General features: G+C 62.4%; 218 protein-coding genes, 1 tRNA gene and 4 pseudogenes (2 of these 223 only partly in view). 103 read left to right on the top strand and 120 right to left on the bottom strand.

The genetic code is table 11. From position 1 onward, the window contains the following. On the top strand, nt 1–1,063 hold the 3' end of the coding sequence (locus KUL25_RS05030; protein ID WP_257891935.1) for a penicillin acylase family protein. 1,421 nt of this gene lie to the left of the window's left edge; only the last 1,063 of its 2,484 coding nucleotides appear in the window; its start codon lies off the left edge, out of view; it ends in the stop codon at nt 1,061–1,063. A gap of 33 nt (nt 1,064–1,096) precedes the next feature. Here KUL25_RS05030 and KUL25_RS05025 read toward each other — a convergent pair whose 3' ends face one another. The 10 genes from KUL25_RS05025 to dusB form a co-directional block, all read right to left on the bottom strand. Next, nucleotides 1,097–2,326, bottom strand: a complete 1,230-nt coding sequence (locus KUL25_RS05025) for a sensor domain-containing phosphodiesterase (protein ID WP_257891934.1) — start codon at nt 2,324–2,326, stop codon at nt 1,097–1,099. Nucleotides 2,327–2,426: 100 nt separating this feature from the next. Next, entirely contained in the window at nt 2,427–3,677 is a 1,251-nt protein-coding gene (hflX, locus tag KUL25_RS05020) for a GTPase HflX (RefSeq protein WP_257891933.1), read from the bottom strand. A gap of 53 nt (nt 3,678–3,730) precedes the next feature. Further along, nucleotides 3,731–3,964 carry an RNA chaperone Hfq gene (gene hfq, locus KUL25_RS05015; RefSeq protein ID WP_011455365.1) on the bottom strand — a complete coding sequence of 78 codons (234 nt, stop codon included), beginning with the start codon at nt 3,962–3,964 and terminating at the stop codon, nt 3,731–3,733. A 116-nt stretch (nt 3,965–4,080) separates the two neighbouring features. After that, the gene (locus tag KUL25_RS05010; RefSeq protein WP_257891932.1) at nt 4,081–5,598 is read right to left on the bottom strand and encodes a TrkH family potassium uptake protein; all 1,518 of its coding nucleotides are present in this window, start codon (nt 5,596–5,598) and stop codon (nt 4,081–4,083) included. Nucleotides 5,599–5,610: 12 nt separating this feature from the next. Then, complete coding sequence (gene trkA / locus KUL25_RS05005) at nt 5,611–6,987, bottom strand: Trk system potassium transporter TrkA (protein ID WP_257891931.1); 1,377 nt, start codon at nt 6,985–6,987, stop codon at nt 5,611–5,613. Nucleotides 6,988–7,544: 557 nt separating this feature from the next. Next, nucleotides 7,545–8,942 (bottom strand): nitrogen assimilation response regulator NtrX, encoded by a 1,398-nt coding sequence (ntrX, locus tag KUL25_RS05000; RefSeq protein ID WP_257891930.1) that lies wholly within the window; start codon nt 8,940–8,942, stop codon nt 7,545–7,547. Further along, the gene (locus KUL25_RS04995) at nt 8,939–11,161 is read right to left on the bottom strand and encodes a sensor histidine kinase NtrY-like (RefSeq protein WP_257894818.1); all 2,223 of its coding nucleotides are present in this window, start codon (nt 11,159–11,161) and stop codon (nt 8,939–8,941) included. The genes ntrX and KUL25_RS04995 overlap by 4 nt, the downstream gene beginning before the upstream one ends. 131 nt (nt 11,162–11,292) lie before the next feature. Further along, on the bottom strand, nt 11,293–12,672 hold the full coding sequence (locus KUL25_RS04990) for a response regulator (protein ID WP_257891929.1): 1,380 nt from the start codon (nt 12,670–12,672) through the stop codon (nt 11,293–11,295). A gap of 75 nt (nt 12,673–12,747) precedes the next feature. Next, nucleotides 12,748–13,818 carry a two-component system sensor histidine kinase NtrB gene (locus tag KUL25_RS04985; protein ID WP_257891928.1) on the bottom strand — a complete coding sequence of 357 codons (1,071 nt, stop codon included), beginning with the start codon at nt 13,816–13,818 and terminating at the stop codon, nt 12,748–12,750. Beyond that, nucleotides 13,815–14,780 (bottom strand): tRNA dihydrouridine synthase DusB, encoded by a 966-nt coding sequence (gene dusB / locus KUL25_RS04980; protein WP_257894817.1) that lies wholly within the window; start codon nt 14,778–14,780, stop codon nt 13,815–13,817. The genes KUL25_RS04985 and dusB overlap by 4 nt, the downstream gene beginning before the upstream one ends. Nucleotides 14,781–14,982: 202 nt before the next feature. On the opposite strand from dusB, the gene KUL25_RS04975 reads away from it, so the two are divergent. From KUL25_RS04975 to KUL25_RS04960, 4 genes are all read left to right on the top strand, one after another. Beyond that, nucleotides 14,983–16,149, top strand: coding sequence for a bifunctional 2-C-methyl-D-erythritol 4-phosphate cytidylyltransferase/2-C-methyl-D-erythritol 2,4-cyclodiphosphate synthase (locus KUL25_RS04975; protein WP_257891927.1), 1,167 nt, complete (start codon nt 14,983–14,985; stop codon nt 16,147–16,149). Beyond that, nucleotides 16,146–16,631: a phosphatidylglycerophosphatase A family protein gene (locus tag KUL25_RS04970; RefSeq protein ID WP_257891926.1), complete on the top strand. Its 486-nt coding sequence runs from the start codon at nt 16,146–16,148 to the stop codon at nt 16,629–16,631. Before KUL25_RS04975 ends, KUL25_RS04970 begins: the two co-directional genes overlap by 4 nt. Next, nucleotides 16,628–17,092 (top strand): CinA family protein, encoded by a 465-nt coding sequence (locus KUL25_RS04965; RefSeq protein ID WP_257891925.1) that lies wholly within the window; start codon nt 16,628–16,630, stop codon nt 17,090–17,092. Before KUL25_RS04970 ends, KUL25_RS04965 begins: the two co-directional genes overlap by 4 nt. 141 nt (nt 17,093–17,233) lie before the next feature. Further along, complete coding sequence (locus tag KUL25_RS04960) at nt 17,234–18,418, top strand: ammonium transporter (RefSeq protein WP_257891924.1); 1,185 nt, start codon at nt 17,234–17,236, stop codon at nt 18,416–18,418. Nucleotides 18,419–18,512: 94 nt separating this feature from the next. On the opposite strand, the gene KUL25_RS04955 is transcribed toward KUL25_RS04960, so the two are convergent. Further along, entirely contained in the window at nt 18,513–18,956 is a 444-nt protein-coding gene (locus KUL25_RS04955; RefSeq protein ID WP_257891923.1) for a type II toxin-antitoxin system RatA family toxin, read from the bottom strand. 85 nt (nt 18,957–19,041) lie between these two features. On the opposite strand from KUL25_RS04955, the gene hpt reads away from it, so the two are divergent. From hpt to KUL25_RS04930, 5 genes are all read left to right on the top strand, one after another. Continuing rightward, nucleotides 19,042–19,584 carry a hypoxanthine phosphoribosyltransferase gene (gene hpt, locus KUL25_RS04950; RefSeq protein WP_068354820.1) on the top strand — a complete coding sequence of 181 codons (543 nt, stop codon included), beginning with the start codon at nt 19,042–19,044 and terminating at the stop codon, nt 19,582–19,584. 104 nt (nt 19,585–19,688) lie between these two features. Further along, nucleotides 19,689–20,657: a hypothetical protein gene (locus tag KUL25_RS04945; RefSeq protein ID WP_257891922.1), complete on the top strand. Its 969-nt coding sequence runs from the start codon at nt 19,689–19,691 to the stop codon at nt 20,655–20,657. A 134-nt stretch (nt 20,658–20,791) separates the two neighbouring features. After that, nucleotides 20,792–21,253 carry a c-type cytochrome gene (locus KUL25_RS04940; RefSeq protein WP_257891921.1) on the top strand — a complete coding sequence of 154 codons (462 nt, stop codon included), beginning with the start codon at nt 20,792–20,794 and terminating at the stop codon, nt 21,251–21,253. Between the two features lie 6 nt (nt 21,254–21,259). Beyond that, complete coding sequence (locus KUL25_RS04935; RefSeq protein WP_257891920.1) at nt 21,260–22,159, top strand: c-type cytochrome; 900 nt, start codon at nt 21,260–21,262, stop codon at nt 22,157–22,159. A gap of 58 nt (nt 22,160–22,217) precedes the next feature. Continuing rightward, the gene (locus tag KUL25_RS04930) at nt 22,218–23,657 is read left to right on the top strand and encodes a methyl-accepting chemotaxis protein (RefSeq protein WP_257891919.1); all 1,440 of its coding nucleotides are present in this window, start codon (nt 22,218–22,220) and stop codon (nt 23,655–23,657) included. 94 nt (nt 23,658–23,751) lie between these two features. Here KUL25_RS04930 and lipA read toward each other — a convergent pair whose 3' ends face one another. From lipA to KUL25_RS04915, 3 genes are all read right to left on the bottom strand, one after another. Further along, nucleotides 23,752–24,699 (bottom strand): lipoyl synthase, encoded by a 948-nt coding sequence (gene lipA / locus KUL25_RS04925; protein WP_257891918.1) that lies wholly within the window; start codon nt 24,697–24,699, stop codon nt 23,752–23,754. A 106-nt stretch (nt 24,700–24,805) separates the two neighbouring features. Beyond that, the gene (locus KUL25_RS04920) at nt 24,806–25,078 is read right to left on the bottom strand and encodes a hypothetical protein (protein WP_257891917.1); all 273 of its coding nucleotides are present in this window, start codon (nt 25,076–25,078) and stop codon (nt 24,806–24,808) included. Nucleotides 25,079–25,352: 274 nt separating this feature from the next. Beyond that, entirely contained in the window at nt 25,353–26,219 is an 867-nt protein-coding gene (locus KUL25_RS04915) for a DUF6456 domain-containing protein (protein WP_345790933.1), read from the bottom strand. Between the two features lie 474 nt (nt 26,220–26,693). Here KUL25_RS04915 and KUL25_RS04910 point away from each other — a divergent pair, with 474 nt between their 5' ends. Then, nucleotides 26,694–26,936, top strand: coding sequence for a DUF6477 family protein (locus KUL25_RS04910; RefSeq protein ID WP_068354837.1), 243 nt, complete (start codon nt 26,694–26,696; stop codon nt 26,934–26,936). 123 nt (nt 26,937–27,059) lie between these two features. On the opposite strand, the gene KUL25_RS04905 is transcribed toward KUL25_RS04910, so the two are convergent. Continuing rightward, complete coding sequence (locus KUL25_RS04905) at nt 27,060–28,613, bottom strand: trimethylamine methyltransferase family protein (protein ID WP_257891915.1); 1,554 nt, start codon at nt 28,611–28,613, stop codon at nt 27,060–27,062. A gap of 179 nt (nt 28,614–28,792) precedes the next feature. Then, a pseudogene (locus tag KUL25_RS04900) lies at nt 28,793–29,311 on the bottom strand (outer membrane protein); the annotation flags it as partial. 287 nt (nt 29,312–29,598) lie between these two features. On the opposite strand from KUL25_RS04900, the gene guaA reads away from it, so the two are divergent. Both guaA and KUL25_RS04890 read left to right on the top strand, forming a co-directional pair. Beyond that, nucleotides 29,599–31,191, top strand: a complete 1,593-nt coding sequence (gene guaA / locus KUL25_RS04895) for a glutamine-hydrolyzing GMP synthase (protein ID WP_257891914.1) — start codon at nt 29,599–29,601, stop codon at nt 31,189–31,191. After that, nucleotides 31,182–31,787, top strand: a complete 606-nt coding sequence (locus tag KUL25_RS04890; RefSeq protein WP_257891913.1) for a YdcF family protein — start codon at nt 31,182–31,184, stop codon at nt 31,785–31,787. Before guaA ends, KUL25_RS04890 begins: the two co-directional genes overlap by 10 nt. On the opposite strand, the gene KUL25_RS04885 is transcribed toward KUL25_RS04890, so the two are convergent. Continuing rightward, complete coding sequence (locus tag KUL25_RS04885) at nt 31,784–33,127, bottom strand: PQQ-like beta-propeller repeat protein (protein ID WP_257891912.1); 1,344 nt, start codon at nt 33,125–33,127, stop codon at nt 31,784–31,786. The genes KUL25_RS04890 and KUL25_RS04885 overlap by 4 nt on opposite strands. A 104-nt stretch (nt 33,128–33,231) precedes the next feature. Then, nucleotides 33,232–34,050, bottom strand: coding sequence for a hypothetical protein (locus KUL25_RS04880; protein ID WP_257891911.1), 819 nt, complete (start codon nt 34,048–34,050; stop codon nt 33,232–33,234). Nucleotides 34,051–34,342: 292 nt separating this feature from the next. Here KUL25_RS04880 and KUL25_RS04875 point away from each other — a divergent pair, with 292 nt between their 5' ends. Together KUL25_RS04875 and KUL25_RS04870 are read left to right on the top strand one after the other, a co-directional pair. Then, nucleotides 34,343–35,683, top strand: a complete 1,341-nt coding sequence (locus tag KUL25_RS04875) for an efflux RND transporter periplasmic adaptor subunit (RefSeq protein WP_257891910.1) — start codon at nt 34,343–34,345, stop codon at nt 35,681–35,683. Next, a complete protein-coding gene (locus KUL25_RS04870) occupies nt 35,680–39,678 on the top strand; it encodes an efflux RND transporter permease subunit (RefSeq protein ID WP_257891909.1) in 3,999 nt (1,332 codons plus the stop codon). Before KUL25_RS04875 ends, KUL25_RS04870 begins: the two co-directional genes overlap by 4 nt. Before the next feature lie 128 nt (nt 39,679–39,806). On the opposite strand, the gene KUL25_RS04865 is transcribed toward KUL25_RS04870, so the two are convergent. After that, on the bottom strand, nt 39,807–41,690 hold the full coding sequence (locus tag KUL25_RS04865; RefSeq protein ID WP_257891908.1) for an ABCB family ABC transporter ATP-binding protein/permease: 1,884 nt from the start codon (nt 41,688–41,690) through the stop codon (nt 39,807–39,809). A 67-nt stretch (nt 41,691–41,757) separates the two neighbouring features. Next, entirely contained in the window at nt 41,758–43,437 is a 1,680-nt protein-coding gene (locus tag KUL25_RS04860; protein ID WP_257891907.1) for a LysM peptidoglycan-binding domain-containing protein, read from the bottom strand. 139 nt (nt 43,438–43,576) lie between these two features. Between KUL25_RS04860 and KUL25_RS04855 the strand changes: the two genes are divergently transcribed. Both KUL25_RS04855 and KUL25_RS04850 read left to right on the top strand, forming a co-directional pair. After that, nucleotides 43,577–44,125: an LOG family protein gene (locus tag KUL25_RS04855; protein WP_257891906.1), complete on the top strand. Its 549-nt coding sequence runs from the start codon at nt 43,577–43,579 to the stop codon at nt 44,123–44,125. Further along, the gene (locus KUL25_RS04850) at nt 44,122–45,015 is read left to right on the top strand and encodes an endonuclease/exonuclease/phosphatase family protein (protein WP_257891905.1); all 894 of its coding nucleotides are present in this window, start codon (nt 44,122–44,124) and stop codon (nt 45,013–45,015) included. Before KUL25_RS04855 ends, KUL25_RS04850 begins: the two co-directional genes overlap by 4 nt. 51 nt (nt 45,016–45,066) lie before the next feature. Here KUL25_RS04850 and KUL25_RS04845 read toward each other — a convergent pair whose 3' ends face one another. The 11 genes from KUL25_RS04845 to KUL25_RS04795 form a co-directional block, all read right to left on the bottom strand. Then, nucleotides 45,067–45,576, bottom strand: coding sequence for a host attachment family protein (locus KUL25_RS04845; RefSeq protein WP_257891904.1), 510 nt, complete (start codon nt 45,574–45,576; stop codon nt 45,067–45,069). Nucleotide 45,577: 1 nt separating this feature from the next. After that, the gene (locus tag KUL25_RS04840; RefSeq protein ID WP_257891903.1) at nt 45,578–45,808 is read right to left on the bottom strand and encodes a hypothetical protein; all 231 of its coding nucleotides are present in this window, start codon (nt 45,806–45,808) and stop codon (nt 45,578–45,580) included. 118 nt (nt 45,809–45,926) lie between these two features. Further along, entirely contained in the window at nt 45,927–46,526 is a 600-nt protein-coding gene (locus KUL25_RS04835; RefSeq protein WP_257891902.1) for a superoxide dismutase, read from the bottom strand. A 101-nt stretch (nt 46,527–46,627) separates the two neighbouring features. Next, complete coding sequence (locus tag KUL25_RS04830) at nt 46,628–47,377, bottom strand: hypothetical protein (protein WP_257891901.1); 750 nt, start codon at nt 47,375–47,377, stop codon at nt 46,628–46,630. 143 nt (nt 47,378–47,520) lie between these two features. Beyond that, the gene (locus KUL25_RS04825; protein WP_257891900.1) at nt 47,521–48,420 is read right to left on the bottom strand and encodes a hypothetical protein; all 900 of its coding nucleotides are present in this window, start codon (nt 48,418–48,420) and stop codon (nt 47,521–47,523) included. 144 nt (nt 48,421–48,564) lie between these two features. Further along, the gene (locus KUL25_RS04820; RefSeq protein ID WP_257891899.1) at nt 48,565–49,140 is read right to left on the bottom strand and encodes a sarcosine oxidase subunit gamma; all 576 of its coding nucleotides are present in this window, start codon (nt 49,138–49,140) and stop codon (nt 48,565–48,567) included. Next, complete coding sequence (locus KUL25_RS04815; protein ID WP_257891898.1) at nt 49,133–52,147, bottom strand: sarcosine oxidase subunit alpha family protein; 3,015 nt, start codon at nt 52,145–52,147, stop codon at nt 49,133–49,135. The genes KUL25_RS04820 and KUL25_RS04815 overlap by 8 nt, the downstream gene beginning before the upstream one ends. Then, complete coding sequence (locus tag KUL25_RS04810) at nt 52,144–52,467, bottom strand: sarcosine oxidase subunit delta (RefSeq protein WP_257891897.1); 324 nt, start codon at nt 52,465–52,467, stop codon at nt 52,144–52,146. The genes KUL25_RS04815 and KUL25_RS04810 overlap by 4 nt, the downstream gene beginning before the upstream one ends. A 3-nt stretch (nt 52,468–52,470) precedes the next feature. After that, on the bottom strand, nt 52,471–53,205 hold the full coding sequence (locus KUL25_RS04805) for a glycosyltransferase family 32 protein (protein ID WP_257891896.1): 735 nt from the start codon (nt 53,203–53,205) through the stop codon (nt 52,471–52,473). A 246-nt stretch (nt 53,206–53,451) separates the two neighbouring features. Then, nucleotides 53,452–53,685, bottom strand: a complete 234-nt coding sequence (locus KUL25_RS04800) for a flagellar basal body-associated FliL family protein (protein WP_257891895.1) — start codon at nt 53,683–53,685, stop codon at nt 53,452–53,454. Between the two features lie 574 nt (nt 53,686–54,259). Further along, nucleotides 54,260–55,504, bottom strand: a complete 1,245-nt coding sequence (locus KUL25_RS04795) for a sarcosine oxidase subunit beta family protein (protein WP_257891894.1) — start codon at nt 55,502–55,504, stop codon at nt 54,260–54,262. Between the two features lie 205 nt (nt 55,505–55,709). Between KUL25_RS04795 and ccmI the strand changes: the two genes are divergently transcribed. From ccmI to KUL25_RS04775, 4 genes are read left to right on the top strand one after another with little or no spacing between them, the layout of a single operon-like run. Further along, the gene (ccmI, locus tag KUL25_RS04790) at nt 55,710–56,951 is read left to right on the top strand and encodes a c-type cytochrome biogenesis protein CcmI (protein ID WP_257891893.1); all 1,242 of its coding nucleotides are present in this window, start codon (nt 55,710–55,712) and stop codon (nt 56,949–56,951) included. Then, nucleotides 56,948–57,433, top strand: a complete 486-nt coding sequence (ruvX, locus tag KUL25_RS04785; RefSeq protein WP_257891892.1) for a Holliday junction resolvase RuvX — start codon at nt 56,948–56,950, stop codon at nt 57,431–57,433. Before ccmI ends, ruvX begins: the two co-directional genes overlap by 4 nt. Further along, entirely contained in the window at nt 57,430–57,693 is a 264-nt protein-coding gene (locus KUL25_RS04780; RefSeq protein ID WP_257891891.1) for a DUF1289 domain-containing protein, read from the top strand. Before ruvX ends, KUL25_RS04780 begins: the two co-directional genes overlap by 4 nt. Before the next feature lie 4 nt (nt 57,694–57,697). Further along, a complete protein-coding gene (locus KUL25_RS04775) occupies nt 57,698–58,183 on the top strand; it encodes a hypothetical protein (RefSeq protein ID WP_257891890.1) in 486 nt (161 codons plus the stop codon). On the opposite strand, the gene KUL25_RS04770 is transcribed toward KUL25_RS04775, so the two are convergent. From KUL25_RS04770 to KUL25_RS04755, 4 genes are all read right to left on the bottom strand, one after another. Beyond that, nucleotides 58,180–58,464, bottom strand: coding sequence for a hypothetical protein (locus KUL25_RS04770; protein ID WP_257891889.1), 285 nt, complete (start codon nt 58,462–58,464; stop codon nt 58,180–58,182). The genes KUL25_RS04775 and KUL25_RS04770 overlap by 4 nt on opposite strands. Then, nucleotides 58,461–58,943 (bottom strand): hypothetical protein, encoded by a 483-nt coding sequence (locus KUL25_RS04765; protein ID WP_257891888.1) that lies wholly within the window; start codon nt 58,941–58,943, stop codon nt 58,461–58,463. The genes KUL25_RS04770 and KUL25_RS04765 overlap by 4 nt, the downstream gene beginning before the upstream one ends. Then, entirely contained in the window at nt 58,940–59,764 is an 825-nt protein-coding gene (locus tag KUL25_RS04760; protein ID WP_257891887.1) for a sulfite exporter TauE/SafE family protein, read from the bottom strand. Before KUL25_RS04760 ends, KUL25_RS04765 begins: the two co-directional genes overlap by 4 nt. A 61-nt stretch (nt 59,765–59,825) precedes the next feature. Further along, on the bottom strand, nt 59,826–63,230 hold the full coding sequence (locus KUL25_RS04755; protein WP_257891886.1) for an indolepyruvate ferredoxin oxidoreductase family protein: 3,405 nt from the start codon (nt 63,228–63,230) through the stop codon (nt 59,826–59,828). Between the two features lie 163 nt (nt 63,231–63,393). Between KUL25_RS04755 and KUL25_RS04750 the strand changes: the two genes are divergently transcribed. Together KUL25_RS04750 and KUL25_RS04745 are read left to right on the top strand one after the other, a co-directional pair. Beyond that, a complete protein-coding gene (locus KUL25_RS04750; RefSeq protein ID WP_257891885.1) occupies nt 63,394–64,308 on the top strand; it encodes a LysR family transcriptional regulator in 915 nt (304 codons plus the stop codon). Between the two features lie 218 nt (nt 64,309–64,526). After that, the gene (locus KUL25_RS04745) at nt 64,527–65,003 is read left to right on the top strand and encodes a GNAT family N-acetyltransferase (protein WP_257891884.1); all 477 of its coding nucleotides are present in this window, start codon (nt 64,527–64,529) and stop codon (nt 65,001–65,003) included. Nucleotides 65,004–65,017: 14 nt separating this feature from the next. Here the strand turns inward: KUL25_RS04745 and KUL25_RS04740 are convergent, their stop codons facing one another. The 3 genes from KUL25_RS04740 to KUL25_RS04730 form a co-directional block, all read right to left on the bottom strand. After that, the gene (locus tag KUL25_RS04740; RefSeq protein ID WP_257891883.1) at nt 65,018–65,245 is read right to left on the bottom strand and encodes a phytanoyl-CoA dioxygenase family protein; all 228 of its coding nucleotides are present in this window, start codon (nt 65,243–65,245) and stop codon (nt 65,018–65,020) included. 133 nt (nt 65,246–65,378) lie between these two features. Beyond that, nucleotides 65,379–65,741: a phytanoyl-CoA dioxygenase family protein gene (locus KUL25_RS04735; RefSeq protein WP_257891882.1), complete on the bottom strand. Its 363-nt coding sequence runs from the start codon at nt 65,739–65,741 to the stop codon at nt 65,379–65,381. Further along, entirely contained in the window at nt 65,738–65,923 is a 186-nt protein-coding gene (locus tag KUL25_RS04730; protein WP_257891881.1) for a hypothetical protein, read from the bottom strand. The genes KUL25_RS04735 and KUL25_RS04730 overlap by 4 nt, the downstream gene beginning before the upstream one ends. A 192-nt stretch (nt 65,924–66,115) precedes the next feature. Between KUL25_RS04730 and purL the strand changes: the two genes are divergently transcribed. The 3 genes from purL (at nt 66,116) to grxD (ending at nt 69,169) form a co-directional block, all read left to right on the top strand. Continuing rightward, entirely contained in the window at nt 66,116–68,290 is a 2,175-nt protein-coding gene (gene purL / locus KUL25_RS04725; protein ID WP_257891880.1) for a phosphoribosylformylglycinamidine synthase subunit PurL, read from the top strand. 159 nt (nt 68,291–68,449) lie between these two features. After that, complete coding sequence (locus KUL25_RS04720) at nt 68,450–68,686, top strand: BolA/IbaG family iron-sulfur metabolism protein (protein WP_068354915.1); 237 nt, start codon at nt 68,450–68,452, stop codon at nt 68,684–68,686. 123 nt (nt 68,687–68,809) lie between these two features. Then, nucleotides 68,810–69,169, top strand: a complete 360-nt coding sequence (gene grxD / locus KUL25_RS04715) for a Grx4 family monothiol glutaredoxin (RefSeq protein WP_068354917.1) — start codon at nt 68,810–68,812, stop codon at nt 69,167–69,169. A gap of 117 nt (nt 69,170–69,286) precedes the next feature. Here grxD and der read toward each other — a convergent pair whose 3' ends face one another. From der to KUL25_RS04695, 4 genes are all read right to left on the bottom strand, one after another. Next, on the bottom strand, nt 69,287–70,726 hold the full coding sequence (der, locus tag KUL25_RS04710; RefSeq protein ID WP_257891879.1) for a ribosome biogenesis GTPase Der: 1,440 nt from the start codon (nt 70,724–70,726) through the stop codon (nt 69,287–69,289). Between the two features lie 80 nt (nt 70,727–70,806). Then, nucleotides 70,807–71,289 (bottom strand): YaiI/YqxD family protein, encoded by a 483-nt coding sequence (locus KUL25_RS04705; RefSeq protein WP_068354920.1) that lies wholly within the window; start codon nt 71,287–71,289, stop codon nt 70,807–70,809. Beyond that, a complete protein-coding gene (locus KUL25_RS04700) occupies nt 71,282–72,349 on the bottom strand; it encodes a hypothetical protein (protein WP_257891878.1) in 1,068 nt (355 codons plus the stop codon). Before KUL25_RS04700 ends, KUL25_RS04705 begins: the two co-directional genes overlap by 8 nt. Further along, on the bottom strand, nt 72,346–73,107 hold the full coding sequence (locus KUL25_RS04695) for an HpcH/HpaI aldolase family protein (protein WP_257891877.1): 762 nt from the start codon (nt 73,105–73,107) through the stop codon (nt 72,346–72,348). The genes KUL25_RS04700 and KUL25_RS04695 overlap by 4 nt, the downstream gene beginning before the upstream one ends. A 223-nt stretch (nt 73,108–73,330) precedes the next feature. On the opposite strand from KUL25_RS04695, the gene KUL25_RS04690 reads away from it, so the two are divergent. The 11 genes from KUL25_RS04690 (at nt 73,331) to KUL25_RS04640 (ending at nt 81,239) form a co-directional block, all read left to right on the top strand. Continuing rightward, nucleotides 73,331–74,527 (top strand): ABC transporter substrate-binding protein, encoded by a 1,197-nt coding sequence (locus KUL25_RS04690; RefSeq protein ID WP_257891876.1) that lies wholly within the window; start codon nt 73,331–73,333, stop codon nt 74,525–74,527. A gap of 72 nt (nt 74,528–74,599) precedes the next feature. After that, nucleotides 74,600–75,391, top strand: a complete 792-nt coding sequence (locus KUL25_RS04685) for an ABC transporter ATP-binding protein (protein WP_257891875.1) — start codon at nt 74,600–74,602, stop codon at nt 75,389–75,391. Beyond that, entirely contained in the window at nt 75,388–76,218 is an 831-nt protein-coding gene (locus KUL25_RS04680; RefSeq protein WP_257891874.1) for an ABC transporter ATP-binding protein, read from the top strand. Before KUL25_RS04685 ends, KUL25_RS04680 begins: the two co-directional genes overlap by 4 nt. 4 nt (nt 76,219–76,222) lie before the next feature. Then, nucleotides 76,223–76,612 carry a hypothetical protein gene (locus KUL25_RS04675; protein WP_257891873.1) on the top strand — a complete coding sequence of 130 codons (390 nt, stop codon included), beginning with the start codon at nt 76,223–76,225 and terminating at the stop codon, nt 76,610–76,612. Beyond that, nucleotides 76,612–77,040, top strand: a complete 429-nt coding sequence (locus tag KUL25_RS04670) for a hypothetical protein (protein WP_257891872.1) — start codon at nt 76,612–76,614, stop codon at nt 77,038–77,040. Before KUL25_RS04675 ends, KUL25_RS04670 begins: the two co-directional genes overlap by 1 nt. Beyond that, entirely contained in the window at nt 77,037–77,405 is a 369-nt protein-coding gene (locus KUL25_RS04665) for a hypothetical protein (protein WP_257891871.1), read from the top strand. Before KUL25_RS04670 ends, KUL25_RS04665 begins: the two co-directional genes overlap by 4 nt. A 151-nt stretch (nt 77,406–77,556) precedes the next feature. Further along, on the top strand, nt 77,557–77,976 hold the full coding sequence (locus KUL25_RS04660; protein WP_257891870.1) for a hypothetical protein: 420 nt from the start codon (nt 77,557–77,559) through the stop codon (nt 77,974–77,976). Next, nucleotides 77,973–78,371, top strand: coding sequence for a hypothetical protein (locus KUL25_RS04655; RefSeq protein ID WP_257891869.1), 399 nt, complete (start codon nt 77,973–77,975; stop codon nt 78,369–78,371). The genes KUL25_RS04660 and KUL25_RS04655 overlap by 4 nt, the downstream gene beginning before the upstream one ends. Next, a complete protein-coding gene (locus tag KUL25_RS04650) occupies nt 78,368–78,760 on the top strand; it encodes a hypothetical protein (protein WP_257891868.1) in 393 nt (130 codons plus the stop codon). Before KUL25_RS04655 ends, KUL25_RS04650 begins: the two co-directional genes overlap by 4 nt. Before the next feature lie 125 nt (nt 78,761–78,885). Next, nucleotides 78,886–79,896 carry a branched-chain amino acid ABC transporter permease gene (locus KUL25_RS04645; RefSeq protein ID WP_068354937.1) on the top strand — a complete coding sequence of 337 codons (1,011 nt, stop codon included), beginning with the start codon at nt 78,886–78,888 and terminating at the stop codon, nt 79,894–79,896. Continuing rightward, on the top strand, nt 79,893–81,239 hold the full coding sequence (locus KUL25_RS04640) for a branched-chain amino acid ABC transporter permease (protein ID WP_427854392.1): 1,347 nt from the start codon (nt 79,893–79,895) through the stop codon (nt 81,237–81,239). The genes KUL25_RS04645 and KUL25_RS04640 overlap by 4 nt, the downstream gene beginning before the upstream one ends. Before the next feature lie 150 nt (nt 81,240–81,389). Here the strand turns inward: KUL25_RS04640 and KUL25_RS04635 are convergent, their stop codons facing one another. The 6 genes from KUL25_RS04635 to KUL25_RS04610 all read right to left on the bottom strand — a co-directional run bounded on the left by KUL25_RS04635 (nt 81,390) and on the right by KUL25_RS04610 (nt 87,844). Next, entirely contained in the window at nt 81,390–82,043 is a 654-nt protein-coding gene (locus KUL25_RS04635) for a hypothetical protein (protein WP_257891867.1), read from the bottom strand. A 267-nt stretch (nt 82,044–82,310) separates the two neighbouring features. Further along, nucleotides 82,311–82,685 (bottom strand): hypothetical protein, encoded by a 375-nt coding sequence (locus KUL25_RS04630; protein WP_257891866.1) that lies wholly within the window; start codon nt 82,683–82,685, stop codon nt 82,311–82,313. A gap of 134 nt (nt 82,686–82,819) precedes the next feature. Further along, entirely contained in the window at nt 82,820–83,596 is a 777-nt protein-coding gene (locus tag KUL25_RS04625; protein ID WP_257891865.1) for an enoyl-CoA hydratase-related protein, read from the bottom strand. A gap of 72 nt (nt 83,597–83,668) precedes the next feature. Next, entirely contained in the window at nt 83,669–84,157 is a 489-nt protein-coding gene (locus tag KUL25_RS04620) for a cytochrome c-type biogenesis protein (RefSeq protein WP_257891864.1), read from the bottom strand. Next, on the bottom strand, nt 84,154–86,142 hold the full coding sequence (locus KUL25_RS04615) for a heme lyase CcmF/NrfE family subunit (RefSeq protein WP_257891863.1): 1,989 nt from the start codon (nt 86,140–86,142) through the stop codon (nt 84,154–84,156). Before KUL25_RS04615 ends, KUL25_RS04620 begins: the two co-directional genes overlap by 4 nt. A 136-nt stretch (nt 86,143–86,278) precedes the next feature. Continuing rightward, nucleotides 86,279–87,844 carry a DUF853 domain-containing protein gene (locus KUL25_RS04610; RefSeq protein WP_257891862.1) on the bottom strand — a complete coding sequence of 522 codons (1,566 nt, stop codon included), beginning with the start codon at nt 87,842–87,844 and terminating at the stop codon, nt 86,279–86,281. 525 nt (nt 87,845–88,369) lie between these two features. On the opposite strand from KUL25_RS04610, the gene KUL25_RS04605 reads away from it, so the two are divergent. After that, entirely contained in the window at nt 88,370–89,050 is a 681-nt protein-coding gene (locus tag KUL25_RS04605; RefSeq protein WP_257891861.1) for an invasion associated locus B family protein, read from the top strand. Nucleotides 89,051–89,135: 85 nt separating this feature from the next. Here KUL25_RS04605 and KUL25_RS04600 read toward each other — a convergent pair whose 3' ends face one another. The 4 genes from KUL25_RS04600 to KUL25_RS04585 are packed head-to-tail and all read right to left on the bottom strand — an operon-like array spanning nt 89,136 to nt 93,359. Further along, nucleotides 89,136–90,341: a beta-ketoacyl-[acyl-carrier-protein] synthase family protein gene (locus KUL25_RS04600; RefSeq protein ID WP_068354959.1), complete on the bottom strand. Its 1,206-nt coding sequence runs from the start codon at nt 90,339–90,341 to the stop codon at nt 89,136–89,138. A 3-nt stretch (nt 90,342–90,344) separates the two neighbouring features. Continuing rightward, on the bottom strand, nt 90,345–90,608 hold the full coding sequence (locus KUL25_RS04595; protein WP_068354961.1) for an acyl carrier protein: 264 nt from the start codon (nt 90,606–90,608) through the stop codon (nt 90,345–90,347). 28 nt (nt 90,609–90,636) lie between these two features. Then, nucleotides 90,637–91,734 carry a UDP-3-O-(3-hydroxymyristoyl)glucosamine N-acyltransferase gene (locus KUL25_RS04590; RefSeq protein WP_257891860.1) on the bottom strand — a complete coding sequence of 366 codons (1,098 nt, stop codon included), beginning with the start codon at nt 91,732–91,734 and terminating at the stop codon, nt 90,637–90,639. 29 nt (nt 91,735–91,763) lie between these two features. Further along, nucleotides 91,764–93,359: a L,D-transpeptidase family protein gene (locus KUL25_RS04585; RefSeq protein ID WP_257891859.1), complete on the bottom strand. Its 1,596-nt coding sequence runs from the start codon at nt 93,357–93,359 to the stop codon at nt 91,764–91,766. Nucleotides 93,360–93,778: 419 nt separating this feature from the next. Here KUL25_RS04585 and mepK point away from each other — a divergent pair, with 419 nt between their 5' ends. From mepK to msrA, 3 genes are all read left to right on the top strand, one after another. Further along, nucleotides 93,779–94,336 carry a peptidoglycan L,D-endopeptidase MepK gene (gene mepK / locus KUL25_RS04580; protein ID WP_068354970.1) on the top strand — a complete coding sequence of 186 codons (558 nt, stop codon included), beginning with the start codon at nt 93,779–93,781 and terminating at the stop codon, nt 94,334–94,336. 190 nt (nt 94,337–94,526) lie between these two features. Then, nucleotides 94,527–94,976: a peptide-methionine (R)-S-oxide reductase MsrB gene (gene msrB / locus KUL25_RS04575; RefSeq protein WP_068354972.1), complete on the top strand. Its 450-nt coding sequence runs from the start codon at nt 94,527–94,529 to the stop codon at nt 94,974–94,976. After that, a complete protein-coding gene (msrA, locus tag KUL25_RS04570; protein ID WP_068354974.1) occupies nt 94,973–95,482 on the top strand; it encodes a peptide-methionine (S)-S-oxide reductase MsrA in 510 nt (169 codons plus the stop codon). The genes msrB and msrA overlap by 4 nt, the downstream gene beginning before the upstream one ends. A gap of 64 nt (nt 95,483–95,546) precedes the next feature. On the opposite strand, the gene KUL25_RS04565 is transcribed toward msrA, so the two are convergent. From KUL25_RS04565 to dusA, 15 genes are all read right to left on the bottom strand, one after another. Beyond that, nucleotides 95,547–96,488: a 1-phosphofructokinase family hexose kinase gene (locus tag KUL25_RS04565; protein ID WP_257891858.1), complete on the bottom strand. Its 942-nt coding sequence runs from the start codon at nt 96,486–96,488 to the stop codon at nt 95,547–95,549. Nucleotides 96,489–96,491: 3 nt separating this feature from the next. Next, complete coding sequence (locus KUL25_RS04560) at nt 96,492–97,478, bottom strand: Ldh family oxidoreductase (protein WP_257891857.1); 987 nt, start codon at nt 97,476–97,478, stop codon at nt 96,492–96,494. A gap of 69 nt (nt 97,479–97,547) precedes the next feature. Next, on the bottom strand, nt 97,548–99,287 hold the full coding sequence (locus KUL25_RS04555; protein ID WP_257891856.1) for a caspase family protein: 1,740 nt from the start codon (nt 99,285–99,287) through the stop codon (nt 97,548–97,550). 16 nt (nt 99,288–99,303) lie between these two features. Beyond that, nucleotides 99,304–100,224, bottom strand: coding sequence for a tetratricopeptide repeat protein (locus KUL25_RS04550; protein WP_257891855.1), 921 nt, complete (start codon nt 100,222–100,224; stop codon nt 99,304–99,306). 15 nt (nt 100,225–100,239) lie between these two features. Next, the gene (locus tag KUL25_RS04545; RefSeq protein ID WP_257891854.1) at nt 100,240–101,349 is read right to left on the bottom strand and encodes a caspase family protein; all 1,110 of its coding nucleotides are present in this window, start codon (nt 101,347–101,349) and stop codon (nt 100,240–100,242) included. 179 nt (nt 101,350–101,528) lie between these two features. Further along, nucleotides 101,529–101,651, bottom strand: a complete 123-nt coding sequence (locus KUL25_RS04540; RefSeq protein ID WP_257891853.1) for a hypothetical protein — start codon at nt 101,649–101,651, stop codon at nt 101,529–101,531. An 89-nt stretch (nt 101,652–101,740) separates the two neighbouring features. Further along, nucleotides 101,741–102,853, bottom strand: coding sequence for a caspase family protein (locus KUL25_RS04535; RefSeq protein WP_257891852.1), 1,113 nt, complete (start codon nt 102,851–102,853; stop codon nt 101,741–101,743). A 6-nt stretch (nt 102,854–102,859) separates the two neighbouring features. Beyond that, nucleotides 102,860–103,486: an OmpA family protein gene (locus KUL25_RS04530; protein ID WP_257891851.1), complete on the bottom strand. Its 627-nt coding sequence runs from the start codon at nt 103,484–103,486 to the stop codon at nt 102,860–102,862. Nucleotides 103,487–103,549: 63 nt separating this feature from the next. Then, entirely contained in the window at nt 103,550–106,441 is a 2,892-nt protein-coding gene (locus tag KUL25_RS04525) for a c-type cytochrome (RefSeq protein ID WP_257891850.1), read from the bottom strand. A gap of 15 nt (nt 106,442–106,456) precedes the next feature. Continuing rightward, the gene (locus tag KUL25_RS04520; protein WP_345791018.1) at nt 106,457–106,894 is read right to left on the bottom strand and encodes a c-type cytochrome; all 438 of its coding nucleotides are present in this window, start codon (nt 106,892–106,894) and stop codon (nt 106,457–106,459) included. A 160-nt stretch (nt 106,895–107,054) separates the two neighbouring features. After that, nucleotides 107,055–107,693 (bottom strand): ferredoxin reductase domain-containing protein, encoded by a 639-nt coding sequence (locus tag KUL25_RS04515; RefSeq protein ID WP_257891848.1) that lies wholly within the window; start codon nt 107,691–107,693, stop codon nt 107,055–107,057. 4 nt (nt 107,694–107,697) lie between these two features. Beyond that, nucleotides 107,698–107,835 carry a hypothetical protein gene (locus tag KUL25_RS04510; RefSeq protein ID WP_257891847.1) on the bottom strand — a complete coding sequence of 46 codons (138 nt, stop codon included), beginning with the start codon at nt 107,833–107,835 and terminating at the stop codon, nt 107,698–107,700. Nucleotides 107,836–107,885: 50 nt separating this feature from the next. Then, nucleotides 107,886–108,146 (bottom strand): ferric reductase-like transmembrane domain-containing protein, encoded by a 261-nt coding sequence (locus KUL25_RS04505; protein WP_257891846.1) that lies wholly within the window; start codon nt 108,144–108,146, stop codon nt 107,886–107,888. A 383-nt stretch (nt 108,147–108,529) separates the two neighbouring features. Then, nucleotides 108,530–108,606: transfer RNA gene (locus KUL25_RS04500), tRNA-Arg, on the bottom strand. Between the two features lie 99 nt (nt 108,607–108,705). Further along, nucleotides 108,706–109,695, bottom strand: a complete 990-nt coding sequence (dusA, locus tag KUL25_RS04495) for a tRNA dihydrouridine(20/20a) synthase DusA (RefSeq protein WP_257891845.1) — start codon at nt 109,693–109,695, stop codon at nt 108,706–108,708. A gap of 385 nt (nt 109,696–110,080) precedes the next feature. Here dusA and KUL25_RS04490 point away from each other — a divergent pair, with 385 nt between their 5' ends. The 4 genes and pseudogenes from KUL25_RS04490 (at nt 110,081) to KUL25_RS21885 (ending at nt 110,987) form a co-directional block, all read left to right on the top strand. Next, nucleotides 110,081–110,212, top strand: a complete 132-nt coding sequence (locus KUL25_RS04490; RefSeq protein WP_257891844.1) for a hypothetical protein — start codon at nt 110,081–110,083, stop codon at nt 110,210–110,212. A 108-nt stretch (nt 110,213–110,320) separates the two neighbouring features. Beyond that, on the top strand, nt 110,321–110,551 hold the full coding sequence (locus KUL25_RS21895) for a transposase (protein ID WP_427854391.1): 231 nt from the start codon (nt 110,321–110,323) through the stop codon (nt 110,549–110,551). Beyond that, nucleotides 110,464–110,688: a DDE-type integrase/transposase/recombinase gene (locus tag KUL25_RS21890; protein WP_427854477.1), complete on the top strand. Its 225-nt coding sequence runs from the start codon at nt 110,464–110,466 to the stop codon at nt 110,686–110,688. The genes KUL25_RS21895 and KUL25_RS21890 overlap by 88 nt, the downstream gene beginning before the upstream one ends. Nucleotides 110,689–110,781: 93 nt before the next feature. Then, nucleotides 110,782–110,987: pseudogene (locus KUL25_RS21885) on the top strand (integrase core domain-containing protein). Nucleotides 110,988–111,239: 252 nt separating this feature from the next. Here the strand turns inward: KUL25_RS21885 and KUL25_RS04480 are convergent. The 3 genes and pseudogenes from KUL25_RS04480 to KUL25_RS04470 form a co-directional block, all read right to left on the bottom strand. Next, nucleotides 111,240–111,887, bottom strand: a pseudogene (locus KUL25_RS04480) (tyrosine-type recombinase/integrase). 143 nt (nt 111,888–112,030) lie between these two features. Next, nucleotides 112,031–113,272, bottom strand: a complete 1,242-nt coding sequence (locus KUL25_RS04475) for an L-rhamnose isomerase (protein WP_257891843.1) — start codon at nt 113,270–113,272, stop codon at nt 112,031–112,033. Between the two features lie 11 nt (nt 113,273–113,283). After that, nucleotides 113,284–115,386: a bifunctional rhamnulose-1-phosphate aldolase/short-chain dehydrogenase gene (locus KUL25_RS04470; RefSeq protein WP_257891842.1), complete on the bottom strand. Its 2,103-nt coding sequence runs from the start codon at nt 115,384–115,386 to the stop codon at nt 113,284–113,286. A 190-nt stretch (nt 115,387–115,576) separates the two neighbouring features. On the opposite strand from KUL25_RS04470, the gene KUL25_RS04465 reads away from it, so the two are divergent. The 7 genes from KUL25_RS04465 (at nt 115,577) to KUL25_RS04435 (ending at nt 122,714) form a co-directional block, all read left to right on the top strand. Then, complete coding sequence (locus tag KUL25_RS04465) at nt 115,577–116,377, top strand: DeoR/GlpR family DNA-binding transcription regulator (RefSeq protein WP_257891841.1); 801 nt, start codon at nt 115,577–115,579, stop codon at nt 116,375–116,377. 41 nt (nt 116,378–116,418) lie between these two features. Then, nucleotides 116,419–117,423, top strand: coding sequence for a rhamnose ABC transporter substrate-binding protein (gene rhaS / locus KUL25_RS04460; RefSeq protein ID WP_257891840.1), 1,005 nt, complete (start codon nt 116,419–116,421; stop codon nt 117,421–117,423). A gap of 69 nt (nt 117,424–117,492) precedes the next feature. Beyond that, nucleotides 117,493–119,025, top strand: a complete 1,533-nt coding sequence (locus tag KUL25_RS04455) for a sugar ABC transporter ATP-binding protein (RefSeq protein ID WP_257891839.1) — start codon at nt 117,493–117,495, stop codon at nt 119,023–119,025. Further along, nucleotides 119,022–120,008 (top strand): ABC transporter permease, encoded by a 987-nt coding sequence (locus KUL25_RS04450; protein ID WP_257891838.1) that lies wholly within the window; start codon nt 119,022–119,024, stop codon nt 120,006–120,008. Before KUL25_RS04455 ends, KUL25_RS04450 begins: the two co-directional genes overlap by 4 nt. Continuing rightward, nucleotides 120,005–121,003 carry an ABC transporter permease gene (locus KUL25_RS04445; RefSeq protein WP_257891837.1) on the top strand — a complete coding sequence of 333 codons (999 nt, stop codon included), beginning with the start codon at nt 120,005–120,007 and terminating at the stop codon, nt 121,001–121,003. Before KUL25_RS04450 ends, KUL25_RS04445 begins: the two co-directional genes overlap by 4 nt. Further along, nucleotides 121,003–121,317, top strand: coding sequence for an L-rhamnose mutarotase (rhaM, locus tag KUL25_RS04440; RefSeq protein WP_257891836.1), 315 nt, complete (start codon nt 121,003–121,005; stop codon nt 121,315–121,317). The genes KUL25_RS04445 and rhaM overlap by 1 nt, the downstream gene beginning before the upstream one ends. Further along, nucleotides 121,314–122,714: an FGGY-family carbohydrate kinase gene (locus KUL25_RS04435; RefSeq protein WP_257891835.1), complete on the top strand. Its 1,401-nt coding sequence runs from the start codon at nt 121,314–121,316 to the stop codon at nt 122,712–122,714. The genes rhaM and KUL25_RS04435 overlap by 4 nt, the downstream gene beginning before the upstream one ends. A gap of 381 nt (nt 122,715–123,095) precedes the next feature. On the opposite strand, the gene KUL25_RS04430 is transcribed toward KUL25_RS04435, so the two are convergent. After that, nucleotides 123,096–123,914 carry a DUF2189 domain-containing protein gene (locus KUL25_RS04430; protein ID WP_257891834.1) on the bottom strand — a complete coding sequence of 273 codons (819 nt, stop codon included), beginning with the start codon at nt 123,912–123,914 and terminating at the stop codon, nt 123,096–123,098. A gap of 815 nt (nt 123,915–124,729) precedes the next feature. On the opposite strand from KUL25_RS04430, the gene KUL25_RS04425 reads away from it, so the two are divergent. Together KUL25_RS04425 and KUL25_RS04420 are read left to right on the top strand one after the other, a co-directional pair. After that, the gene (locus KUL25_RS04425) at nt 124,730–126,406 is read left to right on the top strand and encodes a formate--tetrahydrofolate ligase (protein ID WP_257891833.1); all 1,677 of its coding nucleotides are present in this window, start codon (nt 124,730–124,732) and stop codon (nt 126,404–126,406) included. Nucleotides 126,407–126,438: 32 nt separating this feature from the next. Beyond that, nucleotides 126,439–127,314 carry a bifunctional 5,10-methylenetetrahydrofolate dehydrogenase/5,10-methenyltetrahydrofolate cyclohydrolase gene (locus tag KUL25_RS04420; RefSeq protein WP_257891832.1) on the top strand — a complete coding sequence of 292 codons (876 nt, stop codon included), beginning with the start codon at nt 126,439–126,441 and terminating at the stop codon, nt 127,312–127,314. Here the strand turns inward: KUL25_RS04420 and KUL25_RS04415 are convergent. Then, on the bottom strand, nt 127,311–128,141 hold the full coding sequence (locus tag KUL25_RS04415) for a DMT family transporter (RefSeq protein ID WP_257891831.1): 831 nt from the start codon (nt 128,139–128,141) through the stop codon (nt 127,311–127,313). The genes KUL25_RS04420 and KUL25_RS04415 overlap by 4 nt on opposite strands. Nucleotides 128,142–128,316: 175 nt before the next feature. Here KUL25_RS04415 and KUL25_RS04410 point away from each other — a divergent pair, with 175 nt between their 5' ends. The 4 genes from KUL25_RS04410 to KUL25_RS04395 are packed head-to-tail and all read left to right on the top strand — an operon-like array spanning nt 128,317 to nt 131,920. Beyond that, a complete protein-coding gene (locus tag KUL25_RS04410) occupies nt 128,317–130,695 on the top strand; it encodes a trimethylamine N-oxide demethylase (RefSeq protein ID WP_257891830.1) in 2,379 nt (792 codons plus the stop codon). Continuing rightward, complete coding sequence (locus tag KUL25_RS04405) at nt 130,696–131,106, top strand: group II truncated hemoglobin (RefSeq protein WP_257891829.1); 411 nt, start codon at nt 130,696–130,698, stop codon at nt 131,104–131,106. It abuts the gene before it with no gap. 5 nt (nt 131,107–131,111) lie between these two features. Beyond that, on the top strand, nt 131,112–131,492 hold the full coding sequence (locus KUL25_RS04400; protein ID WP_427854390.1) for a hypothetical protein: 381 nt from the start codon (nt 131,112–131,114) through the stop codon (nt 131,490–131,492). Next, nucleotides 131,489–131,920, top strand: coding sequence for a hypothetical protein (locus KUL25_RS04395; protein WP_257891827.1), 432 nt, complete (start codon nt 131,489–131,491; stop codon nt 131,918–131,920). Before KUL25_RS04400 ends, KUL25_RS04395 begins: the two co-directional genes overlap by 4 nt. Before the next feature lie 146 nt (nt 131,921–132,066). On the opposite strand, the gene KUL25_RS04390 is transcribed toward KUL25_RS04395, so the two are convergent. The 7 genes from KUL25_RS04390 to KUL25_RS04360 all read right to left on the bottom strand — a co-directional run bounded on the left by KUL25_RS04390 (nt 132,067) and on the right by KUL25_RS04360 (nt 139,580). Then, nucleotides 132,067–133,401, bottom strand: a complete 1,335-nt coding sequence (locus tag KUL25_RS04390; protein ID WP_257891826.1) for an NAD(P)-binding domain-containing protein — start codon at nt 133,399–133,401, stop codon at nt 132,067–132,069. Nucleotides 133,402–133,484: 83 nt separating this feature from the next. After that, nucleotides 133,485–134,819: a type III glutamate--ammonia ligase gene (gene glnT / locus KUL25_RS04385; protein ID WP_257891825.1), complete on the bottom strand. Its 1,335-nt coding sequence runs from the start codon at nt 134,817–134,819 to the stop codon at nt 133,485–133,487. Nucleotides 134,820–134,880: 61 nt separating this feature from the next. Beyond that, entirely contained in the window at nt 134,881–136,233 is a 1,353-nt protein-coding gene (locus KUL25_RS04380; protein ID WP_257894815.1) for an FMN-binding glutamate synthase family protein, read from the bottom strand. A 4-nt stretch (nt 136,234–136,237) separates the two neighbouring features. Further along, on the bottom strand, nt 136,238–136,915 hold the full coding sequence (locus KUL25_RS04375; protein ID WP_257891824.1) for a GXGXG domain-containing protein: 678 nt from the start codon (nt 136,913–136,915) through the stop codon (nt 136,238–136,240). A 1-nt stretch (nt 136,916) separates the two neighbouring features. Then, the gene (locus KUL25_RS04370) at nt 136,917–137,813 is read right to left on the bottom strand and encodes a class II glutamine amidotransferase (protein WP_257891823.1); all 897 of its coding nucleotides are present in this window, start codon (nt 137,811–137,813) and stop codon (nt 136,917–136,919) included. A gap of 162 nt (nt 137,814–137,975) precedes the next feature. Further along, on the bottom strand, nt 137,976–138,194 hold the full coding sequence (locus KUL25_RS04365; RefSeq protein ID WP_257891822.1) for a hypothetical protein: 219 nt from the start codon (nt 138,192–138,194) through the stop codon (nt 137,976–137,978). 12 nt (nt 138,195–138,206) lie between these two features. Then, nucleotides 138,207–139,580 carry an ammonium transporter gene (locus KUL25_RS04360; RefSeq protein ID WP_257891821.1) on the bottom strand — a complete coding sequence of 458 codons (1,374 nt, stop codon included), beginning with the start codon at nt 139,578–139,580 and terminating at the stop codon, nt 138,207–138,209. Between the two features lie 247 nt (nt 139,581–139,827). Between KUL25_RS04360 and KUL25_RS04355 the strand changes: the two genes are divergently transcribed. The 4 genes from KUL25_RS04355 (at nt 139,828) to KUL25_RS04340 (ending at nt 143,763) form a co-directional block, all read left to right on the top strand. Continuing rightward, nucleotides 139,828–140,979 carry an aminomethyl transferase family protein gene (locus tag KUL25_RS04355; RefSeq protein ID WP_257891820.1) on the top strand — a complete coding sequence of 384 codons (1,152 nt, stop codon included), beginning with the start codon at nt 139,828–139,830 and terminating at the stop codon, nt 140,977–140,979. Between the two features lie 76 nt (nt 140,980–141,055). Next, entirely contained in the window at nt 141,056–141,658 is a 603-nt protein-coding gene (locus tag KUL25_RS04350; RefSeq protein ID WP_257891819.1) for a dimethylamine monooxygenase subunit DmmA family protein, read from the top strand. Next, a complete protein-coding gene (locus KUL25_RS04345) occupies nt 141,655–142,638 on the top strand; it encodes a PDR/VanB family oxidoreductase (protein ID WP_257891818.1) in 984 nt (327 codons plus the stop codon). The genes KUL25_RS04350 and KUL25_RS04345 overlap by 4 nt, the downstream gene beginning before the upstream one ends. A 57-nt stretch (nt 142,639–142,695) precedes the next feature. Beyond that, nucleotides 142,696–143,763 (top strand): heme-dependent oxidative N-demethylase family protein, encoded by a 1,068-nt coding sequence (locus tag KUL25_RS04340; protein ID WP_257891817.1) that lies wholly within the window; start codon nt 142,696–142,698, stop codon nt 143,761–143,763. Between the two features lie 15 nt (nt 143,764–143,778). Here KUL25_RS04340 and KUL25_RS04335 read toward each other — a convergent pair whose 3' ends face one another. Beyond that, nucleotides 143,779–144,417, bottom strand: coding sequence for a helix-turn-helix domain-containing protein (locus tag KUL25_RS04335; RefSeq protein ID WP_257891816.1), 639 nt, complete (start codon nt 144,415–144,417; stop codon nt 143,779–143,781). A gap of 148 nt (nt 144,418–144,565) precedes the next feature. On the opposite strand from KUL25_RS04335, the gene KUL25_RS04330 reads away from it, so the two are divergent. Then, nucleotides 144,566–145,498 carry a GlxA family transcriptional regulator gene (locus KUL25_RS04330; protein WP_257891815.1) on the top strand — a complete coding sequence of 311 codons (933 nt, stop codon included), beginning with the start codon at nt 144,566–144,568 and terminating at the stop codon, nt 145,496–145,498. Here KUL25_RS04330 and KUL25_RS04325 read toward each other — a convergent pair. From KUL25_RS04325 to KUL25_RS04310, 4 genes are all read right to left on the bottom strand, one after another. Beyond that, nucleotides 145,495–146,058, bottom strand: a complete 564-nt coding sequence (locus tag KUL25_RS04325; RefSeq protein ID WP_257891814.1) for a sarcosine oxidase subunit gamma — start codon at nt 146,056–146,058, stop codon at nt 145,495–145,497. The two genes, KUL25_RS04330 and KUL25_RS04325, sit on opposite strands and share 4 nt — an antisense overlap. After that, nucleotides 146,051–149,005: a sarcosine oxidase subunit alpha family protein gene (locus KUL25_RS04320; RefSeq protein WP_257891813.1), complete on the bottom strand. Its 2,955-nt coding sequence runs from the start codon at nt 149,003–149,005 to the stop codon at nt 146,051–146,053. The genes KUL25_RS04325 and KUL25_RS04320 overlap by 8 nt, the downstream gene beginning before the upstream one ends. Further along, entirely contained in the window at nt 149,002–149,292 is a 291-nt protein-coding gene (locus KUL25_RS04315; protein ID WP_257891812.1) for a sarcosine oxidase subunit delta, read from the bottom strand. Before KUL25_RS04315 ends, KUL25_RS04320 begins: the two co-directional genes overlap by 4 nt. Before the next feature lie 61 nt (nt 149,293–149,353). Then, nucleotides 149,354–150,604 (bottom strand): sarcosine oxidase subunit beta family protein, encoded by a 1,251-nt coding sequence (locus KUL25_RS04310; RefSeq protein WP_257891811.1) that lies wholly within the window; start codon nt 150,602–150,604, stop codon nt 149,354–149,356. Between the two features lie 314 nt (nt 150,605–150,918). Between KUL25_RS04310 and KUL25_RS04305 the strand changes: the two genes are divergently transcribed. The 3 genes from KUL25_RS04305 (at nt 150,919) to KUL25_RS04295 (ending at nt 154,933) form a co-directional block, all read left to right on the top strand. Beyond that, nucleotides 150,919–151,863 (top strand): ABC transporter substrate-binding protein, encoded by a 945-nt coding sequence (locus KUL25_RS04305; protein ID WP_257891810.1) that lies wholly within the window; start codon nt 150,919–150,921, stop codon nt 151,861–151,863. 68 nt (nt 151,864–151,931) lie between these two features. Then, nucleotides 151,932–152,951: a quaternary amine ABC transporter ATP-binding protein gene (locus tag KUL25_RS04300; RefSeq protein WP_257891809.1), complete on the top strand. Its 1,020-nt coding sequence runs from the start codon at nt 151,932–151,934 to the stop codon at nt 152,949–152,951. Further along, on the top strand, nt 152,948–154,933 hold the full coding sequence (locus KUL25_RS04295) for an ABC transporter permease (protein ID WP_257891808.1): 1,986 nt from the start codon (nt 152,948–152,950) through the stop codon (nt 154,931–154,933). Before KUL25_RS04300 ends, KUL25_RS04295 begins: the two co-directional genes overlap by 4 nt. A gap of 537 nt (nt 154,934–155,470) precedes the next feature. Here KUL25_RS04295 and KUL25_RS04290 read toward each other — a convergent pair. From KUL25_RS04290 to KUL25_RS04285, 3 genes are all read right to left on the bottom strand, one after another. Continuing rightward, the gene (locus tag KUL25_RS04290) at nt 155,471–155,665 is read right to left on the bottom strand and encodes a phospholipase D-like domain-containing protein (RefSeq protein WP_257891807.1); all 195 of its coding nucleotides are present in this window, start codon (nt 155,663–155,665) and stop codon (nt 155,471–155,473) included. A 26-nt stretch (nt 155,666–155,691) separates the two neighbouring features. Beyond that, complete coding sequence (locus KUL25_RS21830; protein WP_345791017.1) at nt 155,692–155,865, bottom strand: phospholipase D-like domain-containing protein; 174 nt, start codon at nt 155,863–155,865, stop codon at nt 155,692–155,694. 84 nt (nt 155,866–155,949) lie between these two features. Next, nucleotides 155,950–156,345 carry a phospholipase D-like domain-containing protein gene (locus KUL25_RS04285; RefSeq protein WP_257891806.1) on the bottom strand — a complete coding sequence of 132 codons (396 nt, stop codon included), beginning with the start codon at nt 156,343–156,345 and terminating at the stop codon, nt 155,950–155,952. Nucleotides 156,346–156,483: 138 nt separating this feature from the next. Here KUL25_RS04285 and KUL25_RS04280 point away from each other — a divergent pair, with 138 nt between their 5' ends. The 8 genes from KUL25_RS04280 to KUL25_RS04245 all read left to right on the top strand — a co-directional run bounded on the left by KUL25_RS04280 (nt 156,484) and on the right by KUL25_RS04245 (nt 164,781). Further along, nucleotides 156,484–157,884 carry a serine/threonine-protein kinase gene (locus KUL25_RS04280; RefSeq protein WP_257891805.1) on the top strand — a complete coding sequence of 467 codons (1,401 nt, stop codon included), beginning with the start codon at nt 156,484–156,486 and terminating at the stop codon, nt 157,882–157,884. A 107-nt stretch (nt 157,885–157,991) separates the two neighbouring features. Beyond that, nucleotides 157,992–158,681 carry an FHA domain-containing protein gene (locus KUL25_RS04275; protein WP_257891804.1) on the top strand — a complete coding sequence of 230 codons (690 nt, stop codon included), beginning with the start codon at nt 157,992–157,994 and terminating at the stop codon, nt 158,679–158,681. Then, complete coding sequence (locus KUL25_RS04270) at nt 158,674–159,561, top strand: PP2C family protein-serine/threonine phosphatase (protein ID WP_257891803.1); 888 nt, start codon at nt 158,674–158,676, stop codon at nt 159,559–159,561. The genes KUL25_RS04275 and KUL25_RS04270 overlap by 8 nt, the downstream gene beginning before the upstream one ends. Beyond that, on the top strand, nt 159,561–160,694 hold the full coding sequence (locus tag KUL25_RS04265; protein WP_257891802.1) for a hypothetical protein: 1,134 nt from the start codon (nt 159,561–159,563) through the stop codon (nt 160,692–160,694). The genes KUL25_RS04270 and KUL25_RS04265 overlap by 1 nt, the downstream gene beginning before the upstream one ends. Before the next feature lies 1 nt (nt 160,695). After that, complete coding sequence (locus KUL25_RS04260) at nt 160,696–162,768, top strand: dynamin family protein (RefSeq protein WP_257891801.1); 2,073 nt, start codon at nt 160,696–160,698, stop codon at nt 162,766–162,768. Beyond that, nucleotides 162,765–163,604 carry a P-loop NTPase family protein gene (locus KUL25_RS04255; RefSeq protein WP_257891800.1) on the top strand — a complete coding sequence of 280 codons (840 nt, stop codon included), beginning with the start codon at nt 162,765–162,767 and terminating at the stop codon, nt 163,602–163,604. The genes KUL25_RS04260 and KUL25_RS04255 overlap by 4 nt, the downstream gene beginning before the upstream one ends. Continuing rightward, nucleotides 163,601–163,996 (top strand): hypothetical protein, encoded by a 396-nt coding sequence (locus tag KUL25_RS04250; protein WP_257891799.1) that lies wholly within the window; start codon nt 163,601–163,603, stop codon nt 163,994–163,996. Before KUL25_RS04255 ends, KUL25_RS04250 begins: the two co-directional genes overlap by 4 nt. Continuing rightward, on the top strand, nt 163,993–164,781 hold the full coding sequence (locus tag KUL25_RS04245) for a hypothetical protein (protein ID WP_257891798.1): 789 nt from the start codon (nt 163,993–163,995) through the stop codon (nt 164,779–164,781). Before KUL25_RS04250 ends, KUL25_RS04245 begins: the two co-directional genes overlap by 4 nt. Here KUL25_RS04245 and KUL25_RS04240 read toward each other — a convergent pair. From KUL25_RS04240 to KUL25_RS04210, 7 genes are all read right to left on the bottom strand, one after another. Continuing rightward, nucleotides 164,778–165,488 carry a ThuA domain-containing protein gene (locus KUL25_RS04240; protein WP_257891797.1) on the bottom strand — a complete coding sequence of 237 codons (711 nt, stop codon included), beginning with the start codon at nt 165,486–165,488 and terminating at the stop codon, nt 164,778–164,780. The two genes, KUL25_RS04245 and KUL25_RS04240, sit on opposite strands and share 4 nt — an antisense overlap. Further along, nucleotides 165,485–166,354 (bottom strand): NAD(P)-dependent oxidoreductase, encoded by an 870-nt coding sequence (locus KUL25_RS04235; protein ID WP_257891796.1) that lies wholly within the window; start codon nt 166,352–166,354, stop codon nt 165,485–165,487. Before KUL25_RS04235 ends, KUL25_RS04240 begins: the two co-directional genes overlap by 4 nt. Continuing rightward, the gene (locus KUL25_RS04230) at nt 166,354–167,862 is read right to left on the bottom strand and encodes a sugar ABC transporter ATP-binding protein (RefSeq protein WP_257891795.1); all 1,509 of its coding nucleotides are present in this window, start codon (nt 167,860–167,862) and stop codon (nt 166,354–166,356) included. Before KUL25_RS04230 ends, KUL25_RS04235 begins: the two co-directional genes overlap by 1 nt. Further along, nucleotides 167,859–168,860, bottom strand: a complete 1,002-nt coding sequence (locus KUL25_RS04225) for an ABC transporter permease (RefSeq protein WP_068355050.1) — start codon at nt 168,858–168,860, stop codon at nt 167,859–167,861. The genes KUL25_RS04230 and KUL25_RS04225 overlap by 4 nt, the downstream gene beginning before the upstream one ends. A gap of 12 nt (nt 168,861–168,872) precedes the next feature. Further along, a complete protein-coding gene (locus KUL25_RS04220; RefSeq protein ID WP_257891794.1) occupies nt 168,873–169,853 on the bottom strand; it encodes an ABC transporter permease in 981 nt (326 codons plus the stop codon). A 64-nt stretch (nt 169,854–169,917) separates the two neighbouring features. Then, the gene (locus tag KUL25_RS04215; protein WP_257891793.1) at nt 169,918–170,721 is read right to left on the bottom strand and encodes an SDR family oxidoreductase; all 804 of its coding nucleotides are present in this window, start codon (nt 170,719–170,721) and stop codon (nt 169,918–169,920) included. Nucleotides 170,722–170,799: 78 nt separating this feature from the next. Further along, complete coding sequence (locus KUL25_RS04210; protein ID WP_257891792.1) at nt 170,800–171,753, bottom strand: sugar ABC transporter substrate-binding protein; 954 nt, start codon at nt 171,751–171,753, stop codon at nt 170,800–170,802. Between the two features lie 202 nt (nt 171,754–171,955). On the opposite strand from KUL25_RS04210, the gene KUL25_RS04205 reads away from it, so the two are divergent. From KUL25_RS04205 to KUL25_RS04170, 8 genes are all read left to right on the top strand, one after another. Beyond that, nucleotides 171,956–173,782: an ABC transporter substrate-binding protein gene (locus KUL25_RS04205; RefSeq protein WP_257891791.1), complete on the top strand. Its 1,827-nt coding sequence runs from the start codon at nt 171,956–171,958 to the stop codon at nt 173,780–173,782. A 36-nt stretch (nt 173,783–173,818) separates the two neighbouring features. Beyond that, a complete protein-coding gene (locus KUL25_RS04200; RefSeq protein WP_257891790.1) occupies nt 173,819–174,628 on the top strand; it encodes an SDR family NAD(P)-dependent oxidoreductase in 810 nt (269 codons plus the stop codon). 63 nt (nt 174,629–174,691) lie between these two features. Continuing rightward, nucleotides 174,692–176,002 (top strand): M24 family metallopeptidase, encoded by a 1,311-nt coding sequence (locus KUL25_RS04195; RefSeq protein ID WP_068355061.1) that lies wholly within the window; start codon nt 174,692–174,694, stop codon nt 176,000–176,002. Between the two features lie 141 nt (nt 176,003–176,143). Further along, nucleotides 176,144–177,139, top strand: a complete 996-nt coding sequence (locus tag KUL25_RS04190; RefSeq protein WP_257891789.1) for a thiamine pyrophosphate-dependent dehydrogenase E1 component subunit alpha — start codon at nt 176,144–176,146, stop codon at nt 177,137–177,139. Between the two features lie 12 nt (nt 177,140–177,151). Beyond that, the gene (locus KUL25_RS04185) at nt 177,152–178,147 is read left to right on the top strand and encodes an alpha-ketoacid dehydrogenase subunit beta (protein ID WP_257891788.1); all 996 of its coding nucleotides are present in this window, start codon (nt 177,152–177,154) and stop codon (nt 178,145–178,147) included. Beyond that, the gene (locus KUL25_RS04180) at nt 178,137–179,456 is read left to right on the top strand and encodes a biotin/lipoyl-containing protein (RefSeq protein ID WP_257891787.1); all 1,320 of its coding nucleotides are present in this window, start codon (nt 178,137–178,139) and stop codon (nt 179,454–179,456) included. Before KUL25_RS04185 ends, KUL25_RS04180 begins: the two co-directional genes overlap by 11 nt. Before the next feature lie 30 nt (nt 179,457–179,486). After that, nucleotides 179,487–180,911 carry an NAD-dependent succinate-semialdehyde dehydrogenase gene (locus KUL25_RS04175; RefSeq protein ID WP_257891786.1) on the top strand — a complete coding sequence of 475 codons (1,425 nt, stop codon included), beginning with the start codon at nt 179,487–179,489 and terminating at the stop codon, nt 180,909–180,911. A 9-nt stretch (nt 180,912–180,920) separates the two neighbouring features. Beyond that, nucleotides 180,921–181,799, top strand: coding sequence for a 2-oxo acid dehydrogenase subunit E2 (locus tag KUL25_RS04170; RefSeq protein WP_257891785.1), 879 nt, complete (start codon nt 180,921–180,923; stop codon nt 181,797–181,799). Nucleotides 181,800–181,834: 35 nt separating this feature from the next. On the opposite strand, the gene KUL25_RS04165 is transcribed toward KUL25_RS04170, so the two are convergent. Next, entirely contained in the window at nt 181,835–182,212 is a 378-nt protein-coding gene (locus tag KUL25_RS04165) for a hypothetical protein (RefSeq protein WP_257891784.1), read from the bottom strand. Beyond that, nucleotides 182,205–182,849 (bottom strand): TetR/AcrR family transcriptional regulator, encoded by a 645-nt coding sequence (locus tag KUL25_RS04160; protein WP_257891783.1) that lies wholly within the window; start codon nt 182,847–182,849, stop codon nt 182,205–182,207. Before KUL25_RS04160 ends, KUL25_RS04165 begins: the two co-directional genes overlap by 8 nt. A 96-nt stretch (nt 182,850–182,945) precedes the next feature. On the opposite strand from KUL25_RS04160, the gene KUL25_RS04155 reads away from it, so the two are divergent. After that, nucleotides 182,946–183,443, top strand: coding sequence for a cytochrome b (locus tag KUL25_RS04155; RefSeq protein ID WP_257891782.1), 498 nt, complete (start codon nt 182,946–182,948; stop codon nt 183,441–183,443). After that, nucleotides 183,376–184,158, top strand: a complete 783-nt coding sequence (locus KUL25_RS04150) for a carboxymuconolactone decarboxylase family protein (RefSeq protein ID WP_257891781.1) — start codon at nt 183,376–183,378, stop codon at nt 184,156–184,158. The genes KUL25_RS04155 and KUL25_RS04150 overlap by 68 nt, the downstream gene beginning before the upstream one ends. Nucleotides 184,159–184,170: 12 nt before the next feature. On the opposite strand, the gene KUL25_RS04145 is transcribed toward KUL25_RS04150, so the two are convergent. Further along, a complete protein-coding gene (locus tag KUL25_RS04145) occupies nt 184,171–184,839 on the bottom strand; it encodes an NnrU family protein (protein ID WP_257891780.1) in 669 nt (222 codons plus the stop codon). Between the two features lie 17 nt (nt 184,840–184,856). After that, nucleotides 184,857–186,041 (bottom strand): annotated as a pseudogene (locus KUL25_RS04140) (NnrS family protein). Between the two features lie 108 nt (nt 186,042–186,149). Here KUL25_RS04140 and KUL25_RS04135 point away from each other — a divergent pair. Further along, on the top strand, nt 186,150–186,548 hold the full coding sequence (locus tag KUL25_RS04135; RefSeq protein WP_257891779.1) for an RrF2 family transcriptional regulator: 399 nt from the start codon (nt 186,150–186,152) through the stop codon (nt 186,546–186,548). A 616-nt stretch (nt 186,549–187,164) separates the two neighbouring features. On the opposite strand, the gene KUL25_RS04130 is transcribed toward KUL25_RS04135, so the two are convergent. Further along, on the bottom strand, nt 187,165–188,634 hold the full coding sequence (locus KUL25_RS04130) for an aminotransferase class V-fold PLP-dependent enzyme (protein ID WP_257891778.1): 1,470 nt from the start codon (nt 188,632–188,634) through the stop codon (nt 187,165–187,167). A gap of 110 nt (nt 188,635–188,744) precedes the next feature. On the opposite strand from KUL25_RS04130, the gene KUL25_RS04125 reads away from it, so the two are divergent. Continuing rightward, complete coding sequence (locus tag KUL25_RS04125) at nt 188,745–189,206, top strand: Lrp/AsnC family transcriptional regulator (protein WP_257891777.1); 462 nt, start codon at nt 188,745–188,747, stop codon at nt 189,204–189,206. A 182-nt stretch (nt 189,207–189,388) separates the two neighbouring features. Here KUL25_RS04125 and KUL25_RS04120 read toward each other — a convergent pair whose 3' ends face one another. The 10 genes from KUL25_RS04120 to KUL25_RS04075 form a co-directional block, all read right to left on the bottom strand. Continuing rightward, complete coding sequence (locus tag KUL25_RS04120; RefSeq protein ID WP_257891776.1) at nt 189,389–190,414, bottom strand: serine hydrolase domain-containing protein; 1,026 nt, start codon at nt 190,412–190,414, stop codon at nt 189,389–189,391. 181 nt (nt 190,415–190,595) lie between these two features. Further along, a complete protein-coding gene (locus KUL25_RS04115; RefSeq protein WP_257891775.1) occupies nt 190,596–191,597 on the bottom strand; it encodes an alpha/beta fold hydrolase in 1,002 nt (333 codons plus the stop codon). Beyond that, nucleotides 191,594–192,631, bottom strand: coding sequence for a serine hydrolase domain-containing protein (locus KUL25_RS04110; protein ID WP_257891774.1), 1,038 nt, complete (start codon nt 192,629–192,631; stop codon nt 191,594–191,596). Before KUL25_RS04110 ends, KUL25_RS04115 begins: the two co-directional genes overlap by 4 nt. A 33-nt stretch (nt 192,632–192,664) precedes the next feature. Further along, a complete protein-coding gene (locus tag KUL25_RS04105; RefSeq protein ID WP_257891773.1) occupies nt 192,665–193,330 on the bottom strand; it encodes a hypothetical protein in 666 nt (221 codons plus the stop codon). A gap of 37 nt (nt 193,331–193,367) precedes the next feature. Then, on the bottom strand, nt 193,368–194,216 hold the full coding sequence (locus KUL25_RS04100) for an SDR family oxidoreductase (protein ID WP_257891772.1): 849 nt from the start codon (nt 194,214–194,216) through the stop codon (nt 193,368–193,370). A gap of 25 nt (nt 194,217–194,241) precedes the next feature. Next, complete coding sequence (locus KUL25_RS04095; RefSeq protein WP_257891771.1) at nt 194,242–194,457, bottom strand: hypothetical protein; 216 nt, start codon at nt 194,455–194,457, stop codon at nt 194,242–194,244. Between the two features lie 11 nt (nt 194,458–194,468). After that, nucleotides 194,469–194,822, bottom strand: a complete 354-nt coding sequence (locus tag KUL25_RS04090) for a glycine zipper family protein (protein WP_257891770.1) — start codon at nt 194,820–194,822, stop codon at nt 194,469–194,471. A 231-nt stretch (nt 194,823–195,053) separates the two neighbouring features. Continuing rightward, nucleotides 195,054–196,250, bottom strand: coding sequence for a helix-turn-helix domain-containing protein (locus KUL25_RS04085; protein ID WP_257891769.1), 1,197 nt, complete (start codon nt 196,248–196,250; stop codon nt 195,054–195,056). A 121-nt stretch (nt 196,251–196,371) separates the two neighbouring features. Further along, complete coding sequence (locus tag KUL25_RS04080) at nt 196,372–196,542, bottom strand: hypothetical protein (protein ID WP_257891768.1); 171 nt, start codon at nt 196,540–196,542, stop codon at nt 196,372–196,374. A gap of 165 nt (nt 196,543–196,707) precedes the next feature. Beyond that, complete coding sequence (locus KUL25_RS04075) at nt 196,708–197,640, bottom strand: alpha/beta fold hydrolase (protein ID WP_257891767.1); 933 nt, start codon at nt 197,638–197,640, stop codon at nt 196,708–196,710. A gap of 87 nt (nt 197,641–197,727) precedes the next feature. Here KUL25_RS04075 and KUL25_RS04070 point away from each other — a divergent pair, with 87 nt between their 5' ends. Then, on the top strand, nt 197,728–198,450 hold the full coding sequence (locus KUL25_RS04070) for a helix-turn-helix transcriptional regulator (protein ID WP_257891766.1): 723 nt from the start codon (nt 197,728–197,730) through the stop codon (nt 198,448–198,450). 135 nt (nt 198,451–198,585) lie between these two features. Here the strand turns inward: KUL25_RS04070 and KUL25_RS04065 are convergent, their stop codons facing one another. Then, the gene (locus KUL25_RS04065; RefSeq protein ID WP_257891765.1) at nt 198,586–199,485 is read right to left on the bottom strand and encodes a LysR family transcriptional regulator; all 900 of its coding nucleotides are present in this window, start codon (nt 199,483–199,485) and stop codon (nt 198,586–198,588) included. Nucleotides 199,486–199,577: 92 nt separating this feature from the next. Here KUL25_RS04065 and KUL25_RS04060 point away from each other — a divergent pair, with 92 nt between their 5' ends. The 6 genes from KUL25_RS04060 (at nt 199,578) to KUL25_RS04035 (ending at nt 204,384) form a co-directional block, all read left to right on the top strand. Continuing rightward, on the top strand, nt 199,578–200,300 hold the full coding sequence (locus KUL25_RS04060) for a DUF4386 domain-containing protein (protein ID WP_257891764.1): 723 nt from the start codon (nt 199,578–199,580) through the stop codon (nt 200,298–200,300). A gap of 12 nt (nt 200,301–200,312) precedes the next feature. Then, the gene (locus KUL25_RS04055; RefSeq protein WP_257891763.1) at nt 200,313–201,314 is read left to right on the top strand and encodes an NAD(P)-dependent alcohol dehydrogenase; all 1,002 of its coding nucleotides are present in this window, start codon (nt 200,313–200,315) and stop codon (nt 201,312–201,314) included. Nucleotides 201,315–201,444: 130 nt separating this feature from the next. Beyond that, nucleotides 201,445–202,416 carry an AraC family transcriptional regulator gene (locus tag KUL25_RS04050; RefSeq protein ID WP_257891762.1) on the top strand — a complete coding sequence of 324 codons (972 nt, stop codon included), beginning with the start codon at nt 201,445–201,447 and terminating at the stop codon, nt 202,414–202,416. A gap of 107 nt (nt 202,417–202,523) precedes the next feature. Continuing rightward, the gene (locus KUL25_RS04045; RefSeq protein ID WP_257891761.1) at nt 202,524–203,351 is read left to right on the top strand and encodes a Rossmann-fold NAD(P)-binding domain-containing protein; all 828 of its coding nucleotides are present in this window, start codon (nt 202,524–202,526) and stop codon (nt 203,349–203,351) included. Nucleotides 203,352–203,387: 36 nt separating this feature from the next. After that, nucleotides 203,388–203,807, top strand: coding sequence for a DUF4345 domain-containing protein (locus tag KUL25_RS04040; protein WP_257891760.1), 420 nt, complete (start codon nt 203,388–203,390; stop codon nt 203,805–203,807). Between the two features lie 67 nt (nt 203,808–203,874). Beyond that, complete coding sequence (locus KUL25_RS04035) at nt 203,875–204,384, top strand: anthrone oxygenase family protein (protein WP_257891759.1); 510 nt, start codon at nt 203,875–203,877, stop codon at nt 204,382–204,384. Nucleotides 204,385–204,585: 201 nt separating this feature from the next. Here the strand turns inward: KUL25_RS04035 and KUL25_RS04030 are convergent, their stop codons facing one another. After that, nucleotides 204,586–205,608 (bottom strand): zinc ABC transporter substrate-binding protein, encoded by a 1,023-nt coding sequence (locus KUL25_RS04030; RefSeq protein ID WP_257891758.1) that lies wholly within the window; start codon nt 205,606–205,608, stop codon nt 204,586–204,588. Between the two features lie 56 nt (nt 205,609–205,664). Here KUL25_RS04030 and KUL25_RS04025 point away from each other — a divergent pair, with 56 nt between their 5' ends. The 3 genes from KUL25_RS04025 to KUL25_RS04015 are packed head-to-tail and all read left to right on the top strand — an operon-like array spanning nt 205,665 to nt 207,738. After that, on the top strand, nt 205,665–206,183 hold the full coding sequence (locus KUL25_RS04025) for a transcriptional repressor (RefSeq protein ID WP_257891757.1): 519 nt from the start codon (nt 205,665–205,667) through the stop codon (nt 206,181–206,183). Continuing rightward, nucleotides 206,180–206,941, top strand: a complete 762-nt coding sequence (locus KUL25_RS04020; RefSeq protein ID WP_257891756.1) for a metal ABC transporter ATP-binding protein — start codon at nt 206,180–206,182, stop codon at nt 206,939–206,941. The genes KUL25_RS04025 and KUL25_RS04020 overlap by 4 nt, the downstream gene beginning before the upstream one ends. Beyond that, complete coding sequence (locus KUL25_RS04015; RefSeq protein ID WP_257891755.1) at nt 206,941–207,738, top strand: metal ABC transporter permease; 798 nt, start codon at nt 206,941–206,943, stop codon at nt 207,736–207,738. Before KUL25_RS04020 ends, KUL25_RS04015 begins: the two co-directional genes overlap by 1 nt. A 142-nt stretch (nt 207,739–207,880) precedes the next feature. On the opposite strand, the gene KUL25_RS04010 is transcribed toward KUL25_RS04015, so the two are convergent. Then, nucleotides 207,881–209,488 carry an inorganic phosphate transporter gene (locus KUL25_RS04010; RefSeq protein ID WP_257891754.1) on the bottom strand — a complete coding sequence of 536 codons (1,608 nt, stop codon included), beginning with the start codon at nt 209,486–209,488 and terminating at the stop codon, nt 207,881–207,883. Nucleotides 209,489–209,662: 174 nt separating this feature from the next. Here KUL25_RS04010 and KUL25_RS04005 point away from each other — a divergent pair, with 174 nt between their 5' ends. Next, on the top strand, nt 209,663–211,504 hold the full coding sequence (locus KUL25_RS04005) for a Na/Pi cotransporter family protein (protein ID WP_257891753.1): 1,842 nt from the start codon (nt 209,663–209,665) through the stop codon (nt 211,502–211,504). A gap of 45 nt (nt 211,505–211,549) precedes the next feature. Continuing rightward, on the top strand, nt 211,550–211,798 hold the full coding sequence (locus KUL25_RS04000; RefSeq protein ID WP_257891752.1) for a hypothetical protein: 249 nt from the start codon (nt 211,550–211,552) through the stop codon (nt 211,796–211,798). A 21-nt stretch (nt 211,799–211,819) separates the two neighbouring features. Here the strand turns inward: KUL25_RS04000 and KUL25_RS03995 are convergent, their stop codons facing one another. The 7 genes from KUL25_RS03995 to KUL25_RS03965 form a co-directional block, all read right to left on the bottom strand. Beyond that, complete coding sequence (locus tag KUL25_RS03995; protein WP_257891751.1) at nt 211,820–214,945, bottom strand: alpha-mannosidase; 3,126 nt, start codon at nt 214,943–214,945, stop codon at nt 211,820–211,822. Nucleotides 214,946–214,948: 3 nt separating this feature from the next. Next, on the bottom strand, nt 214,949–216,673 hold the full coding sequence (locus KUL25_RS03990; RefSeq protein WP_257891750.1) for an ABC transporter ATP-binding protein: 1,725 nt from the start codon (nt 216,671–216,673) through the stop codon (nt 214,949–214,951). Continuing rightward, complete coding sequence (locus KUL25_RS03985; RefSeq protein WP_257891749.1) at nt 216,674–217,585, bottom strand: ABC transporter permease; 912 nt, start codon at nt 217,583–217,585, stop codon at nt 216,674–216,676. Nucleotides 217,586–217,589: 4 nt separating this feature from the next. Next, nucleotides 217,590–218,597, bottom strand: coding sequence for an ABC transporter permease (locus KUL25_RS03980; RefSeq protein WP_068362159.1), 1,008 nt, complete (start codon nt 218,595–218,597; stop codon nt 217,590–217,592). A 78-nt stretch (nt 218,598–218,675) separates the two neighbouring features. Further along, entirely contained in the window at nt 218,676–220,415 is a 1,740-nt protein-coding gene (locus KUL25_RS03975; RefSeq protein WP_257891748.1) for an ABC transporter substrate-binding protein, read from the bottom strand. Between the two features lie 58 nt (nt 220,416–220,473). Beyond that, a complete protein-coding gene (locus tag KUL25_RS03970; RefSeq protein ID WP_257891747.1) occupies nt 220,474–221,187 on the bottom strand; it encodes an MBL fold metallo-hydrolase in 714 nt (237 codons plus the stop codon). A 77-nt stretch (nt 221,188–221,264) separates the two neighbouring features. Further along, entirely contained in the window at nt 221,265–222,104 is an 840-nt protein-coding gene (locus KUL25_RS03965; protein WP_257891746.1) for a phytanoyl-CoA dioxygenase family protein, read from the bottom strand. Nucleotides 222,105–222,252: 148 nt separating this feature from the next. On the opposite strand from KUL25_RS03965, the gene KUL25_RS03960 reads away from it, so the two are divergent. Both KUL25_RS03960 and KUL25_RS03955 read left to right on the top strand, forming a co-directional pair. Continuing rightward, a complete protein-coding gene (locus KUL25_RS03960; protein ID WP_161489831.1) occupies nt 222,253–223,095 on the top strand; it encodes a helix-turn-helix domain-containing protein in 843 nt (280 codons plus the stop codon). Nucleotides 223,096–223,633: 538 nt separating this feature from the next. Beyond that, nucleotides 223,634–224,347 (top strand): FadR/GntR family transcriptional regulator, encoded by a 714-nt coding sequence (locus KUL25_RS03955; protein ID WP_257891745.1) that lies wholly within the window; start codon nt 223,634–223,636, stop codon nt 224,345–224,347. Between the two features lie 26 nt (nt 224,348–224,373). On the opposite strand, the gene KUL25_RS03950 is transcribed toward KUL25_RS03955, so the two are convergent. Then, the gene (locus KUL25_RS03950; protein ID WP_257891744.1) at nt 224,374–225,045 is read right to left on the bottom strand and encodes a DUF1028 domain-containing protein; all 672 of its coding nucleotides are present in this window, start codon (nt 225,043–225,045) and stop codon (nt 224,374–224,376) included. A gap of 116 nt (nt 225,046–225,161) precedes the next feature. Here KUL25_RS03950 and KUL25_RS03945 point away from each other — a divergent pair, with 116 nt between their 5' ends. The 3 genes from KUL25_RS03945 to KUL25_RS03935 all read left to right on the top strand — a co-directional run. Further along, entirely contained in the window at nt 225,162–226,739 is a 1,578-nt protein-coding gene (locus tag KUL25_RS03945; protein WP_257891743.1) for an ABC transporter substrate-binding protein, read from the top strand. Between the two features lie 130 nt (nt 226,740–226,869). After that, entirely contained in the window at nt 226,870–227,817 is a 948-nt protein-coding gene (locus KUL25_RS03940) for an ABC transporter permease (protein WP_257891742.1), read from the top strand. A gap of 53 nt (nt 227,818–227,870) precedes the next feature. After that, a protein-coding gene (locus KUL25_RS03935) for a dipeptide/oligopeptide/nickel ABC transporter permease/ATP-binding protein (protein ID WP_257891741.1) crosses the window boundary here: on the top strand, nt 227,871–229,568 show its 5' portion. The gene runs 123 nt beyond the window's last position; 1,698 of the gene's 1,821 nt are visible here — the first part of the coding sequence; it begins with the start codon at nt 227,871–227,873; its stop codon lies off the right edge, out of view.

The following is a 229,568-nucleotide window of genomic DNA, read 5'->3' as shown; positions in this document are numbered from 1 at the left end:
CGAGCATGAGACCCAAGCGCGCATGCCCTCGCGCGGGTGGGTTGAAGGCAACCGCTGGCAGGGCATCACCCAGTATTTCGCCAATCCCACCTTCATCGATCCCGAACGCGGCATTCTGGGCAATACGAACAACAAGATGGTGGATCGCGATTTCCCCCTCCACGTCAGCTTCCACTGGGGCGACACCCAACGGATCACGCGCCTTGGCCGCCTGATGGAGGCGCGCGAGGTCCATACCCGCGACAGTTTCATCGGCGCGCAACTCGATACCGTCTCGCCCGCCGCGCGCAACCTTCTGCCACTGGTGGCGCGCGATCTGTGGTTCACCGGCCAGCCCGCCGCCATCGGCACCACCGAACGGATGCGCCAGCGGGCGCTGGAACTGCTGGCCGACTGGAACGGAGAGATGAACGAACATCTGCCCGAGCCGTTGATCTTCGCGGCCTGGATGCGCGCGCTGCAACACCGGTTGGTCCGTGATGACATCGGCCCCCTGGCGGAAGAGTTCTGGACCGTCGAGCCGGTGTTCCTGGAGCGTGTCTTCCGCGATATCGACGGCGCATCGGTGTGGTGCGATGTGCGGCCCTCGTCTGTGATCGAGACCTGTACCGAGATGGCGCAGCTATCGCTGGACGCCGCATTGCAAGAGCTGTCAGAGACCTATGGCGACGACATCGAAAGCTGGCGCTGGGGCGCCGCCCATGAAGCTCTGCATGAGCACCCCGTTCTGGGCGAAACGCGGCTGTTTTCGTGGATCGTGAACATCCGCCAAGCCACGTCGGGCGGGGATTTCACGCTGAACCGGGCCGCCACGCCGGGCACCGGCCCCGAGCCCTATGTCAACATCCATGGTGCAGGCTACCGGGGCGTCTACGACTTCGCGGATCCCGACAGCTCTGTCTTCATCATCGCGACGGGGCAATCTGGCCACCCCTTGAGCCGTCACTACGACGATATGGGAGAGTTGTGGCGCCGGGGAGAGTATGTGCCGATGACGCTTGACCCCGAATTGGCGCGCGCCGCCAACCTCGGCATTACGGTGCTGCGCCCGCAATCGAACTAACGTCAGACCTGCACGGGCAGCCCAACGGAACGCCTACGGCGCGTGATCCGTGCAGAAGGTTGCAACGATATCCTCGATCGGGACAGGACGCCCCAGCAGGTACCCCTGCCCCCGCTCAACCCCCAGATCGCGCAACACCTGCGCTTCCTCATCGCGTTCGATCCCTTCGGCCACAAGGGCGGCCCCTGTCTCGGACGCGAAATAGACCATGGCCGAGCACAGTGCACGCAGGCCGGCATCACTATCGATTCCAGACACCAGAGAGCGGTCCAGCTTGATGATGTCCGGGTGCAATCGCACCATCTGCTGCAAGCCCGAATAGCCAGAGCCCGCGTCATCTATGGCGACCTTAACCCCCATGTCGCGCAGGATCTGGATTTCGTGTTCCAACTTCGACCAATCGGCGGTCCTGACGTGTTCTGTCACCTCCAGCACAAGGTGTTTTGTGGACCGCTCCGCAAACACCTTCGCCAGAAGCCCCGTGCAAACGGTCTGCGGGCTGGCGTTAAGCGACAGGTAGACCCCGGCCGGCAGCTGTTCCAGCGCCAGAAGCGCGGGCTCCATCACGCAGATCTCCAGCATCTCCGAAAGACCCACGCGCCCGGCTTCTTCAAACCGGATGTTGGGCGGGCGATAGGGCTCGGCCCCGAAGCGGCACAAGGCCTCCACCCCGGTCAATGCGCCGGTCGCGAGCGAAAGAATCGGCTGGTAGACGATCTTGAAGGATTGCTGTTCCACCACCGCATGGATGGTCTCCAGCGCCGTCTTTCGAAGTGCATCCTGCTCCAGCGCGCGCTGCACTTCGGCCTGCACCAGCCGCGCGAAACTGCGCATGGTCGCCAGGTCACGGTCGTTGAGGGTGGTGTTGGGATGCGGCGACACGCAACAGAACATCCCGTAGATCGACCCATCGATACGTTCGATCGGGACGCTGATATGGGCGCGGATCGGCAAGCTGCGCGTGATCGGAAGGGCGGCGGCAATCGGATAGTCCAGCGTATCCGCCATCATTTGCGGCAAGTCCCCGGACACGATGTGATTGCAATAGGTCTCGGACCGGGACCGGGTGTCACCGGGTTCTGCCAGGTGTTCCAACCCCGGCGCGTCAACGGCGCGAAACACCAGATCATCGCCCACAAACTCGGACAAGTAGCCGATTTCCATGCCAAGATGCGCCCGCATCGTCCGTATGGCATCGACGACGACATCGTGCGTCGCGACCGGGCAATCCATAACGGCCATGATAGGCTCTTGCTTGGACATGAATGATCTCTCCTTGGCGGCCTGAGCACGTTGGGAGACAGTCATGACGCAATTTCATTAACGGAGCGTGTAGGCCGACCCACTGCGCGCGGCGCGCAGGCTAAAGCGCGCGAAACGCCTTTTGTTGGCGCGCGGTCCAGCGCACAGTCAGGCGGGTGACGTCCTGGCCCGTCTCTTCCGCCTCCACCAGCCCCTGCTCGAACAGCCACGCCCGTTTGCGGCCCTCGTGGTGGGGCAACTCCAGCACCGTCTCGGTGCGCGGCGGTGACAGGGATTGAGAAATGGCGGTCAGCATCTCGTCGATGCCCTCGCCGGTCAGGGCCGAGATTGCGAAGATCGCCTCGTTGCGATCCGCCTCCACTTGCCGCGCGGCCTGGGCATCGGGATCCAGAAGGTCCAGCTTGTTCCAGACCTCCAGCTGCGCCGATTGCTCTCCGACGCCCAGATCGGCCAGGATCTTATGCACATCCTCGGCCTGCTCGGCCGTCTGAGGATGGCTGATATCGCGCACATGCACGATCAGATCGGCATCCAGCACCTCTTCCAGCGTGGCGCGGAACGCCGCCACCAACTGTGTCGGCAGATCGCTGATGAAACCCACCGTGTCGGACAGGATCACATCGGTGCCGTCAGGCAGCGTGACCGAGCGCATAGTGGGATCAAGTGTGGCGAAAAGCATGTCCTTGGCCATCACATCCGCACCGGTCAAGCGATTGAAAAGCGTGGATTTTCCGGCGTTGGTGTAGCCCACCAGCGCCACGATCGGATAGGGCACCTTGGCCCGCGCGGACCGATGCAGCGCGCGGGTTTTCACCACCTTGGCCAGTTGCCGCTTGATCCGTGTGACGGCCTCGTCAATGGCCCGCCTGTCTGCCTCGATCTGGGTCTCGCCCGGGCCGCCCACAAAGCCAAGCCCGCCGCGCTGACGTTCCAGGTGCGTCCAGGCCCGGACCAGCCGCGTGCGCTGATACGACAGCGCCGCCAGTTCCACCTGCAACACACCTTCGCGTGTCGCCGCGCGGTCGGCAAAGATCTCAAGGATCAACCCGGTGCGATCCAGCACCTTGCAGCCCCATTCCTTTTCCAGGTTGCGCTGCTGCACGGGCGTCACGGGGCCGTCGATCAGCACAAGGCCGATGTCCAGCGCCTCCACCAGATCATGGAGCTCATTGATCTTGCCCTTGCCGAACAGCAGGCCCGGTTGTGCGCGCGGCAGGCGCACGCTTTGGGCATCCACGACCTCTAGGTCAGGAAGTGCCGCAGCCAGGGCAACGGCTTCATCCAGCGCGAACTCGGGCGCGCGGCGGGTGCGGTCGGACTTGATGTCTGGATGCAGGACAAGCGCCCGCATTGGGCCTTTTTCAAGGCCCTCTTCCCCCCCGTCAGAGTCGCGCGGATCGGCGCTCACTCTTCCCCGTCATAGAGGCTGATGGGTTGTGCCGGCATCACGGTGGAAATCGCGTGCTTGTACACAAGCTGCGACTGGCCATCGCGGCGCAGCAAAACACAGAAGTTGTCAAACCACGTGATGACGCCTTGCAGCTTCACGCCGTTGATCAGGAAAATCGTCACCGGAACCTTGGTCTTGCGGACATGGTTCAGGAACGCGTCCTGCAAGTTTTGTTTATTTTCGGCCATTTATACTACGCCCTGTTGGTGTTTTTTGATCCGGAATTGTGTCCGGTTGTATTTCGTACCTTTGCACTATGTCTGCGATTCTCGGGAATTTCCACCCCCTGCCCCTTACCTCTGCGTCAATCGCGCCAGAAGCCGGGGTTGAGCAGGGCAATCATCACCAGCGTCTCGATCCGGCCCACGATCATTGCCCCCGCACAGATCAGCTTTGCCGCGTCCGACAGCATGAAGTAATCGATGGGTGTGGCCCCCGCGACCGAGGCCAGGGGCCCGGTGGTGGTCAGCGTCGCGATCGCCAGAATCGTGGCGTCCTCGAAATCGAGGCCAGTGGACGCAAGCGCCACCATCACGGCAGCAATCGACAGCACCAGCAGCATGAAGACGACCCAGGCGATATAGGCACCCTCGCGCCGGATGCGGCGGCCCAGGCGTCCTGCCCCGGCCACGGAATTGGGATAGATCAGCTTGCCCATTTCCCGCACGCCATGTTTGTAAAGCGCATAGACCCGCAGCAATTTCACGCCCCCCGCCGTCGTCGCAACGCCCCCGCCCATCAGCACAAGGCCCACCAGCAAAAGCCCCGGCGTCTGCAAGCCGGACCACGCCCGTGCGTCGCCCCAGGCATCGCTGACAAAGCCCGTGGTCGTCAGGAACGAGATGACCGTGAAGACCGAGCCCCATAGCGCCGACAGTGCCGCGCCCGCGTCCGACAACTCATCAACCTCCAGCGCGCCAACCCAGTGGCGGGCGAACAGCAACGTCGGCAAGACGATGCCCGCGAACAACGCCAGCCGGATTTCGCGGTCCTTGGTCAGGCGTTCGCGCAACTCTCGGCCAATCCCGCTGGAATAGGTGCGCCGGGACAGGGCGAAGAGGAAAAAGACGAAAATCAGCGCCTCTCCGATCAGGCCCGTGGGACTTCCCTGCAAACCGCCAAGCGGGCTGATCCCCGAGGTCGCCAGCGTTGACATCGCGTGGACCGCGGCCACCAGCGGGGCTTCGCCGCTTGCCGTCAGCGCAATGGCCAGCGCGGCCGTAAGACCCGCGTAGATCGGCGTCAGCCGCAGCGCATGTTTGCGCAACCGCTCGGACGCGCCCGCCGCGCGCATCTGTCCGCGGGCGTTGACGATCTGGCCCTGCACCGTGGCCTCGGACGTCACCTCGTAGCCGCCAAGGTTCAGCGGCGCCAGAACCGCGAAGGCCGTGATCCAGATCAGCAGACCGCCGCACCAGCCCACCAAACCGCGCCACAGATGCACCGCTGGCGCAAGGCGGGCCGGGTCGAAGACCTGCGCCCCGGTCGTCGTCAGGGCCGAGACCATGTCGAAATAGACGTTGATGAAGCGCGTGTTGCCCACCACCTGCTCCATCGGCAGGGCAAGGATCAGGGGCAGCCAGAGGTAGGCCAGAAACAGCGACGCCAGATGGCTCCGCTCGGATGGGGGACGGCGCGGCGTCTGGCAGGCGAACCCCAGAAGGGTCGCCGCCATCAACACCATCAATCCCGCGTAAAGAAACACGCGCCCCGTGCGGTAATCCTGCGTCGCCGTGGCGACAGCGGCAGGCAGCAGCATCGCCACACCCGCCGCGAAGATCAGGATCGCGAAAAACGGAAGATTTCGGAAATAGGCGGCCATCGCGCAGGTCTATCAGAAGAAGTCGATGGAGACTTGCAGCAATGTCTCGACCGCAGGCACATCAGAGGCCATCGCAAAGATGACAACGGCGTCGCCTTCCTCGATCCGCGTGGCGCCAGTCGGCCGGAACACCTTCTTGCCGCGCTGCACCGCGCCCACCAACGCGCCTTCGGGGAAGTCGATGTCGCGGATCGCCTTGCCGGAAATCGGGGAGGTCGACAGCACCTGCGCCTCGATGATCTCGGCCTCGGCATCGCCGATGGAATAGACACCGCGCACGCGCCCGTGGCGGATGTGGCGCAGAATCGAGGATACCGTGGTGGAGCGCGGGTTCACATAGGCGTCGATCCCCAAGGGCGTCATCAACGGCACCAGCGTGGGGTCATTCACCAGGCTGATCGCCATCTTCGCCCCCGCCGATTTGGCGCGCACAGAGGCCAGCATGTTGGTCTTGTCGTCATCCGTCAGGCACAGCACCACATCGGCCCGCTCGACCCCTGCCTCGCGCAGCAGATCCATGTCAAGGCCGTCACCGTGCAGCACGATCGTCCGTTCCAGCGCGTCCGCCGCCCGTTCGGCCCTTGCGCGATTGGCCTCGATCACCCGTGTCCGCATCCGCGTGGCGGATTTCTCCAGCTTGGCCGCCACGGCCAGGCCGACGTTGCCGCCGCCAATGATCAGGACCCTCTCGGGCAGCGCGCGGGTCTTGCCGAAGATCTCCAGCGCGCGCGCCACGTCATCGGTATGGGTGAAGACGTAGATCTGATCGCCCGCAAACATCTGGTCGCCGGGCTCGGGCGCAAAAAGCGTGCCCTCCCGACGGATGCCGACGACGATGGCACGCAGGGTCGAGAACAGCTCGGACAATTGCTTCAGGGGCGTGTCGAGCACCGGACAATCGGCGTCCAGCGCGATGCCCAACAGCTGCGTCGCCCCGCCAAGGAAGCTTTCGGTATCGAAAGTGGACGGCGAGGCGATCCGGTTCAACACCGCTTCTGCCACCTCTTTCTCGGGCGAGATCACCACGTCGATCGGCAGGTGATCGCGGCGGTAGAGGTCCGAATAGATCGCATCCAGATAGCTCTGCGCCCTCAGGCGCGCGATCTTGCGCGGGACCGAGAACACGGAATGCGCCACCTGACAGGTGACCATGTTCACCTCGTCCGAGAAGGTCGCCGCAATCACCATATCCGCATCCCGCGCGCCCGCACGATCCAGCACATCGGGGTGACTGGCAAAGCCCGTCAGGCCCTGCACGTCCAGCGTATCCGTCGCACGGCGCACCAGGTCGGCGTTGTTGTCGACGACTGTGACGTCGTTGTTTTCCGATGAAAGATGCCGCGCGATTTGCCAGCCAACCTGACCCGCGCCGCAGATAATGACCTTCATGTGGGGCTTTTCCCGTGAGGACCTGTCTGGGGGAAACTGTTGGCAGCTTGGGGGGGCGGCGTCAATGTCGGGGCCTGCGCCTTATCGGCTGCCTTTGGGGCCTGGAGGCGCCGGTGGGATTGAGTTGTATTTGGCAAGATGAAGGGGGGAGCGTCGTGTATCGCCCGTTCCGTGGCGCGTTTGGCCGGCGCTGGTGGTGGGCGTTTGTGAGGGGGTGCATATGATTGATGGGCTGATCGCAGTCTTGCAGGCTCTGAAGGATGGCGGCGCCCCAGCCCAAGCCAACTGCTTTGGCGTAGCGGGTTGGTGCAGGCCTCAGCCTCATCGGGGTCCTGAGACTGCGCGCAATACACGGCTACCGCACCTCGACGCGCAAATCGCCCAAGGCAATCAAGACCCCACCACCTCATCGCGAATATCCCAAGGCGAAAAGGCGCATATGACGCCGCCTTGTCGGAGCGGTCAGAGCGGTCTGAAAAGGGTTAAAAAGACGTAAACGAAAATAGGATTATGTTTCGTTGTCAATGCTTTAACCAGGGTGCTCAAGCTTGAGCACCCTACCCCTCACTCACCTGAGCCACCCGCGTGCCGGCCTTCGAGGTCGTCACCACCCCCAGCGATTTCAGTTTCCTATGCAGCGCCGAGCGTTCCATCCCGACGAAGCTCGCCGTGCGCGAAATATTGCCCCCGAAGCGGTTGATCTGGGCCATCAGGTACTGCCTCTCGAACAGCTCCCGCGCCTCGCGCAGCGGCAGGGTCGTCAGCGACGCCGACAGCGCCATATCCTCGTCCGAGGTCGGCGCCTCCACCTGCCCCGGCAGATCGCGGGCCTCGATCGGGCCGGTGCCGTCACCCAGGATCATCACCCGCTCGATCACGTTCTTGAGCTGCCGCACATTGCCGGGCCAGGACATCGTTTGAAGCATTGCCGCCGCGTCTTCACCCAACTCCCGCACGGCCATCCCTTGCTCGCGGTTGAACTGATCAATGAAGTGGCGCGCCAGTTCCGGCACATCCTCGCGGCGGTCCTCCAGAGATGGTACTTCGACGGGGACGACATTAAGACGGTGATAGAGTTCCTCGCGAAAACGGCCCTCGGCGATCTCCACGCTCAAGTCCTTGGTGGTCGAGGAAATCACCCGCAGATCGACCCGCACCTTGGCTGTACCGCCCACGCGGGTGAAGCTTTGGTCCACCAGCACCCGCAGGATCTTGGCCTGCGTGGCCAGCGGCATATCGGCGACTTCATCGAAATAGATCACCCCGCCGTGGGCCTGTTCAAGCAACCCCTGCTCGACCCCGCGCTGCTGGCTTTCGCGGCCAAACAGGACCTCTTCCATGTGATCGGGCTGGATCGAAGCACTGGAGACGGTGACAAACGGCGCATCGGCGCGGTTGCTTTCGGCATGAATGTAGCGCGCGGCGACTTCCTTCCCGGTGCCTGCGCCCCCGGTCAGCATCACACGGCCGTTCGACTTGGTCACCTTGTCAAGCTGGTTTTTCAACGTCCGAAACGCCGAGGAACTGCCCACCATTTCGGCGCTACGCGTATCCTGGCGACGCAGCGACACGTTCTCGCGGCGCAGGCGCGAGGTTTCCATCGCGCGTTTGATCACGACCATCAGCTGGTCGATGTTGAAGGGCTTCTCGATGAAGTCATAGGCGCCCTGTTTGATCGCCGCGACAGCGATTTCGACATTGCCGTGACCCGAGATGATCACCACCGGCACTTCCGGGTTGTCGCGCTTCACATGGCCCAGGATATCGATCCCGTCCATGTTGGAATCTTTCAGCCAGATATCGAGGATCATCAGCCCCGGTTCGCTCTTGTTCAACTCGGCCATCGCCTCGTCCGAGTTGCCGGCCATGCGGGTCGTGAAGCCTTCGTCCTGCAAGATATCACAGATCAATTCACGGATATCACGCTCATCATCTACGACCAGAATATCGCTCATGTCTCATCTCCAATGGGGTCTGGAAGGCGCGGCAGGGTGATGCGGGCCATGGCTCCGGGATGGGCGCCATCGCTGAACGGCGCAGCATCCAAAAGCTCCAGCGTGCCGCCGTGCTCCTCAATAATCTTCTTGACGATGGGCAGGCCAAGGCCCGTGCCTTTGTCGCGGGTCGTCACGTAGGGTTCAAACAATTTTGCGCGGTCCGGAGGCAATCCGATCCCGTTGTCCGAAATGTCGATACGAATGGTGTCCTCGGTCAGCGCCACATCGACTTTCAACTGTGGCACATGACCCTCGGGCTTGCCTTTTTCATAAAGGCTTTCAATAGCTTCGCCGCCGTTCTTCAACAAGTTTGTCAGCGCCTGACCGATCATCGTGGCATCGACTTCGGCAAGCACTTCGCGATCCGGGATATCGGTGACAAAACGCATGTCAGGCTGGCCCGCCCGCTGCAACATCACGGCATTGTTCAACAGTTGAACTACATCCTCGACACGGGTCTCGGGCTCGGGCATGCGGGCGAACTTCGAGAATTCGTCCACGATCCGACGCAGGTCATTGGTCTGACGCACAATGACCTCGGTCATCTGCTCAAGTGATACTTGATCTTCGCCCTCCAACTTCTTTGAGAACTTGCGCTTTATGCGTTCAGCAGACAGCTGGATCGGGGTCAGCGGGTTCTTGATTTCATGGGCGATCCGGCGGGCGACGTCGCCCCAGGCCGCCAGGCGCTGCGCACTGACCAATTGCGTCACATCGTCAAAGGCCACCACGTAACCTTCCAGTGCACCCTCAAGATTGCGCCGCGTGGCCATGCGCACCAGCAGGCTTTCCTGCTTGCCGCCACGGGTCAACTTGATCTCTTCCTGAACCGCTTCCGCCGCCGTGCTGGTCAGCTTCTCGAACAAGGGCGCGAACTCGGGCACCGCGGCCTCCATGGTCAGGCCGCTGTCGCGCTGTTCCACCAAAGACAACAGGCGTATGGCCGAGCGGTTCATGAAATCGACGCGCCCGCTTTCCTCCAGCCCGATCACGCCGGCGGTCACCGACGACAGCACGCTGTCGAACAGCCGACGAGATTCCTCGGTGGCGACGTTCTGCTCGATCAAGGTGTCGCGCTGGCCTTTCAACTGCCGTGTCATCTGGTTGAACAGCCGCCCCAGCATCGCGATCTCATCGTCCGAGGTTTCTTCGGGCACGCGCACGTCCAGATCACCCTGCCCAACGCGCTGCGCCGCGCCCGCCAACTGCCCCACCGGGCGCGACAGGCGTTCGCCAAAGCTTAACCCCGCCCAGATCGCGGCAAGGATCATCAGGGTCGCGAAGCCCAGATAAAGCAGGGCGAAATCGAACAACAGCCGCCCCCTGTCGGCCTCTACCTGCCGATACAGCAGCACCGTCTGTTCGGTCTCATCGAGAAGCGCGATGATCTGGCCGTCAACCTCGCGCGAGACATAGAGATAGCGATCGGGGAACGCCGCGAGGCGAAACAGGGCCCGGAATTCGTTCTGGGCGCGGTCTTCGGACAAGACGACCTCACCCTCGGCGGCCCGTGCAAGATCCGCCGCGCTGGGGGCGTCGTAATCAAAGAGGTACGAGCGCGCGCCACGGGCCCGCAACTCGCCCGCGCCATCGATAACGAAGGCCTCGCGCAGCCCGCGCTGGATCTGGCTTTGACCCGCCGTCAGAACCTGCCGCAGATCACCGTCCGACAGGAACGGCGCAGCGCGGCGGTTGAGGTTCAGATAGGCCCCCAGCGCACGGGCGTCCTGCTCCAGATCATCGCGGTGCTCTTGCTGGTAAGCCACTGCCGCATCGACAGAATTTCCAAGCGCAGTCGAAACTCGGTCCGAGAACCAACCCTCCAGCCCCATGTTCACGCTTAGCACCGCAAGAACCGCCACAACGACCGTCGGCACCAGCGCCACAACCCCGAAAATCGCCGTCAGACGCAGGTGCAGCCGAGAGCCCGCCGATTGCGCCCGCCGGGAGGCGACGATGCGGGCCACTTCGCGCAACACGAGGGTAATGATCACAAGGATATAGACGAAATCCGCCAGCAGCACGAGCGTGCGCACGGTGCTGTCGGCCACCTGGCTAAGCGGGCTGAATGCCAGAAAAGTCGCCAGGGCCAGAACCGGCGCAAGTAGAACCAGCGCCACCGCGCTGCCTGAACGCACGCGCTTGCTCTGACGCAAACGCCCGAAACGGTCCAGCATTGTCGGCTGATCGCCCAACCCTCGGGCGGGTTCATCCACCACTCAAAACCCCCAATCGCGCGTCTCAACGGCCTGACAGAGCCAATGCAGCAGCGGGAGCCTGTTCCCGATGTGCCACGCTTGTGGCTTTATTACACCAGTTTGCGGCGCCGTGTCACGCGAATATCGAGGTCGGTGATTTTTTTACGCAAGGTATTGCGGTTGATGCCAAGAAGATCGGCACATTTAGCTTGGTTGCCTGCCGTAGCGTCAAGGGCGATTTCGATCAGGGGCGCCTCAACTTCCTTTAGAATTCGGGCATATAGGCCCGGTGCGGGCAGGACACCTCCGTGCAGGTCGAAGTAGCGCCGCAGGTGCTTGGCGACCGACGCGCTCAACTTGTCGCCCTGGCTGGCGCCGGAAATCAGCGGCTCGATCGCGGGTTGTGAGCCAAGAACCACCTCCACTTCGGCGCGGCTGATCTCTTCGACCTGGGCCGTCACGGTCAGGCGGCGAATGGTGTTTTCCAACTGCCGAACGTTGCCGGGCCAGGAATAGGCCCGCACAAGTTCCAGCGCCTGGTCCGAGAAGCGGCGCGTGGCGGCCCCGTCCCGCTCGGCCCGGGCAAGGAAGTGCGAGGCGAGAAGCGGAATATCGTCAACCCTCTCACGCAGGGACGGCACGGCGATGCCCACCCCGCCCAATCGGTAGAACAGATCCTGGCGAAACCGTCCCTCTTCCATCTTCTCGGTCAGGTCCTTCTGCGAGGTCGCCATGATGCGCGGGTTGGCCTGCGGCATCGCGTCGAGCATACGGACGATCTTGGCCTGCGCCTCTTCATCCAGATCACCGACCTCATCGAACAGGATCGAGCCGCCCTTGGCACGGTTCAGGATGCTTGATGGGCCATCCGCACCCCGCAGATCAGCGGCGGAGGCCACGACGAACGGCAACGTACGCCGGTCCGAGAAGTCGTGAATAGCGCGCGCAATCAAGGACTTGCCCGTGCCACTTTCGCCGGTGATCAGCACCGTCAGATCGGTATTCATCACCCGCGCAACCAAGCGGTAGAGGGCTTGCATGACCGGGGTCCGGCCGACCAGGGGCAGATCTTCGCCATTGGCAGGCAGAGCAGGCTCGGACGTGCGCGCGGCCGCGGGGGCGCGGCGCTTCTGGTCCAGGGCGCGGGCCGCGCGCTTCATCAGATCGGGCAAGTCGAACGGCTTTGGGAGATAATCATAGGCATCTTTTTCGGTCGCCTGGATCGCCGTCATGATCGTGTTCTGGGCCGAGATGATGATCACCGGAAGACCGGGCCGCGACTGGGTGATCAGGGGCAGCGTATCAAGGCCGTTGCCGTCGGGCATGACTACATCCGAGATCACCAGATCGCCCTTACCTTCCTCCACCCAGCGCATCAACGTCACGAGGCTGGAGGTCGCATGAACCTTGCAGCCCGCCCGCGTCAGGGCCTGGGTCAAAACGGTGCGGATCGTGCGGTCATCGTCCGCGACAAGTACGGTTCCGTCCATGGATCTAGCCGCCTTTCAGAGGGTTGCAGAGGGGGGCACGATCATTCCACTTGGAACGATGGGCTTGGCGATGGGTCATTCGGATACCTCCTTGGGGGCGACCGGCAGAGAGATGCGGAACGCGGTGTGTCCGGGCGCGCTTTCAACCGCGATCCACCCGTCATGGTCCGAGACGATCTTCGAAATCAGCGCAAGGCCCAGTCCGGTGCCATTCTCGCGGCCCGACACGAAAGGCTCGAACACGTCCTTGGCCAGCTCTGGCGGGATACCGGGGCCATCGTCGATGACCTCGATCTGTAGCGGCACCGCAGAGCCCGACCCATCGGGATGCCGCACTTTCAGAGACATTTCGTAGAAGGTGCGCAGGCGGATGGTCCCGCCGGATTGCCCGGCCTCAGCCGCGTTCTTCAAGAGATTGACGATCACCTGCTGAAGCTGATCGGGGTCGGCCCATGTATGGGGCAGTGACGGGTCATAGTCCTCGATGATGTTCATATGGGCGGCGAACCCCACCGAGGCGGACTTGCGGGCGTGGTCCAGCACATCGTGGATATTGACGGCACGCCGCTCGGGCGGGCGGACGTTGCCAAAGTCTTCCACCTGCTCCAACAGCTTCAGCACGCGGCGAGTCTCGGCCACGATCAAATCCGTCAATTCCCGATCCTCGGCGTTGGCATTCATCGAAATCAGCTGTGCCGCGCCGGTGATGCCCGCCAGCGGGTTCTTGATTTCATGGGCCAGCATCTCGGCCATCCCGATGGCCGATTTCGCCGCCGTCTTCGACGACATCGCGCGATCCATGCGGCCCACCAACTCTCGGTTTTCCCACAGCACCAGAACATGATCCGGCTTGTCGGCCAGCACCGCGATCTGGACGTCACATGACACGGGCTTGCGGGTCTCGGCCCCCACATCGACGGCATTCACATAGAGAGACGAGCGCGCCGTCCGCACACGGGCAACGGCGTCCTGCAAGGGCGTGCCGAGTTGAATTTTGTCCCACATCACAGCGCCTTCAAGGGACTTGCGGGAAGCGTTCAGGAAGAGTTCGGCGGTAGGATTGACGTCGCGAATGCAATCGTCGGCATCCAGAATCAGCGCGGGGATCGGCAGCGAGGCCCAGAGCGCATCGGTAATCGCGGTCATGCGGCCGCCCTTTCCGAGGCCTGCGCCAGCGCCGTCGGCAGCGCCTTGAGAACGGCGGCGGGGTCGGTTTCCGTCAGGATCGACTTGCGCAGCGCGCGCGGCGTACGGGCGCCGTCCATGTACCACCCCAAATGCTTGCGGGCGACCTTCGCCCCAAGGGCCTGACCATAGAAGGACAGCATGTCCTCGTAATGACGCGCCACCATGTCGGCGAAGGCGGCACCTTCGGGCCGGATCGGGGCCGGGGTGTCGTAAAGCGTGGCGCCGATCTCGGCCACCAGCCAGGGCTGGCCCTGGATGCCGCGCCCAACCATGACGCCGTCGGCCCCCGAACAGCGCAAGGCTTGCGCGGCAGCCGGGGCATCGGTGATGTCGCCATTGGCGATGACGGGGATAGAGGCGGCGTCTTTCACGGCACGGATCGCGGACCAATCGGCAGTCCCCTTGTAGAACTGGCACCGGGTACGGCCATGGATGGTTATCATCTGAATGCCCGCGCTTTCGGCCCGTTGCGCCAGCGTGGGCGCGTTCAGCGTGTCGTCATCCCACCCCAGCCGGGTCTTCAGCGTCACGGGCAGATTAACGGCATTAACCACCGCATCGATAAGGCGCAGGGCATGGTCCAGATCCCGCATCAACGCCGAGCCGGACATGCCGCCCGTGACCTTCTTTGCGGGGCAGCCCATGTTGATGTCGATGATCCTCGCGCCCTGCCCTTCGGCAATCCGCGCGGCCTCGGCCATCCAATGGGCCTCGCGTCCGGCGATCTGCACGGCGGTGGCTTGTTCCCCGAACCCCAGTTCCGCCCGCGCCCGGACGGAGGCTTTTGCCTCCACCATCTCTTGGCTGGCCACCATCTCGCTGACGACAAGCCCCGCCCCGAAGCTGGCAACCAGCCGCCGAAACGGCAGGTCTGTGATCCCCGCCATCGGCGCGAGCAAGACAGGAGGATCGAGGGACATATCGGCGAGGGTCAGGGACAAAACGCTTAATCCTTGGGCAACTGCGACTTAGGTAATCCGCGCCCGAAACGAACACAAAGGTGCGGCGTGTTGATTTCATACAATAGGGTTGGATTGCACAAAAAATAGGCATGCAGGGTGGAAAATTAGGCACCCCCTACAGGTGATTGTACAGTCCAGCCTTTGGGCCTAGACCGTGGCCATGAGCCACGCGCCCTCGATATCGCCCCCGTTGCCCGCCGCTGCCCTGATCGTGGCCGCCGGACGTGGCACCCGCATGGGCGGTGGATTACCGAAGCAGTACAGGGACTTGGGCAGCATCCCGGTGATCGCGCGCACGATCCTGGCCTTCGATACCCATCCGGATGTCGCACAGATCGTCGTGGTGATCCACGCCGACGATGCGGCGATTTTCGCCGACGCCTGCCCAAAGACGCAAACACCCCTTATGACCGTCATGGGCGGCGCGACCCGCGACGCCTCGGTCCGCGCGGGGCTGGCGGCAATAGCGGACTGCGAAAGCGTGTTGATCCACGATGCCGCGCGCCCTTTGGTGTCACGCGCGGTGGTCGACGGAGTGTTAACAGCGTTAACCACCCACGAGGGCGCGGCCCCGGCCCTTGCCGTCACCGACGCGCTTTGGCAGGGCGACGGGACGGTTGACGGCGTCAAGGATCGTACCGGATTGTGGCGGGCACAGACCCCGCAGGGCTTTCGACTGGCCGCGATCCGGGCAGCCCACGGGGCACTCCAGGGTCCTGCGGCGGATGACGTGGCAGTGGCGCGCGCCCATGGAGTGAGCGTGGCGATTACGTCTGGCGCGGAGGAGAACCTGAAACTCACCTCGCCGGGCGATTTTGAGCGCGCCGAAAAGATGTTGGAGAGACCTATGGATATTCGTGTCGGCAATGGGTTCGACGTGCACCGCTTCGGGCCGGGCGATCAGGTTTGGCTCTGTGGCGTCTCGGTTCCGCATACGCGCGGCCTTCAGGGGCACTCGGACGCCGATGTCGGGCTGCACACCCTGACGGACGCGATCTACGGCGCGCTGGCAGAGGGGGACATCGGCACCCATTTTCCGCCGAGTGACCCGCAGTGGAAGGGCGCAGAAAGCCATATTTTCCTGACCCATGCCGTGGATCTGGCGGCATCGCGCGGCTTCACGATCTCCAACGCCGACCTGACGTTGATCTGCGAACAGCCCAAGATCGGCCCCGTGGCAGACGCCATGCGCGCGCGGGTGGCAGAGCTGCTGCGCATCGACGTGGGCCGCGTGTCTGTGAAGGCCACAACGTCGGAACGCTTGGGGTTCACAGGCCGCGAAGAAGGCATCGCCGCCATAGCGACCGTCACCCTGGTGGCATCGTGACCCGTCTGCTCACGACCGTCGGCGGGGTTGGCCTGCTGCGCCCTGCGCCCGGCACCTGGGGGAGTGCGGCGGGGCTACTGCTTGGGGTCTTCCTCCATATGGCGGGCGGTTTCTGGCTTCTGTTGGCCGCAACCTTCGCGATGACGGCGCTTGGATATTGGGCCGTCGCGGCGGAAGTCGGCGACAGCAGCGATGACCCCTCGGAGATCGTTATCGATGAGGTCGCGGGCCAATGGGTGGCCCTTTGGCCGGTGTCGTTCGGCGCAAGCATGATGGGCGCCGATATTTGGGCACTCTACCCCGGCTTGATCACGGCCTTCATCGCGTTTCGGGCCTTCGACATTTTCAAGCCGGGGCCTGTCGGATGGGCCGACAAGCAGCACGGCGCTTTCGGCATCATGGCCGATGACATCATCGCGGGCTGGCTGGCGGCGATGATCGTGGCGCTCTTCGCGGTCTTCGCTCATCTGGTGCTGATGTGAGTGTTAACGCCGTTAATGCCTTGAAGGACCGGGGCTGGATGCTGGCAACGGCAGAAAGCTGCACCGGCGGGCTGATCGCCGGGGCGGTGACCGATGTGGCGGGCTCGTCGACAGTGTTCGACCGCGGCTTCGTCACCTATTCCAACCGGGCCAAAACACAGATGCTGGGGGTGCCACCAGAGGTCATCTCCACCCACGGCGCGGTCAGCGAACAGGTGGCCGAGGCCATGGCACGGGGTGCGTTGGCGCGTTCGGACGCGCAAATCGCGGTCTCCGTCACCGGGATCGCGGGGCCGGGCGGGTCCGAGCATAAACCCGAGGGACGGGTGTGCTTCGGCCTCGCCACATCGGCGGGCTGCCACACGGAAACGGTCGACTTCGGCGCCCTTGGCCGAGCCGAGGTTCGCGCCCGCACCGTCGCCCACGCGCTGGCACTGGTGGAACAGGCAGCGCTTAGTTAGCGGGCATCGGTGCCAACCAGCGCTCAAAAACCGGGCACTTGGCAAATTGCCTGTCATTTCATCACCCAAATCCATCCCTGCCTCTTTTTTCCCCGCCGCCAACCCGCTCTGTCGGCGCGAAACAAGGGAGAGGGACATCCAATGAACGGAGCGGATACCGCATGGATCATCGTCGCCACGGCGCTGGTTCTATTCATGTCATTGCCGGGACTGGCACTTTTTTACGGCGGCCTGGTGCGCGCGCGCAACGTGTTGAGCGTGTTCATGCACGTCTACGCCATCGCCGCGCTGATGAGCATCCTGTGGCTGGCGGTGGGCTATTCCATCGCGTTTGGCCCGGGCGAAAGCGGCTACTGGGGCGGCCTGGAGCGCGCATTCCTCAACGGCGTTGATGCAGACACCCTGTCGGGCACCCTGCCCGAGGTTCTGTTCTTCGCCTTCCAGATGACCTTCGCGATCATCACCCCCGCCCTGATCGTCGGCGCTTACGTTGAGCGGATCGGCTTCGGCTTCGTCCTGCTGTTCAGTGCGATCTGGATGCTGGTCGTCTATGCCCCGGTCGTGCACTGGATCTGGGGCGGCGGCATGCTGTCGGACGGCGGCATTTTCGGCGACGTGGGCGTGCGGGATTTTGCAGGTGGCATCGTGGTGCACGAGACGGCGGGTCTGGCCGCGCTGGTCCTGGCGGTGATGCTGGGGCGGCGCAGGAACCACACCACACCGCCGCATAACCCCGGAATGGTGATGGTCGGCGCAGCAATGCTGTGGGTCGGCTGGTTCGGCTTCAACGGGGGCAGCCAGTTGGCGGCCGATGGCGGTGCCGCGATGGCGCTGACCGTAACCCATATCTCGGCGGCTGCGGCCTCGCTGACGTGGGGCCTTTGGGAGAAGGTAAAATACGGCAAGGCATCCCTCGTGGGTGTGGTGACGGGCACGATTGCGGGCCTTGCGTCTATCACGCCGGCTTCCGGCTTCGTGGGCCCGGTGGCCGCGCTGATCATCGGGTCGGTCGCTGGTATCCTGTGCCAGGAAGCGGTGAACTTCATCCGCAACAAGGCACGGATCGACGATACGCTGGACGTCTTCGCCGTCCACGGCGTCGGCGGCATCTTCGGCACCATCATGATCGTGATTTTCGGCAGCGACGTCAGCGCCTTGGCCCAGTTCGGCGGTCTGGCCGTGGTCGGCATCTACACGGTGGTGTTGACGGTTGTGATCGCCAAAGGGGTGGCGCTGGTCACGCCCCTGCGGGTCGATCCAGAGACGGAGGAGACAGGCCTTGATATCGCGGTCCACGGCGAACGGGCCTACGACATGAGCTCATAGGCGTTAACACCGTTAAGCAAATGATAGGCGCCCGGGGTGATTGCCCCGGGCTTTTTTCTGAAGTGCGCGCCGGGATGCCGGGCCAACGCCCGCTCTAAGCGTAAAGCGCCGCTGCCCGCGTCTCGAACGCGCGCACGATCCGTTGCATGGCGTCCATGAAAAACAGGCCGGCCGCACCTTGCAGCAGGCGGTTGCGAAACTCGAAATCCACCTTGAACCGAACTTCGCAGCCCGTCTCTGTATCGATGAACTCCCAATTCGATATCAGGTACTTGAATGGTCCATCCACGTATTCCGTGTCGATCCTTTTGGCGTCCTCCCACAGCGTCACACGGCTCAGGAATTTTTCGCGGAACATCTTGAAGCCCACCACCATGTCGGCGTGCATCACGGCATGATCATCCCCCGGCTCGACGGATTTCACCCGCGTGGCAATGGTCCACGGAATGAACTCGGGGTAGCGCGCGACATCGGCTACCAGATCGTACATCTGTCGCGCTGAATAGGGAAGCACGCGGGTCTCTGAATGGTTTGGCACGGCGGCCCTTTCGGCTTTTACCTTCGGCTTTCATGTCATAAAACGGAGACGAAAATTCAAGGCATGACAGTGATTTGGGGGCGAAATGGCGCAGCAGGGCTACAGAGTCGAGCAGATGATCTCGGCCAAATCCATCGCCGCGCGGATCGAAGAACTGTGCCGAGAGATCGAGGCCGACTTCGCAGGCACCAGCAAGCTGGTGGTCGTGGGGCTTCTGCGCGGGTCGTTCGTGTTCATCGCCGATCTGGTGCGGGAGCTGGACCTGCCGGTAGAGGTCGATTTCCTCGAAGCCTCCAGCTATGGCAACGCGATGGAGAGCTCTCGTGAGGTGCGCATCCTCAAGGACCTGCGTGGCGAGATTCAGGGCCGCGATGTGCTGGTCGTGGAAGACATCGTCGACACTGGCCACACGCTGAAACATGTCGTCGCACTTTTGAAGCAACGCCAGCCCAATCGGTTGAAAACAATCGCTCTTCTCAACAAGAAGATCCGCCGTGAGGTAGACATTCAGGCCGATTGGGTCGGCTTCGAGATCCCCGACGAATTTGTCGTGGGCTACGGCATCGACTACGCGCAACGCAACCGTAACCTGCCCTTCATCGGCCGCGTCGTGATGGAAGACAGCTGAAGGCGACGTGGCCCCTTCCCCACAGTAAGTGACGTAGCGGAAACCCGCTTATTGGCGTTGCGCAGATCCATGGTAGCGTGCCGATCAAACTTGAACCTCATAGCTTGGCCGATGATACATTGGAGGGTTCCTTGGGCTTTTTCACGACACGCACGATGTTCTGCCTTTGCCTGGCGGCCGGTCACGGTGCCACGCCTGTTCTGGCGCAGGACAGTTTGCCGTTTGATCTGGAGGGCCGCATCGCGCTGGGTGTCTCCATCCCCGATGATCCCGCGTTTGACACCTTCAATTATGCGACCATCGATCTGGAGGGACAGATACCTTTCGGCCAGAACGCCGCGTTCGGCTTGGGCTTCGATGCATTTGTGCTGTCGAACCTGGAAGATGAACCGACCGAGTACGTGGACCTTTACCTGTACTACAATTTAGGGCCGGGTCAGGTTCAGGTGGGTCACGCGCAAAGCGCCATTGACTTGTTCCTCCCCAATCATCCGCTGACCTTTGGCGGGCGCAGCGAGATTTCCCTCTTGCTTGAAGTTTTCCAGCACAACACCTTCGTGCGTCGGTTGAGCTATGGGGAAGAGCCCGCCCTGGGCCTGTCCTATTTCGGCGACTACGGTATGTTTGAAGCCGCCGCGAGCGTGCATTTCAATCAGGAAGGCGATGGTACGGCATATGCGTTTGCCGGGCTTTACAACGTCAGCGCAAGCGTCGAGTTGTTCGGCGGCACCGAGTTTGTTGAAAGCACCAGCACCAACCCCGATCCACGTTTCTGGCTGGGGGGCCGATATGAGGCCAATGGTGTATTCGTGGAGGGCATCTATTCCACCGGCGTCAACTTCATCTCTGGCCAGGACACCTTCGAGGTCAACCTGCGCTACGAGATCCCGACCCTCCAGAACCTGACCCTTGGCGCCTCGCTGTTTTCCAACCGCGGGTTTGGCGGCGACGCGGATCGCTATGCGTTTGGCGCAGAATATGTGGCCGACAACGGCCTTGGGATCGGTGCCAGCGCAAGTGGCCTGGATGGTGACATCACCGACTTCCGGGTCGAGGGCAGCTACAACTTCTGACGCCGCATGTTGCCGTCGCGCGTTTTCCGCACAGCGGACACGCGCTGATGCACAGACGTTTGAATTGACACAATGTCGCAGGTAGTTACGCTAACGCGTAAGGCCAAGTTTTATCCCAACTCGGAGACGCCAGCATGACCACCCTCAAGACATTCCTCGCAGCCACCCTCGCCGTCAGCACGCTTGCTGTAGCGGCCCAGGCGCAAGACAGCAACCCGGCCGTGAACGCCCGCCAAGGGCAGTTCCAGATCATGGCGCTCAACATCGGGGTGCTGGGACAGATGGCGCGCGGCAACACCGAGTACGATGCCGAGGCTGCCCAGGCGGCCGCCAACAACCTGCTCACCATGAGCCAGATCGACCAGCGGTTCCACTGGGTGCCCGGCACCGACACCGACAACATCGAAGGCACCCGCGCCCTGCCCGCGATCTGGGCAGAGGGCAGCCAGGTGATCGAGATCTGGGGCCAGTTCGGTGACGCCGCAGGTGGCTTGGCCGCGGTAGCAGGCGACGGTCTGGAAGCCATGCAAGCGGCATTGGGTCCGGTGGGTGCGGCCTGTGGCGCCTGCCACGATGATTATCGCCAGCCGCAATAAGTACCCGTGGGCCGCGTCATCCGCATTGCCATCGCCTTGGCCATCATTGGCCTTGGCGCTGCATGGGCGCTGACGCGGCCCCAACACATCACCGACACAGAAGTGGCGGGCCTTGTGGGCGACGCAGAGGCCGGCGAAGCAGTGTTCTGGGCGGCGGGCTGCGCGTCATGTCACAGCCGCGAGGACGCCGAGGCAGAGGAGCGGCTGGTTTTGGCCGGAGGCCAGGCGTTCCCCAGCGATTTCGGCACCTTTCGCGCGCCCAACATCTCGTCCGATCCGACCCACGGCATCGGCGATTGGACACTTCCGCAGTTCCTGACCGCGCTTCAGAACGGCATCAGTCCCGAAGGCCAGCATTACTACCCGGCCTTCCCCTACACCGCTTACCGCCTTGCCGACCGCCAGGACCTGGCCGATCTGTTTGCCTTCATGCAGACCCTGCCCGCCTCGGACACGCCGTCGCAGCCCCATGACGTGGGCTTTCCGTTCAGCATCCGCCGCGCCGTGGGCCTGTGGAACGTGCTGAACCTGCGGGATGATTACGCGATCTCCGTTGACCTGTCCGACGAGGCAGAGCGCGGGCGCTATCTGGCCGAGGCGCTGTCCCATTGCGGCGAGTGCCATACGCCGCGAAATGTCATCGGCGCGCTGGACCGCAGCCGCTGGTTGCAAGGCGCGCCCAACCCCTCGGGACGCGGGACGATCCCGGCGCTGACACCGGACGCCCTGACTTGGTCACAAGATGAGATCGCCGCCTATCTCAACGATGGATTCACACCGGAATTCGACAACGCCGGAGGGCACATGCGCTCGGTCATTCAGAACCTCGCAAACCTGCCCGCCGAGGATCGCGAGGCCATTGCCGCCTACCTGCAAGCGGTGCCGCAAGGCTCTGGTGTGCCTTAACGACACCGTAACGCTCCAGATGTTAGATGGCTGTGCTTCACCATGAAAAGGCACAGACATGTCCATTCCCGTTCCAATACCCAGCGACGCTGAAGTGCCCTTCGTTGAACGGCATCGCACCACCAGGGCAGGCCTGCAACGCCTGGGTTCCTTGGCGGAAACGACCGGGCAATGCATCGTCAAACTCTCCGCTAATCTGCATCAGATTGATCTGGATGCGGGCGCGCAGCTTCAGATCGTGGACCAGATCGCAGGAGAGGCCTACGCGCTTACCGAGGCCACCCAGGTCATGACCGATGGCTTGCACACCGTCACACATGCGACAACCCACGCCCTGACAACTGTTGAAAGCTCGATCGATACACTGAAACAGACAGCCAAGCGCAGCAAGGACGTGGCCAAATGGGTCGGCAATCTGGAAGAGGTGCTGACGTCGGTGGAATGCACGCTGACACAGGTCAACAACGCCAACCTGAAGATCGCAGGAATCGCAAAACAAGTTAACATCCTTGCCGTCAACGCCAGGATCGAGGCGGCGCGCGCCGGGAACGCAGGCCGAGGTTTCGCCGTCGTGGCCGAGGCGATCAACGCGTTGTCCAAACAAACGACACTCGCCGCAAATGATGTGCGCGATTCGACCCTGACCCTGAAAGGCGCCATCAGCGATCTGCGCACCGATGCCCACGACATAAGCGGCAGCGCGCAACAGGTGTTGAACGATGCCGCCGATGTGGACGACGCCCTGACGCACATCAATCAAGACGTCCGCGCGGCCGTCACGGGGACCGAACAATTGACCGAAACAGTCGTTGGCGTCGCAACGGCTGCTGGTCATTTCGCCCCGGCTTGCGCCGGCCTCAAACAGGCACTGACCGCCACCGCTCAAGGGGTGCATAACGCCAACCACAGGGCCGAAGAGATTGTCGACATCTCGGAAAACGCGATGCAGCTTTCAGTGGAATTGGGCGGCGACCTTGCGGACGCCGCCTTCATCGAAATTATCCAGGATGGCGCCGCCCAGATCGCCGCCCTGTTCGAGGCGGGGCTCGACAACAGCCAAATCTCGGAGCGGGACCTGTTCGACCGTACCTATACGCCCATCGCGGGCACGCGCCCGCCGCAGGTGCTGGCCCCGTTCACCCGTTACACGGACAACGTCCTGCCCGCCGTGCAAGACCCGATTCTCGACATGAGCGACCGCATCATCTTTTGCGCCGCCGTTGATGTGAACGGCTACCTGCCAACCCACAACAAGGCCTTCTCTGCGCCCCAGGGCGAAGATGAGGTGTGGAACGCAGCCCATTGCCGAAACCGGCGCATTTTCGACGATCGCGTCGGGCTAAAATCCGGAAAGAATACTGCACCGTTCCTGATGCAAACCTACCTGAGGGACATGGGCGGCGGGCAGCATGTCCTGATGAAGGACGTCTCTGCCCCGATCATGGTTCGAGGCAGACATTGGGGCGGCCTGCGGATGGGGTTAAAGCCCCGGTCCTAGAGGCGTCTAGCCCTGCCCCGCGCGAATTTCGGGCCAGAGTTGTGACCGCGCGGGCCCTCCGCCCCCATGGCCCGCGGGCCGAGGGGGCAATGGATCAAGCCAGCTTCGCCAAACGATTCGCCCGCAGACGCGCGAAATCATCGCCTGCATGGTAAGACGACCGCGTCAGCGGCGTGGCCGAGACCATCAGGAACCCCTTGCCCCAAGCCGCCTTTTCATAGCTGGCGAATTCCTCGGGCGTGACGAAACGATCCACCGCATGGTGCTTGGGCGTCGGTTGCAGGTATTGCCCCACCGTCATGAAATCGATGTCGGCGGCCCGCATGTCGTCCATCACCTGCAACACGCCTTGGCGATCTTCGCCCAGGCCCACCATGATGCCGGATTTGGTGAAAATCGTCGGGTCCAGCTCTTTCACGCGCTGCAACAGGCGCAACGAATGGAAATAACGCGCACCCGGCCGCACCTCGGGGTAGAGGCCGGGCACCGTCTCGAGATTGTGGTTGAAGACATCGGGCTTTGCGGCAACGACCACGTCCAACGCGTCCGGGGTCGATTTGATGAAATCAGGTGTCAGGATCTCGATCGTCGTCTCGGGCGACCGCTGGCGAATGGCGCGGATGGTTTGGGCGAAATGCTCGGCCCCGCCATCCTCCACGTCATCGCGGTCCACCGAGGTGATCACAACGTGCTTGAGCGCCAGCTTCTGCACGGCATCGGCCACACGGCCCGGCTCAAAGACGTCCAGCGCCTCGGGCGGCTTGCCCGTTGCGATGTTGCAGAAGGTGCAGGCCCGCGTGCAGACTTCGCCCATGATCATCATCGTTGCGTGGCCCTGGGACCAGCATTCACCAACGTTGGGGCAACCGGCCTCTTCACACACGGTGGTCAACTTGTGGTCGCGCATGATCTTGGCGGTGGCCTTGTAGCCTTCGCCCACGGGCGCTTTGACGCGAATCCATGACGGCTTCTTGGGCTGAGGATTATCCGGACGGCGCGCCTTCTCAGGGTGCCGTTGTTCGGGGATCTTCAAGTCGCGCATCGGGGCCTCCGGGTCTCGTGTTATTGATAAATAGCGCGATCTGCCCGGATTGTAATTGCCCCATTTCGACACAGCCGTCATGCGACTGGCGCAAGGCCCGACGCCCCTAGCCGCCAGAACCGGACGTCGAGACGCTGACAATCACACCCCCGGTGCTGGAGGCCGAGAACGTACCCGGAGCGGTCGCATTCCGGGCCAGCGTCTGGAAATAGGAAGTGCAGCCCGCAACAGCCGAGGCCGAGTAATTCTGCGTTCCCGCCATCATCATCGCGTCACATTGGGCGGGTGTCATGGCGGATTGCGCGGCTGCGGGCAGCGCGGCGCTGGAAAGGCCAAGGGCGGTGAGGGTTGCAAAGCTCTTACGAGTAAGACGGGTCATGGGGCATCCATTGGGTTGGGTCGACGGCCATGGGCCGCGACAGAGAGGTTGAAGACAGCGCCAGTCGCGCACCCGATGACCCAATCCGTAAAGCAGCAAATCCCTTGCATTCATGCCAAGTTGACAATGCCCTGTATCAACTGGCCTTTTTTCTTAATTAACGGGGCGTTACCGCCCGATCGCAGCGCAGAAAACGGTCCGTTTTCATAATATTGCCACAATCGGGCACTCCCAATCGGGGCACCCCCAATTGGGCCAATCCAGAGCGGGCCGGTCAGTCCCTTTGGGCGGGGACAAATCCGTGCCGCTCTTCATAGTGCTGCAACAGGCGTTGCAGACCGATCTTGAGCACTACCTTGCCGGACCGCGCCGACCAGCCGAGCCGTTTTTCAGCGGACTCCAGCCCTTCGAGGAAGCAACACACCCGCATCACCACATCGCCAAGCCCCGGCCCAAGCGCGTCCAGCGCCTCGGACACGCGGGCGCGTGCCGCACGGGGACCCTCACCGATGCCACCGTCTGCCATGAAGCCTCCCCGGTCCGAGCCCGAGAGGAACCGGTCCCAGTTCTGCCCGACACGCGGACCCATCTGGGCGCGCTCGAAGTCCTCGCGCAGGCGCTCTCCAACTTGCACTAGGGCGGCCCCCAGAAACGGTTTCCCGTCCGAGCCCTTCCGCCGCGCCAGGCCCGCCAGGGGCGACTCGGACAGGTTCACGCGCAATCTTTCACGCTTGCCCCCTTCCCCAGCGACCGAGCGCGTGCCCCAGTCTGCATGCTGGCCCTGAAAGCTGGTGGGCCCTTCGGCAAAGCCCGCCGTGCCCATCCGGCGCTTGCGGTCTTCGTCCAGCAGGCGTTTCAGGGCGGTCTTGCCGACCGTGGTGATCGCGTAGCGGGCCAGCTTGCCGCCCTGTTGCACGCAGGAAATCCAGTCCTTCACCGCGAAGGCTTGCGCCACGCGGCGATCAACGACAGCGGTGCGGGTCTGGTCACCATCCAGGCCCTGTCGCAACACCACGGCTTTGTCCATGTCTTGGGCCACGGCCAGAACGGCGCCGGTTTCACATAGACGGCGAAGAATGCGCCGGGCTTCACGGGTTACCATTGCCTCGTCGTGAAGTGGCGTACGTATGGGGGCAGTCATGCGCCTCATCTCCTTATTGATTGTCCGGTTTTGAGCTGGCCTGGTTGCCTCGGCCAAGCAGCTGAGTGCCTCATCGATCAAAGGATCGTCGCGCCGGGATTCGATATGGCGAATCCGTCGAGAAATAGTCGACGGCGCCTGCCCGGTCTCTTTTGCGATGTCACGCAGCGATTGACCTTCAGCCACATGCGCCAGGTATTGAAGTGCCGCCTCTGGCACCCATCCCGGCAGTCTTGGGCTGATGTTTGGGTCTTGGTAGGTCATGGCCTTTGGGCCCTTTGAGTTTGCGTGACAACCCGTGCAGATTTCCGCCGTATTGATTACTGAATCGTTAAAAACTGTGGATAAGTCGAAAATTGTTTCTTTTCTGTAAACAATCCCGAAGGGTGCGCGCGCACAGGCGTCGCACCGCGCAACAGGGGCAAGAATCGAGTCACTGTCGGGACAGAAATTGATCCCACAGGAGCGTTCGATATGACTGATCTGACCACCCACCTCTCTGCAATGCACCGCCCCGGCCTGTTGGTAAAAGCCGCCACTTTGGCTTGTGTTACAGGGGATGCGCACCGCCGAGCCAAGCGTCGGCCCGTCGGCAAACTGCTGGCCGAAGAAGAAATGCTGAACGCCGCGCGCATGGGCGGTGGGATGGGATATTCCCCCACCCGGCACGTCCAGGTCATGAGTGCGCTGATCGCAGCCGCCCGGGGTGTGAACTAGACAATTCGAATAGAATTGGCGGCGTTCATGAATGTGGCGAAATTGTGGATAAGCCAGCCCATTGGCAATTCCCAATGGGCCGACTCACCCCAAAAAACCGTCGCCCGAAGGGCGGTCGTTCTTCTAGATGAATGCGTCTGGCATGGACGCCTTCTTTTCGGCCATATACGCACGCAGCGCCTCGTCTGTGGCCGGATCTAGATGGGGCTGCTGGTAGTCGTCCAACATCCGTTGCACCTTTGCCGCCGCCAACTCGTAGCTGGATCGGCTGCCCTCGTCGGTCCAGGTCTCATACGGTTTGTAATCCAGCACGCCCGTGCGCCAGAACGCCGTTTGATAGTTGTCCTGCGTATGCGCGCAACCAAGGAAGTGCCCACCGGGGCCAACCTCGCGCAGGGCGTCCATCGCCTGCGCCCCCTCGTCCACCGCAACGCCTTCGGCCATCCGGTGCAGAATGCCCAACTGGTCGGCATCCAGCACGAACTTCTCGGGTGAGGCCGCAAGGCCGCCCTCCAGCCACCCGCAGGCGTGAAGCATGAAATTCACCCCCGACAGAAGTCCCATGTTGAGCGAATTCGCCGTCTCATATCCCGCTTGCGCATCGGGCAGCTTGGAGCCGGTGAACGACCCAGAAGAGCGAAATGGCAGCCCCAGGCGGCGGGTGAGCTGTCCCATGCCATAGGTAATCTGCGAGGCCTCGGGCGTGCCAAAGGTCGGCGCGCCAGAGTTCATGTCGATCGACGTCACCATCGCCCCCATGATCGCCGGTGATCCCGCCCGCACCAACTGCGAATAGGCCACGCCTGCCAGCCCCTCGGCCAGGCATTGCGTCAGGGTGCCCGCCACGGATACCGGTGCCATGGCGCCGCCCACGATGAAGGGCGAAATGATCGAGGCCTGGCCTGCCGCCGCATATTGTTCCAACGCGCCCATCATCACGCCATCGAAGGTCAGGGGCGAGTTGATGTTGATCAGCGAGGTCATGACGGTGTTGTTTTCAACCACATCCGCCCCGAATAGGATTTTCGACATCTCGATGGAATCAACGGCCCGCGACGGGTCTGTCACCGATCCCATGTAGGGTTTGTCCGACAGCGACATGTGGGCATAAAGCATGTCGAGGTGGCGTTTGTTGACCGGCACATCGGTCGGCTCGCACACGGTGCCGCCGGAATGGTGCAACCACTTGGACATGTAGCCAAGCTTCACAAACTTTTCGAAATCCGCCATCGTGCCATAGCGCCGCCCGCCCGCAAGATCGTGCACGAACGGCGGCCCGTAGACGGGCGCAAGGACCAAGGTGTTGCCGCCGATTTCCACATCGCGGGCGCGATTGCGCGCGATCTGCGTGAATTTCGAGGGCGCGGTCTTCACCAATTCGCGCGCGAGGCCCCGGGGGATATGCACCCGCTCGCCGCGCACATCCGCGCCCGCATCGCGCCAGCGTTGCAGCGCGGCGGGGTTTTCGACGAACATGACGCCGATCTCTTCCAGCACCGTCTCGGCGTTGGCCTCGATGATCTCGAGCGCCTCTTCGTTCAGCATCTCCAGGTTGGGGATCTTGCGCTCGATGAAGCGCGCCGTCTCGAAGCTGACTGCGCCGCGCGACGCGCGCCGCGCAGCTCCGCCACCGCCCCGAGCCCTACGCCGACCGCCTGCCTGTTCCACTTCGCCCATGACACCCTCCAAAGGCCTGATCCGTTGCCCCCTGATTATCCTGCGGCGGCCCCCGCCCATCGGTGAACTGCGACATGTGGGACGCGGATGCGACATGGACCACGCAGGCAGCCATAATCGCACAATAAAATGCCCGACCAAGAAGCCTTGGCCGGGCAACATCCTCAATTTAGCAGTTATCAGAAGCGAAAGGCCGCGCCCAACGTGAAGCGAGTGCCATCAATTTCAAATTCGTGCAGGTCGCCGCCGCCGAAATCAAAGTTATCAGTATCGTACATCACCTGCTCGATCTCGGCCCGGATCACGATCTGATCCGTGGCGCCGTAATCAACGCCGACCCCTACGGAATATCCGGTGAAATTCTGGTTCGCGGCGCCGAAACCCCCATGGTTCGAGAAGAAATCAGAGCTGACGACGCCGACCGTAAGATACGGCAAGACATTGTCGAGAGCATAGCCGGCCCGGACCTCTGCTTGAAAAGTCGAGTCGACTTCGAAGGGGTTCATGAAAGAGCCATCATCGCCGGCCATTCCGCCGAAGTTATAGCTCAACTCGACACCCAAGATGAACTGGCTAACGGCAAAGTTATAGCCTGCGAAAACGCTGAACGTCTCACCATCGACATCAAAGGGTCCGGGGCCGAAGGTGATATCGTTCGCGTCGAACGAATTCAGCGAAATACCAGCGCCAACATAAGCACCCGCCCAATCATATGGTGTTTCAACGACGACCGGTGGCGGTGGCGGCGCAACCTAGCCTGTGGCCAATGCGGGTGATGCAAAGCCCAACATGGCGGCTACGACAAAAAACTTCTGTTTCACGGCTTCCATCACTCAAGGTTCCAAAAATGTGTGCTTTCATATGGCGAGGCTGGCACTTGGCTCAAGATGAATGGGACTGATGCCACATGGATACTGCAAACCAGTTGCATTGAAGTGACACACGCGCTCTTGCACAGCGAAGTGACGCGGCTTAGTGCCGTGCCATGAACACAGCCGCTGTCCCAGACCCCGCCCTCCATGAACGCCTGCTGATCATCGATTTCGGCAGTCAGGTCACGCAACTCATCGCCCGCCGTCTGCGCGAGTTGAGCGTATACTGCGAAATCCACCCCTATCAGAACGTCGATGACGCCTTCATCGAGGCATTTGCCCCCAAGGCGATCATCTTTTCGGGTGGGCCGGATTCGGTCACGCGCGAAGGCTCGCCCCGGCCGCCACAAGCCGCCTACACCGCGGGCGTTCCGATCCTGGGTATTTGCTATGGCCAGCAGGTGATGATGCAGGACCTGGGCGGCGAGGTGCACGGGGGCAAGATCTCCGGCGGCGGCGGCACCGCCGAATTCGGGCGCGCCTTCGTGGAGCCAACGGGCGCCTTGGCCCTGTTGCAGGGCTGGTTCTCGGACGGGCGCGAACAAGTCTGGATGAGCCACGGCGACCACGTTGCCAAACTGGCACCGGGGTTCGAGGTCTTTGGCACCTCCCCCAACGCGCCCTATGCCATCACGGCGGATGTCGCGCGCAATTTCTTCGCCGTTCAGTTTCATCCAGAGGTGCACCATACGCCGCGCGGTGCAATGCTCTATGAGAACTTTGTGAAACTCGCGGGCTTCACCGGCGACTGGACCATGGACGCCTACCGCGAACAAGCCATCGACGCGATCCGCGCCCAGGTGGGCGACGCGAAGGTGATCTGCGCACTGTCGGGCGGGGTCGATAGCTCGGTCACGGCGGCGCTGCTCCATGAGGCGATCGGCGACCAGCTGACCTGCGTCTTCGTGGACCACGGGTTATTGCGCCTGGATGAGGGTGTGGAAGTGGTCGAGATGTTCCGCGATCACATGAACCTGCACGTCATCCACGCCGAAGAACAGGATCTGTTCCTGAGTGAGTTGGAGGGCGTTTCCGACCCGGAAACAAAGCGGAAGATCATTGGGCGTTTGTTCATCGACGTCTTCCAGAAGTATGCCAATGAGATCGAGGGCGCGTCCTACCTTGCCCAAGGGACGCTTTATCCTGATGTCATTGAATCCGTGTCCTTTTCCGGCGGCCCCTCGGTGACTATCAAGTCGCACCACAATGTCGGCGGTCTGCCTGAAAAGATGGGGCTCAACTTGGTGGAACCCCTGCGGGAGTTGTTCAAGGACGAGGTCCGCGCATTGGGTCGAGAGCTTGGCCTGCCCGCCCATTTCATCGCCCGCCACCCCTTCCCCGGCCCCGGCCTCGCCATCCGTTGCCCCGGAGAGATCACCCGCGCCAAGCTGGACATCCTGCGCGAGGCCGACGCCGTCTACATCGATCAGATCCGCAAGCACGGCCTTTATGATGAGATCTGGCAAGCCTTCGTGGCGATCCTGCCGGTCCGCACCGTGGGCGTCATGGGCGATGGGCGGACCTACGATTACGCTTGTGCCCTGCGCGCGGTCACATCGGTCGACGGCATGACCGCCGACTACTACCCCTTCACCCACGACTTTCTGGGCGAAACCGCGACGCGGATCATCAACGAGGTACCGGGCATCAACCGCGTGACATATGACATCACGTCGAAACCCCCAGGAACAATCGAATGGGAGTGAGGCGTCTTGGCCGCGCGCTGAGATTTGTCTTGCTGATCTACCTGGGGACCTTCGCCGCGGTCGTGGTGACGGCATACGCCTGGCCCGAACATTCGGCCCCCGCGCGTGCCGATGCGATCATCTGCCTTGGCGCAGGCTCCACCCCCAACACGTTGACCCGCAACAGCTATGAGCGCGCCGTCACCTGCGCGGACTTGTTCGAGGCGGGCGTCGCCCCGCAGATCGCCTTCACCGGCATCGTTGCCGCCCCGCTGATGGCCGAAATCGCGGTCGCCCGAGGGGTCCCGCCAGAGGCGATCCTGGTGGAAGCCGAAAGCCGCTCGACGTTGCAGAACGCTTTGTTCACCGCGCGGATTGTGCCGGAAACGGCCCGGATCATCGTCGTCACCGACGCGTTCCATTTGCCACGCTCCTGGGTGGCGTTTCGTGTGATGGGGTTTGAAGACATCGCCCTTGACGCATCAGCCATGCCGCGCCTGCGCCTGATGCCGCTGCTCCGCGAAGCTGTTGCGATCTGGTTCAACGCGGGCCGCATCGTGGTTTGGGCGGCAACGCCGTGGTTGCCCGAAGACGCCCGGGCCGCCCTGCTGATCTAGCGATACGCCGTCAGGCGACCGTCCTCGGTCACAACAAGAAGCGTGTCGCTGACAACGATCGGATGGGCGGCGGCGCCTTGACGCATTTCGACCGCACCAACCAGCGCGCCGGATTCCGGGCTGAAGAAACGGATGTTGCCATCGCCCGAGGCCATGACCAGCCGCCCGCCCGCAAGGATGGGGCCATAATGAGTGAACACGGCACGGCGGCGACGCTCGCGGTCATTGGTGTAAAGCGGCAGTTCGGTGCCCCAGATACGCGCGCCCGAGCCCGCGTCGAGACGGATCAACTCGTTCCGATCCGACACGAAGAACAAGTCGCCGCCGGTATGCAGGACCGGCGAATAAGCGCCCTCGTCCGCTTGCCAGATCCGCTCACCACGGGCGGTGTCAAACGCGACGACCCGGCCCGATTGGTTGCCCGCGTAGAAGCGATTGCCGACGATGACAGGATCGCTGGTGACGTCATTGATGTTGGCATAAGCTACGCCATCGCGCCCCGCCGCGACCGAGGTGTTCCACAGGAGCGCGCTGGAGCGGCGCAGGACGCCACCGATCTCGCCCGAGCCGAACGGCATGACAACAAGACGATCCGTGATCGCGGGGGCAGCGCCCCCGGTCAGCAGCGCGGGGGAATCGGTGCCGGGCACGTTCCATTCCAACCGCCCGGTGTCAGCGTCAATCGCCCACCCCTGATTGTTACGGCTGACAACATAAACGGTGCCGCCCGCGACCGTGGGCGCGCCGATGCCCGCATCAAGCCGTTGCCGCCAGAGAACGCCACCGGTGGCCGCGTCCAGCGCGATCAATTCGCCAAAACCGGTGGTCACATAAAGGCGCCCCCCCGACACGGCGAGACCGCCGCCCGACACATTGCCGCCCCGGTCAAACCCCGGTTGCAAGTCTGCCGCCCAAAGCGCCGCGCCCGAGGTCAGCGACGTGGCCACGACACCCGCTCGACTGTCGAGCGTGAAGACACGGCCATCGGCGGCCACGGGATCGGCCGAAATGCGGTGACGCCGCGTGTTGCCCTGGCCGATTTGTGCGGTCCAGACCTCTGTAAGCGCGTTCCCGAGCGCCGCGTGAGGCGTCCGGTTAAGCGCGTTATAGCCACGCTGTTCCCACGCCGAGAGGCGCACCGGGTTGGGCAGGCTGATGGCTTGGGGCGCATCGCGGGTGACGGTCGCCTCTGCACCGTCGTTCAGGATGGACTCAACCGAAAAACGTTCACCAGGCAGGATCGTTTCCCGTTCGCACCCCACAAGCACCAAGGTCGCGGCGATTGCCACACCTGCCGTAAGGCTCCTGCGGGATGGGAAAATCGTGTCTACAAGGCTCATGCCGCGTCCACCACTCGTTTCGGGACCATGGGACACAGGGCTGTTGCCCGGTCGGGTCCTCGCGTTGCTCGTCCTGCGGGCCTGGGCGCTTACGCGCGCGGGCCCTAGTTTTCCTCGGCCGCACCTTCGGTGCTTGCATCCGCGGCGCCATCTTCGACTGGCACGGTCGCGCCTTCGGCGTTTTCCTCAGCAGAAGCCTCAACAGCGGGCGCCTCTTCGGTAAGTGCCTCGTCAGCTGGCGCTTCCTCAACAGGCGCCTCTTCTGCCGGGGCATCCACCAGGATTGCACCACTTTCCAGCGCCACAATCAACTGCCCGGCGCGTTGTTGCAAGCCTGCCGTTGCCGCGGCGCTCCGCTCGATCGCGCGCAACCGATCAAGTCCGGCGTCCAGATCGCCCGCGCGCACCTCCATCAGGGCCAATTGCTCTTCGGCCAACGCCGAATACGGTGCGCCAGGGGCTGCAAGGGCCTCCAGCGTGGCGCGGGCCTCGGCCTCGGGGGCCGGGTCCAGCATTTCAGCCTTCAAAAGCGCCAGATCCACGTAGCGGCGGGCCACGCCCGGGGCGTCCGCGGCAGCCCGCAAGCGGGTGGCAGCATCGGCGCGATCCTCGCCATTCGCGGCCTCACCGGCGGTCAGAAGCGCCAGGATTATGCCCGCTTCGGCCGAGGGGACCTCCACGGCTTCCAAAGCGGCGATACGCGCCTCGGTGTCGTCACCGTCAAGCGCTTGTAGAAGCGCATCGCCAAAGGCTTCCGCCTGGGCCCGCTGCTGCGCGCTTTGCCATTCGATGTAGGCCGCGCCGCCCACGATCGCGATCACGACAAGGATGGGAATCCACCCCCACCGCCGCATCAGCGCATATAACCGGTCGCGGCGGACCTCTTCGCTGACTTCATCAATAAAACTGTCGGTATTGGCCATGGACGCCGCTCCACCCCGGATCACTATATGTTGCGTAGGGGCTTACCTCGCCTTGGCCCATGGGGGCAAGGCCCGGTTGACGGTGCAGGTTTGCATCTGCCGTCTGCCTTCCCCCGGCACGGGCGTTGCGCAAGCAGAACACTGCCCAAACTGCCTATTCTGAACCGTTCAGTTCACTCTTGTGCTGCGCGCCCAAAAAAAGTAATCCGAGCCGGTCGGTTTAGCGTACAAAAAGCAACATATTCGGGAAGACGGTTGGATACGGCGTCGCACTGGCGACACGAATCGAACCATGAAAGGGTTTGAGATGAAGCTGTTTCCACTGTTGACGGCCGCGCTTGTCTGCGTCGCCCTCTACTTTGCCATTCTGGACCGGGACACGCTGGTGGACTTCGCGGCGCGCTATGTGCCCGAACCAAACAACACCCCGACCAACCTTGCCGATAGCGAAGAAGAGGTCGCGCCCGTGACCGATGACGGCCTGATCAACGTCGTCGTGCGCCGCTCCGAAGCGCAGATGACCGAAAACGCAGTTCTTTTGCGGGGCCGAACCGAGGCCCTGCGCCTGGTCGATGTCGCCTCCGAGACTTCAGGCCGCATCATCTCCATCCCGATCCGGGCGGGCGCATTCGTGGAAGAAGGCCAGTTGATGTGCGAAATCGATCCCGGCACGTCCCAGACCGCCCTTGAAGAGGCCGAAGCCCGCCTTGCCGAGGCGCAGGCCCGTGTCCCCGAGGCCGAGGCGCGCATCCCGGAAGCCCAGGCCCGCCTGCCCGAAGCGCGCGCGATGCTCGCCCAGGCCGAGGCACAATTGACGTCAGCGCAGATCGACGGCAACGCCGCCTCGCGATTAGCCGAATCCGGCTTCGGCTCGGAAACCAGCGCAGCCTCTGCCGCCGCTGGCGTTGCAGGCGCGCAAGCCGGCGTGGAAAGCGCCATGGCGTCGGTGCAGGGCGCGCAGGCCGGCGTGCAAGCGGCCGAAGCCGGCGTGCAGTCTGCTTTGGCAGGCGTGCGCGCGGCTGAAGCCGCCGTGACCCGCGCGCAAGAGGCTATTACACAACTGACGATCCATGCCCCCTTCTCTGGCCTTTTGGAAACGGACACCGCCGAGCTTGGATCGCTGATGCAACCCGGCACGATTTGCGCCACCATCATCCAGCTTGATCCAATCAAGCTGGTGGGCTTCGTGCCCGAAGCGCAGGTCGACCGCATTCGCGTGGGCGCCACGGCGGGGGCGCAACTGGCCTCGGGTCAACAGGTGCGGGGCGAGGTGACGTTCCTGTCCCGCTCCGCCGATGACCGCACGCGCACCTTCCGGGTGGAAATCACCGTTCCCAACTCGGACCTGGCCATTCGCGACGGCCAGACTGCGGATATTCTGGTCCAGACTGAAGGCACGGCAGCACATCTGCTGCCCGCCTCCTCGCTGACCTTGAACGACGAGGGCCTGCTTGGCGTACGGATCGTCGTGAACGGCATCGTCCAGTTCCGGGAGGTTCAAATGATCCGCGACACCCCGCGCGGCGTGCTTCTGGCGGGTCTGCCCGAAACTGCCGACGTGATCGTGGTGGGCCAGGAGTTCGTGACCGCAGGTGTCGAGGTCGCCATCACGCTTGAGGAGCTGACCCAATGATCGGTCTCATCGATTGGGCCGCTGATCGTGCCCGCATGGTCATCGCCTTTGTGCTGCTGTCGCTGACAGTCGGCACGGCGGCCTATATCGGCTTGCCCAAGGAAGGCGAGCCGGACATCGACATCCCCGGCCTCTTTGTGTCCGTCCCCTTTCCCGGCATCTCTGCCGTGGATAGCGAACGCCTTCTGGTGCGCCCGATGGAGGCGGAATTCCAGGATCTCGACGGGCTGCTCACCATCAATGCCACCGCCGCCGAAGGCTATGCGGCCGTCTTCCTTGAATTCGAGTTCGGCTGGGACAAGGGGGCGACCATTGCGGACGTGCGCGACGCCATGGGCCGCGCGGAAGTGCAATTCCCCGATGGCGCGGAAAGCTATTCCATCAACGAGATCAACTTCTCGGAATTCCCGATCATGGTCGTGGCGCTTTCAGGTTCTGCGCCCGAACGCACCCTGATCCGGCTGGCCAATGAAATGCAGACCGAGTTGGAAGCCCTGTCGCCGATCCTGTCGGCAGGCATCGCAGGCGCCCGCGATGAGATGCTGGAGGTGATCCTCGATCCCCTGGCACTGGAGGCCTACGACGTCACCGCCGCCGACCTGATCAGCGCCGTGCAAGGCAACAACCAACTGATTGCGGCGGGCGAGGTCACGACCGAGGGCGGGGCAAACTCCGTCACCATCCCGTCCAGCTTCGACGATGCCCAAGACGTCTATAACCTTGCAATCACGGTAGACGGCGACCGTGTCGTAACCCTGGGCGAGTTGGCCGATATCCGGCTAACCTACCAGGATCGCGACGGCACCGCGCGCTTCAACGGCGAGACGACCATCGCCCTGCAAGTGGTCAAGCGGCAGGGCTTCAACATCATCGACACCGTTGCCCTGATCCGCGAGACGGTCGAGGCCGTCGAGGCCACCTGGCCCGAGGAACTCCGCGCCTCCGTCCATGTGGAAACGACGCTGGACCAATCCGTGCAGGTGGACGGCATGGTGCGGCAATTGGAAGGCTCCGTGCTTACCGCCATCGCGCTGGTGATGATCGTGGTCCTGGCGGCGCTCGGCACGCGCTCGGCGCTGTTGGTGGGCTTCGCCATCCCCACGTCGTTCCTTCTGTGCTTCATCCTTCTGGGCGTCATGGGCATCACGATTTCAAACATCGTCATGTTCGGCCTGATCCTTGCGGTGGGGATGCTGGTGGACGGTGCCATCGTCGTCGTGGAATACGCCGACCGGCGTCTGGCCGAAGGCGCGCGCCCGATGCAAGCCTATACCGAGGCCGCCAAGCGGATGTTCTGGCCCGTGGTATCTTCCACCGCGACGACGCTTTGCGCCTTCCTGCCGATGCTGTTCTGGCCCGGCGTGCCCGGTGAATTCATGGGCATGCTGCCCGTGACGCTGATTTTCGTGCTGTCCGCCTCGTTGATCGTGGCGCTGATCTACCTGCCGGTTCTGGGCGGCGTTGCCGCGCGGACCTCGCGGCTGATCGATACCGTATCGGACACCTTCAAGGGCCTCGTCCCGTGGTACATCGTGCGCCTCGCGATCACGGTAGGCCTGAGCTACCTCATGTTCCTTTCGGCGCTTCAGGTCGTGCGTCCCGGCGTCCTGTTCCCCCTGCCCGAGGATATGCCCCCCCTTGCGCAAATGGGCATCGGTGGCGCGCTGTTCGTCGCCATTTGCGTGCTGATGTCGGTCTGTGTGTCGTCGATCCAGATCACACGCCGCGAAAAGCGTGTGCAATCGGGCTATCGCCGCTCGCCTTTCGGCTGGTTCATCCACCTGATGACCGGCAATCCGGTGATGCCCGTTGTCTCCATCGTGGGCGTCAGCATCTTTGTCGTCTCCGTCTTCACCTACTTCGGCGAGCACAGCCGTGGGGTGGAGTTCTTCGTGACCACGGAACCCGAAACCGCCATCGTCTACGTCCGCGCGCGCGGCAACCTCTCCGTCGAGGAGCAGGACGCCATGGTGCGGCAAGTGGAAGAGATCGTGATGACCCAGGAGGGCGTGCGCGACGTCTTTGCCTTCTCGGGCTCGGGCGGTCTTGATAACAACACCGGTGGCGCGGCAGCCCCCGCCGATACCATTGGCCAGGTCCAGATCGACCTGATGCCTTGGGGCACGCGCGCCAATGGCGACGCTATCCTGGACCAGTTGCAGACCCGCCTTGACGGCTTGGCCGGGTTCGAGACCGAGATCTTTTCGGTCTCCAACGGTCCGGCGGGCGGCAAGCCCGTGTCGTTGCGCATATCGGGCGACAACTGGGAAGAACTGCAAGAGGCCACGAACATCGTCCGCGAGTATTACGAAAACCTCGACGGGTTGCTGTTGGTGGAAGACACCCTGCCGCTTCCCGGCATCGACTGGCAGATCAACGTCGATGTAGAGGCCGCAGGCCGTTTCGGCGCGGATGTGCAGACCGTGGGCGCCATGGTGCAGCTTGTGACGCGCGGCATCCTTCTGGACACGATGCGCGTGCCCACCTCGGACGAGGAAATCGACATCCGTGTCCGCTTCCCCGAAGAAGCGCGCGTCCTGTCCACCCTCGACACCCTGCGCGTGCGCACTCCCGACGGGCTGATCCCGCTGTCGAACTTCGTGACCTACGAGCCGACCCCGCAACTGGCCGAAATCTCGCGCCGCGATCAGGAACGGTTCTTCGAGGTGAAGGCCGATGTCGTCTCGGACGTCATCATCTACGAAGCCGTTCCGCTGGACGAGAATGGCGAGCCGTTCGAGGATGAAGACGGCAATCCGATCCGGGAAGGTGTCATCCCGCTTGGCTTCGGTGATGCCGTGCCCGAAGAGGACGTCGCGCAGGGCGCTGAGGCCAACTTGGTGATCCGCACCCCAAACACAGGCATTGCCGCCTTGTTCGGACCCGAAACCGTCGCGTATCACAACGTCCCCGACTACGCGGGCGATCTGCCATTGGAGCAACTGGCCCAAGCCATCGTCGATGGCGAATATGAGCTGCGCATCACGCCGATGACCCCCACCGAACGCATTGAACGCATCACCGAATGGCTGGAGGCGGAAACGCCCCTGCCCGCCTCGGTCTCGTGGGAATGGGGCGGCGACCAGGAGGAACAGCAGGAAAGCCAGGAGTTCCTGTCGCAGGCCTTCGCCGCCGCGTTGGGCCTGATGTTCATCATCCTGCTGGCGCAGTTCAACTCGGTCTACAACTCCGTGTTGGTGCTGCTGGCGGTGGTGTTGTCCACAACCGGCGTGCTGATCGGGATGCTGGTGATGGATCAGACCTTCTCGATCATCATGACCGGCACCGGGATCGTGGCGCTGGCGGGGATCGTGGTGAACAACAACATCGTTCTGATCGATACCTACCAGGAATACTCTCGCTTCATGCCGAAGCTGGAAGCCATCGTGCGCACGGCCGAGGCGCGTATCCGCCCGGTGCTTCTGACCACGATCACCACGATGGCAGGCCTGGCCCCGATGATGTACGGCATCTCGCTGGACTTCGGGTCGGGCGGCTACACCATCGACAGCCCCACGGCGCTGTGGTGGAAACAGCTGGCCACAGCAGTGGTCTTCGGCCTTGGCATTGCGACCGTGCTGACGCTGATCTTCACGCCGTCGCTTCTGGCCCTGCGTGTCTGGTTCTGGACCATTCTCGGCGGCCTTTTCCGGGGCCTCGCCCTGGTTGGCGCGCGCCGGATGAGCACCCGTGCCCAGGATTGGGCCCTTCAACGCCAGGCCCGCCGCACCCGCGAGCCGGTGATCTACTGGGACGAAGAGCCCTTCGTGGAGCAAATCGACCCCGTCGCGATGCCCGATCCGGAGGCTGAGGCTGAGGCTGAGGAGCAGGCCCCAGATGCTGTCGAAGCAGAACTCCTACCGGAAGCGGAGACCGAGGCAGAAGACCCAACGCCACCCGCCCCCAAGGATCTGCCCGAAACGCCCGATCCGTACGAGGATACCGAGTTGGACAACGACGTCGGCCCGCAACTTCCCCTGCGCGCGGCTGAGTGAAACAGCGGCCGAGTGAAACAAGGGCCGGCGCCTGCATCAGGCCCGGCCCTATCTGTATCTAACACCTCATCATGTCCCGCTGCGAGGTGCGGGCTACCTCCGAGAGGAGACGGCCGACCTGAGCGTCGTCAGGCGGCATCCTCATCGGACACCTGCCGCAGCCAAAGCTGCGCGTAGCGCCCGCCTTTTGCCAGCAACACATCGTGGGTGCCTTCCTCGACCACTTCGCCTCTTTCCAGCACCACGATCCGGTCCGCGTCCACGATCGTCGACAGACGATGCGCGATGGTCAGAACCGTGCGGCCTTCGCCCATCGCCTTCAATTCGGCCTGGATCTCCATTTCGGTGTCCGTGTCCAGCGCACTCGTCGCCTCATCAAGCACCAGGATCGGCGGGTCCTTCAACAGCGTCCGGGCAATGCCCACGCGCTGTTTCTCACCGCCCGAAAGCTTCAGGCCCCGCTCGCCCACCGGCGTGTCGTATCCTTCGGGCAGCGACAGGATGAAATCGTGGATCGACGCGGCCTTTGCCGCCTGCTCGACCTCTGCGCGCGTCGCGCCATCGCGGCCATAGGCGATGTTGTAGTAGATCGAGTCGTTGAACAGCACCGTGTCCTGCGGCACGACCCCGATATTGGCATGGAGCGAGATCTGCGTGACCTCGCGCAGGTCCTGGCCATCAATCGTGATCCTGCCCTTTCCCACGTCATAGAAGCGGAACATCAGCCGCCCGATGGTGGATTTGCCCGACCCCGACGAGCCGACGACAGCCACGGTCTGCCCCGCCGGGATGTCGATATCGACGCCCTTCAGGATCGGTCGCGCTGCGTCATAGCCGAAATGCACCCCTTCAAGACGCACGTTGCCCCCCGTGACCTGCAAGGCCGGGGCGCCCTTGGCATCCTTCACCTCCTGGGGCTGCTCCAGCAGGTTGAACATCTCGCCCATGTCCACCAGCGCTTGCCGGATCTCACGGTAGACGGTGCCGAGGAAGTTCAGCGGCATGGTGATCTGGATCATGTAGGCGTTGACCATGACGAAATCGCCCACCGTCAGCGTGCCATCCTGCACGCCAAGCGCGGCCATGACCATCACGATGACAAGACCCGTGGTGATAATGATCGACTGCCCGAAATTCAAAAACGCCAGCGAATACGACGTCTTCAACGCCGCCGCTTCATAGCCCTCCATCGCGGCGTCGTAGCGGGTCGCCTCTCGGGTTTCGGCACCGAAATATTTCACCGTCTCGAAATTCAGCAGGCTGTCGATGGCCTTCTGATTGGCGTCGGTGTCCTGGTCATTCATCTCCTTGCGGATGCGCACGCGCCATTCAGTGACCTTGAAGGTGAACCAGATATAAAGTGCGATCGTGACGGCGAGGACGATCAGGTAATTGATGTCGAACACCACGGCGAGGATGATCCCCGTCATCGTCAGTTCCAGCACCAGCGGCCCGATGGAGAACAAGAGGAACCGCAGCAGGAATTCGACGCCTTTGACCCCGCGTTCGATAATGCGGCTCAAACCGCCGGTCTTGCGCTGGATGTGGTAGCGCATGGACAGCGCGTGGATGTGCTGGAACGTCTCTAGTGCCAACTGCCGCAGGGCGCGTTGCGCCACCTTGGCGAAAATCGCATCGCGCAACTGGTTGAACCCCACCGTCAGCGCCCGCGCCATTCCGTAGGCCACGGTGATCCCCACGGCACCGACCCCAAGGACCCAGGCCGGGTCCGGTGCCCCATCGCCCGCCAGCATGTCCACGGCGGCCTTGTAAAGGAACGGCGTGCCCACCGCGATGACCTTGGCCAGCGCCAGCATGATCAACGAGATCACGACGCGTTGCTTCACCCAGGGCTTGTCATCGGGCCAGAGATACGGCGCGACCTTGCGGATCGTGCGCAGGCCCGAGCGGCGCTCTTCCTCTTCCAGCTGCGCAAGCGCCTTGGCTTCGGCCTCTTCGGCAGCGCCAAGCGGGGTTTCAGTCTCGGTCTGGGTCGTTGTATCAGCTGGCATGAAGCGGGCGTCCTTTGGCTGACACCTTACCTAAGTCGCCGGGGGGGCAGTGACCAGAGCGCGCGGCCTAGTTCTCGCCGATTGCCGGGTCCAGATCGGGCATGCGGAAAATCTGACCGGGGAAAATCCAGTTCGGATCGCGAATCTGGTCGCGGTTCTCTTCGAAGATCTGCACGTAAAGGATGCCATTGCCAAAGGTGTTTTCCGCCATACCCCACAAAGTAAATCCGGGCTGCACGGTAATCACGTCGATGCCAGAGGCCGCCTGGGCAGGCGCCTCGGCGACCCGTTCGGGGTCTTCTCGCAGAAACGGCGTCTCGACGCGGCTGGCCGCCGAGCCGTCCTCGGCCAGTTCCGTCACCGCAAGCGTGTAAGTGCCGGGGTCGACATCGGGCAGTTGCAGTGACCAATCCCCCTCCGGGCCCACTTCGCCCAATTGGATCGGCTGGTTGTTCAGCGTGATCTGGATATTCGCCGCCGCAGGTCCGCGCCCGGCCAACATCACCGCACCTTCGGCATCATAAGAGATCGCGTCGAGACGCACAGAGGTCTGTACGGCAGGTTCTGCCGCCGGACCTTGCACCACGCGCAGGCCCTCGGCGCTGGCGATCACGATCGAAGGTCCTGTGGTACGGGCGGGCTGCACGGCAGATGGTGGCGTGACGTCGGTCACGGGCGCGGTCGAGGCGGCAACCGACGGCGCGGCGGGCGCGCTCGGTCCTGCGGCCAACGCGTCGGGGGCAGCAGGCACTTCGGGGTCGGCGGGAGCGGCGGGTGCCTCGGCGATAGCAAGTGTCTCCGGGGCGTCGGGCACATCGGCGGCGGCAACCTCGTCGGGGACGGCAACCTCGTCGGCGGCGGCAACCTCGTCGGGGACGACAACCTCGTCGGCGGCGGCAACCTCGTCGGCGGCGGCAACCTCGTCGGCGGCGGCAACCTCGTCGGCGGCGGCAACCTCGTCGGCGGCGGCAACCTCGCCGGGGGCGGCAGGCGCTGGCGTTATCTCGGGCGGCTGCGCTGCGGCAGGTGCCGGTCCTTCCGGATCGGCGAGGTCCGTGGGCGTCGCGGCTGCGACCTCTTCGACGGGCGGCTCTGCTATGGCGGGCGGCCCTGCTGTTGCGGTGGGTTCTTCGGCGACAATGGCAGCAACCGCTTCAGAGGGGGCGAGCGAGGTGAAGGGGGCGATCAGCACCGTCTCGGCCCCCGCCAGCATGGTCCCGTCGGCCAGACGCGCCTCGACGCTCAGAACACGCGGGCTTTCTGACGGGGGGAGGCTCAGCAATGCAACGAAAGCCCCTGCCCCGTCGGCGCGCGTCTCGGCGATCTCGACGCTATCCAGCATAAGCGCCACATTCAGATCGGGCGAGGTGCGCCCGGCAATCACCGCGCGGCCCTCAGGGTCCACGCGCACCAGGTCCAGATGCGGCACAAGCCACGTCGGGGCGGTTTCCAGGGGTCCTTCGGGGGGCGGCTCTGACACCGCGACGGCTGTGGCGGGAGCATCTGGGGTGACGCCTGCACTGGGCGTGACGACTGCACTGGGCGTGACGACTGCACTGGACGTGTAGGGCGCATCTGGCGTGTCGGGGGCCTCTTCGACGGTGGCAACGGTGGGTTGCTCTGCGGGCGGCGTGTCGTCTGCGTTGAACACGGTGATCCCGATGGCCGCCGCCACAAGCACCACGGCACCGACAGCCGTCGCCCCGATCGTCCCAGAGCTGGACCCGAACATCGCGGAGAGTTTCATGCTGTGACCTCTGGCACGGTTTCCCCCTCAAAAAAACCTCGCGAACCGGGCCAGGGGCGCGCCGCACGCGCCCGCGCTTGAGGCCCCCGCCAATGCACAGTATTAGGGCTGAAAGGGTGCCCAAGCGCAAGGTGTTGATATGAGACGGCTGTCACTGTGTGTCTATTGTGGCTCTCGTATGGGGGTGGACCCGGCCTATGAGGCGGCGGCAACCCAACTTGGGACCGCCATGGCCGCGGCAAATATCCGGCTGGTTTACGGCGCGGGCGACGTTGGGTTGATGGGCGCCGTCGCGCGGGCGGCGCAGGCCGGTGGAGCAGAAACCTTCGGCGTGATCCCCACCCATCTGATGGACCGAGAGGTCGGCAAGACCGACCTCACCACCTTCGTGGTCACCGAGACGATGCACGAGCGCAAGAAAGTGATGTTCATGAACGCCGACGCCGTCGTCGTGCTGCCCGGCGGCGCCGGATCACTGGACGAGTTTTTCGAGGTCCTGACCTGGCGGCAGCTGGGGCTGCACGCCAAACCGATCTACCTGCTGAACACAAATGGCTATTGGGACGCGCTGGGGGGATTGCTGGATCATGTCGTGGCCCAGGGATTTGCCGACGCCAGCCTGTTGGACTTCGTGACGACGGTGGACGATGTGTCCGCCTTGATGGCCGCGCTGAAGGACCATGCTTGATCGGCTGGCGCGCACGACTGGGAGGGATGCTGGCGGTCCTTGCGCTGGCCGGCTGTGCCGCGCCAGAGCCGTCTCCCCCCCTGTCCCGCGCGCCCGAGGCGCTTCGACTGGCCACCCTGAACCTGCATTATCTGCGCCCCTCGGACCGACGCGGCATCGCTTCGTTGCAAGAATGGCCCTTGCGCCGAGGCCCCGTGACCGCCGCGTTCCGTGCCATAGATGCCGATATCTTCGCCCTGCAAGAGGTGGGCCTTTTCCCTTGCTGTTCGCAAAACGGCCCCAACCCGGCGCTCGACTGGTTGCTGGATCAGAACCCCGGCTACGGCGTGGCGGCCCATGGTCCGGGCGATCGCTTCCCGCAAATCCAGCCCATCCTATACCGCCGTGACCGCGTGAGCTTGCTGGATCAGGGCTGGTTCTTCTTCTCGGAAACCCCAAATGTCTTGGGCTCCCCCGGCTTTGCGGACGGCTCTTACCCTACCTTCGCCAGTTGGGCTACGTTCCGGCACCGGGGCGAGATCCTCCATGTGGTCAACGCGCATCTGGACGTCACCAGTTGGTTCAACCGCCGCGTGTCCTCGGTCGTCGCGATGCGCTGGATTGCCCCGCGACTGGAGGCCGGCGAACGGGTCGTATTCATCGGCGACATGAACTCTCTTGCGTTCACCCGCCCTGTCCGCGCCATCGCAGAGCGGGGCCTGACCCTCGCGCCGGTGCGGGGGCCGACGTACCACTTCAACCGGGGTCTGCACCTCTACGGGGCCATCGACCACATGGCCTATTCACCGGGCGTGCGCGTGGTACGGGCGCCCACGGTCGTGCGACAACGGTTCGAGGGCCGCTGGCCATCGGACCACTACCCTGTGTTCATGGATGTCGTGCTGGAGTGATGGACATTCCCCCCGGCTGAAGGATGCACTCCTGCCGGGGTGCCCGGCCTTCTAAACGGCAGGCGTCGTCGCTTCCGTCACGTGCAGGGCGATTTCGTCCACAGGATGGTTGGTCAGCGTCAAATCGGCCTCTGCAACCACCTTATCGGTGACGGTCTGATGAAGTTCCTTGCGCAACTCGCCCAAAATCTTGGGAGCCGCGCAAATGATCAAACGGTCGAACCGCCCTTTGTGCGCTTGCTTGTAAAGGATATCCGCCAGATCGCTGGCGAAGCGTTCCTTCTCCAGCCAGTGCCAATCCGTGTCGGCCACGGCCGAGCGCTGGACCGATGGGCCATCGTTGAAGCGGCCGGGCTTGTCGGTTCCCTGCTCTCGGGGCGGGGGATTTTCCTGCTCTGCCTCGCGGAATACTTCCAGATGGGGGTCTTCGGCATCGGTCAGATTGTGCAGAAACAACGCCTTCTCCCCATCTGCCACAAGCACCCAGGTGCCGTGGGTCAACGGAGAGCGGTTGCGAACAACCTGGTCGACGTCGCTTTGTTTGAGGGACGGCTTTGCCATATCACTTGTTCCTTTCGCCAAGATTGTCGGTTCCGGGACGATCCTCATCGGATTTGGTCACGCGCGTGGCCCCAGCAGAGGCATTCGTCATGTGACGCAACTCATCCTTGGTGCCCGTCTTGCGCGCGAGAGCGCCGCCACTGCGGCCTGCTGCGGAAGGTGCATCAAGCTCTTCTCCAAGCAGTTCCCTGGTCTCGCTTCGCCCGTCTTTCGAACGATGACGCTCTGCCATGTCTGATCTCCTTTAGGTCGCCTACGGGATCAACGCGCAACACCCGGCGCAGGTTCCAGGAACGAGAAAGGCCCGCCGTGTCGCCGGCGGGCCTTCAATCATGAAATGTCGACGGCGATCACATGCGCGAGGCGACGTTTTCCCAGTTGACCAGATTGTCGAGGAAGTTCTTCAGGTAATCCGGGCGCTTGTTGCGGAAATCGATGTAGTAGGAATGCTCCCACACGTCGCAGCCCAGAAGCGCTGTCTGGTTGAAGCACAGCGGGTTCACGCCGTTCTCGGTCTTGGTGACAGCCAGCGAGCCGTCGGCGTTCTTGACCAGCCAGCACCAGCCGGAGCCGAACTGACCCGCACCCGCGGCGGAGAACTGGGACTTGAATTCATCGACAGAGCCGAAGGACTCGTTCAAGGCTGCTTCCAACTCGGACGGCATGGACGAAGCGCCCGGCCCCATCATTTCCCAGAACTGGTTGTGGTTCCACAACTGACTGATGTTGTTGAAGATACCGGACTGCGCCACGGCGTTGGCATCATAGGTGCCGGTGATGATCTCTTCGAGGGATTTGCCATCCCACTGCGTGCCTTCGATCGCCTTGTTGCCGTTGGTGACATAGGCGTTGTGGTGCAGGTCGTGGTGATATTCCAGCGTCTCCGCGGACATGCCATGGGCGGCAAGCGCATCGTGGGCATAGGGAAGGTCGGGAAGTTCAAAGGCCATTGTGTGGTCCCCCTGGCTAGTGTGTGTCGCTGCGCCACAGATGGAGGGCGTTGGGGGCAAACGTCAAGGGGGCGGAGGGACTCTGGTGCGCAACGCGGGCGTCACCGCACACGCGGCCGGTTCCCGATTGTGCGGTTCCGAAGGTACCAGGCGCGGCATGTCTCCTGTGGCACACGGACCCGCGAAACCTCGCCGTCCGGGCCGGTGAAAATTGCCAAAACCTCCTCGACCGGGCCTGCGAAGAACCGCCCTTGTTCCACGCAGAGCCCGGGCCCGATCCGCTCGGGCAAAAGGGCGCCGTGCAGCGGCGGGACGGCAAGGGCATAGTTCACGCGCAGGATCTGTCCGTCGTAGGCGTAGCTCTGAAGGCCGTCGTCCTTGGCCCCGATATCCTGCTCGGCAAAGGCCTGGATGTCGAAATAGCTTGGGATCGGCATCAGGTTGGCACGCAGAAAGTTGAAAAAGCTCCAGTCCACCGCAATCGTGCCTAGAAGTACCGCCACCATGACCCACAGGGGGGCCTTCTTGTCGGCAGCCGCCCGTCGCAGGGCCTGAACGATGAAACCAAGACCGGAAATTGCCCCAAGGGTCAAAACCGTCGCGATGGTGATGAACCAGCGATGCTGCCCGCGAATGAAGTCTTCCGGCTGGTAGAAGCCGCCATCGACACCTGCGCGCAAGAAAACAACGAGGGCAAAGACCGATGGCAGCACCCCGATCACGATCGCGATGACGATCGGGCCCGGGCCAGGGCCGCGCGGGAAAAACCCGATGCGCCGCCCGGACATCGGGCGCGCGCCCACGTTCAGGGCGACGGCCTGTGCTGGGGCCATATGGGGTTGATCGGACATGGTGGCTCTCCGCGCTCGGGATGGTCCTGCGGACGCCTAGCGCAGCGTGTTGGCGGAAATATGGCGTGGCGGGTGGCTTTCAATGATTTCCCACCTCGCCCCCCGTCCGCCGCGGCGGGCTTGTACGACCCATGCCACGGACCTCATCTCGGCCACTGGCTTTGAATACGGCGGATCACTGCATCGCACAAAATGCGAATTTCGGTGACGCGCGTGCCCGAGAATTCGACCCCATGATACGACAGCGCCATGGGCTCTTCGCGCGACAACTCGATGTAGGTTTCCGTCTCTCCATCGCTATCACTGATTTCCGTCCAGTCGATGAAACCCATGAAGACGTTCGGCGGGCGGTTGGAAAGAAGGGCATTGATGTCCTGTGTGGCTGCCACGCCAGCAGCGCCCGCGCCCGCCAATCCGCTGAGGTCCACGTAGGAATAATGGTGATCGGCGAGGCCGAAGAAGAAATCCTCGAACGCCATTTGCGAAACGCCGCCGCCCGAACTGGAAATCTCGTACAAGCCGTCGCGCGGGGTCACATCCGTGACAAAGCGGTAAATTCCATCCCGGTAATTCAGTGTCAGCCAGGCGCGCGCCCGGCCCACGCCTGCGCCGTCTGCTGTGGTGACAATGCCCATCAACTCGAAGGGATCCGAGGTGATTTCCCACGAAAACCTATGTGCATAGCGTCCGCCGGACAGGGTCGGCCTGATCCGGATCTGTTCATAAAAATACATCCGCGACGCCGGAAAGGCGGGATGTGCAACACTCAATTCCAGCGACACCGCGCCCGAAAAGCAGCGTTGATCGACCGAGGAAAACCCGTGCCGGTTGTAGAAGTTGCTGACCGGGCGGCCGCCTGGACGCGCCAGCCTGTAGTCACCGGCGCGATAGAGCTCGCCATAGGTATCGTAGGGCGTCTCGGCCTCCGCCGCTGCCTCCTCCGTCTCCGTCTCGATATGGGTGTCAGCCCCCACAGACGACAACCCCAGAGCCGTCATTACTCCGAGGGTCAGGATCCATTTCGCAATCGACCGTTCGGACACGACGCCACCTCCGAGCCTGGTCCGGCGTGCCTGCCGCGATCCCCCGGACCACCTGTTGATGGAACGCCGCACGGCCCCGCCTGGGGCGGGCCATCAGGCTACCCGCAAGGTGCAGCGCGATCAATCTTCTTCAGGCAATCGCCATCAAGTGTCTTGGCCGTAGTACCCCACCTCGCCGCCGTCCGCCGCGGCGGTGGTCAGCAAATCGAACGCATATTGCGCGACCGAGCGGAAGCAGATGACGGCAGCATGGGTCCGGTCGTTCATCCAGAACGCCGCCGGAACCTGCGCCAGCCGCGACCTGCGCATTTCGCCGTATTCCAACGTGCCGAGGTCTGCGGGTGTCAGCTTTCCCAATACCTCGCGCACGTCGGTCGCTTCAATGGTGAAGACCGCCCGCGCGTCCGACACGTTAACGGCAAGATGATGGGCGTCGCCCATGTCTTTCGTCAAACGGGCCACGACCTTGTCCGCGTCGTCGTGCTTGCACATGATCAACAGCTCATCAGGGGCCATCCACGCCACGCTTTCCGGATCGCGGCCCGTGGTTATGGCCCGTTGCGCAGGCAGGGCCAGACCAACAGCCGCCTTCACCGCAGCCGCAGTCTTGGGCGCGGACAGATCGGCCTTCAGCGTGACCATACCCAACAGGCCCATCTCCCGGACATGGGCGAACCCGGTATGTGAGGCACCTTGCAACGCACTGACAGAGTTAGACATTTTGCTTCTCCCCCTCCGGGTCATAGAACACCGGATTGACGATTTTCGCGGCCACCGTGCTCCCGTCCACCTTGTTGAACTGCACCGTTTCCCCCATCCGGTCCGGCCCGTTCAAAACCAGCCCCATGGAGATGCCGCGCCCGAGCGTCGGCGAATGATAGGTCGAGGTCACGCGGCCTTGCACATTCACCTGATCATTGGCATTCCGGCCCTCCGCCACGCAATAGGCGCCATCGGGCAGGACGGATTTGTCCAGCGTCTCCAGCCCAACCAGCTTCCAGCGGTTGGGGTCCTGCATGTAGGTCCGCTGCTGGCCCCGCTTGCCAAGGAAATCCTCTTTCTTCTTGGAAATCGCCCAGTCGAGGCCGAGGTCCTGGGGGATCACGGTGCCGTCGGTCTCGTCCCCGATCATGATGAAGCCCTTCTCGGCCCGCATCACGTGCAGGGCTTCGGTGCCGTAAGAGGTGGCCTGGAACTCCGCCCCCGCGTCGTGCAGGGCCTCCCAGAACGCGCGACCTTGCGAGGCCGGCACGGCGATCTCAAAGCTGAGTTCACCCGAAAAGCTGATGCGGAAGACCCGGGCGTCAAACCCGCCGATGCGCCCCTCGGCCATGCCCATGAACGGCAGTGCCTCGGCCGACAGGTCGAAATCCGCGCCCATCTTCTCCAGCAGCTTGCGCGCATTCGGGCCGACCACGGCGACCTGCGCCCATTGCTCGGTCACATTGGCGGTGAAGACCTTCCAGTCCCACCACTCGCATTGCAGCCAATCCTCCATATGGGCATGGACGTGATCGGCCCCGCCCGAGGTAGTGTGGCAAAGGAACGTCTCTTCATCGAGACGGACGACAACGCCGTCGTCCATCAGGAAGCCATTCTCGGAACACATCAAACCATAACGACATTTGCCCGGTTTCAGGCTGCTCATCATGTTGGTGTAGAGCATATCCATGAACTTGCCCGCATCGGGGCCCTTCACGATGATCTTGCCAAGCGTGGAGGCATCGAGCAGCCCAAGCGACCCGCGTGTGGCGTTGATCTCGCGGGCGACGGCTTGTTCGTGGGTTTCGCCCTGTCGGGGGAAGCAATAGGGCCTGCGCCAGCCGCCGACGGGCTCCATGTAGGCGCCCTGTTCTTCGTGCCATTCATGCATCGGAGTGCGGCGTAGGGGTTGAAAGATCTCGCCCCGCGCCTCGCCCGCAATGGCCCCCATGGAAATGGGCGTATAGGGCGGGCGGAACGTAGTTGTGCCAACACGGGGAATGGCTTCATCCAAAGCATCAGCAAGGACCGCGAGTCCATTGATATTGCTGAGTTTCCCCTGATCCGTCGCCATCCCCAAGGTCGTGTAGCGTTTAGTGTGCTCAACGCTCTCATAGCCCTCGCGGGCGGCAAGCTGCACGTCCGAGACTTTCACGTCGTTCTGGAAATCCAGCCACATCTTGGAGCGTTTCTTGTAGCTCGCGCCATGGGGCATGATCCAGACCGGGGCCAACCCCTCCTCGCTTGCGCTCCTCGCAGTTGCCCCTTCAGAGGGTGTTTTTCCCAGCGCTTTGAACATATTGCCGGTGTTCGTTGATGCATTCTTCAACGTCTCGGCGGCCAGCAAGGCACCATCAGCGGCCCCAACGCAGGTCACGAAGCCTTCGCCGTTGTGGTCCAGCGGCGGGCGCGTGGGGTCGGGCCGGAAGAACGCGGCCTCCGCGTCCCACGTCAGTTTGCCGCCGCAGTGCGACCAGAGGTGCACGACCGGCGACCAGCCGCCCGACATCGCAACCGCATCACAGGCCACTTCCTCGGTGATCAGCCCATCGCCGTCCTGGGCGCAGAGCGCGACAGAGACGACATTACGCAAGCCCTTCACCTTGGCAATGGCGCAATTCACTTTAACATTGACCCCCAAAGCACGGGCCTTGTTGGGTAATTCCCCGTCGGCGCGTGGCCTTGCATCCACCACACAAGCGACGCCCAGACCGGCCTCCACCTGCGCAATCGCGGTGCGGTAGCCGTCGTCATTGTTGGTGACGACAACGATATTGTCGCCCACGGCGACGCCGTAGTTCACGAGGTAGTCGCGCACCGCCGAGGCCAGCATGACACCCGGCTTGTCGTTCCCCGAAAAGCTGAGCGGACGTTCCAACGCGCCGGTGGCCGAGATGATCCGGGTCGCACGGATGCGCCAAAGGCGATGGCGCGGACCGTCGGCCTGCGGCATGTGATCCGTCAAACGCTCATACCCCAGCACATAGCCGTGGTCATAGACCCCCGCCACCATCGCGCGTAGGCGAAGATCCACATTCGCCATACTTTCAAGCTCTTGCACGGCGTTCTTTACCCAAACTTCTGCGGGTTCGCCGTCCACCTCCACGCCATCAACGGGCGCACGCCCGCCCCAATGGGCGCTTTGTTCCATCAGCACGACACGTGCCCCTGCCCGGCCCGCCAGAAGCGCCGCCTGCAGGCCTGCGATGCCGCCGCCTGCCACCACCAGATCGACATGGGCATAGAAATGCTCGTACCGGTCAGGGTCACGCGTCTCGGGGTGTGGCGCTTTGCCAAGGCCCGCCGACTGGCGGATGAACGGCTCGAACACATGTTTCCAGAAGGCGCGCGGGAACAGGAACGTCTTGTAGTAGAACCCGGCAGGCAGGAACCGCGCCACCAGGCCGTTGACCTCGCCCACATCGAACTCCAGCGACGGCCAGTGGTTCTGGGACGTGGCCTCCAGCTTTTCGAACAACTCCGTCGTGGTGGCGCGCTGGTTCGGCTCATGCCGCAGGCCGCTGCCAAGGTTGACCAACGCGTTGGGCTCTTCTGCGCCGCTTGACATGATCCCGCGTGGGCGGTGGTATTTGAACGAACGCCCCACCAGCGTCTGACCATTGGCCAAAAGCGCAGAGGCCAGCGTATCGCCCCTATGACCGCGCATCCATTTGCCGTTGAAGGTGAATTTCACGGTCGTGTCGCGGTCGATCAGGCGACCGTAAGAAGGCAGACGGGTGCTCATGACGAGAAGCTCCAATCGGGGCGTTTGGCTTTGATTTTGTCGATCAGATCGGCAGGCGGTTCAGTTGTTTGCGCCGAATAGGTCCCGAAGACCTCCAGCGTGGCGGTGTCGCGGGCGGCCAGGAACCACTTGCCGCAGCCCGCCGCATGGCGCCACCGCTCAAAATGGACGCCGCGGGTGTTGGGGCGCATGAACAGATAGGCCTCGAAATGGTCGTCGGAAGAGCCGGGACCATGGCGCGTCAGATGCGCCTCGCCGCCGGCGGCAAGCTCGGTCTCGCAGGCAGAGATCCCGCAGTTGGGGCACGTGAGGGTAAGCATGTTCTAGGGCTCCTCAGGGGTTTCGGCGGTCAGGGGCAAGGCGGGCGTGGCGTCAAGCACGAAGGCCACGTCCTCGAAAAGCTGCGGGTTGGGCGTGCCCTCGTATTTGCCGAGGGTGGTGCCCCAATGATGTTCCGCATAGATGCGCCCGGGCCCATCATAGCGCGGCTTGTCCTTGTTTTTCGGCACGAAGAAATAGGCGGGCCAGATGCGCAGATCGCGGATTTCGGCACGGTATTTCTCGACCAGGCCGCGCAGGAACAGATTGCCGACGCTGATCCAGGGCTGGCGCGCAGTCTCGGGCGCATGGGCATAGGTGGTGTGAATCTCGTCCAGCGTCAGCGCCAGCGTGTGGGTGCCAGGCGCGGATGCCAGGAACGGCGTCAGCTTGCACCGGCCCTTGGGATAGGTGTCATAGCAGGTATAAGTGCAGGGCTCGGCAAACAGCTCATCGCAATTGCGGAGCGCCTCAAAATCCGCGCCGGGGATGAAACCGCCCTTCTCGAACAGCAGTTCATAGCGCATCAGGTCAGCCACGCCCTCGAACCGGCGCTGGCGGAAGAAATGCGCGATCAGGCGCTGGTTGCGCCAGCGCCGCGTGGTCAAATAGACGTTGTCATACAGGGTATAAGACCAATCGGGGTGCAGATCGCGCCACGATTGCAGCCAGCGCGTCGGCGCGGGCTTGTCCCCGATCCAGATATGGCCGAGGCGTTTGGGGATGGCGACCGCGCTCATCGGCGGGCCTGCGGGGCAGGCATGACTTTTGCCGCCAAGGGGCGTATGATGGCGAAATGGAACCGGAACGCACCCGCAGCCTGCTTGAGTATTGGCCGTTCTTCGTTTTGGGGGCCCTTGCGATCTTTGCGATGGTGGGCGTCGCCCGGGGCCTGAAGCGGCCTGCCGACAACTCGAAAAACGACGCCTCGGGCGGCGGGCACTTGTTGCCAGGACGGGGTCGCCCCCGCCCGAGCATGAACGTCGTCAGTCCACGAGAACCGGGGCCGTCGGGTCAACGACGGGCGCCTCGTCAGAGGGCACGACCGCAGGCGCGGCGCCTTCCTCTGGCAACGTGCTGCTGCCCCCGCCCATGAAGAGCATCGCGAGAATGAACAACACGACCAGCCCGGCAATAAAGATAAGTGCGCCAGAGCCGGAGCCGCCGCGCGTGGGCGGCGCGTAGTCGAAATTGCGGTTGCGTTGGTCGAAGTCAGACATGAGGCATCCTCCATTGCTGCATATCCCAATGTGGGACAGCCGCAAGGGAGTGCATAGGACGCGGGCAAAACCCGACGTTTTGCGCCAAAAAGGGCCGGATCGGGCGTTTGTGATGGGCCAAAAGATGCCGCGTCCCGCATTTCTACATGCAACGGCACAAAAGACCGGCAGTTGCTTGGGCGACCAGGCCTACTTGATTTGTCCCACGGTTGGTCGGGCCGCGATCCTTGGCGACTGCATCTCGGACGACTGCGCGTCGGACACAATGCCCAGGTATGGGGCATCCACACCTCGCCCCTCCATTGCCCCGCCAAGCGTAAACATGAGGATCGACAAGCCCACCGCCGCACCACATCCCTTGATCCTTTTCTCAGCCTTGGCTGAGAATTCAAACCAGGCGCGGCTTGCATAGTCAGGGTGCTGGGAAGTGCGCATGGGAATGGTCCGTTTTGCTCGATATGCCCTTGGTGCGCTCCACATGACTCAAAAAGTCTAAAATTTTCGTTAAAAAGAGGTAAACGCGGGGTCCGAAGACCCGCTTCCCTTGCGTCACCTTCAAATCCCGTGCCAGCCATCAATGGGCGACCCCCGCCGCAACGCTTTCGTCAATGAACCGGCCTTCGCGGAAACGTTCCATGCCAAACTCGGACGTCAGGGGCGAGTGCCCCTTGGCCATCAACTCCGCAAAGCCCCAGCCCGATCCGGGGATCGCCTTGAACCCGCCGGTGCCCCAGCCGCAGTTCATGAACATGCCCTCCACCGGCGTTTTCGACAGGATGGGCGAGCGGTCGCCCGTCACATCCACGATCCCACCCCATTGGCGCAGCATCTTCAGGCGCGACAGCATCGGGAATGTCTCGATCAGGGCGCGCACGGTTTCCTCGATGTGGTGGAAGGACCCACGCTGGGTGTAGTTGTTGTAGCTGTCGGTGCCGCCGCCGATGACCATCTCGCCCTTGTCGGACTGCGACAGGTAGCCGTGCACCGTGTTGGCCATGACGACCACGTCCATGGCGGGCTTGATCGGCTCACTCACCAGTGCCTGAAGCGCGACCGATTCCATCGGCAGGCGGAAGCCCGCCATCTCGGCCAGCACCGATGAATGCCCCGCGACCACGCCGCCCAATTTCTTGCACCCGATGAACCCCTTGGAGGTCTCGACCCCTGCGACCGCGCCGCCCTCGACCCGCACGCCGGTCACTTCGCACTGCTGGATGATGTCCATCCCCATGTCCGAGCACGCCCGCGCGTAGCCCCAGGCCACCGCATCGTGGCGCGCTGTGCCGCCGCGTGGCTGGTACAGCCCGCCCAACACGGGATACCGAGGCCCTTCGATGTTCATAATCGGCACAAGTTTCTTGACCTCGTGCTTGTCGATGAACCGCGTATCGACCCCTTGCAGCGCATTGGCCTGGGCCGTGCGCAGGTAGCCGCGCACCTCGTGGTGGGTCTGGGCCAGCATGATTACGCCACGGGGGCTGAACATGACGTTGTAGTTCAGGTCTTGGGACAGCGTCTCATACAGGCTCCGCGCTTTCTCGTAGATCGCGGCAGAAGGATCTTGCAGGTAGTTGGACCGAATGATCGTCGTGTTGCGCCCGGTGTTGCCGCCGCCAAGCCAGCCCTTCTCGATCACCGCGACATTGGTTAGCCCATGATTCTTGCCCAGGTAATAGGCCGTGGCCAGACCGTGGCCCCCTGCCCCCACGATCACCGCATCATAGCTGGCCTTGGGCGCGGGCGAGCGCCACGCGCGTTCCCACCCGTCATGGTGGCGAAAGGCTTCACGGGCGATGGCAAAGGCAGAATACTTACGCATGGGCAGGGCTCCGGAACTGTCACTTTGCTTTTGGGGGGACGCGTAGAAAAGAGGATACTGCCCGCGACATAAGATGTGCCATTTGCGACCCCCTGCCATGTTGTCGCGCCTTGGCAGGAAATCAGCTTTGTGACGGGCGCGCGCCTTTCGCTTTTGGCGCGCGCGTCCTATGTGAAATGGGGTTGAGGGAAGAGGACCGGGACACATGGCATTCTGGATTGCAGCTGGCTTGATTTGCGCCGTCGTCGTGGGCATCGTTTTTCTGGCCGCCCGCCGCCCGTCCGACGCCGTGTCACCGGCCGCCGCCTACGACCTTCAAGTCTACCGCGATCAGCTTTCGGAACTGGACCGCGACGTCACCCGCGGCACCCTGACCGAGGAAGAAGCCACACGCGCCCGCACCGAGGTCAGCCGCCGCATTCTGGAGGCCGATCGTGCCTTGCAACAGGTGCAGCGCGTGGAAGGAGTCTCGCGCACGGGCACGGTGATCGTCGGCCTGGGCCTCGTGGCGACGGTGGCGGGCGCGTTCTGGGTCTACACGCAGATCGGCGCGCCGGGCTATCCGGATTTGCCCCTCGGCGGGCGAATCGCGATGATCGAAGACGCCCGCGAAAACCGCCCTAGCCAGGAACTGGCCGAGGAACAGGTCCCCGACCTCCCGTCCCCCAACGCCGACCCCCAGCGCGCCGACATGGTCGCGCAGTTGCGCACGGTGATGGAACAACGCCCCGAGGATACCGAAGGCCTGACCCTTCTGGCCGCCAACGAAGCGATGTTGGGCAACTTCCGCGCTGCCCACCGCGCACAGCAGCGCCTGATCACCGTTCTGGGCGACGACGCCACGGGCCGCCACTACATCGATCTGGCCGAGATGATGATCTTCGCCGCCGGCGGCTATGTCTCGCCCGAGGCCGAGCAAGCGCTGCGCAGGGGCCTGCAACTGGAACCCCGCGACGGCACCGGGCGCTACTACGCCGGGGAAATGTACGCGCAACAGGGCCGCCCCGATCTGGCTCTGCCGATCTGGTCCAACCTGCTGGCAGATTCTCGCCCCGAGGCCCCTTGGGTGCCGCCGATCCGCGCGCAATTGGCCGACATCGCCTTTGCCGCCGGGGTGGATCTGGACCCCGCCCTTCTGGCCGCCCCCCGTGGTCCCTCGGCGGCGGATATCGAAGCGGCCCAGGGTATGGACCCTGAAGACCAGCGCGCGATGATCGAGAACATGGTCGAGACACTGGCAGACCGCCTGTCGACCGAAGGCGGCACGCCCCAGGATTGGGCGCAACTGATCACCGCCTACGGCGTGTTGGGCCGCACGAACGCGGCGCAGATCGTCCATGATGAGGCGCTGAGCGTCTTTGCAGGCTCTCCCGAGGCGCTGGAAACCGTGGAAAGCGCGTTTCGGGCCGCCATGGCGCGATCCGGTGCTGCGGAAGACGCGCAGTGATTTTCGGGGACCTCGACGATTTCGCCGGGGACCTGCCGCCGATGCGGGGACTCTTCGGTCTTGATCTGGGCACCAAGACTATCGGCGTGGCCTTGTCGGACCGCCTGCTTACCTCGGCCAGCGCACTGGAAACGGTGAAGCGCAAGAAATTCGGGCTGGATGCCGATGCCCTGGCCGCGTTGATCGCCAAGCATGAGGTCTGCGGGATCATCCTCGGGCTGCCCCGCAATATGGACGGGTCTGAGGGGCCGCGCGCGCAGGCCACACGCGCCTTCGCCCTCAACCTCTCGCGCCGTCCTGATTTTGCGGAGGTCCCCATCGCCTTCTGGGATGAGCGCCTGAGCACCGTCGCCGCCGAACGCGCGCTGATCGAGGCGGATACGACGCGAAAACGTCGCTCTGAAGTCATTGATGCCGTCGCCGCGAGCTATATCTTGCAAGGGGCGCTGGACCGATTGCGCCATCTGAGGGCTGCGATATGAGCGACACCAACCCCAAGCGCACTTCCAGTGACGACATCTGGAAACGCGACGAGATCCAAAGCCCCTGCGTCAAGATCTGCATCATTCACCCCGAAGCACGCCTGTGCACCGGTTGCCTGCGTACCATCGACGAGATCACGCAATGGTCGCGCCTGACCCACGAGGCCCGCGCGGACGTCATGGAAGCGCTTCCGGCCCGCGCGCCGCAACTGCAAAAGCGTCGGGGCGGGCGCGCCGCGCGCCTGACGCGCGGGACCTGACGCGATGGCGCGCGCCGATGAAAGCAACAAGGACACCCGCAAAAGCCCGGCAGAACATCGTCGTGTCTCATGGCTGATCGCGGGGTTCACGGGGGCCTGGACGGGGCTGCTGTTGTTCTATCCCGTCGTGCTGGTCCTGGCCCTTGGTGACGGCGATCTGGCCACCGGATGGGCCAGCGCGGCCGAAGGTGGCCTGTTCCTGATCATCGCGCCGGGCCTTATCCACCTGACCCTGGGTCCGGTGCCGATCTGGGCCGTCATGGCATGGTGGTTGGGGCGGCAAGACGAGCGCGACCCCGGCGTGGCCCCTGCGACACTGATGAATTTCGGCGTCGCCGTCCTGGCGCTGGTCCTGGCGCAAGTGCTTGTGGTGGGGGTTGCGGATCTGGGCCGCGTCGCGACCTCGCCACAGATGCTGGCCAATATCGGGGTGCTGGCGGTGATCTTCCTGACCTACCGCATCCGCCTCCTGCCCCGCGCGGGTCGCTAAGGCGCGCTGAGCCAGAGGGCCGGATCGTCGAAGCAAGGGCGGAAGTACGCAATCGCCCTGCCCTCCGGCGCGGCCTTCGCGCCCTCGGCCCAAGGGGCCACGCCGTGGATCGCCATTCGGTGCAGCAAGACGCTTTCACCAGGCCGCAAAGGGACCTCGATGCGCGGGCAAACCTTGAACACGTCGCTTCGCGCGGCCTTGTAGACCTCGGTCACGTCGCGCCCCGCCCAAGCCTCTGGCGCAATGCCTGCAAAAGCCGCTGTGAACGCCCGGCGGATCACCCCATGGCTCCCTCCCAAACGACCAGCGGTGCCGCGTTAGCGTCGGCCCGGGTCAACGCGATGCCCAGGATCCAGGCATGGGGTTCGTGTAAATGACGGCGCTTCTCGGGGCCTACGGGCAACAATCCGTCCAGATGCGCCGCGTCGCGATCCCGGCGAAAGCGGTGGATGGCGTCGCTTTCATGCGCGTCCCGCCCCGGATACCCCGGATACGTGACCGAGATCTGCGCCCGGTGCACCCCCCGCACCCCGGTGGCGGCCACCGCCTGATCCAGCGCCTTCCCCCCCAGAACCGGCCCATCCCCGACACTGCCATGTGCATCATTGCCAAGCGCATCGACACCCACACACCAGGTTCCGCCATGGCGGCGCGGCTGATCCGCCGCCGCTTCCAACGCGGGCCCCTTGGCCGCGGCCACCCACGCCGCGACCGGAGGTTCAGGCGCGAAGACCTCCCAGCCGCGCCGCAGCCAGCTCAATAGCCAAAAGCCTTTCGCAACATGTTGAGCGCCATAACCATGATGAACACCGCGAACACACGCTTGAGCGGTTTGGGGTCCATCGCATGGGCCAGCTTCACGCCCAGGGGTGTCGTCAGCAGCGTCATCGCGATGACCGCCACGAAAGCCACAAGGTTCACCTGCCCCATGGTGAAGGGAGGCCGCCCGGCCCCCTCGCCCGGCGTCAGCAGGAAGCCGATGACCGCAGGCACGGCGATGATCACGCCAAAGCCCGCCGCCGTGGCCACGGCGCGGTGGATCGGCACGGCGTAAAGCGTCATCATCGGCACCCCGAAGGACCCGCCGCCAATGCCCATCAGAACCGACAGGAACCCCAGGATCGGAGACGAGACGACAGTCCCCACGCGCGCCGGCATCTGGCTGCCCAGGCGCCATTCAGACCGCCCGAACGCCATGTAAAGCCCAACGCTGACACCCAGGACACCGAAAATGCCCATCAAGACCTCGTTGCGCAGGCCACTGGCCGCCAAGACGCCACAGCCCGCACCGATCGCGATGCCGGGGCCCCAGCTGCGCAGGATGTCCCAATCCACCGCGCCCTTCTTGTTGTGCCCCAGGACCGAGCGCACGGACGTCACCACGATCGTCGCCAAAGACGTTGCAAGGCAGATCTGCATGAGCCCGTCGGTACTGTATCCCAGCCCCTCGAACGCAAAGAAAAACGCCGGCACCAGCACGATGCCGCCGCCGACGCCCAAAAGGCCCGCGACAACCCCCGCAAGCGCGCCAATCGCAAGGATCAGTGCCAGCATCGGCAAGAATTCTGCTAGTTCCGGCATCTTGTCCCCCCTTGTTTGCGCAAGACCTAGCCTGCCCGCGTAAGGGGGGAAAGATGGAAAGCTATTCGGCGGCCGCGCGGGTGGCGGTTCCGCCCGCCGCAAGGGCTGCCAGCAACTCCTCCCGGCGCTTGGCGGCGGTGGCGGCGTTCTTTTCCTTCACCGGGCCAAAACCCCGGATGCTCAAAGGCAACTCGGCAAGCGCCACCAGCGCGTCCATGCGGTCCGCGTCTGCCTGTGGCAGCCAGGTCGTCATGTCGGCACGGTATTGCTTGATCAGGGCACGTTCCATGCGCCGCTCGGCGGAATAGCCGAAGACATCCAGCGGCGTGCCGCGCAGGCGTTTCATCCGCGCCAACACCTTGTAGACACCGCCGACCCAGGGGCCGAATTCGCGCTTCTTGGGGCGCCCCAAGGCGTCGCGGCCCGGCAGCATCGGCGGGGCCAGATGGTAGGTCATCTTGAAATCACCGGCAAAGGTCTCACGGGCCTTGGCTTCCGTTTCCAGATGCAGGCGCGCAACCTCGTATTCATCCTTGTAGGCCAACAGCTTGTGGTAGCCCTTGGCGACCGCCTCTTTCAGGCGTGGGTCTGTGACGCCATCCACAAGCTTGCGATAGCGCTTTGCAAGGCCCTTGCCTTGATAGGCCACCAGATGGGCCTCGCGGAAGGCGATCTTCTGGTCCAGTGTCTTGGGCTTTTCCACCACGTTGGCGGTTGTCAGGCGCGCCGCCTGATCGGGGTTCACCACCGCCCAACGGCCCATCTCAAACGCTTGTTTGTTGGCCTCGATGGCCGCGCCGTTCATCGCGATGGCTTCCACGATGGCGTCATGGGTCAACGGGATCAATCCCATCTGCCAGGCCGCGCCGAAGGTCATCATGTTGGAGTAGATCGAATCCCCCAACAGCACCCGCGCCAGCTCGGTCGCATCAAACAGCACCAACTTGTCGCGGACCCGCGCCTGCAACGCGACCTCCAGATCCTTGCCCGGAATGGTGAATTCCGTATCGAGCGTGAAATCCCCCGTCGTGATCTCGTGGCTATTCACCGCCGCACCCGTGCGCCCGGCCTTCATCTGGCTCAGGGTCTTGGCACCGCCGGTCACGACCAGATCCCCGCCGATCACGGCGTCGGCCTCTCCGGCACCCACGCGGATGGCGGCGATGTCATCAGGCGAATTGGCCAGCCGCAGGTGGATTGCGACCGCGCCGCCCTTCTGGGCCAGCCCCGCCATTTCGATCATGCCCGCACCCTTGCCGTCCAGTTGCGCCGCCTGCGCCATCACCGCGCCGATGGTCACGACGCCCGTGCCACCGACACCCGTTACCAGCACATTGTGCGTCCCGTCGATCACCGGCAGCACCGGATCCGGCAGGCCGTCCAATGACACAGAGGCCGAGGCCTCTTTCTTGATCACGGCGCCCTCCAGCGTCACGAACGACGGACAGAAGCCTTTCACGCAGCTGAAATCCTTGTTGCAGGTCGACTGGTCAATCGCCCGCTTGCGGCCCAGTTCCGTTTCCACCGGCACGATGGAGACGCAGTTCGACTGCACCCCGCAATCGCCGCAGCCCTCACACACATCAGTGTTGATGAACACGCGCTTGTCGATATCGGGGAAGGTGCCGCGCTTGCGGCGGCGGCGCTTTTCAGCCGCGCAGGTCTGCACGTAGATGATCGCCGACACGCCTTTGTGCTGGCGGTAGGTCTCTTGCACGCGCATCAACTCACCCCGCTCGAACCGCTCGCAGCCCTTGGGGAAGGCGCTGAAATCAACCTCTTCCTTCGGGTCATAGACCAGCGCGATATGCTCCACGCCCATGGCCTTCAACTCGTGGGCGATCTGTTGCGGTTGCAGATCCCCCTCGTTGTGCTGGCCGCCGGTCATGGCGACGGCATCGTTGAACAGGATCTTGTAGGTGATGTTGGTGCCCGCCGCCAAATTGGCGCGGATCGCCAGAATGCCCGAATGGTTATACGTCCCCTCGCCCAGGTTCTGAAACATGTGGTCGCGGGTGGAAAACAGGCTCTCGCCCATCCAGTTCGCGCCCTCGCCACCCATGTGGGTATAGGCCTCGGTCTCGCGGTCCATCCATTTCGCCATGAAGTGACAGCCGATGCCTGCGCCCGCGCGGGACCCCTCGGGCACCTTGGTCGACGAATTATGCGGACACCCCGAGCAGAACCACGGCGTGCGCTTCGCCAGATCCGGCGCGTTGGAGGCGCGCATCGCGTCCTCCACGGTCGCAACCCCCGCGCGCACGCGGTCCGTGGCGCAGCCCTCCTCCTCCAGAATCGCGCCGAGCTTTACGGCGATATCGGCGGGGTCCAAGGCAAAATGCGTGGGGAACAGCGTGTTTCCCTGCCCGTCCTTGTAGCCATAGACGCGGCGGCCTTGGCGATCGTCGAAAATTGCCTCTTTCACCTGCACCTCGATCAGCTTGCGCTTCTCTTCCACCACCACGATCAGGTCGAGGCCTTCGGCCCAATCATGGAATCCGCGCATGTCCAGCGGCCAGGTTTGGCCAACCTTGTAGGTGGTGATCCCCATCGCCTCGGCCGCCGCGTCATCGATGCCCAAAGCGGACAGGGCGGACAGAAGATCCAGCCAGTTCTTGCCCGCCGCAACAAAGCCGATCTTCGCGCCTGCGCGCCCATGAACGCGCTTGTCGATGCCGTTGGCGTGGGCAAAGGCCTCGGCCGCGTAGCGCTTGTGTTCCAGCAGGCGTTCCTCTTGCGCGATCCAGTGATCGCCAAGCCGGATGTTGAGGCCGCCTTCGGGAAAATCGAAATCCGGCTCCACGAAGGTCATCCGGTCAGGCCGCGCATCAACAACCGCCGTGGCCTCCACGTTGTCCTTGACACATTTCAGGCCAACCCAAACGCCAGCATAGCGGCTCAACGCGTATCCATAGACACCGAAATCAAGGATTTCCTGCACCCCCGCAGGCGACAACACCGGCATATGGGCGTCGACCATGGCCCAATCGGACTGGTGGCACACGGTCGAGGATTCGCCGGTATGGTCATCGCCCATGGCCATGATCACGCCGCCATGCTTCGAGGTGCCCGCCATGTTGACGTGGCGCATCACATCGCCGGTGCGGTCGACGCCCGGGCCCTTGCCGTACCATAGGCCGAAAACGCCATCGAACTTGCCCTCGCCCCGCAACTCGGCCGTTTGCGTGCCCCAATGGGCGGTTGCGGCAAGGTCTTCGTTCAGGCCCGGCTGGAAGGTGATGTCAGACGCCGCCAGCACCTTGCCCGCCCGCGCCATTTGCAAATCGACCGCGCCAAGGGGCGATCCGCGATAGCCCGAGACGAAACCGCCGGTGTTCAGGCCCGCCGCGCGGTCGCGTTCCTTCTGCATCAGCATCAGGCGCACAAGCGCTTGGGTGCCGTTCAACAGAACCGGGGATTTCGTGAGATCGAATTTATCGTCAAGCGAGACCTGCTGCACTCCCATTGGGACCTCCCGTGCGTCAAATGCCTTACCTCATCATAGGTCACAAATGCTGACCTGTCTATGTTTGTCTTCTCACTCTGAAACAATGTTTCGTGAGAAAAGGCTTTGCACCCGTTGGGTGTCTCCCTAGGTTGCGCGCGTAAACATTTTTGAAAGCGCGAACATGGACTGGGACAAACTACGCATATTTCATGCGGTGGCATCGGCTGGCTCGCTGACCCATGCCGGCGACACGCTGCACCTGTCGCAGTCTGCCGTCTCCCGCCAGATACGCGCGCTGGAAGAAAACCTCGATACGACGCTGTTCCATCGCCATGCACGCGGTTTGATCCTGACAGAACAGGGTGAGTTGCTGTTTGATGCCACGCGCCACATGACCAAGCGACTCGACACGGCATCCGCACGCATCCGCGATAGCGAAGAAGAAGTCTTCGGAGAGCTTCGGGTCACCACGACCATTGGCTTCGGATCGCTTTGGCTGGCCCCGCGCCTGCCCGCGCTTTATGAAAAATACCCGGATCTGAAGATCGACCTGATGCTGGAAGAACGCATCATGGACCTGCCCATGCGTGAGGCCGACGTGGCGATCCGGATGAAAGAGCCATCGCAAGCCGACCTGATCCGCCGTCGCCTGATGACGATCAACATGCGCCTCTATGCGACCCCGTCCTACATCGAAAAACATGGCCTCCCCGAAAGTGTGGAGGACTTGGGCAACCACCGCTTGATTTCACAGAATGCGGCCGCCGCGCAGGTCAGCGCGGGCGCGCTGCTGGTGCGCGAATTGTTGAGCTATGATGTCGGATCAACACTGTCAGTGAACAATTATTTCGGCGTGCTGCAAGCGGTGATCCACGACCTTGGCATCGGCGTGCTGCCCGATTACCTGACCCAGGATTTCCCCGACCTCGTGCGTGTGCTCCCCGAAATCGAATCCGCTGAAGTTCCGGTGTTCCTCGCCTACCCCGAGGAATTGCGCCAGTCGCGGCGGATCGAGGTTTTCCGCGATTTCGTCAGCGAAGAAGTCATCGCCTTCCGGCGGCGGCAACGGGATGCCGAATCCACGCCGACTGCTTAAACCTTGTGCAAAGCCCTGCTATGTCTGTGTGCTATGCGCCACAGACATACCGGGTTTGCGTGCGCAAGCCCTAGTTTGCCTTGATCCTAAGCCATTTGATTAATAGTTGTTCGTTATTGAAGAAGACAACTAGTCAGCTTCAATACCTCCCTGTTGGACTTCGGCCGAGATTCGTCTCGGCCTTTTTTTTGGCACTGCGTGAGGGGATGATTCCAGCCATGACTGTTTCCGAAATAGAAACAAATCCAGCGGGATTTGCCGCCTGGGACGCGCTCCATGCAATGTTGGTGGCGGCCTACGCACCCATGTCCGGCGTGATTGATCCACCGTCGTCGATGGCCACGATGACCCTGGATGATCTGATCAATAAGGCCACGCAGGAAGACATGTTCATCGCCCGCCAGGACGGCATCCTTGTGGGCTGCCTGTTCGGACAGGCCATGGGCGAGGCCTATGAAGTCGGGAAGCTTGCCGTGGATCAGGCATATCGCGGCCAAGGCCACGCCCGCGCCTTGATCGAGGCGGCGGCAACCCACGCCCGGGCGCAGGGTCACGGCACCCTCCAGCTTTATGCACGCGTCGAATTGACAGGCAACCAACAGGCTTACCTCCGCATGGGCTTCACGCAAGCCCAGACCTTCACCCATCCGGGATTTGACCGCCCCACCGCCCTGATCTTCCGCCGCGCGCTATAGCGGAACGCCCGCGCCTATTCGGATCGCTCCGCCTTCAGCGTGCCGATCTTGTGCGGGGGACAGATGAAATGCTCTTGCGTCGGGGTCTGGGCGAAATACCCCCGGCGCCGCTCGAAGATCGGGGCATAGTGGCCAATCAGGCCCGGTCGCCTGCTGCCTTCCGCGCGCGGCGGCGAGCCCCGGTGCATCAGGCGTCCATACCACAGCAACACATCGCCCTTCTTTGCCGTGAACTCCCGCACCTAGGCTCCATCGCTTTCGAACTTGGCATAGACCGCCGGGTCGATGAACGCCTCGGAAATCCGGCCTCAGCCCATCTCACCGTTCTTGCGGGTGACATGGCCATCGGGCCAATGCACATCGGGGCGCAGGAATTCATTGATCTTCTGATTGGACATCGCCGCAAGCAATCCAGCTGGCCAGACGCGGCACGGCCTCATCTGGATCCAGATAGGCATCCTGATGCCAGCCCCGTTTCGTTGACCTGAACCCGGTAAGCGCGAAGATCAGCCCCATTTCGGCGGCATGAAGCTCTCGGATCACCTCCATCAAGGGGCGATAGACAAGGATATCACGCAACTCGCGATGCTCGATGTAGGGCGTGGCATCCTTGAACCGCCGCTTCCCCAGATCCAACCGGTCGCGCAGGGCCAGGTAGGCGTCGATCAGGTCATGGGGGATGAAGTCGCGCAGGATCAGATAGCCGTGTTGCGCATAGTAGCGCTGGTTCTCTGTCATATCCGCGTTGAAGGCCTCGGTGACTTCGGCACCTCAAAGCGGCGCATAAGGTAGATGTTGTGCAACGCCGGGGCCGAAAGCTTGGCATAGGGGATATGGGGAAACTGATCCTTGGGAACGGTGTAGTAATCCGCTTCCTGCAAGTCGTGGTAGATGTCGGAATAGCGGAGTTCAAGCGCCATGGGCCATGCGCCTGAATGCAGCGATCTGCGCGCGACCGTATCTTGCGTGTCCCAGACCATCAAGCAAGCAGCCCATCACGCAAGGAGCCTATCACGCGCGCGGCCCTTCACGCATGCATTGGGGGGCGACTTGCGTCTTCCATGTCCGGGGGCCTTGGAATAATACCCCCGGTAACAAGGGGACCCGCTTGCATGACCGAACCTGCCATTACGCCTGAAATGATCGCCGCCCACGGCTTTACCGACGATGAATGGGCCGAGGTGCAAAACATCCTTGGCCGCGCGCCGAACTACACCGAGATGGGCATCTTCTCGGCCATGTGGAACGAGCATTGCTCCTACAAGTCGTCCAAGAAGTGGCTGCGCACCCTCCCGACTGAAGGCCCCCAGGTCATCTGTGGCCCCGGCGAGAACGCGGGCATCGTCGATATCGGGGATGGGCCCAACGGCGAAAAGCTGTGTGTCGTCTTCAAAATGGAAAGCCACAACCACCCGTCATATATCGAGCCCTACCAGGGCGCGGCCACGGGCGTTGGCGGCATTCTTCGTGACGTCTTCACCATGGGCGCGCGGCCGATTGCGGCGATGAACTCGCTCAGCTTTGGCGAAGTGGCCCACCCCAAGACGCGGCAACTGGTCCACGGTGTCGTGGAAGGCGTCGGCGGCTACGGCAATTGCTTTGGCGTGCCCACGATTGGCGGCGAAGTGCGCTTCCATCCGGCCTACAACGGCAACTGCCTGGTCAACGCCTTTGCGGCTGGCTTGGCCGAAACCGACAAGATCTTTTACAGTGCGGCCTCGGGCGTCGGCATGCCCGTCGTCTACCTGGGCGCGAAAACGGGCCGTGATGGCGTGGGCGGCGCGACGATGGCCTCGGCCGAGTTCGACGACACGATCGAAGAGAAACGCCCCACCGTTCAGGTCGGCGATCCCTTCACCGAAAAGCGCCTGCTGGAGGCGACGCTGGAGCTGATGGCCTCGGGTGCCGTGATCTCGATCCAGGATATGGGGGCCGCGGGCCTCACCTGTTCGGCGGTCGAGATGGGCGACAAGGGCGGGCTTGGCATCAAGCTGAACCTCGACGATGTGCCGATCCGGGAAGAGGCGATGACGGCCTATGAGATGATGCTGTCCGAGTCTCAGGAACGAATGCTGATGGTCCTCAAGCCCGAGCTGGAGGACGTGGCGCGGGCGATTTTCGTGAAATGGGACCTCGATTTCGCCATCGTCGGCGAGACAATCGCCGAGGACCGCTTCCTGATTGTCCACAATGGGGAAACAAAGGCGGATCTCCCGCTGTCCAAGCTGGCGTCCACCGCGCCCGAGTACGACCGCCCCTGGGTTCCCACGGAACCGGCGGCGGAAATGGACCCGGTCCCCGAGGTCGATCCCATCGACGCCCTGCGCGCGCTGGTCGCCTCGCCCAACTATTGCTCCCGCCAATGGGTGTACCAGCAGTACGACCATCAGGTGATGGGCGACACGGTGGTGTCCCCGGGCCTCGGCGCAGGGGTGGTGCGGGTCCATGGGACCGACAAGGCGCTGGCGTTCACGTCGGACGTCACGCCGCGCTACGTGAAGGCGAACCCCGTTGAGGGCGGCAAGCAGGCCGTGGCGGAAGCCTACCGCAACCTTACCGCCGTGGGGGCGAAACCCTTGGCGACAACAGACAACATGAACTTCGGCAACCCCGAGAAGCCCGAGATCATGGGCCAGTTCGTGGGTGCGATCCAGGGCATCGGGGCGGCCTGCATCGCCCTTGATATGCCGATCGTGTCGGGCAATGTCTCGCTTTACAATGAAACGGATGGGACCGGCATTCTGCCTACGCCAACGATCGGCGCGGTGGGCCTCCTCGATCATATTGATGATCTCCTCGCAGGGGTCGCGCGCGACGGGCATGTCCTTTTGTTGGTGGGGGAAACCGCAGGCCATCTGGGCCAATCCGCCCTGCTGGCCGAGGTGTTCAATCGCGAAGACGGCGACGCCCCCCATGTGGATCTGGAGGCTGAAAAACGCCACGGCGATTTCATCCGCGACAACCGCGAATGGATCGGGGCCTGCACGGACCTCTCTGACGGCGGGCTGGCCCTGGCCGCGTTCGAGATCGCCCATGCCGCCGGATGCGGTATTACGCTGGATCTGGCCGACACGCCTACGCTGTTCGGAGAGGATCAGGCGCGCTACCTGATATCGACGTCGTTCGACAAGGCCGAGGCCTTGATGGTGGCGGCGGGCCAGGCGGGTGTGGCCTTGAGCACGGTCGGCAAGGTCGGTGGAGATGCGGTGCGCATCGGCACCTCTGACGCGCCGCTGGCGGAGCTGTCGCAGGCCTACATGGGCACCTTTTCCGCAACCTTCGCGTAACCCATCACCGCGCCGCTCTGGGAAGGCGGCGGCGCGGTGACGTGCAGATACGCGCGAATGGGTCCAACAACCGGGCCCCGACTTCCCGGATTCGCTTTGCCTGCTTGCGGCGGGGGTATCCCCGCCCTACATTTGCCCCGGACAGCGAAGGAACCGACCATGCCCATGCAAGCCTCCGAGATCGAACAGCTTTTGCGCGCCAGCTTTCCCAACGCCAAGATCGACGTCAGCGGCGATGACGGTGTGCATATGGCCGCCATGGTCGTGGACGAAAGCTTTCGCGGCAAGAACCGGGTGCAGCAACAGCGCGCCGTCTACGCGGCCCTGAAAGGCAAGATGGACGGCGCTGCCGGCGAATTGCACGCGCTGGCCCTGACCACGAAGGCCCCGGACTGATGCGGCGGGTAGGCGCCGCGCTTTGGCTAGCCCTGCTGGGTCCTTTCGCCCTTTTCCTCCGCCCCATGCGACCCCATCTCATCCCCGTGCGTATCTGCCGGACCGACCAAAGGAACACTCGCCATGAGCGCTGAAGATCAGATCAAGCAAACCATCACCACCAATGACGTGGTCCTGTTCATGAAGGGCACGAAATCCATGCCGCAATGCGGGTTCTCATCGCGCGTTGCGGGGGTTTTGAACTACATGGGCGTGGAATTCGCCGACGTGAACGTGTTGGCGGACGAGAACCTGCGCCAAGGGGTCAAGGATTTCTCTGACTGGCCGACAATCCCGCAGCTTTACGTGAAGGGCGAATTTGTCGGCGGTTGCGATATCATCACCGAGATGACGCTGTCGGGTGAGCTGGACACGTTGTTCTCGGAAAACGGCGTCACCTACGACAAGGACGCGGCAGACAAGATCCGCGAAGCAAACGCCTGAGAAGCAAACGCCTGAGGCGTGTCGCCCTCGCCTTCGGCTTGGGCGACCAACCGGGGGCTAGGCCCCCGGACCCCCAGAGTTTTCTGGGCAAGATGAAAGGAAGGCGCGGTCAGCGCGCTACCCTTTCTTGGTCTCGCCTTTTTTAACGTGCTTATTGAGCCGTGAGGGCGTTGATTTCTTGCGGTTCTTGTAGGGGTTATCCTCGGCCTGGCTGCGCATCCACAGACGGATCGGCGTGCCAGGCATGTTGAAGTCTTCGCGCAATCCATTGACGAGATAGCGCGAGTAGGCCTCGGGCAGGTTTTGCGGATGCGAACACATCACGACAAACCCCGGCGGCCGGGTTTTCACCTGGGTCATGTAGCGTAGTTTGATGCGCCGGCCGCCCGGTGCGGGGGGCGGATGCGCCTCGATCATCGCGGCCAGCCATTGGTTCAGGCGCGCGGTGGAAATACGGATATTCCACGTGGCGTGGATCTTCATGATCGCGGCGTGGAGTTTATCGAGGCCCTTGCCGGTCTTCGCCGAGACGGTCACAAGCGGCGCCCCGCGCAGCTGTGGCAGAAGCTTCTCGAACCCCACGCGCAGATCCTTGAGTTTCTGTTGCTTTTCAGGCTCCAGATCCCATTTGTTGACGGCGACGACCACGGCACGCCCCTCGCGTTCCGCAAGGTCGGCGATGCGCAGATCCTGGGATTCGAACGGGATGGCCGCGTCCAGCAGGACCACGACAACCTCGGCGAATTTCACCGCGCGCAGGCCGTCCGAGACGCTCAGCTTCTCCAGTTTCTCCTGCACCTTGGCGCGTTTGCGCATGCCTGCGGTGTCGAAAATCCGCATCGGCACATTGTCCCACGTGAACGGCAAGCCGATGGCATCGCGGGTGATGCCGGCTTCGGGGCCGGTTAGCAGGCGATCATCGCCGATGATCTGGTTGATCAGGGTGGACTTGCCCGCGTTGGGGCGACCGACAACGGCAATTTGCAAGGGTTTCGAGGGTGTTATGACGCGATCTTCATCTTCTACATCAACATCGGTCTCGGCCACTTCATCGGGCTCTGCGGCCTCGATCAGGGGGCGCAGGACTTGGGCCAGATCAGCCATGCCTTCGCCATGCTCGGCTGACAATGCCAGAGGTTCCCCTAGCCCCAGAGAGAACGCGTCCAGCAGGCCGGATTGCCCGGCGTTACCCTCTGCCTTGTTGGCCGCCAGCAGAACCGGGCGGCCCGACTTGCGCAGGATGTCGGCGAAGACTTCGTCGTTGGCGGTGACACCGGCGCGGGCATCGATCACGAAAAGCGTCGCATCCGCCATGGCCACGGCGCGTTCTGTCAGGCGGCGCATGCGGCCTTGCAGGCTGTCGTCATAGGCATCCTCAAGACCGGCGGTATCGACCACCGTGAAACGCAGGTCCGCCAGCTTCGCCGCGCCTTCGCGCAGGTCACGGGTCACGCCAGGCTGGTCATCGACCAGCGCCAGCCTGCGGCCCACGAGCCGGTTGAACAGCGTGGATTTTCCGACATTCGGACGGCCGACGATGGCAAGCGTGAAAGACATGGGGGCGCACCTTTGGATCAAGGCGCGGCTCTACGCCCCTTTGCGCGCCAATTCAAGCGGCGTCGCGCCAAGGGCGGCGTCTATAGTTTGCGCAGCGCGTTCTCCAGCGCGTTCGAGAAGGCCGAGCGGTCCCGGGCCGAGAACGGTCGCTGCCCGCCGATCCCCTGCCCGTCAAGGCCCGCCCGCAGATCGGCCATGATCGCGCGGGTCGCGACCTGCGTGCCGATCGAGTTCGCCGTGAACGCGTCTCCCTTGTGATTGAGGCACACGGCCCCTTTTGCAAGGCACCGCTCGGCCAGCAGGATATCGGCGGTGATCACCAGCGCGCCCGGCCCCGCGGCCTCGAAAATCACGTCATCGGCAGCATCGAAGGCATCGCCCGCCATGACCATGGTGATCAACGGATGATCGGGATGGCGCAGGTAGCTGGCCGCCACCAGCCGCACCGGGATCTTATGGCGGTAGGCGGCCTTGTAGACCTCTTCTTTCACCGGGCAGGCATCGCCGTCGATCAGGATCAGTCGCTCGGTTCTGGCGGGCCCCTCTGGGGCAACCCTAGTCAAAGTGGCCCTCCGGGAATGGAATTTCCAACGTTGCACCGCCTGCCTCGCGCAGCCGCAATGTGCCGGTCTGTAGCGTGATATCGGCCATCTCGGACCAGCCAGGCGGGCGCGGCAGGGACACCATGGCGTGGCGAATGACGTGACGCCCGCCAAGGACGATCACCGTGGGCACGCCCATGGCCGTCAGGCGATTGTCAGCGCAGGCCGCGCGCAGCCCCTCGCCGCCCATGGCACAGCCATCCTCGATCCCCAACACCCCCACATGGCGGCTGTTCCACGGCGGAAAATCCCGCGCGCCGTTGGAAACCCAAAGCATCGTGACAGGCAGCATCTGCGGGTCCTTCAAGACGATCAGCATGTCGTCTTCGGCATTACGCATCACGCAGGTCCACCCCAGCGCGCGGCCCCGCGCCTCGGCCAGGGTGCAGAAATCCTCGACCACGTTTCCGGCAGGATAGGTGCCCAGGTTCCACGTGCTGCCATCTTCGCAATCCAGATCAAGGTCGCCCCGTAACTGGTTGAGCGCCCACAGATTTGCGCCCGCGTGCTGCGCCACGGGATCGGTCAGGGCGGCACGTTTGGGGCTGAACGACAAGCGCCCGCCCTCGGCCATGCGTGTCATCGGGTGGTGGGCGAAAGTGACCTCGCCTGCGCCGCCCTCGATCACATGGGTTTGCAAGAGGCAGGGCCCGACAAGGCGGACCTCTTTGGTGACATGGGCACCAAGCACGCCGGTGCCAAGCGCGAACCGCGCGGTGGCAGCATCCTGGGCCACCAAATGCCACGGATCATTAGCGGTGGGCCCATGGATCGGGCCGTCGTGGACGTCATCGCGCCCGAACGGCATACAAAGGAAATCACCCGCCAGGCGCTTGTCGACCAGCGCCACGTCAGGGTCATCCTGGACCTCTGCCTCGTACCGCCACGGCGCCACATGCAGCGGCACCCGTCCCGCGACCTGCCAATGGGGGATATTGCCGACCGAGGGGTCAATCAACGCTTCCGCATCCCCGTGGGCGATGCGGACCCCCTGATCAATGGTGGGCGAGCCTCCGGTCATCGCGCCCCCGCCAAGGCCGCTAGCCCCGCCTGCAACACGCCCGCGTCACCGCCGCAGCCCAGGAAATTCACGCCCGCCGCCGTGACGCGGGCCTCCATCTCCGGCCCGCTCACGATGATGCCCGCCGATTTGCCGCCCGCCCGGATCTTTGCGATTCCGTCATCGATCACCTGCCACAATTCCGGGTTCATCAGATCATCGCGATATCCCATGTCGGCCCCCAGATCGGCGGGGCCGATGAACACGCCATCGACCCCCTCCGTGGCCACAATCGCCTCCAGATCGTCGATCGCTGCGCGGCTTTCGGCCTGCACCAGCACACAGATCTGGTCATTTGCCGTGGCGGGATAGTCCGACGTCGCCCCGAACGCGCCCGCACGCGCAACCATTGCGCCCATGCCCCGGGTGCCTTCGGGCGGGTAACGGCAGGCGCGCACCATGGCCCTCGCCTGCGCCGCTGAATTCACCATGGGAATCAGAACCGTCTGCACGCCCAGATCCAACACCTGCTTGATCACCCATTCCTCGGCCACGGGCACGCGCACCACGGCGGGCGTCGGCGTTGCCGCAAGTGCCACCAGTTGGGCGCGGATCGCCGTGGGGTCCCATGGCCCGTGCTCCCCATCCACAAGGCACCAATCAAACCCCGCACGCCCTGCCATTTCCGCCGTTACCGTACCGGGCAGGTTCAACCACAGCCCACGCTGCATCTCGCCGCGTGCAAGCGCGGCCTTGAGGGTGTTGATCGGGGCGGGCATGGGCGGCTCTCCTTCGCGCGCAACAAGTCTGTGCGTGCACTCGACCAAATCGGCCGCCCCGGCGCAAGGCCACCTGACGCGCAAAGCCGGGATCGCAACGGCCATTCAGCCCCGGTTTCGGCTTCCGTATCAGTCCTGTGAAAGGGCTCTTCCCCTTTGGCAAACGCACGGCTAATCTCTTCGCCATCAAGGGCAGTCAATGTCCACATCAGGGAGATATCTTATGAAGAAGTTTTTGCTGGCATCCGCCGCATCCATGGCACTGACCGGTTTCGCGGCAGCCGACGGCCACCAGGGCGACGTCACGCTTGGCGTGATCCTGGGCTTCACCGGCCCGATTGAATCCATCACGCCTGCCATGGGCGACGGGGCAGAGCTTGCGATGGCCGAAGTGACCGAAAGCGGCCTGCTGTTTGGCGGCGCGTCCGTCACCTCGATCCGCGCAGACAGCACCTGCGTTGACAGCTCCGCCGCCCAAGCCGCCGCCGAGCGTCTGATCACATCTGACGGTGTGCACGGCATCGTGGGTGCCGATTGCTCTGGCGTGACCGGCTCGATCCTTGCCAACGTCGCCGTCCCGAACGGCATGGTCATGATCTCGCCGTCCGCCACCTCGCCGGGTCTGTCGACCGCCGAGGACAACGGCCTGTTCTTCCGCACCGCGCCGTCTGACGCGCGCCAAGGCGTCGTGATGGCCGAGATCATCATGGAGCGCGGGATCGACACCGTTGCCCTGACCTACACCAACAACGACTATGGCCAGGGCCTGGCCGATGCCTTCTCTGCCGCGTTTGAAGCAGCAGGCGGCACCGTGACGCTGTCGGCGGCCCATGAAGACGGCCGCGCGGATTACTCGGCCGAGGTTGGCGCACTGGCCTCCGCCGGGGGCGACGCACTGGTTGTGGCGGGCTACGTGGACCAGGGCGGCTCTGGCGTGATCCAGGCCGCGCTCGACACGGGCGCGTTCGACACCTTCGTCTTCCCTGATGGCATGGTCTCCCAGGCGTTGGTCGACAACTTCGGCTCCGACATCGACGGGTCGTTCGGCCAGAACCCCGGCACCGACAGCGAAGGCGCAGGCCTCTACCAGGCGATGGCCGAGGAAGCGGGCTTTGACGGCACCTCGCCGTTCTCTGCGGAATCCTACGACGCCGCAGCCCTCATCATGCTCGCCATGGCCGCTGCGGAATCCCGCAACGCCGCCGACTACATGGGTGAAATCATGAACGTCGCCAACGCACCGGGCACCGAGATCCTGCCGGGCCAGCTTGGTATGGCGCTTGAGATGATCGCCAACGGTGAAGAGGTCGACTACGTCGGCGCCTCTGCCGTGGAACTCATCGGTGGCGGCGAATCTGCCGGTAACTACCGTGAGATCGAAATCTCGGGTGGGGAACTGACGGTCGCGGGCTACCGCTGATCGATCACCCATTGATATAGGTGCAGCCCGGTTATCACGCCGGGCTGTATCTTTTTTGCAAAGGCCGCGCCCATGATCGAAGTACACGACCTGCACAAACATTTTGGCGGCTTTCATGCCGTGGATGGCGCCAGCCTGCGGATCGAGACCGGGTCGATCACCGGCCTGATCGGCCCCAATGGCGCGGGCAAGACGACGCTGTTCAACGTCATCGCGGGCGTTCTGCCCCCCACCTCGGGCCGCGTCGTGATGGATGGCGAAGACATCACCGGCCTGCCGCCGCACGAGTTGTTCGGCAAGGGCCTGCTCCGCACCTTCCAGATCGCCCACGAATTCTCGTCCATGACCTGCCGCGAGAACCTGATGATGGTCCCGGAAGGCCAATCCGGCGAGTCGCTGTGGAACACCTGGTTTGGCCGCAAACGCATTGCCGATGAAGAACGCGCGCTGCGTGCAAAGGCCGATGAGGTCCTGGAGTTCCTGACGATCGAGCATCTGGCCGAGCAACCGGCGGGCATGGTCTCGGGCGGGCAGAAGAAGCTGCTGGAACTGGGCCGCACGATGATGGTCGACGCCAAGATCGTGTTCCTGGATGAGGTCGGCGCAGGCGTGAACCGCACGCTCCTGAACACCATCGGTGACGCGATCATCCGCCTCAACAAGGAACGCGGCTACACCTTCTGCGTGATCGAGCACGACATGGATTTCATCGGCCGCCTCTGCGACCCCGTGATCTGCATGGCCGAGGGCCACGTGCTGGCCGAAGGCACGCTGGACGAGATCAAGGCCAACGATCAAGTGATCGAGGCGTACCTGGGCACCGGCCTGAAGAACAAGGACCAGTTGGAAGAGGCGGGGGCATGACCGACAATCCTTACCAAAACGATCGCGGCAACAAGGACCGGTCGATCACGAAACCCGGTCCCGCCCCGATGGGCGATCCGATCCGCCCCGGCGGAAAGGCGATTGCCGTGGACGGTGATCATCCATTCCTGATCGGCGAGGCCATGACCGGCGGCTATGGCAAAGGCCCCGACATCCTCCACGAGTGCACCATCGCCGTGAACCCCGGTGAGATCGCCGTGATCGTCGGTCCCAACGGCGCGGGCAAATCGACCGCGATGAAAGCCGTTTTCGGGATGCTGAACCTGCGCGAAGGCCATGTGATGCTCGACGGGCAGGATATCTCTGCGCTGTCGCCTCAGGCCCGCGTGGCGGCGGGCATGGGGTTCGTGCCGCAGACCTCCAACATCTTCACCTCGATGACGGTCGAAGAAAACCTCGAAATGGGGGCCTTCATCCGCAAGGACGACTACCGCGCCACGATGGAGCAGGTGTTCGACCTCTTCCCGATCCTACGCGACAAGCGCGCCCAGGCCGCCGGAGAACTGAGCGGCGGGCAACGCCAGCAGGTCGCCGTGGGCCGCGCGCTGATGACCAAGCCCAAGGTCCTGATGCTGGATGAGCCCACCGCAGGCGTCTCGCCCATCGTCATGGACGAGCTCTTTGACCGGATCATCGAAGTGTCCCGCACCGGCATCCCGATCCTGATGGTGGAACAAAACGCCCGCCAAGCCCTTGAAATCGCGGACAAAGGCTATGTGCTGGTCCAGGGCCGCAATGCGTTCTCCGGCACCGGCAAGGAACTGCTGGCCGACCCGGAGGTCCGCAAAAGCTTCCTGGGGGGCTGACGCCATGGAAGCCGTCGCGGTCTTTCGGACGTGCCTCTTCGCTACCTTCTGCGCGCCGGACGGCGCCTGCACCGACCGGGCCCCGTTACCCGTGACGCTTGATTTTGGCATCGGCGATCAACCCATTCGCCTGTGGACCACACCGGGCGCCACAGGCCGGCCTGTGACCGCGGACATCATGCCGCCCCTTCCGACCGCGCGGTCCGAGCCGCTGCACCTCTTGGCCCGCTCCGCTACGGATGGCGCAGTGCTCTTGTCCCTGCGCGACGACCCGTCCGACGACATGATCACCTACGCGACCCTGCGCCTGCATCCCGACCGGCGCGGCGATCCGACAGGCGCCGACGCGCTGAAGTCGCAAGCCGTCTGCACGCAAAGTTTCGGCGCCCCGTGATGTCAGGGAATCAGACCTTCATTTCCTGCGCCACCGCAACCCTGCTGGCGACCACCGCAGCCCATGCCACGCTGGAGGAGACCGCGCCGCTGATCTATCGCGGCCTCTGCCAGATGACCGAAACCTGCACCGACACCGGGGCGTGCGGCACGACGCCTTCCTTGGGCGCGTTGCTTCTGGAAATCACACCGGACGGCACCCGAATGGGCCGCGATGACGCGGATCTGGCCGTGATCGAGCATTTCGCAACCCTCGCAGAAGGCCTCCTACCGCCGGAAGTCCCGGACTTCCGCCGCACCTTCCTGGTCGACCTGCCCGTTGACGCCCCTGCCCGCCGCTTTGCCGTCCACGTCCAGACCCGACACCCCGACACCGGCGCGCCGGTGTTGCGGCCGCAGTATTTCGTGCTCTCGTGCGAGGCCCTGTGAGGGCGCTGGCGCTGATCCTTGTCACGCTGCTGCCGGGCCAGGCCGGGGCCGTGGGCCTGGCCTGCACCTTCACCATGATTTGCAGTCCCCTCACCGATTGCCAGACCCACCCCGGCGTGCCCTTCCGCTTCGACGTCCTGTCGGGCGCCTACAGCTTCGTGTCGGATGGCGGGCTGATCTTCGGCACGCCGCTGTCGCACATCGCAGCCCCGGCCATTGCGGTGTTGTTCGAGAGCGGCGCCGACAGTACGATCCTGCTGACCGTCTCGGGCGGAGGAGAGGCCGTGATGACGCAACAGGATCTATCATCGGCGGGCGGCGTGCAGTCGGTCTCGTACTTCGGCACCTGCGAGCCTGACGCGTGAGGGCGCGGGCCGCCCCCCTTCGTGCCCTGCGCTGCACCGCGATCGCGGTGGTGGCGTTGTGTGAACCTCACCCCGCCACGACACCCTGGACACTGTCCCGATCGCACGAAACGTCGGGCCTGCGTCAGCCATTGGGAACGGAGACCCCTTGATGCGCCTTGCTGCCCCCCTGGCCCTTTTGCTCGCCCTGCCCCTCAGCGCCTTGCCCCGCAGCGGTCTGGCACAAGAGGCACCGGTCAACTGGACCTGTGTGCTTGATATCCTCTGCCCCGATGTGGGCGGCTGCCGCGACTGGGACCAGACAATCACGATTGTCGAAGGCGATGACGGCTGGCGCGTGACCTGGAACGACGATCTGCCCTCGGAATACCTGCTGATCGGGGACTATTTGCCCCCCGAAGACGCGGTCGAGCAGGTGCGTGTGCGCACGTTGATGTTCCTGAATGAGCGCGCGCAATCCTCGCAGATGGTGACCTTCGACAGTACGGGCCATGTGGTGGTGACAGGCCACCAGCCGCAAGCGGGCACGCGGGTGGTGACGGGTCTTGGCACGTGCGAGGTGGCGGAGTGATACGTGCCGCGGGCATGGTGTTGGTAAGCGCACTGGCGACACCGCAAGCGCGGGCCGATCTGCCGTCGCCGCTGTTTTGTATAACGACAGAGGTATGCCTAAGCGCCGATGCCTGCCGTCCCCATCGCCACGCCCCGCCGTTCGTGTTGCGACAAACCGAGGGGGAATGGACGATGGTCTACGCCCCGCGCGGCAACGACGTCTGGCTGATCGTGGCCGAGACGGTGGAAAGCGCCCTTGCAACCGCGCCGGAAGGCGCGCGGGTTACGGCGATCACCGCAGGCACGACATCGGATGGCCGGTTCATCCTGCACGAACATCTTCTGCAAGAAGACGGGGTAAGCACACGTTTCGCGCGCCATTGGTGCGAGACAAGCGATGGGGCCAGCTCTTGAAGCGCCACGTCAACCGCCACGTCCACCCCCTCCTCGCCCCCTTCATGGGGCTCCTCGCAGCTGCCCCGATGGCCGCCAACGCCGAGCCCTGGACCTGCCAGATGACCGTGCAATGCGAGAATATCGATTGCTTCGCCATCGACGACACCTATCAGATCATCGCCGCTGATCACGCAGGCGATCTGTTCCTGACCTCACCGGCGGGCGACCGTCCGGTGACGCGGCTCGACACCGGCAACGCCGCCACGGCCGCCTATGCCAGCGCCGGTCCCCATGCCATCGGAGAGCTGTTGACCATCGCCCAGGACGGCCAGGCCCTCATGTCGATCCACGGATCCGACGGCCCGGCGCGCACGATTACGGTTTTCGGCACCTGCGTGACACTTTGAGCACGATTTTCGGCCCCCATTGTGCCCTGTGCACGCGGCTTTTTCTGGTCAATCGCGCATTCGCGCGCTACCAAACACAAACGCAAGCGCCACCATAAGGCGCTGCATCTAAGGGGAGACTTGGCGTGGATTTTCTCAACGCTCTCGTGGCACTGACGAACTTCGTCATCGTGCCCGCCACAGCCTATGGCGCGCAACTGGCGCTTGGCGCGCTCGGCGTGACCTTGATCTATGGCATCTTGCGGTTCTCGAACTTCGCCCATGGCGACACCATGGCCTTCGGGACCATGGTCACGATCTTCGGCACGTGGGGCCTGCAAGCGGCGGGCGTCAGCTTCGGCCCCCTGCCCACCGCCCTTCTGGCCCTGCCCCTTGGGATCGCCGTCACCGCCCTTCTGATGATTGGCACGGACCGCGTCGTCTACCGCTTCTACCGCCAACAAAGGGCGAAACCGGTGATCTTCGTGATCGCGTCCCTTGGTGTCATGTTCATCATGAATGGCATTGTCCGCTTCTTCATCGGCGTCGATGATCAGCGCTTCGCCGATGGCGAGCGGTTCATCATCCGCGCCCGTGACTTCCGCGAGATGACGGGCCTCGACGAAGGCCTGGCCTTCCGCACGACGCAAGGGATCACGATTGTCGTCGCCATCATCGCCGTGGTCCTGCTGTTCTGGTTCCTCAACCGCACGCGGACCGGCAAATCCATGCGCGCCTTCTCGGATAACGAGGATCTGGCGCTGCTGTCGGGCATCAACCCCGACCGCGTGGTGCTGGTGACCTGGATCATTGTGGCGGCGCTGGCCACCACCGCAGGCGTCCTCTACGGCCTCGACAAGTCGTTCAAACCCTTCACCTACTTCCAGCTTCTGCTGCCCATCTTCGCCTCCGCCATCGTCGGCGGCCTTGGCAATCCGCTCGGCGCGATCCTCGGCGGCTTCCTCATCGCGTTTTCCGAGGTCGGCGTCACCTATGCCTTCCGCAAGGTCGTGGGCTACCTGGGGCCAGAGGATTGGCAACCCGAGGGCCTGCTGCAACTGCTGTCCACAGACTACAAATTCGCGGTCTCCTTCGGGATCCTGCTGATCGTGCTGCTGTTCAAACCCACCGGCATCATGAAGGGGAAATCGGTATGACCCAGACACAAACCGCCGCGGCCACCGCACCCGCACCCTCGCAAATGAACACCAAGAATATCCTGCTGTTCGCCCTTGTCGCTGTCCTTTTCCTCGGCACCGGGTTCATCCAGTCGTGGAACACGGCGCTGACCATCTTCAACATGGGCCTGATCTCCTGCATCATGGCGCTTGGCGTCAACATGCAATGGGGCTACGCGGGCCTGTTCAACGTCGGCGTCATGGGCTTCGTGGCCCTTGGCGGGCTCGCCACTGTCCTCATCTCGGTTGAGCCGGTGCCAGAGGCCTGGAGCGCGGGGGGCCTGCGCACCATCCTGGGCCTTATCCTCGGCGCGCTCACCATCGTGGGCGCCATCCTGCTGTGGGGGGCGATGCCCAAGGGACGCCTGCGCGGGATCGCGATGCTAATCGTGCTGCTGATCGGCTTCACCGTCTTTCGCCGCGTCTTCGACGTGGGCGTCGATGCGGTGGAATCCGTCAATCCCGCCTCCACCGGCTTTCTCGGCGGCCTTGGCCTGCCGATCCTTCTGGCCTGGCCCGTGGGGGGCCTGCTGGCCGCTGGCGTGGCCTGGATCATCGGAAAGACCGCCCTCGGCCTGCGCTCGGACTACCTGGCCATCGCAACCCTTGGCATCGCGGAAATCATCATCGCCATCCTCAAGAACGAGGACTGGCTGGCGCGCGGCGTGAAGAACGTCACCGGCATCGACCGCCCCGTCCCCTACGAGGTCGACCTGCAAGTGAACGAGGGCTTCCTGGGCCTGGTGGAGCGCTTCAACGCCGATCCCGTCACCGCCTCTACCATCACCGTCAAACTGCTTTACGCGGCGCTCTTCATCGTCGTCCTCGGCCTGCTGATCTGGCTGTCGGAAAAGGCCTGGAACTCCCCCTGGGGGCGCATGATGCGTGCGATCCGCGATAACGAGGTTTCGGCCTCCGCCATGGGCAAGGACGTCAAGAAGCGGCACCTGCAAATCTTCATCCTCGGCTCCGCCGTCTGCGGGGTGGCCGGCGCAATGATGACCACGCTCGACAGCCAGCTTGTCCCGGGCACCTACCAGCCCCTGCGCTTCACCTTCCTGATCTGGGTCATGGTGATCGTCGGCGGCTCCGGCAACAACTGGGGCGCGGTTCTGGGCGGTTTCCTGATCTGGTGGCTTTGGGTGCAGGTCGAACCGCTTGGCCTGTTGCTGATGCAGGGCCTGACAGCCAGCATGGCCGACGGCTACTGGCTGCGCGAGCACCTGCTGGATTCAGCGGCCCACATGCGGCTTCTGACCATGGGCCTGATCCTGCTGCTGGTCCTGCGGTTCAGCCCGCGCGGGTTAATCCCCGAGCGGTAGGTATGACTCGGCGCACCATGCGCCCCTCACGAGCGACCGCGCCCGTGACCAATCTAGGAAATGTCGGCTCTGCGGACAAAGCACCATTTCGCTGCGGCTGCGCCAAGGACTGGTTATAGTTCTTGGCGTTGATCACGCGATGTAGCGACTTCATGCAAGCCTGAGCCGCCGCCACATCAAAGAGGCCATTAGCGCAGACGAAATTGTGAATACGCCGACATAGCCAACTATCCCAATATTGCGGATGTCCATGTTCCCGGTTGATGCCCCCAAAAGCCCCGCCAACGCGAGAACTCCGCTCAGTATCAAAAGGACCCTGATCCACCATTCGAGACCCGTTCGTTCGAACGAAAGCCCGAGAAAGATTGCAAAGAAACCAAAGAAAAAGTCCCACGCCATAACATCAAGGACGTATGCCACAGAGTGCCATTCAAATGAAAATACGTGTTTCATGTCAACAAAGGCGGCTTCACGGCTGAGCAGCAGAATTGATGCGTGAACAGCTGTTGTGATGGTGGTTAGCATAGTAACGAAAACTATGGCGGCGAGCGCGTGATGTCTTCTTTGCGACTGGCAAATGGTATGGACGGCAATTGTCAAAATGACGAACGTGGGCATCATCATAATGATAAGCAATTCCATGATCGTAAAGAATGGATCGCTGATAGGATCGTTGGGGGTTTCTAGGGCCGACAGCCCCAGAGCCAAGATTATGGCGTAGGCACACTCTAGGATCACGACCAGTATGGCGGCTCCGAAACCCAGCCAAAGAACAGGAGTTGTTGCGCTGGTCGATACTGACATTTTCGCACCTCTGGAAAGGGTCCTTCGTTCCCAGAAAAACCGAGTACATGCATCCAACGGATCGGCATTGATCTTGCTCAATGCATCATTGTGGCTCAGCTACCAAGATTGCCTGACTGATTTGTTAAAACGCGGAGTCCCGGAGAGCGGCCATTCGAATGACACGCAGCATCCGGTACTCTGGGCTCAATCCAGCCATGCGCTGCACCATTCTTGCAGCGCGCCATACAAATGGATGAGACGTCCGCCCCCCCCCTGCCCGCCGCCTCATCGGGGTGTCGGCTCCACAGTCAGCACAATCATCACCACCGCCAGCGCCACAACCACCAACGCGGCAAGGATCGCCAGCATCAGACCCAGCCCCAGCCCCCTACGCTCGAACGTGAGGGTGCAATCCTGATCCGGCGTCACGTGGATCAGGAAATCCACGTCGCCAAAGCCCTTCTCAATCGCGTTGTGGGCGCACAGGGGAAGGGTCTCGTGGGTCCAGTGGAACCAGTGCCAGCGATCGACCTCGATGGTGCCTGTGACCTCGCCTTGTGGGGCAGTCGCGGTGAAGGTGATGGTGCTGGGGATCGAGCTGGAAAACAGCCGAAAGACCTGAGCGCGCGTGCCCGCAGCAATGGTGTGTGTCTTGCCCATGTCCCGCGATGATATCGCGCAAGGGACGTGATGCCTAATTCTTTGGAACAGGGCTTAACAAAAAGTAAACGCGCCAAGGGAAATGGCGCGTTTTCAAATGTTTAGGGTGTGTGCTCAAGCTTGAGCAGACGCACTCATCGTCCCTCGAACACCGCGGGCCGCTTCTCCAGAAACGCCACCACGCCCTCCTTGAAATCGCGGGATTTGCCGCACTGCCCCTGTAGCTGCCCCTCCAGCAAAAGCTGCTCTTGAAGCGAATTGCCAGTGCTCGCCCGCATCACCTGTTTGATCCGCTTGAACGCCTCGCTTGGCCCCGTCGCGAGGTGAGTGGCGCGGACCCGCCACAGGGCCTCGAAGTCCTCATCAGGAGCCATCTCCCAGATCATGCCCCAGTCCGCAGCCTGCGCCGCCGTGATCTTCTCGGCAAACAGCGCTGCCCCCATCGCCCGTTGCAGGCCAATCGTGCGCGGCAAGGCCCAGGTCCCGCCCGCATCCGGGATCAACCCGATACGCGAGAACGCCTGGATGAACGAGGCACTTTCCGCCGCGATCACGATATCACAGACCAGCGCCAGGTTTGCCCCCGCCCCCGCCGCCGTGCCGTTGACGGCGGCGATGACCGGGACCGGGCAATCGACGATCGCATTGAGCATGGGAACATATTCGTCTCGCAACGTCCGCTCCAGGTTCAGGTTGCCCGCATTGGCCCGGTCGCCCAGATCCTGACCCGAGCAAAACGCCCGCCCCGTCCCGGTCAGCACAACGACCCGCGCGCTGGACGCCGCCGCACTCACCGCGTGGGTGATCTCGGCGCGCATCTGGGTGTTGAGTGCATTCATCACCTCCGGGCGATTAAGGGTGATGATGGCCATGCCATCATGGGTCTCGGCGGTGATCGTGTCATAGTTCATGGGCTAGCCTCCCTAGGGTTGCGGGGACCATAGCAAACCGGGCGGCACACAAAAGCCCAAACGCGGCGTCAGTCAGGCCTTCGGGTCATCCGCTGGCTCGGCGGACAGAATACTGTCTAGCCGCGCCTGCTCTTCCGGGCTAAGCCCGTCTTCCCCGCTGGCCTGCGCGCGGGCGCGTTGGCGCACATAGCTGAGCGATAGTCCAACACCCGCCAGCAGCAGCAAGGGACCAGCCAGCCAGAGGGCGATGGTGGAGCCGTTGAACGTTGGGCGCAGCAGGACGTATTCGCCGTAGCGGGCCACGATGTAGGCGATGGTTTCCGCATCCGTATCGCCCGCCACCAGACGCTCGCGCACCAAAAGGCGCAGGTCACGGGCCAGGTCGGCGTTGCTTTCATCGATGCTCTCGTTGCGGCACACAAGGCAGCGCAGGCCCGAGGATATGTCGCGCGCGCGCTCCTCCAGGACCGGGTCGTCCAATACCTCATCGGGCTGAACCGCCAGCGATGGCGTCGCCAGAGTGACCGCTGCGAGGAGCGTAGCGAGGAGGAGCCGCCTCATTCCGCGGGCACTCCGCCAGCAACAGGCCGTTGCTTGGCCGCCCCAGCCGCCATGCGGTAGCGGCGGTCGCTAAGGCTCAGGAACCCACCAAGGGCCATGATGATCGTGCCGCCCCAGACCCAGTTGGCAAAGGGCTTGATCCACGTCCGAAGCGCCCATCCGCCGTTCTGCTGCGGATCCCCCAGCGTGATGTAGACGTCCCGCGTCATTCCGCCGTCAATGCCTGCCTCGGTCGTGGGCATGCCCGCGACGGGGTAGATCCGACGCTCGGGCGAAAGCGTTGCGATCTCGGCCCCGGTATCGGGATCACGCACCATGACCGACGCGATCGTGCTGAGGTAGTTCGGCCCCCGGACGTTCTCTTCCACGCCCAACAACTCTACCTCATAGGCGCCGACCTGATAGGGCTCGCCCACCTGTGCCACGCGAATATCCTCGATCTGGTAGCCGGTCAGGGTCACCACACCGAACATCGTCACGCCGACGCCCGCGTGGGCGATGGATTTGCCCCAATCAGCGCGAGGCAGCCGGGTCAGGCGAGCAAGGCGTCCGCCGATGGCGCCACGCCCGGTACGCGTCCACAGGTCCGTCGCCGCGCCCGCCACCAGCCAGACCGAAAGGCCCACGCCCAAAGGCGCAATGGCCGTGCGGCCCGTATACATCGCCCAGGCCAGAAGCCCCACGGCGAGGGCCAGAACGGCCGCAGGCATCAGCGCCCGAAGCGGCCGATCCAGCTTTGCCCTTTTCCAGGGCAGCATCGCCGCCACGGGCAAGACCACCGACAGGGCGAACACGAAGGGCGTGAAGGCCGCATCGAAGAACGGCGGGCCCACCGAGAGCGTGCGGTCAAAGAACATCTCGGCGATCAGGGGCCAGATCGTGCCGATGAAGACCACAAAGCACGACACCGCCAGAAGCAGGTTGTTGACCACCAGACCGCTTTCGCGGCTGACGGTGGAGAAGACGCCCTTGGCCTCCATCGTGCCGGCGCGGAAGGCGAACAGCACGAGCGCACCGCCCATGAAGACCGCAAGGATCATCAGGATGAAAACGCCCCTCTCGGGATCATTGGCGAAGGCATGGACCGAGGTCAGCACGCCCGAGCGCACGATGAAAGTCCCGATCAGCGAGAAGCCGAAGGCAAGGATGGCCAGAAGGATGGTCCAGCTTTTCAAGCTTTCGCGCTTTTCCACCACGATGGCCGAATGCAGCAACGCCGCCGAGATGAGCCAGGGCATGAAGCTTGCGTTCTCCACCGGGTCCCAGAACCAGAAGCCGCCCCAGCCAAGCTCATAATAGGCCCACCAGGACCCAAGGCCGATGCCGATGGTCAGGAAAATCCAGGCCGCCAGCGTCCAGGGCCGCACCCAACGGCCCCAGGCGGCATCCACGCGCCCTTCGATCAGGGCGGCGACGGCGAAGGAGAAGGCCATGGAGAGGCCCACGTAGCCCAGGTACAGGAACGGCGGATGGAACGCGAGGCCGGGGTCCTGCAACAGCGGGTTCAAGTCCTGCCCGTTGAACGGCGGCGAAGCCAGGCGCAGGAACGGGTTCGACGTGAAGAGGATGAAGGCGAAGAACGCCACGGCGACCGAGGATTGCACCGCAAGCACGCGGGCGCGCAGCGTTGGCGGCAAGCCCTTGCCGAACCAGGCGGCACAGGCGCCAAACAGCGTCAGGATCACCACCCAAAGCAGCAGGGACCCCTCATGATTGCCCCAAACGCCCGAAATCTTGTAGAGCAGCGGCTTGTCGGTATGGGAGTTCGCCACCACAAGGCTGAGCGAGAAATCCGAGGTCACGAAAGCATAGGTCAGAGCGCCGAAGGACGCGGCGGCCAGAATGAATTGGGCGCTGGCCGCAGGCTCGGCGGTGGCCATCCACGCGGCATTGCCGCGCGCGGCACCGACCATGGGCACGATCATCTGAAAGACCGCCACCGTGAAGGCGAGGATCAGGGCGAAATGTCCGAGTTCTACTATCATGGGAGAGAGTGTAGGCTGCCAACGCGAGGGTTTCCAGAGAGCAAGCGATAGGATGCGACGTCATGGCGGATCCTGACGATGATGTGACCGGAGCGAACGCGGCAGAAATCGCGGGGCTCAAATTGGAAATGCGCGCCTAACGCCCCCGGAACAGCCCCCCCAGAATGCCGCGCACGACCGCCCTGCCCGATTGCGTGCCCATCTGGCGCGCGAAGCTTTTGGCGAAGGCCGTGCCGACGCTGTCGGAGCGCGAGCTGCGGCGCCGCGCGGGCTTGGAGGTGGAGCGGCTGACGCCCCCGCCGGTATAGCGGCGCCCGGCGCGGAACTCACGCTCAGGCGCTTCGGCCTGTTCTTCCAGCGCTTCGGCCCTTTCCGCCTCCCGTGCGGCCTCGGCGGCGCGTGCCTGCAACATCTCGTAAGCGCTGTTGCGGTCCTCGACGGTGTCGTACTTGCCCGCCACGGGCGACATGCCCATCAGGGCCGCGCGCGTGGCATCCGTGATGGGGCCAAGTTGCGACGACGGCGGCCGGATTAGCGTGCGTTGCGCCACGCCGGGGATCCCCTTGCGCTCTAGCAGCGAGGTCACCGCCTCGCCAACGCCGACCTCGCGGATCGCGTCTTCGATGTCAAAATCAGGGTTGTCGCGGTAGTTTTGCGCCGCCTGTTGCAGCGCGCGGCGGTCCTTTGCGGTGAAGGCGCGGAGCGCATGCTGCACGCGGTTGCCAAGCTGGCCCAGGATATCCTCGGGCACATCGGCAGGGTTCTGGGTGATGAAATAAACGCCGACCCCCTTGGAGCGGATCAGGCGCGCCACCTGCTCGACCTTGTCGACCAGGGCCTTTGGGGCATCTTCGAACAGCAGATGCGCCTCGTCGAAGAAAAAGACCAGCTTGGGTTTATCGGGGTCGCCGACCTCGGGCAGGGACTCGAATAGCTCCGACAGCATCCACAGAAGGAAGGTGGCGTAGAGGCGCGGGGATTGCATCAGTTTGTCGGCGGCGATGATATTGATGCGCCCTGCCCCCTGTTCGTCCGTCAGGAAGAGGTCTTCCAGGTCGAGCGCCGGTTCGCCGAAGAAACCGGCCCCACCCTCGTTCTCCAACACCAGAAGGCGGCGCTGGATCGCACCGACGGACGCGCTGGAGACGTTGCCGTATTGCAGGGACAGGGTCTTGCGGTTCTCCCCCACCCAGACCAGCAGCGCTTGCAAGTCCTTGAGATCGAGGATCGGCCATTCCTCTTCATCGGCGACGCGGAAGGCGATATTCAACACGCCTTCCTGGGCGTCCGACAATTCCAGCAGGCGCGACAGCAGAAGCGGCCCCATCTCGGCTACCGTGGTGCGTACGGGGTGGCCTTGTTGGCCGAAAAGATCCCAGAAGGTGACTGGGAACGCGCGATACACGTAGTCGGTGAAGTTGATCCTGGTGGCCCGTTCGGTGAACGCCCCATGGAGCTTGAACGACTCGGTCCCGGCCTGGGCCAGGCCCGAGAGGTCGCCCTTGACGTCCGAGAGCACCACCGGCACGCCCATGGCCGAGAAGCTTTCGGCCAGGATCTGCAGCGTCACCGTCTTGCCTGTGCCCGTAGCGCCCGCGATCAGCCCGTGGCGGTTCGCGTAGTCGGGGCGTAGGACCTGAGCCAACCCGTAGTCCGGCCCGCCGCCGCCCACGAAAATCCCGCTTTCACCTTGTTCCGCCATAACTCTCGTGTCCCCGGTTGTAGTTTTTCTTCGCGGAACAATACATTTTTAACCTTTACGCGCCAGAGTGAGTTCATCACCGCGCCACATGGCCGGTGTTGACTTCCTCCCTGTCAACTGGCCGCGCCGCACTGGCGCGGTTTTTTTTGGCCAAATGGTCAAGGAATACAGGGGGCATTCACTTTTGCATCTGGCATGAAATGGACTGTTGACGGCTCGGCAACCGTCGCTTAACGTCTGCTCCATAAGTCGGCCAGTCCGACAGGGAGAGACAATAGAAAAGGGTCCGTACTACGGGCCCTTTCGCCTTTTTGGCCCCCCTCTGCTTCGCTACCGCACGCCCGCCGCACGCCCGCCGCTCCTTCATAACATGCCGCGCGACCGCATCCGCAAGCTGTTGCCGATGCCAGGCCCGCCGTCACATTTTGCGCCTGACAGACCCGCCCCGCTCGTGATAGCCAGCGTGCCAATGGCCCGGATGTTAACGGGCCGAGCAGTCTGACGTTTGAAAAGGAAGCGCATCGTATGACGTTCTTTAAGCCGCTCGTAATTGGTCTTGTCGCAAGTCTTGCCTTGCCGAGCCTCGCCGCCGCACAGGCAGAGCCACTGGTCCTTCCGAACCGCTCGGAAGTGGAACCCGGAGAGCCCTATGTCTCGGAAATCTTCCGCGACTGGCAGGTGCGCTGCATCCGATCCGAGCAAGACGAGATCCCCGACCGTTGCGAAATGTTCCAACTGCTGGAAGAGGAAAACGGCAACCCGGTCGCAGAGTTCCGCATCGCGGCCCCGGTGATCGACGATGGCGAAACCGTTGCCAACGCGACGATCCTGACCCCGCTGGACACATTGCTGAGCCCGGGCCTTCAGATCCGCATCGATGATGCAGAGCCCGCCGTTGTTCCCTACGCCTTCTGTCGCCCCATCGGCTGCTTCGTGCAGCTCTCGCTGACCGCCGAAAACCTCGCGCAGTTCGAGAACGGAGCCGACACGCAGGTCGTGCTATTCGCACTGGTGCGCGACGAATTGGGCCAGATGGGCGGCTCTGCGGTGCCCACGACGGCCTCTTTGCGGGGCTTCACGGCGGCCTTCGACTCGTTGGAAGAACGCATGGTCGAAATTCGCGCCTTCATCGCCGCGCAGCAAGAGGGTGCCGGCGCGGAAGAAGCGCCAGAAGAAGAAGCGCCAGAGGAAGAAGCAACCGAATAAGCGCTAAGCCGTTCAAACGCAGGGCCCGTCGGCATGTGCCGCGCGGGCCCTTTTTCGTTGGGGACCGCAAGGTCGCGCCGAAACGCTAGGGCGCAGCGCGCAGCGCCAGCACTGCATTGAAGCCGCCAAAGGCAAACGCGTTCGAGAGGCAGGCCTCGACCCTCGCCTCGCGCGCCTCGTTGGGGACCACGTCAAGGGCGCATTCCGGGTCCGGTTCCTCATAGCCGATGGTGGGCGCGATCACGCCATCCTTCAGGGCCATGACGCAGGCCAAAAGCTCAACCGCGCCGGTGCCGCCAATCAGGTGGCCATGCATCGATTTGGTGGACGAGATCATCAGATCATCCGCGTGGTGGCCAAACGCATGGGCCACGGCGGCACATTCCACCTTGTCGTTGGCCGCCGTCCCGGTGCCATGGGCATTGATATAGCAGACGTCCTCGGGGTTGAGGCCGCCATCCTTGAGCGCGCCCGAGATCGCCCGCGCCGCCCCTTGCTGGGATGGCATGACGATATCGGCGGCATCCGACGTCATGGCGAACCCCACAACCTCGGCCAGGATCTCGGCGCCGCGCGCGCGCGCGTGCTCATATTCCTCGAAGATGAAGACCGCCGCGCCCTCGCCCTGCACCATGCCGTTGCGGTTGGCCGAAAACGGACGGCAAGCGTCCTTGGACATCACCCGCAGCCCCTCCCACGCCTTGACGCCGCCAAACGACAGCATCGCCTCGGAGCCGCCCGTCACCATCAGATCGGCGCCGCCGTAGCGGATGATATTGAAGGCTTGCCCCATGGCGTGGTTGGAAGACGCGCAGGCCGTCGCCACGGAAAACGACGGCCCCTTCAGGTTCCATTCCATCGACACATGGGAGGCGGCGGCATTATTCATCAGCTTGGGCACCACGAAGGGGTGAACGCGGTTCTTCCCCTCCTCATAGACGGTGCGGTAGTTTTCATCCCAGGTGTTCACGCCACCACCGGCGGTGCCCAGAACGACGCCTGCGCGCGCCGCCTCATCGCCCGAGAACGTCATGCCATCAAGCGCTTCGCGGGCGGCGATCAAGGTGAATTGGGTAAAGCGGTCATAAAGCGCGATCTGCTGGCGGTTGAACAAGGCTTCCGGATCATAGCCCTTTACCTGTGCGCCGATTTTCACCGACAAACGATCCACATCGCGCAGCTCCAGCGGGCCAATGCCACAGCGCCCCTCGCGGAACGCCTCCAGCGTGGCGGGCACATCGCAACCCAATGCATTGATCGTGCCCTGCCCGGTAATGACAACGCGGCGCATGGGCTAGCCCTTCTGCTCTGTCACCAGTTTCTCGACGGCGCGGATGATCGCCGCCACGGACGAGATGTCGAAATCCGAGGCATCGGGCTCATTGGCATTGAACGGCACCGAGATATCGAAGGCCTCTTCAATGGCGAAGATCGATTCCACAAGGCCGAGACTGTCGATGCCCAAATCGTCGAGCGACGATGTCAGCGTCACATCTTCCTTCTCCAGCACCGCTTGTTCGGCGAGGATCTCGATGATCTTGTCTTGGACAGTGGCCATGGGGTTCTTCCTACTTTCTGGCCATCATCTAGGGCGTCTTGTCGGGCTTGGAAACGGCTTTCTGCAAGTCCGACACGGTGCGTGCCAGGCGCGGCAGGCGGCGCAGCGCCTTGTACATCTCGACATGGGTGTCCATCTTGACCGCCGGGTGGCCCATGATCATGCGGCCCGAGGGCACGTTGGTGAACAGTTTCGACGCGCCTGCCGCCACCACATCATTGCCGATGGTGATGTTGTCGGAGACGCCGCATTTGCCCCCCAATACCACGCGGTCACCCATCGTGACGGACCCCGCGAAGCCCACCTGGCCGCAAATTAGGCAGTCCTTGCCGATAATGCAGTTGTGCCCGATGTGGACGAGGTTATCGATCTTGGTGCCGTTGCCGATTTGCGAACTTTCGATCGTGCCCCGGTCAATGGCGGAATTGGCCCCCACCTCGACGTCATCGCCGATGACCAGCCCGCCAAGGGAATGGATGCGGGCCCAGGATTGCTCGGTCGCGGTGTCGGTCGCGGTTCCCAGGCTTTCGCGCGCCTTTTCCACCATGCTTTTCTCCGGCGTGACGAAGCTGAACCCATCGCCCCCCAGAACCACACCGGGTTGGGCAATGAAACGGTCCCCTATGTGGACACCATGGCAGATCCGGACGCCCTCGTGGATCAAGGCATCGTCGCCGATGACCGCGCCCGCCCCGATACTGACATGGGACGCGATCCGCGCCCGCGCGCCGATCACCGCGCCGGGGCCGATCACCACGAAGGGGCCGATGGCAGCGCCCTCGGCAATCTGTGCGCTGTCGTGAATGACGGACGTGGGGTGATGGCCCGGCTCGATGATCGGGCCACGGTCCATCATCGACGTCAGACCGGCCATGGCATAGCGCGGGCGCGGCGCGATGATCGCCGCCTCCAACCCCATATCCTGCCAATCCATGCCGGGGGCAATCATGGCAACGCGCGCACGGCCCGCCTTCAGGCCGACGGCATATTCCGGCTTCATGGCAAGCGCCAGATCCGTCGCCTGCGCAGAGGCGGGCTCGGCTACGCCGCAGAGCAAAATATCAACGGCGCCCGAGGCTTCTGCCCCAAGCGCCGCTGCAATGTCACTTACGCTGAATTCAGCCATTGTCTTCCCCGAAATGCTCGGGACAAGGGTTAGCTGTTCACGCCCCTGATCTCCACCCCAAGGTTCTGGATCGCCTGGCGCAGGACCGCGTTGCGCCCATAGATGTCGTTGCGGAAGTTCAGGCGGCCCTCGGTATCGACCCACGACGTCCAGTAGACGATATGGACCGGCAGCGGCGTGTCGAGGTTGACCTGCGTCTCGCGGCCCGAGTTCAGGATGGTGTCGAAGAAACTGACGGGATCGGATTCCTGTGCGGCCAGCAGGTGGTAGGCCAGGTCAAACGGGTCATCCAGACGGACACAACCGGCGGAGTATGCGCGGACCTCATGGGTCATCAGGTGCTGGTCCGGGCTGTCGTGCAGATAGATGTTCCACTGGTTGGGGAACATGAACTTCACGAGGCCAAGCGCGTTACTCGGACCGGGGGGCTGGCGCAGGTCGAACGGGAAGTTCGACGCCGAAACACGGGTCCAGTCGACGTTTGCGCGGTTCACCGGGCGACCATTGGCCATCAGTTGCAGGTGGTTCGCCCCGCCCGCAAGGATCGAGCCGATGTAGCCGCGCGCGATCGAGCGCGGCACATACCAACTGGGGTTGATGACCATATGCTCCATCGTGTCCGAGAATTCGGGCGTGCGACGGTCAGAGGCCGTGGAGCCGATGACGGAGCGGGTAATGAAGGTCACTTCGCCATCGTCGATGACGCGCACATGGAAATCGGGCAGGTTCACGAAAATGTGGCGCGGGCCACGCTCGAAGTTGAGCCAGCGCTGACGCTCCATCGCGAGGATCACCTCGGACAGGTGATCGCTGGCCGAGCGGTTGACTGCACGGATCGTCTCGCCACCCGCGATGCCGTCGGCGTTGATGCCGTTGTCGACCTGGAATTCCAGCACCGCCTGCTGCAAGCGCGCGTCATAAGTCGCGGTGGCAGAGCGCTCCAGGTAGCCCATGGCCATCAGGCGGTTGCGCAGTTGCACGACCGCGTTCCCGGTCGCCCCCGGCGCGAGCGAGCCTGCTGCGACGGTCGGCCCATAGCCGCCGTCGTCGATCAGCCGCTCCAGATGCAACTTGGCACGCATCAGGCGGGTATACTCGGGGTGCTGCGGCGGCAGGGTGGAAATGTATTCGAAGGGGTTTGCATCCACGAATTCGGTGAACAGCTCCAACGGATCGCGGCGCGGCAGGGTATGAACAATGTCGCCCACGATGTCGCCGGGCTCCAGGAAGCCGGAATGGATGTCCTGCGCGTATTGAAGGAACAGAAGCGAGGCCTGAACGTCGGCACGGCCCATCTCGTAGGGATTGGTGGCGGACTGGAACGCGGCGACCAGGTCGGTGGTGTCATAGCGCGACGTTGGCAGCCCGTGGTTGCTGGCCTCCGCCAAGGCACTGAACAGCGCGTTGCGGCGATCGGCGGCGTCTGCGGTGGTCCAGATCGGCTGGAAGTCACGCTCGCGGTAGAAGGCGGCAAGCTGCTCCTGCTCGGAAGACGCCTCGGCAATCGCCTGGCGCAGCGCCGAGAAGGCCTGCGCTTCCGCTTGGTTTGGCGTCAGCATCACCGACACCATCGGCGTGCCCGCCAAAGCCAGTGACAGAAGCGAAAGCTTCGCGAATCTCAACATGTTACTCATCCCGGGTCATGAAATGCGGTGCAGCCGTCAATAGCGTTCACACTCGCGTGACGGAACATCCAAGTCCATTCACGTTTTCGTAAGTTTTTCAGCGTAGTTTCAAACATGCAACGGTAGTTTTTCCACCATTGCGATGGTCAAGAGGCGATCATCGAACAGCGTCACCCCCGGAACGTGATCAGCGCGTGAGCTCGAATTTGCCAGCGGATAATCGCTAAACCGGCAGAAAATCGCCTAGAAACGGAGGTATGAGAGGTCGCAGCGCAATAGCACTTCCAGAAAAGTTTCGATTGTGTCATTCCACCCACACTAAGCCTGTGGGGACAGTGCACACTCTGGTTAGGGTCGTTTTGGACAAGCGGCTTCGCTGTGCTGATACGTAACGGGCAGAAAAAAGGGGCAAATACCCAATGACGACTCAACTTACTCGACGCTCGCTTATCAGAGCGTTCGCAGCCACGACTGTTGCCGCAGCACCGGTCATGGCCAACGCTACCGGCCTACTTCGCGGCGCAGGCGATATTCGCAAGCTTCAGATGTATAACGGGCGTGCAGGCGAAAACCTGAACATGATCTACTGGATCGACGGCGACTACATCGCCCCCGCTTTGGAAGAAGTGAACTACTTCATGCGCGATTGGCGCACCGATGGCGTGATCGACATCAGCATCAACACCATCGACATCATGGCCGCCGCCCACAACCTGATGGACACGTCCGAGCCCTACACCCTTCTTTCCGGCTACCGCTCGCCCGAGACGAACGCGATGCTGCGCAGCCGCTCGTCCGGCGTTGCGCGCAATTCGCGCCACATGGTCGGTGAAGCCGCAGACCTGCAATTGCAGTCGCGCTCTGTCAGCCAGATCTTCAACGCGGCCCGTGCATGCAATGCCGGCGGCGTCGGGCGCTACTCGCGCTCCAACTTCGTTCACATGGATTGCGGCCCGGTCCGCAGTTGGGGCGGCTAGAACCTCCCTGCCCGTCCAACACCGAACAACTTGACGCCCCGTGCCATCCGCCGGGGCGTTTTGCTGTCGCGCTACAGCGGCAGGTCTGCGCGACCGCCGTTGCGGTAACGACGTCACCGTGATCGCACCGCCTGTTGGACAAATCCCCTCGCGCCCCCATATCGTGCGGTGACACCAGAGCGGAGGCACCATGACCCAATACACCAAGAACCCCGACGTGATCGCCACCCTGACGCCCGAGCAATTCCGCGTCACCCAGCAAGACGGCACCGAACGTCCAGGCACCGGAGAGCTGCTCCATAACAAGGAGCCGGGGATTTACGTCGATATCGTCTCGGGCGAGCCCCTGTTCGCCTCCAGCGACAAGTTCGACTCGGGCTGCGGGTGGCCGAGCTTCACCAAGGCCATCGACACCTCCATGGTCAACGAGTTGCGCGACATGTCCCTTGGCATGGTCCGCACCGAAGTCCGCTCGACCCACGGTGACAGCCATCTGGGCCATGTCTTCCCCGACGGCCCGCGCGACCGGGGCGGTCTGCGGTATTGCATCAACTCCGCCTCGCTTCGGTTCGTGCACCGCGACGACATGGAGGCCGAAGGCTATGGCGCCTATATTGATCAAGTGGAGGATGTAGCATGAGCACTGAACGCGCAGTTTTGGCAGGGGGATGCTTTTGGGGCATGCAGGACCTGATCCGCAAGATGCCCGGCGTGGAGGCCACGCGGGTAGGCTACACCGGCGGCGACGTGCCCAATGCCACCTACCGCAACCATGGCACCCATGCCGAGGGGATCGAGATCATCTTTGACCCCGCCCGCATCAGCTACCGGCAATTGCTGGAGTTCTTCTTTCAGATCCACGATCCGACCACCCCAAACCGTCAGGGCAACGACCGGGGAATGAGTTATCGCAGCGCCATCTACTATGTCGACGACGCCCAGAAGGCGGTGGCCGAGGATACGATTGCCGACGTCGACGCTTCGGGGCTGTGGCCCGGCAAGGTCGTGACGGAGCTGGAGCCCGTAGGCCCATTCTGGGACGCCGAGCCCGAGCATCAGGACTATCTGGAGCGGATCCCCAACGGATACACCTGCCATTTCGTACGCCCCAATTGGGTGCTTCCGAAGCGTACCGCTGCCGAATAGTGCTCGATAAAGCGCCCCCGAGTGTCCCAGGAACTCGCCCCGGCGCGCCCGGGTGCCCCAACATTTAGATCCGGCGCGCTCGCGTGCCGGGCAGAAGGGCGAGGTATACTTCCGGGTCACACAGCGCGGTGGCCGGGGTGGTGACTGCGGCACTGGCGGCTGAACAGCCGCAGGACAGAACCTCTGGCCACGCCGCCCCGCGTGACATCGCCAAGGTGGCCGCCGCCACGAAGCTGTCGCCTGCCCCCGTCACCGACACCACGGGGACATCGGCCGCAGGCGCAAACCAGCGACCGTTTGCGGTTGCCAGCACCGATCCATCCTTGCCGCGCGCGATGATCACCGCCTCGGCCACGCCGTCATTCACCATGGCCTGCGCGGCGTCCGCGCTGTCGGCGGCACGCGGCAATGGCCTGCCGCACAGCTCTTCCGCCTCTGGGCCGTCCATGCGCAGCAAGTTCATCCCCCGGGCGGCGGCAACCATGGCCACCAGTGCCGCGCCGGACGTGTCCACGACCACGCGAACCCCGCGCGCCACATGAGACATGGCAAGATCCACCAGCGCCTCGGCCGCCAGCCCTGGCGGGAGCGACCCTGACAGAACCAGGATATCACCGGCAACAACGGCCTTGGACAACGGCGGCTCCACGGCGGCCAGATCAGCCGGGATCCAGGTGGGACCGGGAAAGATGAAGCGAAACTGCTCGCCGGTTGACGCTTCGATGACGGACAGGTTCTGCCGTGTCGGTCCGGGCGCGGCCAAGGGCAGAACGTCGATCCCGGCCTCTTGCAAGGCCGTGGCAATCGTCGCCCCCGTGGGGCCGCCCAATGCCACGGCGGCCCGCGCCGTAGACCCAAGCGCGTGTATCGCGCGGGCCACGTTGATCCCGCCCCCGCCCGGATCCGAGCGCGGCGGCGTGCAGCGCAGCTTTTCGCGGGGGCGCATTTCGGCCAGGCTGGTTTCCAGATCCAGCGCCGGGTTCAGCGTCAACGTGACAATCGCCACGGTTCAGCCCGCCGCCAGACGTTGCACTTGGGTCCAGAGGGCTTCCGGCACATCGACCGGGTCGATGTGTTTGCGCGGCGCACCGGGGATCCGCCCCGTGCCCCCGTCAGAGGCGATGACATCCGCGACACGCGCCAGACGTTCCGCCAGGACATCCTGCCCCGCATGGGCATTCGCATCGATCAGGATATAGGACTGGCCCAGATCATGGGGATTTCCATCCGGCAGCTTCAATCCCTTTACATCCAGAGAGTTGACCGATCCGGTCAACCCTGCCGCCATCACCTCCACCAATAGACCAAAGGCCCACCCCTTGGGCCCCGCCGCACTTAGCAGCGCGCCTTTCAGCGCCGCGTCTGGGTCCGTTGTGGACGCGCCGTCCGCGTCCACGGCCCATCCCGGCGGGATCGCCTCGCCTGCCGCTTTCGCCATGGTGATCTTGCCCAGGGCAACCGCAGAGGTCGAGAAATCCGCATGCATCAGCGGTGCACCGTCCCCGGGGATCGTCATCGCTATGGGGTTGGTGCCAAGAACCGGCGCTTTGCCGCCGGGTGCCGCGACAATGGCAGAGGCATTGGTAAAGCCGAGGGCGATCAGGCCCTCTGCCGCGATCTGTTCGGTGAAATACCCCAGTGACGTACAGGTATGGGCGTGGGCGACGGTCAAGGTGGCAACGCCCACCTCTCGCGCGGCCTCAACGGCCAGGGGCAGCGCCCGGGCAAAGGCCGGTTGCGCGAAGCCGAAGCGCGCATCGGACCGCACGACGCCCGCTTTGGGACGCGAAACGTCGGGCACCAAGGTGCCGTCGACCCGCCCTGAGGCAAGCTGGGTGCAATAGCTTTCCAAGTAATAGAGCCCGCAGATGATGTTCCCGGTCTCCTCTGCCCGGGCGACGGCCTTTGCGACCTCGGCGGCCTGAAAAGGGCCTGCGCCATGGGCCAGAAGCGCGGCCTCGGAGGCGGCGCGGATGTCGGAAATGGAGACGTGCATCGGGGGCCCTCGGGTCAGAAATCAGTCGTCGCAGCGAACCCGATTGACGCGCGCGGCACAAGGCCCCCGTCACTCGATGCGTAATTCCGTCACTTCCGTGTCGGCATAATGGGTGCCCGGATAGGTCGATACGATCCCGATCTGAAGCCACATCTGCGGGTCGATGTCGCCCAACTCGATGGTTTGCCAGTCACCGGTGTCGCGCAGCTTGGTGTTCATCGAAAAACCCGATGATCCGGTGATCCGCACCTCCCGGACGCGCGCGTTGCGGGTATAGGTGCGATTGGTCTTGGTGTAGCCATTCACGACGCGGATCCGGCGCACCTGGGTTTCGGCCTCGAACTCCCAAGCCAGGGTTTGCCCCCTGCCGCGCCCGCTGACACCCTCGTTCCAGGCAGTCCGCAGGTTGTCGTCGAACAGATGTGGCGGCCAGTAGGAATTGGTGCCAGCCGGTGGCAATGCGCTGGAGGCGCAGAAGGTGCGCGCCCCCACGCCGGGGCCGGTGAACCCGGTCGACGTGGTGCAGACCCGGTTTCCCTGGGACGGCCGGGGGCCATGGACGGGCCGACGGCGTTCATCTTCCAAGCGCTCCATTTCCGCAAACTGGAAAATCACCAGAGCCCCATAGATCGGGCAGGTCCCGTAGGTCGCCTGGAACGCGGTAAGTGCGCCGAGGGCCGCGGCGGTGTCGAAATCAGGCCGCGCGCTGAGCGCTTCCCACTCCGCCCGCGCTGGCGCGCAGGGGTCAGGTGGCGGCGCTTGCAAAGTTGCCAAGCGCTCGGACGCCAAGGCTACCATGAAGGCACAATCCTGATGCGAGGCGAGGTAGGCCTCCAGCACAGCGGGGCTGGAGCTGTCGGCGACCAGCGCCCAATCCAGCCGCGCGGTGGCGCAGGGGGTGGTGCTGGGGGTGCGTTCCGGGACGCCATCCGGCGCGGACGCGGGTGCTTGGGGCTGGGTGGAAGCCGGGGGCTGCGTGGGTGTTGGTGTGGGGCCTGGAGTGCCGGTGGCCACCCCTTCCACCGTCTCTTCTTCCAAAAGAAAGAAGAAATCCCCCGTTACCTCGTCATAATAGGCGGGCCGCTGGGAATACCCGACGGAACTGGCGAGGTCCTGGACATCGCGCCGCAAGCGCCGCGCGATCTGATGGATCGGCAGGCCCGGCTCGGACAGCAGCGGCAACAGCGCGCGGGTGAACACGGAATTGGGGTTTGGATCATCGTCCGACAGGCGATCGAGGGCCGCCTGTCCGGTCCCGGCCGAGAACATGATGAACGCGCCCTCGGGCGCTTCCAGCCGTGACAGGCCCGTGCTGCGCCCAAGGCTACGGGTGCCTTCCGTCGGAAAGGGGTTGTCGCGGCATGCGTCAAGGATCAGCAGGCTGACCCTTGCGCCCGAGGCCTGCATATCGGCCAGCACGTCATCGGCAGCAAGGCTTTCGCTGGTCAGCAAACGCTCTTCTCCGGGGCGCATGGCGGGCACATCCGTGGGCAGCAGGTAGTTGCGTCCCTCGACCTCCACGCCGTGACCGGCGAAGTAGAACACCGCGTCATCGCCGGGTTGAAGCTGCCCGACAAAGGTGTTGAGCGCGCGAAACATGTCGCGGCGGTTCGCGTCTAGAAGGACGGTGACGTCGAACCCCGTGTCTTCCAGCGCAACGCCCACGGCCTCGGCATCGTTGCGGGCCTTTTGCAGGTCCGAGACGTTGACGTAGTCATCGATCCCGATAACCAGCGCGTGGCGATCCTGGGCGCTGACCACCGACGCCAGACCGACAAACCACACCAACACCCATATGAAAGTCTTCATCCAACCACACCACTTGTCATAGCTCGATCAGTCTTTCGCCAAGCTCCATGTACGCTCTCATCGCTGCAACGGTTCCGGGCCCGATAACGCCGTCGATTGCGCCATCGTACCTGCCTCTTTCACGCAAAAGCTCCTGCATCTCGCGGCCCACGGCGCCGTTGAATTCTGCGGGGTTGCGGAGGGCGTAATCGTGCCCCGCCGCCAGACCGCTCACAAACCACTGTGCGGCCTCGCGCGCATTCACCGGCACGCCGTTGCCGTATTGGTACTGCCAACCAATGTAGTAATGCGCGAACGCGTCACCCAGTGCGACGGCCCGCTGGAACCAATGCATCGCCTCGGCGTGGCTGACGGCCACCCCATAACCTTCGCGGTACATGACACCCGTGTTGCGCATGCCGGCCGCATCGCCACCCTCGGCGGCCTGGCGAAACAACTCGGACGCGCGGTTGCGGTCGGCGGTGACGCCGCGTCCATTGAAATAGAAGGCCCCCAGGTGCGTCGCCGAAGCAGCGTCCCCCGCATCGACCCTTTGCTGATACCATTGCGCGGCGTCTGCGTCGCTTTGGGCCACGCCGTCGCCCTCTGCAAACATCTGGCCGAGGTGCCGCATGGCGCGCCCGTTGCCTTCCTCTGCCGCGCGCGACAGCAACAGATAGGCCTGGTCCGGGTTGCGCGCGACCCCCTCGCCGAGGCGATGGCCGATGCCAAGACGGGCCGCCGCCTCGGCCGAGCCCGCGTCCGAGGCGGTCTGAAACCAGCGCGCGGCCGCGCTTTGGTCCTGCGCCACGCCCAATCCTTCGGACAGCATGAACCCGAATTGGGTCATGGCGTTGACGTTGCCAGCTTCTGCCCCACGCTCGAACCACCGGGCCGCCTGGGCATCGCTCTGGGCAAAGCCTGTCCCGTCGCGGTACATCCGCCCCGTCCAATACATGGACGACGGCCAGCCCTATTGCGCGGCCCGAAGGTAAGCCTCGGCGGCGCGGTCGTAATCCAGCGGAACCACCTCGCCGCGATAGTAGAGGGAGGCGTAGTTGTGCCACCCGTAAGCGGCCCCCAGTTCTCCGGCAGATTGGAATAGCTCGGCCGCCCGGGCCCCGTCGGCGGCGACACCGCGCCCGGTCTGGTACAGGCTCCCAAGGTTGCTGGCGGCCATGGGATTGGCGTGGGCGGCCTCTTCGTAAAATGACACCGCTTCTTCAAAGTTTCCCGCCGCGTGGGCAGCGCGTCCCAGCAGCGCAAGCACGTGCGTGCCCTCCGCGCTGGCGCGGTCAGTGATTTGGACCAGCGCCGCGGCGCAGCGGGCCCGCGCTGTGGCCTGGGCCGCGTCTGCGCGCAGGTCCGCGATGGAGGTGTGGTCCGGATCGGCGGCGGCCACGCAGGCCTGCACAGGGACCGAGACGTCGCCCTGGGGTGAAGGGGTGTGCGCAGGCGTGTGGGTGGGTTCAAGGGTCGCCGCAGGTGGTGACGGCGCGGGCGTGGCGGTCAGGGCAGCAAGGCGCTCGGACGCCAGCATCATCATCAGCGGACAGCCGCTGTGGGCGGTGCGGTAAGCCTCCAACAGGGCGACACCCGGCGTTTCCCCGATCAGGGACCAATCCGCGCGGGCGGCAGCGCACGGATCAGCCGAGCCTGTGGGAGCGTCGGGCAGCGCGCCACGGGTCACGACCAGTTCTTGCCCCGGCGCAACGCTTGGCACATCGGCGGGCAGCAGGTAATTGCGCCCGTTGATCTCCACCCCATGGCCCGCGAAGTAGAACACCACCTCATCTCCGGGATTGAGCTGGCCCGAGAACCGCGTGAGTTCCGTCAGCAAAGCCGTTTCATCGACATCGATCAGAAGCTGTGTGCGAAAGCCCACCTCTTCCAACGCGCCCGCCACGGCGCGCGCATCGTTGCGTGCCTTTTCTAAAGATCCGACGTTCTCATAGGTATCGATGCCGACCACGAAGGCGTGGCGGGTTTGGGCGTGGGCCGTGGCGGACCAAAGCAGGCTAAGGCACAAGCACAGCGCGAACAGGATGCGCCCCGCAGGCAAGAGGGAACGTCTGGGGCTCATGGCTGCGTGCTCACATACGAAAAGTCGAGGCGATCACTCTGGAGGTATCCGTTTCTGCACGCGTCATCGCGCGTTGGATAGGACCCTTGAAGGGTCACCCGCTGGCCCACGGCGGTGCCCGACACGTCATATTCAAGCATCCCACATGAGTTGGAAAACCGCCGCGCCTGCCCAGTCAATTACCCGTCCACCAGCGTTCCCGAAAGCAGCAACGTGCCCGGTGTCACCCCTTGGGCCGCGATGCCGGCGCGGGGGCGGTAGTACCAAACCCACCGCTGCGTGCCGCGGCTTCCCCACGCCATGCCAAAGCCGTTGTGATCCCAATAGGTGATCCGCTCGCCCCCGAACCGAGGCGCCCAGGCAACCGGGTTCCCCCCTGTGGCGGGGCAACTTAGGCCCCACTGCCGACTGGGTTTGCCCCGATGGACGGCTGCACCGTTTGCGGTATCGGTTGGGGCACGGGCTGCGGCAGCGTGATCAAAGCCGCCAAGCGGTCCGAGGCCAATGTCATCATCAACGGACACCCGCTATGGGCCGCGCGGTAGGCTTGAAGCACGGCCACGCTGGGGCTGTTGCCCAGAAGCGCCCAATCAGCCCGGGCAGTAACGCAGGGATTGACTGCAACCGGTGGCGCTACCCGCGCCATGGGTGTAGGCACCACGGCAGCCCCCGGAGGCGTTGTGACAGGCGCTGGCTGCTCAGCGACGGCTCGGATGCGGTTAATCACAAACTGCCCCCCACCCTGCATTCGGTCCCGGTAGACAGGAAACTGCTGGTGCTGATCGCCTGCGGCCAAGGCCTGCACGTCACCGCGCAGGCGGCGGGCGATGTCGACGATGTCGATGCCGGGCTCTTCTATCAGGGGCAGAAGCGTGCGGGTGAAGACGGAATTCGGGTGCGGGTCATCGTTGCTGAGACGGTCCAGCGCCGTTTGCCCTTCGTCGGCGGAATACATCATGAAGACGCCGCGCGGCGGCTGCGTGATCGCAAGGCCCGCGTCCCGCCCGAGCGAGCGGGTCGACAGCCCCTCGAACGGATTATTGCGGCAGGCGTCCATGATCACCACGGACAGGCGCACGCCCGTGGCGGTGATCTGATCAAGAATGAACTCCTGCCCAATGCTTTCCGCGATGATCAGCGCCTCGCTGGATTGTTCCAGCGCGGAGGCGTCAGCGGGCACCAGGAAATTGCGGTTCTCGATCGCAACGGCGTGGCCCGCGTAGAAGACCAGCGCTTCGTCATCGGGCCCAAGGCGATCGAGGAACCGGGTCAAAAGAAGCACGAAATCGCGGCGGCTCAAGTCATAGCCCGCGTCCACGGTGAACCCCGCCCGCTCCAGGCTATCGGCCATGGCACGGCCATCATTCACGGCCTTTTCCAAAGACCCGAGGTTGTCATAGGCGTTGATGCCGATCACCAGCGCATGCCGTTCCTGCGCGGAGGCCGCGTTGGGTATGGCAAGTGCAAGCGCAATGGCCGCACACAGAAGGCGGATCGCAAACATCTCAGCTCACTCCCACGCGACTTCGAGGTTGATCACCTCGACACGGCGGTTTGCGGCGGCAGAGGGATCCTGGGGGGTGAGCAGTTGCTCGAACCCGAAACCCACAGCCACAAGTTGCTGTTCCGGCAGCCCGAAGGCTTCGATCAGGAAACTGCGGACCGAGGCCGCGCGCCGCTCGGACAGGTTCTGGTTGTAGGCGGCGCTGCCGACGCCGTCGGTGTGACCGGCCAGGATGAAGCGGGACCCGGAAAGACCCTCGGACGACAGCGCCTGCCCGATAGTTACCAGATCCGCCATCACATCGGCGCGCAGGTCGTCGCTGTCGTAGTCGAACGGAATGTCCAGATCGATGCGCGGCAATTCCCGCTCCATCGCGATTTCGGCCACTTCGGCGCGCACCTCGACAGTAAGCCCGCGCGTGGGAAGCCGTTCCAGGAACAACACCTCCTCTGCCGTGGGCCCGGACACGACGGGTGCTGCGCCAAGGCTGCGGGTGATGCTGGAAGACGGCTCTGGACGGATCAGCGCATCCAGCAGGCTGTCCACGTCAAGCGCCTCTTGCGCCGTGCCGACGCCAGGCCACGCGAGGCATGCGACCAAAACGGCCCGTTGGATCGTGGTTGAAATCGGCATCGGCTTTCCCCCCTGAAATTGCAGGTTCCGGGGCAGGCTTTGACCCGCCCCGCGTAAGTATCATCAGCCCAGAACGTCAATCGTGACGCTGGCAAAGGCACTGCGGCCCGCATCGTCTTCGACGCGGTTGGCGGCCTCGACGGTCAGGCCCCGGAACAGCGGCTGGTAGCGTTCGTGGGCCACGGCGACCATTTGCGCCGCATCAATCGCGGGCTGGCCCGAGGACGGCTCTCGGCAGTAGGCCAGCAGCGTTTCGCCCACGCCGGGGCGATCAAAGCGCAACTGCAAGCCAGAGGCCGCCTGCGGGATCAAACGCCGTTCATCCGGTTGGATCAGCTCTGCCCCGATCACCGCTTGCGGCAACTCGACGATGGCATCGTTGATCTCCACATAGATGATCTGAAGGATGCAGGCGCGGTTGGTCGAGACCTCGAAGGTCAGCAGATCATCCACATAGACCTGCTGGCGCGGCACGTGCAGCGTGATTTCCAGCGGGTCGGCATGGGTAACGGGCGCGACATAGGCGGGAACGTCGACGCGCGGCGCATAGGCATCGGCATCGGCCCCGACAGCGATTTCGATGGCGGCCACGGCGGCGGCCTCATAAGCGCCCCCGGCAACCTGATAATCTACGGTCCCGGGATGATAATCCAACGCATCCAGCAGGGTCAGGCGCGGCAGAAGCGCGGCCCAATGGGTGTCGACCTCATCCTGCGTCACCAAAAGCCCATTGTCGAAGCGCTGCACCCAGCCCGAGACCAACTGCGCCAGATGCGGATCGCCGATCTGCCGGGCGCGGGTGCGGAATTCTTCCTCGGTCAGGAAGAAACGCTGCGCCAGATCGGCAATGTCGAGCCTGCGGAACCGGAAATCGGCCAGCCAGGTGACGATCTCGCCGCTGCCATCGGGTGCCAGGATGGAGGCCTCGCGCCCCGCCACAGTGCGCTGGGTGGCGTTCATCGCGCTGAGTGCTGCCACGAAGGTCTCCGTGTCGCGGCGGAAATACTCATCCAACACCGATTGTTCGGGATACATGCGCAACAGCACATCACGCTGCCGGATATCGAAGTGGGGCGCGGTCTGGATGAAGGACCGAATCTCGTCGCGGCGCGCAATCATGCCGTTGTCGTGGCAGGCAAAGCAGGACCGCCCGTTGACGAGCTCGATCCCCCGGCCAATGGGCCGCTCGCGGAAGGACACGATGGAGGTCGGCCCCTCGGACAATCGCCGCCCGTCGGCTTCGGACAGGTAATAGCCCTGCATGCCATTGGGCAGCGAAAAGATCATCTCGCCGCCGTCATGTTCAAACGGGGCGGTGCCCGAAACGGTCAAGCCCATCTCGGCGGGGCCATCGGGGTGGGTGATCAACGACTGACTGCCATCGGAACCCGCGAAATCATACGAGCGCCAGTAATAGCCCCCGCGCGGTAGATCAAAACGCTCCAGCATCCGATTGTGGTCCGACACGCCCGAGGACGCCGCCAGGAACCCGGCCCGGATCAAGCGCATTTCACGGATCTCGCGGAACACGTCGATGCCCATGCGCGCCTCCAGCACGGCGATGTTATCGGGCAGGCGCAGCAGCATGTCGTAATACGGCTGCTCGGAGGCATGGCGCGTGAACCAATCGGCTTGCAGGATCGGCACGGCGCTGCCCGTGTAGTTGGCGATCACGCCCAACATCGGGTCCGACGTGGGGCTGACGGCATAGGGATATGGGGGGGCCAACTCATCCCAGGCGGCGGCGGTAACTCCGGCCTCTACCGCACCTTGGGTGTGGACCCGTTCCGTCAAGGCCCGCCAATCGTCGGCGGTCCAGCCGAAGTCGCGCAGGTCGATGCGCACCAGCGCGCCATCGGTGCGCGCGACGGGGGTGACCTGCTGGATCGTGGGCGCGCGAAAGACCGAGTTGATGAACTTGTTCAGGCCCGCGTGAATGTAATGCATCGGATTGCGCAGGGCACCTTCCTGGGTGCAGTCGATCTCGGGCATTGGCAGATGCGCGAAGCTGAAATAGCGGATGTGCTGGCGGTCCTGTTCATCGATTGCGCCAAGGTCTGCCACGGCAGCACCGACCATTTCCTCGAACGAGCCGCCGACTAACTCCGGCATTGCCGGGCGTGCGACGGCGGTGCGGGCGGCTTCCACGGCAGGCGCGGCAGCCTGCGGCACCGAAGGCGCCGGGGCAAGCGCGTCAATCCAGGCGACCAGCGCTTGCAGTTCCGCCGGTTGCAGGCGCGGACGGTTCGGCGTGGGCATCCGGTTGCTGGCGATTGTGTCGTAAAGCAGCGAGGCTTGGTGATCGCCCGACACAACAGCGGCAGGATCGCGCGCCAGTTGCGCCATGGGGCCGGTCAGGAAGCTGCGCTGGTAGGTCATGCCGGGGCCGTGGCAGCTGCGGCAATGTTCATCCAGGACGGCACTGACGGCTGCCTCGATCTCGGGGGAGACACCCACGGGGGACGCGGCAGCAGGCACGGCGGCGGCGGGCGTCACCGCCTCATCGGGCACGGCGCAGAAGGCATCGACGCGGTTCATCAGGGACGTGGCGCCGGTCATGTCCATGACCTCGGGCGCGGCTTGCTCGACCACCTGCGCGACTTCGACCACCAGCGCTTCCGCGCCGCTATCCAGTTGCTGCACCGTGCTGGGGTCAACCGGCGCGCCCATCAGATAGGCATAGATCGCCACGCGATCTTCGTGGGATAGTCCCCCCGTGGCACGAGCAACACGGCGCATGGTGGCACTGGTCATCGGCAGGCCGTCAAGGCGCATGCCTTCGGCCATGACACCGTTCACGAAGGCTTCCGCCGAGTACAGCGCCAAACGCTCGGCGTTGATCGCGCCTGCATATTCGCCGATCATCGTGGATTGACCCGCGAAGGCGTCGTCGTGGTTCAACCGCTCTGAGAGGCGGCCTTCGCGCGGGGTATGGCAGCCCGCGCAATTGCCCAAGGCCTCCACCAGATATTAGCCGCGCTCCAGTTGCGGATCAGCGTGCCCCATCAGGCCCGGTTGATCGCGGGAAAACAGGCTGAGGTAGGCATCACCCAGGAAATTCACCGCATGATCGCGGGACGGCGCATCGCTTTGGGGCAGCGTCGTGAGGTAGGCCTGCAGGTCCACGGCATCCTCGGGGTTCATGCGCGCATAGGCGGGGAGCGGGAAGGCGGCTCCAAGGTAGGTCTCGCCCTCGGGCGACACGCCGCGCAGCACGGCGTTGAGGAAATCCGCCCGCGACCAGTTGCCGATGCCCGCCGTGGGATGGGCCGTGATGTTGGGCGCGTAAAGCGTGCCGACGCGACCAATGAGGAAGTCCATGCCCCCCGCCAGGATGCGGTCATCGCCGTCGATGGCGTGACACGATCCGCAGCCTGCCGCGTTGAACACCAACTCACCGTTCGCGATATCGGGCGTTTAGTCGGAAAGGGTGCCGTCCGGGAACAAGTCCTGCGCTGGCGCGGGCGATGCAATCGCCATTGAAACGGAAAACAACAACGCGGTGCGAATGGCGGCAGGATTGCACATGGCTAACTCCCGTAAGGGTTTTTGCAACTCAATTTGCGTTTTATCGAAACTCAAAACGCTCGAAATGAATGCGGCGTGGGGATTTCCCGGCCGCTTTGAATTGGGCTTGCAGGGCTTTGCGAAGCGGCGCGGGACCGCAAAACCACATCTCTGTTGTGGAAATGTCGAACGGTAATGGCTTCAACACGGCATCCCCGGTCAAACGAGAGGCCGTGTTGCTGGCATGAAGGTGATAGGTGAAGCCGGGCACGCGGGCGCTGACCGCGCGCAGTCGATCCTCTCCCACGGCAGCCGCTTTCGTGGGCACGGCGTGGATCAAGGTGCTTTGCCCGTCGAGATCGGGCTCAAGGGCCTCTGCCGCTGCCAGAAACGGCGTGATCCCGATGCCGCCCGCGATCCACACTTGCGGCTTGCGTCGGTCTTGGGGCCGAAACGTGCCATAGCCGCCCTGAGGGCGCAGCTTGCCGCCGGGCGCAAGCGTCTTGCGCAGGCGGCAGGTAAAATCGCCCAAGGGCCGGATAGAGAATTCCACGCTCCCCCCCTCGCCCGTGCCCGAGACAGTGTAGGGATGCGGTTCGCGCAGGCCGGATTTTCTGGCCGACACAAACGCGAATTGACCGGGCCGCAAGCGCAGCCCGCGACCATTGGGTGTGGCCAGCACACAGGTGGCACCGGGCAATTGCTCAAATTTCCGAGACGGTGAAGCCACGTGCCCGCACCGGATCTTGCACCCAGGTCCAGATCAGCGCCAGCACCCCGACGACCGCCATCGCGATCAACCATTGAGAGATCAGGTCCGCAGGACCAAAGGGCGCTTTCACGAACAACTGGTGGACGGATAAAGCGCCAGCTCCGCCACCTCCACGGCAGTTTAGCTGAGCGAACCGGGCGGCAAGACGCCCTCGACTTGGTCAAACCCGATCTGCGTGTGGGCCACGATCAGGCCCAGAACCAACGCGCCGGACCATTTGTGCACCTCGTAAACGCGGTCCAGCCCGCCCATCCACTGTTCCAGCCCGCGCGGTCGCGTGGCCAGCACGATATTGGCCGTCATAAGAGAGAACCCGATGGTTCCCGCCAGCAACGCCGACAGGTTGGATGCCGTCTCGTGGCCCGCAGACGCAAACGTCAAAGCACTGGGAACAACAATGAATATGGCCAGATACACCAGCCCGATACGCGAAATCAAAAAACGTCCCTAGTTCGATTTTACGTCCCGAGATTGCGGCACGCGAAAGTGAAATCGAGCCAAGAAGGAAGGAGTCCCCACTTTCTCATCACGGTAGCGTGTGCGAAAAACCCCAGCGGATCAAGGATTTCGTTCGGGCGCGGGCCTTTGGGTCGACGTTTTTGGGACGCCACGTCAGCTAATTGAAGACCAGGTCGCACTTCCACGCTCAAGTGGCTTAAAATGCCAGTTGCGCAATACCTCCAACTCAAGCAACCCGAAAGGCGGTGGCGTAATACCCCCGCGCTCAAGTAGCCCAAAGGGCGGTAGCGCAATAAAAAGCCAAATGGCGGACCCAGTAGGATTCGAACCTACGACCTTCGCCTTCGGAGGGCGACACTCTATCCAGCTGAGCTATGGATCCGTTGTGGGCCGTATATCGGCCCATGAACGCTGCCGCAATCTTAAATCCGCCCATGCGGCTGTGGCTTGAAACGCAAAGGCGACGCTGGCTCGGGTTCGCCTATGCCGCGCGGGCGGTGACCTCTTGCAAGGCGCGCTCGACAAGCTCGGGCCCTGCCCCATCGCGATGCGCGCCTTCCGACAAGATGCGCTTCCATCCCCGCGCGCCGGGACGCCCCGCGAATAGGCCTAGGATATGCCGCGTGATCTGGTTGAGGCGCCCCCCGTCCTGCAGGTGCGCCTCGATGTAGGGCAACATCTCCAGGGCCACCTGCTCGGCCGTACGGGCGCGGCGATCGCGGCCGAAGATGCGCCGATCAGCCTGCAACAGTACGTCGGCAGGCGTATGATAGGCCGCGCGCCCGATCATCACCCCGTCGAGGCCCGCTTTCAGGTGGGCGTCGGCCTCATCCAGCGTAGCGATGCCTCCGTTGAGCGAGATATGAAGCTGCGGGAAGGCGCGTTTCATGGCGTGCACCAGATCGTAATCCAGCGGCGGCACGTCCCGGTTCTGCTTCGGACTCAATCCCTGAAGCCAGGCCTTGCGCGCATGGATCGTGACACGCGTCACCCCTGCCCCGACCATCGCCTCCAGAAACCGGGGCAGCGCTTCATGGGGGTCCTGATCATCGACGCCGATCCGACATTTCACGGTGACGTCCACATCGCTTTCGCCCTGCATTGCCCGCACGCAATCAGCCACGAGATCCGGCTGGCGCATCAACACGGCCCCAAAGCAGCCCGATTGCACCCGGTCCGAGGGGCAACCTACATTCAGATTGACCTCATCATAGCCATAGTCGCGCAGGACACGCACGGCGCGCGCCAACTCTGCCGGGTCCGCGCCGCCAAGCTGCAAGGCAACCGGATGCTCCGCCGGGTTGAAGGCAAGCAGGCGATCTCGGTCGCCATTGAGTACTGCGGCGGAAGTGACCATTTCGGTATAGAGCAAGGCGTCGCGCGACATCAGACGGTGGAAGAACCGACAGTGGCGGTCGGTCCAATCCATCATCGGTGCGACAGATAATCTAGCGTGTTGATTTATTTGCATTTTTACTGCATCTTCAAACTGTTACTGGGCCAAGTTCCTACGCAGAATTACGCCCCGATATCTCGCGATTTGCCCCTTTTCGACGACTCATTGCACACTCAGCGCACACGAAAATGGCCTCCATCACCAAACTCCCCTCCGGTGCCTACCGGGTCCAGATCAGACGAAAGGGTGACTCACGCGAGCGAGACGTTCCTCCGCCGCGACGACGCCCATCGTTGGGCCCGCCAGGCGGAGACCCGGGTCGAACAGGGGCTGGCACCGAACAAGTCGTCCGTCTCGCGTCTCGCAACCGTTGGCGATCTGATCGATCTCCACATAGTGGATATGTGCGAGGTAGGCAAACCGCCGCGTTGAATGGCGCGATCTGGATGTCGCACGACGGATGCTCCTCATCCACGACCGCAAGGACCCGCGCAACAAGACCGAAAATGACCAGCGCATTCGGCTGTTTGATGCCACGGGTTTCGATGCTTGGGAATTGGTGACCTGCTCCCCTGAAAAGTCCTCGATTTGAGGTTAGCCTGTTCCCAACTGAGGAGACAGACGATGAAGAGAAGCCGTTTTAGCGAAGAACAGATCATTCACTGCGCGGCAGACGGTTTGCAAAGCAAATCTGCCGAGAGTGGGCATTTTGAAAGAGCACCAAGCTGGGGTGGCTGCGAAGGAGCTATGCCGCAAGCACGGCATCAGCGATGCGACCTTTTATAAGTGGCGATCCAAGTGTGGCGGGGCGGATGCAAGCGCGCAGTGGGCACAAGGAAGCCGATGGCAATCCCGCAGGGGCCGCACCAGAGGTGGTCGCTCGACTTCATGTCGGACGCGCTCGAAGACGGGCGTCGGTTCCGGGTGCTGAACGTGATCGATGACTTCAGCCGGGAATGCCTGGCCGCTGTGGTGGATACACCCATTGGCGGTGCTCGTGTCGCCCGAGAACTGGATCGTATCGCTGAGCTGCGGGGCTATCCCTGCATGGTGGTCAGCGACAATTGAACCAAGCTGACCAGCAATGCGATGCTGAAATGACAACAGGATCGTAAGGTCGGCTGGCACTATATCGCGCCGGGCAAGCCGCTGCGGCATGGTTTGGTCGAAAGCTTCAATGGAGGATATGCGAGGAGTCCCTCAACAAGCACCTGTTCCCGTCGTTGCGCCATGCCTGTCGCATGATTGCGGCATGGCGCGACGACTACAATCATCACCGCCCGCATTCGCGCCTCGACGGGCTCACGCCACGGGAGTATCACCAACGGTCAGGAGAGGACAAAACCCTGAACAAAACCAACTCATAAACGCGGAGTCAGAGGGGGAGCAGGTCAATCCCGTGGACCTGAATAACAGGCTTGGCCAGATCGATGCCGACTGTTGCAACTTGCATTGGGTCGCTCCTTTCCTGGCACTGATAGACAAACTGCGGTATGGCGAATTGCGACGCCGGGGGATCAGGAGCTATCCACCCCATCCGCTTTGGGGAAGCCGCACCGCAGCCTGTGCGGTTGTTCCGGACGACGGCTAGGGGCCGTCCCTGAAGACGGCCCGCCTGGTCAGATTTCAATGGCTTCAGCGGTCGCAAGAGCATCAACAAGTTCCACCCCAAGATACCGAACAGTACTGTCTATCTTGGTCTGACCAAGCAGGAGCGGAACTGCTCGAAGGTTGCCGGCTCTCTTGTAGATCTGCGTGACCTTCGGTCGCCGCATGGAATGTGTTCCAAAGGCTGCGACCTCAAGGCCGATCGACGTAACCCAGTCACGCACAATCCGTGCATATTGGCGGGTCGAGATGTGCAGCCGTTCGTGAAACCGGCCTGGCCAAAGACATTCTGATCCGACCATTAGAGGGTCTTCCATCCACTTTGCGACTTACGCACGCGAGCCTTCTGATATCTCGAACCACACTGGCTCTTGTATCTTGCTTTGTAAAACCGAGGGCCGTTCTTTGATCTCGCCAGACGCCATTACGTCGACGACCTGCATACGAACCAGATCGCAATCGCGTAGATTGCTATCGATGGCCATATTGAAGAGGGCGAGGTCGCGATGGTTTTCGGCCAGCTCCAGACGAACTCGGATAGCCCAGGCATGTTTTGGTTTCAGGGGCCGTTTCTGTCCAACGATGCGCCCTTTGTTCCAAGCGGGTCGAAGTGCGCGAATGGCAGGTAAGTATGGTGTTTCAAAGACATATCCTCCGATCCGCCTTTCCCTCCCAAGGCGACAACCCGACGTTGACGAGGCAATGTATCACAACATGCTGCGCCGCATCCGATTTCAGCTTCGAGCCCATTCTGTCCCTCCACAAACAAATGGTCCAATTCACCTTACAATCTCGATTCGGATCAGTTGCGTGACGCCACAGACCGGTCATATTCGCTGAGCGTCTTCATCAGCATCAGCCCCTCAGGCGCGGAATGCCGATCGCAGAACTCCTGCCAGACAGCACCAAAGGGCAAGTCCTTAACCTCTTCGGTTACTATCAGGCGTTGGGTGTAGTCCAAACTGGACTCCGCCGATTGCAACTGCGCCTTGGGCATCAACAATCCACGCAGTAGCGCCTTTTGCATATTGCGCGTGCCGATCACCCAGGCCGCTGTCCGGCTTATTGTGGCGTCAAAGAAATCCAGGCCGATGCGCGTTCGATCCAGGAGGTCTGAAAAAATCAGTTCCTGCGCCATCGCGAGGATATCGTCGTTGAGCAGGATCACATGGTCGCTGTCCCAGCGCATGGGCCGGGAAACGTGGAGCAGGATTTCGTCCAACGACAACGCCACCGAGCTTAGCTTGTCGGCCACGTTTTCCGTCGGGTGGAAATGCCCCATGTCCAAACACAGCAGCGTCTTGTTGCGGATCGCATAGCCCAAGTAGAACTCGTGACTTCCTACGGTGCAGGCCTCTACGCCAATGCCGAACAGCTTGGATTCCACCGCGTCCAGCATGTGCTCTTGCGGCGAAGCCAGCATGGCGTCCAAAGACGCCTCCAACCGCGCCCGCGCGGCCATGCGGTCCACCGGGATGTCCTTGAAACCGTCCGGCACCCAGATGTTGTTGACGCACGCGCTTCCCAACTCCGTCCCCATCTTCGCGGCAATGTCGCGCGACCGCTTGCCATGTTCGATCCAGAACTCCCGGATGCCAGCGTCGGGATGAGACAAAGTCAGATTGTCGTCGGCCTTGGCGTGGGCGAAGAACGTCGGATTGAAATCGAGGCCCAGACCCTGTTCGCGCGCCCAATCGACCCAGGGCGCGAAATGGTCGTATTCAATCTCGTCCCGGTCGGGCGTGGCGTCGGTGTCTAGATACATCGCATGCAGATTGAGCCGATGAGAGCCCGGGATTTGTGCATAGGAGAACTCCAGATCGGCGCGAAGCTCATCCGGGGTGCGGGCACGGCCCGGGTGATTTCCGGTCGTCTGAATTCCGCCACCAGACGCGCCAGTCCTGGCTTCGAACCCCACCACGTCGTCACCTTGCCAACAGTGCATTGAGATCGGGATGCGCGCCAAACGCTCCATCGCGGCTTCCGCATCAACGCCCCAATCGGCGAAGATCGCGCGGGCCGTGTCGTAATTTTGCTTGGTCATGGTCCCGCTCCCTAGCGCGTGAAGGCCTGGACGTTGCCAGCATCAACATTGATAATGTTGCCCGTCGACTTTGCGGACAGATCAGAGGCGAAGAAATACGCGGCTTCCGCGATGTCCTCTGGCAACACCGAACGCTTCAGCATGGAGCGTTCCCGGTACATCTCCTCAAGCCCGGCCTTGTCTGTCCCATAGGTTGAGGCGCGCTGATCAAGCCAATCTCCCTGCCAGATCTTGGATCCTTGCAGCACGGCATCAGGGTTGACGACGTTGACACGGATGCCCGCTTCCGCCCCTTCCAGCGCCAAACACCGAGCCAAGTGCAGCTCACTGGCCTTCGCCGTACAATAGGCGGAAGCATTGGGGCTGGCGGCGAGGCCGTTCTTGGAGCCCACGAACACGATGGACCCGCCCATGCCCTGCACCCGAAGCATCTTGAACGCCTCACGGCTAACGAGGAAATATCCAGTGCTGAGGATGTCCATGTTCTTTTGCCAAAGCGCCAGCGATGTCTCTTCCACCGGAGCGGATGAAGCAATGCCCGCGTTCGATACCAGGATGTCGATGCCGCCATATTCCACTGCGGCCGAGGCGAACGCCTCTGCCACGGCGGTCTCGCTGGTGACATTCATTGTGACACTTCGGACGACGTCGTTGGAAAAACTCTTGCTCAAAGCTTCTGTGGTGGCGGACAGCGCGTCCTCGTCGATATCGGCGAGAACCACGCAGGCCCCCTCCGCCAGGTAACGCGCAGCGGTGGCCGAGCCGATACCCCCTGCCCCGCCGGTGACCAAAGCCACGCGTCCGGCAAGCGCTTTGGGCTTCGGCAGTCGCTGCAACTTGGCCTCTTCCAGAAGCCAATATTCGATGTCGAAGGCCTCCTGCTCCGGCAATCCGCAATAGGTGCTGACGGCGCTGGCGCCGCGCATGACGTTGATCGCGTTGACGTAGAACTCGCCCGAGATGCGCGCAGTGGCCTTGTCTTTGGCGAAGGTGATCATGCCGACGCCGGGGATCAGGTAGACCACAGCGTTCGGGTCGCGCAGCGGCGGGCTGTCGTCATGTTTGCAGCGCTCATAATAGGCTGCGTAATCGTGACGATAGGCCGCGACTTGTGCAGGCAAGCCTTCCAAAACCGCGTCCACATCCGGTTTCGCAGGGTCGAAGCTGACCACGAGGGGGCGAATTTTCGTGCGCAAGAAATGGTCGGGGCAGGATGTGCCCAGAGCCGCCAACGGCTCCATGTCCCTAGCGTTCACGAATTCCAGCACCGTATCGCTGTCGTCGAAGTGTCCCACCATGTGCTGTTGGCTAGAAACCATTCCACGGATCGCGGGCATCAAGCGGGCGGCGACCGCGTGTCTTTCGTCAGCTGGCAAGGAGGCGTTGACCGCGCCACCAAAGGCAGGCAAGCCAACCGTCTTTGCGGCGAACCAGTCCATCGCCTTCTGGATGACGTCGACAGTCAGGGTGTAGCAGGCCTCTGCGTCGTCATCCCAAGTGAACAGCCCGTGGCTTTCCAGAACGACACCTTTTGCATCGGGGTTCTTGAGGCAGAAATCCTCCAGCCACAGGCCCAATTCATAGCCCGGCTTCTTCCATGGCAACCATCCGATATCGTTACCGAAAATCTCAGCCGTAAGGGCCTTGCTGTCCGCCGCTGCGGCGATCGCGATGATGGCATCGGGGTGCATGTGGTCGACGTGTTTACGCGGGACATAGGCGTGCAAAGGCGTGTCGATGGAGGCGGCGCGGGCGTTCAGATTGAAGGTGCAATGGGGCAGCAGGCCAACCATCTCATCCTCGAATTCGACGCCACGGTAGACACCCTTCAGGGCCCGCAGCTTTTCCATATAGAGCGTGGCAAATCCGTCTATCTTGATGGAGCCCACGTCGCCCCCCGATCCTTTGACCCAAAGCACTTCGGTCAACTCACCAGACAGGGGGTCAGTTTCCATCACCTTTGCGGACGTGTTCCCGCCCCCGTAGTTGGTAATCCGCTTGTCCGATCCCAAAAGATTCGAGCGGTAAAGCAGCTTTTCCGACTCGGACATCGTGGCCGCCTTTGACCCATCCCAAAGATTGGATAAACGCGCTTTTTCAGTGGTTTCCAGCATGAAGCCTCCCCTTTGAGCACTCCTGTGCCCACCAAGTGAATTGCCTTGAGGGTGCGGCGCGGGCGACCACAAGTCAATCACAAATGATCATTTTCAGTCATCATATGGCATGAAATGATGTTATTTGACATTTAATGATTGACAGGTGCCGGGATGCCAGACCACGATTGCTTGAGTTTGGGAGGATTCGATGCACGAAAAAGAACGCCACAACGTCATCCTGTCTGCGGTGCAAGAGCGCCCCGTTGTAACGGTTGCCGACTTCTGCGCGCTCACCGGCGCGTCTGAGGCGACGGTGCGTCGTGACATCAACACCCTTCACACCAAAAATCGTCTGCGCCGTGTTCGCGGAGGTGCTGAAGCGCTGGCCCCGCCGAGCTTTGTTGGCCTTGCCGGCCGCACCTTTGCGGTTAATGAGACCATGCGTGGGCCGGAAAAGCAGGCCATCGCGCGCGCCGCAGTGGATCTGTGCAGTGACGGTGATGCGATCATCATCAATGGCGGCACGACGACGTTTCAAATGGTCCACCCGCTGGCGACGCGCCGGATGCAGGTGTTCACCAACAGCTTTCCCATCGCCGAACATCTGCTGAAGAATTCCAAGAACACAATCATGCTTTCGGGCGGTGTGATTTACCGCGAGCAGAACATCATCCTGTCGCCGTTCGATAATGACGTGACGCGCAATTTTGCGGCGACCCGTATGTTTATGGGTGCGCAAGGCCTCGGGCCCCTTGGACTGATGGAGGCTGATCCGCTTTTGATCCAGGCCGAGCAGAAACTCATCGGTCAGGCCGATGAATTGGTCGTGCTGGTCGACAGCTCAAAATTCGAACAGCGCTCCAGCCTCGTTCTTTGCCCGCTCAACCGGATCGACGTGGTGATCACGGACGACGGCATATCCGACCGCGCGGTAGCGATGCTGGAGGCGGCGGAAATCAAACTGATCGTGACGCAAACAGGCGCCGCGGCGGAAACAGGATCGGGCTGACGCCCGCATCCAGCAAGACGAACTCAATGGGAGGAAATGACATGAGTATCACACGTAGAATCTTTGGTGGCACCGCTTTGGCTGCCATGATGATGGCCGGCGGCGCAGCCTATGCGGATGCGCATGAGCCGATCCGGATCGCGCTGGTGGTCAAGGCGCTTGGCATCGGCTTCTTCGAGGCCGCAAACGATGGTGCGATGGAAGCCGCAGAAGAACTCGGCAACGTCGAGATCATCTATACAGGCCCCACGTCCACCACGGCCGAGGGTCAGATTGAAGTCATCAATTCGCTGATCGCTCAAGGTGTCGATGCAATCGTCATCTCCGCCAATGACCCTGACGCGGTCGTCCCGGTGCTTCAACGTGCGATGCAGCGCGGCATCACGGTGCTGTCGTTCGACTCTGGTGTCGCGGAGGAAGGCCGGATGCTGCACCTCGCACCGTCCTCGGACGCCCTGATCGGGCGGACGATCATTCAACTTGCCGCTGATCACCTGCCCGACGGCGGGCAAGTGGCCCTTCTATCTGCTACGGCAACCTCCACGAACCAGAATACCTGGATCGCCGAGATGAACGCCGTCATGGGCGACTATCCTGGCATCGAGGTGGTTGCGACGGTCTATGGCGATGACCTCGCCGACCGCTCCTACCGCGAAGCCGTGGGCCTCATGCAGACCTACCCCGATCTCGACGCGATCATTGCGCCGACCTCCGTGGGCATCGTGGCCGCGGCCCAGGCCGTGGTGGACCAGGACATGGTTGGCCAGGTGAATGTCACGGGTCTTGGCCTGCCGTCCGAGATGGCCGGCGCCATCGAGAGCGGCGCATCGCAAAGCTTTGCGATTTGGAACCCGATCGATCTTGGCTACGCGGCGACGATGCTGGCCTATGAATTGTCGGTCAACGAAGTCGTGGCAGAGCCCGGCGCGGTTGTCCCGATGGGCCGAATGGGTGAGTTGGAGTTGGACGACACCACCACCGGTGCCATGGCCAACCCGTTCACCTACGATGCCTCTAACATCGAGCAGTTCCGCGAGATCTTCTGATCTTCGCCCCATGCATGGCCCGGCGCGCGACCACGTGCGCCGGGTTTCCCAAACCTCACGGATGTTCCGATGCTCCAACCAGCCCTCAGCACAACAGAGGCGCAGGACACACCCGTCCTCCGTCTTGCCGGGATCACCAAGACCTTCCCCGGTGTGAAGGCCCTCAATGAGGTGTCGTTGGAGCTCTACCCCGGGCAAGTGACGGCGCTGATCGGCGAAAACGGCGCGGGAAAGTCGACAATCGTGAAGGTGCTCACTGGGATCTATCGTGCCGATGCTGGAACAATTTCCATCGATGACTTTCCGGTCCACTTCACGTCCGCCGAAGATGCGACCGCCGCGGGAATTACCGCAATTCATCAAGAAACGGTCTTGTTTGACGAACTTTCTGTGGCCGAAAACATCTTTATCGGCCACGCCCCCCGGGGACGGTTCGGGCTGATCGATACCGGCGCAATGAATGCGCGCGCCCAGGAAATTCTGGACCGCATCGACGCGCCGTTGACCGCTACTACCCCCCTCAAGGATCTGGGCATTGCCAACAAACACCTCGTGGCCATCGCCCGAGCGCTGTCGGTCGACGCGCGCGTGGTCATCATGGATGAACCGACTGCGGCATTGTCGCAGAAGGAAATCGAGGAGCTTTACGAATTGGTTAATCGCCTCAAGGCCGAGGGCCGGGCGATCCTTTTTATCTCTCACAAGTTCGATGAGGTTTTTCGCATCGCTGACCGTTTCGCCGTCTTTCGCGACGGAGAGCATGTGGGTGCGGGCCTGATGGCCGATGTGAACGAAGGGGATCTGGTGCAACTCATGGTCGGCCGCGCCGTGGACCAGATTTTTCCGGCGCGCCAGCCCAATACCGGCAAGCAGGTCCTGCGCGTCGAAGGCTATGCCCATCCCACAGAATTCGACGACATCTCGCTTACGCTCAACGCCGGTGAAATCCTGGGCTTCTACGGCCTTGTCGGCGCGGGGCGGTCCGAGCTGATGCAAGCGATTTTCGGCATCACCAAACCCTCCGCCGGGATGCTGCATATTGGCGGCGAGGCTCGCACCATCCGGTCGCCCGCCGACGCCATTTCCAATGGCATCGTCTACGTGCCCGAGGATCGCGGAAAACAGGGTGCGGTTTTGGGCCTGCCGATTTTCCAGAATGTGACGTTGCCGTCGTTGTCACAAACCTCTCGACACGGGTTCCTGAACTTGGCCAATGAATTTGCCCTGGCCCGTCGTTATACCGAGCGGCTGGAGCTACGCGCCGCTTCCCTTGATCAAGACGTGGGCAATCTGTCCGGCGGCAATCAGCAAAAAGTGGTCATCGCCAAATGGTTGGCGACAAAGCCGCGCGTCATCATACTTGATGAGCCGACAAAGGGCATCGACATCGGATCCAAGGCTGCCGTGCATGCGTTCATGGCGGAACTGGCGGCAGAGGGGCTGGCGGTCATTATGGTCAGCTCGGAGATCCCAGAAATTCTCGGCATGTCTGACCGTGTTATCGTTATGCGCGAAGGGCTGATCGCGGCGGAACTCGGCCGCGATGGGTTGAGCCCAGAAATCCTTGTCCGCCACGCCGCAGGCATAGGAGCCGCAGCATGATCCGCATCCTCAAATCCCGCGAGGCTTTGTTGGTGGGCGTCATCCTTGCCCTCACCGCATTGATCGCAAGCAGATTCCCCGCATTCATCGACCCGGCCAATCTGGTGAACGTCTTCACAGATACGTCGCCGCTGATCATCCTGGCCGTGGGCCAGGCCATCGTGATCCTGACGCGTTGCATCGATCTTTCTGTTGCCGCGAACCTGGCGCTCACGGGGATGGTCTGCGCGATGCTCAACGTCGCCTACCCCGGTCTTCCGATCCCTGCAATCATTGCCGTGGCCCTGATCCTCGGTGCGCTGCTGGGAGCGATCAACGGTATCCTCGTGTGGAAACTGACCATCCCGCCCATCGTGGTGACGCTTGGTACCCTCACGATCTATCGCGGCATCATCTTCGTGATTTCCGACGGCGCATGGGTCAATGCCCACGAGATGTCGCCCGCTTTCACGGGCTTCCCTCGCGCAGAAATTCTTGGCCTGCCAGTCCTCGCCTGGATCGCTATCCTTACCGCTGCCGTCTTCTTCGTTGTTATCTCCCGCACACCTCTTGGTCGCGCGTTCTATGCCGTTGGCGGCAACCCCCATGCGGCCGTCTATGCGGGCATCAATGTGGGGCGCACGCAGTTCAACGCCTTCGTTCTCTCGGGCATGCTAGCGGGCTTGACCGGGTATCTGTGGGTCGCGCGCTACTCAGTCGCCTATGTCGACATCGCCAAGGGGTTCGAATTGGAGGTGGTGGCCGCCTGCGTGATCGGTGGCATCGCCATTGCGGGCGGTGCGGGGACCCTGATGGGGGCCATTCTGGGCGCAATTTTTCTTGGAATTATCAAGAACGCCCTGCCCGTGGTCGGCATCTCGCCCTTCTGGCAGCTGGCAATTTCGGGCGCTGCCATCGTGATCGCCGTGGCGTTCAACGCCCGAGCTGGCCGCACGAAGGGCCGCATCATCTTGAAACGAGCCGAAGTGGAGGCACAGGCATGAGTGACGTCGGTTTCAATCAAACCAGCCGCGATTTGCCTGACCGGTTGCAAAGCCCCGTCGTGCGAGCCTTCAAGTCGTGGGAAACACTACTGTTGGCCGTCGCCATTGCGATTTTCATCACCAACTCGTTTCTTTCGCCTTACTTCCTCAACGCTTGGAACCTAAGCGACGCGACCTTCAACTTCACCGAGAAAGCCATGATCGCCTTCGCCATGGCGCTCCTGATCGTGGCTGGCGAGATCGACCTTTCGGTTGCCTCAATCATTGCGCTGGCCTCTACCGCCATGGGATTTGCGTTGCAATTCGACGTGGGCGTCGTGGGACTGGTCTTGATCGGACTTGGGACAGGCTTGATATGCGGCGGGTTCAATGGCTTTCTGGTGACAGGCCTTGGGTTGCCGTCCATCGTCGTGACCATCGGCACGATGAGCCTGTTTCGTGGTATCTCGTACATCATCCTGGGCGACCAAGGCTTTCGCGGCTACCCATCAGAGTTCAGCTATTTCGGGCAAGGCTACGTCTGGTGGGTTATCTCGTTTGAATTCGTCCTCTTCGCTGTCCTCGCCTTGCTTTACTACGTCCTACTGCACCGCACCAACTTTGGCCGCGCGGTCTACGCCATCGGCAACAATCCCACGGGCGCGTTGTTTTCGGGCATCCGCGTGGCGCGGGTAAAGTTCATCCTATTCCTGCTGACAGGGCTGATGTCTGGCGTCGCGGCGATCTGCCTGACCGCGCGGCTTGGCTCGACCCGACCCACAATCGCGCTGGGGTGGGAATTGGAGATCGTCACCATGGTGGTCCTTGGCGGCATCAACATTCTAGGCGGATCGGGCTCCATCCCCGGCGTCGTCATCGCGGCCTTTGTAATGGGACTGGTGACTTTTGGCCTTGGACTTCTGAACGTTCCCGGCATCGTCATGTCGATCTTCATCGGCTGCCTGTTGATCGGCGTGATCGCACTGCCTCGCCTCTGGTCGATTTGGAGGGCGTGATGGAAAAATTCGCCTTCAAGATGCAGTTGAACCCCGAATGCCTGGACGAGTATCGAAATCGCCATGAAAAGATATGGCCCGAGCTTGTGGACCTGCTGAAAAAGGCCGGCGTCAGCGATTACTCGATCCATCTGGACGAAGAGACCGGCGTGCTGTTCGGCGTCCTATGGCGCACCGATGATCACACAATGGACGCCCTGCCGGATCATCCGGTGATGCAACGTTGGTGGGCACATATGGCCGATATCATGGCAACGCATCCCAATAATGAACCCGTCGCCAAGCCCCTCACCCCTGTCTTCCACATGCCATGAGCCATATCGCCGTTATCGATATTGGAAAGTCCAACGCCAAGCTGGCGCTGGTGGACCGTGTCACTTTTGATGAAGTTGCCGTCGTCACGCGCCCCAACATCGTTTCGCCCGGCCCACCGTGGCCGCATTTTGATCTTGAAGGGCATTGGGCGTTCCTGCTCGATAGCCTGCGCGACTTCCATGCCAGCCACGGGATCGATGCAATTTCCATCACCGCCCATGGCGCGTCTTGCGTTCTTCTGGATGCCAATGGCAATCTGGCCGCGCCAATGCTGGATTATGAACATCCCGGCCCCGATGACCTGACCGAGGCCTATGACCTTCTGCGTTCGCCTTTTGCCGAGACAGGATCTGCCCGGCTGGCAGGCGGCCTGAACATCGGCGCGCAACTTCATTGGATGTTTGATCAAGACCCCGGCCTTCGCGAAAAGACCGCGCAGATCCTGACTTATCCACAGTTCTGGGCCTACCGATTGACCGGAGTTGCCACAACCGAGCGGACGTCGCTTGGCTGCCATACAGACCTTTGGAACCCCAGCCACAACAGCTTTTCGCCGCTGGTGGCTGCTCTGGGGATCGCGGGAAAGATGGCGCCAGTGCGGATGGCGTCTGATGTATTGGGAACGATCCTGCCGGACGTGGCGCGGCAAACGGGCTTGCCGATCACCACACCGGTGACCTGCGGCATTCACGATTCCAACGCCTCGCTGCTGCCCCACCTGATGACACGCAAAACTCCGTTCTCTGTCGTTTCTACCGGAACTTGGGTCATTGCGATGACCATCGGCGGGCGGGAACCACAACTTGATGAGGACCGAGATACACTGGTGAATGTAAACGCCCACGGAGACCCAACCCCGTCGGCGAGGTTCATGGGAGGACGCGAGTTCGAGACTGTCATAGATGGCACATTCTGCGCGCCAACGCCGGCAGATCGGAAATCTGTCCTGGATCAACCGGTGATGCTCCTGCCTTCAAGCGCGCCTTTGACGGGGCCGTTCAAGGGACGCACGGCCAAATGGCGACCATATGAGCCGCCCCATGGATCAGGCCAGCGAAGCCTAGCCACATCCTACTACCTCGCAATGGTGACCGCCGAATGCTTGAAGCTGACGGGTCACATAGGTGACATCATCGTCGAAGGACCCTTCGCAACCAATCGGGACTATTTGGATATGCTGGCTGTCGCGACCCGTTGCCCGGTTCTGGCAACAAATAACGCGACCGGAACGAGTCAGGGCGCCGCTCGATTGGTTGCAGGAACGTCGCAGGAACCCCCTCAATACAGTGAACACCAACCCTTTGAAACGGACGCATTGCTAAGCGTTTACGCGCAAAGTTGGACCAAAGCGATCAATGACCATGACGGCATGGCGATCAATCAATCCAATCGGTAAGTCTCCAACTTGAGTCGGAAGGCTGTTTCGTGCGCAAGGCCAACGCAATTTCAGCGCCTTCACGACGAGCCAAAATCATCCGGCTGACGGCAATATGCTACGTCCGGCCCCTGTTCTGTGAATGCGCTACGTCGAAGACTTACGCCCCGAGCGATGCATCAAGCATCCATAAAGCAACTCGACCGTGGCGGTTTCAATCAGGTCCAATGTCCGCCGCCGGGAAAAGCGTCTGAATGCCCTTTTGGTGAATGTCTGCTTGAGAAAAAGGAAACCGCAGCAGATCTTCAATGGGCATTTGTCGATTTTGTGCCGTAGGTGACGTCAATGCGTACGGTGCTGGCAAGGGTTGGCTGAAGTTGCTCCGGGCGATGACCGGACAGATCACGCTTCTGCTGGTGGAACGACCCGTTGATAGAGATGCCATGTGGTGTGTCCAAGGATCGGCAGGGTGAAGATCAGGCCGAGAAACGCGGGAACCATCGACAACAGCATGGTGACCGAGATGATCGCCGCCCAAGTGAGCATGACCACCGGGTTTTCCGTGACGACACGAATAGACGTGAGCATGGCGGAAACAATATCGGTTTCCCGGTCGAGCAGCATAGGCATGGCGACAACAGTCACCGAGAACAGGACAGCCGACAGCAATGCGCCGACGCAGGTACCAATCGCAAGGAAGGTCCAGCCCTGTGGTGTAAACAATACGGCGTTCAAGAACCCGCCAAGATCCGAGAAGGATGCATTCTGCAAGGTGACCGCCAGCCAAAGCCGAACCTGATACATCCACACCCAGAAAATGAACAGGGTGACAAAAGCCATCCAGCCCATTTCGCGCTTACGTTGTTTTGCAATGACGGCGAAGATTTCAGACCAGCCGAAACTCTCTCTCTTCTGCAACCGGCGGGACATTTCATAGAGCCCGGCGGCGGCGAATGGCGTGACAAGTGGAAATCCCACAATGGCGGGGATGATCATCCAGATCTTGCCGAGCCAGACTAGGCTCCAAACAATCAGAATTCCGAAAACCGCATAGATCAGGCCGAAGAAGCCGCTCATGAAGGGACGCGCCAGAAAGTCGGCATACCCGGCCCTTAACGACGCGGTAATATCACGCGCGCTCACCTTATTGACCTTGGGCTTGGCCTGCTGCTTGGCCGCCAGATTGTCGTGTGGTGTGGACCCTGCGATCTTAGGTGTCACGACACACTCCTCCCAAAGCATGGCACCGTGTCAGACCGTTTGCCAAATGGCCCAACGGTCAAACGGGCTTTCCCCTTCCGCACATGATGCTGCATCAGGTGAGGCTTAAGAGCAAGGGCGCGGGAATGACAGCTAAGCCCGCATGGCAGACCTTGCCAAGACGCCTGGCGCCCAAGCCAAACACCTTGATACGCCGGAACTTTCTCTTGTCAGAACCTGATCCGGGACCGACGAGCCTCGGATGCTACCGCATCCTGCCCCAAGCCGCTCCTGATCATCGCGCGCTTCAATTCAACGGAATCCGCACAGCCGCCAGACGACCGACACAGCGCGCCAGAAGGCTATTTTGTGTTTCACACAGTGCACACGAATTGGAGCAGTCCCCCCCAAGAACAACGACAGGTGAAGGGCGATGATTGGGCGGGTTTCTAGTCTGGCCACCTCCTCTATCCCTCGACCCAGCCGAGTAAAGGCTTTCGGAAAGGTAACAAAAATGCTCACGCTGGCGTGCATATGGCGTGGGAAGAAGCCGCTAACCCATTGGTGATGACCGAGGATGAGAAAGCGAAGGACTGGTCCGAGCTTGGAACCCGTAAATTCCACGGCTCCAAGCCTTCACAATCCGCGCCGATGAATCATTGGAATTTGGGCTTCAGGGGCAGCCGGTTGAGCAACCAAAGTGGTTCGAAGCAATGGTACCGTCTGACTTGGACAGGTCATGTGTGGGAACTTCGGTTGCTCCATCTCTCAGAATTTTTGAATTGACCCTTAGGAATATTTATTGAACATGGGGAAAATTTCACGGAGACCGCACCATGGGCTACAAATCTGACATTGAAATCGCTCGTGAGGCGCGCAAGCGGCCGATCCAGGAGGTTGGCGCGAAGATCGGTATCGAGAGTGCGGATCTGCTTCCCTACGGCCACGATAAGGCCAAGGTTAGCCAATCGTTCATCAATTCCGTGCAGGATCGCGACAACGGCCACCTGATTCTGGTGACCGCGATCAATCCGACGCCCGCTGGAGAGGGCAAGACAACGACCACGGTGGGTCTGGGCGACGGCCTGAACCGCATCGGCAAGAACGCGATGGTGTGTATTCGCGAGGCGTCCCTTGGGCCGAACTTCGGGATGAAGGGTGGCGCTGCGGGCGGCGGCTACGCGCAGGTTGTCCCGATGGAGGATATGAACCTCCACTTCACCGGGGATTTCCACGCGATCACCTCGGCCCACTCGTTGCTGTCGGCGATGATCGACAACCACATCTATTGGGGCAATGAGCTGGAAATCGACACCCGCCGCGTCGTCTGGCGCCGCGTGGTGGACATGAACGACCGTGCGCTGCGGCAGATCACGACGTCCCTTGGCGGCGTGGCCAACGGTTTCCCGCGGGAGGCCGGCTTTGACATCACCGTCGCATCGGAGGTGATGGCGATCCTGTGCCTGGCCAAGGACCTCAAGGACCTGCAGGAAAAACTGGGGGCGATGATCGTGGCCTACCGCCGCGACCGCAGCCCGGTTTATGCGCGCGACATCAAGGCCGACGGCGCGATGACGGTGCTGTTGAAGGATGCGATGCAGCCCAACCTGGTGCAGACGTTGGAGAACAACCCGGCCTTCGTGCACGGTGGCCCCTTCGCCAACATCGCCCACGGCTGCAACTCGGTCATTGCGACGTCCACGGCGTTGAAACTGTGTGACTACGTGGTGACGGAAGCGGGCTTTGGCGCGGACCTTGGGGCTGAAAAGTTCATGAATATCAAGTGCCGCAAGGCGGGCCTGGCGCCCTCTGTGGTGGTCGTGGTGGCCACCGTGCGCGCGATGAAGATGAACGGCGGCGTCGCGAAAGCGGACCTGGGCGCGGAGAACGTGGAGGCGGTCAACAGCGGCTGCGCTAACCTTGGGCGCCACATCGAGAACGTCAAATCCTTTGGCGTGCCGGTGGTCGTGGCGATCAACCACTTCGTCACCGACACCGACGCCGAAGTGCAGGCGGTGAAGGATTACGTCGCCTCCCAAGGGGCCGAGGCGGTGCTGTCGCGGCACTGGGAACTGGGCGGCGAGGGCTCGGCGCCGCTGGCCGAAAAGGTCGTCGAAGTGATCGAAAAGGGCGAGGCGGATTTCCACACGCTCTACCCCGACGACATGCCCCTGGCCGAGAAGATCCAGGCCGTCTGCAAAGGCATCTACCGCGCCGATGAGGCGGTGATGGACAAGAAAACCCTCGATCAGTTGAAGCTGTGGGAGGATCAGGGCTATGGCAACCTGCCCGTCTGCATGGCGAAAACCCAGTACTCCTTCACCACCGACCCGAACGAGCGGGGCGCGCCGACGGGCTTCACCATCCCCGTCCGCGAAGTGCGCCTGAGCGCGGGCGCCGGCTTCATCGTCGCGGTCTGCGGCGAGATCATGACCATGCCGGGCCTGCCCCGCAAACCCTCGGCCGAGGCCATCCACCTCAACAACGCGGGCGAGATCGAGGGGCTGTTCTGAACGGACAGCACCTGAACGACAGGGAATACACGATGAAAGACGTCGCTGATCACATGGTGTTGCGGGGTGCACCGGTGCGGGACCGCATCCTGTCCGACGTGCGGGCCTACGTGGGCGACCATCCTGCGATCGGCACGCTCGTCTCCATCGCCATTGGCGACATCCCCGAGGTCGCCGTCTACATCCGCAACCAGAAGCGGGCGGCCGAGGCGGCCGGGATCCCCTTCGACGAACAGATCTGGCCTGCCGATACCACACCGGAAGAGGCCAAGGCCCGCATTCAGGCCATGAACGATGACCCGAGCGTTCTGGGCATCATCCTGCAACGGCCCATTCCCGCACATATCAACGTGCGCTCCCTGCAATCGGCTATCCATCCCCTGAAAGATGTGGAGGGCATGAACCCGGCCTCCATCGGAAATATCGTCTACAACGACGTGGCACTGGCGCCGTGTACCGCCTCGGCGGCGGTGGAATTGATCCGGGCCACGGGCCTGACGATGGAGGGGCTGGAGGTCGTGATGATCGGGCATTCGGAAATCGTCGGCAAACCGGCGGCGATGATGCTGATGGCGGAAGGTGCCACGGTGACTGTGTGCCACCACATGACACGCTCGGTCGCGATGCATTCCCGTCGCGCGGATGTCGTGGTGGTCGCCGTGGGCAAGGCGCATCTGGTTGGCGCGGACATGATCAAGCCGGGGGCGGCGGTCATCGACATCGGCATCAACCAGATTGATGTGGATGGTGAGACGCGGATCGTCGGCGATGTGGCGACAGGGCCCGTATCGCAAGTCGCGGGCTGGGTTACGCCGGTGCCCGGAGGCGTCGGGCCAGTGACTGTTGCGATCCTCATGCGCAATGCAACTGTGGCCCATCAACGCCAGCGCGCGGCAGGCTGGATCTAGAGCCCCAGCGACCCGATGGCGGCAAAGACCGCCACCACCGCCGTCCATTGTGGTGCTCGCAACCGTTCGCCCAGAAAGATCGTCGCAAGGACGACTGTGATAAGCCCGAAGGTCGATGCCGCCACGGCGGCGAACTCCGGATACGCAAAGCTGCCCGCGGCCGAGACGGAAACGATGGCAATGACATCCAGCGTCCCCATGATCAGAAAGATCCACAAGGACTTGCGTTGCGGCAACAAGCCTTCCCGCAACGCCAATGCCAGCAAAAGGGTCGCGGCGATGGCCGCGATGCGCATCGGCATCAGCATGGTCCATTCATCCGCCAGCATCGTCGCGGATTGGCTCAATGCGAAGGCAATCGCGAAGCCGGGGCCGGAAAGAAGTGACCAGCCAATCGCTTGCGCCTTGTCGCCATCCGACGCGCCCTCGTCACTGCTGATGGCAATAAAGGCGACACCGCCGATGACGACAAAAACGGCAAGCCAATGAACGATGGTCAAGGGGCTGCCTGAATACGCCGCCAACCCCATCGACACGATCGGATAGGCGCCGATGATCGGGGCCACGAGACGCACGGGCCCGATGCCCAATGCCTTGTAGAGGCCGACCCCTGCCACAGCGTAGAACACCCCCGCCGCGATGGCGCGCCAGTAGGCCCCGGGCGGGGCCGTGGCAGGCTCTGCCCAGATCAGCGTCAGGGGCAACGCCACGAGGCTTCCAAGGACGAGAACCGAGACCAGCGGTGGGAACGCGCCCTGTGTCGCGCTGACCTTGCGCACGCACAGGTCGTGCACCGCCCAAGAGAACGCGCCCAGAAGGCCTAGCATTAATGAGGCCAAAGGCGCCCTCCCGATGTAAGATGCCAGTTGTTCACGGCAAAGCGCGGTTTTTGTGCACCTGCGGCTGTCTGCGCCGAAGTTTGATATTGATCCGTCTTCATCTTTTCTTACAGTTAAAGAAATTTTCCGCTTAGGCAACACACAGGTTGCACATGAGGTCTGTATGCTCGACGACCAGTACCCCGAAGTCGTGAAGGGACCACCGAAACCAAGCAAGTGCTTCGTGCCGTCCGTCTTCACCCTGCCCCCGGGCACCGAACGCTATGTCGTCGAAGGCTGCGGTGCGGTTCTGATCCCGATCGAGGCGGGCGACAAGATCAAGGTGGAGAACACCGAGGGCGGGCAGCCGTGCGAACTTGTCTGCGCCGCCACCGGGGGCCGTCATGCGGACCTGCTGGACGTCAAGGCCACCGCGCCTGCGGGCGGTTTGCAGCGGCTTCTGGCCAGCAGCGACACCTCTCTGCGCGGCTTCCGTCTTGGGCTGGAGACGCGCGGCATCGATCCCGCCGCCATGCAGGCCATTCACCTGTTTGAAGCCACTACCCCCGCCGGGACAGCGGAGGAATTCACCGTGCAGGCCGATGGCATCGCGATCATCGCAGCACCCCATCCCAACCCTTCGGGCCAGATGGATTATGAGGCGCAAGATACCGCCTCGCCCTTGACCGTCTGGATCACGCGGGCCAAGATCAAGCCCCACAAAGGCCACACCCTGCCCGACCCTCTGGCCGACCCGATCGAGAATATCCGCGTGCACTCTGCCACCGCAGAGGCGTATTTCGTCAAGGCCGGTGACTACATCCAGATCCAGGATGTCGACGGCCGTCAATGCACGGATTTCGAGTGCTTCTCCGCCCGCAAGCTGGACCGCGGCATTGAACACGCGCTCGACGTCACTACCACCCGCACACTCATGGGCCATTCCTACCCGATGCCAGGGTTGCACGCGAAATACTATGACCAGGAAATGATGCCGCTGGTCGAAGTGGTCCAGGACACCTGCGGACGCCACGACGCTTTCGCGCTCGCCTGCTCGGCCAAATACTATGACGACATCGGCTATCCGGGCCACGCCAATTGCTCGGAGAATTTCAACACCGCGCTGTCGCAGTTCAACGTCACGGGCCGCCCGGGCTGGATGGCGATCAACTTCTTCTTCAACACCGCCATTGATGATCACGGCGTCATGTACAGCGATGAGCCGTGGTCGCGCCCCGGCGACTACGTGCTGCTGCGCGCGCTGACCGATATCGTCTGCGTCACCTCCGCCTGCCCCGATGACACCACAGCCGCCAACGGCTGGAACCCCACCGACATCCACGTTCGCACCTACAGCGGACAAGAGAAATTCCAACGCGCCATCGCCTTCCGGGCGACCCCAGAGGCGGAGCCCAAAATGACCAAACAAACCGGCTTTCACGATTGCTTCGCCAAGCACACCCGTAACTTCATCGAATACAACGGCTACTGGCTCGCCAATTGCTTCGCCGAGGCGGGCCCGATCGAGGAATACCACGCCTGCCGCGAAGCGGTGGTGATGATGGACCTCAGCCCGCTCAGGAAGTTCGAGATCACCGGGCCCGACGCCGAGGCGCTCTGCCAATACGTCTTCACCCGTAACATGAAGACGCTGGCCGTTGGCGGCGTCGTCTATACTGCGATGTGCTACGAGCATGGGGGCATGATCGATGACGGCACCGTCTTCCGGCTTGGCAAAGACAACTTCCGCTGGATCGGCGGCAGCGACTACGGCGGCGAATGGATCCGCGAACAGGCCGAGAAACTTGGCCTCCGCGTGCTCATCCGCTCCTCTACCGATCAGCTCCATAACGTCGCCGTCCAAGGCCCCAACTCGCGCGACCTGTTGCGCAAGCTGGTCTGGACCGCGCCGCACAATCCAGAATTCGACCAGCTCGGCTGGTTCCGCCACACCCCCGCCCGGCTTCACAACGAAGGCGGCACGCCGTTCGTCGTGTCCCGCACCGGCTATACCGGCGAATTGGGGTATGAGGTCATGTGCCACCCCAAGGATTGCGAAGAGATTTTCAATGCCATCTGGGACGTCGGCCGCGACTTCGGCCTGAAGCCGATGGGTCTTGAAGCGCTTGATATGGTGCGGATCGAGGCGGGGCTGATCTTTGCAGGCTACGATTTCAGCGATCAGACCGACCCGTTCGAGGCCGGGATCGGCTTTACCGTGCCGCTGAAGTCCAAGACCGATGATTTCATCGGGCGCGACGCATTGCTCCGCCGCAAAGAGCATCCCGCGCGCAAGCTTGTGGGCCTTGATATCGACAGCAATATCGACGTGACCCACGGCGATTGCATCCACATCGGGCGCGCACAGATTGGCGAGGTCACGTCCTCCATGCGCTCTCCCATATTGGGCAAGAACATCGCGCTGGCCCGCGTGGACGTGGCCCATCACGCGGTCGGAACGCAGGTTGAAATCGGCAAGCTCGACGGTCATCAAAAGCGCATTCCGGCGGAAATCGTGCCCTTTGCCCACTACGATCCGCAAAAGACCAAGCCCCGATCATAGATGGACGGCGCGCTTGATCAGATCGGCGGAGAAGAGGCGCTCGACCGGCTGGTCACGCGCTTCTACGATCTGTTGGAAAGCGACCCTGCCCTGCACCAGATGCACAGGCTCCATTTTCGCGGCCATGGACTGAACCACACCCGGACCGAGCAGTTCAATTTCCTCTGCGGCTTCCTTGGCGGGCGGCGTTACTATTTCGAAAAGCACGGTCACATGGACCTGCGGGAAATCCACGCCCATGTCCCTATTCGGCAGGCTGACGCCCAGATGTGGCTGGACACCATGGACCGCGCGATCTGCGATTGCGGCCTGGACGACAAGGTTCCTGCGGCGGTCCGCGTGACGTTGCACAGGGCCGCTCAGATGTTGGTCAACGACCTGCCCGATTGGCGAGGAGACACCAAAGGATGATACCCGTGAGACATGTTCTGACAGGCGCGCTGATGATGCTCAGCACCTCCGCCTTTGCGCAGCCGGTTGCCGTGCAACTGGACGCCGAAGAGGTGACGCAACTGCTCAGCGGGAACACGGCGGTCGGACTATGGGAAGGGACACCTTATCGGCAGTATTTCGGCACCGACGGCGTGACGCTATTCGCGCAGCCCGACGCCCGCACCACCCGAGGTGAATGGCGTGTCGACCCCGAAAACGACGAATACCAAAGTCTCTGGCCCGGTGACACGGAATGGGAGGGATTGTTGGTGATGATCTGGATGGACGAGTACTACTGGCTCAGCCGCACGACCCCGCCAACCCCGTTCGAGGTGCTTGAAGGCGAGCAATTGGTCGCGGAATGATCCGGGTCGCTCCTGCCCTGGTCGCCTTCGGCCTGGCCACTGCCCAGGTCCATGCCGACACGGATTTTTGCCAAACCCTCTCGGCACTACAGGCCACGGCGGCGGTTCCCGAAGACGGTGACGTGGTTTTTGCCTTCACCGATGACACGGGCGCGCTGGCCACGTGCCGCCGCGTCCTGGAACTGGGCGGGGCGCGGTCGCTGGCCTGCAACTGGGCGTTTGCTTACCGCTCCGACGCGGCGCAGGCCGCCTTCGCGGCGCTGGTGTCTCAGGTCACGTCCTGCCGGGGCGCACCGCTGGCCACGGACACGCCCGTAAACCACCCCGACAGCTATGATCTGTTGACGTTTACCGATGGCATCAGCGTCGCGCTCAAGGACAAGGCGGCGCTGCAAGAGACCCACGTGATCTTGCGCGTACAGGGGTGAAAAGGGCTAACAAAAGGTAAACGAAAATCGGGTTTTCGTTGTATTTCGGGTGTTTAGGTGGTGTGCTCAAGCTTGAGCACACCCTGCACAGCCCCCCCGCACAATCCCTGCACCCCCCCCGGGCTCGAGCCCCGGATTTCTCCGGTTCAGTTCTGAAGGTAGACCTCCAGGCTGTCATCCAGCGCGTCCTTCCACGGCGTATGATGCTTGGGGGCCATCGTCCCCGTAATGACCGATTTATAGCCGTTGTCGCGGAACGTCATGATGCCCGCCTTCTTGTGGCCTTTCCAGGCTTTGAAGGCCTTGCAAGCCCCCTCCACATCGAAGCTGGGATAGTCCGTCTCGGCGATCAATTCCTTGATGTAGTCGCCCTGATACCAGATCGCATCATAGTCATCCTCGCCCGCATCCTCGCGCGCCACGCGGTCGGCAACGTCGGCCTCCATCGTCGCGCGATCCGGCAGGGCGATCCTTCCCATGATCACATCGCGCACCCACCAGGCCTGCGCGTCGAACATGTTGAAGGTGAACCACTGGTCCTGCATGCCGAGGTAGAACAACGCCGGATTATCCACGAAGGCCACGCCCTTGTAGAGGTCTGCCGTTGCCAACCGATTTGCCGTGCGCAGGCGCAGGTCGTCGGCCATGAAGGGGAAATGATGCTGGTACCCGGTGCACAGGATCACCGCGTCGACCTCGCGCGACGTGCCGTCCTTGAAGTGCGCCGTCTTGCCGTCAAGCTTCGTCAGCAAAGGCACCTCGTCCCAATTGTCGGGCCAGTCATAGCCCATCGCCGCCGTGCGGTGGCTGACGGTGATGCTCTTCGCACCGTATTTCCAGCACTGCGAGCCGATATCCTCGGCCGAATAACTGGTTCCGATGATCAGGATGTCCTGCCCCTTGAACTCCACCGCATCGCGAAAATCGTGGGCGTGCAAGACGCGACCCTGAAAGCTCTCGAACCCGTCGAATTGCGGGACGTTGGGGGTGGAGAAGTGGCCAGTGCAGCAGATTACATGGTCGAACTGCTCGGAATACACCCGGTCGCCGGGCAGGTCCTTGACGGTCACCTTGAATTGGCCGTCGTCAAACTGCACATCCTTGACCGCCGTCTCGAACCGAATCCAGTCGCGCACGCCCGCCTTCTTCACCCGTCCCTCGATATAGTCGAAAAGAACTGCACGCGGCGGGTAGCTGGCGATCTGTTTGCCGAAATGCTCTTCGAACGAATAATCCGCGAACTCCAACCCTTCTTTCGGGCCATTGGACCACAGGTACCGATACATGGAGCCGTGGACCGGCTCTCCGTATTGATCCAGCCCCGTGCGCCACGTGTAGTTCCATAGCCCACCCCAATTGGATTGCTTCTCGAAACAGACGATTTCGGGAATGTCCGCCCCCTTGGCCGCGGCGGATTGGAAGGCGCGCAGTTGGGCAAGCCCGGATGGGCCTGCACCCAGAACAGCGATACGTTTGGTCATCACAGGACTCCTCGAATTTAATAGGGGCCACAGCGGTCGTCCGCCTGGCCACAGAATTTCCAATTATCTGTCGGACGGGCGCATCAGATATCGAGCGTGTTTTCTTTTTCCCACCGGCTGAAATGCGACACGTAGGAGTCCCATTCCTGATGCTTCATCTTCAGGAATGCGGCGCTGAATTCTTCGCCCATCGCCGCCTTCAGGCCTTTGTCCTTGTCGTATTCCCGCAAGGCATCGAGCATGTTGAGGGGCAACTTCGGCGCGCCACGTACCTTGTGGCCATCGGCGTACATGTCGATATCGTGACGCTTGCCGGGATCGGCTTGGGAGCGCACGCCCGACAGACCTGCCGCGATGATCACGGCTTGCAACAGGTAGGGATTGGCAGCGCCATCGGGAAGGCGCAGCTCAAACCGGCCGGGACCCGGCACACGGACCATGTGGGTGCGGTTGTTGCCCGTCCAGGTCACCGAGTTTGGGGCCCAGGTTGCACCCGACATGGTACGGGGCGCGTTGATTCGTTTGTAGCTGTTGACGGTGGGGTTGGTGATCGCGGCCAAGGCGCTGGCGTGCTTCATGATGCCGCCAAGAAAGTGTCGACCTTTCTCGGACAGGCCAAGCTCTGCGGTTTGGCTGCTGTCATTGGGCTCCATCGCGAAGACGTTGGTTTTGGCGTCAGCACCGGGCGCGTCCCAGACCGAGATATGGGCGTGACAGCCGTTGCCCGTCAGACCCTCAACCGGCTTTGGCATGAACGTCGCCCGGTAGCCGTGCTTTTCCGCGACGCATTTGGCCATGAACTTGAAGAACGAGTGCTTGTCGGCGGTCTTCAACGCATCGTCGTAATCCCAGTTCATTTCCCACTGACCGTTCGCATCCTCGTGGTCGTTCTGGTAGGGATTCCATCCCAGCTCCAGCATGTGATCGCTGATTTCACGGATCACATCGAGGCGGCGCATGAAGGCTTGTTGGTCGTAGCAGGGCTTTTCTGCGGTATCGAAGCTATCGCTGATCTGGTCGCCTGCGGGCGTCAGAAGAAAGAACTCGGCCTCGATGCCAGTCTTGACGTGCATGCCTTCTTCGGCCGCCTCAGCGATCAATTTGCGCAATACGTTGCGCGGCGCCTGATCGACCGGCTCACCCTCCATGACGCAATCGGCGGGGACCCAGGCAATTTCACGGTTCCAAGGCAGGATTATCACCGCGTCCGGATCTGGCACGGCAAGCATATCGGGATGCGCAGGCGTCAGGTCCAGCCACGTGGCAAAACCCGCAAAACCCGCGCCGTCTTCCTGCATGCCCGCAATCGCGCGGGCGGGCACCAGTTTGGCGCGTTGGCCACCGAAGAGATCCGTGAAAGAGATCATGAAGTATTTGACGCCGTTGTCTTCGGCGAATTTGGCAAGGTCAGTCGTCATCTTGTTTCCCTGTCGTGAACGAGTGAGGGCGCGTGCCTTACAGCCGCGCCCTTCTTGTGTTTTAGTAACTTGTGCCGGGTTTGCCGGGGTACCAATCGGTGCCTGCGAGCGGGATTCTTGCCATCGCGGCCGCCTCCATCGTCAGGGCGCAGAGGTCCTCTGGCTCCAGATTGTGCAGGTGGCTCTTGCCGCAAGCCCGCGCGATGGTCTGCGCCTCCAACGTCATCACCTTGAGGTAATTGTTGAGCCTGCGTCCGCCCTCGACCGGGTCAAACCGCGCCATCAACTCGGGGTCCTGCGTCGTGATACCAGCGGGATCGCGCCCTTCGTGCCAGTCATCGTAGGCGCCAGCCGTGGTGCCGAGCTTCTGATACTCGTCTTCCCACCGCGGGTCATTGTCCCCAAGCGCAATCAGGGCGGCGGTGCCAATGGCGACCGCGTCGGCACCCAACGCCATGCATTTGGCCACGTCCGCACCGGTGCGAATGCCACCCGAGACGATCAGCTGCACCTCACGGTGCATTCCAAGGTCTTGCAACGCGCGCACGGCCTCGCGGATACACGCCAGAATGGGCTGGCCTACGTGTTCAATGAACACGTCCTGCGTTGCCGCCGTGCCGCCTTGCATCCCGTCCAGAACCACTACATCGGCGCCCGCTTTCACGGCCAGCGTTGTGTCGAAATAAGGCCGCGCGCCACCAACCTTGATGTAGATCGGCACCCGCCAAGAGGTGATCTCGCGCAGCTCGAGGATCTTGATTTCAAGATCATCGGGGCCCGTCCAATCGGGGTGACGACAGGCCGAGCGCTGGTCGATCCCCTTGGGGAGGTTACGCATCTCGGCGACACGGTCGCTGATCTTCTGACCCAGCAACATGCCGCCACCACCGGGCTTGGCGCCCTGCCCCACCACAACCTCGATCGCGTCGGCCTTGCGCAGGTCATCGGGGTTCATGCCGTAGCGCGACGGCAGGTATTGATAGACCAGCTTGTTGGAATGGCCGCGTTCTTCCTGCGTCATGCCACCGTCACCCGTGGTCGTGGACGTACCCGCCAGCGTGGCACCCCGACCCAAGGCTTCTTTCGCCGGACCCGACAGCGCCCCGAAGGACATGCCCGCGATGGTGACCGGGATATCCAGCTCTATCGGGCAACTGGCGTTGCGCCCGCCAAGTGTGACCGAGGTCTCGCACTTCTCACGGTAGCCTTCCAAAGGGTACCGGCTGATCGAGGCGCCCAGAAACAGCAGGTCGTCGAAATGCGGCACCTTGCGCTTCGCACCACCGCCGCGAATGTCGTAGATACCTGTCGCCGCCGCACGCCGAATTTCAGCATTGATGGATTGCGAGAAGGTGGCGGATTGAATCGGCGTCGTCCGGGGGATGCCGTCTGATTTCGTGTCTTTCACGGTCATCTCCTCAATACGCATTGTCGATGTTGAAATTGTAGAGCTGGCGGGCAGAGCCATAGCGCTTGAACTCTTCCGGCTTTGCGTCGCAACCGCCGCGTTCCAGCAGATCGGCGAGGATCTTCAGGTGCTCGGGCCGCATCTCTTTCTCGATGCAATCGGCACCGAGCGATTTGACGGATCCGCGCACGAACAACCTTGCCTCGTAGATGCTGTCGCCTAGTGCGTCCCCCGCGTTGCCGCACACAACGAGGTTGCCCGATTGCGCCATGAACGCGCTCATGTGGCCGACATTACCGTGCACGACGATATCGATCCCCTTCATGGAAATCCCACAGCGCGACGACGCATTGCCTTTGATGACAAGCGTTCCGCCATGACCGGTCGCACCTGCGTATTGCGAGGCATCGCCATCAATCACGACCGTGCCGCTCATCATGTTCTCGGCCACTCCGGGACCGGCGGAACCATGGACGTTGATCGTCGCCTGCTTGTTCATGCCAGCGCAATAATACCCGGTCGAGCCCTTCACATTCACCTCGATCGGCGCATCAAGACCCACGGCAATCGCGTGAGAGCCCTTGGGATTGACGATCTCCCAAACGGTCTGGTTGGTGTGTTCCGCCTGCGCGTGCAGCGTGGAATTCAGGGCGCGAAGGCCTTCCGCCTCCAGATCAAATATCTGCATTTCAGTGGTTCCAGAAATAGACGGTTGCGGGCTCAGGCTCCCAGACACGGGCAGTTTCGATACCCGGCAGGTTCACCAAGGCGCGATATTCGCTGCCGAAGGCCACGTATTGATCGGTCTCGGCCATGACGGCGGGCTTGCAGGCGATTGGGTCGCGCACCACGCCAAAGCCGTCCTTGGTCCCCACGACGAAGGTGAAGAACCCATCCAGATCGTCAAGACTGCTTTCCAAGGCTTCCCCGAGGGTCGAGCCGGTTCGCATCTTCCACGTCAGATAGGCTGCGGCCACTTCGGTATCGTTCTCAGTCTCGATATGCACCCCCTCACGGCGTAGCTTGCGGCGCAGGGAGTTGTGGTTGGAAAGGGAACCATTGTGCACAAGACATTGATCAGAGCCGGTGTTGAACGGATGCGCGCCCATCGTCGTGACGGCAGATTCCGTCGCCATGCGCGTGTGGCCTATGCCGTGACTACCCGACATCCCGGAAATCTCGAAACGGGCGGCGACGTCTTTGGGCAAGCCGACTTCTTTGTAGATCTCCAACGTGTCGCCGGTGCTCATGACCCGGATCGAGCTGTTGATTTCACGTAAAGCAGCCCGGGCTTCCGCCACCTTGTCGGCTGGCAAGTCCAGCACCGCGTGAGTGTCCTTCTGTGCCAGGCTGACAGGCGCGTCGATTGTGTCACCCAGCGCCTTGGCCAGCCCGTCAAAGGCCGTGTCAGCCTCATCGGACTGAATCGTCAACTTGGCGTGATCGGTCGTTTCGCTACCGTAGATGGCGATCCCGGCGCTATCGGGCCCACGGTCCGTCATGGTGATGAGCATGTCGGTCAACAGATTGCCGAGCTGCGGCTCCAACGCCTTGTCCTTTAGAAATAGACCTACGATTCCGCACATAAGCCTGGGCCTCCGACATATGAAAACTTTTGAGACTCAGACGTTAGCATCGAACATGCGTCGCCTCAACTGTGAAGAATATTATTTTCACCTCAGGCAAAAAGAAAGAGGCGAGCGCATCGGCCCGCCTCTCTCTCGTTGCGATAGTTTTGGAGCGTGGAGTCAGTAGCGCTCGACACTTTTCTGAATGCGCTCATGGTCTATTACCTGCTTGCGCGCCTCTTCCAGGTGCTGTCCCTCGCGGACAAACTGGATGCGGTGCCACGCCAGCCAGAAAACGACGCCGGCAACGACCATCGGTATTTCCCAGCCTTGGAAGGGGTAGATCGCCCCGACATCAGCCATATCAACGGCCCAGTTTGGATATCCAATCGTAGACATGTCAGGTTCTCCTTATTCAGCAGGGGTGATTTTGTTGGCGAGGTAGGCTTTGTCGGCCTCGATGATCTCGGCTTTCGCATCCTCGTAGGCGTGATGCTCGGCGTAATCGAGACCTTGAAGCTCCACCTCTTCGGGGATGCGAAGCACGCCTGCCGCCGCTTGCATCTTGGCCACGATGAACGCGGGCAGGAAACCAAGGCCGAAAAACATGATCAAGGCACCGACAAATTGACCCAACGGGTTGATCGTCGCGTAACCCTCGAATGGCGACGACGGAGCGCCCCACAGAACGAAGCCAGCAATGACCAGACCAATGAAGCCTGCATAGCCGTGAACGGCAACGGCCCCAACCGCATCGTCCAGCTTAAACTTTTTCTCGACCCAGTAGTGCAGTTTGTAGGCAAGGAAGACGCCGACGGCTGCAATCAGCATGGCCTGGATCGGATGGTACAGATCGTTGCCCGCAGAGGCGGTGATCACCCCTGCCAAACCGCCGGAGAAGGTCCAGAACGCATCTCCTCTGGACACGACGTAAGCCATCATCAAACCGCCAGACAGCGACATCAGGAAGTTGAAGGTGATGCCCGAAAGCGTCGTAGGTGCCAGATAGATGTTCGTGGCCGTCCACGTAACGCCAGTGATCTGTCCACCAATGGCTTCTGCCGAAATGAGAGGCACGTTGCACGCCGCATAGAAACCCCAGAAGCCTGTGTAGATCAGGAAGATGCCGATCGTCAGCATCCATGGATTGTGCGGCGGGATATCGCGCGGCGTGCCGTCGGCGGCGAATTTGCCGATACGGGGCCCAAGCACGGTGATCACCCCCAAGGCGTAGCCGCCCGCGATGGCGTGGATCACGCCGGACGCATAGGCATCGTGGTAGCCGAGGTATTGCACCATCCAGCCGCCATAGTGCCAGCCCCAGGCCGCGTCGATGATCCACCAGACGGAACCAATCAGGACCGCATGGACCCAAAGCGCCGAAGACCGAATTCGCTCGATGACCGAGCCTGAGACGATTGAAGCGGCCGTCCAAGAGAACAGCAGGAACGCCGCCCAGAAAACGCCCGTGATCCTGTCTCCTGCATTCGGGCCCATCGTGTCCGCCCACGGAAGGTTGGCCGCACCGGCCTCCAGATCAAGGCCACCGAAGAACGGGAACATCGGGAAAGCCCAGTAGATCCACCAGCCAAAGAAGAAGAAGGTCACCGTGACAAGGGGAATCACCATCACGTTCTTCATCAACGTGTGCATATGGTTTCGCCTGCGGCTTGCGCCCACCTCGTACATGCAGAACCCGACGTGGATTAAGAACATGAAAACAACGGTCACCCAGTAGTAGAACTCGGTGAATATGGTTGTCAGTGCGTTAAGATTACCGTCCACTTTTTCGCTCCCTTCGCGTAGGCACTGGTTGCCCTTTAGGAATATTTTTTTACTGACGATGCTAGTTCTGCGACGTTCTGTCAACAATTTGAGTGGCTCGGCATTTAAGTCTGGGTCTGAAGGCAACGCGCGGCATCCCCGATTTATTTGCCTGTTAGGAAAAAAATCTGCACGACAGTATTGATTTTAGACCCGGCATACGTCTGAATACTGGCCAGACAAAAAGATCATGAACAGGGGGGTCAAGATGGCCATTTTATGGAGAACGTCCGCGCTTGCGCAGCGTCACGAAGCGATCGGCGCGGAACTTGAGGACTGGAACGGCATGGGCACCGCGTGGTTCTATGACCACACGCCCGAACGTGCGAAAGCCGATTATGAGGCAATCCGTACCAAGGCAGGTCTCATGGATGTATCGGGCCTCAAGAAGGTTCACCTGACCGGGCCCGATGCCGCCTACGTCATTGACCGCACCACCACGCGCAACGTCGAAAAGATCATGCCGGGGCGCGCGGTTTATGCCTGTATGCTCGATACCCGTGGGCTGTTCGTGGACGACTGCGTGATCTACCGCCTGTCGGTCAACTCGTGGATGGTCGTCCACGGCACTGGCACGGGCATGGAACAGATGGCCGCCGCTGCAGCAGGCAAGAACGTTGCGATGATCTTCGACGACGACATGCACGACATGTCTCTGCAAGGCCCGGTCGCGGTCGATTTCCTGGCTGAATATGTGCCGGGCATTCGTGACCTCGCCTATTTCGGCATCATGCAGACGAAATTGTTCGGTTGCCCCGTGATGATCTCGCGCACTGGCTATACGGGCGAGCGCGGGTATGAGATTTTCTGCCAAAGCAAGCACGCGGTGCAGATCTGGGATCAGATCCTGTCCAACGGCGAAGCGATGGGCATTCGCCCGACGCAGTTCTCCACCCTCGATATGCTGCGGATTGAGTCGTATTTGCTGTTCTATCCCGGCGACAACTCCGAGACGTTCCCGTTTGAGGACGGCACGCCAGCAGGCGACAGCCTGTGGGAACTGGGCCTCGAATTCACCGTCTCTCCCGGCAAGGAGGGCTTTGTGGGGTCCGAGAACCACTACGCCATGAAAGGCAAGGAGCGGTTCAAGATCTATGGCGTGAAGTTGAGCGACAGCATGGATCAGATGGAGATGTTTGCCCGCGTCCACCACGACGGCAAGGACGTCGGCGTCATCACCTACGGCCTGTCATCGGAGTTGAACAACTACTCCGTCGCCATCGCGCGGCTTGATCCCTCCGTGGCCGTCGCTGGCACGGCTCTGACCGTGGTGCAGCCGGACGGCACGGAATTGGCGGCAACCGCCGAGGAAATGCCCTTCTACGACACCGAGAAGAAGATCCGCACCGCCAAGGGTTGACCCAATCACGGGGGCGCGTCCCGACCAGCGGGGCGCCCCTTTCCATCTCGCACGATTGCACGGAGCATCCGACACGATGTCGACATTCCAGTTTCCGGAAAGCATCAAAAGCCGCCCTGTCTACGGCACGCTGAAGCCACGTCCCGGCAAGGCGCATCTGTTTGTGGCTGATGCCGAGGGTGCCGAGGCGATCCTCGACCTTGCGGCTCAGAACACGGATCTGATGGCCAAAGCGCATATCATCTTCATTCCCAAGGGCACCGATTTCGCCGATCAACTTCGCGTGCTGGAGCCCGCGCAATTCTATGAGGGGCCTTCCTACGCGGCCGCGGTCCCTCGGCTGCGCCATGTGCTGGAGAACGCGCATCAGGGCTTGCAGATTTACCTGACGGGCACCGAAGGCCTGATGGGTCAGGCCGAAAGCGAGGCGATGGCCGCGGGCATCCCGCACACCTCGATCCAGACGGAACATCGCGGATCAGTGGCGCGGCGCATGCAATGCGTGCACTGCAAGGGCATCACCGAAGATGTCATGTATGACCCGTTCCAATGCGCCCACTGCGGGCTGCATCTGTTCGTGCGTGATCATTACTCGCGCCGCCTCGCCGCCTATCAGGGCGTGTGCATCGACGCCGAAGACCCCGGAAATGTCCCTGACCCCGTGGAGCTGTACTCATGAGCGCCGCCCCCCAAAAAGCCAAACCCGGTGCCGAACAGCTGGCGGTCGTGGTCAGCGCCGTTGTGCCAATTAATGAACTGGTCACCCGGTTCGAGTTCTCTCGCGTGGACGGTGCCGCTTTTCCGCCGTTTTCCGGCGGTGCCCATACGGTGGTGGAGATGCAGGACGGCGACCGAACCCGCCTCAACCCCTACTCTCTGATGAGCGACCCAGGCGATCTGTCCACCTATGCCATTTCGGTGCGCCGCGACGATCAGGGCCGGGGCGGGTCGCTGTTCATGCACCGCAACGTGAAGGTCGGGGACAAGATGAACATCTCTGTCCCCATTAACCTGTTCTCGATGGATTTGCGCGCCCGCAAGCATCTGTTTTTTGCCGGCGGTATTGGCATTACGCCCTTCATGTCGATGATCGCGCAACTGGAACGCTCCAACGGCAATTGGGAATTGCACTACGCCGTGCGGACCGAAGCCCTTGGCACCTACGTAGATCAGCTGCGCTACAAGTATCCCAACAAGGTCTACGTCTACTATGACGACCAGAGCCAATCGATCCCGCTGGAAAACCTGTTGGACGGTCAACCCCTTGGCACCAATGCCTATGTCTGCGGGCCCAAAGGTATGATCGGCTGGATTCATGCCACGGCCTCAGCGTCCGGTTGGCCGGATGCGCAGGTGCATTCGGAAGAATTCCTCGCGCCGCAGCCAGGCAAGGAGTTCGAAGTCCGGCTGTGCAAGTCCGACAAGATAATCACCGTGGGCGAGACAGAAAGCCTGCTGGAAGCCATCGAGCGGGCGGGCGTGGATGCGCCCTTCCTGTGCCGGGGCGGGGCGTGCGGACAATGTGAGACAGACGTCGTCAAAGCGGACGGAGATTTCATCCACCGAGACCATTGGCTGGACGACGAACAACATGCCAGCGGCGAGAAAATCATGCCCTGCGTCAGCCGGTTCCTCGGCACGCTGGAGCTAGACAGATGAACGCATCCCGAACAGTGGGTACCGGTTTTCGGCCAAGTTGCGTGAAAGGGAAATAACATGACCATCCAATTCAACGACGAAACGTTCCGCGACGACTACTCGTTTCACAACTCCGCTTGGGCGATCAAACGCTTTCCCTTCCCGTTCCACGAAGACAGCTACATGTATGCCGTCAACATGGAGCAGCACCGGGGGGGGCCCGAGGGCTCGGTCTACGAGAAGCGCTTTGATGTGGATGAGCATTACGTCGCCGAGATGCGCGACCGCGCCATGGTGCTGGCCGATGATCCGCTGCGGTGTCAGTCCCTGCCCCATATGACGCTGGCGGGCTGGGACTTGCTAGAGTTGATCATGGTTTCGAAGTCCGAGGATTACCCGGACCTGTTCGAGTTGCACCGCGACGGCGACACGTGGCGCTGGGTCAACAAGCCGCTAGGTATCGACGACACCTTCACTTTCCTTGACGAGACCACCCTGCCCTACGGCCCGATGGAATACATCACTCGGCAGGCGCAGGGCGATTTCTGCGTGCTGGATCAACGCGACGAGATGTTGTGGATGGACGCGGGCATGGTCACGACGCAAGCCGATTGGTCGCTTGACTTCGACATCGGCATGAATTTCTTCGAGTGGCACGCACCGGTGCCGCTGGCCCACGAGATGGGGATTTTCAAGCGCGCGCTCAAATTCCTGCTCAACATCCAGCAAGGTGCGCCCGCACGTCGCTTGAACTGGACGATGACGGTCAATCCGCTGCTTGATACATCGCCCGAGAACTATCACAAGTGGGGCATCCAGAAGACGTCCCTGACGCCCGAGAATATCGGCTCCAAACAGCATCTGCGCGTGGAATTGCAGACCTTCTTCCGTCTGCCACGCTCCAACGCACTGGTGTTCCCGATCCGCTGCTACCTGTGCAGTTTCCAAGACCTGATGACGATGCCGAAATGGGGCCGCAGGTTGCACCGCGTTGTGCGCGATCTGCCGGTGGAACTGGCGACATACAAGGGCTTCATCGACAACCGCCCGATGATGCTTGACTACCTCAGCCAGTTTGACGACGGACAGCCGACCTCGCCGGGCGTTTGGCCAGACCAAGACACGGAGCCGCCGCTGCGCCAATAGCAGCGGCGCTGCGCGTCACGTGTTCTGGGGATAGCTGATCACTGCAATATAGCGCGCGGGAAGCTCGATCAAACGCTCTGGACCATGGGGCGCGTCGGCATCAAAATGCAGCGTATCGCCAGGGCGCAGGGGGTAAACTTCGTCGCCATGGCGGTAATCCACCGCGCCTTCCAGCATGTAGATCGTCTCGATCCCGCCATGCTGGAATATCTCGAACGTATCGGATTTGCTTGTCAGAGTGATCAGGTAAGGCTCCACAATGACGCCACTGGAGTTGGAGCCGATGTGCCCAAGAAGGTTGTACTGGTGCCCGGCGCGCGTGCCCTCGGCAACCACGACGGATCCTTCCCCCGCCTTGGTGTGCACGGCTTGCCTGCGTTCTTCGAACTTGCGAAAGAACGACGTCAACGGAACCGCCAGAGCATGGGAAAGGGATTCCAGCGTACCAAGCGAAGGCGAGGTATTGCCGTTCTCGATCTTCGACAGCATGCCGATGGACAGGCCCGTCATGGTCGACAGCTCTGCCACGGTAATATTCTGTTGCTTGCGGTATGCGCGGACCTCACGCCCGATCGCCACTTCAAGGACGTTTTCGCGCTGCTCACTGATGGAGTGAGGGTTTTGCGTCAGTGCCGGGGGATCAATCTTGTTCATAAAAACCTCTTTTTTCTCTATGATAGACCTTAGGTGTTTCTTGTGAAGGCTCAAAATATTCCTCACAGTGGACATCATGACGCGCTCAAACACATACAAGATCGGTTTTCTCCTGTTCCCGGGGTTCCCGATGGCATGCCTGACATCAATGATTGAGCCGCTGCGCGCGGCCAACGAAATCTCGAAAACGGAAACCTTCGAATGGGTATTGGTGTCGGAAGCACGCGAGAAGGTTCTGGCCAGCGCAGGGGTGTCGTTCGAGGCGGATATCGTTCTGAGGAGTGATCTGGCCGTCGATTGTCTAATCCTGCTCGCGGCCCCGAATTCACCCTTTGAGGCGGCCAGTACAGCGGGCCACCTGCGAGGATTGGCCCGCCACGGAACGACGCTTGGCGCGGTCTCAGGCGGGGTGTTTCCCCTGACGCGCAGCGGCGTTCAGGTCCGCGACGCGATATCTGTCCATTGGTGTTATGCGGCCGCGTTTGAGGCAGAATTTCCGAATACGCCGACCTCGGACCAAGTGATTGAAGTCTCCGATACGATCCTAACAGCTTCGGGCGCTGCGGCGGCGTTTGATTTATCCCTGCAATTGATCCGCACTCGGCTGGGTGAAGCCACTGCCACCGAGGTCGCGTGTTGGTTCCAGCACCCGATGATGCGTACCGATGACGTGCGCCAGTCCATCCCGACGATCAGCAGCGTCGCCAAGTCCGAACAGTCCCTGCCCGCCAATGTCGCCCGCGTGATTGACATCTATTCGGCGGCACTGTCCGACCCGCCGCGCCTGTCCGATGTCGCGGATGCGGTCGGCATCTCGCCCCGCCAGCTGGAGCGCAGTTTCAAGAAGGCCACAGGGCTCAACCCGTCCAATTACCTGCGGCGGATGCGGATGAAGGCCGCGCGGCAATTGGTGATGTACACCAACCAATCCTTCACCGAAATCGCCGAGGCCGTGGGCTATTCCAGCACGTCGATTCTGAAACGTTACTACACCGAGGTCTTCGGCCTCAGCCCGCGCGAAGACCGCGAGCGCATCAACTTGTTCCGCGTGAACGGCAATGTTCCGGTGCCCGCGATCTAGGCAACTGAGTGCATCGCCGTGACAAGCGCGTGATGCAGGGAACCGGCGGCAGAGCGTGGGCCAAGGATACGCACCCAATCGGAAGGGTCCCGCCGCAGCAGGAAGCAGCCAAGGTGATCAATCACCGTCCGCGTGCCGTCGCCGGTCTGCATGGTGCGGATGTCGATGGCGCAAAGCCGCTCCATCACATCCTCCATCCCGGCGCCGCGCAGGTCGAATACAACCCACGCATCGGTTTGCTCCGTCACGGAAGCGGTATCACCAAACCGCTGCTTGAGTTGATCGGCCAAATCCTCGTGCGTCGCGAACGGCGCGCCGATCATCCAGCTATCGGGGCTCATCCAGAACCCTGCCTCCGGATCATGCAGCTGCACCTTGCCCGGCGCCGGCACAGCGCCGATCACTTCAGCAAGGTGGGCACGACAGGCCTCTTCCTGCCCCATCCGCGCGGCAACAGAAGCCAGCGCTATATCGGGCCGTTCGGTCAGCGTGGTGGTCCCGATCATGTCCTCACGGGGGGAGGTGCCGCCCAACGCGGTCAGTGGTTGCAGATCATGCACGGAGCCTCTCCCCTTCCGGATCGACGAAATGGGCGCTGACGACTTCAACGTCGTGATCCACGCCAGTCAGCGGACTTACGAGGCGAATGACTTCACCGATCCGCGTGTCGCCGGATTTCAGGAAGCCGATGCCAATCGCACAGCCAAGGTTGGGCGAGTAGCAGGCCGAGGTGACATAGCCCTGATCGTGCGCTGCATCGACCGGGTCGCCTTTGGTCATCAAGTGTGCGCCGGCGGGCACGGTATTGGTAAAGTCCACGGGCTTGAAACCCACCAATTTAAGGGCGTCTTCCTCGTTCAGGCCCACGCGTTCCGAAAGGGTAGACCCAATCGAGTCCTTTTTCTTCGACACCATCCGCCCCATCCCGAGGTTGAGCGCCGTGGTCGTGCCATTCAACTCATTGCCCGCCGCGTGGCCCTTCTCGATCCGCATGACGCCGAGCGCCTCGGTGCCGTAGGGCACCACGTCGAACTCCGCGCCAGCCGCCATGATCTTGCGCATCAGCGCATCGCCATAGCGGGTCGGCACCGCGATCTCAAAGGCCAATTCGCCCGAGAAGGAGATCCGGAAGAGACGCGCCCGCAACCCGCCGCAGACCGTAATGTTGGCGCAGGCCATGAATTCGAACCCCTCGTTGGAGATGTCGAATTCCGGGTCCACGATCTTTTTCAGCAGCGCGCGGGAATTGGGCCCCGCGACGGCGTATTGCGCCCAAGCCTCGGTGGTGGAGATCAGTTGCACGTCGAGATCGGGGTAGAGGCATTGCCGCACGAATTCCATGTGGCGATAGACTGGCACCGCGTTGGCGGTGGTGGTGGTGACTACGAAATGATCCTCTGCCAGGCGGCCCGCGGTGCCGTCGTCCATGGCAATGCCGTCTTCACGCAGCATCAGGCCGTAGCGGGTCTTGCCGACGGCCAGCTTGGCGAAGGCGTTGCAGTAGATCTTGTTGAGGAACGTGGCCGCGTCCGTGCCCTGCACGTCTACCTTGCCAAGGGTTGTCACATCGCACACGCCAACGGAGCGGCGCGTTTGCAGCACCTCGCGATCCACGCTTTCGCGCCAATGCGTCTCGCCGGGTCTCGGGAACCACTGCGCGCGCAGCCACATGCCAACTTCGACGAAGACCGCGCCCTGCTCTTCGGCCCAAACGTGCGAGGGCGTCTTGCGGGTCGGGCGGAAGTCTACATCGCGGGATCGGCCCGCGAAGGCACCAATGGCGGTAGGCGTGTAAGGCGGGCGGAAGATCGTAGTTCCCACCTCGGGGATCGGTTTGCCCGCCAGTTCCGCCATGATTGCAAGGCCGCCCATGTTCGAAGTCTTGCCCTGGTCCGTCGCCATACCCAGCGTGGTATAGCGCTTGAGGTGCTCGACGGAGGTGAAGTTCTCCTGATGGGCGAGCTTCACGTCCTTCACGGTCACGTCGTTTTGCTGATCCAGCCAGGCGCGGGACGCCCCGGGAACGGTCCAATAGGGCGTGATGTTGACGGGCGCATCCTCGGCCTCGGGCAGATCCGCGCGGGCGGCGGTAATGCCGATATCGGCCAGTGCGGCGACAGCCTCGGCCGCGCCGGTTTCCAGCGCGCCGTGGGTGGACATATGCCCCTTCGCAGCACCGGCCACACGCAGGCCCGGAACACCCATGAGGTCCGGAACAAACGCCGCCAGCGCGTCATTCCAGACGGGTCGCCCTCGCTGGTGGCAGGTCATGTGGACATTGGGGTTCCACCCGCCCGAAACGGCCAAAGCGCCTGCCTCGATGGTCCGGCTAGAGCCATCGGCCAACTCTGCCTCGATGAAGCTGAGACCAAGTCTGCCCTTGCTGTCCACGACCTGCGCGCCGCTCAGGACCTCGTAGTTGTGGTTGATCGGCGCATCGAACCGCACGTCGAGAACGGCGGCGATCTTGACGCCCTTGGCATGCAGATCGGCGGCGGTGCGGTGGCCGTCGTCGTTGTTAGTGAAGATCGCCACGCACTGCGCCGGGGTAGCGGCAAAGCGGTTGGCGTAAGTGCGCATGGCACCGGCCAGCATGATGCCGGGGCGGTCGTTGTTGTTGAACGCGATGGGCCGCTCGGTAGCGCCGCCGCACAGGACCGCGCGCTGCGAATAGATCCGCCACAGGATCTGGCGCGGCTTGCCGGGAGCGGGTTCAGCCAAGTGATCGCTGACCCGTTCAACCGCGCCGTAGATGCCATGATCGAAAGCACCCATGATCGTGGTGCGCGGCATCACTCGGACATTGTCCATGGAGGCCAGTTCGCCCACGGCCTGCGCTGCCCAATCGGCCCCGCTGCCCTGCCCGATGGTGAAGGTCTCCGACGTCAGGCGGCCCCCAAGGGCAAAATCCTCTTCCGCCAGAATCACCCGCGCCCCCGCACGGCCGGCCGTCAAAGCTGCGGAAAGGCCTGCCGGCCCCGCCCCGATGATGAGCAGATCGCAATGCAGGAAGCCTTTGTCGTAGGTGTCTGGATCCGGCTCGAATGAGATCGAGCCAAGGCCTGCCGCCCGCCTGATGATCGGCTCATAGAGCTTTTCCCAGAACGCGGCGGGCCACATGAACGTTTTGTAATAGAACCCCGCCGTCAAAAACGGCGACAAGCGGTCGTTGATTGCCATGGCGTCGAAGGACAGCGAAGGCCAACGGTTCTGTGAGCGTGCCACCAGCCCGTCGAACAGCTCCGCCGTGGTGGCGCGGGTGTTGGGTTCCTGCCGCGCGCCGGTGCGCAGCTCCACCATGGCGTTGGGCTCTTCCGAGCCTGCTGTCAGGGGGCCGCGCGGGCGATGGTATTTGAACGAGCGCCCCATGAGGCGCACGCCATTGGCCAGAAGCGCCGAGGCCAGCGTATCGCCCGGATGACCTTGGAAAGACTTGCCATCGAAGCTGAAATTCAGCGTCGAAGCGCGGTCGATCTGGCCGCCTTGCAGTCGATTAACCTGGGTCATTTGCCGCGTCCCTCTGCACGGGCGACATCGCGGGCCAGTTGCACGTCCGAGATCTCATGGGTGGTGGTGTCACGCGTCACGACAAGCCAGGAGCGGTCGCCCTGCTCGTGGAACCACAGCTCTCGGTGGGTGCCTGCGGGGTTGTCGCGCAGGTAGCCATATTCCGTGAATTGCGCCAGCGCGTCCTCGGCCTCCCACGCGGTCGGGCGGTGGATCATCTTGGCGTCGCCCAGATAAGTGAATTCAGCGGCGTCGCGGGGGCCAAGGAGGGGGTGATTGATAATCATCTTGTCTAATTCCTTCGCAATCTCGAACCGCAAAACCGGTGCCCACTTTTGCTAAGACTGTTCAATGCAAATTGGGCTGATTGCCCATCCCTTTTTCGTCGATCATCCGGCCCGTCTCGAACCGATCAAAGCGGTAGGCCGTGGCCTTCTCATGCGGCTGTCCCGTCGCCAGAAGATGGGCGTAGGCCATGCCGCTGGCGGGCGTGGCCTTGAATCCGCCGTAGCACCAGCCACCATTGAAATAGAGCCCTTCGATATGGGTCTGGTCGATGATCGGGGAGCCATCCATCGACATGTCCATGATGCCGCCCCACATCCGCAAAAGCCGCACGCGGCCAAGCATGGGGAAGATCGCCATGCCGCCCTCGCACACGTCTTCGACGACCGGCAGGTTGCCCCTTTGTGCATAGGAGTTGTAGCCATCGATGTCGCCGCCAAAGACCAACCCGCCCTTGTCGGACTGGCTACAATAAAAGTGACCGGCCCCGAAGGTGATCACGCCCGGAAGAACCGGCTTCAGCCCTTCGGTCACGAAGGCCTGCAAGACGTGGCTTTCGATCGGCAGGCGCATGCCCGCCTTCGCCATCAACCGCCCCGACGATCCGGCGACGCAGGCCGCCACTTTGCCCGCGCCGACGAAGCCGCGCGATGTCTCGACACCCAAGCATTTGCCATTTTCGATCCGGAAGCCCGTCACCTCGCAATTCTGGATGATGTCTACGCCGCGCCTGTCCGCCGCCCGCGCGTAGCCCCAAGCGACAGCATCATGTCGAACGGTGCCGCCCCTGTGCTGCGCAAGACCGCCCTTGATGGGAAACCGCGCATTGTTGACGTTCAAAAACGGATAGCGTTTGAGGATATCCTCGGTGCTCATCAGATCCGCATCGGCGCCGTTCAGCATCATTGCATTGCCCCGCCGAACGAATGCATCGCGTTGCGCGTCAGAGTGGATCAGGTTGAGGATACCACGCTGGCTGACCATCGCGTTATAGTTCAGGTCCTGCTCCAGCCCCTCCCACAGCTTCAAGGACATCTCATAGAACGGCTCGTTCCCGTCGAGCAGGTAGTTGGAGCGGATGATCGTTGTGTTCCGGCCTACGTTACCGCCGCCGATCCAGCCCTTTTCCAGCACCGCGACGCGCGCTTGGCCGTAGACGGAGGCTAGGTAGTGCGCCGTGGCAAGGCCGTGCCCGCCGCCACCGATGATCACGTAATCGTAGTGCGATTTAGGCTCTGGCGTGCGCCATGCAGGGCCCCACCCCCGATGGCCGGTCAGCGCCTCTTTGATGACGCGAAATCCAGAATAGGTCATGGCAAAGGCCTCCTTCCGCACAGGATGCAGTCGAAATCGGACAGAATCAGCAGATACTTCGGACAATACCCATGCGAAATCGGACATCAGGCCAACATCCCGCCTTGCAGAATGCCATCTACGGTGTGAAAAATTCACCCCTTTCAGGAAAATTTCTTGATCTACAGGAAAATTACAGTGAACCTGTGTACAGGCGTTTGCGACGGCACCTCGAGATTCGATCATGGCGCTCGCTGGCCAAACCGCTCGGACCAATCCGAACACAGGCCCAAGACCTCGAGCATTAGAGGTCAGGCCGAACAGGGAGACTGCAAATGAGAAAACTCACCACCGCATTGGCAACCAGCCTCGTGGCGTTTGCACCGGCAGTTGCCGTTGCTGACAGCGAAGATCCGATCATCATTCCGATCCACAACTGGTCATCGCAAATCGTTATGTCGAACGTCGTGGGCCAAATATTCGAGGGCATGGGCCTGAACGTCGAATACGTGACCACGGACAGCCAAGCCGTTTATGAATCGATCCGCTTGGGCGACGTCACGCTTGAGCTGGAGGTTTGGGAAGGCGCGTTTGGCGCGTCCTTCGACGCCGCCATGGAAGCCGGCGGCATTGTCGAGGTGACAGCGCACGACGCCGTCACCCGTGAGGACTGGTGGTATCCGTCCTGGACCGCCGAAGCTTGCCCGGGCCTGCCCGATTGGGAAGCGTTGAACGCATGTTCCGCGCTGTTCACCACGGCTGAAACAGGTGAGCAAGGTCGCTACCTCGACGGTCCAGTTGACTGGCTCAAGCATGGTCAGGAGCGTGTCGAAGCACTCGGCATGGACTTCGTGGTTGTGAACGCGGGTTCTGCTGCGGCGCTATGGGCCGAGATCGCGGCCGCCGAAGCGGATCAAACGCCGATCGTTCTGTTCAACTGGACGCCCAACTTTGCCGAAGCCGTCTGGCCCGGCGCCTTCGTCGAATTCCCCGTTTGGGAAGACGGATGTGACGAAGACCCCTCGCTCGGCCCGAACCCGGACATGGCCTACGATTGCGGCAACCCCGCCGACGGCTATCTGAAGATAGCCGCATGGGAAGGCATGGAAGAGAACTGGCCTGACGCCTACGCGGTGCTGGAGCAGGTGTCCTTCACCAACGCCCAGATCGCCGAGATGGCCCGCCTGGTGGACATCGAGGAGTATGAGCCCGATGAGGCCGCCGAGATCTGGCTGGAAGCCAATACGGCCGTTTGGGAGCCGTGGGTTAACGGTTCCTGATCCATCTCCATTCTGCAAGGATGCCCCGTCCGGTGATACCGGGCGGGGTTCATTAAACGAGGGTCTCCATGGCGAACGACGCACCAGTCATTTCTTGTTCCAACGTCTGGAAAGTTTTCGGGAATAACCCTGAGGCCTATCTTCGGTCCATGCCGGAAGGACGTAGCTTCGATGATATCCGGGCCGACGGCTTTATCGCAGGGGTCCGCGATGTCTCGCTCGAGGTTCACAAAGGCGAAATGCTGGTGATCATGGGGCTGTCGGGCTCTGGAAAGTCCACCCTTGTTCGCTGCTTTTCACGGCTGCACGAGATTACAGCCGGTACGATTACGGTCGACGGAACCGACATTGGCAGCCTGCCCGAGCGCGATTTGATCGAATTGCGCCGCAGCAAGATGGGCATGGTCTTTCAGTCCTTCGGCCTCCTTCCCCACCGCACTGTGCTTGAGAACGTCGCCTTCCCGCTGGAGATGCGCGGCCAGGATCGCCATACCCGTCGTGACCGCGCGATGGAGGTGGTGAAACTCGTGGGACTTGAAGGCCGCGAAGACTATTTTCCACGCGAACTGTCCGGTGGGCAGCAACAGCGCGTCGGCATCGCGCGCTCTCTCGCGATCGAGCCTGACATCTGGTTCCTTGATGAGCCGTTCAGCGCGCTAGATCCCCTGATTCGCCGTGAAATGCAGGACGAATTCCTGCGCCTGCAAGGCATGTTGGGCAAAACCATCGTTTTCATCACCCACGATTTCGACGAGGCCCTGCGCCTTGCAGACCGCATCGCGATCATGAAAGACGGCGCGGTCGAGCAAATTGATACGCCCGACCAGATCGTCCTGAACCCCGCCACCGAATACGTGCGCAGATTCACCGAGGACATCGACAAGGCCCGCGTGGTTCACGCGCGCGTTCTGGCCGAAGCGGGAACCACCGCAGAGGGTGAAGCCATTGATGGCTCTGCCTCCGTGCACGATCTTGCCAAGCTGCTGATCACGGATCCGCGAGAGGCTTTCCCGGTCGTCGAGAATGGTCAGGCTCTGGGTGCGATGCAGAAGTCGCAAGCGCTCGAAGTGCTGTTGGGCCAACGATGAGTGCTGCGGAACATACGCTCTCCAAACCGACGGCATTTGGAGGCCTCGGCAGACAGAAGGCCGCGTTGATCTGCGTGGCCGCCGCCATTGCACTGACCATTGCGCAATATGCAGGCGTCCTACCGGCGGTACTGCACCGACTACCTGAAACCGCCATTCCGCCATTCGCCGATTGGCTCGACATCATCTTCAACTTCATCAAGGACGACCTTGGCCTTCTGACCCTGACCCGGTTCCTGACCGAGGGCTTGGAATGGATTCTGGATGTGACCGGCAACCTTCTGTTCGGGCGCCGTCGCTGGCCCTACCTTGGACCCATTCCATGGGCCGCCATTGCCGCCGCGGTCACCGTTCTGGGATATTGGCTGGGAGGGTGGCGCATGTCCGTTCTGGCAGGCGGCACGTTCCTATGGACAGCATTGATTGGTCAGTGGGAATTGGCGATGCAGACCATGTCGGTGCTGGTCGTCGCGGCCCCCATGGCCTTCGTCATCGGCCTGTCGCTTGGCATTATCGCGTGGAAATATCCCGCATTCGAGCGGACGATCAAACCGATCCTCGCCGTGTTGCAAACCCTGCCTTTCTTCACCTACCTGCTTCCGGCAGTGATCTTCTTCAAAGTCGGCCCCACGGCAGGCGCCGTTGCGACTGTAGTCTATGCCATTCCGCCGATGATCCTGATGACTATTCTGGGCCTCCAGAAGGTGTCTCCCGAAGTGGTAGAGGCCGGCAAGATGAGCGGATGTTCCCGGTTCCAGATGCTGCGCCACGTCTACATCCCGTCCGCCCGAACCGAGATATTGGTGGGCGTGAACCAGGTTATCATGCTGTGTCTGGCCATGGTCGTTCTGACCGCTTTCATCGGCATGCCCGGCCTTGGCGCGAAGCTGCTGGAGATGATGGGTAGCTTCCGCCTTGGCCGCTCATTCGAGATCGGAATAACGATCGTATTGCTCGCCGTCGCTCTGGACCGGATGTCGAAGGCGTGGGTTGCCAAGCAGCCCGAGCATTTCGAGAAAGGCACGCCATGGTGGAAACAACACCGGTTTGCGCTGATCGGGCTTGGGGTATTCGTCTTCTTCTACATCCTCGCCCAGTTCATCCCCTATTTGTCCGAGATCGGCCGCCGCCAAAGCCTGTCGATGGGTCGCGAGATTGATGGCATCATGCGCACCTTCCTGGCGCTCGATTGGGTGCGCGCGATTACCGGGGGCATGCGGGTGTTCTTCAACACCATGGTCTTCATCCCGTTCCGCAACTTCCTTCTGTCGTTGCCCACACCTGCCCTGATCCTGATGGTCATGGCCTTCGGGTTCGCGCTCGCAGGGCGCAGGCAGGCGATGCTGGCGGGCCTGTTTTTCTCTCTAGTCGCCCTATCGGGTTGGTGGGACCGCGCCGTAATCACACTTTACTCTGTGCTGGCCGCCGTCATTCTGGCCGCGCTGATCGGTCTGCCGATTGCAGTTCTCGCCGCCCGCAACGAGCGATCTGCCAAGCGAGTGCTCCTAGCCTGCGACACAGCGCAGACGTTCCCGAGCTTCGTCTACCTTTTGCCCGCGATCATGCTTTTCGGAATCACCGACATCGCCGTCATATTCTCCATCCTGATCTTCTCGACGGTTCCGCTTGTGCGCTACACGATCGAAGGGCTGCGGACGGTGCCGCTGGAAATCACCGAGGCGGCCGATATGTCAGGGGCCACGCGGATGCAGAAGTTGCTGACAGTGCAGATACCCCTCGCCTTCCCGACCATGGCCGTAGGCTTCAACCAAGCCATCATGTTCGCGTTCTTCATGGTCATCATTGCCGCCTTCATCGGCACGCAAGACCTTGGGCAAGAGCTTCAGCGGACGCTTGCGGGCACCAACCTTGGCACCAACTTCGTCCTCGGTATCTGCGTCTCTCTCATGGCGCTCAGCTTCGACCTGATCATCATGAAATGGGCATCGCTGCGGAAGCAGCAGTTGGGTCTGGAGGCGTAATTTCGGACGCACCCTGTGGATTTGCAATGGGTCGACAAGTACCCGACAGAGCGCGCCAGAAGGCTATTTTGTGTTGCACATATAATGCACACGACGCCATTTAACTCATTGAAATAAAACGAACCAAGCCAATCCATCGTTGGTGCTGATGTGGGTCGGAGTTTCCTAAGCATCGCGGCAATGAATGCTCGCTTCGTGACTCGTTGATGGGCGTTAATTCAGCATCCAAACGGAAACGCGCCAGTCAAAACCATGATTTCCCAACCAGGTCTGGAGAACGAGCAGCGCTCAAAATGCCTCCAAGGTATTCGTGTGGGCTGTTCTTCCGGACACATCGACAACATGGCGTGATGCTTTCCGCAACATGTTTACGCCCGGCAACACTAATCAAAAGCAACGGCGAACTTGGGAGGAATGGCCAGATCCTCGTCCAAGGTCCCCTTCAAGCCGACACCGGAAGCCGTGGTGCCCACAATGGATGCTTTTGAGCGTCGAAGCTCTCGGTCAACTCGGCTCGTGGTATGAACCGCTTTAGCGTCATAGCAACCACTCCACCGGAAGCATCCCTATCAAGATGATGGCGACCTGTTGAAACCAGCTTGCGCCGGGTTCCTCTTGATAGATCACCGAGTTGCCGTCCTCGAGAAGTTCGAGCCAGACCATTTTTCCTTCAGGCGTCAGTCGTGGCCGGTAACTGACAAAATCGAGGTGCCTGTCAAAGCGCTCGCTCATCTCCGACACGAGAGACGGGCCATCGATCAAAATCCCATTTCACAGTTAAGCATGGCCGAACGCGGGTCAAAATTGAAAGATCCGATAAATATGCGCGTCCCGTCGATTGCGAAAGTTTTTGCGCGCAGACTGGCACCTGACAAACCGAATGGCAGAATCTGCAAATCAGACCCAGGCGCCATGTCGCCGCGCGGTCTCAATTCATGGAGCGATATGCCCGCTTCCAGCAGTTCCCGCCGATACCTGGTGTATTCAGCATGGACCAAAAGGACATCGGTGGTGTTCTACGCATGCGTCAGAATGCGACCATCGATGCCTCGTTCTGACAGGTCTGTCAGGTACGTGGTTCCCTGCACTCCGGGCACGAAGTAAGCAGACACCAGATCCAGCCTGTTTTCGACACTGCCGAGTGTCTCCCCCACCTGCGTGATCATCAGTTGATCAAGTGTCGCGATCCCCTGCCCTTTTAGCGGGTCATCGGCAATAAGGCGCACCGTCGCCCATTCCAAAGACAATTCACCATTGGTGTGTCGATCAACACTGTTTTGCAGATCTCCTACAGGCGTTCCTGCCTCGGACGAGGACAAAACGTAGGCGACCTCCGTGCGCGACGGCGTTGTCTGTCTGCACAAGATAAATTTGCGACGTTTTGGATCTAAACGGCCCTCCTGTCTCAGCATTTGAACAAGTTCCCGCCTCATTCCCGAGAGACCCTTGATGTTGGGAAGATCGGCGCATGCCCACTCCGACGAGCGGGCGCCCAATTCCGTTCAAACCTGTTCCCTGGAACAGAACAACTAGAGGGTCAGCGGAAGAGAATGGCTATCGACGGTGCAGACATTCAAGGAGATGAACTGCCGCCCGGGTCAGTCCTATGCGGAGGGCAGTATTCGATAGAGAGATATCTCAACGCTGGCGGCTTTGGTGTCACCTATCTGGCGCGCGACAGCCTTGGCCGACGTGTTGTCATCAAGGAATGCTTTCCAAGCGCGCTGTGTTTCCGAAGCCAGAAAACGGTGCGCGTGCGCTCTCAAACCAGTACGGTCGAATTCGAAACCATCCTGGAGCTGTTCGAAAAGGAAGCCCGCGCGCTCGCAGGCCTTCAACACCCCTATATTGTGGGCGTTCACCAGTACTTTCGCGACAATGACACGGCCTATATGGCGATGGACTTCGTTGAGGGGCAGACGCTTCTCGATATCATCGAACGCGACCCCGCCCGCCTAACGCCGGACATGGTGAAAGCCCTTCTCATCCAGCTTTTGCAAGCTGTAAGCTTCATTCACCGTAGCGATATCCTGCATCGTGATATTTCGCCCGACAACATTCTGATCGACGATGACAACTTGCCCGTTCTTATTGATTTCGGGGCGGCCCGCGAAGATGCCTCGCGCGTCAGCCGCGCCTTGTCAAAGGTCCTGACCGTCAAGGATGGCTACTCACCGCAAGAGTTCTACCTTGCTGGCAGCGACCAAGTCTACGCCAGCGACCTTTATGCCTTGGCCGCGACGTTCCATCATGTCCTGTCAGGAACTGCGCCGACCAGCAGCCATTCGCGTATGGCGGCAGCCGCGCGCGAGGCCCCGGATCCGCTCAAGCCACTGGGGCGCATCGACGGGTATGATGCTGCCTTCGTGGGGGCGATCAACGCGTGCCTTAGCCTGTTCCCGAAAGATCGCCTGCAAACCGCCGATGCGTGGCACGAGGCGATCAACGCAGAATTGCGCAAGAAGAAGTTGATGCAATTGGCCGAGCAGGATGAGCACCTCGACAAAACGATCACCCAGCTTGTGAAAGACTTCTTCAAGGACTTCCAGCCCGTAAAGCCGGAAGCGAAAGGCGCCGCTACCCCCAAGGCCAAGGCGCCAGAGGCCACGCGCGCCCGTGTCGTTCCAGCGCCTGCCCTTGACCCGATCGAACCAGAACTCGACGAGGATCCCATCAAGACACCAGCGTCCCAGGACGACGGTCCCGTCGTCCCTGTCAGGCCGAACCGGCCCGCGCGACCGCGACGCAAAGCGGCCGCGGACGCGGAACCGGCGCTTTTGCCGATTGACCGCATTCGTTTGAAATACGCCAAACCCGCCCCCCCGGAAGAGACGGCAGTCGAAAAACCCAAGGGAACCATCCTGCCCGATCTGTTTGCGCGGTTGGGGCGGATGTCATCATTAGCCTCCAAACCGGACGGCAGCCATGATCCGACAGAGGAAAAAGTATGAGCATGAATCGCCTACGCAATGTTGCTGTCCGGATGCGACCTCTTTCGCATCAGTCTCCTGCGGAACACGCACACCCTTCCGAAGATCCCCACGCAAGAGCGGGGGCCGTGCAGCCACAACGGCCAAGGGCCGAGGAAGTCGTCCGAACAAGCCGTCGGCAGATCTGGGATCTGGAAGCGGATGAAGTCGCACGCGCGTCCCAGCCAGAGCCGACGCCAGAAGCCACGCCAGCGCCGATCCCCGCGCCGCGGCCCGCGAGCGTGGCGCGCGACGAACCTACGCCGCCGCTTGTACTATCGAATCCCATTGCGCCGGACACGCCCGGACCGGGTCGCGCCAAGACACGCATGCTTGGATTCCACGCCCAAGAGCCCGACGCGGGGTTGTTCGATGACAAGAAAGCCGCCCATGAGGGTCCGCAATTCCCGGCTGGCTTTCTGGTCGTCGTCGATGGTCCGGGGCGCGGCGCGTTTTTCGCGGTCACAACACGCGTTTCCTCGATCGGCCGGGCACCAGACCAGGACGTGTCACTGGATTTTGGCGACGAAAGCATCTCTCGCGAGGGCCACGCTTCGGTCGTGTACGACGATGAGCAGAACCGGTTCTTTCTAGGACAAGGCAACAAGGCCAATGTAGTGCGTCGCAACGATACACCCGTGCTGATGACGGAAGAACTGACACACAACGACACGATCAGGATTGGCAAGACATCGCTACGGTTTCACGCCTTTTGCGGCGACGACTTCACGTGGTCAGGCGCAACCACCGCACCGAAGGCAGGTCGCCCCGATGAATGAGCGTCAGCAGATCGAATTTGATGTGTCCTCGGCCCTGGCGATGGGCGCGCGCACCCGACAAGAAGACGCGGTGGCGGTCGCCTTCCCCGAAAAGGCGCGTCAGGGTTTTGCCGTTCTCTCTGACGGGATGGGCGGGCATGCCTCCGGAGACCTGGCAAGCCGCACGATCGTGGCCGAGATCTTCTCGGGCCTCACGCTTGGTGATCTGGAAGATGCAGCCCACCTTCCCGGCCTTTTGGGGGGCGCGATCACCAAGGCCAATGCCGCCTTGACGTCAAGCGTAGAGGGGCACCCGACACGCCGTGGTATGGGCGGCACCGTGGTTGCCGTCGTGGCCGCAAACGACAAACTGCACTGGATTTCGGTGGGCGATTCAGTGCTTTACCTGTTCCGCGACGAGACGCTGACACGATTGAATGAAGATCACTCGATGGCGCCAGAAATTGACCTGATGCTGGCGCAGGGGATGCTCACGGCCGAACAGGCCGCACATCATCCGCAACGCAACTGCCTGACATCGGCCCTGATGGGCGAAAAGATCGCCGCTGTGGATTGCCCGGATATTCCCGTGTCGTTGAAACCGGACGATATCGTCATTCTCGCAAGCGACGGGCTACAGTTCTTGCCTGATCCGATTATCGAAGCCCTTTTGCTGCGCGCGCGCAGCGAAAAGAGTGCAGACATTGCCTTGGATCTGTTGGATGCCTTGGCCACGCTGAATGATCCCGAGCAAGACAACACCGCAATCGTGGTCGTTCAAGCCAAGGCCTGTGCCGTGCGCTCCAGGCCGAACCGATTTCGCACAACATCTGATGCAATCCGCAGGGCCTTCCGTCGCGCTGTACCGCCGCCCGCTTACGTCACTACGCGGAGGGAATGATGCTGGAGTTCGCGCCCCACGATGCGGTTACAAAGCTTGATGCCCTTATCGCGTCGGCCAAGTTGCCAGCGCGAGAGGCGGACCAATGCTGCCGCCTTGCCGATACGCTCAGACGACCTGCCCGGGTCTGCCTCTTGGGGTTTGCCACGGGCGATATTGCGCGGGTTGCCCAGGGCTTCATCGGGGCCGAGAACTTGTTTTGTGGGGGCCTGCTGCCCGCGGTGGAGTTGCACTTTGGACAGAAGCTGATGTCAAAAGTGACCCTGGAAGACGGCACGACCCTTGAGGCGCCGGGCTGGCCGAGCGACGAAATCCTGCAGCGTGACCCGGTCTTTCTGCAGATCTTCCTGCCTGAGGATCGCCTGAGGTTAATGTCCTTGCTAGTTCTGGTGCTACAAGACGACCCGGCGATGCAGCGGCCCGCGTTATCCTGGGCCTCACGACGCAGCGAAATCACTGTCTGGTGCACACCAGCCTTCAACCATGCAGATGCCCAAGCCTTGAACCTGGCCCCAGAGCGCCTGACGCAACATGCATACTTGCTTGAGACCCGCCCGAATAATGCTGTGCCAAAGCATTCCGAGATCGCGCATTTCGCTGAAATATTCTCATTGCCACATCCGGAGGCATTGGACCTCACGCCCCTGACGAACCGCTTGATCGCCGACATCGAAGACGCGCGCGTTGCGGATCTGGACATGGCGCAGTTGATCTTGCACCGATTAGGGCACTTTGCGCCCAAGGACCGGGAGCAGGCGGGCGACGATACGCAAGTCACCCCGCACGCGCCCGCCCATGATCTGCGCCCCACGCTGTCCGAGCCATTGCTCTTTCTCATCGCGCGCACGGGTGAACTGGCCGAGCTGCTTTCGCCTGGCTTGGAACCTGAGGATTGGGTCGCGCGGGTTCTGTCGCACTGCAGCGAGACCGTTGAGGGGCTGCGCCACCGCGCCGCGAATTGGCCAGAGGACGTCGCGTCCGCTCAAACCCTGAAATCAACAATCGAAGACATCGGCGACATGATTATCCTGCTTGAAATAGAAGGCCAGGCTGAGCAGGCCCAGGACACCGCAGCCCTGTTGTTCCAGTTGCGCGTGGCGTTTGAGAAAGCCTTGGGTTGGGAGACCGTCTGAAATGCACCACGACCGCAAAATCTCGCCGCCCGTCAGCGGGCCGTCTCTCGAAAAAGACCTGTTCCACGGGCTTGATCCGCTGGTCAGCGATCTGCGCAACCTCGATGTGGCGTTGCAAAACCTGCAAGAAGCCGGGGACGACGCCAATCTAGGGGCAATCCAGAAACTGCACGGCCAACTTCGGGATTTCGAACCGTCGGTCACGTTCATTGGGCAGGTCAAAGCGGGTAAGACATCGCTCGTCAACGCGGTGACTGGGATGGGCAATCTGCTGCCTGCTGACGTCAATCCGTGGACCTCCGTGGTGACGTCCCTGCATTTGTCACCCACACTCGCGCCGGCCAATCAGCACGCATGTTTTCGGTTCTTTGCGGAAGAAGAATGGCGCAACCTGCTGAACACCGGCGGGCGTGTGGGCGAGCTTGCAAGCCGAGCGGGTGCGGATAAAGAGCTGGAAAAAGTGCGCCAGCAATTGAACGACATGCGACAGAAATCCCGCGCGCGCCTTGGGGCCAGTTTCGAGCAACTGCTGGGGCAAACCCATGAATACCGCTATATCGATGAAGAGCTGATCCAACGGTATGTCTGCCTTGGCGACGAGTTTGATCTCGATACCAATGCCGACAAGACCCAAGGCCGCTTCGCCGATATCACGAAGTCGGCAGATCTATTTGTCAGCAAACCCGCACTGCCGTTGAAGTTGTGTCTGCGCGACACGCCGGGTGTGAATGACACGTTCATGGTGCGAGAACAGATCACGGTGAATGCCATCCGTGGGAGCAGGCTTTGCGTTGTGGTCCTGTCCGCCAGCCAAGCGCTCTCCACCGTTGATCTGGCCCTGATCCGGTTGGTCGCCAACATCCCAACCCGTGACGTGATCATTTTCGTGAACCGGGTGGATGAGCTGGCAAATCCGCCCGAAGAAATCCCGGAGATCCGAGCGTCCATCCTGAAAACGCTGTCGGGTCAGGGCATTTCCGCAAACATCGAGATCATCTTTGGCAGCGCCCATTGGGCCAGTCACGCATTATCCGGGAAAATCGGCGCCATGGATCCGGCCAGTGCCGAAGCAATGATAAAACTTGCCAGGTTCGAAGCGACCCGGAAGAGCCTTCCAAAGGACCCTGTTGCGCTCGTCTGGAGCCTGTCGGGTCTTCCGGATCTTGGCCGCGCGGTGGCCGAGCGCATCGTCTCGGGCGAAGGCGCGCAAAGCATCGAGGCAATCGCGACCGGGGCGCGGAACGTTGCCAATGCAATTTCCGCCTCGCGCGCCATGTCGGATCGGCGGATATTCGAAGGGCCTTGCACGCCGGTGGATGCGGCCGAATTGAGCCGTGCCATTGATGCGATTGCCGCCACGACAATTTCCAGCCTCACACAAGAGCTTGATGACCTGCTGGTGGCGCTGGATGCGCGGCTGGAAAAATCACGGCACTCCTTTGTGTCGCGCGCTGTCGTCTCTTTGATCGAACATCTGGAAGCCCACGGCGAAGATGTTGTCTGGACCTACGATCCGACAGGGCTGCGGCTTCTTCTTCGATCCGGCTATCAGGTGTTCTCGGCCAAAGCGTCGCGCAGTGGTGAAGAGCAATATTTGGGATGCTCACTTAAACTGAAGAACCTGTTTCTAGAGAATTTCGCCCTTTCGCAGGTCGGCTTTGACCTGGAGTCTCCGCCGCTTCCCATGCCGGGCGTGCCGGTCACTTTGGGGCAGACCATTGCCCTTGATATCAAAGGGGGCTGGTGGACCAGATGGTGGCGTCGCAAGCGCAGCTACGCGGCATATGGAGAAGAGTTTCGCGCGCTGGTCGACGCGGAAATTGCACCGATGGTCGAAACGATCAAGGCAGAGCTGGCGACATCGTTCAGCCAAGCCCTCACGTCCGAACTGGAAGAGTTCATCGTCGGGCAACGCAATGTCTTCTTGAGTTTGGCCCAGAGATCGCAGGCCGACCTGGCGGACGTCAGACATCAGCAAGACGACGCATTCGACCAAAGGAACGCGTCGTTGAACGAAGCCCGGTCGATCTTGATGGATTTCGGCCGCACAGAGTCCGGGAAGGCCCATAGATGACCCTCGTCAAGACCGACAGTGACCCGCAAACCGGCAAGCGCCCCACCATCGCTTTGCTTGGCGAATTCAGCGCCGGCAAAAGCACCTTGGCGAATGTGTTGTTAGGTGCCGATCAATCAACCGTTCGTGTGACCGCCACACAGGCCCCCCCCATTTGGTACGTGTCCGGTACCGGCGCGCCCGTGCGGATTGGTACCGACGGCTCTGAGACAGAGCTTGACGCCGCTGGGATGGATAAGATCGATCTGCAAGACACATGCGCCGTGCGGATGCCGGTTCAGGCCGCATTCCTTGAACACTTCACGATCATCGACATGCCAGGAAGTGCAGATCCCAACATGTCGCCGGATATCTGGGACGCCCTGTTGCCCTTGGCGGATATCGCGGTCTGGTGCACACCGGCCACCCAAGCGTGGCGCCAGTCCGAGGCTGCGATCTGGGACATGGTGCCCGACACCTTGCGCGCTCGCAGCGTGTTGGTGGTGACTCGGATGGACAAGGTCACAGGTGCCACCGACCGGCGGCGGATCCTCGACCGCGTCGAGCGGGAAACAAGGGGCCTGTTCCGCGCGGTATTACCGGTCTCGTTGCTGGAGGTCAGCAAACCCATCGATCAATGCGAGGCATCGGGGATGGGAGCCGTACTGCGCACGCTTGCCGGTGCCATGAGCCGATCCCCTGTTCAAAGCTGCGCATCTTTGCCCCAAACGGCGCCCCCTCCATCGGCTCCGGAAAAGGAAGGTCCCAAGATCATTCCGCGCCGCGTCTCGGCTCAACCTTTGCCACCGAGGCTGCGCATCGTAAGGCGGCCAAAGCCACAGGAAACCACGACATGAGCGCCAACACCCAAATGAAGTCCGACGCCACCGCCATCACGCGCGAAGGATTGTCCGCGTTCCGCTCACATCATCCCGACTGCGTCCTGGCGCTTTGGACGGATATCGAGGCGCGCCTCGTCCTCTTTGTCGATAGTGACCTTCGCCACCCACAAGAGGGTCTTGACGCGTTGGGCAGCATTGCCTCCTGCGTCCTCGGCGGGGCACCTGAAACAGCGCCCGACAGCGCGGTTTTCGTGGAACCCACGGGCAACAGCCTGTTCTTGCGTGACAAAACGCAGGCAACGCACGCCTTGGTCTGCACGTCCGGGCCCGGGCTTGACCCCAATGATCTTCTTCTTGCCATGACCGAGTTCATGTCATCCCCGGCGGCAATGGACGTTGCGCAATGACACATGTTCAAACCGTGCGTGATACGCTGTTGGCGACAGCGCAAACGGGGTCTCTCCTGAACGCCCGCTTGATGCCATCAGATCCCGACGACGCGTTGCGCCAGGTTGCGACCTCTATCGACAGAACGTCGCTTGAATGTCGCCTTCAATTCACGCTGTCCGACAAGACAGAAATCGCCTTGGATGCGCGAAACCGACGCCTTCTTCAGTTTTCTGCGACGTCCAAGGACATTCACGGAGTGGCGGCGCCCACGACCCGCTGCATCTCTGAAAACGGAACGGAGATTGCTCAGCAACTCCGGGCCATTTTGGACGGCAAAACGATCATTCGACAGCGCTTCATCGATGATCCGGCCATCGAATTTCCGGCAACGTCCGGCGTGTCGGCTGCCCTTATACTGCAATGCCTCGACCACGACCCCCGGCCCCCTGCGATGGTCAATTTGGAAACCGTTTTGACCGGGCTTGTCGCGACGACGCCAGCGAAAATCCTGGGGGCATGTGTCCTGACCTCCGAGGACATTTTCGTGATCGACGGATCGGACGAGCAAGTGCTTGCCATGGTGGATTTGGCAAAACCGGTTCTGGGCGTTGCTGGGACGGCGGCGTCGGACAGATCTTGCAAGTTTCAGACCGGCGGCGTTTGCGCGCTCAATTGGGGCGGTCCCAATCCCCGCCAGCTTTTGATTGCAAATGCAGCGCATCAGGTGGGCCTTGTCCTGGTCGAGACCGACCATGGGTCGGACCTGTTGACTGAGCTAAGATCCCAACTGCACCGCCCCTAGTTCCGCGACGCCGCCGCCGCCCATGCCATGCCCCGGCGCAGGATCGTCGTCACCTGAGGGTGGCGCAAATCGTCCAATTCGTGGCCGATGGAGCAATAGAACACCCGGCCCTTGTCCCAACGCCGCTTCCAGACCACGGGGATCACCGTGCCCTCGATCCACCAAAGGTGATCGCCCGAGAAGGTCGTCGTCGCCAGCACTTCGTTCGAGGGGTCGACCAGCATGTAATATTGCTCGGACGTCAGGCGAAAGCTGCGGATCCCCTCCATGATCGGGTCAGCGGGGCGTGTCACCGTGACGTCATAGTCGATGTAGTCCTCGCGGGGTTGAAGGTTATCGGGCCAGCCGGGCGGATGGGCCACGAACTGCCCGCCGATCAGAAAATGATACGTGGGGCGATCGCGGAAGGCATCGCCCATATGGCCATGCCAGCCCGCAAGGCCACGCCCCTCTCCGATCAACTTCAGGAGTCCGTCTTCCTGGGCCTTGGTCATGTTGCCGAACTCGGCCCTGTGACCGGACCGGGCCGAGGACCATATCGGGACGATCAGGTCCACATCCGCCAAACCATCCGGCTCCGCCAGCGGATCCAGCGTGTCGTAAACGTCCACCTCGAAACCGTCTTCGATCAACAGGTCGCGGCACCAATTGGCGAAGGCGGATGGGTCGTGGCCTTCCCAACCACCGGCAAAGAGCGCTGCTTTCATTTGGTTTTCTCCTGCATGTAGGCCACGATCGCGGCCATGTCGCGGTCCGCAAACCCCGCCGCCGCAGCATCGTCCAGAAGCGCGCGGGTGATCTGGGATTGCGGGATTTCGACCCCAAGCTGCCGCGCCAGGGCGCATGTCACCGCCATATCCTTTTGTGCCAGCGCAACGGTGAAACTGACATCACCGGACATATCATCGAGGTAGAGGGGTTTGCGGTACGACAACATCGGCGCGGCGGCGGCGCTTTGCTCAATCACGCCAAACGCCGCCTCGCGCGGGATCCCTGCAGCCTGGGTCAGGGCCAGCGCCTCGGCCAGGGTCTGGTTGAGCCCGTGGATCAACATGTTGACGCCAAGCTTCATCACCGCGCCCGCGCCAGGGCGACCAAGGTAGACGGTGTTGCGGCCCATGGCATCAAACAGCGGTCTCACGTCGGCCCCCGTGGCCGCATCGCAGCCCGCCATGATCAGCAATTGCGCGTCCCGCGCCGCTTGCGTGGCACCCGACACCGGGGCATCGATAACGACGGCCCCCTCCGGCGCACGGGCGTTGAGATCCGCGATATGGTCTGGGCTCATCGTGCCCATTTCGACAAACAAGCGTGCGCCGGTGGCGGCAAACAGGCCGTCGGCGCCAAAGTGAACCTGCGCGGACGCGGGATCATCGGCCAGCATGGTGACGACGATCTCGGTGGTCTCTGCAAGCTCTCGTGGGGTTGCGGCGATGCGCGCGCCGACATCCCTCGCCGCGTCCTGCGCCCGGTCACGGCTGCGGTTCCACAGAACCATGTCGTATCCCGCACTGGCAAGGTTGGCCGCCATCTCACGGCCCATCCGGCCCAGGCCAGCAAACCCCACGCGCATCACGCAGCCTCGTTGGCGATGCCCGAGATGGCTTGGATCAGGTTATCTTCCGTCACCTCCGCCGCGCTGAATTCACGCATGATGCGGCCATTATACATCGCCACGATCCGGTCAGAGACGTGAAGTACCTCGGGCATCTCAGACGAGATGACGATCACCGCATAGCCTTGCGCCGCCAGATCCCGCAGCAGGTTGTGGATCTCGGATTTTGAACCCACGTCGATGCCGCGTGTCGGCTCATCCACGATCAGAACCTCCGGCCGCATCGACAGCCACTTGCCGATCACGATCTTCTGTTGGTTCCCGCCGGAGAGGTTGCCCACCGTCGTGCGCCAGCTTGGCGCCTTGATTTGCAACCGGTCGCGGTATTGATCGTAGATCGAGATTTCCGCCCCTTCCGCCACGAAAGGTCCTGCCCGAAGGTCACTGACCTGCGGCAGCGTCATGTTATCGCGGCAATTCATGCCCAGAACCAACCCCTGTTCCTTGCGGCTTTCGGGGACAAGCGAAATGCCTTTGGCGATTGCATCGATGGGCGACGTGATCGTGACCTCCTCACCTTTGAGCATGATACGGCCAGAGGTTGGCGTGCGCAGACCAAACAGGGTTTCCGCAATCTCGGTGCGGCCTGCCCCGACCAGACCGTAGAACCCAAGCACCTCCCCTTCGCGCACTTCGAAGGTGGCGTCGTTGAACAGGCTCCCGCAGGACAGACCTTCGACGCGAAGCGCCACAGGCCCAAGTTCAACCGGCGCGGTGTTGCGGCTCAGGTCGAGGGAACGGCCGATCATCAGTTGGGTGACTTCATCCTCGTTCGTCTCGGCCGTGGCCAGGGTGCCGCGATACTCACCGTCGCGCAGGACCGAGATCCTGTCGGTGATCTTGAAGATCTCTTCCATCCGGTGAGAGATATAGATGATCCCCACCCCCTGTGCTTGCAGGTCTGCGATGACGTCGAACAGCACGACCTTCTCGGAGTCGGTCAAGGACGCCGTCGGTTCATCGAAAATCACGGCCTTGGCATCCACCGTCAGCGCGCGCGCGATTTCGACCATCTGTTGATTGGCAATCGACAAACTCCCCACCACGGTGCGGGCGTTGAAACCGACCTTCAGTTTTTCAAGGATTGCGTCGGTGCGCGCATAAAGCGTCGCCCAATCCACAACCCCGAAACGCCTGAGGGGCAGCTCGCCAAGATAGATGTTCTCGGCCACCGAAAGCTCCTCTGCGAGGCTGAGTTCCTGGTGAATGAACATCACGCCGTTGGCCTTGGCCTCCAGCGGATTGTTCATCACGGTTTCACGCTCGGCGATGAATATGCGGCCTTCGTCGGGCTGATAGATCCCGCCCAGAACCTTCATCAGGGTTGATTTGCCGGCCCCGTTCTCGCCCATCAGGGCGTGAACTTCGCCCGGCAGAACCGAGAAGCTGACGCCATCAAGGGCCCGCACTCCGGGGAACGTCTTTACGATGCCCTCAAGACGCAGGGCGGGTGTCTGATCGGTCATACCTTCAACTCCCCAGTGGATTTGCGATTGAGTTGACGATCCAGGAACAGGACGGCGATCAGGATGCACCCGATCACGAGGTTCACGGTTTCACTGTCCGCGCCGATATGGCCAAGACCCTTGCGCAGCAGCTGAATGGCGATGACACCGCCGAAGGTCCCGATCACCGAGCCCTTGCCCCCCGTCAGCTTTGTACCGCCCAGAACAACCGCCGTGATGGCCCAAAGCTCGAACAACATGCCGTCGTTCGGGTTGACCGACCCGCTGGCGGAATAGAATGCGACGGCGGACAGCGCGGACAGGAACCCGATCAGGACGAAGTTCATCACGAAGTGCGGCCCCACACGAATGCCGGCATTTACCGCAGCCTCGCGGTTGTCACCGATGGCATAGGCGTTTCGGCCATGGACCGTGCGGCTCATGATCAGCCAGACGACGACGACGACGACCAGAAAGATGATCGCCGGGGTCTCTACCCCCAGAATGTCGGCCTCGGCCATGTCCACCAGGGTCCAATTGAGGTTCGAGGTCGGCTGCTCACCATTGTACATGAACACCAATCCGCGATAGCCGAGCATCGCGCCGAGGGTGACAATGAAGGCGTCCACGCCGGTTTTCCAAACGATGAACCCGTTGATGAACCCAAGAACGCACCCAGTCAAAAGCGCGAGGCAGGCACTGACCGGGATCACCCAATCGCCGAGGGCGTCGAACATCGGCCAAGACATGGAATCCAGCATCACGATGGCGCAAAGCGCGAAGATCGCCCCCACCGACAGGTCGATGTTGCCGTTGATCATGATCACGCACATGCCGACCGCAATGATCCCGATGGGCGCGGATTGCTTCAGCAACAACAGCATGTTGTCGAGGTCCATGAAGGCCCGTTCAGACAGCGAAAGGTATTCGCCCGCAATCGAGAAGAAGATCAGTTCCAGTACGATGAAGCCCCAGATGGCCCCACTGCTGAGCAGGTTTTTCAGACGATCTTGCTGCATGACGGCCTCCCTTCAGGCAATTGGCGACCAAAGCTTGCCGCGCTTGGCTGCGATATCGAGCCAGACGGCGAGGATAATGATGACCCAGGTCACGACGAACTGGACGTAGAATTCGAGGCCAGCCAGAAGCAGGCCGTTCTGGATGAACCCAAGGATCAGCACCCCGATCACGGTCTTGAAAATGGTGCCCGATCCCCCCAGCAAGGACGCGCCCCCAAGGATAACGGCGGCAAGGACCTCCAACTCCAGCCCCTGCCCCACGGTGTTTTGCGCACCCATGGTGCGGCTGGCCTGGATCAGGCCTGCCGTGGCCACGCAGAAGGCAGAGATCATGTAGGTGAAAAACACGATGCGCGCGCGCGGAATGCCCGAGAAGGTTGCCGCCGTGCCGTTGCCGCCCACGGCGTAGACCTTGCGACCGAAAGGAGTCTTCGCCAGCAATATGCCGAGAAATGCCGCAAGCAGACCGAAAATCAGAACCGGCACCGGAATGCCCATGGCCGTGCCGCGCCCGAAAACATCGAACCAGGTGGCGCTCTGGTTGGCGATATCCATGTTCTGCCCGCCGGAATAAGTCAGCGTCAGGCCGTGGATGGCCGATAACATCCCCAGCGTCACAATCAGCGAATTCAGCCTGAGGTAGCCGATCAGAAACCCGTTGATCGCCCCCAGGCACAGGGTCGCGGCGAACATGGCTGGGATCGCTAGGGCCGGACCGAATGCGGGGTTCTCATGCAGGTCCAGGACAACGATGGCCGAGAAAGACAACATGGACCCCACGGACAGATCAAGATTTCCGCCGATCACCACAAATGTCACCCCAAGGGCCATGACGCCGAGGATGGCCGAGGACCGAACAACACCGAAGACATTGTTGGGCTCGATGAACCGTGGGTTCCACAAGGTGAACCCGATCATGAACGCGATAAACGCGATCAGAATGCCTTGACGCGCCAGAACCCCTCCGATGGACCTCATATTCAATTCAGGCATCGCCTGTCCCCCCTTCGACCCTTCGGCCCGAGAAACCTGACCACGGGTCAGGCGCCCTTCTTCGTCAAACCAGCGTCATCCCGCCGTCGATCATAACGATCTGGCCGGTCATGTAATCGCTTGCCCGCGACGCCAGAAACGTCGTGGTGCCGGTGATATCCGCAGGCACGGCGACGCGTCCCTTCAAGATCTCACTCGAGAATTCTTCCATCGCCTGCCCCGGTCGATCCGAGGCGCCGATCTCCATCAAGTCGCGATCGACCTGATCCCACATCTCAGTCGCCACGACGCCGGGGGCGAACCCCGTCACCGTGATATCGTGCTTGGCCAGATCGCGGGCCGCGGATTGCGTCAGGCTGACCACGGCGAATTTCGATGCGCAATAGGGTGCGACGTTGTCGAAGCCCTGCCGCGACGCGATGGAGGCCGTGTTGATGATCTTGCCTCCGCCGCCCTGTGCCACCATCTGCTTGGCCGCTTCCTGAATCCCGATCAGACACCCAAGGCCGTTGACGTCCATGATCATGTGCCAGTTCTCCTCGGTCACATCGAGCAGGTTCATTGGCCGGTTGATCCCCGCATTATTGAACATGACATCCAGCCGTCCGAACTGCGCGACGGTCTGTGCGATCATGGATGCGACCTGTGCGCGGTCGCGGACATCGACGCTTGCGGCCATGACGCGGGACCGATCATCCAGGCGCGCCGCGTTTGCGTTGGCGACCTGTTCGACTTCGGCGGTATTCACATCGGCAAAGCATACAGATGCCCCTGCATCCAGCAGCGCCTCACCAATTGCGCGTCCGATCCCGCGGGCGGCCCCCGTCACGATACAGGTGCGCGCCTCGACCCCTTGAGGTTCTGCCAAGGCACACCCCCAATCTCTTTCTAGTGTCGGAAAAAGGGCCCGACCACTTGTGGCCGAGCCCCATGAAGTGGTTCTGGATCAGAAGACCGGGCGGTCGTAGTCGCCCATGTTTTCCTGGGTAATCTTCGGCGTGTCGAAGTAGTTCAGGAACGGCACCTCTTCGCCGGCCAATACATCCAGTGCTGTCTGAAGCGCGGCTTCCGCATCGTCCACCGGCGACTGGTAGATCGAGCCCCAGTATTCGCCCCGCCCCATCGCGTCATAGCCGACGGCGAAGTTGGTGGCGCCCACAAAGGTGATGTCTTCAACGCGGCCCGCTGCAATTGCGGCGTTCATGGCGCCCACGCCCATGTTGTCATCGCCGGAATAGACGCCGTCGATGTCATCATACTGGACAAGGAACGCCTCCATCACGCGCTGCGCATCCTCCCGGTTCCAGTTGCCAGGCTGGCTTTCGACCAGCGTCACGTTGGGGCAGACTTCCGGCAGACGCTGCTCGAAGCCCTCTGCCCGTTCGATCGCCGTGGTGTAGCCGGGCTGGCCGGTGATCTGCACAATCTGCGCTTCATCCTGAATGCCCAGATCGGTGAACCGCTCACACATGATTTCGGCGGCACGCGAGCCTTGGGTGATATTGTCAGGACCCGAGAAAGAGGCGACGAACTCGAACCCCGGCTCGGCGATGTTGGAGTTGGTGATAATCACCGGAATGCCCGCCTGATAAGCCTCGCGCACGGCGGGAATGACAGCCTCGCCGTTGGTGGGCCAAATGATCATGGCATCGACTTCCTGCTGCACCAGATCCTGGATCTGCGCAATCTGACGCGCCACATCGCCGCCTGCGTCAAGAACGACAATCTCGACATCGGGGTTGGCTTCGGCGGCGGCGATGAACGCCTGCTCGTATGTCGTCTGGTAGCTGTCGACGCCGACGTTGTTCTGCGTGATGCCGATCGTGATCGTCTGTGCTGACGCAGCGGATGCAAGAAGTGCGGCCGTGCATGTCATCGCGAATTTCGACTTGTAAGACATTTTGTTCCTCCCTGGAGCATTCTGAGGGTTGCCGCGTCGATCCTCAAACGGGAATCGACTGACGCAACCGACCTTCATTGCAACCCAATTCCAAAAACGCCGAACCGTGTAATTTTATCCAAAATGAATGACTCGACATCCAAAATGGATATTCTTTCGGTACCACATCCGCACCAATCTGGACAATTTAAGAGGCTCAGCGATGAAAAAGCCACCTGCCAAACCCACCAAACCCCGTCGTAAGAAGTACATGCAACAGCACACCGCCAAAGATATCCGTTATGGACAAAAAGCCGTGCCGCAAATCGCGACGGGTGCAGGCGGTGTGGCCTTGGCGGACCTTGACCGCGTGGCGAACTTCCTGGAGCAAGCCTTTGTCGAGATTGATACTTTGCTTGATCCCAACACCCGCAATCCGCATCTCCACATGATCCTGCACCTGCTGCGCGGCCACATCGAAGGTCGGCTTGTATCCGCCTCTTCCATGGTCTCCGCTGCGGGCGTTCCCTACGCGACCGCCGTGCGCAAGCTTGCCGATATCCAGGCCAATGGGCTGGTCGAACAACGCCCCCGAACGAAAACGGGTAAAAGCTTCTCCCTTCATCCAAGCGCGCTTTTGTTGACGCAGTTCCAGCAGCTTGCCGATCGGATCGACCGCATCGCAAGCACGACGTTGGGCGAAAGCCCGCAGACCCGGGCCAAGCAAGACTACTTTTTCGGCGGCTCTTATGTGCCCGGTCAGTCCACGATCCCGCCGCTGGCGGTGCGCCAACGCCCCCTGAAACTGGCGGGCGGTCTGCGCATTCTGGTGCACGTCGACCCGACATTCATGGTGATGGACAACCTCAAACGGCAGTTTGATCAAATCGTCGGCACGAACATCCATCAGCGCGCCTTCTCCATCGATCGGCTGCGCGAAGAGGCGCTGCGCAATGCCGACCGAAAGAAAAGCAGCTATGACCTGATCGCCGTGGATCTTCCGTGGATAGGTGAGTTCATCGACAAGGGCGTGATCCGCCCCCTGCCCGAAGTCATGGATATCGACCGGCTGGACCCCAATGATTTTCACACCGCTGGCTGGCGCGCGGCCCACTGGGGCGGCGTGCCTTGTGGCGTGCCCAGTCAAACCACGCCCGAATTGATGTTTTTCCGGAAAGACTGGTTCGCGCAGGCGGGCCTGAACCCACCGGCAACAATCGAGGATGTCATCACGGCGGCGCGGCATTTCCACGATCCGCAAAACGGCAACTACGGCATTGCCTGGAATGCGGCGCGGGGCACCGCCTTGGGCCACACGTTCATGATGACTTGTGCCGCGTTCGGCCAGCCCATCATAGATCTCCCCCCCAGGGCTGGCGGGTTCGACACCGACATCCTGGCACGCGGCGGTTTTCGCCCGATGTTCGACACGCCGCAGGCGCGCGCCGCCGCAGAATATCTGCTGGAACTGCTGCAATATTCGCCCCCCGACATCCTTTCCATGTCCTGGTACGAGCGGGTCCGCCCCTACGCCGCCGGCAAGGTCGCCATGGCCTATGGCTACACGCTTCTTGCCCCCTATTTCGAGCTGGACGAGACATGCTCGGCCCACGGCAACACGGGCTACCTGCCGCATCCCCATGGGCGCGATGGGGGGGCGATTGCGCCGGTGGGCGGCTATGCCTTCTGCATCCCGTCCAATCTGGCCGAGGAACGCGTGCCGGAAGCCGTGGAGGCGCTTGTCACCTTTACCTCACCGGGCGCGCAAAAGCTTTATGTTCAAAACGGTAGCCGCACCTCACCGCGCTATTCCGTTGCCGCTGACCCGGAAGTGCGGCGCCTGTCACCCATTTTCGACGCGGTGGACCAGATGTCCTGGCGCGACGAGCTACAATTCTGGCCGCGCCCGCCGATCCCCCAGATCTCGGACATCGTCCAGATCTGCGGGCACGAGCTTCACGACATGCTGCGAGGCATCGCGACGCCAGCCGATGCGCTGGCCCGCGTGCAGGCGCGCACCGAAGACCTCATGCGACATACAAAACACTAGACCAATGCAACAGGCCAACACATCAGGGAGGAAACCATGGACCCCAATCGCCTCAGCGGGAAGAACATTCTCATCACCGGTGCCGGACGTGGCATGGGCGCGGCCAATGCCGAAAGCTATGCCGCGCAAGGCGCGAATGTCTGCCTCGGCGATCTGGACGAAGCCGCCGCCCAAGAGATGGCCGACAAGATCAACGCGGCCGGGAATGGCCGCGCGATTGCGGTACAGATGGATGTCACCAAACGCGAAGACAACGCAGCCGCCGTGGCCGCTACAGTCGACGCGTTCGGGTCGATCAATGTCGGCCTGTTCAACGCGGGCCTGAACAAACCCCGGTTCTTCATGGATATCGATGAAGACAACTGGGATTTGATCATGAACGTTAACACCAAGGCGATGTGGTTGGGGATGCAGGAAACCGCCCGCCAGATGATCGCCCAGGGCCCGATGGAAGACCATCCCTACAAGATCATCAACGTGGGCTCCATCGCATCGCGCAAACCTCTGCTGGATGTCACCGTCTACTGCACCTCGAAATATGGCGTGCTGGCGCTGACCCATTGCGGCGCGCTTGGGCTGTCAGAGCATAACATCACCGTCAACGGGTACGCCCCCGGCGTCGTCGTGACCCCGCTATGGGAACAGCTGGACAAAGACCTGGTGGATATCGGCTTCAAGGACAAAGAGGGCCAGGCCTACGAGGACATCGTGCGCGACGCGCTGCAGATCAAGCGCGTGTCCTATCCCAAGGACATCGTCGGCACCGCCTCGTTCCTCGCGTCCGACGACAGCGATTACATGACAGGCCAAATGATCCACATCGATGGCGGTTGGTGCATCCAGTAACGCCGCCGCCCATCGCAAGCCATTGAAGCAACGGGGGCATCTGGCCCCCGAAGGAGTGACCCCATGTCAGACCGTCCCGGAAATGCCCTTATGCCCAACCTGCTGACGCCCCAGGATCTGGAGCCGAACTGGGAATGGCGAGAGAAGATCCCCGCCTGGGGTCACATGTCCGTCGATTTCGAGAACCGCGTCGACCACGACCGCCTGCGCCGCTACCGTCTGGCACGCACGCGGCAGTCGCTGAAGGCGTCGAACGCCGGTACGCTGCTGCTGTTCGACGTGAACAACATCCGCTACGTCAGCGCCACAAAGATCGGCGAATGGGAACGGGACAAGATGTGCCGCTTCTGCCTGCTGACCGGTGACGACAGCCCCTATGTCTGGGACTTTGGATCAGCTGCCGTCCACCACAAGCGCTACTCCGACTGGCTGGAGCCTGACCATTGCCTTGCGGGCGTCGTCGGCATGCGCGGCACCATCCCGCCGGAATTCGGGCTGATGAAGAAATACGCCAAGATGATCGCGCAGCTGATCAAGGATGCCGGTATGGCCGACATGCCCGTGGGCGTGGATTATGCCGAAACCGCCATGTTCCATGCGCTGCAAGAGGAAGGCATCAACGTGGTCGATGGCCAGCAGATCATGCTGGCGGCGCGAGAGATCAAGAACTGGGACGAGATCCAGTTGCTGACCCAGGCCGCCGCGATGGTCGATGGCGTCTACCACATGATCTACGAGGAACTGAAACCCGGCGTGCGCGAGAATGATATCGTCGCGCTGTCCAACAAGATGCTCTACGAAATGGGCTCGGACGATGTGGAGGCGATCAACGCCATCTCGGGCGAACGCTGCAACCCGCATCCCCACAATTTCACCGACAGGCTCATCCGCCCCGGCGATCAGGCGTTCTTTGACATCCTGCAATCCTATCAGGGCTATCGGACATGCTACTACCGGACCTTCAACGTGGGCCGCGCAACGCCGTCCCAAAACGACGCCTATGTGAAGGCGCGCGAATGGATCGACGCCTCGATCGCGATGATCAAGCCGGGTGTCAGCACCGACAAGGTGGCCGAGGTCTGGCCCACCGCCGAAAGCCTGGGCTTCCCCAATGAGGACGCCGCCTTCGGTCTGCAATTCGGACACGGTCTGGGACTGGCGCTGCACGAGCGGCCCATCATCAGTCGCGCGGTCAGCCTCGATCATCCGATGGAGATCAAGACCGGCATGGTCTTCGCGCTGGAAACCTACTGCCCGGCAACCGACGGCTACTCTGCCGCTCGGATCGAGGAAGAGGTCGTGGTGACGGAAACCGGATGTGAAGTGATCAGCCTGTTCCCGGCGGAAGAGCTGCCGATCGCGAACCGATATTGAGGCTGCTCAAGCTTGAGCAAACGGCTAAGTCTCTGAAAAACATGACTTTCGCCAAAAAATTAACCTTATGTTAAGGTCCTGCCCCGACCGGCCCGACGGCAGGGACTGGGGCCGCGCCGCCGGGCAGACAGGGAGTTGACCATGGCAAAAAGCGCCAAGACGCCGAAAGGCAAGACAAACGCCGAGGATTACTTGCAGATGTATCGCCAGATGGTCCGCATCCGCACGTTCGAGGACACCGCCAACCAGCTCTATCTGTCCGCGAAAATGCCGGGCCTCACCCACATGTATTCGGGTGAGGAAGCGGTGGCGGTGGGCATCTGCGAGGCGTTGACGGACGACGACAAGATCACCTCCACCCACCGGGGGCATGGCCATTGCGTCGCCAAGGGCGCGAACTTCAAAGAGATGTTCTGCGAGCTTCTGGGCAAGGAAGAAGGCTACTGTCGCGGCAAGGGCGGGTCCATGCACATCGCGGACCAAAGCCACGGCAACCTTGGCGCAAATGCCATTGTGGGCGGCTCCATGGGGATTGCCACGGGATCGGCCCTGCGCGCGAAGTTGCAGGGCAAGGATGACGTGACGGTGTGCTTCTTTGGTGACGGGGCCACGGCGCAGGGGCTGCTTTACGAGGTCATGAACATGGCCGCCCTGTGGAACCTGCCCGTCATCTATGCCTGCGAAAACAACGGCTATTCGGAATACACCAAGACCGAGGAGATCGCCGCAGGCTCCATCACCGCGCGGGCCGAGGCCTTCGGGATCGAGGCCTTCAAGGTCGACGGGCAAGACGTGCTGGCGGTCAATGACCTGACCCAAAAGCTGGTCGCGCGCTGTCGCAAAGGCGAAGGGCCGTTCTTTATCGAGTTGGAAACCTATCGCTACCACGGCCACCACGTGGGCGACATCAACCGCGAGTACTACCGCACCAAGGACGAGGAAAAGGATTGGAAAACCAATCGTGACCCCATCATCCGCTTCCGGTCGTGGCTGGTCAGCGAGGGCATTGCCACGGACGAAGACATCGACGCGATGAACGCCGAGATTGAACAAGACGCCGCCCAAGCCGTCGCCTATGCCGAGGCCGCCGCCTACCCGGACGGATCCGAAGTCACCCAGCACGTCTACGCGGATTGAGGAGAACCTGATATGCGAGAGATCACCCTGTCCCAGGCCGTGAACGAAGCCATCGCCGAGGAAATGCGCCGAGACGAGACCGTCTTCCTGCTTGGTGAAGACGTGGCCGAGGCCGGAACGCCCTTCAAGGTGCTGTCAGGTCTTGTAGAAGAATTCGGCACCGAGCGTGTGATCGACACGCCGATTGCGGAGCCCGGCTTCATGGGCATCGCCGTGGGCGCGGCGATGACCGGCGCGCGGCCCATCGTCGACCTGATGTTTGGCGATTTCATTTTCCTGATCATGGATCAGCTGTGCAATCAGGCCGCCAAGACCCACTACATGTCGGGCGGCAAGTTGAATGTGCCGCTGGTTCTGCGCACCAACCTTGGCGCGACCCGCCGATCCGCCGCGCAGCATTCGCAAAGCTTGCAGGCGCTGGTGGCGCATATTCCCGGGTTGAAAGTGGCCATGCCCTCTTCGGCCTATGAGGCGAAGGGCCTGATGAAAAGCGCGATCCGCGACAACAACCCCGTCGTGATTTTCGAAGACAAGCTTATGTATCAGGACAAGGCGGAGGTGCCTGAAGAGGAATACCTGATCCCCTTCGGCGTCGGCAATGTGAAGCGCAAGGGCCGCGACATCACCCTGATCGCCACCTCGTCGATGGTTCAGGTGGCCGAGAAAGCCGCCGACATCCTAAGCGCTGAGGGGATCGAGGCCGAGGTCATCGACCCGCGCACCATCGTGCCGCTGGACGAGGATTTGTTGATCGAAAGCGTCAAGAAGACGAGCCGCGCCATCGTGATTGATGAGGGGCATCAAAGCTATGGCGTGACCTCTGAAATTGCCAGCCGCCTGAATGAAAAGGCGTTCTACCACCTGGATGCGCCGGTCACGCGCATGGGGGCGATGGATGTGCCGGTGCCGTTTTCGCCCGCGCTGGAGGATTTGACCGTACCGACACCCGAAACCGTGGCTGCCAAGGCGCGGCTGCTTTGCGGCGGGGAGTTGATTGATGCCGCATGACGTGACGATGCCCCAGCTTGGCATGGCGCAGGATGCGGGCAAGATCGTGTCCTGGCTGAAGGCCGAGGGCGACGAAGTGGCCAAGGGTGATGCGCTGTTGGAGGTGGAGACCGACAAGGCCGTGATGGAGGTTGAGGCGCAGGCTTCGGGCTATTTGACGGGGGTGTCGGCGGCGGCCGGTGCCGATGTGCCCGTGGGCCAGGTGATTGCCCGGATCAGTGAAAGCGCCGATGCGCCGGATGCGACCCCTGCATCCGATGTGCCGGAAGCCCCCGGAGCCGACGGCGCATTGCCCGATGGCAAAGAGATCACCATGCCGCAATTGGGCATGGCCCAGGATAGTGCCGTTCTGATCGGCTGGCACGCGGCGCCCGGTGACGCCGTAGATGCGGACGATATCCTGTTCGAGGTCGAGACCGACAAGAGCACCATGGAGGTCCCGGCGGGCACCAGTGGGTTCCTTGCCGCCACGCTGGCCGCGCCGGGCGACGATGTGCCTGTCGGCGTTGCCGTGGCCATCATCTCGGCCAAGAAGCCCGACGCCCCCGTGGCGCGTGGCGTGGCCGGGGCGACCAGGGCCCCGGTCGCCGACATACCCGCCGAGACCGCAGATGCCGCTGCCCCGAAAGCGCCGCCTGCGTCTGAACCGGCCCCCGCGTCCAAACCGGGGCCCTGGCCCCCCGTGGCCCCTGCGCCCGACGGCAAGATCCTCGCCTCGCCCAAGGCGCGGCGGCTGGCCCGCGAACGCGGCCTCGACCTGGCGCGGTTGGTCGCGGCGGGTCATCCGCAACCCTACCATGTTGCCGATCTGGAGGCCTTGGCAGTCCTTCCCGTCGACGCCCCCGCCCCCATCCCGGCGTCAGGGATGCAACTGACGGCCAGCATTGCAACGGACGGATTGGCCGAGTTCGCGACCTGGGCGGCGCAGGCCCATGGTCTGACCGACGCCAATGCGCTTTTGGCGGGCCTTGCCGGGGCCAGCCTGCCCGACCGGAAGGGGGCCACCGTCGCGATTTCTCGCCACGGCACCTTGAGGGGCTACGACGTGCCCTCTTCAAGGGCGCTGTCGCAGGTCGCGCCCTCGGACACGGCCCCGGACCTGAGCGTTCGCGATTTGCGCGGCACGGCCCTGCGCAGAGCCTCGATCGGCGTGGAAGAAACACCGGTGCTGACGCTGACGAGCGCGCAGGACGGCGGCCTGACGCTGACGCTGGAATGCGGACCGGATCAATTGGCCCCGGATCAGGCCATTCACCTTCTCACCCAATTCGCAGCCCGGATGGAGCAACCGCTCCACCACCTGCTTTGACCCACTGACTTCAGCGATCGGACACCGGACATGGACTACACAGACCTTTACATCAACGGCACCTGGCACAAGGGCGCGGAACGGTTCGACGTGATCAATCCAGCCACCGAAGAGGTCCTGGCCTCCGTCGCCTCGGCCGATATCGCGGATGCGGATGCCGCCCTCGACGCTGCCGAGGCCGCGATGGCCGACTGGGCCGCCCGCACGCCCCGCGCACGCTCGGAAGTGCTGCGCCGCGCGTGGGAGCTGATGACAGCCCGGCTGGAGGAGTTTGCCCACATCATCACGCTGGAAAACGGCAAGGCCCGCGCGGACGCCATGGGCGAGGCGACCTACGCGGCCGAGTTCTTCCGCTGGTTCGCCGAAGAGGCCGTGCGCGCCGACGGGATGATCACCCACGCGCCCGCCTCGGGTGCGCGCATCGTGGTGCAGCATAAGCCGGCAGGTCTTGCCGTGCTGGTCACGCCCTGGAATTACCCGGCGGCCATGGGGACGCGGAAGATCGCGCCCGCGCTGGCGGCGGGGTGCGGTGTGATCATCAAGCCCGCGTCCGAGACGCCGCTGACCATGCTGGCGCTGATGCCGCTGCTGGAGGAAGCGGGCGTGCCCAAGGGTCTGGTGAACGTCCTGCCGTCGAAGAAAACCGGCGCGCTGGTGGATCATATGCTGCACGATCCGCGCGTGCGCGTCGTCAGTTTCACCGGCTCCACCCCCGTGGGGCGCAAATTGCTGAAATCCGCCGCCGATCAGGTGCTGAAACCCGCTATGGAACTGGGCGGCAACGCCCCCTGCGTGGTGTTCGAGGATGCCGATCTGGAGGTTGCCGTCGAAGGTACGATGCTGGCCAAGATGCGCAACCTGGGCGAGGCCTGCACCGCCGCCAACCGCATCTACGTGCACGAGGACGTGGCAGAGGCCTTTACCCGCCGCCTGACCGAACGGATGAAAACGCTCAAGGTCGGCAATGGAACAGATCCGTCGGTGGACGTCGGCCCGCTGGTCAACGCGGACACCCGCGACAAGGTGGCACACTTCGTGGCCGATGCGATTGCCAAGGGCGCAAAGGTCGAATGCGGCGGGGTCACGCCAGACGGCAAGGGGTATTTCTACCCGCCCACGGTCCTGTCCAACGTGCCCGAGACCGCCGATTGCGTCCATGACGAGATTTTCGGACCGGTCGCCGCGATCCAGACCTTCACGGATCAGGACGACGTGATCCGCCGCGCCAACGACACCGAATACGGCCTGGTGGCCTATGTGTTCTCGGAAAACTTCAAGCGCGCGTTGCAGGTCTGCGAGCGGCTGGATTATGGCATGGTCGGCCTCAACCGGGGTTTGGTCAGCGATCCGGCGGCCCCTTTCGGCGGCGTGAAGCAATCGGGGTTGGGCCGCGAAGGCGGCCATGAGGGGATGCTTGAATTCATGGAAACTCAATATATTTCAGCTAGTTGGTAGGGGAAGTTCATGTCGGATGTCATCGCCAGCCCCTCTGTCCGCAAACGCGCCCAGGAGATGGGCGTTGACCTGGAGGCCCGGGCGAAATCGCTGGGGCGTCGAACGCTGGCCGCCGAAGACCTGGACGGGGGCCCGGCCCCGGCACAGGCGTCTGGGGGCGCGGCCTATTGGGACGTGGATCATGGGCAATACGGACCCGTCGCGGAAGAACCGCTAAGCCGGTTCGCACAGGTCACCGCGCGCAATCTTGCGGCGGCCCAGTCGCTGATCCCCGCTGTCACCCACCACGAGCGCGCGGACGTCAGCGCGTTGGAGGCATTTCGCCAATCCCTGAAGCCCGAAGCCCAGTCGCGCGGCGTGAAGCTGACGGCGCTGGCGTTCCACGTGGCCGCCCTTGCGCGGAGCCTGATCGCCTTCCCGCGCTTCAACGCCTCGCTCTCAGCCGATGGGCAGACGCTGGTGCTGAAGGGCTACGTGCATATCGGCATTGCCGTGGACACGCCCCACGGCCTGATGGTGCCGGTGATCCGCGATGCGGACACCAAGGGGCTTTGGCAAATCGCCACCGAGATCAACGATCTTGCCCACCGCGCGCAGGCCCGAAAGATCGGCCCGGACGAGATGGGCGGCGCTTCCATGACCATCACCAATCTGGGCGGTATCGGCGGCACGGCCTTCACGCCCATCGTCAACCCGCCAGAGGTCGCGATCCTTGGGATCACCCGGACCGAGACGGTGACGGTCTGGGACGGCGACACGCCGCGTCCCGTCCCGATGGCACCGCTGGATCTGAGCTATGACCACCGCGTGATCAACGGTGCCGATGCGGCGCGTTTCATGGTGCACTACAGGGACCTGATCGCTGATCCGCGCAGGATGCTGATCTAGCGGCGCGGGACACCGGAGGGCCGCCCAAGAGACGCCTAGGGGTTCGCGTACGCTTTGCGCGCCACGAGGGTGAGTGCGCCCCAGACGGCGCAGCGCAGGGCCATGGCGAAGACCGTCCTCATTTCATAGGCGCCGCCTTGGGCGACATGCAGACCAAAACCTGCAAAGACCAACACCGTCGCCAGGAAGATCAGGAGCGACAGGGCAAAAGCCCAACGCCGCCCCTGCCAAAGGCCGAAGCCCGCAACGATATAGGCCAGCCCGGCCAGCGCGTTGAATAACAGCACGAAATAGACGACCGCCCCCATGTCGAGCCCGTCCAGAAGCGTGGCCCCGCCGGAGACAACCGTCAAAAGGCCGAAAATGATCGCAGCGCCCCCGGCGATGCGCAGCGCGTTACTTTGCCTATTCATCGGGTCCGCCCTTCTTATCTGTCAAAAGCGCCATCTGCACATCGAGCAGGCGCAAACCCTCGGACACCAGGGCGAAGCCCCGCGCCCCAAGCGTCCAGCGGATTGCAACGCCCTGCACCAGAGCGGTCAGCAACATGGCGATATCCTCCGGGCTGACGTCGCGGCGCAGGGTGCCCTGCGCCTGGCTATCGCGGATCGTGGCAACAAGACGGCCCTGAAACGCGCCCAAAACGCCCCGAAACACGTCCCGAAGACCCTGGTTGTCGACCTGCAACTCTCGGGAAAACAGGATCGACGGCAGGGCGGGCGTTTCAGATATGGCGGCCAGTTGCGCGCCGATCAGCGCCTTCAGGCGCGCCTGCGGCCCCGTGCCCTTTTCCACAGCCTCACCCCGCGCAGCAACCTTGGCCTCAGCGGCGGCCCAGTCGGCTTGCAATCGCGCCGCGATATCCTCGGCAACTGCCAGCCAAAGCGCGGCCTTGGTAGGGAAGTGTCGAAAGATCGCGGGCTGGCTGATGCCAACGGCGCGCGCGACATCCGTGGTGCTTAACCGGTCTGGCCCGATCTCATCGGCCAGGCGCAGCACCTCGGCCACGATCTGCGCCTTGCGCTCTTCCGTGCTTTGACGACCACCCATGCATCACCTCTTGTTAGTTATAACTCACTAACTTATACTGCCGGTATAAGCAACCCTGCCCCGCGTTGCTTCCGATCGACCGAAAGGACCCCGGACATGTCTACCACACCCGCCGTCACCGGATATTCGCGCCTTCAGATCATCTTGCATTGGCTCGTCTTCCCGCTGATCGCGCAGCAATACATCTTCAAGGACGCGATGTCCGCCGCCTGGGATCGCCTGGCCGAGGGGCTGGGGGCCACGTTCGATCCGCTTGTGCTCGCCCATGTGGCGGGCGGTGCGCTGATCCTGATTTTCGCGCTGTGGCGGCTGATGCTGCGTGCCCGTCGCGGCGTGCCCCCGGCGATCGAGGCCACCAAGGTGCAGGGTATCGTGGCAAAGCTGACCCATGTCGGGCTTTACGCCCTGATGATCCTGATGCCGGTCAGCGGGGCTGTTGCGTGGATTGGCGGGGTCGAGGCGGCGGCCCAGGGGCACAACGTGATGAAGATCATCCTTCTGGCGCTGCTCGCCTTACATATCGTGGGTGCCCTGTATCACCAGGTCGTGCTGCGCGACGGAACGCTGGCGCGCATGCGGCGGGCGCAGGGCTGATCCCATTCGACTGGCCCCCCTCCTCGCGCTGCCGCCCATCGCCCTCGGGATCGCCGCTGCGGCCTGGATGATCGCCTCGGCCCCGGGCCCCGCACAGATCGACGGGCGCCCGCCCGCCCTGCCCGTTCGGGTGATGACCGTGGCGCAAGAAGATATCCGGCCCACTGCCGCCGTCTGGGGCAACCTGCGCGCCGCCGAGACATGGGTGGCCGTGGCCGAGGTGCAGGGCGAAGTGATCTGGCGCCATCCCGATCTGGAGCCGGGCCGCCTGATCCCCGCCGGGACCGAGGTCTTGCGCATCGACCCGGCCGACTACGAACTGGCCCTGGCCCAGTCCCAGGCCGATCTTGCAGCGCTGGAGGCCGAGGGGGCGCAACTGATCGCCGAGACGGCGAACACGGCCCGCATTCTGGAGCTTGAACGCGAACGACTGGCGCTGGCCGACCAACACCCCGACATCTGGCAAGCCTATGCCGCCCTTGGCAAAGCCTGCGCGACTGAGGGCCCGTTGAGCGACCGTGAAAAGCGGCTTGTGAAGCTGGCGTTGGCCGTTGGTGCAAGTTCCGAAGGTGCAGTCCACTCCCATGCCCGGCGCGCCCGTTCCGAAAACATCCCCGAGGACGCGATCGCCCAAGTGGCACTACTTGCGATCGGACCGCTTGGCCTGCCCCACGCCGTGGCGGCGAAGAACTGGATCGAGGATGGCAAACCCTGAGCTACGGCTATTTCAGATGATCGGACTGACCCCGAAAAGCCAGGGATGAGCCCACAAGGGCAGACCATATAGCAGGCCTGCGCAGATCACCCGGGCGGCGGTGTCCGGGGAAACCGCTATCCCGCCTGCCCGCGGGACACTCTGCATCTTGTGCTGTAGGCTGTGCCAGGCGGGGCCCATCTGGCGCCGTCGGCGGCGGTCAATGATCCGGTGACCCAAGGCTGCAAATCCGCCGAACATGCCGAACAGCAAGACATGCGCGAGATCCCCGTTCGGCACCATATGCGCAAAGGCCCAGAGACCCAGCGCCAGCAAAAGCGGGTGCCGCGACACCCGCACCACGCCGGGGCGCGCAGGATCGAACGCCTCGTTTTGCGTTCCTCCAAAGGAAAACGGATTGGGGCGCGCGATGCACAGGGCCAGCAGCAGACACAAAAGGCCCATCACCCCTAGAACAAGGTGGTTTTGCCATGGCGCCCAAGGCCACAGGGGAATGAACGGGGCGCGCCCGGCCGCCCCGATCACCCATGCCAGCACCGCGAGGGACAGCAGCGAATAGGCCGCCGTGAACCCCGATTGACCCAGCCCCTGAACAAGTGAGGCGCGTATACGGGGGCGCACAGGCACGGAGTGGCTGACGAAAAACGCAAGGATCGCCAGGATGTATTCCGCCCAAGCCATGACCCCGCCCACCGGCCTCAGATCGCTTTCGCCGGCTTGGCGCGCAGCAGCAAAGGTCCATAGATCGCCACGAAACCGGCGAAACCCAGCACCCACAGCACCGCAGATCCGGTGTAGAGCGTCATGGCGAGCGAGGGCCATATGCCCGCCGATACCCGCAGAACGACCGCGCCGATAACGCCAGAATAGATCAGTGCCGTCCCTGCCCCCGCAGTCAGATCCCGGCCCGTGTGCCCCAACGTGGCCCGCGTCTTGACGGCGAGTGCCATCAGCCCGATTGCGCCGCCCATCCACAAGTGTTGCACCGCCCCGAGGCCGGAAAGGCCGGGCACCAGAAGCTCCACCCCAAGCGCCGTCGCGCCAAGAGGAATAAAGGCATAGGCCCCATGCAGGACGAACACCAGGGGCTCAGAAACCGTCGCAAGTCCAGCCCAACGCGCCAAGCGAACGACGTGAAGCACGCCCGCGACACAAAGCGCCGCGCCGGTGAGCGGGGCAAATGGCACGGCGGCCCACAGGATCAATGCCAGCAAAAGAACCAACAATGCCCCTTTGTCGAACCGCTGCATGGGCGGCGCAGGTCGCCGCTCTGGCCCCTGCTTGACCAGCCAGTTCCGCGTAAAAGACGGCACAACGCGCCCCCCGATCACGGCGATCATCATAAGCGTCGCCCCAAGGCCAATGCGGAACCCATAGCCTTGGGCCGCGAAATCGCCCCGCGCCGCCCCCCAATGAAACACGGCGTTGCCGATGATCAGCGCCACCAGCATGGCCAAGACGATAAGGTTGCGCCAATTCTTGCCCACAACGATCTCGCGCCCGATCATGGCCGACAGCACCAAAGGCATGGCCAGATCAACGCAGGCGACCCATAGCGGGTCCAAAATTGCCTAAAACATGACCGCCACCCGGCCCACAATCCAAAGAGTGAATAGAGCCCCAAGCGACCACCCGACGATCGGCAGGCGCCCGGTCCAGTTCGGCACCGCCGTCAGCAGAAATCCAGCTACCACGGCGGGCACATAGCCGAACAGAAACGCATGGGCGTGCCAGGAAAGCGGGTCGAAAGCTGTGCGAAGCGTCACCTCACCGGCCAGCATCATGACCCACAGCAACATCGCCAGGACCGCCCATAAGGCTGCCCCAAGGAAGAACGGTCGAAACCCGAAACTCAAAAGTGCCGGGCCGCGCCATGCGCGCATTTGTTTGGCTGTGCTGGTCATGCGACTCGCCCCAATAAACAGGTCTTGCCTTGGCGAGTATACCCCCTAATAGGTACCTTAAATACCTATTCCGGCCTGGAGGGTCCAATGCGTTTGACATCATTCACCGACTACGGCCTTCGGATGCTCATGCTGATGGCTGGCAGCCCGGATCGCGCCTTCTCAACGGCGCAGATGGCCGAAGATCTGAACCTGTCCCGCAACCATCTTAGCAAGATCATGCAACGGCTTTCGCGCGCCGGCATCATCGAAACACGTCGCGGCGGCGGCGGTGGGGCCATTCTTGCCAAAGATCCAGGGTCCCTCAAACTGGGCCAGATCATCCGTTTGCTGGAAGAGGATCACGCGTTGGTCGAGTGTTTTTCCGATGGCCGGAACGCATGCACACTGGATGGAAGGTGTGGATTGAAAACAAGGCTACGCACGGCAGAGGCCGCATTCCTGGCGGACCTCGACAGATCGACCCTCGCGGACATTTCGATCTGACTTGGGGCGGGTGACAGGCTGTTGGCGCCCCCCATCAAAGGCGGACTTGATGCCGCAACTCGGTCGAAAGCGACCCCGGCTATCGCTACCTGCGCGTCGCCGAATCTAGCACCGATGCGCCGCGATGTCTTCATTCGGGCTGCCTGAAACGTTCTACCCCCACATCTGTTCGAAAAGCCGCATCCAGTTGCTGCGGAGGATTTTGACGATACGCGCCATGATTGACCCGCTTTGTGCATTTCCAGGGTGAGGTTTGCGAAATCCCGATTGTGCCCATGCCTTCCGGCTTGGATATCTTGGAGGACCCGAAATCCGCCAATCTCCGGCCCCTACTCTTGTCCTTGTTGGCCCAGATCATCCAGGGTTCAGGGCGCGGTCGATGGCATCAAGGCAGGTCTGAATCCCGACATGGCCCAGGTCGATGAGGATGCCGCAGTTGTCCATGAACGCCCCACGTAGATCACTCCCCTATCAAGGCGCTGCGCGATGCCGGTATGGAGGACGCCTGAGCCTTGGACCTGATCCCTTCGATTGCGGTTTTCGGGTGGGCAAACCGGCTGATGCACCCGCTGGGTCACTCCAGCCAGGTGGCGCCCTGCCCGCGATACACGGGACATCAACCGGCACGCAAAAGCGTATGATCGTCAGCCCCCCGGGCATTGAAGCGGGCCGTTGCCGGGTCGCACTCGTATTGGGCGGCACGTTCCCTTGCGGTGCTGGCCAGGGTTGAAATCGCCTCAAGGATAGAGGCTACCTGCGCGTCGCTGTGCAGATAGCTTAGGTTGAACCGCACCCAACCCGGTTTTTCGACCTCATGACCCGCGCCCAACCTCTTGAAAAGATCCTCGGATTGCGCCTCATCAAGACCAAGCAGCGCGTGGGCGTAGGGACCCGCGCAGGCGCACCCGCCGCGAACCTGCACACCAAAGAAATCCGACAGCATTCGCGTGAACAGCTGCTGGTGCACCAAGGTGCCGTCTTCATCGGCCACCTGGAAAGAGAAGATCGGAAGCGCCGGGACGTTGTCAGACTTGCCCAACACCCGGATGAAAGGATGTCTTGCCAGCACGGTGGAGGCCCGATCGCGCAACACGGCGTCGCGCGCAAGGATCGCGTCCGTCCCGATTGCGTCCTTGACCAACATCACAAGCGCCGCGCGAATGTCCCCCACCACGTTCGGCGTGCCGGCTTCTTCGCGCACCTCGACCTTGGCGGAATACGCATGGCGCCAAGGGGACACAAAGCTGACCGTTCCGCCCCCCGGAGCCGTGGGGGTTTTGCACCGGACAATGGTATCGCGGACAACTGCGATGCCGGTCGCACCCGGGCCACCGGCAAACTTGTGGGGCGAGAAGATGATCGCGTCTTTCTGACAGTCCGCAGATGACCCCATCTCCATCGGCAGATAGGGCGCCCCCCCTGCGTAATCCCAGATCGCAAGCGCGCCATTGGCCTTCAGGACACGGGTGACGTCAGTGGTATCGGTAACAATGCCCGTGACGTTCGAGGCCGCCGAGAAGCTGCCAACGATCAGATCCGCCCCCTGTGCCGCCGTCAAGCTGGCCCGCAAGGCTGCCATATCAAGACCGCCCCCCGGCGCCTCTGGTACGACGACAAGTTCTGCGCCCGTTTCGCGCCAAGGCAGGATGTTGGAGTGATGCTCATAGGGTCCGATCAGGACCACGACCCGCTTGTCGGACGCGACCAGTTTTTCGATTTGCAGCAGGCCGACGATCCGGTTGATCCCAGCCGTCGCGCCCGATCCCGCAAAGATCACATGGCAGCTTTCATCCGCCTTCACCAATCGGGCGATGGTGGCGCGCGCCTCTTCTCGCATCCGGGTCATGGTCATGCCACAGAACGACGCCTCGGTGTGACTGTTGGCGTAATAGGGCAGCACATGCTCCATCACGAAATCCTCGACTTGCCGCAAGGCCCGCCCCGAGGCGACATAGTCCGCATAGACAAGGCGCTGTGACCCGAAGGGCGTTTCAATCGCAACGCCGTCACCGATCAAGCCATCGCGGAGAAATTCCACGATGTCGGGGCGGTCAAGGCCGTCTCGGAAGTCTGCTAAAGCGGTCATCGGCGTCTTCCCTCTTTTGGCTGCGCACCCAAAGGATAGACTATGGCTCAGCGAATTTTTCTGCGCTATTTCCTTGAAAAATCAAATTTTGGAAAGGTTATGATCGAAGAATGGATAAGAAAATGGATCATATTGACCGTTCCCTCATTCGGGAGCTTCAAAAAGACGAACGGCTCAGTCAGCGTGACCTGGCGGACCGTGTCGGGCTGTCGCAGAATGCCTGTTGGCGTCGCCTGAAACAGCTGGAAGAGAGGGGCGTCATCAAGGGGCAGCGCGTGTTGATCGACCGGCGGGCCCTGGGCAAGACCCTTGTGGTCTTCACGTTGCTGCGCACACGCAGCCATTCAAAGGAGTGGCTCACCAAGTTCCGCCGCCATGTGACGGCAATTCCCGACATCGTGGACTTTTACCGCATCGGCGGTGACTACGATTACATGATCAAGATCGTGACCGAGGACATGGAAAGCTTCGACCAGGTCTATCAACGGCTGATCGACACGATCGAGCTTGACGCCGTCACCTCCTATTTCGCGATGGAGGGCATTATTGAAGATCGACCGATCCCGGTTTGAACGCCTGATTGGGCGCCGGGCACCGGTTTGTGCAACAACGGCCATATATGTTCGCCGACCAAGACGTCATACGAGACTGACGCATGTAGACCGCTGTCGCGCCCGCCACGGGCGGACATTCGTCGCGCCCTCCCTGCGACGGCAAGCCATCTCTTATCCCGTTTCAGGATCGGTGCGCCCATTCAAGCAGATGGCGTTGCATTGGCGCTTGAGCTCAAGCTCGCGAACACGTCGCTCATGGCGCGGTCGGGATCTGACCGGCGCCATTTCGCACTTGACCACATTCCGGCCGCGACGCCTCGGTTGGAAAGAATGAGCGCGCTGGCGTTTGCTGCGGGGCAAATATAAAGCGCGCAGGTTGACCCAGCGGTGCCCCCATTGTGAAACAGCATTCGGGGCGCTTCGCGGTCCAGCTTGATGGACAACCAGCCAAGACATTGCGTGACAGGCGCGTGGGCGCCGTTTGGTCCCAAACCAACCAAGGGCAACGCACTTCGGCAAATCGCGCGGTCCAGCGCGGACTCTGGGTGTGCCAAGGCCTTCAAGACAGCAGATGAGAATTGGCCGAGATCCCGCGCCGTCGAGCGGAGGCACCCGGCGCCGGCAATGGCCTGGAATGACCAAGGCACAACGGGTCTGTCTTTGACGTTGAAGGGCTGCATGAAGCGTGCCTGCTGCGCGGTCGTCAGGTCCGCCGTCGTATCCGTTAGACCCAAAGGGGTAAGGACTTTTTCGGCCAACAGATCCGAAAAGGGCTTTCCTTCGCGCATCGCCATTGCCTCGCCCAAAAGCCCGTAGCCGAGGTTGGAGTAGCGATGCAGCTGACGGCGGGGCGGCGCGGTGCTGCCTCGGATGCGGAGCCAGTCGATCAGGTCACGTCGCGAAAACGCGGCATAGGGATCATCGGGCAGGCAAAACACTGCTTTCCAAAGCGGCATGTGAATCGTGGGCAAGCCGCTTGTGTGCGTTGCCAGGTTCCGCGGCGTGATCCACGGCGGCGCATCGGACAGGCCGCTTACCAAATCTCTGATGGGTCGGTCAGGATCAATCCTTCCCTCCTCGACAAGAACAGCAAGGAGAAGCGCCGTAAAAACCTTGGTGATTGATCCGATCTCAAAAAGCGCGCGGTCCGGGGCCGTGTTGTTCCTGGGATCAAGGTCTCCGGACGCCGCGAAGGTCATGTCGCCGTCCCGGAGAAACAGGGTCACGATAGCCGTTTTCTTCCCCCTGTAGGGGGCCAGAACAGCCTCGGGAATTAGGGAGCTTGATGTCTGCATTTGTGCCCTTCCCTTCAATGAAAGCGCCCATCCGATACGCGAAGAGCCCTTAGTCCCTTCGCTGTCCCAGCCCATCTGCGACCAAGGACCGTTCCACATGCCACGGCGCGCATCAGTGGGTCGTGATACCGGACAAGAAGCCTCTGATGGCTGTCAATGAGACGCCGGGATTATCCCAAATCACGTTGTGACCTGCGTCGTTGACCACGACAACTTCGGCATCATTGAAATGCGATTGATGAAGGCGCTGCAATTCCGGCCCCGTCCATGAGTTACACGCGCCCGCCATCAACATCACGTGCCCGCTGAAATCGGCTGCGCGTTCGGCGATGTCGTCAAGATCGCGCGGGCTGATCGCTTCGAGAATGTCGCTTGAGGCGGCACCAAAGCGCCAACTTGGGGCGGTGTACCCTTGCCCGCAATGATAGGGATTGTGCGGGTGGTTGACGAAGACGTCGACCATGTGTCCGATTAGGAAATCATCCGGCGCGCTCAGATCAGGGCCGTCGACGTGCTGCGCACGAAAGCCCGTCAGTACCGCCTCCCGCCAGTAAGTGAGACCGGACATGTAGTCACGGCTTCGTTCTTCCCAGCGTTCGCGCCCGGCCGCGTTCAGAAACCCCGGTTCGATCAGCACCACACCTGCAATCCTTTCCGGGTAGCGGCCCAGATAAGACGTCGCAAGAATCGCACCCCATGAGTGTCCGATCAACACGGGATTGGCATGGGGAGAGACATGGTCAATGACCCCTGCAAGCTCGGTTACATGCCCCTCCAACGTCAGATGGTCGCTTTCCACTCGCTGCGACAGGCCCGCCCCGCGCTGATCATAATAGACGATGCGGTAGTCATCGGACAAAGCGTCAAGGCCCTGAAGGGACCGAAAATCGCCGCCGGGCCCGCCGTGCAAAACGATGACCGTCGTCGTATCAGGTGGCCCCTCGACGATGCGCAGATGCAGATTGATCCCCGCAATCACCCGGGACGGCAAGGCCGGGTCATCGATGACAAGGGGGAGGACGCGGTAGTCCCCGCGCGTGGCGACCATGAGGAGGCCCACGATCGCGACCGCAATCAGAAAGACACCCATGCTGAGTTTGAAGACGGTCTTCATGTGCGATCCCCGTGGCGTTGCAGCCAGTGCATGACCTTCATCATCAGGGCAAAGGGCCGTTTTGGAGCGTCGACCTGATTGAAGGTTCCCGTCAGGAAGATGTCCTCCTTTGGCGCATGGAAGGCGAACGAGCCGCTTGCGCCTGAATGCCCGATCAACTCTGGCGTCTCGCGAAACAGGTTCAACCAGCGCGGCAGTTTGAACCGCATGAGCCCGAACCCGTACTGGAGGGGAAAGAACAGCTTGTTGAAGGCCCGCACATCTGCCTCGTGGCGTGGGTCGAACAGAGCATTCCCCATATATGCCCTTAGAAACACAAGCATATCATCCAGCGTGGACACGATCCCGCCATCGGGGCCCATGCTGGACAAGCTCAGGGGCAAGTGAAGCGGTCTGGACCGATTGTAGAGGGTCAAAGGCGCGGGTTGATCCGGCCCATGGACCGACGTGTGCTTCAGCCCCAGTGGCGCGCAGATTTGCGTCTGCACCACATCGCCAAAAGGCCGCCCCGTCACAGTTTCAATGATCGCGCCAAGCAACTGCCAGTTGGTGTCCGAATAGTAGGACCTGCCGCGACCGGGTGCCGCCAGCGGTGGCAGAGCCTTCGACATGCGCAAGACATCGTTCAGGTCATAGGCCTGATCGTGGCCTTGTTTGATTGCGATTGCCACATCGCCTTCGTAGTAATCCGCCAGCCCGGACGTCTGATGAAGCAGGTGGCGGATGGTCAACTGTGGGCCATACGCGCGACCTTTGACTACATGAAGGTCCGACAGGTCGTATTGGCTCAGGATGCTTTGAGCGGTCGTGTCGAGGTCGATCAGACCCTGATCCTTCAGTTGCAGGATCAACGTGGCTGTGAACATCTTGGTGACGCTGGCAATGAAGAACCGCGCGTCGGCGGCGGCCCCCGCACTGCCCTTGAAATCGACCCGTCGGTCGCCGGATTGCACCGCGAGCAGCAGGCTATGGGTGTTGGCCGTGCTGGCCTCTGCATCGATCAGCTTTTGCAAATCGTGATTAAGTGTCGTCATCGTTGCATCCTCCTGTGGGGGTTTTCTCGCGCGTCAATGCTTCGTTCGCCCAACACGGCCCGGGGACAGTCCAACCGCGATAAACCACGCGATGCCCCCCAGCCCGAAAACAGCGCCGGAGATATCCCCGATAAAGGGGAACAGCGTGGCAAGGCCGGCTGTGCCGGTCAGCAGCCCCAGTCCAACCGTGATCCTTCCCAAGCTGCGGCCCATCAGGCCTGCAATGCTTACAAGCAGGATCCAGACACCGCCTGCGATCTCATTGCCGCCGCCAAGGCCCAGTTCAACCGAGTGGAGCATATCCCAAACCGCGACCGCCCGTGCCGGATCGGTTGGGAAGAGATGCGCCGCCCGTTCCACCGCGACATTCCCTATCATACCCGCCGCAAGAACCAATGTGGCCCAGAGCAAGCCAAACGCCCGCGTCGTGGCCGCCCAGTCAGGCGTGGCGATCGCAAGGCGCGCATGCAGCGCAAGCACAACGACGGTCAAGGCCAGGGCGTTCAGGATGTAGATGACCGTGTTCCAGACGATCAACACACCGGGGCGCACATCGATAAACGCCACGACGGCGGCTGCATCTATGTCGATGGTCCCGTACCGTAATGGGGCCAAGACGGTGACCAGCAAAGCAAATCCGAACACATAGGTTGCGGCGCAGGTCACGGCGGCAAAGCCCCCCATTCGTTGAAGTGTCATATTGGATCTCCGCCCCATGGAAGGCCTCGGCAGGCCTTCAGTCCTGATCTGCGATGGATTGAAAATGCGCGGCCAAGCGATGCGTTCCGAATGGCGGTGCGGTCATGTTCATGGCCAGTGCCGTCAGAAAGAACTGTGCCGGTCCGGCGATCCTGCGCGGCGCAAGACGCGGCAAAAGCCAAAGCGACAGGCGGCGCAAGACATCGGGCACATGTGTGATGCGAACGGGGGCGTCCAGCACCTCGAAACACAGGGTCGCAAGCTCGATCTGCGTGAACGGCTCGGGACCGCCGACCGCGTACCATGCTTCGCCGCGCGCGATGGCATCAAAGCTCGCTGCCGCAAGATCGGCACCGTGAATGGGGTTGATCCTTTGCAATCCCTTGCCAAAGAGCCAGACCCGCCCGGCCCTGGCCATGGCCAGGAAATCGGCCATGTCGGAAAAGTACCCCGTGGGCGCAATGACGGTGGATTGCAGCGGCGCTTGCTGCAACTTGCGCACGAAGGCGCTTTTGGCGGCAACAAGTGGGACGTCGCCCATGCGATCCGCGTTCAGGACGTGGATGAAGCCGAACTGCTTTGCATTGGCGCGCACCGCTTCTTCCAGCAAGTTGAGGTTGGCTTGGTAATCAACATCCCAATAGCCGACACCGTCGGCCTGTCGCGTTATCCCAAGGGCAGAGACAACCAGATCGATGTTGTCCATGACCCCCACCAGCGTTTCGGGCCAGGTGGCTTGCGCGACGACCAAAGCATTTGCCTTGATGTCGCGGGCGCCCGGTTCAGACCGAACCAGCGCCGTCACATGCCATCCGCGGCCTTGGTATTCTGCGCAGAGGTGACGGCCCAGATACCCCGTGGCCCCTGCGATCAATACGCGTTTCATCTGCGGTCTCCCTTCTCGGGTGTGGTCAGTATCTATGGATGTCGGCACGAAGCGTGCCGAGAGGGTGGTTCGTACGACCGTCTGTCTGGACGTCCGGCAGACCGACGTCAGAGCGCAGGTGATCCGGGATATCGGTTCGGATTGGCAGCGCGCGATCAGCACCGCCTATCAGAAGACCGCCTGTCAGAAGATCGTAGAGCGTTTGAAAGCGCCGGGACCGTGTGGGTGAGTGATGGGCCATTGCCGTCCCCCCTATCCGACGACGCGGTGGCCACGACCACGCAGACATTCCAGCACGATCGCCTGACGGCGGTCACTGACATCCACCGCCCCCGCGGCCCTACCGGCCAACGCACCGAATATGGCGCCCCCCAAGGCATCGCCCGCGTCGTCCACTTCGCCAAGAACCGCCCCTGCCCCGGCACCCAGCGCGGCTGCCCCAAGGGCCTCTTGTCCAAACTGATTGCGCGCGAGCGTCTGGCAGGCGGACAGATCGGACCGATACGCGGGCGTCGCCGGTCCATCGAGGATCGGTTGATAGTTCGCGCCACTGTCCGCACAGGCGGCGACAATCAGCACGGCGGGAAGTGTCATCAGGTATTTCATAATTTGCGTCCTTCTCGACAGGATGGCCGGGTGCTGCGTGGTCTTCACGCGCTGCGGTCCGGCGATGTGTCAAAGGAATAGGCAGGGCGCGATCATGCCGCGACCGGACCGACTGGCCCGGACGTTCGGACAAGCTGGACAACACGCGTGTCAGCCTTTTACGATTTCTTTTCAGTTATTTGGGAAATCAGGTTTCGCGCCGTCGCCTTGGCAAACGAGGGTTGATACCCCTCAAGGCTTGTGTGTCGCACGCCATTGGCTTGGCGTTTGATCCGTCACCTTCTTGAAACTGGTGTTGAAGGTCGACTTGGCGTTGAAGCCAACAGCCTCACTGATCTCGATCACGGACATATTGGTCTGGATCAGAAGATCACAGGCATCGCGGATGCGGCACTGGTTGACGTAATCGTAAAACGACATGCCGATCTTCGTGTTCAAGACCTCCGACAGATGGATCGGGGATACAGCGACTTCAGAGGCGAGGCCCTGGAGGTTCAGCGCATGTTTGCGCCACAGCTGCCCCTCGGCCATCCGTTTTTCCAGCCGCGCGGCATAGCGGGCGATATCGTCTTGTTGCAGCCCGGATCGCGCGTAGGGTTTGGTCGTCTCGGAGATTTCCTCGCGCGTGTCGGGGACCGGGCGATCTGGCGCGACGATTTCCCCAGACCACTGCGGCAGCGGTGGCACGGCGCGCAAAGCGAAGATGCCGAACGATCCGGCCAGCACCACGTCATACAGCAACGAGGCGATCCCGTCGCGGATAGACGGCTGGCCAAGCAAGATTCGGATTTCGTCGATGATGACGATCAGCGCCAGAACAAGAATGGTTGCCACCAGACCATCCAGCCAGCGCAGGGTCTTGCCCTCAAGATCGGAAAAGACCGCACGGATGTTGCGTTTATGCGCCATGAGGCGGCGAATGCACAGGGTGCCATAGACGCCAAGAATGACGACCCACAAAATCCAGAATGCCGTGTCGCCAAGCTCGACCAGCTGCCGGTAACCGTCCGAGAGGGGCACGTCCGAGACCCCGCGCCTTACATCCCCCGGCAGCAAAAGGGCGGGCGCAAGGCAGATCAGGCCCGCAATAAAGGGCACCACGTGCAGCCAATCCCGACGGCCTATCATTGGGTCGGAACTGGTCAACGCCCTGACATAGAAATAGAGCGACACCATGAAGCCGGGGATCAGGACGTCGTTCCAGCGGTAGAACCGGTTCGGGGCCGAGAAGATATCCGAGTAGGCAAAGGAGTTGACGGCATCGGATGTGTTGACGGCAAAAAACGCCAGCATCGCCCAGATATGCATCCTGGGCCCGGTTGTTTCCCGCAACCTCAGAAGCAAGCCCACGATCACGAATAGTGAAATCGCCAATGCGGCTGCGACGCCCAGATGCTCCCAATATAGGCGTTCGTATATCGACAACATGGATGTGCTGCTCCGGAGGGTTTGGTTGAAACCGGTCAAGAACCGAGAACCTGCACATTTATTCGATACACGTTGGCAAACAGCAACCAATTGTGTGCTGTAAGCCTTCTGCGCCTTGGGATCAGGCCAGCGTGTCGCCCGTCCCTGCAATCACGCGGCGCAACATGACGGCGAATTGGTCCACCTCCTTGTCGTTCCAGCGATCATCGAACAGATACGCCGCCCGCTTCGCAAGCGTGGCAAGCGCCTCGGACAGCTTTTCCGTTCCGGCGTCGGTGGCCGTGACTAACACCAGCCGAGCATCCCGTTGATCGACCTCAGCGCCGACAAGCCCGATCTTTTACGAACGAAGGTGGGGTAGCTGTCCAAAAAGCGCCTCGCGCTGTCGCATACGGGGTCACTGCGGCCCTATTCTCGGGCCGCTGTGTTTCTATGGGCGCGTAGCCTGGCACGCGCCCTACCCCGCTAACCATGCCAGGATCGCGTGGGTCGTTTCTGCGGCCATTTCCTGCTGGATCCAATGACCGCAATCAAGGCTGACCACCTCCACGTTCGGCACGAAATCCGCCAGGTTTTCAGACTTCGGGATCATGTCGTGTTCCCCGTAGATCATGAGGGCGGGCTTGCGGATGATCGGGTCGACATCCGCCAATATATGCCAGTTGCGGTCCATGTTCCGGTACCAATTGATGCTGCCCGTAAAGCCCGTCGCCTCAAAGGCGGCGACGTAGACGGCGAGTTCCGCTTCCCCAAGGATCGGCTCTCCAAGGGGGGCTTCGGCTTGCGCGAGGTTGATCATCATCATACCAGCCTCGGGCGGCGCGGGCGGGACGGCCTTGCGATACAGATTGCGCAGGAATTGCGCGGTATTCTGGTCAAGCACCGCATCGGCAACGCCGGGCTGCCGATTGAAGTGAACGAAGTAGTTATCGGGTCCGAAGAATTCCTCCATGAACTCGATCCAGGGCTTTGGTGTCCGGGCTTGATAGGGCAGCGCGAGGCTGATGATCCTGGAGACGCGATCTGGGTGCAGCTGCGCCATGCTCCAGACGACATTCGCGCCCCAATCGTGGCCGACAAAAACGGCGTCGTCGTAGCCGAAGTGATCAAGAAGCGCCACGAGATCGCCTGTCAGATGAGAGATATCGTAATCCGTGACCTGTTCGGGACGTGATGATTGCCCGTAGCCCCGCTGGTTGGGGACGATGACGTGGAAGCCCGCTGCCGCCAGTGCTGGCATCTGGTGACGCCAGGAAAAGGCTTGCTCTGGCCACCCGTGGCACAAGACAATCGGATTTCCCTTGTTTCGTTGACCCGCTTCAAAGACCTCAAGCACGACACCGTTTACGGACACAAGCGTGGGTTTGGGGAAGTCTGCGATATTGGACATGATGGTATCTCCTTGTTGAATGGCTTCAACACCGCCTAGGCTGGAAAGGTGCCAATTTTTGACACCTTTGTGTGGTGGTTTGCAGATATGAGTAGTCGCAATCGACAAGACGCCATCGTGCGCAGCCTGCGCCGCAACGGCATGACAACGATTCAAGGGCTTGCAGCGGATGTCGGCGCGTCACGGCGCACGATCATTCGCGACATCGCTGCCCTGCGCGATGAAGGGTTTGTCATTCATACCGAACCGGGGCGTGGCGGCGGGTTGAGCCTTGACCCACACTCGATCCAGACGACGGCGCGCCTGTCCGTCGCAGAGGTGTTCGCGCTGATCATTGGTGTCTCAAGCATGCGTGCGGCTGGAAACCTTCCTTTTTCCAGCCTTGCTGACGCGGGGCTTTCCAAGATCGAGAAAGCCCTTCCCACTGACAAGGTCCGCGATCTGCGCCGGTTTCTGGAATGCCTGTACGTCGGCCCGCTTGCACCACAAGTCGACCTCTCCAACCTCGGGCAGATGGACCCCGCATTACTGCCCGCCTTCGAGACTGCTTTTCTCAGCCGGTTCCTTTTGCAGTTCCGCTATCGTGACGCGAAAGGGGCCGAGACCACGCGCCATGTCGAGCCGCAAGCCATGCTGATCTTGCCGCCGTTGTGGTATCTGGTGGCCTGGGACCCGTCGCGCGACGATTTTCGCCACTTCCGAATGGATCGGATCCGCGCGCCCGAATGCGTTGAGGGGGCGTCATTTCGTCGGCGCGTCGTTCCCTTTGATGAAGGTGTACACCCCATTCGCCCCGTTCGTCTCGTATAATAAAACGCTGCAAAGCGCACAGAATCCGGTGCGTCGCAGCTTGGCGCGAAGGCATGCCCGGGCAGGACGGAGTTGCATCCGGTTGACCCACCGCACGGATGGGCCCTCAGCCGTCTGCGCCACGCATGAGGGCCTTTAACGCTTCAACTCTTCTTTCAGAAAGTCATAGACGCGCCTGATCCGTCGGCTTGTCGTCAATTCCCGATGGGCCACCAGCCAGATCGGAAAGCTGAGGGGTTCCAGATCGGGCAGAACGCGCACGACATCGGGGGCGGCGTCCCCGATGTGCGCATCCAGAATACCGATGGCAGCGCCTTGCTTCACCAACTCCCACATCACCAGATAGCTTTCCGTCAGCAGCGGAAAATTCGCCTCGGTCAGACCAAGGCCAAGGCTGTTGAGCGGTTTGATCATGCCCCCTGACGGATCAATGCTGACGAAGTCGGCGTGCCGCAGGTCATAAGGCGTTTTGGGATGCCCGAGCTTTTCGACATAGCCTGGACTGGCATAGAGGATTGCATCCGCCATACCGATTTTCGTTGCGATCAGATCAGGTTCGGTGGGCCGAAAGCTGCGGATCGCGATATCCGCTTCGCGGCGCAGCAAATCGCTTGCCCGGTTTGAAACGACGATTTCAACGTGAATGCCCGGCTCTTCGACCCTCAGCTTGGCGACAATCGGCGGCAACAATGCGGCGGCGTAGGTCTCGCTGGCTGAAATGCTGATCGTCCCTTCCAGCGCCTGCGACTGGCCAAGGGCGGCCAGCGAAACCCGGCCCGCAGCCGCGCCCATCGCGCGGACATGTTCCAGCAACTCCACCCCGCTGGGGGTCAGCGTCAGGCCACGGCCCACGCGCTCGAACAGGACAACTCCCAGCTCTTGCTCCAGCCCATCGACCTGCCGCCCAAGTGTCGGTTGCGCCATGCCCAACGCGCGCGCAGCGGCAGAAAGCGACCCCTCTTCCGCCGTCACCAAAAAGGCGCGGGCCTTGTTCCAATCAAATTTCACGGCACGCCAATCCATACAGATATGCATATCAAGAATGGAAATTTAGTCAATTCGCATGAGCAGCCCGACGGCATACACCAATGCCAGGACGCCCTCTTACCAAAGCGAAAGGATAGACGATGACCGACCCCGCAAGACTGCACTGGGATCCGAATGCCGCACGCCTGGCGGGCGCGCTTTACCTTGCGATCGCCGTCTGTGGCGGCTTCAGCATCGGCTACGTGCCCATGCAGATCGTCGCTGATGACGCTGCAACCTCTGTCGCCAACCTGCTGGCCTACCAAGGCCTCTTCAAGCTGGGTGTTCTGGCGGACAGTGCCGTGATCCTGTTTGAACTGGCGATCACCGCCATTCTCTACCACATGTTCCGTCATGTCGGCCCCAAGATGGCCCTTGTCGCGGTCATCTCGCGCTTGGGCATGATCGTGGTCATGGGGGTCAACATCCTGCTGTGGGTGATGCCCTACATCCTGCTGACCGGGTCACCTGGTCTGGATGACACGATGCTGACTGCGCTTGCTCAGTTCTGTTTTGACGCACATGCCATGGGTGTCTTTGTCTGGCAGTTGTTCTTCGGCGCGCACCTACTGGCCTTGGGTTGGCTGATCCTGAAGTCCGATGTCGTCCCACATCTTCTGGGCTGGGGTCTGTTCATCGGGGCCGTCGGCTACCTGATCCAAGGCGTTGCAAGGCTGACGTTCACCCAAGTTGCTGTGATCGACTACACCTATGTCGGCTTGCTGGTCGTCGTCACCCTGTCGGAGATCAGCTTTGGTCTTTGGCTGCTGATCCGTGGCGGACGTTCACCCCAAAACACACACATCGCCCCAGCTGCGGCTTGAAGGAGAGTAGTGATGCTTGCTTATTCATACAAAGACTACGGCGCGCCTGACGTGCTGGAGAAAGTCGACGTTCCAACCCCGACCCCAAAACCAGATGAGGTCCTGGTCCGGGTCCATGCCACCACCGTCAGCGCAGGCGACTGGCGCGCGCGCAGCCTGACGATGCCAAGGGGCCTGGGGCTGCTGGGGCGGTTGGTGTTCGGGATCACCGGCCCGCGCAAACCGATCCTTGGCACTGAATTTTCAGGTGTGATCGAGGCCGTCGGCGCACAGGTCACGACGTATCAACCAGGCGACGCCGTCATCGGTTTCCCCGGTGCAGGCTTCGGCGCCCATGCGGAGTTCATCACGATGCCTGAGGCGGGTAAGCTGACCCGGAAACCCGACAACATCAGCTTCACCGATGCCGCGGCGATCCCCTTCGGCGGGACGGCAGCCTATGATTTTCTGGTCAACAAGGCCAAACTGCAATCGGGTGATACCGTCTTGATCAACGGTGCCTCCGGGTCCGTCGGCTCGGCCTGTGTCCAGATTGCCAAGCATCTTGGGGCCCATGTTACGGGCGTGTCCAGCGGGGCGAACGTGGAGTTGGTGCGCAGCCTTGGGGCTGACCGCGTGATCGACTATCGCACGCAAGACGTCATCGCGGCTGGCGATCATTACGATATGGTCGTTGATACGGTCGGCACGCTTCCGTGGGCGCGGGCCCAACATGCCCTGCGGCCCGGTGGCAAGATGGTCCTGATTGCGGGCAGGACGTCGGATATGCTGTTCGGAAGCCTCAAGGCCGCGCTGAAGGGCAAGAAGTTGATCGGTGGCGTCGCATCAGAGGATCGCGGCGTTCTACAGGCGGTCGTCGATCTGGCGGCACGTGGCGGCTTCAAGCCGGTGATCGACAGAAGCTATGGGTTCGACGACATGAAAGCGGCCCATTCCCATGTCGACACGGGTCGCAAGCGCGGAAACGTCGTGGTGCGCGTCGCCGAGCAGCCTCAAGCCCGGAAAGCCGCGTAAATCCACCTGCCTTAAGCGCGACGGCTCTGGCGAAGGCCGGGGCCGTCAACATGTGGCAAGGCTTGGCAGGCCATGCGTCGCGTGTATGTTTCTCCCCATGGGTCACGTTACGTCACTCTTTGCACGAAAAATGGTTGCCGCAGCTGGCGATTGCGTCGATGCACCCGCGTTGTTGGCGCGTGTCGGGATCGACCGAAACGGCCCGTGGGACCCGAAAGAGATGATCCCCGCCCCCGCCTATTATGACATGCTGGAGCGCATTGCCGCGCAAGTCGATGTCACGGAACTGCCCCTGCGGGCCGGGGCCTCGATGCGGTTGGACGAATACGGCGCGCTGGGATTGGCGTTCAAGGCTGCGACGACGCTGGGGGCGTCCTATGTGCGGATTGAACGCTACGCCCGGCTTTGGACCAGCGTAGTTGACTATGAACTGCGCCCCGATCCTGCGGGCACGCTCTTTATCCTGCGACGGGCGGGCGCGCGGCGCTTGGGCCTGAGGCTGTCGAACGAAGCGACCCTGGCTAGTGCGATATCGATTGCGCGGCAGGTCAACCGCACCCATATCGCCCCGCTCGAAGTGCGTTTTCAACACGCCGCCCCCAAGTCGATCACCGCCCATGAAGATTGGTTCGGGTGCCCTGTGCGGTTCGATGCCGATCTCGATGCCATTGTGTTCTCGGCCAAGACACTGGCCTTGCCGAACCTGCTGGGTGACGAAGGGATCTCGCGCTACCTCATCTCGCATCTTGATTCTGAACTGTCGCAGATGGCGGTCGACGCCCCCCTTGTAGACAAGGCGAAAGACGCGATCGCACAGGCACTGAGCGAGGGCACGCCGAAGATGGCCACCATCGCCAGTGGTCTTGGCCTGAGCGCGCGGTCCTTTCACAGGCGACTGTCGGAACATGGCATGAGCTTCAAGACATTGACCGACGCGACGCGCCGCGATCTTGCCGAAGGGCTGCTGCGCGACGATCAGCATTCGCTTGCTGAAATCGCATTTCTGACCGGGTTTTCCGAGCAGAGCGCCTTCACTCGCGCTTTCAAGCGCTGGGTCGGCCATACCCCCGCCAGCTACCGCAAGGCGCATTCGGTCCGCTGACGCCCACCTTGGCCGCCGCAGTCAAAAGACTGGCAAGGCCGGTCAATACGTCAGCCCCCCGAACGGCCTACCCCCTTGGCTATCAAACCCAGCCAAGGAGCAAAGCAATGCGACCCAATCCAATCCTCGTCATCGGCGCAACCGGCAAGACTGGCCTGCGCGTCGCGGCCCGACTTGAAGCGATGAAGCTGCCCGTCCGGCACGGCACACGCCGCGCCCCCCTCCCCTTCGACTGGGACGCCCCCGAAACCTGGGGCCCGGTCCTGGAAGGTATCGACAAGGCCTATGTCACCTATTTCCCGGATCTCGCCTTCCCCGGTGCGGTCGAGAAAGTGGCGGCCTTTTGCGACGTGGCCAGGACAAGCGGCCTGAAACACATTGTCCTGCTGTCGGGGCGCGGCGAACACCATGCCCGCATGGGCGAAGAGGTCGTGCGCACCTCGGGGATCGACTTCACCCTGGTGCGCTCGTCCTGGTTTGCCCAGAACTTCAGCGAAGGCTACCTGCGCGATCCGATCCTGGCGGGTGTCCTGCCCATACCCGGTGGGATGATCCAGGAACCCATCATCGACATCGACGACATCGCCGATGTCGTCGTCGCCGCCCTGACCGAAGACGGGCACCGGGGTGAGCTTTACGAAGTCACCGGCCCCCGGTTGATGAGCTTCGCGGACATGGCCCAGACCTTGTCTGAAGCGGTGGGTCGCCCCATCCAGCACCTGCCCATCAGCTTTGAAGACTTCCACGCCAATGTCGCGGCGTCCGGTGGCGATTTCGTCGCCGACGTCTTCACAGCGATCGCCCGCGAAACCCTCGACGGTCGCAATGCGTACGTGTGCGACGGCGTCCAGCGTGCCTTGGGCCGCCCACCACGCGACTTTGCAGATTATGCCAAAGCCGCAGCATGGTCCGGCAAGTGGTCCACGGCTGCCTGATCCCCCCCCATCCAATCGCACTTCTAGGAGGTTTTCATGACCTTTGGCACCTTTCAGAAATCAACGCTTGGCGTGGCCGGTGTCACAGCACTTGGGATTGGCCTCGCGATCCTTGCCGCACCCCATGCGTTCTATGCCAGCTATGGCATCACGCTTGGCGCGGACGTGAACTTGCTGAGCGAGCTTCGCGCCCCTGCCGCGGGGCTTGCAGTCCTTGGTGCCCTCATGCTGATGGGCATCTGGCGCGAGGCTTGGCGCGATGTGTCGATCGTCGCGGCTTTCACCGTGTTCCTTGCTTTTCCGGCCGGTCGGGTGGTGGGGCTTATCGTCGATGGCATCCCCTCGGGCAGCGTGCTTGCCGCCTTGGGACTTGAACTTGCGATAGCGGCCCTTTGCCTTGCCGCGTTTGGTCGCCGTAGTCAGACCGGCAAGCAGCACGCCGCCGGACCCGCATAGGTCCCGTCAAACGCGGCGGGATCATTCGCCCTTCCCGCCGTGCCACCCTTTCAAAGGAGAGGCTCCCATGTCCCCTATCATCTTCATTTTCCTGCAACTCGCCATCATCGCCTATGCGCTGGTCAGCGGCGTCTTCCTCGCGTTTTCCGATTTCATCATGCGGTCGCTGGCCCAAACCGGCGGCGCTGGTGGCGTGGATGCGATGCAGGTCATCAACCGCGAGGTGTTCCGCTGGGTCTTCATGGCCCTCTTCATCGGGTTGGCCCCTGTGTCGCTTCTGATCGCGGCCTATGGTGGGATCTATATCGGCAACGGGCCGGGCAACGTCATCATGCTTGCGGGCGTGATAGATCTTATCGGCTGTTTTGGGGTCACGGTCGGCTTCAACGTGCCGATGAACGAAACACTGGCAGGCATGGACGTGACCGCAGACACAACCCGCGACTATTGGACCGGAACGTATCTGCCGCGTTGGACCTTCTGGAACACCGTGCGCACCTTCGCCAGTGGCCTGTCATCCGCCCTTTTGCTGTTTGGGTTGTTGTGGGCGACACAAACGCAAGCACAAGCAGTTTGACGCTACGTGCACCTGCTTCGTCTGGGCGTGAATAGCTGACTGGATATCCTTCTACCCAATCAGCATTGAAAACGGACGCATTGCCCCTTGATGCCCGCCACTTGCTGTCCGCCAAGTTGGAAAGACGCCGATTGCGCCCCGGCGTCCGGTGAGTCTCAACTTCGGCCGAGGTAAGACCCTCGGCCGAAGCAGCTTATGGCATTACAGGCAATCGAGCAGCGTTGTCGCCATGTTGCGCATCAGTTGCGGATAGAGATCCGGGCCCGGTGCAAGCTCGGACCCGAGCGGGTCGATCACCCCGGTATTTGCGTCGGTGCCATCAAGAACCACCTCGACGATGCCCGGATTGAACTGCGGCTCCGCCAGGACGCAATCCACACCTTCCGCCTGAATACGCCCCTGAATATCGGCGATCCGCGCGGGGCTGGGGTCAGAGGCATCGCTCAACGAGATCGAGCCCGAGGCAGGGAAGTCGAAATCGACCTCGAAATACTGGTAGGCATCGTGAAAGACGATGAAACTGCCGCCGCGAGCCGGGTCAAGTGTCGCGTTGATCTCGGCGGCCAGCCTCTCCATCTCCGCGCGGGCGGCGGCGGCGTTGGCAAAGTAGCTGCCCGCATTGTCGGGGTCAGCGGCAGAAAGCTGCGCCGCAATCAGGTTGAGCCAAGCATCGGCATTCTCGATGGAAAGCCAAGCATGGGGGTCATGGGCCCCATGCTCGTGTTCTTCGTGGTCGTGTTCTTCATGGTCATGCTCATCAGCATGTTCATCAGCATGCTCTTCATGGTCATGCACTTCGTGATCATGCTCGTCCGCATGCTCATCATGTTCCTCATGATCGTCGTCACCATGACCATGCCTTTCGAACAGTGCCCCTTCCCGCGACTCGATCAGCACGGTCGCGTCGGCCTCCAGCAGCGTTGTGACCACGGCGTCATCGGACAGGGTCGCGATGGCATCCTCCAACCAGGGTGACAAATCCGCCCCCATCCAGAAGACCAGGTTCGCCTCTTGCAGGGCCGCAGCCTCCGACGGGCGCAAGCTGTATTGGTGCGGCGAGGCGCCCTGCTGCACGATCAGGTCCGGCGTTCCGACATCCCCCATGACGCGCGCCACCAGCGAATGGATCGGCGCGATATCGACGGCAACGCTCGGCACATCCGCCAGGGCCGTGCCGCCCATCAGCGTCGCCATGGCGGACAAGGAAAGAAGCTTTCTAGACATTGGATCCCTCATGTGATCTTATAACATTAACGGCGGTATAAGCGTTATGGAATAACATGACAAGTGACTCACCCACCCAACACGCGGCACATGACGCCGCACTCGGGTTTCGACACCACGACCACGCTGCCTGTGTGGCAGAGGCCCTTGCCTCGGCAGAGGCGCGCTGTGCGTCCGAGGGCCTGCGGCTGACCCCGGTGCGGCGCAAGGTGTTGGAGCTGTTGTTGCAGGAACACCGCGCCTTGGGGGCCTATGCGATCCTTGATCTGCTGCGCGCAGCCGGGTTCGGGTCACAGCCCCCCGTGGCCTATCGGGCGCTGGATTTTCTTGTCGAAAACGGGTTTGTCCATAAGGTCGAGCGCCTTAACGCCTTTGTCGCCTGTGCCCATCCGGGTCAGGTCCACGCCCCTGCCTTCATGATCTGCCGTATGTGCGACGCGGTCGCAGAGGCGCAGTCCGCCCCCGCCAAGGGCGCACTTGGCGCGGCGGCGCGCGCCGCCGGTTTCCAGATCGAACGAACGGTCGTGGAGGCCGAGGGGATCTGCCCGGCCTGTGCCGAAAAGGCCTGCGCATGAGCCTGATCAACGTCGACAACCTGAGCGTCCGCTATGGCGCCAACACGGTGTTGCGCCATGTCTCGCTGGCGGTGGAGCCCGGCGAGATCGTCACCATCGTCGGCCCCAACGGGTCCGGCAAGACGAGCCTTCTCAAAGCCATCATCGGGGCGACGCCCCCCGCCGAGGGGCGCGTCACACGGAAACCGGGCTTGCGGATCGGCTATGTGCCGCAGCGCTTGCACATCGATGCGACACTTCCGATCACCGTTGAACGTTTCCTGCGCCTTAACGGCGAAGTGACCCGTCAAGACTGTGTCGCGGCACTCGCGACTGCGGGGGTGCCGGATTTGCTGAAGCGGCAGATGTCGCAGCTTTCTGGGGGCCAGTTCCAAAGGGTGCTGCTTGCCGGAGCCCTCGTCAATCGGCCCGACATCCTGCTGCTGGATGAGGCCACGCAGGGGCTGGACCAACCCGGATCAGCCGCCTTCTATCGCCAGATCGAAGACGTGCGGCGCGACACCGGCTGCGCTGTGCTGATGATCAGCCACGAACTCCACGTGGTGATGAGCGCATCGGACCGGGTGATCTGCCTCAACGGCCATGTGTGCTGCGCCGGAACGCCGGATGTGGTGGCCTCGGCGCCGGAATATCGCGCGCTGTTCGGCACCGGGACTGGGGGGGCGCTGGCCCTTTACCGCCATGACCATGATCATGACCACGCAGATGGGCCCCATGAGGGTCACGATCATCCGAACACGCACGAGGCCGCCGAATAATGCTTGATGATTTCTTGACGCGCGCCACCCTTGCCGGGGTTGGCGTGGCCGTTGCGGCGGCCCCCCTTGGATGTTTCGTGGTCTGGCGACGCATGGCCTATTTTGGCGACGCCACGGCCCATGCCGCCATTCTGGGTGTGGCGCTGGCGCTGGCCCTTCAGATGTCGATCTTTGTGGGGACGGTCGCGGTTGCGCTGATCATGGCGCTGACTGTCACGGTGTTGACGGGGCGTGGCTACGCGATGGACACGCTTCTGGGCGTTCTGGCCCATTCCGCGCTGGCCTTCGGGTTGGTCGCTGTCTCGTTCCTGTCGGGCATCCGCATCGACCTGATGGCGTATCTCTTTGGTGATATCCTGGCTGTTTCTCGCACGGATCTGCTTGTCATCTGGGGCGGCGCGGCGCTTGTCGTGGGGCTGATCGCGTGGCGCTGGTCGCCGCTGCTGACCGCGACCTTGTCCGAGGAACTGGCCTATGCCGGTGGCATCGATCCCAAGCGCGAGCAGTTGATCCTGACCCTTGCCCTTGCCATCACCGTGGCCGTCGCCATCAAGGTTGTCGGCGTGCTGCTGATCGCGGCGATGCTGATCATTCCCGCAGCCGCCGCCCGCAGCCTGGCCCGCACGCCCGAGGCCATGGCCCTGATCGCCGCGACGATCGGGGCGCTTTCCGCCGCGGCGGGCCTGCGCGCGGCCTACCTTTTCGACACTCCTGCAGGACCCTCCATCGTCTGCGTGGCAGCGGTGCTGTTCGCGGGGTTGAGCGCCTTGGGCTGGCGCAGCCGACGCGGCGCCTGAGCGCCCGACTTCGCCTTGCGATCTATCCCGCTATCAGACCGGGGGCGCGGCTATTGGCAAGATCTGCCGACGGCCTCCATAGCCCTTCTTCAAACCACGCTTGGACGCATCACCCCTCCTCTCGCGACAGCGCGAGATCCGTTCAAGGCAGCATCATGCCGCGGATCATGTAGAAGAACATCGCGGCAAGCGTCGCCGCGATGGGAACCGTGATGATCCACGCCGCCGCGATGCGCAGCAGCAGGTTGCGCTTTACCAGCTCCACACGGTGCACGCGGCGCAGCCCGCGTCGCTCCTGCTTTCCCAACACACGATCCGCCGAAGTTTGCGCCTTCATGTCGCGCAGCAATTCGCCCTTGGTGGCAACATCCGCCGCCTCGAATTCCTGCAACAATTCCTCGACGGCTGCGGGGTCAGTGTCGGCATGGTGGCTTCGGATATCATGCAGCATGCGCGCGTAGCTTGACTTGATGTATTCCCGCAGGAAACCGACGCCAAAGACACCGCCGACAGCGATGTGTGTAGAGCTGACAGGCAGCCCCAGTTGCGATGCGATGATCACGGTAATCGCGGAGGCCATGGCGATGCAAAAGGCGCGCATCTTGTCGAGTTCAGTAATCTCACTGCCAACCGTCCGGATCAGCTTGGGGCCATAAAGCGCCAGCCCCAGCGCGATCCCGATGGCCCCCACAGCCATGACCCATATGGGAATTCCGGCCTCCGCCGAGATGCCGCCTTCGGAAATCGCCTCGTTGATCCCGGCAAGCGGACCGACCGCATTGGCCACGTCGTTTGCGCCATGTGCAAAGCTCAACAGGGCCGCCGCGCAGATCAGGGGAACCGTAAAAAGGTCATTGATGCTGGCCTTGTGGTTTTCCATCTGCGCGGTTTTGCGTTTGATGTGGGGCCGCATGATCACATAGACTGCAGCGGCCACGGCGATCCCGATCAGGATTGCCACGGGGAACGGGACGGCAACGATCTTCTTGACGCCCTTGAGCATCAGATATGTCGCGAAGGCCCAGGCCATGATAGCCACCAGCACCGGCACCATGCGATTGGCCGCCGCCAGAACGTCGCGTTTGTAGGTGATGGTGCGCTTGATGATGTAAAGGAACCCCGCAGCGATCAGCCCCCCCAAGAGCGGAGAGATCACCCAGCTTGCCGCGATCTGGCCCACGACGGACCAATCCGCGATACCCCAGCCTGTCGCGGCGTTACCCCCGCCCAGGACCCCGCCGACAATCGAATGGGTGGTGGACACCGGCGCGCCGACGACCGTCGCAAAGTTCAGCCACACGGCGGCCGCCAGCAGCGCCGCGATCATCAGCCAGATGAAGGTATCGCGGTCCGCGACCAGATCGGGATCGATGATCCCACTCTTGATCGTGCCCACGACGTCCCCGCCCGCGATCAATGCGCCGCCGGCCTCGAAAAAGGCCGCGATCAGGATGGCGCCCGTCAACGTGATGGCCTGCGAGCCCACCGCAGGCCCGACATTATTGGCCACATCGTTGGCGCCGATGTTCATCGCCATGTAGCCACCGATCATCGCGGCAGCGACCATCAGGATGCCGTCTGTCCCCCCATCGGTCCGCACGATGGTAAAGAGCATGATTCCGACGATGAAGATCAGCGCCGTTCCAAAGCGGAACAACTCGTCACGGTTTCGCTGTACGGCATATTCTATGTTTTCAGTTCGCAACACAGTGCGGTCCCCCCTTTTCTGCGCGTTTGGCAGGGTTATCATCACAGGCGGCAGGGGGCGCAGAATGCGCTATGTCAATGTGTCGTCTTTCGCGCCTCGATATGTTTCCCGGATGCAACGCATCGAAGGGACGCGCCCGATGACCAGCAACAGGTGCAAGGAGCAACGACTTGCATGTGTCCAATGCGGGCCCGTGCCTGCGGCTGGGGCGCCCTTGTGAAGCGCTATACCCTGCCCGTCGCGATCACAGCGCTTCTGCTGGCCTTCTGGTTCAGCCCCGACGCCCAGGAAATCGCAGCGGGCGTCGCCATATTCCTGTTCGGCATGCTGATGCTGGAAGACGGCTTCAAACTCTTCGGCGGCGGAGCGCTTGAGCGGCTGCTGGAGCGGGCGACACGCTCCACCCCCCGTGCGATTTCGTTCGGGATCCTCTCGACCTCGCTGTTGCAGTCCAGCTCGCTCGTTTCGATCGTCACCATATCGTTTCTGAGCGCTGGATTGATCTCCCTCGTCGGCGGCGTCGGCATTATCTTTGGCGCGAACATCGGAACGACAACGGGCGCATGGCTGGTCGCGGGGCTTGGCCTGAAGGTCGATATCGCGGCCTACGCGATGCCGATGATCGCCATCAGCATCGTTCTGGTCTTCCAGAAAGCCAAGCTGTTGCGGGGCATTGGCTATGCATTGGGGGGGCTGGGGTTCCTGTTCCTGGGCATCCATTACATGAAGGAAGGCTTCGACGCCTTCCAGGACCAGATCGACCTGACACGGTTTGCACTGTCTGGCCTGTTGGGATTGGTCATCTATTCCCTGATCGGGACCACCGCTACCGTTGTGATGCAATCCAGCCATGCGACGATGGTCTTGATCCTTACGGCGCTGGCCGCGCGACAAATCAGCTACGAAAATGCGCTGGCGTTGGCGATCGGGGCCAACATTGGCACGACCGTTACGGCGATCATCGGCTCGCTTGGGGCAAACTTCCAGGGCAAGCGTCTGGCGCTGGCCCATCTGATCTTCAACATGACCACGGCGATGGTCGCCCTCGCCTTCATTGCACCGCTGCGCGACATGGTGGACAAGATCAGTGACCTGGTGGGGATCGGCGTGGCCGATTACGCGTTGCGGCTTGCCGTCTTCCACACGGTCTTCAACGTGCTTGGCGTGGCCCTCATGCTGCCGTTCCTGACCCGGCTGATCGCCTTTCTGGAGCGCCGGATGCCGGAACCCATCCCGGACGTCAGCCGCCCGCGCTACCTCAACGAGGCCATCGATGAATTCCCGCAAACCCTTGAAAGCGCCCTGCGAAAAGAGGTTTTTCACCTCTATGAAAACGCAGCCGAGCTGATCCTGCACGGTCTGAACCTCCATCGCGATGCCGTCTTCGCCACAAGCGATGTCGCCGCCTTGGTCCGCAGCAGCAGGCGTCCGCTCGAACTCGATCTCAACGAAGCTTATGAGCGCCGCGTGAAAACGCTCTACTCCGGGATCGTGGAATTCGCCTCGCGCGCCGGTGACGCGCGGGTCGACCCCGACATCGCGCAGCGGATCTACGCCTTGCGTGACGTCGCCAGCAATATCGTGCAGGCGGTGAAATCGGTAAAGCATCTGCGCAGGAACATGCTGCGCTATACGGTGCGCCCCCAAGGCGCCCCGACTGAGCTTTATGACGATTTGCGCACGCAAATTGCGCGGATCGCCGTGGAAATCAGGAAGCTCAGCCTGGCCGATCCGCAAGACCGCAGCACCCTCTGGTTTGACCTGGAACGGGCCCGGATCGAAGAGGACGCGCGATCGACCGCACAGCGTGTCGATGCCCTGATCCGCAAACGGGAGCTAAGCGCTGTTGCCGCCACGTCGTTCATGAACGACGCCGCCTATGCCTATGGGGCCATGCGAGAATTGATCGAAGCGGCCCGACGGTATTATGTGGAACGCGACAGTTCGGTGGCGGAAGTCGAACAGATCCTGTCGCTCGACGAAGAGGAACTCAAAGAGGCGATGACCAGCACCGGCGCCACACCCGCGCCGAAAGATCCGGTCACACGCCTGTCATGAAACGCCTTCAGGGTTCCCCCCGAGGTCAAGATTGGAGTGCCGACGATGGGACTGAAAAAGCTTGCCGCCAAAGTGGTCGACTATAACGAGCGGCTTGAAGACGGAAAGGCCAGCAAGATCAAGCCACACCATGTGGAGGAGGTCCTGCAAAAGCTCCGCGCCAAGTCGGCGGAGTTGGAGGCCGAGATCGCCTCGGCGTCCTCGGCCGACAAGAAGGCCCGGCTGGAGGGCAAGTTGCAGGTCGCGCGCACCCATATCGACCGCGCGCAATGGCTGCTGAACGAGTTGGAATAGCCATGAGTGCGACAGGCCCCATCAGCCCGAGGGGAAGATGCCAAGGCGCAGGGTCACGATCTCACAGGGGCTCAGGTGCAGCGTCGCCGCGCCGTCGATGATTTCGACAGGCTCTCCCCCATCCTCCAGCAACCCGACACGCTCAAGCTTGGTGACACGATCATTCAACGCGATGCGGACCGGCCCCCGCGTGTTATGCGCCTCGAATAGCCGCGCGATCACGCCCGCACCGTCCTCGGCAGGTTTGATCGTCTCGATGACGGCCCGCGGGCTGTCACAGCTTATTAGCGGCCCGCCACGCGCCGCGCCTGTAGATTTGAACACCCGTGGCGGATAGTTCAACGCATAGGCCTCGGCGCGCACGTCAAGGCGGGTGTCCCCAAGATGTGGCAGCAGCGCATAGGTAAAACGATGCTCGCCCTGATCCGCCACCCGGTCCGGCATGGTCGCCGATTTGATGAGCGACAGCCGCAAGACATTGCCGCGCACGTCATAGCCGTATTTGCAATCGTTCAGCAGGGCGACCCCGTAGTCGCCCTCGCTCAGGTCGGCCCACTTTTGCGCGGGCACTTCGAACTGCGCGGCATCCCAGCTTGTGTTGCGGTGTGTCGGGCGGTCGATCTGTCCCCACTGGATGTCGAAGGTCGCCCGGCTGGCGCGGATATTGACCGGGAAGGCGGCTTTCAACAGCAGGTGCGTTTCGTGCCAATCGACCCAGGTGTCGAAATCGATCCGCGCCGACGCCCGGCCAAGACTGATTCGCTGCACGATGCGGGATTTGCGGAAGGCCCGCTCGATCTGGACCGTGGCGCGCAGGGGGCCATCCTCCACGATCTCGATGCGGGTCAACCCGCCGACGAGTTCCCCACGATCCTCGAAGAAGATATCGATGTCCCAAGCGTCCCAGCTGACTGGGCGATCTTCGAACAATTCCAAACGGTTGCCCAGTGTCCCTGGGGCAAGAACCGCCCGGTCCGCACGCTTGTCGTGGATGTCGGTGATCATCCCCTGCGCGCCAATCACGATGCGTAGGCTGGCATTTTCAAGTACGACCTCGTCGCCGCGCGGACGTGCCGTCACCGCGTTTTCTACCGACGCCGGGCCATCGGCAGCGGTCAGCCCCCGCGCCGACAAAGGGGCACCTGGGGGCAGTTCCACCAGCGCGCCGCCTTTGACGGGCTGCATCGGCAAGGCCCCGCCCGCCTCTGCCACGGGACCACTGCCCTCGGGCAACTCGATAAGGCGCGGACCGGGCAGCTGCGCCCCGTCAAGCACCAGCCAGTCGGTGCCCTTGGGCCCCAGCGCCGCCGCTGCCCGGCCGAGTGCTGCTTCTGCCTCGGATACGATGAAGGCGAAGTCGCCGCGCGCGTCGTCGAACACCTCGGTGATCGAGGTGCCGGTCAGGATGTCGTGGAACTGCGTCATGCACAGGCGCTGCCAGACGGCGGTCAGGTCATCGGGCGTCTGCCCCTCGACCATCGCCAATGCCATCGCCAATTCGGTGTCGTGCAACAGCACCTCTGCCTTGCGGTTGGCGCGTTTGATCCAGCCCTGGCTGGTCAACACGCCCCGGTGTCCCTCCAGGTAAAACTCTCCCCGCCAGACCGGCAGATCGGGGGCCTTGGCCTCCAGCGTCTCGAAATATTCGCGGACGGTCGCCATGCGCACGTCGGGCACGCCGGGCATGTTTCCCCAGGCCTCTGCCTTGCGAATGAGGTCATCGGTCGGCCCGCCACCGCCGTCGCCATAGCCGTAGCAGATCAACAGATCCTGCACCCGGTCCTTGACGGTGTTGCGGGTCCAGGTGCCCAAAACCTCTCCGGCTGTCAGGTCGGACTTGTAGTTGGTGGGGAACGGCAGGTGCTGCACCTCGCGCGGGGTAGTCAGGAATTGTGCCATCACCCGAGAGCCGTCCAGCCCCTCCCACCAGGTCGTGGAGGCCGGCATCTGGTTGTACTGGTTCCAGTTGACCTTGTTGGTCACGAACCACTTCAGCCCCGCCTGCACCATCAGTTGCGGCAGGCAGGCCGGGAAGCCGAACGTATCGGGCAGCCACAGCACCGGCGTCTCGGCGCCCGCGCCGAAGGTCTCGTCGCAATAGCGCCGGGCCAGCATGATCTGGCGCACCAGCGCCTCCGGCCCCGGCATGTTGGCGTCGGGCTCGACCCACATACCGCCAAGGATCTCCCACCGCCCCTCGGCGACGCGGGCCTTGATGCCGTCAAAGATCTTCGGATGATCCTCTGCGGTCCACTGGTAGAGCTGCGGCTGCGAGTGAGAGAACGCGAACCCCTCGTGACGTTCCATCAGACGCAGGACGTTGGAATAGGTGCGTGCGTTCTTCTGGCGGATCTGCGCCACGGGCCAAAGGTAGGCCACGTCCATGTGCGCGTGACCGGCTGCGAACAGGCGCACGTCCTGCTTGGGCCCGGCCTTTTCGACCCCCTCGCGCAGCCGGGCCATCGCGGGCCCGACCGAGCGTCTGAAATCCGCATCCATCGGGTCGCGTGTGTCCAGCGCCAGAAAGGCCGCATCCAGCGCCGACAATAGCCCGTGCCGCTCGGTGCGGTTGTCGTCCAGCGCCCGGCACAGGTCCAGCGCCACCCCCGCAAGCACCGTGAAGTCCTGCAATTCGCGGTCGATGTCGACCACGCTGCATTCCTTCAGGAACAATTGCGAGCGGTCCGCCGGATCCGGCGGCCAGCCCGTCAGCCCGGTCCAGCCGTGCAGCAGAAGATCATGGGGCAGGCCATCCACGAACCTCTCGGGCACCTCGATCGTGTGGTGATAGCGGTCGGCCGACGCAATCGCCTGCCCATCAATGTGCAGCAACGCCTCGGGGTGGGTGAAGATATCGCCCGCCACGCCCAAGGGCAGATGCAGCGCCGGGTTCTTCCAGCCCTTCGGCACGACAAACCGGGAGCGTAGGACGAAATGCAGATCCTGTCCGCCCCAATAGCTGTCCCATTCCAACAGCGGCCCCGTGGCATCGCAGGCATGCAGCCTGACATCGGGCCGCGCCACGGCATCGTGCAGCAGTTCCAACCGGAACCGATCGATCGGCGTGCGTGCCAGCGCCAACTTCGGGGCGATCAGGCCCAACCTCTGCGCGACCTTTTCGGCCGTCAGGCGCAAACGATGTGACATGCTCTACCCTTGCCCCAATTCGAACCCCGGGATCGACCCGCGATAGACCGTTTCGGGCGTCCCGCCGATCCGCCCCAGCGCGTCCAACGCGGTGCGCGCATCCTCCGCGCTGCCCCAATCGCGGTCCATGTCGGGCCAGGGGATAGAGGCGATCAGAAGCCGTGTGTAGGCGTGCTGTGGATCACCGATCACCGCCTTGGGCGGCCCGGCCTCCACCACATGACCCTTGTAGAGGACCATCACGTAGTCGCTGACATGATACGCCGTCGCCAGGTCATGGGTGATGTAGATGACCGAGATGCCGTGCTTTTCCTTGAGGTCGTGGATATTGGCCAGGATTGTGGCTCGCAGGCTGGCGTCCACCATGCTGACCGGCTCATCCGCGATCAGCAGGCGGGGCGACAGCATCAGGGCACGGGCCACGATCAGCCGCTGCCGCTGCCCGCCGGACAACTGGTGGGGATAGCGCCCCAGCACCAGGCCGGGGTCGAGGCCGACCGAGGTGCAGGCCTCTTCCATCGCGGCCTGAACATCGCCCTTCATCCCGAAATTCTCATACGGAAACCTGAGCGCGTGATCGACCCGGTAGAACGGGTTGAAGCACGCATAGGGGTCCTGGAACACCGCCTGCACCTGCTTGCGAAACGCCAGCTTGGCGCTTGCATTCATCGCGTTCACGTCCTGCCCCTTGAACCGCACATGGCCCTCGCTAGGGCCGGTAAATCCCAGCATCAGGCTTCCCATGGTCGACTTGCCCGACCCCGATTGCCCGACGATGGAGATGATCTTGGGCGCCGCCCCGTCCAGCCGAAAAGACATCGGATGCAGCGCCGTTACCCGGCCATAGCGCTTGGCGACGCCGTCAAGTTCCAGCAGCGCCTCGGATTCCTGTGCCACCTCGGGCACCGCATCGTGGGTGTTGAGGAAACTGGCCCCCCCAACCAGCGGCACACTGGAGATCAGCTCTTTCGTGTAGGGATGCTTCGGGGCTTCCAGCACCTGCCGCACCGCCCCGTATTCCACCAACTCGCCTTTGCGCAGCACCGCAAGTTCATCGACCGATTGTGCCATCAATCCCATGTCATGCCCGATCAGGATCAACCCCGCACCAATCCGCCCCTGCACCTCTCGCAGGGTTTGCATCACGTGGCGCTGGGTGATGACGTCAAGCGCGCTTGTCGGCTCATCGGCAATGATCAGGTCCGGGTTCAGGGCCACGCCGATGGCGATGCACACGCGCTGTTTCATGCCGCCGCTCAACTCGTGGGGATAGAGGCGCGCGACAATCGCCGGGTCCAGCCCCACCCCCTCCAGCACCGCGTCCGAGCGTTTCTTCAACTCAGACGCCGTCAACGCGCCCTCATGGGCCACGATCCCGTCCCAGATCTGGTTCTCGACCCGCATCACGGGGTTGAGCGAGTTCATCGCGCCCTGCGGGATATAGCTGATCTTCGACAGGCGCACCTGCCGCATCTCCTCATCGCTCAGGGCCAGCACGTCCAGCTGATCCAGCGAGTGCAGCAGGATCTCGCCCTTGGCCACGACACCCGGTGCGGCCAGCATCCGCATCGCCGCCAGAGCCGTCGTGGTCTTGCCCGAGCCGCTCTCGCCGATGAAGCCGATCCGGCGCCCCTTCTCCACACTCAAGGAGACGTCGGTGACGGCATGGACGACCCCCTTGGTGGTGGGGAAATCGATGTGCAGGTTGCGGATATCGAGGATGGTCATCTAAAGCCTCCGCAACCGGGGATTGGACACTTCATCAAGGCCAAGGTTCACCAGCAACAACCCGATGAACATCACCGCCAGAAGGATCGTCGGGAAGCCCCACCACCACCACATGTTCTGGATCAGCGCGCCCGAGTTGATCGCGTCATAGATCACCCGGCCCAGTGTCGGCACCCGCTGCGGCCCAAGGCCCAACACCTCCAGGCCCACCGCCGTCACGATGGAAGTGGTGACATTGGCGATGAACGACCCGAACAGATAGGGCACCAGGTTGGGCAGCATCTCGCGGAACATGATGTGGAAGGTCGAAGCGCCGGACAATCGCGCCATCTGCACGTATCCCGCCTCACGCATCGACAACACTTGCGCCCGGATCAGGCGCGTGGGCGATTGCCAGACGAACCCCGCGATCAGCAGCGCCATGAGGGTCAGGGAGATGTCCCCGAACGCGGCCTGCACCACCACAAGGATCAGAAGCGGCGGGATCGTGATCATCACGTCTGAACCCACGCGGATCACGTCATCGGTGCGGCCGCCCAGAAAACCCGCCGAAAACCCCAGGAAGATCCCCAGCGACATGCCGATCAGCGAGGCCAACACGCCCACGTAAAGCGAGTTTGGCGCGCCCACGATCAGCAGCGCCAGAATATCCTTGCCCGACACGTCGGTGCCCAACGGATGCGCCAGCGTGCCGACCTGTCCCCGGATGTTCTCGATCCCCACCGGGCCTTGCCTCGGCATCCCCGCCCCGGTGAAAACCAGGTCCATATCCCAGAACACCCGCCCCAGAAGGCCAAGGGCGATAATGCCCAGCAACAGCCCCAGCCCCCAGATCAACTTGGGGTTCAGCCAGGGATTGTCGAAGCGACGCATGCGACGCTTCTGGCGGCGGGTCATTGCAACATCGCTCATGCCCCTACCCCCCATGCCGAATGCGCGGATCGATCAGCGGATAGATCAGATCGACAAGGAATACCGCCAGCGCGGTCATCAGGATGATCACGAAACTGACCCCTTGGATTACCGGGAAATCCTGCACCAGAATGGCGTCGTAAAGCAGCTTTCCCATACCGTTGTAGCTGAAGATCCGCTCTACCAGCACCTGTCCGGCCACCAGCATCCCGATCTTCAGGGCAAACGCCGTGATCTGCGGCAGGATCGCGTTTCGGATCATGTATTGATACAGGATATAGCGCTTCTTCAGGCCCTTGGCCTTGGCCAGCACCGTGTAATCCTCGCCCTGCACGGTGATCATCAACCCGCGCATCCCCAGGGCCCAGAACCCGAAGGTCACGATTACGATCGACATCGCGGGCAGGAACCCGTGGTAAAGGACGGAACCCGCGAATTCCAGGCTCCACCCCGGCTCCACGTTCAGGCCGTACGCCCCTGTCAGGGGGAACCACGGCAACTGGCTGGAGAAGACATACATCAGCAAGAGACCCGAAAGGATCGGCGGGATCGAAGTGAAGATCATCACCGCCGGAATCGCCACCTTCAACAGGCCCGGCGAATGCTCCCACACCATCAGCGCGCCCAGAAGGTTGCCGATGATGAAGGTGATGATCAGGCTCACCATCATCAGCCCCACCGTCCACGGCAAGGCTCGCGCGATCATCTCGGCCACCGGCGTCGGGAAACTCGCCGTCGACAGGCCGAAATCGAACGTCACCGTGTTTTTCACGTACAGCAGGTATTGCACGATCAAGGGCCGGTCGAGGCCGAAGCTTTCGCGCAACTGCGCCATGATCGCCTCGGAATCCGCCACAGTGCCGCCGCCGGCTGCCATCCGGCCCAGCATCACGTCCACCGGGTCCACCGGGCTCAACCGTGGGATGATCCAAATCAGCGTCGCCGCAATGAACACGGTCAACGCCAGCGTGAACAGCCGGTTGCCGATATAGCCAAGCGGGATGCGTGTCATGGGCGCGCCTCGGTGAACTCAGGGGATGGGCGTCAAGGGGGCGACACGCGCCGCCCCCCCTGTCGGTCAAACGGAAGACTACTCTGCCGCCGTCAGATTGTGGATGATCTGGTGCCCGGAGCCCCACCAGAAGAACGGGTGGTTGTAGTTGTTCTCGGCCGTGGGCCAGCCTTCCCAATAGGTCGTGTTCATCGGCAACAGCTTGAACGCCTGCACCAGGGGGATGAAGGGCATTCCCTCTGACAGATGCCCATAGGCCTCCGCCACCATCCCCGGTACCGCCGAATCGCCCAGCGGCATCGCGGCCATGTCGTTGACGATGGCCGAATAGGCCTCTGCCTCAGGGCCCGTCCAGCGCGACGTGTTGTTGAACCCCGGCGAGCGTTCGCCCGCGGGCACCACATCGGCGACCGTGTAGCGCGCCATAGATGTCCATGGCTCGTTAACCGACCCGCACGACAGCCACGAATATGACATCTCGTAGGCGCCGAACGGCAGGATCTCCCCCCAGAAAACGCTGTTCTCCACGGGCACGGATCGCGCGTCGATGCCCGCCCGCTGCAATTGCTCCACGATCATGTCGATTGTCCGGGTGTACTCGGTCGAGGCCGAGTTGACGTGGATCGAGACGGAAAGCACCTCCCCGTCCTTCTCGTAGTAATCCCCGTTGCGCACCCAGCCTTCGCCCTCGATCAGCGCCTGCGCGCCTTCGACATCGGCCGTGGCGGGCAACTCTAGCCCCGCTTCGACGATCGCGTCGATGAACGGCGCCATCGATCCGTAATCGGCGAACATCGTGCGGCTGGCTGTGGTGGCCCCTTCCGCCGCGATGTTCACGATCTGCGTGCGGTCGATGATCATCGCCACCGCCCGGCGCATCGCCGCATTGTCCCAGGGCGCGACCGTGGTGTTGATCTCCAACTGACGCGCGCAGGGATCGGCGGCCGAGAATGGATAGCCATCCACCCAGGAAATCACGTTGGGGTTGCGGCCCTGAATGGCCTCGAACGTGCCGACGCTGACGGACTGCGCCGCGTCCATCTCATTGGCCGCGATCAATTGCGCGCGCGATTCCTCGCCGCCCGATTCCAGGAACACCACGCGCAGCGGCTCCGGCATGTCCATGAAGCCCGTCTCGGCCCCCCACCAGCTATCGCGGCGCGTCCAGATCGCGCGGTTGGTGGCGATGGACTCAAGCGTGTAGGGCCCAGTGCCAATGGGCGGATAGAAGGTAAACGTGGCGGGATCTTCCGCCGCGCTCCAGATATGCTCGGGCATCACAAGGAAGGACCCGAACACGCGGGTGCCGAAATTCTCGACGATGAAACGCGGATTGGGCGCGTTCAGCGTGAAGCGCACGGTCATTGCGTCCACCGCCTCGACGCTAGCGACCTGCCCGCGCACTGTCGCGGCCTCCCGCGCCGTCAGTTCCTCGTTGTCCATCGCCATCTGGACCGAAAACACCACGTCGTCGGCGTCGAAGGCTTCGCCATCGGACCACGTGACACCGTCGCGCAGGGTGACGGTGAATTCGGTCTGATCGTCGCTCACCTCGAAACCCGAGGCCAGCCAAGGCTCCAGCTCGCCGGTCTCGAAGTTGAGGATGAACAGCGGCTCCCACATCGTCTGATGCGCGCCCTGCATCCGCCGGATGCCCGACCCGTCCGTCATCCAGTTGAAGTTCTCGGGGTCCTGGATTGTCCGGTCGATGTCGAAAATCACCGTATCCTCGCGCGCGACGTCCTGCGCGAAGGTGGGCGTTGTCATCGCAAGCGCGATGGCGGCACTGCCCAAAAGTAACGTGGTTCTGCGGATCATGTTGGTAGTCCTCCCTTTGGTATGGTTTTTACCCCGCGCTCCCTGCGGGGGATCTTGGTTATCTCAGGTAGTCCATCACCAACACGCGGGTGCGGTCGGTCAGGGCATCGGTTGTGATATCGATGGTATGGTCGAGCGCGAAATCCACCTGGTCCTCGCGGAAATGCGCCAGAAAGCTCTCGATCCACATCGTGTTGCGCGGCCGGTAGGTGAGCGTGCGGAAATGCATCGGGATGACCAGTTTCGGCTTCACCCGGTGGATCATCTCCATCAGGTCCGGCAATTCGATGGTCAGATACCCGCCCGCCAGCGCCAGGAGCACGTCCGTGTCCTCGAAGAAATCCTGCTGCGCCGGGGTCAGAGGGTTTCCGACATCGCCCATGTGGGCGATTTTCAACCCGTCCATCTCGAAGCGATACATGCCGTTCTGGCCCGGTACCGCGTGTTCGGGGTGCTGATCCCACTCTGCCGCCTCGATGGCGCGAATGTGCAGGCCCCTGGCGGTCGTCTCACCGCTGCCCTGCGCGACCTGCAAGGCGTTGACGACCTCCGGCGCGCCGCCAGTGGGACCATCCGCGATCAGGTCGGCGCGGCAATGGGCGCTGTCATCGTCCGAAGATATCACGACCACATCCGCCCCCTCGCGGATCGGCGGGTAGCCGACGCCTTCCGGCGTATAGGGATCGGTGATGACGGACAGGCCATTGGCGTCCGTCAACTTGAAGGCGGCGTGCCCGAACCAGGTGATCTGCATCTCTTTACGGTACCTCATGGTTGGCAGGTGTGCCGGATGGATATCCAGCGAAACTATTGTGACCTCCGCAACAGCGGCCACGGCATCGCGGGACCCTAGTTGTTCCCCACGACATGGGGGCTGGACGTTGCCGTGATATCATCGTTGTCGGGTCGGGGGTGGTGGGTCCAATGGCCGTGGCTATCCGTACCCCGGCACAGGATCGCCTCTACGCCCCGCGCCCATTCGGGGTCGGTGATCCGCACATCGGCGGGGCAATAGCGCAGGGTCAGCCCACAGCGCCGCCGGTCCGAGGTATTGGGCTCGGACCCATGCACCAGCATATCCGCATGCAACGAGGCCTGTCCCGCCTTAAGCGCATTCACGAACGGCGCGCCAAAGCGCTCGGCGTCGGCAATACCCTTGTGAAACACCGCGCTCTCGTCCGTTGCACTGGTCTTAATAATGCCCTTGTCATGGGTGCGGGGAAGGAACCGCATGGCCGAATTCTCTGCGTCCGCATCGTCAATGGCCAACCAGACCGTGACCGTACGCGCCGGGCTCAACTGCCAGAAACTCGCATCCTGGTGCCAGGGCACGCGCTTGGGATCATTGGGGGCTTTCGACAAGATCGCGCTGGCCCAACAGATGATGTCGGGGCCCGTTATATCCTCCACCAGATCCAGGATCCGCGGATCGGTCGCGATGTCCCAGATCCCCGCCATGCGCGCCTGATAACAGTTGATGCCGTAGGCCCCCGCCGGGCCAAGCGCCGCCATCAGCGTATCGAAATAGGCGCGGATCGCGGCGATTTCATCGGGGGGAAAGACGGCGAAGGGCTGCACGAAGCCCTCGCGATTATACTGGGCCACCTCCTCGCGCGTCAGGCGCTTGCATGGCCTTTCCGGCACCGGAGCAAACCCAAGGTCCACGGCGGTGCGTGTTGCAGTGTCCATCTTCCAGCCTCCCTCTCAGGCTTCAGGATTGCCCAAGCCCGCCCGCATGCAGCAGACCCGAGGTTGACAAAATCATGTGCTATATTGACATTAGCCGTCACGGAGCGCTTTAGAAAACAGGCTTTATCCCATGCGAATGCCCCAGAAGGTGTTCAAAATTGACACCTACATCGCGCCGGACGAGGCATTTCATTTCGCCCGCAAGACCCTGCCCGACACCCCGCCCGTTCTGGAACACACCCATGATTATTTTGAGTTGTTCCTGGTCGAGCACGGTCAATTGCATCACTGGATCAACGGCTTGGAAGAGCGGTTGGAGATCGGTCAATTGGTCTTTGTCCGCCCCGGCGACCGGCACGCCTTGCAGTCCGCACCCGGCACGGGCGGCCGCATCCTCAACGTGATGTTCCGCAAAGCCACCGCCCGCCACCTTGGCGATCGTTATCGCGACGAAACCGAAGGCCGCTTCTTCTGGTCATGGTCGGAATTCCCCCACAGCCTGCGTCTTGCGGGGCCGCAACTTGAACGGGCCGTCAACGCCATGCTGACCCTTCAGACAAGCCACCGGAGCCTTGCGAAGATCGAACACTTCCTGCTGGCGATGATTACCCATGTCCTCGATGCGACCGCCTCGGCCGAAGACCGCGCGCCAAGCTGGCTGGTTCGGGCCGCCCATGCGGCGCGCGATCCAAGGGTGTTCCGGCAAGGCTCGGACGGATTTATCGAAGTGGCAGGCCGCAGCCAGGAACATGTCTGCCGGGCGACCCGGCGCCATCTGGGGCTGTCGCCGACCCAGTATATCAACCGCATTCGAATGCAACATGCCGCGATGTTGCTGGCGGGAACCGGGCGCCCCGTGTCCGAGGTCGCCGAAGAAGTCGGGCTGGAAAACCTGAGCTACTTTCACAAATTGTTCCGCCTGCAATACGGCACTACCCCCCGCAGCTACAGAGAGCGTCACACACGCAGGGCAACCCTGATTGACCGGTAGCGCGCGGAGCGGATAAAGTGGCGCAAAGCAGGCAAACCCGGCCATCGCCTACCGCTCTTTGCTGCATCAGGGGCCCCGGCGGATCGCGTTCCTGACATCGTCCCACGATGCCTGCCAGATCGCCATCGCACGCAATGAGTTCCTGTTGCTCAGCGCTTGCCGGGAGGCCGCCGCATCCCCTGATGTTCCAAGTCGACACCCGCCCCCCCGGAAGAGCTTTACGACCTCGACGCCGACCCACAGATGGTCCGCAATCTCGCCCAGGACCCCGCCCACGCGGGTCTCGTGGCCCGGTTACGCGCCGAACTGGAGGCCCGAATGCCCCTAACGCCCCCCGTGGACGGCCACCGCGCCGCATGGGATGCATCGGCAACAGGCGGGATTTCTCATTGCACATCCCCCTGCCATTTCTCACCATACCGGGCGATACCCCCGGGCGCAGGCCATCGCCTGCCCCGCCCCAAATCGATCGCTTCAGAAAGGCCGCGCCCGTTTGTCCAAGTCTCCGTCTTCCCCTGGCCCGAAGCATTCCCGCCCCGTGCAGGTGTCCGCCGCCATCAAGGAATGGGTGGTCGAGCGGAACATGCAAAAAGGCGACCGCCTGCCGTCGGAGGCCGAGATGATGACACGCTTCGGCATGGCCAAGGGCACGATCCGCGAGGCGATGCGCATCTTGGAGGCGCAAGGTTTGATCGAAACGCGCACTGGCCCCGGCGGCGGCAGTTTCGTGGGTGAGGTCACAGCGGACCGCGCCAAGGCGCTCTTGGCCAACTACTTCTATTTCAACGAGCTTTCCGTGGCCGACATCTATCAGTTGCGCCGCGTCCTGGAGCCAGAGCTTGCCGCCTCGCTGGCGGGCAAGCTGAACGAAGACCAGCTGGACGCCTTGGAGAAGGTTGTTGCCCAGTACCCTGAACCCGCCCAAACCGCCGAGGAAGAGCGGGATCAACACGTGGCCTCCCTCACCTTCCACAGGACGTTGGCGAATTTCTCTGACAACGCGCTTTTGGCTTTTGTCGTCAGTTTCATGGGGCGTGTCCTGTCGGACCTGACAGTCTATCGGCAACTCTACGATCCGCCCAATCCCGAACTTTACCGCAAGGGCCTCGCCTATCAGACCGAGCTGATCGCCGCCCTGCGCGAGGGCCGGGCCGAGGATGCGCGACAGATCATGGCCGCCCACATGCAGACCGCCGAGGCGCTCATGCAGGTGCAGGAAGCCCGCGTTTTACGCAAATTTTTCGCGGAATAAGCGCTCAGGCCCCGCCCGATAGGCGCTCAGACGTCATCGGGCGCACGGTAGGGATCATCCAGCACCGGCACCACCTCGACCCAGCCGCCATAGGGCTGCGCCTGCGAGGCCTCGTATAGCGTGCCGAGCGCCTTTAGCGGATCTTCCGCCAGGTCGATCCGCAACGTCAGCGGCGCGATATCGCGTCCCACCACCAGCAGCGCCGCCGACTTCAGCCCGCGTGCATCACCGCCCGCCTCTGCCGCAGCGTGCAGCGCCTGCATCAACCGCTCGGCAAAGGGCAAGGCGTGCGCCGCGTCGAATCCCGCCAAGGCGGCCTCGATCACCGCCGCGCCGGTCAACATGTTGCCCGCGACCACGACGCCCCGCCCCTCCTGTGCGCCCGCATAGGCCACGCTTTGGGCGCCAGTGAACGCGCCCGTGCCACCGCGCAAATCCAGAGCCGCCATCTGGCGATGGGCGCGGCCCGCGTCCATGCCAGTCAAATCCGCCACCGCCTGCGCCGCCGACGCGCCACCCTTCATCGCGATCAGCGCCTGCTCGCCCCAAAGGGTCGACGGCGCCGTGCCCTGGCTGGCGGACATGCCCGAATCGGCCCCGCCCCGCAGAACCCAGCCGCCCACGCACAGGCTTCCTGTGGCCGCAGCCCCGCCAAGGCGTCCTGTTTTGTCATCAATCGCAAGGATCGAGATCGTCATACGGCCTCCTTCACTATCCGGGCCTCATCCGGGGCTTGCATTTATCACGATAATTTGGCGTCATGCAATTTATCGTGATAAATTAGATAACGTCCCAACATGCGAGGTAAGACAAGATGAAACTCCTGAACCTGACGCGGCGCACGCTTCTTGCCGGGGGCACCGCCCTTGCCTTGGGCCTCGCGGCGCTCACGCCCGTATCCGCCCAGACACCCCCCGGCGTTCTTGTCGTGGGCCAAGTGGCCGAGCCGCAGGCGCTGGACCCGGCGGCGGTCACGGCGGTGAACGATTTTCGCATCCTGATGAATGTCTACGATGGGCTGGTGCGCTATGCCTCCGGCACGTTGGAACCGGAGTCGGCACTGGCCACCGCCTGGGAGATTTCGGACGACGGTACCGTCTACACCTTCACCCTGCGCGAGGGCGTCAACTTCCACGATGGCAGCCCCTTCAACGCTGACGCCGTGGTCTTCAACTTCGAGCGGATGCTGAACGAAGATCATCCCTACCACGACACAGGCCCCTTCCCGCTGTCGTTCTTCTTCTCTGCCATCGAGACCGTGGAAGCCGTGGACGACACCACCGTCCGCTTCACCCTGAACGCGCCCTATGCGCCGTTCCTGTCGAACCTTGCCTATCCCACCGGCCTGATCGTCTCACCCGCGGCCGTGATGGAACACGGTTCGGAGTTCGCCCGCAATCCGTCGGGCACCGGCCCGTTCACCTTTGCCGAATGGCGCTCGAACGAGGCGGTCGTGATCGAAGCCAACCCCGATTATTGGGACGGCGCGCCGGAACTGGATGCGGTGATCTTTCGCCCCATCACCGATGCCAATACCCGCGTGGCCGAAATGCTGTCCGGCGGGATCGACATGATGGTCGAAGTGCCGCCCGTCGCCCTCAGCGAGTTTCAGGGCGACGGCTACCAGATCGTCGAACAGGCAGGCCCCCACGTCTGGTTCATGATCCTCAACATGCGCGAAGGCCCCTTCACCAGCCAATTGGTCCGTCAGGCGGCGAATTACGCCATCAACAAGACCGCGCTGGTGGAAGAGGTGCTGGAAGGCACGGCAGAGGTCGCAGCAGGCCCCACGCCCCCCGCCTTCGCCTGGGCCTACAACGAAGAGCTGGAACCCTACCCCTATGACCCGGACCGCGCCCGCGAATTGTTGGCCGAGGCGGGCATGGAGAACCCTGAAATCACCTTCTACGTGACCGAGGGCGGGTCGGGCATGCTTGACCCCGTGGCCATGGGCACCGCCATTCAGGCCGATCTGGAGGCCGTGGGCTTCGACGTGACGATCGAGACCTATGAATGGAACACCTTCCTGGGCCGCGTGAACCCAGGCCTGGAGGGCGAGGCCGACGCCGCGCAGATGGCGTGGATGACCAACGACCCCGACACCTTGCCTTACCTCGCGCTGCGCACCGAAGCCTGGCCCGAGAACGGCGGCTTCAACTCGGGCTACTACTCCAACCCCGAGGTCGACGCGCTGCTGGAGGAAGCCCGCACCGCGACCGATCAGGACCGCCGGGCGGAGCTGTACCGTGAGATGCAGGTGATCGTGCAGGAAGACGCGCCGTGGGTCTTCGTGGCCAACTGGGTGCAGAACGCGGTCACGTCCGATCTGGTCGAGAACTTCGCGCTAGAACCGTCGTTCTTCCTGTTGCTCGACGACGTGGTAAAGAACTGATCTGAAACGAAGGGCGGCGGAAGGTTCCCTTTCGCCGCCTGCCCTACTCTGTCGTTACAGAATAACTACAGGTTCATTCCACCCGTTTTCGCCCGTTTACACACCGATGCCACCCCCCCCGAGGTCACCCATGACCCGCTACATTCTCCGCCGTCTGATCTCGGCCATTCCGGTGCTTCTGGGTATCTCGGTGATCGTCTTCGCGATCATGGCGCTAATCCCGGGCGATCCGGCCACCGCCATCCTCGGCAGCTTCGCGACCCCCGAAAATGTGGCCGCGTTGAACGAGGATCTGGGCCTCGATAAACCCTTGGTGCAGCAGTATTTCATCTGGCTTGGCAACATGGTGCAGGGCGATTTCGGACGCAGCTTCGCGCTGAACCGCCCGGTCGTGGACGAGGTGATGGAACGCTTCGGCGCGACGCTGGTGCTGGCGGGGACGGGGTTCGTGCTCTGCTCGGTCCTCGGCATCATCGCGGGCGTGGTTTCAGCCGCCAACCAATACGGGTTTGCCGACAAGGCGATCACCTTCGTAGTGCTGCTAGGTATCTCTATTCCCTCGTTTTTTCTGGGCATGATGATGATCCTGATGTTCGCCGTGAACCGCCGCTGGTTCCCCGCATCGGGCATGTGGCCGATCTACGGAGACCGCAATTTATGGGCGTTGCTGGACCATCTCGCGATGCCCGCTTTTGCGCTTTCCGTGGTCGCCACAGGCGTCGTGGCGCGCCTGTCGCGCTCGGCCATGTTGGAGGTATTGCGCCAGGACTTCATCCGCACCGCGCGCGCCAAGGGCGTCCATGAACGCTCTGTCATCTGGCGCCACGCCCTGCGCAGCGCCATGGTCTCCATTATCCCCGTCCTCGGCATCCAGGCGGGCTTCGTGCTGTCGGGCGCCGTCTATGTAGAGGTCGTGTTCCAATGGCCCGGCATCGGACGGATGCTGGTCGACGCGATCCTGCGCCGCGATATCCTGCTGGTGCAGGGCGGCGTGATCATCGTGGCGGCCTGCTACGTGCTGTTCAACATCGTGGTGGACGTGGCGCAATCCCTCCTCGACCCGAGGATAAAGACTTGATTTTCCTATCTCTTCTTGCGCGCAATCGCTTGGCCCTGGCCGGGTTGATCGTGATGAGCATCGTCATCTTGATGGCCGCGATCACCCCGCTTCTGCCCTTGGCCGATCCCTACATCACCAACACCTCCAACCGCTTCGTGCTGCCCTTCTCCGACGGCGCGATCCTGGGCACCGATCACCTTGGCCGGGACCTGCTGTCGCGCCTGATGTGGGGCACGCAACTCAGCCTTGCCGTGGGCTTCGCCGCCGCCACCGTCGCGGCGACCATCGGGGCGGCCGTCGGCATCATCGCGGGCTATTATGGCGGGCGCACCGACAACATCATCATGCGCGGCGTCGATATGTTGATGGCGTTTCCCTATATCCTGCTGGCGCTGGCCATTGTCGCGGCCCTTGGCACAGGGCTGATCAACGCGCTGATTGCCGTGGCCGCCGTCAACATCCCGTTCTTTGCCCGCAATATTCGCGGCATCACCGTGGGCATCGCCAACAAGGAGTTCGTGGACGCCGCGCGCCTCTCGGGCATGTCGGACGCACGCATCATCCTGACCGAGATCCTGCCCAACGTCCTGCCCGTCATCGTTATCGCCATGTCCACCACCGTCGGCTGGATGATCCTGGAGACGGCAGGCCTCAGCTTCCTGGGCCTTGGCTCCCAGCCACCCGTGGCGGACCTGGGTTCCATGTTGGGAGAGGCGCGCGCGGCGCTGATCACCAATCCGCATACCTCGATCGTGCCCGGCGCGATGATCCTCGTCATTGTCATGGCGATCAACCTGCTTGGCGACGGCGTGCGCGACGCGCTTGACCCACGCTTGAAATCCGGCGCCTTGAACCGGCCCCTGCCCGCCACGCAAGTGGCGCATGACCGCGCGCCTGCCCCGGCAAAGGAAGAGGGCATCCTCGTGTTGTCGGACCTGCACACGCTGTTCCACGTCAAGGACCGCATCTTCCGCGCCGTGGGCGGTGTGTCACTGGCCGTGGCACCGGGCGAATGCCTTGGGATCATCGGCGAAAGCGGCTCGGGCAAGTCGGTCACGGCCCTGTCGATCATGGGCCTCGTGGCCTCTCCACCCGGCGTCATCACCGGCGGTTCAGCCCGTCTGGAAGGCGAAGATCTGATCGGCGCACCTTACGCGCGGCTGCGCACCCTGCGCGGGCGCAAGGTCGCCTATATCTTCCAGGATCCGCAGGCGACCCTGCACCCCCTTTACCGCATTGGCGAGCAACTGGCCGAGGCGATCTCGGCCCACCGCGCCATCGGCCGCGAGGAAGGGCGCAGAAGGGCTATCGAGTTGCTCGATGCCGTCCGCATTCCCAACGCCGGCGCCCGGATCGACGATTATCCGCACGAGATGTCGGGCGGAATGCGCCAGCGCGTCGGCATCGCCATGGCGCTGGCCAACGACCCCGAGGTCATCATCGCGGATGAGCCGACGACGGCGCTGGATGTGACCGTGCAGGCCCAGATTCTGGCGTTGCTGGCCGACCTAAGCCGCGAACGGGGCTTGGCGATCATCTTCATCACCCATGATTTCGGGGTCGTGGGCCAGCTTTGCGACCGGGTGGCGGTGATGTATGCCGGCCGCATCGTGGAACAGGGGCCTACGCGGGCGATCCTCGACACGCCACAGCACCCTTACACCGCGCGGCTCATGGCCTGCGTGCCCGAACTGGGCGGCGGACGGCGGCGGCTGGAGGCCATTCCCGGCCTTCCCCCCGCCGTCGATGACCTGCCCCCCGGCTGCGCC

It is taken from the genome of Gymnodinialimonas phycosphaerae (assembly GCF_019195455.1).
In the GTDB taxonomy this organism is placed as follows: Bacteria; Pseudomonadota; Alphaproteobacteria; order Rhodobacterales; family Rhodobacteraceae; genus Gymnodinialimonas; species Gymnodinialimonas phycosphaerae.
This window is presented reverse-complemented; position numbering and strand designations above follow the sequence as displayed.

Bases quoted from the DNA above. Each gene is read 5' to 3' on its own strand.
- KUL25_RS04305 (WP_257891810.1), top strand. From the start codon at position 150,919: ATGAGAAAACTCACCACCGCATTGGCAACCAGCCTCGTGGCGTTTGCA.
- KUL25_RS04160 (WP_257891783.1), bottom strand. From the start codon at position 182,849: ATGGGTGGTCGTCAAAGCACGGAAGAGCGCAAGGCGCAGATCGTGGCC.
- KUL25_RS04830 (WP_257891901.1), bottom strand. From the start codon at position 47,377: ATGTCCGATCAACCCCATATGGCCCCAGCACAGGCCGTCGCCCTGAAC.
- KUL25_RS04235 (WP_257891796.1), bottom strand. From the start codon at position 166,354: ATGCGCGTGGGGTTTGCTGGCCTGGGCCGGATGGGCCGTGAGATGGCG.
- KUL25_RS03985 (WP_257891749.1), bottom strand. From the start codon at position 217,585: ATGAGCGATGTTGCAATGACCCGCCGCCAGAAGCGTCGCATGCGTCGC.
- KUL25_RS04720 (WP_068354915.1), top strand. From the start codon at position 68,450: ATGCCCATGCAAGCCTCCGAGATCGAACAGCTTTTGCGCGCCAGCTTT.
- KUL25_RS04695 (WP_257891877.1), bottom strand. From the start codon at position 73,107: ATGCCCGCCCCGATCAACACCCTCAAGGCCGCGCTTGCACGCGGCGAG.
- KUL25_RS04780 (WP_257891891.1), top strand. From the start codon at position 57,430: ATGAGCGACACCAACCCCAAGCGCACTTCCAGTGACGACATCTGGAAA.
- KUL25_RS04455 (WP_257891839.1), top strand. From the start codon at position 117,493: ATGCTCCAACCAGCCCTCAGCACAACAGAGGCGCAGGACACACCCGTC.
- KUL25_RS04775 (WP_257891890.1), top strand. From the start codon at position 57,698: ATGGCGCGCGCCGATGAAAGCAACAAGGACACCCGCAAAAGCCCGGCA.
- KUL25_RS04815 (WP_257891898.1), bottom strand. From the start codon at position 52,147: ATGAGCACCCGTCTGCCTTCTTACGGTCGCCTGATCGACCGCGACACG.
- KUL25_RS04425 (WP_257891833.1), top strand. From the start codon at position 124,730: ATGGGCTACAAATCTGACATTGAAATCGCTCGTGAGGCGCGCAAGCGG.
- KUL25_RS04940 (WP_257891921.1), top strand. From the start codon at position 20,792: ATGACCACCCTCAAGACATTCCTCGCAGCCACCCTCGCCGTCAGCACG.
- KUL25_RS04630 (WP_257891866.1), bottom strand. From the start codon at position 82,685: ATGGGCAAGACACACACCATTGCTGCGGGCACGCGCGCTCAGGTCTTT.
- rhaM (WP_257891836.1), top strand. From the start codon at position 121,003: ATGGAAAAATTCGCCTTCAAGATGCAGTTGAACCCCGAATGCCTGGAC.
- KUL25_RS04190 (WP_257891789.1), top strand. From the start codon at position 176,144: ATGGCAAAAAGCGCCAAGACGCCGAAAGGCAAGACAAACGCCGAGGAT.
- KUL25_RS04090 (WP_257891770.1), bottom strand. From the start codon at position 194,822: ATGAAATACCTGATGACACTTCCCGCCGTGCTGATTGTCGCCGCCTGT.
- KUL25_RS04210 (WP_257891792.1), bottom strand. From the start codon at position 171,753: ATGTCTTACAAGTCGAAATTCGCGATGACATGCACGGCCGCACTTCTT.
- KUL25_RS04200 (WP_257891790.1), top strand. From the start codon at position 173,819: ATGGACCCCAATCGCCTCAGCGGGAAGAACATTCTCATCACCGGTGCC.
- KUL25_RS04445 (WP_257891837.1), top strand. From the start codon at position 120,005: ATGAGTGACGTCGGTTTCAATCAAACCAGCCGCGATTTGCCTGACCGG.
- KUL25_RS04865 (WP_257891908.1), bottom strand. From the start codon at position 41,690: ATGCCAGCTGATACAACGACCCAGACCGAGACTGAAACCCCGCTTGGC.
- KUL25_RS04020 (WP_257891756.1), top strand. From the start codon at position 206,180: ATGAGCCTGATCAACGTCGACAACCTGAGCGTCCGCTATGGCGCCAAC.
- KUL25_RS05025 (WP_257891934.1), bottom strand. From the start codon at position 2,326: ATGTCCAAGCAAGAGCCTATCATGGCCGTTATGGATTGCCCGGTCGCG.
- KUL25_RS04255 (WP_257891800.1), top strand. From the start codon at position 162,765: ATGACCCTCGTCAAGACCGACAGTGACCCGCAAACCGGCAAGCGCCCC.
- KUL25_RS04625 (WP_257891865.1), bottom strand. From the start codon at position 83,596: ATGAACTATGACACGATCACCGCCGAGACCCATGATGGCATGGCCATC.
- mepK (WP_068354970.1), top strand. From the start codon at position 93,779: ATGACGACTCAACTTACTCGACGCTCGCTTATCAGAGCGTTCGCAGCC.
- KUL25_RS04915 (WP_345790933.1), bottom strand. From the start codon at position 26,219: ATGACTGCCCCCATACGTACGCCACTTCACGACGAGGCAATGGTAACC.
- KUL25_RS04820 (WP_257891899.1), bottom strand. From the start codon at position 49,140: ATGTCTAACTCTGTCAGTGCGTTGCAAGGTGCCTCACATACCGGGTTC.
- KUL25_RS04060 (WP_257891764.1), top strand. From the start codon at position 199,578: ATGACCGACCCCGCAAGACTGCACTGGGATCCGAATGCCGCACGCCTG.
- KUL25_RS04380 (WP_257894815.1), bottom strand. From the start codon at position 136,233: ATGACCGTGAAAGACACGAAATCAGACGGCATCCCCCGGACGACGCCG.
- KUL25_RS04885 (WP_257891912.1), bottom strand. From the start codon at position 33,127: ATGAGCCTTGTAGACACGATTTTCCCATCCCGCAGGAGCCTTACGGCA.
- KUL25_RS03975 (WP_257891748.1), bottom strand. From the start codon at position 220,415: ATGATCCGCAGAACCACGTTACTTTTGGGCAGTGCCGCCATCGCGCTT.
- KUL25_RS04675 (WP_257891873.1), top strand. From the start codon at position 76,223: ATGGAAGCCGTCGCGGTCTTTCGGACGTGCCTCTTCGCTACCTTCTGC.
- KUL25_RS04245 (WP_257891798.1), top strand. From the start codon at position 163,993: ATGACACATGTTCAAACCGTGCGTGATACGCTGTTGGCGACAGCGCAA.
- KUL25_RS04700 (WP_257891878.1), bottom strand. From the start codon at position 72,349: ATGACCGGAGGCTCGCCCACCATTGATCAGGGGGTCCGCATCGCCCAC.
- KUL25_RS04735 (WP_257891882.1), bottom strand. From the start codon at position 65,741: ATGACAGAGAACCAGCGCTACTATGCGCAACACGGCTATCTGATCCTG.
- KUL25_RS03995 (WP_257891751.1), bottom strand. From the start codon at position 214,945: ATGTCACATCGTTTGCGCCTGACGGCCGAAAAGGTCGCGCAGAGGTTG.
- KUL25_RS04690 (WP_257891876.1), top strand. From the start codon at position 73,331: ATGAAGAAGTTTTTGCTGGCATCCGCCGCATCCATGGCACTGACCGGT.
- KUL25_RS04340 (WP_257891817.1), top strand. From the start codon at position 142,696: ATGACCATCCAATTCAACGACGAAACGTTCCGCGACGACTACTCGTTT.
- KUL25_RS04220 (WP_257891794.1), bottom strand. From the start codon at position 169,853: ATGCCTGAATTGAATATGAGGTCCATCGGAGGGGTTCTGGCGCGTCAA.
- KUL25_RS04195 (WP_068355061.1), top strand. From the start codon at position 174,692: ATGTCAGACCGTCCCGGAAATGCCCTTATGCCCAACCTGCTGACGCCC.
- KUL25_RS04795 (WP_257891894.1), bottom strand. From the start codon at position 55,504: ATGCGTAAGTATTCTGCCTTTGCCATCGCCCGTGAAGCCTTTCGCCAC.
- ccmI (WP_257891893.1), top strand. From the start codon at position 55,710: ATGGCATTCTGGATTGCAGCTGGCTTGATTTGCGCCGTCGTCGTGGGC.
- KUL25_RS04045 (WP_257891761.1), top strand. From the start codon at position 202,524: ATGCGACCCAATCCAATCCTCGTCATCGGCGCAACCGGCAAGACTGGC.
- KUL25_RS04730 (WP_257891881.1), bottom strand. From the start codon at position 65,923: ATGGCGCTTGAACTCCGCTATTCCGACATCTACCACGACTTGCAGGAA.
- KUL25_RS04155 (WP_257891782.1), top strand. From the start codon at position 182,946: ATGTCTACCACACCCGCCGTCACCGGATATTCGCGCCTTCAGATCATC.
- KUL25_RS04540 (WP_257891853.1), bottom strand. From the start codon at position 101,651: ATGGCGTGGGGAAGCCGCGGCACGCAGCGGTGGGTTTGGTACTACCGC.
- purL (WP_257891880.1), top strand. From the start codon at position 66,116: ATGACCGAACCTGCCATTACGCCTGAAATGATCGCCGCCCACGGCTTT.
- guaA (WP_257891914.1), top strand. From the start codon at position 29,599: ATGAACACAGCCGCTGTCCCAGACCCCGCCCTCCATGAACGCCTGCTG.
- KUL25_RS04175 (WP_257891786.1), top strand. From the start codon at position 179,487: ATGGACTACACAGACCTTTACATCAACGGCACCTGGCACAAGGGCGCG.
- KUL25_RS04265 (WP_257891802.1), top strand. From the start codon at position 159,561: ATGCTGGAGTTCGCGCCCCACGATGCGGTTACAAAGCTTGATGCCCTT.
- KUL25_RS04415 (WP_257891831.1), bottom strand. From the start codon at position 128,141: ATGCTAGGCCTTCTGGGCGCGTTCTCTTGGGCGGTGCACGACCTGTGC.
- KUL25_RS04030 (WP_257891758.1), bottom strand. From the start codon at position 205,608: ATGTCTAGAAAGCTTCTTTCCTTGTCCGCCATGGCGACGCTGATGGGC.
- KUL25_RS04535 (WP_257891852.1), bottom strand. From the start codon at position 102,853: ATGTTTGCGATCCGCCTTCTGTGTGCGGCCATTGCGCTTGCACTTGCC.
- KUL25_RS04085 (WP_257891769.1), bottom strand. From the start codon at position 196,250: ATGTTGTCGATATACGAACGCCTATATTGGGAGCATCTGGGCGTCGCA.
- KUL25_RS04810 (WP_257891897.1), bottom strand. From the start codon at position 52,467: ATGCTTACCCTCACGTGCCCCAACTGCGGGATCTCTGCCTGCGAGACC.
- KUL25_RS04135 (WP_257891779.1), top strand. From the start codon at position 186,150: ATGCGTTTGACATCATTCACCGACTACGGCCTTCGGATGCTCATGCTG.
- KUL25_RS04065 (WP_257891765.1), bottom strand. From the start codon at position 199,485: ATGCATATCTGTATGGATTGGCGTGCCGTGAAATTTGATTGGAACAAG.
- KUL25_RS04805 (WP_257891896.1), bottom strand. From the start codon at position 53,205: ATGAGCGCGGTCGCCATCCCCAAACGCCTCGGCCATATCTGGATCGGG.
- KUL25_RS04470 (WP_257891842.1), bottom strand. From the start codon at position 115,386: ATGCTGGAAACCACTGAAAAAGCGCGTTTATCCAATCTTTGGGATGGG.
- KUL25_RS04025 (WP_257891757.1), top strand. From the start codon at position 205,665: ATGACAAGTGACTCACCCACCCAACACGCGGCACATGACGCCGCACTC.
- KUL25_RS04475 (WP_257891843.1), bottom strand. From the start codon at position 113,272: ATGACCAAGCAAAATTACGACACGGCCCGCGCGATCTTCGCCGATTGG.
- KUL25_RS04560 (WP_257891857.1), bottom strand. From the start codon at position 97,478: ATGCACGTCTCCATTTCCGACATCCGCGCCGCCTCCGAGGCCGCGCTT.
- KUL25_RS03950 (WP_257891744.1), bottom strand. From the start codon at position 225,045: ATGACGATCTCGATCCTTGCGATTGATGACAAAACAGGACGCCTTGGC.
- KUL25_RS03965 (WP_257891746.1), bottom strand. From the start codon at position 222,104: ATGGACACTGCAACACGCACCGCCGTGGACCTTGGGTTTGCTCCGGTG.
- KUL25_RS04800 (WP_257891895.1), bottom strand. From the start codon at position 53,685: ATGTCTGACTTCGACCAACGCAACCGCAATTTCGACTACGCGCCGCCC.
- KUL25_RS04105 (WP_257891773.1), bottom strand. From the start codon at position 193,330: ATGACACTTCAACGAATGGGGGGCTTTGCCGCCGTGACCTGCGCCGCA.
- KUL25_RS04230 (WP_257891795.1), bottom strand. From the start codon at position 167,862: ATGACCGATCAGACACCCGCCCTGCGTCTTGAGGGCATCGTAAAGACG.
- KUL25_RS04110 (WP_257891774.1), bottom strand. From the start codon at position 192,631: ATGACGACACTTAATCACGATTTGCAAAAGCTGATCGATGCAGAGGCC.
- KUL25_RS04910 (WP_068354837.1), top strand. From the start codon at position 26,694: ATGACTGATCTGACCACCCACCTCTCTGCAATGCACCGCCCCGGCCTG.
- KUL25_RS04365 (WP_257891822.1), bottom strand. From the start codon at position 138,194: ATGTCTACGATTGGATATCCAAACTGGGCCGTTGATATGGCTGATGTC.
- KUL25_RS04990 (WP_257891929.1), bottom strand. From the start codon at position 12,672: ATGGACGGAACCGTACTTGTCGCGGACGATGACCGCACGATCCGCACC.
- KUL25_RS04295 (WP_257891808.1), top strand. From the start codon at position 152,948: ATGAGTGCTGCGGAACATACGCTCTCCAAACCGACGGCATTTGGAGGC.
- KUL25_RS04285 (WP_257891806.1), bottom strand. From the start codon at position 156,345: ATGCTGAGACAGGAGGGCCGTTTAGATCCAAAACGTCGCAAATTTATC.
- KUL25_RS04130 (WP_257891778.1), bottom strand. From the start codon at position 188,634: ATGACCGCTTTAGCAGACTTCCGAGACGGCCTTGACCGCCCCGACATC.
- KUL25_RS04960 (WP_257891924.1), top strand. From the start codon at position 17,234: ATGAACGGAGCGGATACCGCATGGATCATCGTCGCCACGGCGCTGGTT.
- KUL25_RS04225 (WP_068355050.1), bottom strand. From the start codon at position 168,860: ATGCAGCAAGATCGTCTGAAAAACCTGCTCAGCAGTGGGGCCATCTGG.
- KUL25_RS04660 (WP_257891870.1), top strand. From the start codon at position 77,557: ATGCGCCTTGCTGCCCCCCTGGCCCTTTTGCTCGCCCTGCCCCTCAGC.
- KUL25_RS04840 (WP_257891903.1), bottom strand. From the start codon at position 45,808: ATGGCAGAGCGTCATCGTTCGAAAGACGGGCGAAGCGAGACCAGGGAA.
- KUL25_RS04370 (WP_257891823.1), bottom strand. From the start codon at position 137,813: ATGTGCGGAATCGTAGGTCTATTTCTAAAGGACAAGGCGTTGGAGCCG.
- KUL25_RS04745 (WP_257891884.1), top strand. From the start codon at position 64,527: ATGACTGTTTCCGAAATAGAAACAAATCCAGCGGGATTTGCCGCCTGG.
- KUL25_RS04050 (WP_257891762.1), top strand. From the start codon at position 201,445: ATGGTTGCCGCAGCTGGCGATTGCGTCGATGCACCCGCGTTGTTGGCG.
- KUL25_RS04875 (WP_257891910.1), top strand. From the start codon at position 34,343: ATGAAAGGGTTTGAGATGAAGCTGTTTCCACTGTTGACGGCCGCGCTT.
- KUL25_RS03990 (WP_257891750.1), bottom strand. From the start codon at position 216,673: ATGACCATCCTCGATATCCGCAACCTGCACATCGATTTCCCCACCACC.
- der (WP_257891879.1), bottom strand. From the start codon at position 70,726: ATGTCTTTCACGCTTGCCATCGTCGGCCGTCCGAATGTCGGAAAATCC.
- KUL25_RS04450 (WP_257891838.1), top strand. From the start codon at position 119,022: ATGATCCGCATCCTCAAATCCCGCGAGGCTTTGTTGGTGGGCGTCATC.
- KUL25_RS04335 (WP_257891816.1), bottom strand. From the start codon at position 144,417: ATGAACAAGATTGATCCCCCGGCACTGACGCAAAACCCTCACTCCATC.
- KUL25_RS04465 (WP_257891841.1), top strand. From the start codon at position 115,577: ATGCACGAAAAAGAACGCCACAACGTCATCCTGTCTGCGGTGCAAGAG.
- grxD (WP_068354917.1), top strand. From the start codon at position 68,810: ATGAGCGCTGAAGATCAGATCAAGCAAACCATCACCACCAATGACGTG.
- KUL25_RS04375 (WP_257891824.1), bottom strand. From the start codon at position 136,915: ATGCAGATATTTGATCTGGAGGCGGAAGGCCTTCGCGCCCTGAATTCC.
- KUL25_RS04890 (WP_257891913.1), top strand. From the start codon at position 31,182: ATGGGAGTGAGGCGTCTTGGCCGCGCGCTGAGATTTGTCTTGCTGATC.
- KUL25_RS04845 (WP_257891904.1), bottom strand. From the start codon at position 45,576: ATGGCAAAGCCGTCCCTCAAACAAAGCGACGTCGACCAGGTTGTTCGC.
- KUL25_RS04420 (WP_257891832.1), top strand. From the start codon at position 126,439: ATGAAAGACGTCGCTGATCACATGGTGTTGCGGGGTGCACCGGTGCGG.
- trkA (WP_257891931.1), bottom strand. From the start codon at position 6,987: ATGAAGGTCATTATCTGCGGCGCGGGTCAGGTTGGCTGGCAAATCGCG.
- KUL25_RS04860 (WP_257891907.1), bottom strand. From the start codon at position 43,437: ATGAAACTCTCCGCGATGTTCGGGTCCAGCTCTGGGACGATCGGGGCG.
- KUL25_RS04410 (WP_257891830.1), top strand. From the start codon at position 128,317: ATGCTCGACGACCAGTACCCCGAAGTCGTGAAGGGACCACCGAAACCA.
- KUL25_RS04310 (WP_257891811.1), bottom strand. From the start codon at position 150,604: ATGACCTATTCTGGATTTCGCGTCATCAAAGAGGCGCTGACCGGCCAT.
- KUL25_RS04315 (WP_257891812.1), bottom strand. From the start codon at position 149,292: ATGATTATCAATCACCCCCTCCTTGGCCCCCGCGACGCCGCTGAATTC.
- KUL25_RS04920 (WP_257891917.1), bottom strand. From the start codon at position 25,078: ATGACCCGTCTTACTCGTAAGAGCTTTGCAACCCTCACCGCCCTTGGC.
- KUL25_RS04390 (WP_257891826.1), bottom strand. From the start codon at position 133,401: ATGACCAAACGTATCGCTGTTCTGGGTGCAGGCCCATCCGGGCTTGCC.
- KUL25_RS04165 (WP_257891784.1), bottom strand. From the start codon at position 182,212: ATGAATAGGCAAAGTAACGCGCTGCGCATCGCCGGGGGCGCTGCGATC.
- KUL25_RS04290 (WP_257891807.1), bottom strand. From the start codon at position 155,665: ATGAGCGAGCGCTTTGACAGGCACCTCGATTTTGTCAGTTACCGGCCA.
- KUL25_RS04095 (WP_257891771.1), bottom strand. From the start codon at position 194,457: ATGGCCCATCACTCACCCACACGGTCCCGGCGCTTTCAAACGCTCTAC.
- KUL25_RS03980 (WP_068362159.1), bottom strand. From the start codon at position 218,597: ATGACACGCATCCCGCTTGGCTATATCGGCAACCGGCTGTTCACGCTG.
- KUL25_RS04330 (WP_257891815.1), top strand. From the start codon at position 144,566: ATGATTGAGCCGCTGCGCGCGGCCAACGAAATCTCGAAAACGGAAACC.
- KUL25_RS04350 (WP_257891819.1), top strand. From the start codon at position 141,056: ATGTCGACATTCCAGTTTCCGGAAAGCATCAAAAGCCGCCCTGTCTAC.
- glnT (WP_257891825.1), bottom strand. From the start codon at position 134,819: ATGACGACTGACCTTGCCAAATTCGCCGAAGACAACGGCGTCAAATAC.
- KUL25_RS04620 (WP_257891864.1), bottom strand. From the start codon at position 84,157: ATGAGGCGGCTCCTCCTCGCTACGCTCCTCGCAGCGGTCACTCTGGCG.
- hflX (WP_257891933.1), bottom strand. From the start codon at position 3,677: ATGCGGGCGCTTGTCCTGCATCCAGACATCAAGTCCGACCGCACCCGC.
- KUL25_RS04585 (WP_257891859.1), bottom strand. From the start codon at position 93,359: ATGTTGAGATTCGCGAAGCTTTCGCTTCTGTCACTGGCTTTGGCGGGC.
- KUL25_RS04240 (WP_257891797.1), bottom strand. From the start codon at position 165,488: ATGAAAGCAGCGCTCTTTGCCGGTGGTTGGGAAGGCCACGACCCATCC.
- KUL25_RS04635 (WP_257891867.1), bottom strand. From the start codon at position 82,043: ATGTCAGTATCGACCAGCGCAACAACTCCTGTTCTTTGGCTGGGTTTC.
- KUL25_RS04605 (WP_257891861.1), top strand. From the start codon at position 88,370: ATGACGTTCTTTAAGCCGCTCGTAATTGGTCTTGTCGCAAGTCTTGCC.
- KUL25_RS03940 (WP_257891742.1), top strand. From the start codon at position 226,870: ATGACCCGCTACATTCTCCGCCGTCTGATCTCGGCCATTCCGGTGCTT.
- KUL25_RS04595 (WP_068354961.1), bottom strand. From the start codon at position 90,608: ATGGCCACTGTCCAAGACAAGATCATCGAGATCCTCGCCGAACAAGCG.
- KUL25_RS05010 (WP_257891932.1), bottom strand. From the start codon at position 5,598: ATGGCCGCCTATTTCCGAAATCTTCCGTTTTTCGCGATCCTGATCTTC.
- KUL25_RS04610 (WP_257891862.1), bottom strand. From the start codon at position 87,844: ATGGCGGAACAAGGTGAAAGCGGGATTTTCGTGGGCGGCGGCGGGCCG.
- KUL25_RS04615 (WP_257891863.1), bottom strand. From the start codon at position 86,142: ATGATAGTAGAACTCGGACATTTCGCCCTGATCCTCGCCTTCACGGTG.
- KUL25_RS04975 (WP_257891927.1), top strand. From the start codon at position 14,983: ATGAGCCACGCGCCCTCGATATCGCCCCCGTTGCCCGCCGCTGCCCTG.
- KUL25_RS04985 (WP_257891928.1), bottom strand. From the start codon at position 13,818: ATGACCGCGATTACCGATGCGCTCTGGGCCTCGCTGCCGATCCCCGCG.
- KUL25_RS04835 (WP_257891902.1), bottom strand. From the start codon at position 46,526: ATGGCCTTTGAACTTCCCGACCTTCCCTATGCCCACGATGCGCTTGCC.
- KUL25_RS04040 (WP_257891760.1), top strand. From the start codon at position 203,388: ATGACCTTTGGCACCTTTCAGAAATCAACGCTTGGCGTGGCCGGTGTC.
- KUL25_RS04070 (WP_257891766.1), top strand. From the start codon at position 197,728: ATGAGTAGTCGCAATCGACAAGACGCCATCGTGCGCAGCCTGCGCCGC.
- msrA (WP_068354974.1), top strand. From the start codon at position 94,973: ATGAGCACTGAACGCGCAGTTTTGGCAGGGGGATGCTTTTGGGGCATG.
- rhaS (WP_257891840.1), top strand. From the start codon at position 116,419: ATGAGTATCACACGTAGAATCTTTGGTGGCACCGCTTTGGCTGCCATG.
- KUL25_RS04280 (WP_257891805.1), top strand. From the start codon at position 156,484: ATGGCTATCGACGGTGCAGACATTCAAGGAGATGAACTGCCGCCCGGG.
- KUL25_RS04100 (WP_257891772.1), bottom strand. From the start codon at position 194,216: ATGAAACGCGTATTGATCGCAGGGGCCACGGGGTATCTGGGCCGTCAC.
- KUL25_RS04055 (WP_257891763.1), top strand. From the start codon at position 200,313: ATGCTTGCTTATTCATACAAAGACTACGGCGCGCCTGACGTGCTGGAG.
- KUL25_RS04185 (WP_257891788.1), top strand. From the start codon at position 177,152: ATGCGAGAGATCACCCTGTCCCAGGCCGTGAACGAAGCCATCGCCGAG.
- KUL25_RS04250 (WP_257891799.1), top strand. From the start codon at position 163,601: ATGAGCGCCAACACCCAAATGAAGTCCGACGCCACCGCCATCACGCGC.
- KUL25_RS04125 (WP_257891777.1), top strand. From the start codon at position 188,745: ATGGATAAGAAAATGGATCATATTGACCGTTCCCTCATTCGGGAGCTT.
- KUL25_RS04345 (WP_257891818.1), top strand. From the start codon at position 141,655: ATGAGCGCCGCCCCCCAAAAAGCCAAACCCGGTGCCGAACAGCTGGCG.
- hpt (WP_068354820.1), top strand. From the start codon at position 19,042: ATGGCGCAGCAGGGCTACAGAGTCGAGCAGATGATCTCGGCCAAATCC.
- KUL25_RS04530 (WP_257891851.1), bottom strand. From the start codon at position 103,486: ATGCCGATTTCAACCACGATCCAACGGGCCGTTTTGGTCGCATGCCTC.
- KUL25_RS04260 (WP_257891801.1), top strand. From the start codon at position 160,696: ATGCACCACGACCGCAAAATCTCGCCGCCCGTCAGCGGGCCGTCTCTC.
- KUL25_RS04205 (WP_257891791.1), top strand. From the start codon at position 171,956: ATGAAAAAGCCACCTGCCAAACCCACCAAACCCCGTCGTAAGAAGTAC.
- KUL25_RS04180 (WP_257891787.1), top strand. From the start codon at position 178,137: ATGCCGCATGACGTGACGATGCCCCAGCTTGGCATGGCGCAGGATGCG.
- KUL25_RS04270 (WP_257891803.1), top strand. From the start codon at position 158,674: ATGAATGAGCGTCAGCAGATCGAATTTGATGTGTCCTCGGCCCTGGCG.
- KUL25_RS04010 (WP_257891754.1), bottom strand. From the start codon at position 209,488: ATGATAACCCTGCCAAACGCGCAGAAAAGGGGGGACCGCACTGTGTTG.
- KUL25_RS04680 (WP_257891874.1), top strand. From the start codon at position 75,388: ATGACCGACAATCCTTACCAAAACGATCGCGGCAACAAGGACCGGTCG.
- KUL25_RS04435 (WP_257891835.1), top strand. From the start codon at position 121,314: ATGAGCCATATCGCCGTTATCGATATTGGAAAGTCCAACGCCAAGCTG.
- KUL25_RS04300 (WP_257891809.1), top strand. From the start codon at position 151,932: ATGGCGAACGACGCACCAGTCATTTCTTGTTCCAACGTCTGGAAAGTT.
- KUL25_RS04405 (WP_257891829.1), top strand. From the start codon at position 130,696: ATGGACGGCGCGCTTGATCAGATCGGCGGAGAAGAGGCGCTCGACCGG.
- KUL25_RS21890 (WP_427854477.1), top strand. From the start codon at position 110,464: ATGGCAATCCCGCAGGGGCCGCACCAGAGGTGGTCGCTCGACTTCATG.
- KUL25_RS04170 (WP_257891785.1), top strand. From the start codon at position 180,921: ATGTCGGATGTCATCGCCAGCCCCTCTGTCCGCAAACGCGCCCAGGAG.
- KUL25_RS04855 (WP_257891906.1), top strand. From the start codon at position 43,577: ATGAGACGGCTGTCACTGTGTGTCTATTGTGGCTCTCGTATGGGGGTG.
- KUL25_RS04015 (WP_257891755.1), top strand. From the start codon at position 206,941: ATGCTTGATGATTTCTTGACGCGCGCCACCCTTGCCGGGGTTGGCGTG.
- KUL25_RS04395 (WP_257891827.1), top strand. From the start codon at position 131,489: ATGATCCGGGTCGCTCCTGCCCTGGTCGCCTTCGGCCTGGCCACTGCC.
- KUL25_RS04035 (WP_257891759.1), top strand. From the start codon at position 203,875: ATGTCCCCTATCATCTTCATTTTCCTGCAACTCGCCATCATCGCCTAT.
- dusA (WP_257891845.1), bottom strand. From the start codon at position 109,695: ATGCAAATAAATCAACACGCTAGATTATCTGTCGCACCGATGATGGAT.
- KUL25_RS04000 (WP_257891752.1), top strand. From the start codon at position 211,550: ATGGGACTGAAAAAGCTTGCCGCCAAAGTGGTCGACTATAACGAGCGG.
- KUL25_RS04490 (WP_257891844.1), top strand. From the start codon at position 110,081: ATGCTCCTCATCCACGACCGCAAGGACCCGCGCAACAAGACCGAAAAT.
- KUL25_RS04750 (WP_257891885.1), top strand. From the start codon at position 63,394: ATGGACTGGGACAAACTACGCATATTTCATGCGGTGGCATCGGCTGGC.
- KUL25_RS04545 (WP_257891854.1), bottom strand. From the start codon at position 101,349: ATGAGCCCCAGACGTTCCCTCTTGCCTGCGGGGCGCATCCTGTTCGCG.
- lipA (WP_257891918.1), bottom strand. From the start codon at position 24,699: ATGCGCGACTTGAAGATCCCCGAACAACGGCACCCTGAGAAGGCGCGC.
- KUL25_RS04755 (WP_257891886.1), bottom strand. From the start codon at position 63,230: ATGGGAGTGCAGCAGGTCTCGCTTGACGATAAATTCGATCTCACGAAA.
- KUL25_RS04905 (WP_257891915.1), bottom strand. From the start codon at position 28,613: ATGGGCGAAGTGGAACAGGCAGGCGGTCGGCGTAGGGCTCGGGGCGGT.
- KUL25_RS04685 (WP_257891875.1), top strand. From the start codon at position 74,600: ATGATCGAAGTACACGACCTGCACAAACATTTTGGCGGCTTTCATGCC.
- KUL25_RS04870 (WP_257891909.1), top strand. From the start codon at position 35,680: ATGATCGGTCTCATCGATTGGGCCGCTGATCGTGCCCGCATGGTCATC.
- dusB (WP_257894817.1), bottom strand. From the start codon at position 14,780: ATGTCCCTCGATCCTCCTGTCTTGCTCGCGCCGATGGCGGGGATCACA.
- KUL25_RS03945 (WP_257891743.1), top strand. From the start codon at position 225,162: ATGAAACTCCTGAACCTGACGCGGCGCACGCTTCTTGCCGGGGGCACC.
- KUL25_RS04640 (WP_427854392.1), top strand. From the start codon at position 79,893: ATGACCCAGACACAAACCGCCGCGGCCACCGCACCCGCACCCTCGCAA.
- KUL25_RS04590 (WP_257891860.1), bottom strand. From the start codon at position 91,734: ATGGCTGAATTCAGCGTAAGTGACATTGCAGCGGCGCTTGGGGCAGAA.
- KUL25_RS04995 (WP_257894818.1), bottom strand. From the start codon at position 11,161: ATGCTGGACCGTTTCGGGCGTTTGCGTCAGAGCAAGCGCGTGCGTTCA.
- KUL25_RS04880 (WP_257891911.1), bottom strand. From the start codon at position 34,050: ATGGCCAATACCGACAGTTTTATTGATGAAGTCAGCGAAGAGGTCCGC.
- KUL25_RS04320 (WP_257891813.1), bottom strand. From the start codon at position 149,005: ATGACCCAGGTTAATCGACTGCAAGGCGGCCAGATCGACCGCGCTTCG.
- ntrX (WP_257891930.1), bottom strand. From the start codon at position 8,942: ATGAGCGATATTCTGGTCGTAGATGATGAGCGTGATATCCGTGAATTG.
- KUL25_RS04555 (WP_257891856.1), bottom strand. From the start codon at position 99,287: ATGAAGACTTTCATATGGGTGTTGGTGTGGTTTGTCGGTCTGGCGTCG.
- KUL25_RS04355 (WP_257891820.1), top strand. From the start codon at position 139,828: ATGGCCATTTTATGGAGAACGTCCGCGCTTGCGCAGCGTCACGAAGCG.
- KUL25_RS04760 (WP_257891887.1), bottom strand. From the start codon at position 59,764: ATGCCGGAACTAGCAGAATTCTTGCCGATGCTGGCACTGATCCTTGCG.
- KUL25_RS04670 (WP_257891872.1), top strand. From the start codon at position 76,612: ATGTCAGGGAATCAGACCTTCATTTCCTGCGCCACCGCAACCCTGCTG.
- KUL25_RS03970 (WP_257891747.1), bottom strand. From the start codon at position 221,187: ATGAGGTACCGTAAAGAGATGCAGATCACCTGGTTCGGGCACGCCGCC.
- KUL25_RS04930 (WP_257891919.1), top strand. From the start codon at position 22,218: ATGTCCATTCCCGTTCCAATACCCAGCGACGCTGAAGTGCCCTTCGTT.
- KUL25_RS04145 (WP_257891780.1), bottom strand. From the start codon at position 184,839: ATGGCTTGGGCGGAATACATCCTGGCGATCCTTGCGTTTTTCGTCAGC.
- KUL25_RS04600 (WP_068354959.1), bottom strand. From the start codon at position 90,341: ATGCGCCGCGTTGTCATTACCGGGCAGGGCACGATCAATGCATTGGGT.
- KUL25_RS04115 (WP_257891775.1), bottom strand. From the start codon at position 191,597: ATGAAGACCGTCTTCAAACTCAGCATGGGTGTCTTTCTGATTGCGGTC.
- msrB (WP_068354972.1), top strand. From the start codon at position 94,527: ATGACCCAATACACCAAGAACCCCGACGTGATCGCCACCCTGACGCCC.
- hfq (WP_011455365.1), bottom strand. From the start codon at position 3,964: ATGGCCGAAAATAAACAAAACTTGCAGGACGCGTTCCTGAACCATGTC.
- KUL25_RS04075 (WP_257891767.1), bottom strand. From the start codon at position 197,640: ATGTCCAATATCGCAGACTTCCCCAAACCCACGCTTGTGTCCGTAAAC.
- KUL25_RS04550 (WP_257891855.1), bottom strand. From the start codon at position 100,224: ATGTATTGGACGGGGCGGATGTACCGCGACGGGACAGGCTTTGCCCAG.